The 230,686-nt window shown below is 41.5% G+C and carries 211 protein-coding genes, 1 tRNA gene, 1 other RNA gene and 1 pseudogene (2 of these 214 running past the window's edge); 115 read left to right on the plus strand and 99 right to left on the minus strand.

The features are described from left to right. The 5 genes from EW142_RS03320 to EW142_RS03340 all read right to left on the minus strand — a co-directional run. A protein-coding gene (locus EW142_RS03320) for a TonB-dependent receptor (RefSeq protein ID WP_165395214.1) crosses the window boundary here: on the minus strand, positions 1-1,486 show its 5' portion. Its footprint begins 1,076 nt before the window's first position; only the first 1,486 of its 2,562 coding nucleotides appear in the window; the start codon lies at positions 1,484-1,486; its stop codon lies off the left edge, out of view. 62 nt (positions 1,487-1,548) lie between these two features. After that, positions 1,549-4,122, minus strand: a complete 2,574-nt coding sequence (locus EW142_RS03325) for a TonB-dependent receptor (RefSeq protein WP_130609623.1) — start codon at positions 4,120-4,122, stop codon at positions 1,549-1,551. A gap of 132 nt (positions 4,123-4,254) precedes the next feature. Then, positions 4,255-4,809, minus strand: a complete 555-nt coding sequence (locus EW142_RS03330) for a DUF4251 domain-containing protein (RefSeq protein WP_130609626.1) — start codon at positions 4,807-4,809, stop codon at positions 4,255-4,257. A 76-nt stretch (positions 4,810-4,885) separates the two neighbouring features. Beyond that, a complete protein-coding gene (locus EW142_RS03335; RefSeq protein WP_130609629.1) occupies positions 4,886-5,608 on the minus strand; it encodes a LytR/AlgR family response regulator transcription factor in 723 nt (240 codons plus the stop codon). After that, positions 5,605-6,735, minus strand: coding sequence for a sensor histidine kinase (locus EW142_RS03340; RefSeq protein ID WP_130609632.1), 1,131 nt, complete (start codon positions 6,733-6,735; stop codon positions 5,605-5,607). The genes EW142_RS03335 and EW142_RS03340 overlap by 4 nt, the downstream gene beginning before the upstream one ends. 242 nt (positions 6,736-6,977) lie before the next feature. On the opposite strand from EW142_RS03340, the gene EW142_RS03345 reads away from it, so the two are divergent. Further along, positions 6,978-9,416, plus strand: a complete 2,439-nt coding sequence (locus tag EW142_RS03345) for a TonB-dependent receptor domain-containing protein (protein WP_130609634.1) — start codon at positions 6,978-6,980, stop codon at positions 9,414-9,416. Between the two features lie 74 nt (positions 9,417-9,490). On the opposite strand, the gene EW142_RS03350 is transcribed toward EW142_RS03345, so the two are convergent. Next, positions 9,491-10,654, minus strand: coding sequence for an MFS transporter (locus tag EW142_RS03350; protein ID WP_130609637.1), 1,164 nt, complete (start codon positions 10,652-10,654; stop codon positions 9,491-9,493). A gap of 107 nt (positions 10,655-10,761) precedes the next feature. Here EW142_RS03350 and EW142_RS03355 point away from each other — a divergent pair, with 107 nt between their 5' ends. Next, positions 10,762-11,331, plus strand: coding sequence for a Crp/Fnr family transcriptional regulator (locus EW142_RS03355; RefSeq protein WP_130609640.1), 570 nt, complete (start codon positions 10,762-10,764; stop codon positions 11,329-11,331). A gap of 1 nt (position 11,332) precedes the next feature. Here the strand turns inward: EW142_RS03355 and EW142_RS03360 are convergent, their stop codons facing one another. The 17 genes from EW142_RS03360 to EW142_RS03440 form a co-directional block, all read right to left on the minus strand. Beyond that, a complete protein-coding gene (locus EW142_RS03360) occupies positions 11,333-12,094 on the minus strand; it encodes a LytR/AlgR family response regulator transcription factor (RefSeq protein ID WP_130609643.1) in 762 nt (253 codons plus the stop codon). Beyond that, on the minus strand, positions 12,091-13,110 hold the full coding sequence (locus tag EW142_RS03365) for a histidine kinase (RefSeq protein WP_130609646.1): 1,020 nt from the start codon (positions 13,108-13,110) through the stop codon (positions 12,091-12,093). Before EW142_RS03365 ends, EW142_RS03360 begins: the two co-directional genes overlap by 4 nt. Further along, on the minus strand, positions 13,107-14,105 hold the full coding sequence (locus EW142_RS03370) for a sensor histidine kinase (RefSeq protein WP_165395215.1): 999 nt from the start codon (positions 14,103-14,105) through the stop codon (positions 13,107-13,109). The genes EW142_RS03365 and EW142_RS03370 overlap by 4 nt, the downstream gene beginning before the upstream one ends. Before the next feature lie 103 nt (positions 14,106-14,208). After that, positions 14,209-15,657, minus strand: a complete 1,449-nt coding sequence (locus EW142_RS03375; protein ID WP_130609652.1) for a hypothetical protein — start codon at positions 15,655-15,657, stop codon at positions 14,209-14,211. Positions 15,658-15,825: 168 nt separating this feature from the next. Next, on the minus strand, positions 15,826-16,743 hold the full coding sequence (locus EW142_RS03380; RefSeq protein ID WP_130609655.1) for an EamA family transporter: 918 nt from the start codon (positions 16,741-16,743) through the stop codon (positions 15,826-15,828). A gap of 98 nt (positions 16,744-16,841) precedes the next feature. After that, positions 16,842-17,171 carry a hypothetical protein gene (locus EW142_RS03385; RefSeq protein WP_130609658.1) on the minus strand — a complete coding sequence of 110 codons (330 nt, stop codon included), beginning with the start codon at positions 17,169-17,171 and terminating at the stop codon, positions 16,842-16,844. A gap of 336 nt (positions 17,172-17,507) precedes the next feature. Next, on the minus strand, positions 17,508-17,942 hold the full coding sequence (locus EW142_RS03390) for a hypothetical protein (RefSeq protein ID WP_130609661.1): 435 nt from the start codon (positions 17,940-17,942) through the stop codon (positions 17,508-17,510). Positions 17,943-18,086: 144 nt separating this feature from the next. Continuing rightward, positions 18,087-18,341, minus strand: coding sequence for an acyl carrier protein (locus tag EW142_RS03395; RefSeq protein ID WP_130609664.1), 255 nt, complete (start codon positions 18,339-18,341; stop codon positions 18,087-18,089). A gap of 6 nt (positions 18,342-18,347) precedes the next feature. Next, positions 18,348-19,634 carry a beta-ketoacyl-[acyl-carrier-protein] synthase family protein gene (locus EW142_RS03400; RefSeq protein ID WP_130609667.1) on the minus strand — a complete coding sequence of 429 codons (1,287 nt, stop codon included), beginning with the start codon at positions 19,632-19,634 and terminating at the stop codon, positions 18,348-18,350. After that, entirely contained in the window at positions 19,624-20,073 is a 450-nt protein-coding gene (locus tag EW142_RS03405; protein ID WP_130609670.1) for a 3-hydroxyacyl-ACP dehydratase FabZ family protein, read from the minus strand. Before EW142_RS03405 ends, EW142_RS03400 begins: the two co-directional genes overlap by 11 nt. A 3-nt stretch (positions 20,074-20,076) precedes the next feature. Beyond that, complete coding sequence (locus EW142_RS03410; RefSeq protein ID WP_130609672.1) at positions 20,077-20,865, minus strand: enoyl-ACP reductase FabI; 789 nt, start codon at positions 20,863-20,865, stop codon at positions 20,077-20,079. Then, a complete protein-coding gene (locus EW142_RS03415) occupies positions 20,859-21,914 on the minus strand; it encodes a type III polyketide synthase (RefSeq protein ID WP_130609674.1) in 1,056 nt (351 codons plus the stop codon). Before EW142_RS03415 ends, EW142_RS03410 begins: the two co-directional genes overlap by 7 nt. Next, positions 21,911-22,627, minus strand: coding sequence for a methyltransferase domain-containing protein (locus EW142_RS03420; protein ID WP_130609676.1), 717 nt, complete (start codon positions 22,625-22,627; stop codon positions 21,911-21,913). Before EW142_RS03420 ends, EW142_RS03415 begins: the two co-directional genes overlap by 4 nt. After that, positions 22,627-23,772 (minus strand): NAD(P)/FAD-dependent oxidoreductase, encoded by a 1,146-nt coding sequence (locus tag EW142_RS03425; RefSeq protein ID WP_240740149.1) that lies wholly within the window; start codon positions 23,770-23,772, stop codon positions 22,627-22,629. Before EW142_RS03425 ends, EW142_RS03420 begins: the two co-directional genes overlap by 1 nt. A 56-nt stretch (positions 23,773-23,828) precedes the next feature. Beyond that, the gene (locus EW142_RS03430; RefSeq protein ID WP_130609678.1) at positions 23,829-24,521 is read right to left on the minus strand and encodes a YiaD family glycine zipper/OmpA-like lipoprotein; all 693 of its coding nucleotides are present in this window, start codon (positions 24,519-24,521) and stop codon (positions 23,829-23,831) included. Between the two features lie 4 nt (positions 24,522-24,525). Further along, the gene (locus EW142_RS03435; RefSeq protein WP_130609680.1) at positions 24,526-25,011 is read right to left on the minus strand and encodes a lipocalin family protein; all 486 of its coding nucleotides are present in this window, start codon (positions 25,009-25,011) and stop codon (positions 24,526-24,528) included. Between the two features lie 87 nt (positions 25,012-25,098). Continuing rightward, positions 25,099-27,075: an alpha-ketoacid dehydrogenase subunit alpha/beta gene (locus EW142_RS03440; protein ID WP_130609682.1), complete on the minus strand. Its 1,977-nt coding sequence runs from the start codon at positions 27,073-27,075 to the stop codon at positions 25,099-25,101. 108 nt (positions 27,076-27,183) lie between these two features. Between EW142_RS03440 and EW142_RS03445 the strand changes: the two genes are divergently transcribed. From EW142_RS03445 to EW142_RS03470, 6 genes are all read left to right on the plus strand, one after another. Then, the gene (locus EW142_RS03445) at positions 27,184-28,134 is read left to right on the plus strand and encodes an isopenicillin N synthase family dioxygenase (RefSeq protein WP_130609684.1); all 951 of its coding nucleotides are present in this window, start codon (positions 27,184-27,186) and stop codon (positions 28,132-28,134) included. A gap of 10 nt (positions 28,135-28,144) precedes the next feature. Beyond that, positions 28,145-28,588 (plus strand): hypothetical protein, encoded by a 444-nt coding sequence (locus EW142_RS03450; protein WP_130609686.1) that lies wholly within the window; start codon positions 28,145-28,147, stop codon positions 28,586-28,588. A 6-nt stretch (positions 28,589-28,594) separates the two neighbouring features. After that, complete coding sequence (locus tag EW142_RS03455) at positions 28,595-28,924, plus strand: translation initiation factor (RefSeq protein WP_130609688.1); 330 nt, start codon at positions 28,595-28,597, stop codon at positions 28,922-28,924. A 143-nt stretch (positions 28,925-29,067) separates the two neighbouring features. Continuing rightward, positions 29,068-30,000 carry a DUF1835 domain-containing protein gene (locus EW142_RS03460; RefSeq protein WP_130609691.1) on the plus strand — a complete coding sequence of 311 codons (933 nt, stop codon included), beginning with the start codon at positions 29,068-29,070 and terminating at the stop codon, positions 29,998-30,000. A gap of 1 nt (position 30,001) precedes the next feature. Then, positions 30,002-30,868, plus strand: a complete 867-nt coding sequence (locus EW142_RS03465) for a nucleoside phosphorylase (RefSeq protein ID WP_130609693.1) — start codon at positions 30,002-30,004, stop codon at positions 30,866-30,868. Positions 30,869-30,952: 84 nt separating this feature from the next. Next, entirely contained in the window at positions 30,953-31,801 is an 849-nt protein-coding gene (locus EW142_RS03470; RefSeq protein ID WP_130609696.1) for a substrate-binding domain-containing protein, read from the plus strand. 9 nt (positions 31,802-31,810) lie between these two features. Here the strand turns inward: EW142_RS03470 and EW142_RS03475 are convergent, their stop codons facing one another. Together EW142_RS03475 and EW142_RS03480 are read right to left on the minus strand one after the other, a co-directional pair. Then, positions 31,811-32,215, minus strand: coding sequence for a response regulator (locus EW142_RS03475; protein WP_165395216.1), 405 nt, complete (start codon positions 32,213-32,215; stop codon positions 31,811-31,813). Positions 32,216-32,297: 82 nt separating this feature from the next. Further along, complete coding sequence (locus EW142_RS03480) at positions 32,298-32,963, minus strand: uracil-DNA glycosylase (protein WP_130609702.1); 666 nt, start codon at positions 32,961-32,963, stop codon at positions 32,298-32,300. 105 nt (positions 32,964-33,068) lie between these two features. Here EW142_RS03480 and EW142_RS03485 point away from each other — a divergent pair, with 105 nt between their 5' ends. The 5 genes from EW142_RS03485 (at position 33,069) to EW142_RS03505 (ending at position 39,501) form a co-directional block, all read left to right on the plus strand. Next, positions 33,069-34,127: a dipeptide epimerase gene (locus EW142_RS03485; RefSeq protein ID WP_130609705.1), complete on the plus strand. Its 1,059-nt coding sequence runs from the start codon at positions 33,069-33,071 to the stop codon at positions 34,125-34,127. Next, the gene (locus EW142_RS03490) at positions 34,084-35,175 is read left to right on the plus strand and encodes an N-acetyltransferase DgcN family protein (protein ID WP_240740150.1); all 1,092 of its coding nucleotides are present in this window, start codon (positions 34,084-34,086) and stop codon (positions 35,173-35,175) included. Before EW142_RS03485 ends, EW142_RS03490 begins: the two co-directional genes overlap by 44 nt. Before the next feature lie 63 nt (positions 35,176-35,238). Continuing rightward, positions 35,239-36,906: a formate--tetrahydrofolate ligase gene (locus EW142_RS03495; protein WP_205783217.1), complete on the plus strand. Its 1,668-nt coding sequence runs from the start codon at positions 35,239-35,241 to the stop codon at positions 36,904-36,906. Positions 36,907-36,979: 73 nt separating this feature from the next. Next, positions 36,980-39,151, plus strand: a complete 2,172-nt coding sequence (locus EW142_RS03500) for an endonuclease MutS2 (protein WP_130609711.1) — start codon at positions 36,980-36,982, stop codon at positions 39,149-39,151. Then, positions 39,148-39,501 carry a hypothetical protein gene (locus EW142_RS03505; RefSeq protein WP_130609714.1) on the plus strand — a complete coding sequence of 118 codons (354 nt, stop codon included), beginning with the start codon at positions 39,148-39,150 and terminating at the stop codon, positions 39,499-39,501. The genes EW142_RS03500 and EW142_RS03505 overlap by 4 nt, the downstream gene beginning before the upstream one ends. Before the next feature lie 79 nt (positions 39,502-39,580). On the opposite strand, the gene EW142_RS03510 is transcribed toward EW142_RS03505, so the two are convergent. Further along, positions 39,581-41,662 (minus strand): thiol-activated cytolysin family protein, encoded by a 2,082-nt coding sequence (locus EW142_RS03510; protein ID WP_130609716.1) that lies wholly within the window; start codon positions 41,660-41,662, stop codon positions 39,581-39,583. A 530-nt stretch (positions 41,663-42,192) separates the two neighbouring features. Between EW142_RS03510 and EW142_RS03515 the strand changes: the two genes are divergently transcribed. Continuing rightward, positions 42,193-43,851, plus strand: coding sequence for a tetratricopeptide repeat protein (locus EW142_RS03515; protein ID WP_165395217.1), 1,659 nt, complete (start codon positions 42,193-42,195; stop codon positions 43,849-43,851). A gap of 23 nt (positions 43,852-43,874) precedes the next feature. Here EW142_RS03515 and EW142_RS03520 read toward each other — a convergent pair whose 3' ends face one another. Continuing rightward, positions 43,875-44,264, minus strand: coding sequence for a hypothetical protein (locus EW142_RS03520; RefSeq protein WP_130609721.1), 390 nt, complete (start codon positions 44,262-44,264; stop codon positions 43,875-43,877). A gap of 274 nt (positions 44,265-44,538) precedes the next feature. On the opposite strand from EW142_RS03520, the gene EW142_RS03525 reads away from it, so the two are divergent. From EW142_RS03525 to EW142_RS16855, 14 genes are all read left to right on the plus strand, one after another. Continuing rightward, positions 44,539-45,168 carry a DinB family protein gene (locus tag EW142_RS03525; protein ID WP_130609724.1) on the plus strand — a complete coding sequence of 210 codons (630 nt, stop codon included), beginning with the start codon at positions 44,539-44,541 and terminating at the stop codon, positions 45,166-45,168. Between the two features lie 118 nt (positions 45,169-45,286). Beyond that, positions 45,287-46,387 carry a serine hydrolase domain-containing protein gene (locus EW142_RS03530; protein ID WP_130609726.1) on the plus strand — a complete coding sequence of 367 codons (1,101 nt, stop codon included), beginning with the start codon at positions 45,287-45,289 and terminating at the stop codon, positions 46,385-46,387. A 549-nt stretch (positions 46,388-46,936) separates the two neighbouring features. After that, on the plus strand, positions 46,937-48,829 hold the full coding sequence (locus tag EW142_RS03535) for a P-loop NTPase fold protein (RefSeq protein ID WP_130609729.1): 1,893 nt from the start codon (positions 46,937-46,939) through the stop codon (positions 48,827-48,829). 161 nt (positions 48,830-48,990) lie between these two features. Then, on the plus strand, positions 48,991-49,740 hold the full coding sequence (locus EW142_RS03540; protein ID WP_130609733.1) for a trypsin-like peptidase domain-containing protein: 750 nt from the start codon (positions 48,991-48,993) through the stop codon (positions 49,738-49,740). A 165-nt stretch (positions 49,741-49,905) separates the two neighbouring features. Next, positions 49,906-50,367, plus strand: a complete 462-nt coding sequence (locus EW142_RS03545; RefSeq protein WP_130609736.1) for a hypothetical protein — start codon at positions 49,906-49,908, stop codon at positions 50,365-50,367. Positions 50,368-50,491: 124 nt separating this feature from the next. Next, positions 50,492-51,001 carry a hypothetical protein gene (locus EW142_RS03550; RefSeq protein ID WP_130609739.1) on the plus strand — a complete coding sequence of 170 codons (510 nt, stop codon included), beginning with the start codon at positions 50,492-50,494 and terminating at the stop codon, positions 50,999-51,001. 215 nt (positions 51,002-51,216) lie between these two features. Continuing rightward, entirely contained in the window at positions 51,217-51,750 is a 534-nt protein-coding gene (locus tag EW142_RS03555; RefSeq protein WP_130609742.1) for a hypothetical protein, read from the plus strand. 178 nt (positions 51,751-51,928) lie between these two features. Next, entirely contained in the window at positions 51,929-54,175 is a 2,247-nt protein-coding gene (locus EW142_RS03560) for a SulP family inorganic anion transporter (protein ID WP_130609745.1), read from the plus strand. Positions 54,176-54,314: 139 nt separating this feature from the next. Then, a complete protein-coding gene (locus EW142_RS03565) occupies positions 54,315-55,136 on the plus strand; it encodes an alpha/beta hydrolase family protein (RefSeq protein ID WP_130609748.1) in 822 nt (273 codons plus the stop codon). Between the two features lie 140 nt (positions 55,137-55,276). Continuing rightward, positions 55,277-56,170 carry a PD40 domain-containing protein gene (locus tag EW142_RS03570; RefSeq protein WP_165395218.1) on the plus strand — a complete coding sequence of 298 codons (894 nt, stop codon included), beginning with the start codon at positions 55,277-55,279 and terminating at the stop codon, positions 56,168-56,170. Positions 56,171-56,303: 133 nt separating this feature from the next. Then, positions 56,304-57,104: a hypothetical protein gene (locus EW142_RS03575; RefSeq protein ID WP_130609753.1), complete on the plus strand. Its 801-nt coding sequence runs from the start codon at positions 56,304-56,306 to the stop codon at positions 57,102-57,104. 268 nt (positions 57,105-57,372) lie between these two features. Then, complete coding sequence (locus EW142_RS03580) at positions 57,373-57,963, plus strand: hypothetical protein (RefSeq protein ID WP_130609757.1); 591 nt, start codon at positions 57,373-57,375, stop codon at positions 57,961-57,963. Positions 57,964-58,169: 206 nt separating this feature from the next. After that, positions 58,170-58,826, plus strand: coding sequence for an NAD(P)-binding protein (locus EW142_RS16850; protein ID WP_240740151.1), 657 nt, complete (start codon positions 58,170-58,172; stop codon positions 58,824-58,826). A 29-nt stretch (positions 58,827-58,855) separates the two neighbouring features. Continuing rightward, a complete protein-coding gene (locus EW142_RS16855; RefSeq protein ID WP_335341149.1) occupies positions 58,856-60,004 on the plus strand; it encodes an FAD-dependent oxidoreductase in 1,149 nt (382 codons plus the stop codon). Between the two features lie 44 nt (positions 60,005-60,048). Here the strand turns inward: EW142_RS16855 and EW142_RS03590 are convergent, their stop codons facing one another. Continuing rightward, entirely contained in the window at positions 60,049-60,522 is a 474-nt protein-coding gene (locus EW142_RS03590; protein WP_313790907.1) for a cupin domain-containing protein, read from the minus strand. A 206-nt stretch (positions 60,523-60,728) separates the two neighbouring features. Here EW142_RS03590 and EW142_RS03595 point away from each other — a divergent pair, with 206 nt between their 5' ends. The 5 genes from EW142_RS03595 to EW142_RS03615 all read left to right on the plus strand — a co-directional run bounded on the left by EW142_RS03595 (position 60,729) and on the right by EW142_RS03615 (position 67,099). After that, positions 60,729-61,871 (plus strand): serine hydrolase domain-containing protein, encoded by a 1,143-nt coding sequence (locus EW142_RS03595; protein WP_130609760.1) that lies wholly within the window; start codon positions 60,729-60,731, stop codon positions 61,869-61,871. A 140-nt stretch (positions 61,872-62,011) separates the two neighbouring features. Beyond that, positions 62,012-63,262: an amidohydrolase family protein gene (locus EW142_RS03600; protein WP_130609763.1), complete on the plus strand. Its 1,251-nt coding sequence runs from the start codon at positions 62,012-62,014 to the stop codon at positions 63,260-63,262. A gap of 84 nt (positions 63,263-63,346) precedes the next feature. Further along, positions 63,347-63,754: a thiol-disulfide oxidoreductase DCC family protein gene (locus tag EW142_RS03605; protein ID WP_130609765.1), complete on the plus strand. Its 408-nt coding sequence runs from the start codon at positions 63,347-63,349 to the stop codon at positions 63,752-63,754. A gap of 108 nt (positions 63,755-63,862) precedes the next feature. After that, complete coding sequence (locus EW142_RS03610; protein ID WP_130609768.1) at positions 63,863-65,959, plus strand: DUF4139 domain-containing protein; 2,097 nt, start codon at positions 63,863-63,865, stop codon at positions 65,957-65,959. Positions 65,960-66,244: 285 nt separating this feature from the next. Next, positions 66,245-67,099, plus strand: coding sequence for a hypothetical protein (locus EW142_RS03615; RefSeq protein WP_130609771.1), 855 nt, complete (start codon positions 66,245-66,247; stop codon positions 67,097-67,099). A gap of 42 nt (positions 67,100-67,141) precedes the next feature. Here EW142_RS03615 and EW142_RS03620 read toward each other — a convergent pair whose 3' ends face one another. The 6 genes from EW142_RS03620 to aroC are packed head-to-tail and all read right to left on the minus strand — an operon-like array spanning position 67,142 to position 73,375. Beyond that, entirely contained in the window at positions 67,142-67,873 is a 732-nt protein-coding gene (locus EW142_RS03620; protein ID WP_130609774.1) for a hypothetical protein, read from the minus strand. 13 nt (positions 67,874-67,886) lie between these two features. Then, positions 67,887-69,056: a flavohemoglobin expression-modulating QEGLA motif protein gene (locus tag EW142_RS03625; RefSeq protein WP_165395244.1), complete on the minus strand. Its 1,170-nt coding sequence runs from the start codon at positions 69,054-69,056 to the stop codon at positions 67,887-67,889. Further along, the gene (locus tag EW142_RS03630; RefSeq protein WP_130609780.1) at positions 69,056-69,883 is read right to left on the minus strand and encodes an N-formylglutamate amidohydrolase; all 828 of its coding nucleotides are present in this window, start codon (positions 69,881-69,883) and stop codon (positions 69,056-69,058) included. The genes EW142_RS03625 and EW142_RS03630 overlap by 1 nt, the downstream gene beginning before the upstream one ends. Continuing rightward, on the minus strand, positions 69,876-70,910 hold the full coding sequence (gshB, locus tag EW142_RS03635; protein ID WP_130609783.1) for a glutathione synthase: 1,035 nt from the start codon (positions 70,908-70,910) through the stop codon (positions 69,876-69,878). Before gshB ends, EW142_RS03630 begins: the two co-directional genes overlap by 8 nt. 19 nt (positions 70,911-70,929) lie before the next feature. After that, the gene (locus EW142_RS03640) at positions 70,930-72,255 is read right to left on the minus strand and encodes a dicarboxylate/amino acid:cation symporter (RefSeq protein WP_130609785.1); all 1,326 of its coding nucleotides are present in this window, start codon (positions 72,253-72,255) and stop codon (positions 70,930-70,932) included. Positions 72,256-72,310: 55 nt separating this feature from the next. Continuing rightward, positions 72,311-73,375 (minus strand): chorismate synthase, encoded by a 1,065-nt coding sequence (gene aroC, locus EW142_RS03645; protein WP_130612451.1) that lies wholly within the window; start codon positions 73,373-73,375, stop codon positions 72,311-72,313. A gap of 189 nt (positions 73,376-73,564) precedes the next feature. Between aroC and EW142_RS03650 the strand changes: the two genes are divergently transcribed. Next, positions 73,565-74,470 (plus strand): UDP-2,3-diacylglucosamine diphosphatase, encoded by a 906-nt coding sequence (locus EW142_RS03650; RefSeq protein ID WP_130609788.1) that lies wholly within the window; start codon positions 73,565-73,567, stop codon positions 74,468-74,470. On the opposite strand, the gene EW142_RS03655 is transcribed toward EW142_RS03650, so the two are convergent. Next, positions 74,432-77,353 carry an FAD-binding and (Fe-S)-binding domain-containing protein gene (locus EW142_RS03655; RefSeq protein ID WP_130609791.1) on the minus strand — a complete coding sequence of 974 codons (2,922 nt, stop codon included), beginning with the start codon at positions 77,351-77,353 and terminating at the stop codon, positions 74,432-74,434. The two genes, EW142_RS03650 and EW142_RS03655, sit on opposite strands and share 39 nt — an antisense overlap. Positions 77,354-77,439: 86 nt before the next feature. Between EW142_RS03655 and EW142_RS03660 the strand changes: the two genes are divergently transcribed. Together EW142_RS03660 and EW142_RS03665 are read left to right on the plus strand one after the other, a co-directional pair. Continuing rightward, complete coding sequence (locus EW142_RS03660; protein ID WP_130609793.1) at positions 77,440-77,934, plus strand: hypothetical protein; 495 nt, start codon at positions 77,440-77,442, stop codon at positions 77,932-77,934. 86 nt (positions 77,935-78,020) lie between these two features. Next, a complete protein-coding gene (locus EW142_RS03665; RefSeq protein WP_130609796.1) occupies positions 78,021-79,130 on the plus strand; it encodes a TlpA disulfide reductase family protein in 1,110 nt (369 codons plus the stop codon). Between the two features lie 52 nt (positions 79,131-79,182). On the opposite strand, the gene EW142_RS03670 is transcribed toward EW142_RS03665, so the two are convergent. After that, entirely contained in the window at positions 79,183-79,833 is a 651-nt protein-coding gene (locus EW142_RS03670; protein ID WP_130609798.1) for a rhomboid family intramembrane serine protease, read from the minus strand. 53 nt (positions 79,834-79,886) lie between these two features. Between EW142_RS03670 and EW142_RS03675 the strand changes: the two genes are divergently transcribed. The 3 genes from EW142_RS03675 to EW142_RS03685 all read left to right on the plus strand — a co-directional run bounded on the left by EW142_RS03675 (position 79,887) and on the right by EW142_RS03685 (position 82,278). Further along, positions 79,887-80,804 (plus strand): lysophospholipid acyltransferase family protein, encoded by a 918-nt coding sequence (locus tag EW142_RS03675; protein WP_130609801.1) that lies wholly within the window; start codon positions 79,887-79,889, stop codon positions 80,802-80,804. Continuing rightward, positions 80,776-81,654: an alpha/beta fold hydrolase gene (locus EW142_RS03680; protein WP_130609804.1), complete on the plus strand. Its 879-nt coding sequence runs from the start codon at positions 80,776-80,778 to the stop codon at positions 81,652-81,654. The genes EW142_RS03675 and EW142_RS03680 overlap by 29 nt, the downstream gene beginning before the upstream one ends. A 93-nt stretch (positions 81,655-81,747) precedes the next feature. Next, complete coding sequence (locus EW142_RS03685; RefSeq protein WP_130609807.1) at positions 81,748-82,278, plus strand: YybH family protein; 531 nt, start codon at positions 81,748-81,750, stop codon at positions 82,276-82,278. A gap of 1 nt (position 82,279) precedes the next feature. Here the strand turns inward: EW142_RS03685 and glmM are convergent, their stop codons facing one another. Further along, positions 82,280-83,671, minus strand: coding sequence for a phosphoglucosamine mutase (gene glmM / locus EW142_RS03690; protein WP_130609810.1), 1,392 nt, complete (start codon positions 83,669-83,671; stop codon positions 82,280-82,282). Between the two features lie 90 nt (positions 83,672-83,761). Between glmM and EW142_RS03695 the strand changes: the two genes are divergently transcribed. The 6 genes from EW142_RS03695 (at position 83,762) to EW142_RS03720 (ending at position 88,854) form a co-directional block, all read left to right on the plus strand. After that, entirely contained in the window at positions 83,762-84,355 is a 594-nt protein-coding gene (locus EW142_RS03695) for an acyl carrier protein phosphodiesterase (RefSeq protein WP_130609812.1), read from the plus strand. Further along, on the plus strand, positions 84,343-86,025 hold the full coding sequence (gene ggt, locus EW142_RS03700) for a gamma-glutamyltransferase (RefSeq protein WP_130609815.1): 1,683 nt from the start codon (positions 84,343-84,345) through the stop codon (positions 86,023-86,025). The genes EW142_RS03695 and ggt overlap by 13 nt, the downstream gene beginning before the upstream one ends. A 13-nt stretch (positions 86,026-86,038) precedes the next feature. Continuing rightward, a complete protein-coding gene (locus tag EW142_RS03705) occupies positions 86,039-86,968 on the plus strand; it encodes an ATP-grasp domain-containing protein (protein WP_130609817.1) in 930 nt (309 codons plus the stop codon). Then, positions 86,952-87,659: a hypothetical protein gene (locus EW142_RS03710; protein ID WP_130609820.1), complete on the plus strand. Its 708-nt coding sequence runs from the start codon at positions 86,952-86,954 to the stop codon at positions 87,657-87,659. The genes EW142_RS03705 and EW142_RS03710 overlap by 17 nt, the downstream gene beginning before the upstream one ends. After that, complete coding sequence (locus EW142_RS03715; protein WP_130609823.1) at positions 87,656-88,258, plus strand: short chain dehydrogenase; 603 nt, start codon at positions 87,656-87,658, stop codon at positions 88,256-88,258. The genes EW142_RS03710 and EW142_RS03715 overlap by 4 nt, the downstream gene beginning before the upstream one ends. 146 nt (positions 88,259-88,404) lie before the next feature. Further along, positions 88,405-88,854: a hypothetical protein gene (locus EW142_RS03720; RefSeq protein ID WP_130609826.1), complete on the plus strand. Its 450-nt coding sequence runs from the start codon at positions 88,405-88,407 to the stop codon at positions 88,852-88,854. Between the two features lie 43 nt (positions 88,855-88,897). Here EW142_RS03720 and EW142_RS03725 read toward each other — a convergent pair whose 3' ends face one another. Then, entirely contained in the window at positions 88,898-89,659 is a 762-nt protein-coding gene (locus EW142_RS03725) for an XRE family transcriptional regulator (RefSeq protein ID WP_130609828.1), read from the minus strand. Between the two features lie 120 nt (positions 89,660-89,779). On the opposite strand from EW142_RS03725, the gene EW142_RS03730 reads away from it, so the two are divergent. The 4 genes from EW142_RS03730 (at position 89,780) to EW142_RS03745 (ending at position 93,157) form a co-directional block, all read left to right on the plus strand. Next, positions 89,780-91,042, plus strand: coding sequence for a putative DNA modification/repair radical SAM protein (locus EW142_RS03730; RefSeq protein WP_130609831.1), 1,263 nt, complete (start codon positions 89,780-89,782; stop codon positions 91,040-91,042). Positions 91,043-91,073: 31 nt separating this feature from the next. Then, a complete protein-coding gene (locus EW142_RS03735; RefSeq protein ID WP_130609834.1) occupies positions 91,074-91,850 on the plus strand; it encodes a TIGR03915 family putative DNA repair protein in 777 nt (258 codons plus the stop codon). 12 nt (positions 91,851-91,862) lie between these two features. After that, positions 91,863-92,633 (plus strand): DNA alkylation repair protein, encoded by a 771-nt coding sequence (locus EW142_RS03740; RefSeq protein WP_130609836.1) that lies wholly within the window; start codon positions 91,863-91,865, stop codon positions 92,631-92,633. Positions 92,634-92,719: 86 nt separating this feature from the next. Further along, on the plus strand, positions 92,720-93,157 hold the full coding sequence (locus EW142_RS03745; protein ID WP_130609839.1) for a hypothetical protein: 438 nt from the start codon (positions 92,720-92,722) through the stop codon (positions 93,155-93,157). A 44-nt stretch (positions 93,158-93,201) separates the two neighbouring features. Here the strand turns inward: EW142_RS03745 and EW142_RS03750 are convergent, their stop codons facing one another. The 3 genes from EW142_RS03750 to EW142_RS03760 form a co-directional block, all read right to left on the minus strand. After that, complete coding sequence (locus EW142_RS03750; RefSeq protein ID WP_130609841.1) at positions 93,202-93,915, minus strand: class I SAM-dependent methyltransferase; 714 nt, start codon at positions 93,913-93,915, stop codon at positions 93,202-93,204. 5 nt (positions 93,916-93,920) lie between these two features. Then, positions 93,921-94,445: a hypothetical protein gene (locus EW142_RS03755; RefSeq protein ID WP_130609844.1), complete on the minus strand. Its 525-nt coding sequence runs from the start codon at positions 94,443-94,445 to the stop codon at positions 93,921-93,923. A 79-nt stretch (positions 94,446-94,524) separates the two neighbouring features. Then, a complete protein-coding gene (locus EW142_RS03760; RefSeq protein WP_205783218.1) occupies positions 94,525-95,427 on the minus strand; it encodes a nucleoside hydrolase in 903 nt (300 codons plus the stop codon). A gap of 105 nt (positions 95,428-95,532) precedes the next feature. Between EW142_RS03760 and uvrA the strand changes: the two genes are divergently transcribed. The 7 genes from uvrA to EW142_RS03795 all read left to right on the plus strand — a co-directional run bounded on the left by uvrA (position 95,533) and on the right by EW142_RS03795 (position 106,940). After that, positions 95,533-98,394, plus strand: a complete 2,862-nt coding sequence (gene uvrA / locus EW142_RS03765; protein WP_130609847.1) for an excinuclease ABC subunit UvrA — start codon at positions 95,533-95,535, stop codon at positions 98,392-98,394. Between the two features lie 17 nt (positions 98,395-98,411). Next, entirely contained in the window at positions 98,412-99,098 is a 687-nt protein-coding gene (locus EW142_RS03770; protein WP_130612457.1) for an LOG family protein, read from the plus strand. A gap of 16 nt (positions 99,099-99,114) precedes the next feature. Continuing rightward, the gene (locus EW142_RS03775) at positions 99,115-101,949 is read left to right on the plus strand and encodes a M1 family metallopeptidase (RefSeq protein WP_165395219.1); all 2,835 of its coding nucleotides are present in this window, start codon (positions 99,115-99,117) and stop codon (positions 101,947-101,949) included. A gap of 159 nt (positions 101,950-102,108) precedes the next feature. After that, entirely contained in the window at positions 102,109-104,520 is a 2,412-nt protein-coding gene (locus EW142_RS03780) for an alpha-ketoacid dehydrogenase subunit alpha/beta (RefSeq protein WP_130609850.1), read from the plus strand. A gap of 120 nt (positions 104,521-104,640) precedes the next feature. Further along, positions 104,641-105,816, plus strand: coding sequence for a helix-turn-helix domain-containing protein (locus EW142_RS03785; RefSeq protein WP_130609853.1), 1,176 nt, complete (start codon positions 104,641-104,643; stop codon positions 105,814-105,816). Positions 105,817-105,934: 118 nt separating this feature from the next. Continuing rightward, positions 105,935-106,429: a DoxX family protein gene (locus tag EW142_RS03790; RefSeq protein WP_130609856.1), complete on the plus strand. Its 495-nt coding sequence runs from the start codon at positions 105,935-105,937 to the stop codon at positions 106,427-106,429. Between the two features lie 133 nt (positions 106,430-106,562). After that, entirely contained in the window at positions 106,563-106,940 is a 378-nt protein-coding gene (locus EW142_RS03795) for a DoxX family protein (RefSeq protein WP_130609859.1), read from the plus strand. On the opposite strand, the gene holA is transcribed toward EW142_RS03795, so the two are convergent. Next, positions 106,941-107,942, minus strand: coding sequence for a DNA polymerase III subunit delta (holA, locus tag EW142_RS03800; protein WP_130609862.1), 1,002 nt, complete (start codon positions 107,940-107,942; stop codon positions 106,941-106,943). Between the two features lie 26 nt (positions 107,943-107,968). Between holA and EW142_RS03805 the strand changes: the two genes are divergently transcribed. From EW142_RS03805 to EW142_RS03815, 3 genes are all read left to right on the plus strand, one after another. Continuing rightward, the gene (locus tag EW142_RS03805; RefSeq protein ID WP_130609865.1) at positions 107,969-108,415 is read left to right on the plus strand and encodes a type I restriction enzyme HsdR N-terminal domain-containing protein; all 447 of its coding nucleotides are present in this window, start codon (positions 107,969-107,971) and stop codon (positions 108,413-108,415) included. Positions 108,416-108,427: 12 nt separating this feature from the next. Then, a complete protein-coding gene (locus tag EW142_RS03810) occupies positions 108,428-109,429 on the plus strand; it encodes a glycosyltransferase family 2 protein (protein ID WP_130609867.1) in 1,002 nt (333 codons plus the stop codon). Positions 109,430-109,524: 95 nt separating this feature from the next. Continuing rightward, the gene (locus EW142_RS03815) at positions 109,525-110,397 is read left to right on the plus strand and encodes an OmpA family protein (RefSeq protein WP_130609870.1); all 873 of its coding nucleotides are present in this window, start codon (positions 109,525-109,527) and stop codon (positions 110,395-110,397) included. 58 nt (positions 110,398-110,455) lie between these two features. On the opposite strand, the gene EW142_RS03820 is transcribed toward EW142_RS03815, so the two are convergent. Beyond that, a complete protein-coding gene (locus tag EW142_RS03820; protein WP_130609873.1) occupies positions 110,456-111,076 on the minus strand; it encodes an L-threonylcarbamoyladenylate synthase in 621 nt (206 codons plus the stop codon). Between the two features lie 112 nt (positions 111,077-111,188). Between EW142_RS03820 and EW142_RS03825 the strand changes: the two genes are divergently transcribed. Then, positions 111,189-113,027, plus strand: coding sequence for a sensor histidine kinase (locus EW142_RS03825; protein ID WP_130609876.1), 1,839 nt, complete (start codon positions 111,189-111,191; stop codon positions 113,025-113,027). Here the strand turns inward: EW142_RS03825 and EW142_RS03830 are convergent, their stop codons facing one another. Further along, the gene (locus EW142_RS03830; protein ID WP_130609879.1) at positions 113,028-115,358 is read right to left on the minus strand and encodes an ATP-dependent helicase; all 2,331 of its coding nucleotides are present in this window, start codon (positions 115,356-115,358) and stop codon (positions 113,028-113,030) included. A gap of 133 nt (positions 115,359-115,491) precedes the next feature. Between EW142_RS03830 and EW142_RS03835 the strand changes: the two genes are divergently transcribed. The 4 genes from EW142_RS03835 to EW142_RS03850 all read left to right on the plus strand — a co-directional run bounded on the left by EW142_RS03835 (position 115,492) and on the right by EW142_RS03850 (position 118,741). Continuing rightward, positions 115,492-116,028, plus strand: a complete 537-nt coding sequence (locus tag EW142_RS03835) for a DsrE family protein (protein WP_130609882.1) — start codon at positions 115,492-115,494, stop codon at positions 116,026-116,028. 8 nt (positions 116,029-116,036) lie between these two features. Then, entirely contained in the window at positions 116,037-117,311 is a 1,275-nt protein-coding gene (locus tag EW142_RS03840) for an amidohydrolase (protein ID WP_130609885.1), read from the plus strand. Positions 117,312-117,366: 55 nt separating this feature from the next. Next, positions 117,367-118,140, plus strand: a complete 774-nt coding sequence (locus tag EW142_RS03845) for a hypothetical protein (RefSeq protein WP_130609888.1) — start codon at positions 117,367-117,369, stop codon at positions 118,138-118,140. A gap of 82 nt (positions 118,141-118,222) precedes the next feature. Beyond that, on the plus strand, positions 118,223-118,741 hold the full coding sequence (locus EW142_RS03850) for a DUF7935 family protein (protein ID WP_130609891.1): 519 nt from the start codon (positions 118,223-118,225) through the stop codon (positions 118,739-118,741). Between the two features lie 3 nt (positions 118,742-118,744). Here EW142_RS03850 and EW142_RS03855 read toward each other — a convergent pair whose 3' ends face one another. Both EW142_RS03855 and EW142_RS03860 read right to left on the minus strand, forming a co-directional pair. Next, the gene (locus tag EW142_RS03855) at positions 118,745-119,659 is read right to left on the minus strand and encodes a patatin-like phospholipase family protein (RefSeq protein WP_130609894.1); all 915 of its coding nucleotides are present in this window, start codon (positions 119,657-119,659) and stop codon (positions 118,745-118,747) included. After that, positions 119,656-121,767 (minus strand): M1 family metallopeptidase, encoded by a 2,112-nt coding sequence (locus tag EW142_RS03860; RefSeq protein ID WP_240740152.1) that lies wholly within the window; start codon positions 121,765-121,767, stop codon positions 119,656-119,658. The genes EW142_RS03855 and EW142_RS03860 overlap by 4 nt, the downstream gene beginning before the upstream one ends. Positions 121,768-121,785: 18 nt before the next feature. On the opposite strand from EW142_RS03860, the gene recG reads away from it, so the two are divergent. After that, the gene (recG, locus tag EW142_RS03865; protein ID WP_130609897.1) at positions 121,786-123,891 is read left to right on the plus strand and encodes an ATP-dependent DNA helicase RecG; all 2,106 of its coding nucleotides are present in this window, start codon (positions 121,786-121,788) and stop codon (positions 123,889-123,891) included. Between the two features lie 50 nt (positions 123,892-123,941). Here recG and EW142_RS03870 read toward each other — a convergent pair whose 3' ends face one another. Continuing rightward, the gene (locus EW142_RS03870) at positions 123,942-125,054 is read right to left on the minus strand and encodes a DUF2911 domain-containing protein (RefSeq protein WP_130609900.1); all 1,113 of its coding nucleotides are present in this window, start codon (positions 125,052-125,054) and stop codon (positions 123,942-123,944) included. 415 nt (positions 125,055-125,469) lie between these two features. On the opposite strand from EW142_RS03870, the gene leuC reads away from it, so the two are divergent. The 5 genes from leuC to EW142_RS03895 all read left to right on the plus strand — a co-directional run bounded on the left by leuC (position 125,470) and on the right by EW142_RS03895 (position 131,886). Beyond that, the gene (leuC, locus tag EW142_RS03875; protein ID WP_130609903.1) at positions 125,470-126,879 is read left to right on the plus strand and encodes a 3-isopropylmalate dehydratase large subunit; all 1,410 of its coding nucleotides are present in this window, start codon (positions 125,470-125,472) and stop codon (positions 126,877-126,879) included. Between the two features lie 19 nt (positions 126,880-126,898). Then, positions 126,899-127,495: a 3-isopropylmalate dehydratase small subunit gene (gene leuD, locus EW142_RS03880; protein WP_130609906.1), complete on the plus strand. Its 597-nt coding sequence runs from the start codon at positions 126,899-126,901 to the stop codon at positions 127,493-127,495. Between the two features lie 55 nt (positions 127,496-127,550). Then, complete coding sequence (locus EW142_RS03885; protein WP_130609909.1) at positions 127,551-129,068, plus strand: alpha-isopropylmalate synthase regulatory domain-containing protein; 1,518 nt, start codon at positions 127,551-127,553, stop codon at positions 129,066-129,068. 21 nt (positions 129,069-129,089) lie between these two features. Beyond that, positions 129,090-130,148 carry a 3-isopropylmalate dehydrogenase gene (gene leuB / locus EW142_RS03890; RefSeq protein ID WP_130609912.1) on the plus strand — a complete coding sequence of 353 codons (1,059 nt, stop codon included), beginning with the start codon at positions 129,090-129,092 and terminating at the stop codon, positions 130,146-130,148. A 223-nt stretch (positions 130,149-130,371) separates the two neighbouring features. Next, positions 130,372-131,886: a putative metal-binding motif-containing protein gene (locus EW142_RS03895; RefSeq protein WP_130609915.1), complete on the plus strand. Its 1,515-nt coding sequence runs from the start codon at positions 130,372-130,374 to the stop codon at positions 131,884-131,886. Between the two features lie 60 nt (positions 131,887-131,946). Here EW142_RS03895 and EW142_RS03900 read toward each other — a convergent pair whose 3' ends face one another. Genes EW142_RS03900 through ilvD form a run of 6 tightly spaced genes read right to left on the minus strand, consistent with a single transcriptional unit; the run spans position 131,947 to position 139,635 of the window. After that, entirely contained in the window at positions 131,947-133,521 is a 1,575-nt protein-coding gene (locus EW142_RS03900; protein ID WP_130609918.1) for an NADP-dependent glyceraldehyde-3-phosphate dehydrogenase, read from the minus strand. A 40-nt stretch (positions 133,522-133,561) separates the two neighbouring features. Beyond that, entirely contained in the window at positions 133,562-135,037 is a 1,476-nt protein-coding gene (ilvC, locus tag EW142_RS03905; RefSeq protein ID WP_130609921.1) for a ketol-acid reductoisomerase, read from the minus strand. Between the two features lie 24 nt (positions 135,038-135,061). Beyond that, on the minus strand, positions 135,062-135,592 hold the full coding sequence (ilvN, locus tag EW142_RS03910) for an acetolactate synthase small subunit (protein WP_130609924.1): 531 nt from the start codon (positions 135,590-135,592) through the stop codon (positions 135,062-135,064). Between the two features lie 2 nt (positions 135,593-135,594). Beyond that, entirely contained in the window at positions 135,595-136,176 is a 582-nt protein-coding gene (locus EW142_RS03915) for an O-methyltransferase (protein ID WP_130609927.1), read from the minus strand. 1 nt (position 136,177) lies between these two features. Beyond that, positions 136,178-137,911, minus strand: a complete 1,734-nt coding sequence (gene ilvB / locus EW142_RS03920; protein ID WP_130609930.1) for a biosynthetic-type acetolactate synthase large subunit — start codon at positions 137,909-137,911, stop codon at positions 136,178-136,180. A gap of 47 nt (positions 137,912-137,958) precedes the next feature. Continuing rightward, positions 137,959-139,635, minus strand: a complete 1,677-nt coding sequence (gene ilvD, locus EW142_RS03925) for a dihydroxy-acid dehydratase (RefSeq protein WP_130609933.1) — start codon at positions 139,633-139,635, stop codon at positions 137,959-137,961. A gap of 246 nt (positions 139,636-139,881) precedes the next feature. Here ilvD and EW142_RS03930 point away from each other — a divergent pair, with 246 nt between their 5' ends. Continuing rightward, entirely contained in the window at positions 139,882-140,610 is a 729-nt protein-coding gene (locus EW142_RS03930; protein WP_130609936.1) for a nitroreductase family protein, read from the plus strand. Here the strand turns inward: EW142_RS03930 and EW142_RS03935 are convergent. The 4 genes from EW142_RS03935 to EW142_RS03950 are packed head-to-tail and all read right to left on the minus strand — an operon-like array spanning position 140,607 to position 144,109. Beyond that, positions 140,607-141,449 carry a 5-oxoprolinase subunit C family protein gene (locus tag EW142_RS03935; RefSeq protein WP_130609939.1) on the minus strand — a complete coding sequence of 281 codons (843 nt, stop codon included), beginning with the start codon at positions 141,447-141,449 and terminating at the stop codon, positions 140,607-140,609. The two genes, EW142_RS03930 and EW142_RS03935, sit on opposite strands and share 4 nt — an antisense overlap. Further along, complete coding sequence (pxpB, locus tag EW142_RS03940; RefSeq protein WP_130609941.1) at positions 141,442-142,176, minus strand: 5-oxoprolinase subunit PxpB; 735 nt, start codon at positions 142,174-142,176, stop codon at positions 141,442-141,444. Before pxpB ends, EW142_RS03935 begins: the two co-directional genes overlap by 8 nt. Further along, positions 142,173-142,916 (minus strand): 5-oxoprolinase subunit PxpA, encoded by a 744-nt coding sequence (gene pxpA / locus EW142_RS03945; RefSeq protein ID WP_130609944.1) that lies wholly within the window; start codon positions 142,914-142,916, stop codon positions 142,173-142,175. The genes pxpB and pxpA overlap by 4 nt, the downstream gene beginning before the upstream one ends. Beyond that, a complete protein-coding gene (locus EW142_RS03950; protein ID WP_130609947.1) occupies positions 142,916-144,109 on the minus strand; it encodes an Nramp family divalent metal transporter in 1,194 nt (397 codons plus the stop codon). The genes pxpA and EW142_RS03950 overlap by 1 nt, the downstream gene beginning before the upstream one ends. A gap of 179 nt (positions 144,110-144,288) precedes the next feature. On the opposite strand from EW142_RS03950, the gene EW142_RS03955 reads away from it, so the two are divergent. The 3 genes from EW142_RS03955 (at position 144,289) to EW142_RS03965 (ending at position 146,403) form a co-directional block, all read left to right on the plus strand. After that, positions 144,289-144,732, plus strand: a complete 444-nt coding sequence (locus tag EW142_RS03955; protein ID WP_130609950.1) for a hypothetical protein — start codon at positions 144,289-144,291, stop codon at positions 144,730-144,732. Between the two features lie 139 nt (positions 144,733-144,871). After that, positions 144,872-145,750 carry a beta-keto acid cleavage family enzyme gene (locus EW142_RS03960; protein WP_130609953.1) on the plus strand — a complete coding sequence of 293 codons (879 nt, stop codon included), beginning with the start codon at positions 144,872-144,874 and terminating at the stop codon, positions 145,748-145,750. A gap of 5 nt (positions 145,751-145,755) precedes the next feature. Next, a complete protein-coding gene (locus tag EW142_RS03965; RefSeq protein WP_130609956.1) occupies positions 145,756-146,403 on the plus strand; it encodes a GNAT family N-acetyltransferase in 648 nt (215 codons plus the stop codon). A 7-nt stretch (positions 146,404-146,410) separates the two neighbouring features. On the opposite strand, the gene EW142_RS03970 is transcribed toward EW142_RS03965, so the two are convergent. Beyond that, on the minus strand, positions 146,411-147,943 hold the full coding sequence (locus EW142_RS03970; protein ID WP_130609959.1) for a YifB family Mg chelatase-like AAA ATPase: 1,533 nt from the start codon (positions 147,941-147,943) through the stop codon (positions 146,411-146,413). A gap of 202 nt (positions 147,944-148,145) precedes the next feature. Here EW142_RS03970 and EW142_RS03975 point away from each other — a divergent pair, with 202 nt between their 5' ends. Further along, the gene (locus tag EW142_RS03975) at positions 148,146-148,613 is read left to right on the plus strand and encodes a hypothetical protein (RefSeq protein ID WP_130609962.1); all 468 of its coding nucleotides are present in this window, start codon (positions 148,146-148,148) and stop codon (positions 148,611-148,613) included. A 72-nt stretch (positions 148,614-148,685) separates the two neighbouring features. Here the strand turns inward: EW142_RS03975 and EW142_RS03980 are convergent, their stop codons facing one another. The 5 genes from EW142_RS03980 to EW142_RS04000 all read right to left on the minus strand — a co-directional run bounded on the left by EW142_RS03980 (position 148,686) and on the right by EW142_RS04000 (position 156,305). Next, on the minus strand, positions 148,686-151,085 hold the full coding sequence (locus tag EW142_RS03980) for a penicillin acylase family protein (RefSeq protein ID WP_130609965.1): 2,400 nt from the start codon (positions 151,083-151,085) through the stop codon (positions 148,686-148,688). A gap of 72 nt (positions 151,086-151,157) precedes the next feature. Continuing rightward, positions 151,158-153,140: a protein-disulfide reductase DsbD family protein gene (locus EW142_RS03985; RefSeq protein WP_130609968.1), complete on the minus strand. Its 1,983-nt coding sequence runs from the start codon at positions 153,138-153,140 to the stop codon at positions 151,158-151,160. Then, a complete protein-coding gene (tilS, locus tag EW142_RS03990) occupies positions 153,137-154,444 on the minus strand; it encodes a tRNA lysidine(34) synthetase TilS (RefSeq protein ID WP_130609971.1) in 1,308 nt (435 codons plus the stop codon). Before tilS ends, EW142_RS03985 begins: the two co-directional genes overlap by 4 nt. Positions 154,445-154,460: 16 nt before the next feature. Next, a complete protein-coding gene (locus EW142_RS03995; protein ID WP_130609974.1) occupies positions 154,461-155,765 on the minus strand; it encodes an anthranilate synthase component I family protein in 1,305 nt (434 codons plus the stop codon). Positions 155,766-155,771: 6 nt separating this feature from the next. Next, positions 155,772-156,305 (minus strand): NADPH-dependent FMN reductase, encoded by a 534-nt coding sequence (locus EW142_RS04000; protein ID WP_130609977.1) that lies wholly within the window; start codon positions 156,303-156,305, stop codon positions 155,772-155,774. 129 nt (positions 156,306-156,434) lie between these two features. Between EW142_RS04000 and EW142_RS04005 the strand changes: the two genes are divergently transcribed. Beyond that, entirely contained in the window at positions 156,435-157,631 is a 1,197-nt protein-coding gene (locus EW142_RS04005) for a heparan-alpha-glucosaminide N-acetyltransferase domain-containing protein (protein ID WP_130609979.1), read from the plus strand. A gap of 60 nt (positions 157,632-157,691) precedes the next feature. On the opposite strand, the gene lpdA is transcribed toward EW142_RS04005, so the two are convergent. The 4 genes from lpdA to EW142_RS04025 form a co-directional block, all read right to left on the minus strand. Next, on the minus strand, positions 157,692-159,098 hold the full coding sequence (gene lpdA, locus EW142_RS04010; RefSeq protein ID WP_130609982.1) for a dihydrolipoyl dehydrogenase: 1,407 nt from the start codon (positions 159,096-159,098) through the stop codon (positions 157,692-157,694). A gap of 80 nt (positions 159,099-159,178) precedes the next feature. Beyond that, positions 159,179-159,568, minus strand: coding sequence for a hypothetical protein (locus EW142_RS04015; RefSeq protein WP_130609985.1), 390 nt, complete (start codon positions 159,566-159,568; stop codon positions 159,179-159,181). Position 159,569: 1 nt separating this feature from the next. After that, complete coding sequence (locus EW142_RS04020; protein WP_205783219.1) at positions 159,570-160,070, minus strand: hypothetical protein; 501 nt, start codon at positions 160,068-160,070, stop codon at positions 159,570-159,572. Between the two features lie 77 nt (positions 160,071-160,147). Further along, the gene (locus tag EW142_RS04025) at positions 160,148-160,606 is read right to left on the minus strand and encodes an Lrp/AsnC family transcriptional regulator (RefSeq protein WP_130609988.1); all 459 of its coding nucleotides are present in this window, start codon (positions 160,604-160,606) and stop codon (positions 160,148-160,150) included. Positions 160,607-160,755: 149 nt separating this feature from the next. Here EW142_RS04025 and EW142_RS04030 point away from each other — a divergent pair, with 149 nt between their 5' ends. The 8 genes from EW142_RS04030 (at position 160,756) to ribB (ending at position 170,249) form a co-directional block, all read left to right on the plus strand. Further along, positions 160,756-161,985 carry an aminotransferase class I/II-fold pyridoxal phosphate-dependent enzyme gene (locus tag EW142_RS04030; RefSeq protein WP_130609990.1) on the plus strand — a complete coding sequence of 410 codons (1,230 nt, stop codon included), beginning with the start codon at positions 160,756-160,758 and terminating at the stop codon, positions 161,983-161,985. A 64-nt stretch (positions 161,986-162,049) separates the two neighbouring features. After that, positions 162,050-163,540, plus strand: coding sequence for a Na+/H+ antiporter NhaC (gene nhaC, locus EW142_RS04035; RefSeq protein ID WP_130609993.1), 1,491 nt, complete (start codon positions 162,050-162,052; stop codon positions 163,538-163,540). Between the two features lie 91 nt (positions 163,541-163,631). After that, entirely contained in the window at positions 163,632-164,138 is a 507-nt protein-coding gene (tpx, locus tag EW142_RS04040; RefSeq protein ID WP_130609996.1) for a thiol peroxidase, read from the plus strand. Next, positions 164,131-164,496 carry a diacylglycerol kinase family protein gene (locus tag EW142_RS04045; protein ID WP_130609999.1) on the plus strand — a complete coding sequence of 122 codons (366 nt, stop codon included), beginning with the start codon at positions 164,131-164,133 and terminating at the stop codon, positions 164,494-164,496. The genes tpx and EW142_RS04045 overlap by 8 nt, the downstream gene beginning before the upstream one ends. A gap of 66 nt (positions 164,497-164,562) precedes the next feature. After that, a complete protein-coding gene (locus EW142_RS04050; protein ID WP_130610002.1) occupies positions 164,563-166,935 on the plus strand; it encodes a DNA translocase FtsK in 2,373 nt (790 codons plus the stop codon). Positions 166,936-166,941: 6 nt separating this feature from the next. Further along, positions 166,942-167,589, plus strand: coding sequence for an outer membrane lipoprotein periplasmic chaperone LolA1 (gene lolA1, locus EW142_RS04055; protein WP_130610005.1), 648 nt, complete (start codon positions 166,942-166,944; stop codon positions 167,587-167,589). A gap of 72 nt (positions 167,590-167,661) precedes the next feature. After that, positions 167,662-169,110 (plus strand): LptF/LptG family permease, encoded by a 1,449-nt coding sequence (locus EW142_RS04060; RefSeq protein ID WP_240740153.1) that lies wholly within the window; start codon positions 167,662-167,664, stop codon positions 169,108-169,110. Then, positions 169,110-170,249 (plus strand): 3,4-dihydroxy-2-butanone-4-phosphate synthase, encoded by a 1,140-nt coding sequence (gene ribB, locus EW142_RS04065; RefSeq protein ID WP_130610011.1) that lies wholly within the window; start codon positions 169,110-169,112, stop codon positions 170,247-170,249. The genes EW142_RS04060 and ribB overlap by 1 nt, the downstream gene beginning before the upstream one ends. Here ribB and EW142_RS04070 read toward each other — a convergent pair. Then, positions 170,246-171,439, minus strand: a complete 1,194-nt coding sequence (locus EW142_RS04070) for a DegT/DnrJ/EryC1/StrS family aminotransferase (RefSeq protein ID WP_130610014.1) — start codon at positions 171,437-171,439, stop codon at positions 170,246-170,248. The two genes, ribB and EW142_RS04070, sit on opposite strands and share 4 nt — an antisense overlap. 50 nt (positions 171,440-171,489) lie before the next feature. Then, the gene (locus EW142_RS04075; RefSeq protein ID WP_130610017.1) at positions 171,490-172,290 is read right to left on the minus strand and encodes a sulfite exporter TauE/SafE family protein; all 801 of its coding nucleotides are present in this window, start codon (positions 172,288-172,290) and stop codon (positions 171,490-171,492) included. Between the two features lie 168 nt (positions 172,291-172,458). Here EW142_RS04075 and EW142_RS04080 point away from each other — a divergent pair, with 168 nt between their 5' ends. Together EW142_RS04080 and EW142_RS04085 are read left to right on the plus strand one after the other, a co-directional pair. Further along, positions 172,459-172,953 (plus strand): outer membrane beta-barrel protein, encoded by a 495-nt coding sequence (locus EW142_RS04080; RefSeq protein WP_130610020.1) that lies wholly within the window; start codon positions 172,459-172,461, stop codon positions 172,951-172,953. A gap of 170 nt (positions 172,954-173,123) precedes the next feature. Then, positions 173,124-173,208: transfer RNA gene (locus EW142_RS04085), tRNA-Ser, on the plus strand. Positions 173,209-173,286: 78 nt separating this feature from the next. Here EW142_RS04085 and EW142_RS04090 read toward each other — a convergent pair. Next, positions 173,287-173,853, minus strand: a complete 567-nt coding sequence (locus tag EW142_RS04090) for a hypothetical protein (protein ID WP_130610023.1) — start codon at positions 173,851-173,853, stop codon at positions 173,287-173,289. A 320-nt stretch (positions 173,854-174,173) separates the two neighbouring features. Here EW142_RS04090 and EW142_RS04095 point away from each other — a divergent pair, with 320 nt between their 5' ends. Next, positions 174,174-174,488, plus strand: a complete 315-nt coding sequence (locus tag EW142_RS04095) for a helix-turn-helix domain-containing protein (RefSeq protein ID WP_130610026.1) — start codon at positions 174,174-174,176, stop codon at positions 174,486-174,488. 53 nt (positions 174,489-174,541) lie between these two features. Here the strand turns inward: EW142_RS04095 and EW142_RS04100 are convergent, their stop codons facing one another. Next, on the minus strand, positions 174,542-175,948 hold the full coding sequence (locus EW142_RS04100) for a hypothetical protein (RefSeq protein ID WP_130610029.1): 1,407 nt from the start codon (positions 175,946-175,948) through the stop codon (positions 174,542-174,544). Between the two features lie 371 nt (positions 175,949-176,319). Here EW142_RS04100 and EW142_RS04105 point away from each other — a divergent pair, with 371 nt between their 5' ends. Then, the gene (locus tag EW142_RS04105) at positions 176,320-177,267 is read left to right on the plus strand and encodes a hypothetical protein (RefSeq protein WP_130610032.1); all 948 of its coding nucleotides are present in this window, start codon (positions 176,320-176,322) and stop codon (positions 177,265-177,267) included. A gap of 569 nt (positions 177,268-177,836) precedes the next feature. Here EW142_RS04105 and EW142_RS04110 read toward each other — a convergent pair. After that, entirely contained in the window at positions 177,837-178,685 is an 849-nt protein-coding gene (locus tag EW142_RS04110) for a hypothetical protein (protein ID WP_130610035.1), read from the minus strand. Between the two features lie 112 nt (positions 178,686-178,797). Next, positions 178,798-179,292: a hypothetical protein gene (locus EW142_RS04115; protein ID WP_130610038.1), complete on the minus strand. Its 495-nt coding sequence runs from the start codon at positions 179,290-179,292 to the stop codon at positions 178,798-178,800. A gap of 103 nt (positions 179,293-179,395) precedes the next feature. On the opposite strand from EW142_RS04115, the pseudogene EW142_RS16975 reads away from it, so the two are divergent. The 3 genes and pseudogenes from EW142_RS16975 to EW142_RS04125 all read left to right on the plus strand — a co-directional run. Then, positions 179,396-179,527: pseudogene (locus EW142_RS16975) on the plus strand (double zinc ribbon domain-containing protein); the annotation flags it as partial. Positions 179,528-179,596: 69 nt separating this feature from the next. Continuing rightward, positions 179,597-180,334, plus strand: coding sequence for a hypothetical protein (locus EW142_RS04120; protein ID WP_240740154.1), 738 nt, complete (start codon positions 179,597-179,599; stop codon positions 180,332-180,334). 10 nt (positions 180,335-180,344) lie between these two features. Beyond that, on the plus strand, positions 180,345-180,836 hold the full coding sequence (locus EW142_RS04125) for a hypothetical protein (RefSeq protein WP_130610044.1): 492 nt from the start codon (positions 180,345-180,347) through the stop codon (positions 180,834-180,836). A 105-nt stretch (positions 180,837-180,941) separates the two neighbouring features. Here EW142_RS04125 and EW142_RS04130 read toward each other — a convergent pair whose 3' ends face one another. The 9 genes from EW142_RS04130 to EW142_RS04170 all read right to left on the minus strand — a co-directional run bounded on the left by EW142_RS04130 (position 180,942) and on the right by EW142_RS04170 (position 187,371). Further along, positions 180,942-182,237, minus strand: coding sequence for a phage terminase large subunit (locus tag EW142_RS04130; RefSeq protein WP_130612469.1), 1,296 nt, complete (start codon positions 182,235-182,237; stop codon positions 180,942-180,944). After that, a complete protein-coding gene (locus tag EW142_RS04135; RefSeq protein ID WP_130610047.1) occupies positions 182,212-182,589 on the minus strand; it encodes a hypothetical protein in 378 nt (125 codons plus the stop codon). Before EW142_RS04135 ends, EW142_RS04130 begins: the two co-directional genes overlap by 26 nt. Before the next feature lie 10 nt (positions 182,590-182,599). Next, entirely contained in the window at positions 182,600-182,950 is a 351-nt protein-coding gene (locus EW142_RS04140) for a hypothetical protein (RefSeq protein WP_130610050.1), read from the minus strand. A 10-nt stretch (positions 182,951-182,960) separates the two neighbouring features. Then, the gene (locus EW142_RS04145) at positions 182,961-183,563 is read right to left on the minus strand and encodes a hypothetical protein (protein WP_130610053.1); all 603 of its coding nucleotides are present in this window, start codon (positions 183,561-183,563) and stop codon (positions 182,961-182,963) included. A 17-nt stretch (positions 183,564-183,580) separates the two neighbouring features. Next, positions 183,581-183,976: a Rha family transcriptional regulator gene (locus EW142_RS04150; protein ID WP_130610056.1), complete on the minus strand. Its 396-nt coding sequence runs from the start codon at positions 183,974-183,976 to the stop codon at positions 183,581-183,583. Beyond that, entirely contained in the window at positions 183,973-184,773 is an 801-nt protein-coding gene (locus tag EW142_RS04155; protein ID WP_130610059.1) for a hypothetical protein, read from the minus strand. The genes EW142_RS04150 and EW142_RS04155 overlap by 4 nt, the downstream gene beginning before the upstream one ends. A gap of 48 nt (positions 184,774-184,821) precedes the next feature. Beyond that, complete coding sequence (locus EW142_RS04160; protein ID WP_130610062.1) at positions 184,822-185,100, minus strand: DNA-binding protein; 279 nt, start codon at positions 185,098-185,100, stop codon at positions 184,822-184,824. A 93-nt stretch (positions 185,101-185,193) separates the two neighbouring features. Continuing rightward, complete coding sequence (locus tag EW142_RS04165) at positions 185,194-186,087, minus strand: hypothetical protein (protein ID WP_130610065.1); 894 nt, start codon at positions 186,085-186,087, stop codon at positions 185,194-185,196. Next, positions 186,088-187,371, minus strand: a complete 1,284-nt coding sequence (locus tag EW142_RS04170) for a tyrosine-type recombinase/integrase (RefSeq protein WP_240740155.1) — start codon at positions 187,369-187,371, stop codon at positions 186,088-186,090. A 594-nt stretch (positions 187,372-187,965) separates the two neighbouring features. On the opposite strand from EW142_RS04170, the gene EW142_RS04175 reads away from it, so the two are divergent. Continuing rightward, positions 187,966-188,331 (plus strand): hypothetical protein, encoded by a 366-nt coding sequence (locus tag EW142_RS04175; protein ID WP_130610068.1) that lies wholly within the window; start codon positions 187,966-187,968, stop codon positions 188,329-188,331. Positions 188,332-188,479: 148 nt separating this feature from the next. Here EW142_RS04175 and acs read toward each other — a convergent pair whose 3' ends face one another. After that, positions 188,480-190,387, minus strand: coding sequence for an acetate--CoA ligase (acs, locus tag EW142_RS04180; protein ID WP_130610071.1), 1,908 nt, complete (start codon positions 190,385-190,387; stop codon positions 188,480-188,482). A gap of 6 nt (positions 190,388-190,393) precedes the next feature. Then, complete coding sequence (locus tag EW142_RS04185; protein WP_130610074.1) at positions 190,394-190,606, minus strand: hypothetical protein; 213 nt, start codon at positions 190,604-190,606, stop codon at positions 190,394-190,396. Positions 190,607-190,657: 51 nt separating this feature from the next. On the opposite strand from EW142_RS04185, the gene EW142_RS04190 reads away from it, so the two are divergent. The 7 genes from EW142_RS04190 (at position 190,658) to EW142_RS04220 (ending at position 196,915) form a co-directional block, all read left to right on the plus strand. Further along, the gene (locus EW142_RS04190) at positions 190,658-191,227 is read left to right on the plus strand and encodes a Crp/Fnr family transcriptional regulator (RefSeq protein WP_130610077.1); all 570 of its coding nucleotides are present in this window, start codon (positions 190,658-190,660) and stop codon (positions 191,225-191,227) included. Positions 191,228-191,344: 117 nt separating this feature from the next. Next, positions 191,345-191,737, plus strand: coding sequence for a DUF6326 family protein (locus EW142_RS04195; protein WP_130610080.1), 393 nt, complete (start codon positions 191,345-191,347; stop codon positions 191,735-191,737). Positions 191,738-191,746: 9 nt separating this feature from the next. Next, positions 191,747-192,739 (plus strand): NAD(P)-dependent alcohol dehydrogenase, encoded by a 993-nt coding sequence (locus tag EW142_RS04200; RefSeq protein ID WP_130610083.1) that lies wholly within the window; start codon positions 191,747-191,749, stop codon positions 192,737-192,739. Positions 192,740-193,010: 271 nt separating this feature from the next. Next, a complete protein-coding gene (locus tag EW142_RS04205) occupies positions 193,011-194,141 on the plus strand; it encodes an alpha/beta hydrolase (protein ID WP_130610086.1) in 1,131 nt (376 codons plus the stop codon). Positions 194,142-194,432: 291 nt separating this feature from the next. Beyond that, positions 194,433-194,588: a hypothetical protein gene (locus tag EW142_RS16790; RefSeq protein ID WP_205783220.1), complete on the plus strand. Its 156-nt coding sequence runs from the start codon at positions 194,433-194,435 to the stop codon at positions 194,586-194,588. A gap of 197 nt (positions 194,589-194,785) precedes the next feature. After that, complete coding sequence (locus tag EW142_RS04215) at positions 194,786-195,904, plus strand: helix-turn-helix domain-containing protein (protein ID WP_130610092.1); 1,119 nt, start codon at positions 194,786-194,788, stop codon at positions 195,902-195,904. Positions 195,905-195,976: 72 nt separating this feature from the next. Further along, positions 195,977-196,915, plus strand: a complete 939-nt coding sequence (locus EW142_RS04220) for an NHL repeat-containing protein (protein ID WP_130610095.1) — start codon at positions 195,977-195,979, stop codon at positions 196,913-196,915. 140 nt (positions 196,916-197,055) lie between these two features. Here the strand turns inward: EW142_RS04220 and EW142_RS04225 are convergent, their stop codons facing one another. The 4 genes from EW142_RS04225 to EW142_RS04235 all read right to left on the minus strand — a co-directional run bounded on the left by EW142_RS04225 (position 197,056) and on the right by EW142_RS04235 (position 200,575). Then, positions 197,056-197,691, minus strand: a complete 636-nt coding sequence (locus EW142_RS04225; RefSeq protein ID WP_130610098.1) for a peroxiredoxin — start codon at positions 197,689-197,691, stop codon at positions 197,056-197,058. Between the two features lie 97 nt (positions 197,692-197,788). Beyond that, positions 197,789-197,941: a hypothetical protein gene (locus EW142_RS16670; RefSeq protein ID WP_165395221.1), complete on the minus strand. Its 153-nt coding sequence runs from the start codon at positions 197,939-197,941 to the stop codon at positions 197,789-197,791. Between the two features lie 110 nt (positions 197,942-198,051). Next, complete coding sequence (locus EW142_RS04230) at positions 198,052-198,672, minus strand: response regulator transcription factor (protein ID WP_130610101.1); 621 nt, start codon at positions 198,670-198,672, stop codon at positions 198,052-198,054. Between the two features lies 1 nt (position 198,673). After that, positions 198,674-200,575, minus strand: a complete 1,902-nt coding sequence (locus EW142_RS04235; protein ID WP_130610104.1) for a tetratricopeptide repeat-containing sensor histidine kinase — start codon at positions 200,573-200,575, stop codon at positions 198,674-198,676. A gap of 235 nt (positions 200,576-200,810) precedes the next feature. Between EW142_RS04235 and EW142_RS04240 the strand changes: the two genes are divergently transcribed. Beyond that, positions 200,811-203,123: a glycoside hydrolase family 65 protein gene (locus EW142_RS04240; protein ID WP_130610107.1), complete on the plus strand. Its 2,313-nt coding sequence runs from the start codon at positions 200,811-200,813 to the stop codon at positions 203,121-203,123. Between the two features lie 20 nt (positions 203,124-203,143). On the opposite strand, the gene EW142_RS04245 is transcribed toward EW142_RS04240, so the two are convergent. Further along, entirely contained in the window at positions 203,144-204,127 is a 984-nt protein-coding gene (locus tag EW142_RS04245; RefSeq protein WP_130610110.1) for a carbohydrate kinase family protein, read from the minus strand. A 297-nt stretch (positions 204,128-204,424) separates the two neighbouring features. Here EW142_RS04245 and EW142_RS04250 point away from each other — a divergent pair, with 297 nt between their 5' ends. Together EW142_RS04250 and EW142_RS04255 are read left to right on the plus strand one after the other, a co-directional pair. Further along, complete coding sequence (locus EW142_RS04250; protein WP_130610113.1) at positions 204,425-205,282, plus strand: TolB family protein; 858 nt, start codon at positions 204,425-204,427, stop codon at positions 205,280-205,282. 707 nt (positions 205,283-205,989) lie between these two features. Next, complete coding sequence (locus EW142_RS04255) at positions 205,990-206,634, plus strand: response regulator transcription factor (protein ID WP_130610116.1); 645 nt, start codon at positions 205,990-205,992, stop codon at positions 206,632-206,634. Between the two features lie 80 nt (positions 206,635-206,714). On the opposite strand, the gene dnaK is transcribed toward EW142_RS04255, so the two are convergent. Continuing rightward, a complete protein-coding gene (gene dnaK / locus EW142_RS04260; protein WP_130610118.1) occupies positions 206,715-208,625 on the minus strand; it encodes a molecular chaperone DnaK in 1,911 nt (636 codons plus the stop codon). 165 nt (positions 208,626-208,790) lie between these two features. Between dnaK and EW142_RS04265 the strand changes: the two genes are divergently transcribed. From EW142_RS04265 to EW142_RS04280, 4 genes are all read left to right on the plus strand, one after another. Continuing rightward, positions 208,791-210,215 (plus strand): L-serine ammonia-lyase, encoded by a 1,425-nt coding sequence (locus tag EW142_RS04265; RefSeq protein WP_130610121.1) that lies wholly within the window; start codon positions 208,791-208,793, stop codon positions 210,213-210,215. A 16-nt stretch (positions 210,216-210,231) separates the two neighbouring features. Beyond that, positions 210,232-210,477, plus strand: a complete 246-nt coding sequence (locus EW142_RS04270) for a VF530 family protein (RefSeq protein ID WP_130610124.1) — start codon at positions 210,232-210,234, stop codon at positions 210,475-210,477. Between the two features lie 232 nt (positions 210,478-210,709). Then, entirely contained in the window at positions 210,710-212,440 is a 1,731-nt protein-coding gene (locus tag EW142_RS04275) for a hypothetical protein (protein WP_130610127.1), read from the plus strand. Between the two features lie 10 nt (positions 212,441-212,450). Then, entirely contained in the window at positions 212,451-213,107 is a 657-nt protein-coding gene (locus EW142_RS04280; RefSeq protein ID WP_130610130.1) for an SCO family protein, read from the plus strand. A 29-nt stretch (positions 213,108-213,136) separates the two neighbouring features. Here EW142_RS04280 and EW142_RS04285 read toward each other — a convergent pair whose 3' ends face one another. Beyond that, positions 213,137-213,613 carry a nuclear transport factor 2 family protein gene (locus EW142_RS04285; protein ID WP_130610132.1) on the minus strand — a complete coding sequence of 159 codons (477 nt, stop codon included), beginning with the start codon at positions 213,611-213,613 and terminating at the stop codon, positions 213,137-213,139. Positions 213,614-213,682: 69 nt separating this feature from the next. Between EW142_RS04285 and panB the strand changes: the two genes are divergently transcribed. Genes panB through EW142_RS04300 form a run of 3 tightly spaced genes read left to right on the plus strand, consistent with a single transcriptional unit; the run spans position 213,683 to position 215,890 of the window. After that, entirely contained in the window at positions 213,683-214,501 is an 819-nt protein-coding gene (gene panB / locus EW142_RS04290) for a 3-methyl-2-oxobutanoate hydroxymethyltransferase (protein ID WP_130610135.1), read from the plus strand. Then, entirely contained in the window at positions 214,455-215,159 is a 705-nt protein-coding gene (locus tag EW142_RS04295; RefSeq protein WP_130610138.1) for an SGNH/GDSL hydrolase family protein, read from the plus strand. Before panB ends, EW142_RS04295 begins: the two co-directional genes overlap by 47 nt. Before the next feature lie 41 nt (positions 215,160-215,200). Beyond that, a complete protein-coding gene (locus EW142_RS04300) occupies positions 215,201-215,890 on the plus strand; it encodes an RluA family pseudouridine synthase (RefSeq protein ID WP_130610141.1) in 690 nt (229 codons plus the stop codon). Here EW142_RS04300 and EW142_RS04305 read toward each other — a convergent pair. After that, positions 215,887-217,431 carry a hypothetical protein gene (locus EW142_RS04305; protein ID WP_130610144.1) on the minus strand — a complete coding sequence of 515 codons (1,545 nt, stop codon included), beginning with the start codon at positions 217,429-217,431 and terminating at the stop codon, positions 215,887-215,889. The two genes, EW142_RS04300 and EW142_RS04305, sit on opposite strands and share 4 nt — an antisense overlap. Before the next feature lie 146 nt (positions 217,432-217,577). Between EW142_RS04305 and EW142_RS04310 the strand changes: the two genes are divergently transcribed. Together EW142_RS04310 and leuB (EW142_RS04315) are read left to right on the plus strand one after the other, a co-directional pair. Beyond that, entirely contained in the window at positions 217,578-218,750 is a 1,173-nt protein-coding gene (locus EW142_RS04310; protein WP_130610147.1) for a 2-isopropylmalate synthase, read from the plus strand. 60 nt (positions 218,751-218,810) lie between these two features. Beyond that, positions 218,811-219,929, plus strand: coding sequence for a 3-isopropylmalate dehydrogenase (leuB, locus tag EW142_RS04315; RefSeq protein ID WP_130610150.1), 1,119 nt, complete (start codon positions 218,811-218,813; stop codon positions 219,927-219,929). Here leuB (EW142_RS04315) and EW142_RS04320 read toward each other — a convergent pair. Beyond that, on the minus strand, positions 219,926-221,158 hold the full coding sequence (locus tag EW142_RS04320) for a peroxiredoxin family protein (protein ID WP_130610153.1): 1,233 nt from the start codon (positions 221,156-221,158) through the stop codon (positions 219,926-219,928). The genes leuB (EW142_RS04315) and EW142_RS04320 overlap by 4 nt on opposite strands. A gap of 128 nt (positions 221,159-221,286) precedes the next feature. On the opposite strand from EW142_RS04320, the gene pheT reads away from it, so the two are divergent. Further along, positions 221,287-223,707, plus strand: a complete 2,421-nt coding sequence (pheT, locus tag EW142_RS04325; RefSeq protein WP_130610156.1) for a phenylalanine--tRNA ligase subunit beta — start codon at positions 221,287-221,289, stop codon at positions 223,705-223,707. Between the two features lie 2 nt (positions 223,708-223,709). On the opposite strand, the gene EW142_RS04330 is transcribed toward pheT, so the two are convergent. Continuing rightward, positions 223,710-224,237, minus strand: coding sequence for a fasciclin domain-containing protein (locus EW142_RS04330; RefSeq protein WP_130610159.1), 528 nt, complete (start codon positions 224,235-224,237; stop codon positions 223,710-223,712). Positions 224,238-224,453: 216 nt separating this feature from the next. Here EW142_RS04330 and EW142_RS04335 point away from each other — a divergent pair, with 216 nt between their 5' ends. Next, the gene (locus EW142_RS04335; protein WP_130610162.1) at positions 224,454-225,176 is read left to right on the plus strand and encodes a hypothetical protein; all 723 of its coding nucleotides are present in this window, start codon (positions 224,454-224,456) and stop codon (positions 225,174-225,176) included. On the opposite strand, the gene EW142_RS04340 is transcribed toward EW142_RS04335, so the two are convergent. Beyond that, positions 225,173-226,810 carry an ABC-F family ATP-binding cassette domain-containing protein gene (locus EW142_RS04340; RefSeq protein ID WP_130610165.1) on the minus strand — a complete coding sequence of 546 codons (1,638 nt, stop codon included), beginning with the start codon at positions 226,808-226,810 and terminating at the stop codon, positions 225,173-225,175. The genes EW142_RS04335 and EW142_RS04340 overlap by 4 nt on opposite strands. Before the next feature lie 165 nt (positions 226,811-226,975). Here EW142_RS04340 and EW142_RS04345 point away from each other — a divergent pair, with 165 nt between their 5' ends. Continuing rightward, positions 226,976-228,358 (plus strand): TlpA family protein disulfide reductase, encoded by a 1,383-nt coding sequence (locus EW142_RS04345; RefSeq protein WP_130610168.1) that lies wholly within the window; start codon positions 226,976-226,978, stop codon positions 228,356-228,358. Positions 228,359-228,416: 58 nt separating this feature from the next. Here the strand turns inward: EW142_RS04345 and fsa are convergent, their stop codons facing one another. From fsa to ffs, 4 genes are all read right to left on the minus strand, one after another. After that, on the minus strand, positions 228,417-229,073 hold the full coding sequence (gene fsa / locus EW142_RS04350; RefSeq protein WP_130610171.1) for a fructose-6-phosphate aldolase: 657 nt from the start codon (positions 229,071-229,073) through the stop codon (positions 228,417-228,419). A 94-nt stretch (positions 229,074-229,167) separates the two neighbouring features. Next, the gene (locus EW142_RS04355) at positions 229,168-229,587 is read right to left on the minus strand and encodes a hypothetical protein (RefSeq protein ID WP_130610173.1); all 420 of its coding nucleotides are present in this window, start codon (positions 229,585-229,587) and stop codon (positions 229,168-229,170) included. Positions 229,588-229,619: 32 nt separating this feature from the next. Further along, positions 229,620-230,429 (minus strand): SDR family oxidoreductase, encoded by an 810-nt coding sequence (locus EW142_RS04360; RefSeq protein WP_130610176.1) that lies wholly within the window; start codon positions 230,427-230,429, stop codon positions 229,620-229,622. Between the two features lie 59 nt (positions 230,430-230,488). Next, positions 230,489-230,587, minus strand: an RNA gene (gene ffs / locus EW142_RS04365) — signal recognition particle sRNA small type. 75 nt (positions 230,588-230,662) lie between these two features. Here ffs and EW142_RS04370 point away from each other — a divergent pair. Next, positions 230,663-230,686 carry the 5' portion of a glutaminyl-peptide cyclotransferase gene (locus tag EW142_RS04370; protein WP_240740156.1) on the plus strand. It continues 1,047 nt past the right edge of the window, so the window shows 24 of its 1,071 coding nt (coding positions 1-24); it begins with the start codon at positions 230,663-230,665; its stop codon lies beyond the right edge, outside the window.

The following is a 230,686-nucleotide window of genomic DNA, read 5'->3' on the forward strand; positions in this document are numbered from 1 at the left end:
CATTTCTGTTGATGAAATTCGTCGTTCTCCCTGCTATCATTATACCTTGTTCAGGGGAATTCTTCGCCTTCTTGGATACCTCATTTTTTAGTAATTCATCCCACTCAAATCTGCCCCACGATTTGCCCAGCAATAAGGCCTCAAGTGCATTGTTATTTTTGAAATTAGGAGTATCAAAAAAATAGGCGCCATTGTCAACCGTTGGCCCAATGTCGGAGTCCAAAAGCAGCCATTTTTTAATGCTAGTAGTTTTGGCATGTTGGTTATCGCCTGACCCCAACAACTTATGAACACTTAGCGAAATATTTCCTTTCAACATGCTTTTTCCTAGATTGGCCAAACGTAGGCGAAGTGCAACCTTACCTCTTTTTTCAAAGGTATCCTTGGCCTTGATTATCCACACCCGAGCCGATTTTTTTGTATTGTGGATAAACGTCATCCGCTCAGCAAGCACTTCCCCATTTGTGTTGAACAAGGTAAAGTGTCCCACTCCTGGACTAAGCCTATCGACCAATAGTTTTAGGGAATATTGGATGGAATCTGGTTCTGATTCATGGCGCAAAAAGATGTTACCCCTTACGTGACCTAATAAAAATGTACGTTCTGTAGCAGTTTTATATGGTGTTTGAACCTGGATGATGAGATGGTCCCCGTTGTTTTCAATCTGAATTCTTTCCTTAGCTCTTACAGCTATGGGAAGTTTAACTTTGTTTGCTGACTTGTCCTTGGAGACAACAGCAAAGTACTGCATTCCCGGTTCCGGTCTTAATTGAAAAGTCCCCAGTCCATACTCATCGGACTCAAAATTCGCTACTTCTGCATTCTCTTGGTTGATTACTTTTCCTTTTGAACGAACTCCCTTACCATTTTGGTCTTGAATTTGAAAACCCACCAAATTATTCGATTCTTGAACGAGATTTCCACCTTCTGGAAAACAATGGAATTGAATCCCCTGGTCTTCTGTAGGATTTGAGGCTAGGACCTCTGTTTTCTGTGAACCATTGCTGCTCGTTACTGTTGTCTTTGCCCCCTTGTTTCCAAACTCTTTCCTCCAAACAAAAATCTTTTTCTGAAATGCATTCGGATTTGCGTCATTCAACATATACTTGGTGTAAGCCCTTATGTAGTAATTTCCTTCATCCCAAAATTTATCAAGCGGTATACTGCCAAAGCCACCTAACGAATCCATACTAATAGTTCGCTTGGCCAGCATCTTATTGGATTCATCGAGAAGCTCCACATAAGCGACCTTACTCAAATTACTCCTTGCATGGGTCACTCCATTGAGGAGATACAACTTGAACCAAAGGGTTTCTCCCGATTGATAGTAGTCCTTATCAGTGTGCACATACACCTTTTCTGGATAATTTTTGACGGCATAGCTCATCAGTTTTCCGGTTATCTTTTCGAAATTGCTTTCATCTTGGGCCCACAAGCGTTGGCCGGAAAGGACAAGCGAGCAAAGAACTGGAATCCAAAATCTCATGATAGATGTTTTGGTTTTAACAAACGGTTGGTTGGTAGAATATTTCATACAATGGTCAATGTCTATTCAACAACGAAAGAGGTTTCTTCTGAGACAACCTGCCCGTTGGAAAGAACACCTTGAACTTCAACAACGTACTCCCCGTAGCTATCATCGGTAAAGAAGCTTATCTCCGTTTCTTTGGTCTTTGAAAGTACAATATTTGGTTCCCAATGCAAGGTGTTCCTATAATCTGGTTTTGAATGTTCTGGTTTTTTAATCGAATAATTGGGAGCTGGGAAAACTTCGGGGACATCGAAACCTTTAACCGTAACGCTGAGAATCCCAGAAAAAATAGGTTCGGAAAAATCAAAAGTACCTCCTTGATGAGTGTACATTGCAATAACTCCATTTGCTCCTCTTGCCCCATAATATGCAGCATCAGCTCCTGTAAGTACATCAATGAACATGATTCCAAAAGTGTCCATGGTATTGAAATCAACTCTAGATGCCACGGATTCATCGATGGGAATCAGTGGCACACCATCAATAACCAAAAGTGGGCTAGTGGATAAATTCACACTATTATACAATGCCCTGGTCAAACGGATAGATTGGTCTGGATATACCCCTCGAACTCTTACCCCAGGTATCAATGCCATGATATCCACAAGTCTGGCGCCATCAGTAATGTTCGTAGAATCCAAAAGAAGCCTATGGGTAGGTTTAGAATACGGCGTAAGCTCATCAAGGCGTTCATCAACAAGTTCCCGATTCGTCTTTATCTTCCTTCGTTCCTTAACAACAGTTTCTTCCAATTGAATGACATTCTTGGGCAATTCCAGCGCTTCCACTATTCTTAAATAGTCATTCTTGGTTTCAGCCAATGTTGCTTTGGTGGAGCTTCTATTCATATTGTTTTTTTGAATTTCCACTGTTCGAATAAGTGGTAGAATGGATAAGGTGTCCAGGTGTATTCCCACTGCTTTGGATTCCTCTTTTTTCTTTGCAAGCGGATCTATCGCATCCAAAACAATTTGCACTGAATCATTGAATGCGAGCGGGCCAAAATTAAATTTACCCTGATGGTCCGTATTTTGGGTTTGGGTAAAAAAGCTTCCCTCGAGAATACCGAGCGTCAATTTTGCTTTTTTGGGCACATTTTGATTGTCAACGTTCGTAGTTCTACCACTTATGAAAATTCCCTTTTCAGGTTCATATTTGGGATTTTTAGAAACTTGGGTCTTCAATAGGTTCTGCTTGGAGAATCTTTCCCAAGATCTGCCCATTAGTAAGGCTTCAAGGGAGTTCTTATTCTGAATGCTATTTTCCTTAAAGAAATTTGGCAAGAAATCTGAGGTTTGCCCCAAATCAGAATCCAGAAGCAGCCAATTTTTTATGTCACTTTTCTTTTGTGTTCCTTCAAGATTTCGCTTACGAACACTAATGGAGATATTCCCATTTAAGTTCCTCGATTTTTCATCTTTCAAGCTTAGCCGAAGTTCGACCTTTTCCCTATTATGAAAACTTGCCTTCACTTTTGCTATGTGTAAACTCGCCAAATTCTTTGTGTTATTGATGAAGGTAAGGCGGTCATTCAGGATATTGCCATTGCCATCGAATAAAATGAATTGGGCCATGCCTTGATCCAATTCGTCCAACAAGAGCTTCCTTGCGTATGAACTTTCCGAATCGATTCCTGCAATGTGCTTAAAAAAGATGTTTCCACGCATATGCCCCAAAAGCATTGTGGGCTTTGAATCTTTAGCTGTTGGAGCATCAACTTTGATCACCAAGTGATCCCCGTTATTTTGAACCTGAAGTTTATAGTTGTCCTTCTTTGGTGATGGTAATTTAAAAAGCTCTTCAGAATCCGCAACAACAGCGAAGTATTCATCGCCCTCCTTAGGCCTTATTTGAAAACTTCCTAAGCCATTTCGGTCCGATTTGAACTCCAAAACGTTTTCACCATTTTGATTAATGATACTGCCCGATGACAAAACCCCTCTACCCTTTTCATTGCATATTTGAAAACCAATAGTGTTGGCGGATTGTGAAATAAAGGTTCCTCCTTCAGGAAAGAATTTGAGTTCGAGCCGGCCTCCACCGCTTGGCGATATCGTTTTATTCTCTTGTATAGCCGTGCCTTCAGATTCATTTACGTTGTCAGTTTCTTTAGAGCCTGATTTGCTACCAAACTCGTTCACCCAAATGGTAAGTTGCTTTTGAAAGAGTCTAGGCTCCTTTTCATTTAGCATGTATTTGGTGTATGCTCTCAAAACATAGTCACCTTCGGCCAAAGATGAATCCAACGATATATTTCCAGCTCCGCCCAAGGAGTCCATTTGTATTATTTTCTGGGCAATGGGTTTTTCGGCATTACCCCACAACTCAACATAAACCACGTTGCTCAGGTCACTCTTGCGATGCGTAACACCATTTACCAGATACGCTTTAAACCATATGGTTTCGCCAACCCTGTAATAGTCCTTGTCCGTATGTAAATACCCTTTTTCAGGATAATTCGTAATGGCATAACTGGTGAGGTTTTCGAAGATTCTTTGAAAATTTTCCTCTTCCTGGGCCCAGGCATTGGAAGTAACAAGAAAAAGTGAAGTGAAAGCAACTAAGAAGAAAACCGAAATTGTGTTTTTCATACTATGTTTTGACTGGATTTTAATGTATTGCTTCAAAATGAATATATGATGTAATAGGCGTCCCAACGTATTTCCCCGATAGGATTTAACCCTAAAAGCCGTAAAAATAATGGAGGCTCGCTCAATCTTAAATCATTGCTTTGGTTCGAACGTATCTATTCGACCAGAATAGGCAATGGGAAATCGCTGTGAACTATTGATATTGATATTCCCAGTTTTGGAGGGAAACCACTGTGCGTTTACTTGATAAGTTTCAGTCCTATCATTGATGGTAAATGAGAACTTGTACCCCTTTTCATTTCTTTCCATTGAAAAATCGTCCGGAATCCCTTGAAAGTGAATGGAATTATCAGTGCCTGGGTAAACAGCTCCCATTTGACGTTCTCCATAATATGGAAAATAGGCGTAGACACTATCCCCCACCATCCTGAAATAATTGGCGTTGCCTGTAAGATCAATATTGTTGGGTGTGCTCCCTGGAAGCAACAATCCTGCAGTTGCAATTTGATTAAACGCCGAAGTTGTCAAAGGTCGTGCCCAATTGGCCACAAACTCAAAGGACTTTGCCTCAATCAAAGCATCCAGTTCTTCAAGCTGTTGTGCAGTAAACTTCTTGTTTTGCGATGAACTACATCCAATTAGTAGTGCAAGCGAAATCAGGGGAAGATATTTCAATAGTGTTTTCATAATTCAAGCAATTTATAGTTCTTAAATTACGCATACCCCTTCATGATTTCAAGTATTTTAACTTTTGTGAAAGAATTTATTTACCATCCCAAAGTTTGTTGCCCAATATTTTAGGTAATACCTCTTTCTTATAATTCCGACTCATCGGAATTCTATGGGACTGGATTTGAAGTTCGTGCTGTGCGACTCCTTCAATTTTGTCAATGGCAACGATATAGGATTTATGAACCCTTAAAAAGGCGTTGGCATCCAATTTTTCCTCAACGTTCTTCAAAAACAGCAGACTCACATACCTTCGTTTTGTGGTTTGAATGATAACGTAGTTCTGCATGGCTTGCACGAACAAAATGTCTTCATGGAAAATCTTCTCGTATTTACCATCACACTTTATAAAGAAACAACCACTTTCCTCTTCCAGAGTGCTTACCGATCTTTGTTGAAGTAATTCATATTGTCGCTTGGCCTTGGTGGCCGAAGTAAAAAAGCGATTGAATGAAATAGGTTTGAGCAAATAGTCCATCACATTCAAATCAAAACCTTCCAAGGCATAGTTAGGATAAGCCGTGGTCAATATGGTCATCGGTGGTTCTGGATTCGATTTTAGGTATTCCAAGCCATTCATGACCGGCATTTGAACATCCAAAAACAGCAAGTCTACCTTCTGATTGGATAACAGTTTTGGAATTTCCATCGCCGTTACTCCTGAACCCACACAGGTTAAAAAGTCCACCTGCTCTACATAGCTTATAATGCATTCTCGAGCCAAAGGCTCGTCATCAATAACAATACAGTGCATCATCCCCCTACTTTTCTCAATTGAACTTCTCCTTCTTCTTGCAAGGTAATCGTTAATCGTACTCGATACCGGTCTTTTTCCTTGGTCACCAAAAGATTATGGGCGTTAGGATAGATAAGATCTAGGCGTCGCTTCACATTTTTTAAACCTAGGCCTCCAAAGTTAATGGTATCCGGTTCGGCTATGCCCATATCAAAGTTGGCGCTGTTGACCAATTCAAATTGTAAACCGTTGTTCTCCAATTCAATGCTCATTTGAATCCACCTTTTTAAGCTTTGATCTTCTGATAGGTGCTTGAAGGCATTTTCTATAAACGGAAGCAGAATGAACGGAGCAATGGTTAAACCACTTGTGGACTGTTTGGGCAATTCGACATTGATTTCAAAATTCTCGTTTTGCCTTAAACTCTCCAGTTCCATGAAGCTTTGAAGATAGGACAGTTCATTTTGTAAAGGAATTTGATGGTCATTGCATTCATACAACTGGTATCGAAGCAAACCTGAAAACTTCACCAAAGATTCGGAGGCCATCTCTGGATTTTTGTTGATCAGCACAAAAATGGAATTGATGGTATTGAACAAAAAATGTGGGTTCATTTGTGATTTTAGAAACTTGAGCTCTGTTTCCAGTTTTTCTTTCTCAAGCTGTTGATGTCGTTTTTGGGAGGCAATCCAAATTTTCGTCAATTTGATGCTCATTCCCAAGGTTACAGCACCTACACAGGAAGGAAGCGCGTTGAATTTGAATATTGAAAAAGGAGTTTTAGGGTTTATGTTATACAGCTCATAGGTGGAGGTTTGTGCAATATATCCTGATAAAAAATAATTGGCCGTAATAGCTGCGGCCATCAAAAGGACCACCCCGATAGTACTTGCAAAAAAGGTTACATATTTTCCTTTTTGCAGGTATTTGGGTATCAAAACGTACAAACAGAAATAAACACCCAAAGCCTGGTATACAACATAGCCCAAGTACTTTACCACGCCAAAGGGTTCTACAATGAACTCCATAATTTTGGAAACACTGCCCGAGAAAATGGTCCACCACATTAAGTGATAGGCTGCCCAAAAAAGAACGTGATGCAGTTTGTAGCGTTCCAGAAAACTGAAAATAGCTTGTAGCTTTTTCATTAGTAAGAATTGATTTTCCAATGAGTCCTCAAGATACCATTACCAACGCTGGTATTCAAACCAAGGCACCATAACTTGACGTCAGGTATAAATTTATTGATGACCGGTATATGACCACGGAATTGGTGTTTTGAGGTTCCTTCTAAACAGTTGTAGCTTCCCTTGTCATTGATTTGTAACCGCTCGTCATTCCTTTTTTTCAAAAAGCAACGGTTGCCGCTTCTTGCAGGAAAAACTCATCCATGTCAAGAAACAAACAACTTCTTTTGATTTTATTTCTTATCTCGGTTCGCACATTTTCACAAATAACAGGGAATGTTAATGATGAGCGCGGCAACCCCATCGCTTTTGCCAACGTGATGTTATTTTCTGACCCTGGTGAAGCCTTGGAAACTGGCGTTATCACCGATGATGAAGGGCGCTTTTTGATAGAACCTAAAAACATAGGAAGTTTTAAGCTCAGAATCAGTCTTCTCTCCTACCAAACGTGGACTTCGGAATCTTTTGAAATCGATGGTCCTACTTTTACCAAAAGATTTCCTTCCATAGCCTTGCCGGAAGAAGTTACCGCTTTGGAAGGTGTTGCTGTTACTGGTCAACAAAGAATCATACAGCGAACCCAAGAGGGAAGTGTCGTTAACGTTCAGGCCAGTATTATGACGAAAGGTAGTACAGCTCTGCAGCTGTTGGAACGTTCTCCAGGCGTGATTTTGGACCAAAGAAACAATAGTTTTTCCCTAAATGGAAAAAGCGGAACCTTGATTATGATCAATGGAAAACCCCAACGTATCCCAGCCTCCGATATCATGTCACTACTTAATGGAATGAGTGCGGACAACATAGAAAAAATTGAACTGTTGACCAATCCTTCCGCACGTCACGATGTGGATGGCAACGCAGGAATCATAAACATCGTAACCACCAAGAACGAAGCGCTAGGTTTTCGGGGCAATACCAGTTTGAGTGCAGGTTATGGGGAAGGTCCTAAACAGACCACAAGCCTTTCCCTAAACTACGGCGGGGAGCGTACTTCCCTGTTTGGATCATACTCTTTTTCATACGATGATTCCCGCAGTGGTTGGCGTGGAGTTGGAACTTCTGACCTTCCTGTTTTGGGGGAGGACACTTTTATAATCTTCCAAAGCGATACCTATCGGGTGGACCGAAACCACAACCTTAGCTTGGGTTACGAGCAACAACTTTTGGATAACGATATGTTAGGGCTTAATGTGACTTACAACAGAGCCATTCCAGATATCGCAACCCGTAATCTAGGTCTTTATGATTTCACAGCACAACCCTTTTTGGAAGCTAGAATCAATCTGGATGCGGACCAAACTTGGAACAATTTTACGGCCTCAGGATTTTATGAGGTAAATACGGCCAACTCTACGCTTGCATTTACGGGAGACTTTATCAAATACCAAAACAGTGCACCAAATACAGTCAACAGTCTTTATTTTGATGACGACGGACTTCCCTTTCAACCAGAGAATGAAATCTACAATGAAGGAAATCGAGGATTTAATGAAACCGATATCAATGTAGGGGTGGCAAAGCTGGATTTTTCAGCACCCCTCAATGAAAAAACAAGACTGGAAACGGGAATCAAGGGTTCCTTTTCCAAGACAGTCAATGAAGCACGAATTGAATTTTTGGAGGGTGATGATTTCATCTCCGACCCCCGATTTATAACAGACCTAATCAACAAAGAAACAATAGGCGCCGCTTATGGCATTGTCAATCACAATCTAAATCAAAAAGTAAATGGGGAACCGGGCCTTCGTTATGAATATTGGGATCAAAATTTTGACGATTCCAGTTTAGATCGAAGTTTTGGAAAGCTTTTTCCATCCCTCTTTTTAACGTACACGCTATCAGATACCACAGCTGTTAACTTTGCCTACAACAAGAGAATCACCAGACCCAACTATGCCGATTTGGCCTCTTTTTTGAGTTATAACGACCCTACGTCGGTATTTAGCGGTAATCCACAGTTGCTTCCGGCCATAACAGATAATATTAGTCTAACGTATACGAACAAGTCATTTAGTCTTTCCATATTGGCCTCCAATGAACAAAATCCAATTGCGCGGTTTCAAATCATACGGAATGAAACCAGCGAAGTGGCTGTCATTGCCCCAGTAAATCTAGATTACCAACGCAGTCTTGACCTTCAAAGCAACATCCCAATTCGCATTACAAATCGTTGGAACTTAAATCTAAATGGAACACTTGGGGTTCGAAGATTTAAGCTATTGCATACCGATGACCAAATAACCCATAACTATGTTCACTATAACTTTAATGGTAACCAAACCCTACAATTACCTGCCGACATTGCCCTTGAGCTTTCGGGATGGTACACTTCCGAACATTTTAATGGAAGTATTCGCGTTAAGGGATTTGGAAGTTTAAATGGTGGTATACGAAAGAGCTTTAAAAACGGAAGCAGCCTACAATTTTCGGTAACCGATATCTTTCAAAGCATTGATATCAGACCGCAAACCGGCACCTTAACTCGTGAAGCCTATGGTGGGGAGTTCGATGTTAGGTATCGTCCAGAGTCAGGCTTCTCAAGAATTTATAGAGTCACTTTCTCTTACCCTTTCGGAAACAAAAAGGTAAAGAACATCAACTCCAGAACGGGTGCCGATTCTGAAAAGTCGAGGATACAGTAAAATGAGTTGAAGTTTTAATGAGTATATGGTTAAATAAAATTTAGAGGAGGTAAAACCAATTAATCAATTGCAAATCATACTTTTCGCATTTTGTTTCGAAAAGTCAGGTACGCCAAGGCCAAAAGTGCCGTAGCCGAACAAGCATACATAACCCCTGGTACGTTGGCAACGTTTCCTTGGTAATACCAACCCGAGAGCAACGCGCCCAACCCTATCCCCGCTTCCAAAGCTATATACATGGTGGCGATGGCCTTACCTTTTTCTTTGGGGTTGCTCAAATCTATGGTCCATGCGTTGATTGCGGGAGAAAGAACACCCATGGCCAATCCGTATAACGTTGCCGCAACTAAGAGACCATTGGAAGTGTCCAAATAACCCATCAAGAAGGTTGAAACCAACAAAAGAATCAAACCAAACACAATTACCACCATACGGCCATGTCTATCTGAAAAGCTTCCGGCGACAAAACGCACCAACAAAGAGGAAATAGTGAAAACAATAAAAAATGTGCCTTTGTTGGCTATGCCCACATGTACGCTCCAATCGGGAATCAACGTCAGCACAACCCCAAAAGCCATATAGGATAACAAGGTCACGATTCCTGCAGGAATTGCTTCTCTCGCAATTATTTCATTTCGGGATATTTTAAGAGCCTGTAGCTTGAACTCTTTTTTTTCCTTTAAAGTCTCCCCAAGATTAAACATTAGCACTAAGGCCAATAAAGCCATACCCGATGAGCTCCAAAACAGCACGGTATATGAAAAGTGGATTTTGATAAGGCTGCCAAGGGCTGGTCCAAGAGCAAGGCCTGTGCTGAAAGCGATACCCTGTATGCCCATGGCTTCGCCCAAGCGTTCTTTGGGAACAATATCTGAAACATAAGTCGATGTCGCCGTTGGGGTGAATCCTGTTGAAAACCCGTGCACCAATCGAAGCAGTAAAAAACCGGTAACCGTTGTTGAAATGGGATAAAGAAATCCACAGCCCAAACAAACCATTGCTCCAAAAAGCATTACAGGCCTACGCCCAATAGTATCCGTCAGTTTTCCACTGAAGGGTCTGGATAGTCCTGCTGTTAAGGTAAAAAGCGCTATGATCAATCCAATATATTCCGCTCCTCCCAAACTGGTCAGGTATGCCGGCAGCTCCGGAATGAGCATATTATAACTGGCTGAAAAGAAAAGGGAACCCAAGCAAACCAGGATAAATCTGGAGCCATACATTCTTGGTTTTGCCATTGTTCCCGCTTTTTGGGTTGCCATGATAGATTTGATTCAATACCTTTCAGGAACAAAGAAATCAGTTATTCCAGAGCATAAAAAGGACATTTGTCCCAACCCATAAAATGATACGTACCAACACGGATTTACTCGACTATATTGCCTTATTGCAAAGACATTCCGTTAATTCCATAGGCGTTGAAGCCTTTAAGGCCAAACAACTTATATTGGAGCAAGATAGAAGGTACAACACCGTTTATGTGATAAAAAAAGGCATAGCCAAGTGCTATATCACTGATGAAAATGGAAAGGAATTCATTCAAGAGTTTTTGGGAGCGGGAATGGAGTTTGGCGAGTTGGAGGTTTTCAGTGAAAAGATGACCATTTGTTCCGTTTCGTCTGTTTCAGAGCTGGAAACCTATACTTTTTCGCATCGAATTTTCAACGAGTTGTTGGAAAAGGATCCAAAGTTCAATAAGATGGTTATGAAGGCTCTTGCAGATAAAATACGGTATAAGGCCCCTCGCCATTCTTATCAACATTCTTATCCCATTGAGGACAACATACTCCGACTGAAACGAACTTTCCCTGAGTTCACCGACGTACTGCCCAAAAAGGATATCGCCAATTATATTGGAATCACCACGCGGAGTTTAAATAGAGCTTTGAAGGATTTAAAGGAAAGTGGGAAATAGGTCAGTTCAGCCCCTCGAACCATCTTTTAAATTCGGCTACTTTCTCACGACTTACAATGACCTCTTTATCCATTTTGCACTTCAGAGTAAGTTTTAGTCTTCGATTTGAATACACCATAACATCGGTTATGGCGTTCAGATGTACCAAAAAACTTCGATTTACCCGAAAGAATTGCTTAGGATTTACCAACTCCTCCAGAGTTTCCAAAGTGTATTCAATCATATACCGTTTTCCATCTGCAGTAATCAAATAGGCGTCTCTTCCTTCTGCATAGAAGACATTTATGGATTCAGTTGAAATGGAATTCAGGTGGTTTCCCATTTGAACCAAGAAACGATCCTTATAGACTTTTTGCTCTATCTGATCTAACATGGAGGCCATATGTGTGGGACTGGAAAACTGTGTCTTAAGTAATTCCAGCTTTTGAAGGGCCTTGGTCAAATCAGTAAACTTGATGGGCTTGAGCAGATAATCAATGCTGTTGACCTTAAACGCATCAATGGCAAATTCATCAAAGGCAGTTGTGAAAATTACCGGTTTTGTGAGGATAGTTCGAGAAAAGATTTCAAAGCTTAGACCATCTGAAAGCTGCACATCCATAAAAAACAAATCCACTGAAGCCTGGTTTTCGGCGATCCAGGGAATGGATTTTTCCAAAGATGGAAGTATCGCAAGAATTTCAACGTTTTCACTATGTTTTATGAGATAACGCTCCAATTTTTCCGCGGCAAGGGCTTCATCCTCGATAATAGCTACTCTCATAGCATCTGAAGTTTAGGTATTTTAATGGTTTTGTCATGTGGGTTGTGTGCTACCTCCAATGGTGTGCCAGAATAGTATTGATAATTGTTCTCTAATTTATTTAAAGAATTGATATTTAAGGTTTTATTAAGTTTTTCCTCATGTTTATATTTAATTTCAATCGTATTGCCTGAATCAAGAATTTCTATAGCAAGTTCATTGGTTTTGGAAGGAATGGTCGAACGCATAATGACTTCAATAATTTGCACCAGGGTTCCCGGAATAATCCACGTCTTCTCCTTAAAACTTTTAACTAGTTGGATTCTCCTATAGGGCAAATGTTCCTGAACGGATAAAAATTCATCCAAAGCTTCCATTTCTTGATCAAGGGGAATTACCTCATTTTTTCTATTGGATAGCAAATGGCGATACATGGAAGCGAAACTGTCCGTAACCTCCTCCGCTTTGTCCACATTGTTTTTCATAACCATGAGAATTGCTTCTAAGCTTTCGAACAATAGCAAAGGATTGATTTCTTGTTTAAACCGAGCAAAATCCTCCTCCATTTTCAGTCTGGCCCACTCTTCCTTTTGTAATTTTTCCACATTTATCTTGTGCAAAAATTGATGGCTCACATACAACAGTACATATATCAAAGAAATCACTGAGAAAATACTATTGAAAATCAAGAGCTCAGTGAGATTAGGCTCATAATGCAGTATTTTAACGAAGTAGAGGTACATGGAACCACTGACCAAAACAATGGTCGCCAAGAATGTCGAGACTACCTGCAAGACCAATCGCAACAAAAAGGATTTAGGCCGATTCAAATGTCGGAAAATCACAATCGACAATCTGGCCAATTCCTGAATGAGGTACGCTAAAGCAATACAGACATACAATTCTTGCCCAAAGAAGTTTTCCCCCAACTCATTGATCGTATTGTTGATCAACAATATGAGCAAATAAACCAAGGTGCCGCTGAACAAGGGACTCAGAAGTCTAAAAAGTGGATGGTGAATAAAGAGCCTTTTCATAGGAGCACTGGTAATTTTACAATGAAATTAGACTCATCGGCTATTTGTACTGTTTCGTTGGCCAATAGTTTGTAGCGAGATGTAATGTTGCCTAATCCTATATTGAGGGACTTGGTGTTTGGACGTGCCTTGGTTTTGTTATTGACGACCCAAATCGCTCCTTCCTGATGTTTTATTTGAATATTTAAGGGTGTATTTTCAGAAGTTACATTGTGCTTGATGGCGTTTTCTACCAACATCTGAAGCGTTAAGGGTGGAACCTTGCTTGTCATAAGCTTATTTGGAAGTTGGTTGGATAGAAAAATTTGCTCTTGAAAACGTGTCTGCATTAAAAAGCAATATGACTGTACAAAATTCATTTCCTCCTCGACACTCACCAACTTGTCCTCATAGGATCTCAAGGTGTAACCATACGATTTGGCCAAAGAGCGAATAAATGCTTCGGCTTTGGCAATGTCTTTCTGAAAAAGGGAGGAAAGGGTGTTTAAGCAGTTAAACAAAAAATGGGGGCTTAGCTGCGATTTCAAAGCCGCCAACTGCAGTTCTGTCTGCTTCCACTTAAGTTGTACTTCCATCACCTGCCCCTTGTCATACTGCTGGTAGGAGTAAAATGCAAAATAGATGATGTTGTAAATAAGTACGACACAAAACAGTAAAATCACAATTTTAAGTTGCATACTGCCTTCCGGGTCAAAAAAGAAATTGTAGTTGGAATTAACAAGTCCATAAATCTTTAATGCCATGTAAACCATAGACCATCCAACAACGGAATGGAGCACTATTCCCGCCAAGAGTCTTAAACCAGTTTGCCTTCTCCACTTAATGTAGCGGTTCAAGAATTGATTTATAAAATGAAATGCATAGCTCACACCAATTCCCAAAAATCCGTTGAGCAGTATTTCTACGGAAAGAGGACTCCCACCAAGGCTATGGAATCCGTAGAACAATAGGCCTACAACAAAGCCCAAGGATATTAAGACAAGATGTTTTCTCATGGTTGGTCGGTCTATAAAAAAACGTAGCATCTTATCCATACCACCAAAATACTCATATTTGCCCTAAGCGGTTGAGTATTTTGGCGATTGGATTGGTTATGGTTTACTGAACTGCGTTAAGAACTCTTCTATAGTGGGAATCTGATGAAATAGAATTGCTGACGGTACGATACGCATCGCTCACTGCCTTACCATTGGATTTGACAGCGGGAGCAAAGCGCAAAAGGGATTCGGCCTTATGATAATCCGAATCAATATCCTCAATAGCTGCAATGAGCTTCACCAAATCTGATTCACCAAAATCATTTTTGGCAATTTCCTTAAAGACCTCCGATTTATGGCTATCTGAATTTATTCGCCCTAAAGTGACCACCAAATCATCAACATTCCCAGAGGAAAGCTTATGGCGATCCACCAGTTTTTTCAGAACGCTGGCTTGGTGACTGTCGGAGCCCATTTGTTCCACACACTTAAGAAGGTGGGATATGGTAGAGGCATCCATTTCCTTGTTCACAGCTCTTGAAAGTACTGCTCCCCTGTGATAGTCCGAGTCCATTCCATCCAGGGCATTTAAAAAGGTATGGAAACCGCTTGTAGATAGTTCATCAACATTTAATGCGGCTTTAAGCACCTCTGCCCTATGGTGATCTGAATCAATTCCTTTTGCAGTCACTGCAAGAACTTTGGTGTTTTCAGAAGATAATGGTCGGTTTCGTAAGGCGGTCAACAAAACACTTGCCTTATGGTGATCGGAATCAATATCCCTAGCGATTACCAACAATGTTTTAAGTTGAGTGCCCTTAATGTTCCCATCTTTGATGGATTTTTTCAAAACCTCGGCCTTGTGATGGTCAGAATCTATCTCTGATGCTGCATAAATAAATGCTAAGGTGCTTCCCTCGTTTTCTAGAAATTTGGCAGTGTATCTTTTAAGAATATCGGCTCTGTGATGGTCTGAATCAATTTCATCTCCAACAGCATGGATCACCGATATCAAATCGGCATCTTTGAGGTCTTTTTGAAGCAGAAGTTTAATATAGCGCGCTTTGACGTGGTTGCTTTCCATGATATCAACCTCTTTCAACACACCATACGCTCCTCTTTTTTTGTAGATACGATTTACGCGTTGCTCAGATCCCAAAGTAGTGGTGCGAACAACATCCAAAAGTATATCGGCCAACCAGGCTTTACCTTCTGGGTCAAAGCTCTTTTCCGAGCCCCCGACGTAGTATCTTTTTATAAGTTGGCCCGAATTATTGGGTTCGATAAAAATGCGTCTTCTGGAGCCAAAAGCTGATCGCTTTATTTCCATAAAGCCGCCCCGGGAGATGGCAACAATATCTGAATCATCATCAGAGAGCGTAATGTCGCCTCGATATTCCACATGAAAACTTTTACCAAACGGATTGCTTACTGAAACTGTGGTTTTTCCATTATCCTGCACATTGACCGAAGTACGTCGCTGGGCATGCAATGAACTTCCTGATATAAGCAGAAAAAAAAGGATGAGCTTAAGAAGTAGGGCCGCAAGAAATTTGGAAAGATGATTCATGATTGTTCGTTTTTTGATTGATGAATTTTGATTGATGAATTTTGATTTTGATTGATTGATGGTGCAAAGATGTGGAAGAAGCACGGCACCCTAAAATGAAATGTAGCGAAATGGCCCTTTTTTGTATTGAATTGTACATAGGGGAACATCATCGCCCTATTGGGGTGTCTATTTCTTGAAACGTTCCAGGATAGCAAGGGTTTTCTTAGTGTTGATGAAGTACACCCCTGTCAAAAGAACAATTGCGGCCACAATGGATTGTAATGTGATTTCCTCTTTAAGGAAATACCACCCCAAAATCATGGCGACAATGGGATTGACATAGGTAGATGTGGCCACTTTTTCAGGAGAGACAACTTTTAACAGGTAATTAAAGGAGGTAAAGGCGAGGATACTTCCAAAGATTATCAGAAGTACCATTACCAATTGAACATCAAAGCTCCAGTGGTTGGGAGCAATCCACTTTTCACCAAAGCCCAAACTCATTAAGGCCAACATAATTCCTCCGGTAAACATTTGATAACCTGTATTTACAAAATAGTTGGAAGGTAGGTCGGCCTTGGCAACAAATAAGCTTCCGTAAGCCCAACTCAACATACAGGCAAAAATCATGATCATGCCCACAACCGAATTTTCCTTATTTATGATTTGTTGTTGGCTTACAAGAAGATAAATACCTACAATACCCAGAATTACCCCGACCACCGACATCGGTTGAATTTTTTTTCCTTCCAATACTCGCATAAACAATAAAATGACGAGCGGCTGGGCCGATATTTCCAAAGCGGCAAAACCGGTATCCACGTACCGTAGCGCCCATACCACTACTCCATTCCCAAAACTTAAAAACAGAAAGCCTGCAAAAATGGTGTTCAACAATTGTTTTTTGGTAACATGAATGGCAATGCCCAGCATACGAGCAAGAACAAAAATCATAACCCCAGCCGTGGTGAACCTGAACGAAGCAAGCATAAAGGGGGGCAGCTCCAAAACAGCTATCTTGTTCAAAAGATATGTAGAGCCCCAAATGACGTAAATGGCGAAAAAGGCAAGTACAATAAGTGTGGTGTTCCTGGGCTTGCCCATCACGAAGTTTTGGAATTTACCATGCAATATTACGGATGTTTGCAAGAAAAAATCCAATCAATTTAAAAAGTAGCTGAAGCTAAAAAATTCTTCCGATTTTAATAGTATTGGTTGGTATCGAGAAGATAGGCTGCCATTTCGCTCTCCAGTCGCTTGAACAGTTCAATGTGTTTATTGATTTCGGTCTTTAAGGACTCCCCCATCTTCCTTTCCTTTTTTACCATCTGCACCAACTGTTTCTGATTGCCCGCAAAGGTTTTAAAATCGTGCTTGAGGTCTCGCAACTTTTCAAAACAGCTATAATTGGTGGGTTCGCAGGTGTAAGAATTCAATTTTCGGGAAAGACGCTGAATGACATTGTTATTTCGTTCTAAACGAATCAACAGTTCCTGAGTTGGGATAGGTCTGTCTTTTGTTAGATCATCCATAAGTTTTGTTTATTTATTGGTTAAGCATCAAGGGCACTTTTAAATTACAAAAAATCCTACAATTCGTTTTAAAATTAACTTGGATTTTAGCTTTTTAACAATTTTGGAATAAGCATTCAGGCACTATAGAGTCTATACCTTTAAAAAATTCCTCATCCAATATGAGGTTGTGAAAGCCAAATTGGGTTCTAAAATGAAGAATGCAGGAAAGTCCTCACTAGCATGTTTTGGTGGAGATGTTGGACTCTTAAAAAGGTTAAACAAAAAGAGAGGGAATGAACGGTAAAAACAAAAGACCTTGATTTACTTTTAGGGTGAAAGTGGGAAAAATACGACCTACTCTTTATCAGCGTGAAACAGGGCAGTATAAATTTTGCCGACTCCCCAATTTCCTAAAGGAAAATAAAGCGCAAAGAAAAGTGCCATGCCCAAACTGAAATTTCTAATGTTGAAAAAGCGGTCCAAGATGTTATCGGGATAGGCATATGAAGTTTGAAGTGCATAGCCACTAAATTCCAACAAGCCCATTGCAATTAATCCATAAGCATACTGCCTATGGAAGGGCATTCCCCTTAACACCAATGAAATAGGTACCATGTAAAGAATATAACAAGTTATGACCTGCCACCAAAAGGTAAATCTGGCTATTTCCATTTGCCGTCCAAACCAGTTCATGCCCAATCCCCAGAGAAAGTAGACCAAGCAATAGGTCAACAAAAGTCTCTTGTCCACCGACACTTTCGATTTTACAAAATGGAAAAACTTTTTCATGCTTACTTTTTTAGTTTCTATTCCCGAGACTTGGTTTTAAACTACAAGACAACTTCCAAGGGCTACGGATTCAAAATCCAAAAATAGACGGTCCTTGCCTCAAGCGCAGAGTTATTTGCTTTTGATTTCTGATAATTTTTTCATTCATTCTTTGTCGGCCAGTTTGGTTTCAATAATCTCCAAAGCATCATTGATGGTTTTCATGCCATCCATATCCTCATTTTCGAGTATAATATCGAATTCGTCCTCCACATCCAGCACGATATCCACCAAATTGGCGGAATTGATGTTAAGCTCCTGAATGAAATCGCTTTCTTTTTTGATTTCTTTGGGATCTACGTCTTCCGGTAAGTAGGTCTCAACAATGGTCTTAAGTTTTTGATATTGTTCTTCTCGCATTCTAGTTCAATTCTGTTTGCTTTCACTATACTTTTTAAAAATAGCGCAAGCATTTACATCCCCAAAACCAAAACTGGCCTTTGCAATAACTTTTGGTGCAAAATCCATAGTTTTTTGAGGTATTCGGCTTGCATTCGCATATTTCAGGATTTCAGGATGCACATCTTCACAATTGACATTACCGAAAATCTTATTTTCAGAAAACTGAAGTATGGTTCCAACACTTTCAATGCTTCCAGCAGCCGCCAAACAATGGCCGATTGTACCTTTGAAGGAATTTATGTATGGGAAATCCTTACCATGTCGATTTAGGGCAAGGCTCCAATTTCTGATTTCCAAGGAATCTTTTGTGGTCGCTGTAAGATGCCCATTAATAGCATCAATCTCGTTTGCGTGCACCCCAGAATCAGACAACGCATCTCTTATGCATTGCTGAACGCCTTCACTATTTGGAGCGGTCATACTACCTCCTAACCTTTGTCCTCCACTGTTCACACAGCCCCCTAAAACTTCGGCATAAATCGTCGCGCCCCGCTCAAGTGCACTTTCCAAAGTCTCTAAGACAAGTGCCGCTGCGCCACTCCCAGGAACAAACCCAGAGGCAGTTGCGCTCATGGGCCTACTGGCTTTTTTGGGCTTTTCGTTATACTTTCTTGGTAAAATCCGCATGGCATCAAAGCCACCCCAAACATAAGGTCCGCTATCACTGCAACTCCCGACGAGCATGCGTTTCGCTTTACCGAATTTAATGCGATCATATCCCATTAAGAGGGCCTCAGTGCCAGTGGTACAGGCTGAGGAGTTAGTGGTCACCTGATTTCCGCAACCCAACATTCCTCCCAAATAGGCACTGATACCGCTGGCCATGGTCTGCATTACGGTCGTACTCCCCAAACGTCGAACGTTACCGGCATCCACGTGATAAATAGCGTCTTTGAACTTGTCAACGCCTAAAATTCCAGTACCAAAAACAATCCCGGAATCCCAGTCGAGTGGGTTGTCATTATCAATTTCAAGCTTGGCATCCCTCCAGGCATCGACCCCGGCCATGACTCCATAAATAAGCCCAGAAGATTCCAATCCTTTCTGCTGCAGTTTTGTAAAGTAATTATTTAGGTCAATAGTTTCAATTCTCGGTTCTCCAGCTATTTGGCATGAAAAGTTTAGGTCTTTCAGTTTTTGCTGGAATCGAATTCCGCTTATACCCGATCTTAAGGCTGCTGCGAACTCTGGAAGCCCAACCCCATTTGGGGCGCATACCCCCATTCCGGTAACTACTACCCTAGTTCCCATCCTTTACAGTTTTAAACATGCCTGCCAAAACACCTTTGCATACTTGCTGTCCTTTCTGGTTCACCATTTGCACCTTGCATTTGAGTTTTCCGAATCGGAAATACACTTTTTCAGAGTATACCGTAACTGTTTCCCCAGGGAAAACAGGTAAAACAAACTCCATTTCAGAACTAGAAAATGCAATCCTCGAAGGAAAATCATTTTTGGAATCCTTGAGCAAGTATATACCAAGACAGACCAGCCCTATCTGGGCACAACATTCAGTAAGCAGTACGCCGGGGGTCACTGGGAAGTCTTTAAAATGGCCTTGATAAAAGTCCAAACCCTCATTGAAAGTAAAGGTCCCTTCCACACGTTCTTCTGTAATATGTTGAAGTTCATCAACAAACCGAAAAGGTTTGTCATAAGGAAGTCTTGCCAATATTTCACTTTTCGTCATGGTTTATTGTATACTTTCACCTCCATCTACCTTAATGACTGTTCCGGTAATCCATTTAGCCTCTTCCAAAGTTAGCAGGTATACAACATCCGCTACGTCCTCTGGTTTGGTAAGTCTGTTATTGGGATTTCGCTCCAAGGCCTTTTTCCCTAGAATTTCACTATTGGGAATCATTCGAAAAGACTTTGTATCTGTTGTTCCTGCCTGTATACAGTTTGCTTTTACGCCTAAAGGGGCAAACTCCAGTGCAATGTTTCGAGTAATGGCTTCCAAAGTGGCTTTTGCAGCAGACACTGCGGCATAGCCTGGCCATGCTTTGGAACTGCCCTCACTAGTAAATGAAACTATTCTGGCATCTTTGGCAAATAATCCTAGGTTGACCAACGACCTTGCCCAATCGTACAAGCTTGTGGCCATGGCATTAATGGTAAGTTGGAAATCTTCATTCACCAACTGATTCGTTGAAGTCAACATCGTTTTTAGATTGCCTTTTGCAATACTGTGTACCAAAACATCGATTTTGTCTGGACCCAACAACTTTACTATTTCTTGCAGTACTTCCTCTGTTTTTTGCTTATTGGTAGCGTCAATGTTAAAGCTGTGGAGTTGATTTTCATCCAAAGTAATTTCCTGAAAATCCTTATTAATCTCTTCTAAGTCAATTTTTCTATCTCTGTGGATAATGATCAAATTGAATTGATGTCTTGCAAGTTTTTTTGCAGTTGCCAATCCCAGGCCACTACTTCCACCAAGAATCAGCGCCCATTTGCCAGATGTACCCGTATTTACCATTTCAGAAGTATCCTTTGTGCTGAAAACCCAGGCCCGAAGCTTAGTAAAAGTCCTTGCTTTCCCTCGGAATCATCAAGCATCATAAAACGTTCCAATACGTACAATACCGTGACACTGCTCATATTCCCAAATTTACGCAACACTTCTCGGGTATCATCGATGTTTTTGCCCAATTTCCCAAACAGTTCTTCTACCGTCTCCACTATTTTTTTGCCACCAGGATGAAAGATCAAGTAATCAACATCTTCAATACGCGTTTGAAAGCGTTCCAAGAAGGGATGTACAATTTTTGGGAAGTGATTCGCTATGACCTCAGGAACGGATGGGTCCAAAATCATTTTAAGACCAGTGTTGACCAAATCAAAGCCCATGAGATGAGTGGCATCCTTGAAATGATACATTTCCTCACCTACAATACTTGGACCTTGAGCACTAGGTTCAGAGGATAGAAGTGCGCATGCTGCACCATCTCCAAAAATTGCCGCGCTTACCATATTGGTCATAGAAAAATCATTTAGTTGAAAGGTTGCTGTAGGACTTTCCACGGCAACAACAGCAGCCCTTTTGTCGGGATTGGATCTCAAAAAATGCGCAGCATAAATCAATCCTGAAATCCCGGCCGCGCATCCCATTTCGGTGACAGGAAGGCGCACAACATCTTCCTTAAGACCAAGAGAATTGGCCAAATAAGCGTCTAGCGAAGGAATCATAATCCCTGTGCAGCTCACGGTGATGATGTAATCCAAGGAATCGGCTTTCCAGTTAGCAGAATCCAGCGCTTTTTGCAGCACCTGTTCCCCCAAAATCTTCACTTCACGGGCGTAAATGGCATTCTTTTCTTCAAAAGAAGTGGCCATGAAGACCTCTTCAATGTCCATAATCCCATAGCGACGGTCCACGCCAGCCCCCTTAAATATCTTCTTGACCTTTCTCTGAAAGCGTTCCTCTTGACCAGAAAGCCAAACATCAATAAACGGAAGAATCTCCCTAGTTTCTCGGCAAAATTTGGGTAATTGCTTGGCTACTTGTACAATTCGTACTTCGCTCATATGTTATTTTCTTGTTTGATTTGCATCACCCATACGTATCGAAAAGCCCACCTCCAACGAATGGTATGTATAACACTTGGTATTTTATTCGAAAGGTGTATCAGCTCATTTTTAGTAAAGCCTTTGCTTATGGAAACCAATCCATCGTACTTGGCCACCTCAGTTCTGATAAAGAAAAAACTGAATACCTTGAATAAGTAATATGCCCACTTGCTACGTTGTAAATCGTTGATGACCACCCCCACCTTGGCAAGACTTACAAATTGGTTCAAGAAGGTTTCAAGGCGTTCTTCCTCAAAATGGTGCATCGTTAGGGTGTTGATGATAATATCACATTCAAAACCGGAATCTGCTTTAAGGATATCCATTTTCTTATAGGTGATATTGAGATATTCTTCACTTTGTTTCCTTGCAATTTCAAGAACATCCTCTCTTAAATCGATACCCGTCATCTGATGTTCTATCTTTCTTTCAGTCAGGAAATTGGATAATTTTCGGAGCATTGTACCATCCCCTGAACCCATGTCCAAAATCGTATACGATTTTTGTTTTGTCCTTTTTATGAGCTTCCACACTTCCTGTATGGTAATTTTATCTCCTCCAAGCAGTTTATTACACTTGTTTATGTCTTCGTACGCTTCTTGGAGCATCTCGAACGCCATATTGGGATCATCCATTTTTTCCGCTACCCTACTTCGAAGTGAAAAATCCATTAGACTGTAATTGGTTTACCGTGCGTACTTGCGATCACCCCACGGAGCAATCTTTTGGAATTGGCCAAAGTGGAAATTGCCATATCAAACCATTCGGTATGAATCATGAGCGCCTGTAGCCTTCTTCCCATCCACATTCTTTTACTGAAGTTCTTTTTCCAAGCTCGTTGGTAATTCAATTCCATTATATTTCGATGATATTCTTTGTTTTCCAAAAACAAATCAATCTGCTCAGCTGCAATTTTAGCACTATGGATGGCCATCGCCATTCCATTTCCACATAACGGATGAATCAAACCTGCTGTATCTCCACACATGAGCATATGGTTTTCTACCGCCTTTTTCCTATCAAAAGAAATTTGGGCGATACTCAAGGGTTTTTCAAACTTAAGCTTGGCTGTCATCAAGAATTCCTTTAGCAATGGATTCTCGCTTATTACATTTTTATGGAATTCTTCAACGGTGCCTTCTTTTTTAAAGCTTTCATATTGTACCAGATAACAAAAATTAATGCAGCCATCCTCGGTTTTTGAAAGCCCCCCATAACCTCCTGGAAAATTATGAAGTCCAACAAGATGCTCAGGGTGTGGGTAAGCTGTATAATGACCTTTTATTCCCAGCCAGGGAGATTTGTTATTAATAAATGACCTATTCAACTTCTTGTCCAAATTAGACCGCTTACCAAAAGCCCCAATTGCTACTTTGCACTCAATTTTTCTGTCCTCGGATGTAGTAAGTTGAAAGACGTCACCATCAAAAGTCACATCTGACACGGTATCAAAAAGAAATTGAACCCCTTTCTCAAAAGCCTTTTCGTAAAGAAGGTTATCGAAAGTGTATCGGCTAATGCCAAAACCCCCGGAGGGTAAATCAACACTAACGGATTTACCTTTTTGGGTGGAAAGCTGCAAGGTGGTTATTTGAGGCAAATTAAACCGGTCGAGGTCTATGCCCAAATGACCTAAATAGGGCTTGACCTCATTGGAAACATACTCACCACAAACCTTATGCTTGGGATATTTGTTTTTTTCGATTATCAGTACCTCCTTGCCTCTATCCACCAAATCCAAGGCTGCCGTTAAACCGGCAAGGCCTCCCCCAATAATAGCAATCTCAACACTGTTCACAAATTGAAGATACTGCATAAAAACAAAAATCCCGACCAGATCGGTCGGGATTTTAAGGCGAAGTTTTGTATTTCTTATCCTTTGGTTTTTTGATAAGCTTCTTCTTTGAGTTCCTCGCTTGCCATAATAGCAAGTTCCACCCTTCGGTTCTTGGCTTTTCCTTCTGAGGTTTCGTTCGTAGCCTTGGGCTGGCTCTCGCCGTACCATTTGGTTGTAAACCTACCATTGGAAATTCCTTTGGAAACCAAATATTTGGTAACTGACTCAGCTCGTTGCTGCGATAGTTTCCAATTGTAATCCTCAGGACCGGCACTGTCGGTATGGCCTTCCACCAAAATAATGGATTGTGGATACTCTTGGAAAATTCCAGCCAACTTATCCAATGTATTGGCTGACGTTCCTTTTACATCTGACTTGTTGGTGTCGAAATACACCCCTGCTTCTTCATTGAAGGTAACATTAATTCCTTCTCCAACCCTTTTTACCTCAGCTCCTGGAATTTCTTCTTCTATTCGTTCAGCCTGACGGTCCATACGGTTTCCTATGTATCCTCCAGCTGCACCGCCTACCACAGCACCGATGATGGCGCCAAGTGCTGTATTTCCCTTTCCTACATTATTTCCAATGACACCGCCAATTACGGCACCGCCAGCAGCACCAATAGCTGCTCCTTTTTGGGTGTTATTGGCATTTTTTACTGCATTACAGCTTACAATTAGACTTAGCATTAAAATGGCTGCTGTGCTTTTTATGATTGCTCTTTTCATGTGCTTACTTTTTAGTGAATTGATAAACGATGGTTACGGGTTGTCCCTCAACAGAAACATTAGATCTAAGGGTCATGTTTTGCTCATTGATGCTGGATATGTTCAAACGATATCCAAGACCTCCCGAGATGTCCTTTCGATTTTCATCAATAAACTTGAACTGCAACTGACTGCTGTAGTTCTGGGCAGGTTCAACAACGGACCAACGGAAAAAACGATCCCCGCCTTGACAAAGGCTGCTTTGCGAGATGGTATATCTTCCGGTACTGTTGTTGTCACGAAAGAACCAATCGCTTCCTTCGAAGCAAATGTCTTCTGCATCGCCGAAAATGGTCGATTTAAAATTTCCAGTATTGTTTTCATAAGATATGTTGTCCAAGGTCCAAGAACCACTAAAAAGGTTTCGTTGGGTTCGGGCACTTTTGGAAACGGAGCAGGAAGAAAACAAGATTCCTGCCAACATCAGTAAAAAGAATGTTTGCTTTACCATAAGAAATTGGAGTTTATTGGTTTTATATACGATTGAGACACCTTTTTGAATGTTTGGTCATGTTAAAAAATTGTTAAGACATATTTTCTAGTACTTCACTAGATCGAGCAAGACCCTTTCGAACCTTTTCTTAGGAAGAAAATTCTCTTCCAGTTTTTTTGCAAATGGAACTGGGGTTTCCAAGCTGCCTACCCGCCTTACCGGTGCATCTAAATGCTCAAAGCAATTCTCCATTACCATCGCGGATATATCACTGGCCACACTTCCAAACAGTGTGTCTTCCACCAAGATTATTAATTTACCTGTTTTTCGTACCGAGTTGAAAATCGTTTCGCTATCGAGAGGTTGAAGTGAACGCAAATCTATGAGATCTGCTTTGATTTCTGAATGTAAATCCAAGATTTCCATTGCCCAGTGCACCCCCGCACCAAAGGAAACAATGGAAATGTCATTTCCTTCCCTTAATAAACTGGCTTCTCCCAAGGGAATTGTAAAATATTCCTCGGAAACCTCACCATACACACTCCTATATAGTGCTTTGTGCTCAAAAAACATGACCGGGTTCGGGTCATTGATGGACGCAGCCAAAAGCCCTTTTGCGTCTTGTGGAAATGCAGGATAGACTACTTTAAGACCTGGAGTTTTGGTGAACCAGGCCTCATTGGTTTGGGAATGAAATGGTCCTGCGCCTACCCCACCGCCACAGGGCATCCGTATGACCACATCCGCTTTTTCTCCCCATCGATAATGCACTTTGGCCAAATAATTCACAATAGGGTTGAATCCTGAACTTACGAAGTCAGCAAACTGCATTTCTACAATGGCTTTCATTCCATTTATCGATAGGCCCATCGCCGCAGATACAATGGCAGATTCACAAATTGGGGTATTTCGGACCCTACTTTTTCCAAACTTGGATGTAAAATCTTCCGTTATTTTGAAAACACCCCCGTACTCGGCAATATCTTGACCCATAATGATCAATTCATTGTGCCGGTACATGGATTGTTCCAAACCTTCAGAAATGGCATCCACCAGCCGTATCCTTTTCTTTTTGGGCTTTGGGGCTATATGTTCAGGATTGTATGTCTTATATACCCCTTGGATTTCTTTATTTGTATTTGGGGAAACCTCAGGCTCATCGAAGGCTTTTTTAAGGTTCTCTTCTATTTCTTGGGAAATTCTTTGCCTCAGTGCTTTGATTTTTTCCTCTGTCAACAATTTCTTATCCAACAGAAAAGTCTCAAAGTTAGAAATAGGGTCTTTCTTCGCCCATTTTTTCATTAATTTCTCAGGCACATATTTAGTGCCGCTAGCTTCCTCGTGCCCACGCATCCGGAAAGTCTTAAATTCCAGCAAAACTGGTCGTGGCCTTTTTCGTAAGGCCTGGCAAAGCTCACTGACTTTCGTATATACCTCGAGGATATTGTTGCCATCGATTACTCTTGACTCCATGCCATAGCCCTTGGCCCTATCGGCCAAATTTTTGCAATTGTATTGTTCATTGGTTGGTGTAGAAAGGCCATATCCATTGTTTTCAATACAAAAAAGCACGGGCAAATTCCAGACAGAAGCCACGTTCAAGGCTTCATGAAAATCTCCTTCGCTTGTTGCTCCTTCACCTGTAAAGACCGCAGTTACCCGCTTTTTTCTTCGGAGCAAATCCGCCAAGGCTATTCCATCAGCCACACCAAGCTGTGGCCCAAGATGGGAAATCATGCCCACAATCTTGTGCTCTTGTGAACCAAAATGAAAACTACGGTCCCTACCCTGGGTAAAACCACTGGCTTTCCCCTGCCATTGGGCAAAAAGGCGGCTTAACGGTATGTTTCTGGTGGTAAATACTCCGAGGTTACGGTGCATGGGCAATATATATTCCTCCGATTTCAAGGATTTGGCCACCCCTACCGAAATGGCTTCTTGGCCCATACCACTGAACCATTTTGAAATTTTTCCCTGTCTGAGTAAAATCAGCATTTTTTCCTCAATCATTCGGGGCTTCAGCATGCCCTCATATAAATCGACAAGTAGCTCTTTGTCAAGTTGACCAATGTGGTATCTCATAAATACAAATTCCTTGGGCTAAAAGTAATAAAATGGGACATGTCTTGTCACTTTAAGAATAAGGGTTTCGCTTTATTCATTATTTTTGATTGAATCAAAACAAATATCATGAGTGCCATACCCAGTGTAAACCTTAAAGACTTTCTATCGGATGATTCCTCCAGAAAGGAAAAGTTTATTAAAGAAATTGGAGCTGCCTTTGAGAACATTGGTTTTGTTGCATTGAGCGGACACTTTTTAGAGGACGAACTGGTCGACACCCTGTATTCAGAAATCAAAAAGTTCTTTCAATTGCCACAGGAGACCAAGGACAGGTATGAAATTGAAGGAATTGGAGGCCAACGTGGGTATACTTCCTTCGGAAAAGAACATGCAAAAGGTAGAAAAGAAGGAGATTTGAAAGAGTTTTGGCACTTTGGACAGTATGTGACTGACAATCCAAAACTAGAAGAAGAATACCCCAATAATGTTGACGTTTCAGAACTCCCTGGATTCAATGAAGTAGGCAAGGAAACCTACCAAAAACTGGAAAAAACGGCCCAATACGTACTGCGAGCTTTGGCCCTGCACCTAGGGCTTGAGGAAATCTATTTTGATCAATGGATTAAAAACGGTAACTCCATTTTAAGACCCATACACTACCCTCCGATTACTTCTGAACCCAAAAATGCGGTTAGAGCCGCGGCCCATGGGGATATTAATCTAATCACTCTTTTAATGGGTGCACATGGCAAAGGGCTTCAGGTTCAAAACCACAAAGGTGAATGGGTAGATGCCATTGCCAAGCCTAATGAGTTGATGATCAACGTTGGCGATATGCTATCTCGATTAACCAATAACAGATTAAAATCCACCATACACCAAGTGGTTAACCCACCAAGAGAACTTTGGGGAACTTCACGATATTCTATTCCATTTTTTATGCATCCAGTAAGCGAGATGCCCTTAAATTGTTTAGACAATTGTGTGGATGACGCCCACCCCAAGGGTTTTGCCGATACCACAGCGGGCGAGTATTTAAACGAAAGGCTCATTGAGTTAGGTCTCGTAAAGAAGTAAGCCCTCGTTTGTGAAAATTTCTGCAAAAGTTATTCCCGGTCATGGCGCTGCCTCCGGAAAAAAGAACGATGAGCGCTACCCAAGCGGAACTATTGCGCTTCAAGCTCCCTTTTTTAAAGAACTTGGTTTGGATATATATAAGTATCACCCAGGCACATTGAATATTGATGTGGCCCCTTATAACATTAATATTTCACAACCGAAATGCTACTTCGAGAATGTAAAATGGACAAGTCATATTCCTTCAGAAAACTTTTATTTCTTCGATATTGCGCTATATCATTTAGGAAGTCGATATGAAGGCTTAATTTACATGCCAGACCCAAAAACCAAAACTGAACATGAGCAGTCTAAATCTACTTTGGAACTCTTGCTTCCCAAAATTGAAAATGTAGTTTACGGAAGCCATGTTGATATTGAAATTGATGATAATCAAATAAACCTAACCCTATAATTAAACATGGATTTGCAGGATCAACTAAAAAATCTGTTTCCAGATCATATTCCTAAGGAAAACGATGAACCCAAGGAAGCAAAGCCTAGCTACTGGTTGCAATCGGACCCGATAATTTGCAAATATGAGAAGCGCAAGGGCAAACCCGTAACCATTCTTGAGGGTTATAATGGTGCAGATTCTGATTTTAAGAAATTAACCAGCGATTTAAAGTCTTTTTTAAGTGTAGGCGGAAGTTTTAAAAAGGATATTATCATCATTCAGGGAGATTATCGCGATAAAATCATGGACTTTTTAAAGGGCCACGGATTTGCGGTAAAAAGGGTTGGAGGCTAACTGGATATTCTTTAACAATAACATGGATTTTTTGGCATGTTGTTAAAATCAAGTCTTGAAAACCAATGTTTTAGGAAAAAATTTTTCTGTTTTTTGTTTTAATCTTACTTTTAAAGTTCTAACCGACGAAAACTAAACTCAAAATGAAATCACTGTTGCACATTACAAATGGAGACAGTTTCACCACCAGATTAAAATCTCTGGACGTCAAAGGTGACATTATCACATGGCGCGAAATGCTTTGTGAAGGGAAAACGTTATGTAACGTGGGCAGTGAATCCTTTTGGAAAACCCGGTTTGAGTTCTTAAACCGTAACTACAAAGTATCAAAGTCTTGGTTTGTAGAAAAGACCCTAAAGGAATATCGATCACTTTGTAACCACAAACAACAGGACCAAATTGTATTGTGGTTTGAGTACGACCTTTTTTGTCAAATAAATATGTTGGCAGTCCTTAGTTGGCTTAAAACCCATAGAAGACATGCGGAGATTTCATTGGTGTGCAGCGGCAAGGAGGACGAAAGTGATAAATTATATGCTCTCAATGAATTGAGCGATGAAAAGCTTCTCTCACTGTACAAAAATAGAATCAAACTTACTCAAGATGATATTGAGTTTGCAGATTATGTGTGGCAATTGTATTGCAGTGACAACCCAATGCGCCTTGAAAATATCATTACCCACAACGCTTTTCAATTTCAATACCTTTCCGACGCCCTAAGAGTACATCTGAAACGTTTTCCAACGATAAAGAATGGGCTCAATGAGCTTGAAAATAGAATCTTGCTCACGGTAGAAGAGCAAAAACCAGAATCCAAGAAAGAATTATTGGGCGAGTTACTTTCAGACCAGGGATATTATGGTTTCGGAGATACCCAATACGAAAGAATTATTACATCCCTCAGACCACTATTGGGTTCTGTTAACCCCTTAAAGCTTACCAAAAAAGGAAAGCAGGTGCTGGCAAATCAAATGAATTATTATTCACAAATACGTGATAATCAACAATATTTGGGCGGTTCCTTAAAGTATAACTTCCTATATAACTCAACTACGGACCGCATTCTAAAACTCTAGAATGGCATTACTTGAATCTGAACTGATTCTCAATCCAGATGGTAGCATTTACCACCTGAACCTACTTCCAGAAGACATTGCCCCTACCATTATCGTTGTCGGTGACCCTAATAGGGTAAGTATGGTATCCAAATATTTCGATACTATTGAGGTCATTAAAGAAAAAAGGGAATTTCTCACTCAGACCGGTGTTTATAGGGGAAAACGGATTTCGGTTGTCTCCACAGGTATAGGCACCGACAATATTGATATAGTATTCAACGAACTGGATGCTTTGGCAAATATTGATTTCAAGACCCGTAAGGTAAAATCCAAAAAAAAGCAATTACAAATTATACGGATTGGTACATCGGGCGCCATTCAGAAGGATATCCCCATAGATTCATTTATCGCGAGCACGTCGGGTATTGGTTTTGAGGGTCTCCTTCACTTTTATGAATCCCAATCTGTTCGTAATGAAACTCTGGAAGCTTCCCTTAATGACTTCTTGGGTTGGCATCACCTCAATATTGTTCCCTATGCCGTGGATTGCAGCGAGGAATTGCTAAAAAAGTTTTCTTCTAATCGTATACGATTTGGTATAACTGGAACTAATTCAGGGTTTTATGGACCTCAAGGTAGAAATTTAAGGTTGCCCCCTCGAATACCCGACTTTAACGATAAACTTCGAGATTTCACTTATCAAAAACAAAGAATAACCAACCTAGAAATGGAAACCGCGGGTATTTATGGGCTAGCAAAATTGCTAGGGCATCAAGCTCTTTCCCTCAACGTTATACTTGCCAATAGAATGACCGGGGAATTCTCAAAAAATGGATTTTTGGCTATAGATGATCTCATTAAATATGCCTTGGGCAAGCTCACTTAAACCCTTTGGTATAGGAAAAAAGATGAAAGTATTGAGCAATCATCTTTTGCTTAGTGGAACCCCTAAAAAACACAACCCTTTACAATGAAATCGGTTAGAATCATTGGAGTACCGGAGCATTTTAATCTCCCGTGGCATTTGGCAATCGAGGAAGGTGCCTTCGAAGACCGCGGAATTGAGCTCGTTTGGACAGATGTTCCTGAAGGAACTGGTCGTATGTGCGAGCTGTTGACCAACAACGAAACCGACCTTGCCATTATTTTAACCGAAGGTATTGTAAAAAGCATTTCAGAAGGAAATCCGGTTAAGATTGTTCAAGAATACATTTCTTCCCCCCTATTATGGGGGATTCACGTTGCGCACCAATCATCCTACCAATCCATTTCAGAACTTGAAACCGCACCAGTTGCAATCAGTCGCCAGGGAAGTGGAAGCCATTTAATGGCCAATGTGCATGCCAAGCACCATGGGTGGGACATAAATGGCCTTAAATACGAAACCATAAACAATCTTGATGGAGCAATCCATTCTTTTTCTGAAGGATCTCAAGCCTATTTCCTTTGGGAACACTACACGACCAAACCCTGGGTGGAAAAAAGGGTATTCAGAAGGTTGGGGGATTTCCCTACGCCATGGCCTTGCTTTGTTATCGCAGTCACGGAAAACTTCATTGGAAAGAATTCAAACCTTCTCAAACATATCTTGGAGGTAATCAATACCTACACCATCGAATTCAAGAAAATTCCAAGTATCGATCGAACACTTTCCAATCGATACAAGCAGACATTGGAAAACATTCAATCATGGTTGTCAAAAACAGAATGGGGCCAGGAACAAATAAAAAAAGGAACTATTGATACCGTGCAATCCAGTTTGTTCGATTTAAAATTAATTAAGGAAATCAGGGAATCAGAGTTCTTTTTATATCCGTGAGTTCGGGGTTTATGAGAAGTGCTTATTTATTAACACCCTAAACTTAAGGTCAGATAAGGGCTTTTGGGCGGTATCGGTAACGTTTGGGTTCGCTAGGGCCATTTGAGTGGTATGTTCAACATCCAAAGCGGTAAGCATGACCACAACCACCTTTTTTTTGAAATCTTCATTGAATTTCTTTTCAAAGGCGTCCAAAAACTCCCAGCCGTTCATCACCGGCATATTGGTGTCCAGAATCAAAAGACAGGGCGTATTTCCCTCTAGCCCTCCTTTTTCTATAAAGTCAATCGCCTCTTTGCCATTATTTGCGACATTTACCGGGAGGTCATTGTCCAACTGTCTAACAAAGAACTTATTCAAAAAGTTTGTTGTCTCATCATCATCGACGAGAAGTACAGACTTCAGTTTTTGCAAAATATGAGGTTTCTTTTAGTTCGGTTTCTTTCCAAACGTACGAATTCTCTTATTATTTTAATAGATTTTAGGCCACTTTTATTCACCACCTTATCAACGGCCTTCCCTTTTGACCCAATAGCGCATTCGTTTTGCTGAAATGTTGGTTGCCAAACCATAGTCCTCTGTTGGCACTTAATGGCGAAGGATGTCCCGACGTAAGGATGTGATGTTTTGATGTGTCAATGAGCCCTGACTTCTTTTTTGCAAAACCGCCCCAAAGTAGAAAAACCAAACCTTCTAATTCACTCGAAAGTAATTGGATCACCCCATCCGTGAATTGTTCCCACCCCTTATTTTGATGACTTCCTGCCTGATGGGCCCTAACGGTCAGGGTGGCATTCAATAACAACACCCCCTGGTCGGCCCACCTTTCCAGATTACCACTTTTTGGGTAGGCCGTACCCACGTCTACCTTTATTTCCTTAAAAATATTTACAAGGGAAGGTGGATGGGGAATTCCATCTTTCACTGAAAAGCAAAGCCCATTGGCCTGATTGGGTCCATGGTAAGGATCTTGCCCGATGATGACCACTTTGGTCTCATAAAATGGACAATGATCAAAGGCAGAAAATATATCTTTTCCCTTTGGATAACAGGTATGCTGAGAATACTCTTGTCGCACAAATTGCACAAGCTGCTTAAAATAGGGTTTCTCAAATTCTGGCTGCAATTGGGTTTTCCAACTGGGATCAATACTCACGTTCATAGGGTGAAAATAGCTATAAAAATGTTTTTGTCCTTGGTGCCTTTGAAACAAGTTTTAAAACCAATACTTTAGGTAGTAAAATTCTAAAGGACAATCTTATTATATATGAAAATTGACTTCAATATAATCTATCTCAAAAAGCTATTTCCTCTTAGAATCAGCCGGGGTGTGCGGGATGGACAACACAACTTATTCATATCCGTCGAAGATGAGGGTCATGTAGGTTGGGGGGAGGCTTCCCCGGGCGAATCAGAAGGGGCAGCAACTGCAGAAGAAACCCAATCTCACCTCGAGAAATTTTTGTCCCTGGACCTGGAGCTAAGTTCCCCCTTTTCAGTTCATGATTTGGCAGTTAAAGAAAAAGTGGCTCCTTGCGCACTGGCCGCTCTCGATATAGCCCTTTGGGACTTGAAAGCCAAAAAAGCAAATATGCCTTTGTACCAACTCTTTGGGTATCCAAAACCGAAGATTGCCACATCCATTACCTTAGGAATCATGTCTCCGGAAGAAGCCAGGGAACGACTCCCTTTAATTTTGGAAAACCAAGGTATTCGAACCTTAAAAGTGAAATTGGGAAGCAACGAGGGTATTGAAGCCGACAAGGCCATGTACCAGGAGGTTTTGGAATATCACAAAAAATATCCCATCTCCATTCGAGTAGACGCCAATGGAGGTTGGACGGTTGACGAGGCCCAACAAATGATGCAATGGCTTGCAGACCGTGAGTGTGAGTATGTGGAACAACCCCTTGAAAAAGGAAGTGAGGAAAACCTATCTTACTTATTCAAAAACAGACCTTTACCTATTTTTGTAGATGAATCTTGTCGTTTTGCGACCGATATCCCAAAATGGTCGAATTACGTGGATGGCGTCAACCTTAAACTGATGAAATGCGGAGGGGTTACAGGCGCACTTCAGATAATTTCAACAGCAAAAGCCTTTGGTCTTAAAACTATGATAGGCTGTATGGGAGAGACTTCCATTTCCATCGCCGCTGGAGCCTCGGTTTCAGGGGTATTAGATCATATAGATTTGGATTCTCATCTCAATTTGAACCCTGACCCCTGTGAGGGTGCACCTTTGGTGAATGAAGTTATCACACCCCCAAATGTGCCAGGACATGGAGGGAGATTCAAAAATCAATTCGCACCTTCCAGTCAATAATCTTCTTTTGATAGCTATGTTCGAAGTAAATCAACCAATTTGTATTTATATGGAAGGTGCCTTGGACCATGACTCTGGCAAGATGGGTTTTGGTTTGATGCGATTTTCCAAACACCCTATTGTATGCATTATTGATTCCAAATTTAAAGGCAAAACAGTCCGACAGGCTGTTGGGTTGCCTTATGACATCCCTGTTGTGGGCTCCATTGAAGAAGCTATTTCCAAAAAGGCTGAGATTATGGTACTTGGCATCGCCCCAAGCGGTGGAAAGTTCCCAGATGTTTGGACCGCTCCGGTTTCCCGAGCTTTGTCACAAGGGCTTTCCCTAATCAATGGGCTACACGATGATCTCAATGCTCGATTTGGCCATTTATTGAAACAAAATGTTATTTGGGATGTTCGAAAACCCAAGCCCTCCTACCCCATTGCAACGGGCAAAGCTGCCGATCTGAACAACAAACGGATTCTGATGATAGGCACTGACATGGCCGCTGGTAAAATGACTGCTGGGCTGGAGTTGTACAGTGCTTTAAAAAAACAGGGGGTAAACGTTGGTTTTGTACCCACAGGACAAATAGGCATTACCCTTATGGGTAATGGCATTCCCTTGGATGCTATAAAGGTGGACCAAGCGGCCGGCGCTGTGGAAGAGGCAGTCCTTAAGGAATCGGGCAGGGAAATTGTCATTATCGAAGGACAGGGGTCTCTGGCACATCCGGGCAGCTCCGCCACCTTACCCCTTATTCGTGGTGCCCAGCCAACAAATTTCATTCTTTGCCATAAGGCTGCCCATGAAAATCTGCGATATCCGGTTTCCCATATACCCATTCCTCCCTTGAACGAGTTTATCAAACTTAATGAAGCGGTAGCTGAAGTATGCGGTTCCCAAACAAAAGCAAAGACTCTGGGAGTAGCGCTGAACACTACAGGTTTGGATGAGATAACCGCTAAAGAAAAAGTGGAGGAAGTTGAAAGGGTTACGGGACTTCCTGCCACCGATGTTATCCGATTTGGAGTGGAAAAATTGGTCGAAACCATAATTCTTTAACCAGAGGTTCTTACCTTGTTCATAATAGTCAATTTTACTCACTGATAGCAAAATTCAACCATCATGACCGACTTACAAATCGCAAAAAAAACCGCACTTCAGCATATTACGACCATTGCAGAAAAATTCGGAGTCAGCTCAGACCAAATTGAGATGTATGGCAAGTACAAAGCCAAATTACCCTTGCAGGCCATCGACAAAAAAAAGGCCGCGGAAAGCAACCTGATCCTTGTTTCGGCCATTTCCCCAACGCCTGCGGGAGAGGGGAAAACAACCATGTCCATTGGCCTGTCCGAAGGCTTGAACCGCTTGAACAAAAAAACAACCGTTGTGTTGAGGGAACCATCTTTAGGCCCCGTCTTCGGGATTAAAGGAGGTGCCACAGGAGGAGGATATTCCCAAGTGTTACCCATGGAGGATATCAATCTCCATTTTACTGGGGATTTCTCGGCCATCGAAAAAGCCCATAATCTGCTGGCCGCCCTTATTGATAATAACATTCAAAGCAAAACCAATTCCCTCCGTATTGATGCCAGGACTGTTAGCTGGAAACGCGTTGTGGATGTGAACGACCGGGCATTACGTCATGTTATTGTGGGATTGGGAGGAACTACATCAGGAGTACCAAGGGAAACCGGTTTTGATATTACCGCTGCTTCAGAAATCATGGCCATTCTCTGTCTCGCCGAAAACCTCAGTGACCTCAAGAAGCGCTTGGGGAACATTTTTGTGGGATACACTTACGACAAGGAACCCATTTATGCCAAGGACCTAAAAGCCCAAGGGGCCATGACCGCACTGTTGAAAGACGCCATAAAGCCCAATTTAGTGCAAACCATTGAAGGCAATCCGGCCATTATTCATGGTGGCCCCTTTGCCAACATTGCCCAGGGCACCAATTCTGTAATTGCTACAACTATGGGCATGTCCCATTCAGACTACACCGTAACCGAAGCTGGTTTTGGTTTTGATCTAGGTGCGGAAAAATTCTTTGATATCAAATGCCAAAGTGCGGGCCTAAAACCAAAAGCGGTTGTACTGACGGCTACGGTTCGAGCTCTAAAGTATCATGGGGGAGCTGATTTAAAATCCCTTACGGTTCCGAATGCCGAAGCCCTTAAAAAAGGGTTGCCCAATCTGGAAAAGCACCTTGAGAACATTGCCAAATTCAATATCGTACCTGTGATTGCCATCAATAAGTTTTTGACAGATACCGATGAAGAAATTGAGGTCATTCAAGAATTTGCCCAATCCAAAGGGGTGCGGGTTGCCATAGCCGAAGTTTGGGCCAAAGGCGGTGAAGGAGCGTTGGACTTGGCACAGCATGTTATCCAAATCATTGAATCCAAGGCTTCGGACTTTCAACCACTATACGATTGGAAATCGACGGTAACCGACAAAATTGAGACCATTGCCAAGGAAATTTACGGAGCGGAACATGTGGACTATACCGGGAAAGCAAAGGCACATTTACGCAAGATTTCAAATTTGGGGCTCGATGGCTTACCTGTTTGTATTGCCAAAACCCAAAAATCATTATCCGACAATCCAAAACTTCTAGGTCGTCCCAAAGACTTCATCATCACGGTTCGGGAAATTGAAATTGCCGCAGGTGCGGGCTTTTTAATTCCCATTACCGGAGATATCATGCGGATGCCTGGACTGCCTGCCCATCCTGCTTCCGAGGGAATGGACATCAATGATGATGGGGAAATTATTGGGCTGTTTTAATTGTAGCGACTTTGGGAATCACCTTTTCAGGCTCCGCCCCAAAATCCTATCTTTGCGCTGCTAGAAAAAGACCATGCAGCAGATACACGCCAAAACCCTTGAAGATTTAGAGTTTCCAACCGTATTGGAGCAGCTTTCATCGCGGTGCAATACCGAGTTGGGGAAAGAGGCGGCAATGAGCATAGCTCCGTTTACCGTTTTAGAGGAATTGCAGGCCATTCTTGGACAAACTTCGGAGTATCTCTCGTCCTTCACCAACGAAAACCGTATTCCGAACCACGGATTTGATGCCATCAATGGAGAACTTCGCCTGTTGAAAATAGAAAACACGACTTTAGAAGTTTCCGGATTTCGGCGAATAGCTTCCCTTTGCAATACAGTTTCCCTTCACAAAAAGTTTCTAAAAAAGTTTAAAGAGTACTATCCCCTGCTCTTCAAGTTTTCGGAACACTGGGAGGAAAACAAATCCATTCCTGAAGAGGTTGGCAATGTAATCGACAAATTTGGGGAAGTTCGGGACTCCGCTTCCGTCGAATTAAAACACATCCGCCAGCAAATCAACGAAGTCCGGGGTAAAATCAACCAAAGCTTTGGTGGGGCTTTGCAACGGTATCAATCCTCTGAGTTTTTAGATGAAATTCGCGAATCCGTAGTGGAAAACCGTAGGGTCTTGGCTGTGAAAGCCATGCATCGCCGTAAGGTAAAGGGTACGGTTATGGGCTCTTCAAAAACCGGGAGCATTGTCTACATCATCCCTGAGGCGACATTGCAGTACACCCGGGAGCTGAATAATTTGGAATATGATGAAAAGGAGGAAGTACAACGTATTCTGAACGAACTCACCAATTTCATCCGACCGTATTCCGAGTTGCTCAAAGGCTATCAAGATTATCTGATTCATATCGATATCACAGCGGCCAAAGCGAAGTATGCTTCAGAAATGAATGCCATACTGCCGGAAATCAATCAAGAAAAACATCTGGAGCTCAAAGATGCCTATCATCCTTTGCTCTACTTGTCAAACAAAATCAACAACGAAAAAACCTGGCCCCAAACCATATCATTAAAGCCAGAAAATCGAATCATTGTCATTTCAGGGCCCAATGCGGGAGGAAAAAGTATCACCCTCAAAACCATTGGCCTTTTGCAGGTGATGCTACAAAGTGGACTATTGATTCCTGTGCATGAACGCAGTACGGTATGCTTCTTTGAAAGAATTCTGACCGACATTGGCGACAACCAATCCATCGAAAATCATTTGAGCACTTATAGCTATCGTCTCAAAAACATGAATGCCTTTTTGAAAAAGTGCAATGGCAAGACCTTGTTTTTGATAGACGAATTCGGTACCGGCTCCGACCCTGAATTGGGAGGCGCTTTGGCTGAGGCATTCTTGGAAGTATTTTACGAACGGGAGGCCTTTGGGGTCATCACAACCCACTACGCCAACCTAAAAGCATTGGCCGATGAGCTGCCCCATGCCACCAATGCCAATATGCGGTTCAATTCGAAAACCCTGGAGCCGACCTTTCAACTGGTTTTGGGAGAAGCGGGAAGCTCCTTCACCTTTGAGGTGGCCCAAAAAAATGGCATTCCCTATAATCTGATCAACAAGGCCAAAAAGAAAATCGAGCGGGGAAAGGTCCGCTTCGATGCTACCATTGCAAAATTGCAAAAGGAGCGCAGCAAAATGGCCCAGACGGGTTCCCGACTCGAAGAAGAGGAGGCCAAAGCCCGTGAGGAGGCCGAACGCTTGGAAAAATTGAACACCAAGATCAAGAGCAAGTTGGAGAACTATCAAGAGCTGTATGATCATAACCAACGGATGATTCAATTGGGGAACAAGGTGAACACGGCCGCGGAGAACTACTTTCTGAACAATAAAAAACGTCCCTTGATTTCTGAGCTATTGCGCATTGTGGAAACGGAAAACAGCAAACGAAAAAAAACCAGTGCCAAACAAGCCAAGGCCAAACAGGCCCAACAAAAGCAGGTGGCACATGAGCTGGAAAAGAAAATGGTAAAGGTCCGGCAAGAAAAGAAAATCGAGAAAAAGAAGGCTGAAAAGGAGGAAAAGAACAAACCCCGACCAGTTTTTAAAATTGGGGACCGGGTCCGCATGTTCGATGGCAAGGCTGTAGGTAGTATTGATACTTTGGAAAAGGGAAAAGCTGTTGTCAATTATGGCATGTTCACTACCAATGTGAGTGTAGACCAATTAGAACTTGTCGAAGCAAAAAAATGAAAACTTCTTTTACATTATATAAAAAAGGACTGGCAGTAAGTGTTGACGTTTTCGTACACAATAAAAAAATATGTATTCGCACTAACAGTAATAGTGGAGAACATCTGACACACATTGCAAACGATTCCGAAGCGGATTTATTAAAGGCCCTAGAAGCCAAGTCTTGGTTAAAGCGCCTATTTTCACCAAAGAAGCAGGAAAATTTGTCGGCAAAACACAGAATTCTTGAACTAATGGCAGAAAAATTCACCACTGTCGATAAAGACCCTACACCTGAGATTGATGCCTTTCTGAAACACCATCAAATTCAACATTCGAATTCGTATTGGCCAGATTCGGATAGGTTTTAATTGAAGGTCCTATAAAAATAACAGCCGGCATCAAGTTGTTGAACCCAACCTGAGCGGCCGACTGCCTAGCTAAATTATGTTATAATGCGTAGGGGCCTTCTTCATTTCCGGCTAGATCTCTCACCACCAATAACCCATCAGGTGTAAAAAACAACATTCGCTGGATGGCACTGCCATTGATGTTTATTTTACACGCTGCTTCGACTGCTCCTCTAGATCCGGTGACCTCTCTTTCCGATTCCCAACAATTGAAATCCCCAAAACCAACAGTACCACTTGGAACGGTTACTGAGTAGGGGTTGTAATAATTTCTTCCGCTATAGGTAGATCCGTTGGTGTCCATGGGATAAAAGTAAGATGACGTTACCTCACCAGTAATTATCCTTGTAGCGAAAGGCTCAGTATAAATACCCACAGGCTGGATGTATCTATCACGTCTTACAGCCGCCTTAATACCTTTGCCGAACAGTGGAAAGGATACACAATCCACGTCTCGAGATTCCGGACCCACAAACGACCCGTCCGCAAAGTTACTGTTGACCCCATTTTCTTCAGAGAAATTATCATTCACCACCCATCTTCGGTTTGAGCCGTTACGTTGTCTATATTCCCCAATAGGCGATGTTGGGGTACTTCGAATTCCGTTATCATCGTATTCCAGAACTTCATATTCTGTTCCTTGCGCATTGAAAATGTAAATTTCATCCAAGAATTGCCGTAGTGCCGCCCCGACACTTTCAAAAGTTGTGGCACCTAGAGGCCCATTCGCATTATCGATGCTATACGGTTCAGAGACCGCGCCATCAGAGGCATTGAAAATGACATATTGCGTACCTGCACCATTAAAAATGGCCGTGTACTCATTTTGTATTTGTGTGGCCGCGCCAATTCCATCTTCGAAAAGGTCTACAAGATTGGAATACAAAACAGGAGGTAAAACTCCTTTTAACTGACATTCCACAACCTCCATTTCGGTGGAAATATTGGTACCTACCTGTTTTGATGGATCTTCCAACGAATAAATTTCATATGACAAGGGCAGCCCGGTTCTAATATCGGTGCTCTCCGCCAACATATCGGCAAGCGCACCAATATTGGTCTCTCCAAGTCCTGAAAATGTATTTTTCGAGTCACCGCCATAAGCAATCACCTTGATTTTAAGATTTTCCATCTTTTCCATACTATCGACTTCCAAGTTTCCGGAAATCTCCTTATCAAAGCTTTTGTAGGAGGCATCAATTTGGGTGTTCATCACTTCCAAGGAAGAAGTGGACTCAATAAGCATATAGAAAATTCTGCCATAGGTTACCTTTTTAATATATGTAGCAGGATTGTCAGGCTGTATAAACCTATTTAAATCATCAGGGGTGACACTGGGGTCAAAAACATCCTCATAACTGGTTGGAAAATCATAACTGACATCGTAGTAGGATTGATATAGCTTGACCAGGACACGATTATACGTTCTATCCTCACTAAACGATAGTTTCCCTTCCGCTTTTATTCCATAACCTTCAAATGACAGTCCCATTTGCAAAGCAACCTGCTGTTCTGAAAATACGTTTTCGTAGTCCAGATCAAAATTGGCAGGAACCACACCCGTACTTCCAGCTATGATGTCATTCATTGCTTGGCGAACTTTAGATTCACTCATTTCAGTCAGGTCTTGTGAGGCCTCAGGATTGCCATCATTTAAATTATAGGAAATGCTACCCCCTGCCCTTTTCAAAGGAATACCCTGGGGTTTAACATTGTTTATCGTTTTTCCCTGCAACAAGGCTCCCGGGAAAATTTCACTGGCCACCCCACCTAAGGTTTGAAAGTCACCCGTGCCATCGGTTACGCTTACCGTTCTTGAAGTACATATAAAACGTAAGGTCTCAGCATCAGAACCACTTCCACTGCCATAATCCTCTGGGTAGGGTTCACCTTCTGCCAATACATCATCAGTTCTGGATTGGGGCACTTCTGCAAATTCACCTCCTTGATCAATTACAGCTTTAAAAGTGCCAGTCGATACCGGGCCATCATCATCTTGTGAAATGGGGTCATCGTCGGTGGGTACTTCGGGATCATCACTATCGCTGCTGCAAGAAAAAAAGAGTAGCACAAATAGGGCCACAAAGGTTAACAGCTTAACATGCGATTGGTTTGTTTTCATAACTTCTTGGTTTTTAAGATTCAACGGCTCGAAATTATCGCGAGGATGGCCCCATACCTAATTTTTGGCATGGACAAAGTATGGACAAGCGATATGGATTGCCCTCAAAAAACACATGGACATAGCTTTTTTTTGCAAGGAACCTAATTTTGTTAAAGCTCAATAAAATCAATCTGTTTCAGGGGTTTTTCGTTAGTTTCGACACTCAAAATTCATGGACTTGATATGGACAAGAGGTTTTCGAGCCAGGAAAGTGACTGCATTTCCCAGGGATTTAATTTCTATCTTGGAGGAAACCAACACGCTAGAAAATGACCGTTAGAGTTTCAACCTTTTTGAATGTATCATCAGTCAGAACGCTCAAATCAAAGTTTCGTCTAAAAACGGAATCTGGGTTTATTGAAAAAATCCGATTAAACCACTTACCTAAGCCACTTAAACCAAAGAACATTTTTGGTTTCTTTTTTTTGGTTCTTTCACTTCAGGCAAGCGCTCAAAATACTCCATTAGACAGTTTGAAAACTCAAGCTTTGTCTCAACCCGATTCAATTAAACTTTTCACATATTCCGAAATCATTAACTCCATGCTCCGGGCCAATCCAAAAGAAGCTGCAGAATATGTTGGGTTGCAATCAGACCTAGCGGAGAAACTAAAGAAGGACTGGGCCGAAGCAGAGGCAAAGATGACAGAAGGGAATTTTTTTGCAGCAACAAATGACTACGAAAAGGCCGAAGAGGCCTATGAAATTGCAAAAAGCATATTCGAAAAGCGTTCAGATAGTCTACAACTATCAAAGTGTCTCAACAATCTAGCCCGTCCCTTGGTGGAGCAAGGCAAATATGAAAAAGCCTTGACCAATTCTATAAAAGCTTTGAAAATCAATGAGATTTTGGGAGAAGACAAGTCCATGATAATTGGAAATTATATGGCAATAGGGAACATTCACTCCGTAATGGGAAGCTTTGACAAGTCGTTGGAGTACTACAAAATGGCAGAGAATATTGCTTTAGATGAAGGGCTTACTTTTAGACTCGCCCAGGTTCGACATAATATCGGCTCCAATATGATGTGGTTAAAAAGAAATAAGGATGCGATAGACTATTTTGAGCAAAACTTGGCTTTTTTCGAAGAAGCGAAAAACCAATTACGTATCGCCATCACCTTAACCAGCATGGGGGCCAACTACTTTGAAATGGATAGCATTGCAAAAGCTAAACCCTGTTTTGAACGGTCTTTGAGAATAGCTGAAAAACTAGGAAATCCAGAGGGAGCAGCACATAACGCTAGAAATCTAGGGAGGATAGCCATGAAGGAAAACAACCCAAAAAAGGCATTGAACTATTATACCATAGGTATGAACACTTCTTTAAAAACCAATTCGAATGGGATATTGGCAGCAGACTATAACAATATTTCAAGCGCTTACCTCGCAATGTCTGACTATAAAAATGCCTACCATTATTTTGAAAAACACAAAAAGCTTAGTGATTCCCTTTTAAACGTGGAAAACACCAAGAAACTCAACGAGTTGGAAATTCAATACCAAACTGAAAAAAGAGAAGCAGAAATCGCTCTTCAAGATGAAGAGATAAAAACCCTCAACGAAAAAGCCAAGGTCGATAAATTGACCAAAGGTATCTATGCCGGAGGTATGGCGTCTGCCCTAGCCCTTTCAGGGCTGTTGGTGTTCGGGTTTCGGCAGCGAATCAAAAAGAACCAGATTGCGCGAGAGAAACAAGAAGAAATTTACAAACAAGAAATCGCCCACAAGAAAAAGGAACTGGCCAGCCAGACTTTGCACTTAGTGCAGAAGAACACCTTTATCCAGGAGCTGATGGAGAACCTCCAAAATATCAAAAACGATCCCGAACGCTTTAAAGTGGAGTTCAGGCGCATTGTGATGCTACTAAAAAAAGAAAACGCCTCAGACAAGGACTGGGAAGTATTCAAGACCTATTTTGCCGAGGTGCATAACGACTTCGACCAAAAGTTGAAGACCCTTTACCCCGACATTTCGGAAAAAGAAATCAGGTTAGCAGCCTTTCTAAGGATGAATCTAACAACCAAAGAAATAGCGGCTACGCTCAATGTACTGCCCGACAGTATCTTAAAATCCAAATACCGATTGAAAAAGAAATTGGGATTGGATAAGGAAACGGATTTGACCTCATTCCTCAATGGCCTCTAGATACTAGCACGCCAATCAAGATGTCACTTTCCAAACATACCCGTTCTGGGTCTCATCTGGTTTCCGGTTGCTTCAGTACTTTCCATATCAATACCCGTTAATGGTCTGCCATGGCTTGCATTACTGTAAGCGCTCATCGGTCTCCCCGACCCTCCCGATGCACCCGAACCGCTAGACCCAGAAGTCATTGGGGATTGTCCGGAAACGCTACTTCGCATGGAGTTTGGTCTTGATGAAGAACCACCGCTTGCCGTTGAGTGAGATCTGTTGGACCATTGATTGTTTCGCGTGTTGGCTTCTACGCCTTCATCAAAAGTCTGGAGACTTTCGGTTTCTCCAACACTTTCTACACTGCAAGACACCATAGCTGTAAGGGCAAATCCTAATACAAATAAATAGATGAGTTTTTTCATTCTTTAAGTTTTATCGTCTTCTAATGTAGTTAAAATACTTCAAGTTATCTCATTGAATGTCTCAACCGCATTCCCTCGTCATTTCGAACTCTCTACTGCTCGGCAGGTAGAGCACGGAATCTTTTGATTGATTTTCTTCTTTCTCAAGAATAACGAAGAACCCGATCACCCAACAACTAGGTAGTACTAGTCCTGTCTGATTAACATTCTTCCATTTTTTTGATACAGAGGCATTCTATATTTTTAAAAGTATGTGATTCAAAATAAGCCGGTTATGAACCGAAGGTTGTTGTTAAGTGCGATCGGACTCAGTCCATTGGCACTGATTTCCGCTAAGATTCCCACCCTTGCCCAAGATTCCATTGTGGAAACACTGATCAAACGATGGAAAAAATCCAAGGCATATACTTTGACCGTCTTCGATACCATGCCCGCCAACGATATCGAATTTTCACCCTCGGTGCAGCAGTTGAGCTTTGCGCAACATTTTATCCATTTAGGGTTTATCAATGTTACCTATATCGGTGTTTTGGTCGATACCCAAACCTATGCTGATTTTTATGCGCTTATGGAAGCCGATTTTGTAATGCAACCGCCCGATGGCATCAATGTATTTCAACCCGATCGGTTGAAGGAACGGGACGCCCAGGAAAACAAGGCCAGGGTCGCCCAATACATTTCGGATACCTTTGACTATGTAATCACCCAGTTGGGGAATTTACACGATGCCATGCTCACCCAAGGCGAGAACAAGGAAAAGCCCGATTACCTCTCTGGCCATAACAACCTAGATTTGATCTTGCGGGGTGAAAGCCACACGGCCCACCACCGCGCTCAGGCCATTGCCTATTTGCGGGCAAACGGCGTTCAACCCCCGGGGTATACCGTAAACAACAAATTTTAGATTCCCACCTCTGCAGCAATGACAAAGAAAAAAGGGCCTTAGGGGTTTTTGGTCTTACGCCAAAATTCCACGAACTTCGTTCGCCTTTTACAAACCAATTCGAATAAACAATTCATCAATGATCAAACACTTTTTAGGAATTCTGTTGGCAATCCTATGCACTACGAAATCCAACGGCCAAGAAAACCGAACACCTGAAGATAGCAGCGTTTTCGAAAAAACCGACGCTTATCTCAAATCCATGGTGGATAGCCTCGAGATTGTCGGGCTGAACTATATGGTCCTTATCGACAATGAAATTGTACACCAAAAAGCCATGGGGTTGGCCCAAGCCCAGCTTCAAACGCCCATGACCTTGGAAAACTCCTTTCCTGTGGCCTCCATTTCAAAAATGTTCAGTTCCACTGCGCTGCATGGTTTGCTTGCTCAACATAACCGCAATGTTAACGAAACCGTGGCCGATTTTCTCCCCGACCGTACCGATTTGCCCGACTCGTGGCGGAAGTTGACCTTAAAACAATTGCTCTCCCACACCTCGGGAATTCCCGACCAGATTGACTACGGAATCTATCTGGCCCCCGAAAGTGAAAAGGCAGTGATTGTTGCCATGAAGGACAAACCCTTTAGCTCGGAACCCGGCACGGAGTCAAAATACAATGCGACCGGATTCTTGCTGGTTCGCATCATTATCGAAAAGCTGGCCGGGCAAGATTTTGAGTCGTACATGCACGAACAGGTGTTTGACAAACTGAATTTACGTTCGGCTCAATACGGCGGATTCAAAAAAGTGATTCCCGGCAGGGTCACCTGCTATCAGAACGTGAACGGCGCCCTGGAAATGTTCCCCTTAAACTATTCCCCACCCATGTATGCCGGGGCGGGATTAAACATTACCATCAACGACTTGGCCCAATGGTTTCAGGCGGTGCAAAAGGGGGAATTATTGACCCAAGCACAGCTCAACGAAATTTGGGAACCTGTACAGCTCAACAATGGCAATGACGCGTACTTTGGCTTGGGCTGGGAGGCCTATCGCTTGCAGGGCAATTTTAAAATGGTGGGGCATGGCGGTGCCGGTATCTCCTCGTTTCGGCACTACTGGAATACCGAAACCAACAAAAGTGTCACGGTGATTCTGTTGACCAACGGAGCCCACAACTGGGAGGTTCGGCCCAATCAAATCAATTTGCAGATTGCAAGCATGTTATTGACCGAATAGACCCAAAAGCACCAAGCACCAAGCACCAGACTTCGCGCACCCAACACCCAACACCTAACCCCCTTTGCAAATTTCATCAATACACTCCCCAAGCAGCTTGATACTGTGCAGCGCATTTTTTTCGTCCTCATCAATGGGGTACTGCCCTCTTGGCAATAGGGGCATTGGTTTTGACCTTTTAAGTGTAGCATAACAAAAGAAGTATTGGTTAAAAAAGAGGACAGGTCACTGCTACACTCATCAAAGCGGTGCCTTGAAGGTCTGGGGACTTTCACCCTTTTGCCTGTCCAATTTACAATTCAAATGAGGTTGGGGAAGGCACCTAAAAAACGATAAGTGTAGCAGGGCAAATATACGTTTTCTATGTAAATGGGATTTGGCAACCCCTAAAAATCGAAGTTGTGGATAAGCTGCTTATTTATAACAAGATTCACAATTAGTTGGTTATATGGTATTCGCCAAAAAGTAGGTTTTATCCGTCGGTTAGGGAAGGTTATCCGTATAAAATGGGGTAAATTGCGGATATAAACGAGTTGGCATTAATATAAAATGACTGAAGATTTAACCAAAAGAATAACCCAGTTTTTAGAAATTGACACTAACTACGCAGTCATAATTAGTGGTGATTATGGAATTGGAAAAACTTTCTATTTTAAAAACAAACTATTTCCTTTAGTTAGAAACATTAATGTTCCAAATTCTGAAAGCGAGGAAAAATATAGACCTATTTTAATTTCCTTATTTGGAATAAAAAGTGTCGAAGAAATTCAAAAACAAATCTTTTTAGAATTGTTTCCTCTATTAAAAAACAAAGGAGTTAAAATTGCTTCAGATATTGGCAAATCTTTATTAAAAGTGTTTTCTGGCGTTGACATAGAACAATACGTTAATGATGCCGACACTTCTACATCAGATATAATAAATTATAACAAATTATTACTCTGTTTTGATGACATAGATAGGAAAAGCGATGATTTACAAATCAAAGAATTATTTGGTTTCATTAATAACTTGGTGGAAAACTCAAATACCAAAGTCATAATTATCGCAAATGAAGATGTATTAAGAAAAGAAGAATCAAATAATGATGAAGACACATATTCTGTTATAAGAGAAAAAGTTATAGGCATATCGATAAAGTTCAATACTGATGTAGTTTCAATTTACGGCCAAATAATCAATTCAAAATACAAAGATTCTCTTCCTGTTTATTTTAATTATTTAAAGGATTATAATCAAAGTATTATTGCAAGAATTGAGCAGAATAACAAAAACATACGAAATCTAGTTTTCTTTTTAGAACACTATAAAATCATTTTCAACTCTTTAGATGAATACTTGAAACCAGATGATAATTTAAATCCTTTTAGGAAAGAAATCTTTGAATTGATTTTGAATTTCACTTTACCAATTTCTATTGAGTACAAAATGGGTAGTCTTAAGCCCAAATATTTTAAAGACATTAAAGACTTACACATTGGAGGTTTATTTGACTTATCTGCATTTTTAAGTGATGGACCATCAATGAAAATAAAGTCAAAAGAAGAAAAAGTTGAAACATACCAAGAGATTTACAAAAGAAAATATCTTGACGACACTGTTCAAAGAAAAAAAGTTTTTTTCGAATCTATATTTAATTATATAACTGGTAGTTCTTCGTTTTCTATTGACAAATTAATAGAGGAATTAAAATCAATATTTGTTATAGAAGACAACAAAGTTCCAAAAAGAGAGAAGGTTTTGAATACCCTTTCATATTGGCAATGTATTGACCTAAATACAAATGAATATAGAAAGCTCACTAATGAAATGCTGAAATTTGTTGACACAGGAGAGTATAAATTAGACCAATATCCAACGGTTTTCCATTATGCTACTAGATTCAACAATTTACTAAACTACAACCTAGAAAATCTGAAAAAAAGATTCAAAAGAGGAATCAAAAAAGGAACTTTTGAATACAAGCCTAGTCTTCATTTTCATTTGCACATAAGTGCGAATACAGAATTCTATGAAGACCTCAAAGAGGTTGCGGAATATTGTATTCAAATAAATAAGGAAATCAAAGTAAAATCTGAAAAAGAAGAGGTTGAAAACCTTTTCGAGTTATTTCAAAATAATTTTAAAGAGTTTTTGGAAAAGGTTAATGAGTCAAATACAGAATTAAGATATAAACCGATTTTTGCCAAATTCAATTTCAATAAGTTTTGGTCTACTTTGAAAAAAGCTAAAAATACTGAATTAATAGAATTCGGTTTTGATATGGCGAGACGTTACACTAAATATGTCTACCCTGATTTAAATCCAGAAAAATATTTTCTAGAACAATTAAAAGAAAAATTAGAATCGGAAATAGGTAAATCAAGAACAACTAAAATGGATAATATTGCTTATGAATTTTTAGTTTCAAAAATAAATGAATCAATTAATAATTTTGAATAAATACTAATGCCAACAATGGCTATAAGTAATTGCTTGTACTCGCCTACTTCTGAAAATCCTCGTGGATTTTCAGTTTGGTGTGTACTTGCGAAGTTAAGTGCTAACCCACGCAACTACTCATAGCCGAGACCGTTATGTGGTATTAACAAAAGAACGAACATATGCCTATATCAAAACCATCAGTACAATCATTATTTCTTCAAATGCAATTTAACGGAAACAATATTGCTTCTGGCACTGGATTTATTGCAGACACACCTTCTGGTCCAGCACTTATTACTAACAGACATAATGTTACTGGAAGAAATAATGTAACTAATGCCACTTTATCACCAAATGGACATACGCCAGACTCTGTTATGATTATGCATAATAGACAAGGACATCTAGGACAATGGTTAGGCAAAAATGAACCTTTATACGATGAAGATAATAATCCAAAATGGATAGAGCATCCGACTTTAGGGGCAACAGTTGATTTCGTTGCTTTACCTCTAACTGAACTTGATGATGTCGAATTATTTCCACACACTCTAGGTGTAGGTGACCCACAGATTCTAGTAGCACCTTCAGATACTGTTAGTGTGGTAGGCTTTCCTTTCGGACTTGCTGGCGGTGGAGCACTCGCAATATGGGCAACTGGTTTTATGGCAACTGAACCTGAAATAAATCATAATAATCTTCCAACATTTTTAATTGATTGTAGAGCGCGACCTGGTCAATCAGGTTCAGCTGTTATTGCTCACAGAAATGGTGGAATGGTAGCAATGGAAGATGGAGGAAGTGCCGCTTTTAGTGGGCCTGTTACGAGATTTCTTGGAATTTATAGCGGTAGAATTAATGCACAATCTGATTTAGGCATTGTATGGAAAGGGTCAGCAATAAAAGAATTAACAGATTCAATGAATTAAAAACACCACACAACAATGGCTATAAGTAATTACTTGTTCTCGCCTACTTCTGAAAATCCGCGAGGATTTTCAGTTTGGTGTGTACTTGCAAAGTTAAGTGCTAACCCACGCAACTACTCATAGCCGAAACCGTTGTGCGTAATTTGACGACCCCATAAATTATTCATGGCAAAAAAAGACAAATTCAGAAAAAACCTATCAAAACCAAGAATAAAATCAGACAGTGATGAAATTGGAATAATAGGAATTAGTCTTGCGCTCACGGCTTTATCCGCCAGCTTCATTTTTGGAGATGAAACAAAACTTTTTGTGAAAGTTATTTGCGTGGCAATTTATATTCTGGGTGGACTTTCTACCAGTTTCCTATACTACACATATTTGACTAGTAAAATTCCAAAAACAATGAATTTATGGAACTCGAAGGGCGGATTGGGAATCAAAGGTTCTTTTTGGATTTTTATCTACTATGTTAGAATTTTTTTAAAACAAATGCTTACGACTAAAGGTAATTCACTAGCAAAAATAAGAGAGTTAGGCTATCTTACTGTACTAGCAATTTTATTCATATTATGGATAACCTTTGGAATTGTTATAGCAGATGTATTATTGGAATTAGTGAATAAATAAAAACTACGTACAACAACAGCTATAATTCACCTGATCGCCGGTCATCGGTGGTCATAGCCTTTGGCGACGGCTCACAGGCAGGAACCATAGCCTAGACCGTTAGGCTTAATTAAAAAAAGGAATTATGGATCCTATAACTTGGGGGTTTATCGGAACATTAATAGGGACAATCGTTGGGGCTTCGGCAAGTATAGTTACAACTAGAATAAATAGTAAGAATGCTATTCGAATTCAAGAAGGAATCGAAAGAAATGCCCGAGAAGAGCGATTCAGAAAATTCCAGAGGGACAACTTCCTTGAGCTTCAGGAAAAACTATCCGACGGAATGCGATTAATTGCCAAGGCTTTTGTAGTGGATTTAGAACATTATAAAAATACAAATGATTGGGCTTCTTCAACTTTGAGTTCCGAATTAAACAATGAAATTTCAGATTGCTTTAGGGAAGTGTCAATCCGAACAGAAAGAATTGATGATGACAAATTAAGAGAGGAAGTTAGACAATTTAGAATAAAAATGACTCAATGTTTGATAGCTAAGTCCTATGAATCTGGTAAAGAAAGAATGGCTGATTTAACAAAAAGGTTTGATGAAAAAATGCCAAAATTAGGCGCTGCCCTAAGAAAGAATTATTAAAATAACTAAACCTAACAACCCCGCGCTCCCGCAAGATTGTATCTTGTGGTCCGCGCTATAGGGCTAAAGCCCTTTTTGTATTTTGGTCAGGACCCTTGGCTTAATTGTTGCTGTGCAGATAAGAAATGGTGAGTTCAATTAAATTTTCGATTTTCATTTTTCTGATTTTGGCAAATTTTAGTTGTCAAAATTCGGAGCAGAGAACTTCAAAAAAAGTGGAAAAGGATTTCGGTCTTTTCCCAAACGAAAATGATAGCCTTGCGGTAGAGTTGAAATTTGCTGAGTATAATAACTGGAGAGAACTACTTGAACGAACCGAAAGAATTGTTTGTAATGATAGCCTTCCCAAAATAACCATTGAAAACGATAGTCTAATTAAACGGGTTTATTTCAAAAACCCATGTTGGGAAGAAGTAATTTGTGTTTTGACCAAACAAAGAAACATTATTCAAATACATAATGACACAATTAGTAAATATGACCAACTATTGTACCCGTTGGATAGTTTGGGTTCTGTTTTGAGGAGAGATTTTGAGAACAATGGAAAAGTACCATCGTTAAGTGAAACCTCTGAAAAACTAATGTTTGCCATATCTTACGACAATGACTGGATTGAAAGATTACCCGTGACATTGAAAAGGCTAACCAAGGAATATGAAAAAGTCACAGACAGCATTGTTTTAAAAGTATGGTTGAATGAAAAACTGGAAACTCCTCCACCTCCACCTCCACCTGACTCCTTAGAGTAAATCTTTTGCTCCTCCAATAACTGCCAACGCCCTTTTCAAAAAATTCGTTTACAAGAAGAATAGCGTTTCATTTTTCCGATTTCCTTGACAGCTTTCCCTGCTCGTCCCCATTACTTCTTAATATTTACTATTTTAGTCGACTATGTCAATATTTATAGACCGCTGGATAGTTAAATAAATGGAAACTACACCAAAAAAAGGTATTCAGGGATTAATTGAAAATTGGCAAAGTGATTTAATCGCAGCGGTGAGTGTCGCACTCATTGCGTTACCTCTTTCATTAGGTATTGCTTTGGCAGCAGGAGCACCTGCCATGTCCGGTGTCTTTTCAGCAATCGTTGGTGGTGTGGTCACAACCCTCTATCGGGGGGGTCACATATCGGTCAACGGACCTGCCAAAGGAGTTATTGGGGTTATCCTTTTGGGTATTGCATTAATGGACGATGGTTCGGGCCAGGCGTTTAATTATGTATTGGCAGCAGTGGTGGTTTCGGGCGCAATTCAAATGCTATTGGGGATATTGAAATTGGGTCGATTGGCGGACATTTTTCATTCTTCGGTGATACACGGCATTTTGGCAGCCATCGGAATTATCATAGTTGCCAAACAGATCCATGTGGCCATGGGCACACATTCTGATAGTCCGAGCATTATACAAAACCTCATCGACGCGGTTGTACTCTTACCTCAAGCCAATCCTTTTGTGTTGATCATTGCTTTGGCCGGATTGCTTTTACTACTGTTTCATTCCAAAATCAGTTACCGGATATTCCATCTTTTACCCGCTCCCATGTGGGTCATAGCCCTTTCCATTCCCTTTGTCTACGCCTTCAACTTCTTTGACCAACAAACCCTTTCATTCTTTGGAAAAGCCTATGAGGTGGGACCTCATCTGTTGTTGGACATTCCTGATACTATAATGGATTCAGTTATGCACCCCAACTTTGGCAAAATTGATACGCTTGAATTCTGGACCACTGTATTTTCCATTTTGATCATAACCAGTATAGAATCCTTGGCCATTGCAAAAGCTGTGGACAAAATTGACCCCTATCAGCGAAAGACGGATTTGAACAAAGATTTAACGGGTATTGGATTGAGTACCATGGTGGCTGGTTTGATTGGAGGTTTGCCCATCATTGCCGTGATTATTCGAAGTACGGTCAATATCCACAATGGTGCGAAAACAAAGTGGTCCAATATGTACCAAGGACTTTTGTTGCTACTTTTTATTGTGGTACTGAGCCCCATAATGAGACAGGTACCGCTATGTGCTTTTGCTATTTTACTCGTTTATACCGGATTTAAATTGGCATCGCCGGGGGTCTTCAAACAAGCTTACAATCAAGGAACTGAGCAACTCATATTCTTTATGGGAACGATGGTTTTAACCCTCTATACCAATTTATTAATTGGTTTACTTGGTGGATTATTATTGGCACTGGTCACCCACATGCTATTGGCGAGGCTTTCCATCCCTCAATTTTTTAAAATGGTGTATAAGTCTCGTACAAAATTGTTGAAACGTGAAGATGGCAGTTTCGATTTAAAAATTAGAGGGATTGCGAATTTCTTGGGCATTTTAAAAGTTGACAAACTAGTGGCTCAAATCCCTTCTGGGGCAGATGTCAATATTGATTTATCAGAAACAAGATTGGTAGGCATGACCTATATGGACTATCTGGTGGAATACTTAAAGATACAAAAGGCTACGGGCGGTGAGGTCTATATAACAGGATTGGATTCACATGTTTCATCATCTACACACAATAGAGCTTTAAAAATTAGTTTGACCGGTTCTGCCACCAATTTATCACAAAGGCAAAAACGATTACGAAATTTAGCAAGTGAGAAAGGTTATCAATACACAAGTCAAGTTGATTGGAATACGATTTATCTAAAGAAGTTCCACTTTTTTGAAATAAGACCTATTGAACGCAAATACAATTGTCTCAAAGGAACATTTAAAGATTTGGGTGTGTCTTGGGAAATTGCGGATGTAATATTTAATGAAGGTCAGGCTTTTACAGCTGAAACGTTCAATACAACGCTAATGGTCTTAAAATTGAATAAAAAAATACCCGTTTTCACGATGGAAAAAGAAAGGGTACTAGAAAAATTATTTGACCGGGTGATGGCATTTACGGGCTATAAAGACATTGATTTTGAGATGTATCCGGATTTTTCTAAAAAATTCCTGCTTATGGGGAACAATGAATCTGAGATTCGGTCATTTTTTACAGATGAAATCATTCGCTTTTTCGAAAATCATCAGATTTATCATTTAGAAAGCAATGGTGAGGCACTGGTTATTTTTAATAAAATTAAATTGGCACGTACAGATGAAACCATTGCATTTATAGATTATGCCAAAGAATTGGCCACGCTCTTAGATGCAAAAAAAAGCATAACAATTGGGGCTTAAGAGGAGTCAATATGCCCCCCCCCGCTCCCTCAAGAAGGCATCTTGTGGCTTACGTTAACACTGCTGAAACCCTTTTCGTAACTCGGTAAAGGCCATTTGAACTTTCCTTAGCTTTGTTGCAGCAACCCATGAAATCTAAATGGACCAAATAAACTTTAAAAAGAAAACAGGCCTCGTTTTTTTAATCGTACTTCTTTCTATTGGTTTAGCCTATGCGCAAACTCAGAATGAAAATCACAACCCTAATCCCAAACCCTCTGAATTATTTCATATACCCTATGTTAGTTCAGGAACATTGAATAGTCCAACACTGTTTTTGGTTCTTCATGGCGATGCGCCCTTTAACAATCCTTCATATCAATATGGCATCGCCAGACAAATAGCAAATGAGAATAATAATGTTGTTGCCGTAGGGGTTCTAAGACCCGGTTACACGGACAATGAGGGGAACCGTTCAAAAGGAGAACGGGGCTATACCACGGGAGATAATTATACCAAGGAGGTTTTGGAGTCAATACATAATCTGACTGCCGATTTGAAGAAAAAATACAATCCTTCGAAAATAATTTTGGTGGGACATTCGGGCGGAGCCGCCATATCTGCCAACTTAATTGCGCAATATTCAAACACCTATTCCAAGGCGGTACTTGTCTCCTGCCCTTGTGACCTTCATTTATGGCGAAAGCACATGAAGGGATTACAGCCAGAAGCACGAATTTGGGATATCGAGGTGACAAGCCTTTCTCCCATTGAAGTGCTCGATAGCATCGATAGTTCAATAGAAATTGTTGTGGTCCATGGAGAGGATGATAAAACCGTACCTCTCAATATTGCTTCAAAATATGTAAAAGCATTAAAGGAAAACAACAAGAAAGTCAACTTCGTTATTCTTGAAAACCGAGGTCACGAAATAGCTTTCAACAACAAAATATTTGAAATTATTAAAGCGCTTGTGGAATAAAACTGGTGGTACGACCCCTTGCTATCACAGGATGGCATCTTTTGGTCCACGTTATTGGTGCTGAAGTCCTTTTTGTATCTTGGTAAGGACCCCAGTAATGCTACGTAGCTGAATTGTTCCTCACAAGAAATCGAAAAAAAGTGTACAAAGTTTCAATACTTATAGCCGTTGTGCTGTTTCAAGCCAATTGGGCCTTGGGTCAACACAAAGCCGTATGGGTAGAAAGATGCCTTACCGAAACTACTCATGAAGACCGCTATGCCTCCTATTCCCCAAATGGGGAATGGATCGTATTCGAATCGAACCGAGATGGAAACTGGGACATCTATATGATGAATTCGCAAGGCGAGAATGTAAAAAGGCTTACCTACAATGAATCAGAGGATAGAAGACCAAGTTGGCATCCTAATGGAGAAAAGGTGTTGTTCGAATCCAACAGAAATGGGAGCAATGAATTATTTACCCTTAACCTAAGAAGTGGGAAAGAAAAAAAATTAAAGCAAAACACCAAAGATGGGGAGTTTGTGTTTGCGTCCTATTCCCCCAATGGAAAAAGAATAGCGGTCAGCTTGAGGGAATCGGAACAAAAAAGCAAAATTGTCCTCCTTTCCAAAAAGGGCAAGAGGGTTAAAACAATAATTGAAAATGGGAAGCGGAATTTTTATCCAAGATGGTCTAAAGATGGAAAGGAAATTGTCTATTTCTCAAGAAAAGACACGGACAACAAGGACGATGAAATTTACGGCATAAATTTAGAGACAGGTGTGGAAGCCAGACTTACCCTTTGGAAAACACACAACTTCTGTCCTTCATGGTCCTTTGACAATTCGCAGATAGTTTATGTGACATCCATGGAAGGTTCAAGACCCGAGATTTTTATTATGGATCGGGATGGCAACAACAAAACGCAAATAACGCACAACGAAGAAGGGGACACATTACCCAATTGGCATCCTAAAGAAAATAGGATTTTGGTAACGGCCTATAGGAATGGGAATTATCAAATTTGTGAATTGGAGTTGTCGGAGAAATGATATCCCCCCCTACCACAAGATGATCTTGTGGTCCCGCTATAATCACTAAAGTCCTTTTTGTATCTTGCTAAAGACCTTAAAAACGGTCCTTAGCTTAGTTGTTGGGTAACATTAAAAAAATAATTACGCAATCATGAAAAAAAATGATACGTTAACATTATTGGCTGTGGGAGCAATTTGTTGGATATTAAGAGTTGTGACCCATGAAGTAATTGGTCATGGCGGATCAAATCTGTTCTTTGGAGGCAAAGCCATTTCTGTAAGTACAATGTTTTTCAAAGCAAGTCAACCTGATTTTTCTTTTTTACAGCAAAAAGTATTCATTGCTTCTGGTTCAATAATTAATTTGATATTAGGATTCACCTCTTTCTATTTTTTTAAAAAACAAAAAACAAAAAACTCATGGAAAGGATACTTCTTATGGATAACATCAATAATATTTATTTTAAATACAGGAGGTTACATTGCTTTTAGCCAATTCTTGAGTTCTGGAATGGATTGGTCTGTATTTTTAAAAGGTTTATCACCTTTATGGCTATGGAAAACACTTGAACTTATTGTTGGTGTTTCTCTTATTTATGTTGGATTTAAAATTGCTGTTAATTACAAAAGAGTCTTCTTTTTTAAGGGTATTACGAACCGGTATGAGAAAAAAATCTTAGTCTTACCCTATATATCTGCAACACTTGTTTCAGTTATAGCAGCTTTAAATATGGTTTCTGACAATTTAGGCCTTTTAGTTTTAGGGGCGTTTGGAAATAGTTTTTTCTTCCTAAGCCCCATGCTAATTGCAGCTTTCATAAAAGTACCCACAACTTTAAATAAAGAAATTGCAGATAAACCAACATTGACAAGAAATTATTGGCTAATTTCCATAGCCTCTTTTCTTACATTACTGTTTATTTTGGTATTATCTAGAGAAATATATTTTTAAGTTGACAATTAGTAGTACATACAAATAGTTATTTAGATAGTGGAGCAGTTTAAAAACGTTGCCCAACAAGGCTATAAGTAACCAGCCCGAAAGACCCGGTCTGGCGGGTTGCTAGTTCTCGCTTACTTCTGAATCCCAATAGCTATCGGGACGCGGATTTTCAACTTGGTGTGTACCTGCCTGCCGGCAGGCAGGCTTGCAAAAGTTAATTACTAAAACACACAACTACTCATAGCCCAGACCGTTGTAACCAATACAAAAAAGTGAAATGAAAAAAACAATTTTGAACTGCATAATTCTTTTACTTCTGTTCTCAAGTTGTAATAGTCAAACTAAATCAAGTCCGGAAACTCTTAAAATAGAAGAATTTAATTGGACTGTAAATATTCCTGAAAATTTTGAACCAATAAATCAAGCAGTATGGAATAAAACTTTAAAAAAAGGAATAAATGCGATTGAAAACACTTTTGAAGAAGAAGTAGATAATCAAGCAACAACTATTTTCACATATAAAAATGGGCAGTTTAATAACTTTGGAGCAAATTGGCAACCCTTTGATATTGAAATTGACGGGGATTACATGGAAACATATTCTGAAGTAAATGAGATGATATATCAAACTTTTGAGACACAAATGCCTGATGCAAAACTTGACTCTATATCGTCAACTCAAAAAGTAAGCGGATTGGAATTCCAAAGGTTTGATATTTCAATAGATTTCCCTAATGGCATAAAAATGAAAACCATTGGTTTTAGTCGATTATTTGATAAAAAAGAATTCACAATGAATATTACCTCTGTTGATGAAATAATTGGACAAAAAATGTTAGACGCATTTCTAAACTCCAAATTTGAATAAATACTGGTTACAATACGGTATATAGCCCCCGCTCCCACAAGATTACATCTTGTGGTTCCATGTTCTTACCTTTAGTGCTTTCCGGCCTTGTTTTCCACCCCCTAAATACCGCTCGAATCATGACGGTTGTCATCGTTAATTCGATGGTAATTCCGTATTATCCGACATCTATTTCCTTTAGTATCAATCGAATAAAATCTTCAGTCATGAGGTACAACACTATCATAATTGGGGGTGGCCTTGCTGGATTGACCGCAGGAGCCACCTTGACCAAATTCGGAAAGAAAGTCCTATTACTGGAACAACACTACAAGCCTGGAGGCTGTGCCACCACTTTTAAGCGGGGCGATTTCATCATTGAGGTCGGCCTGCATGAAATGAGCGGCTTGGTAGAGAACGGCAACGTCAGAAACGTCTTTAAGATGTTGGACGTGGATAAACATGTCGAATTTTTGCAGGTACCCGAGTTCTATGGGGTGGTATCGGACGGAGAAGACTTTGTTTTTCCGCATGGCTTTGATGCTGCGACCCAAGCGCTCCTAGACAAATATCCTGAGGAGGAAAAGGGCATAAAAAAGTTTATAAAACTCATTCAGGGCATCCGAAAGGAAGCGCACAGCTTACCGCGTTCGCCCTTAAAGCGCAAGTTGATCTATCCGCTGATGCCTTTGCTTTGCCCCAACCTAGTATCAGCAACGAAACATACGGTGGGCTCGTGGCTGGATAAACACATCAACAATGAAAACGCAAAACTGGACCTCGTGGCCCATATTGCCTACTGGGGCGATGACCCCTACACCTTGTCGATGTTCTATTTTGGGCTACCTTTTTCGGGCTTTATCGAAAGGGGGGGCATTTTATAAAAGGGGGGTCGCAAAAGCTGTCCGATCATCTGGCGGCCTATATTGAGAAGCATGGCGGCACCGTTTTATTGGGTAAAAAGGTGCAGAAAATTGTTACCAACAACGGGCAAGCAACAGGTGTAACCTTTCGCGATACCTTTAGAAAGGAAGACCCACCCGTAACCGTGAATTGTGACAATGTCATTGCGAATTGTGCCATGCCCATAGTGCCGAGCTTACTGGATGAGCCCTATGCCAGTGCGCTTGGGAAAAAGATAGATGCACACCCCAATTCCACCTCGTTGCTCTGTATGTATTTGGGCTTTAAGCAAAAAGTAGATCAGTTTGGGGTTAAATACTATTCGAACTTTATTCAAGGTGATGATGTAAAACGTCTAAAAGATGTACACCCCAATCAATTGGGCGATTGGGCCAAACGCAGTTTCATCTTTGTGGATTATGAAAAGGTCGATGCCGGGCTAGCACCCCCGGATAAAGCTGCCGGGGTAATCTGTGCGGTGGATTATCTGAAACAATGGGAAGGTCTTAGCGATGAAGACTATAAGGCCAAAAAAGAAGAAGTGGCCCAGATCTTACTACAACGATTGGATGAAAAATTCCCTGGAATCAAAGAAAGTGTGGAATACTATGAAGTCTCGACTCCGAAGACCATTAAGCGATACACTTCCAACCCCGGAGGCGCGGTTTACGGTTTTGCACAGACGTTGGACTTGACCGCATCCAAACGGTTTCGAAATAATTTCTTGATTCCCAATCTGTATTTTGCTTCGGCCTGGGCATTTCCCGGCGGTGGTTTTGAGGGCAGCATAATGGCTGGATTCTTGGCGGCCTTGCAAATGAACAAAGACAAGATTTGGACCCCATGTGATGATGCAAAGTTTTCCGATAGCAGAATTGTCGCGGTAACTGGGCTCGAAACCCTTGACGATGAAACCCTCGAACTACGGTTTGAAAAACCAGACGCGTTTGACCACCAAGAAGGGCAATACGCTATCCTCAATCTTAAAGACCCCCAAGTAACAGCACTGGATGTACCCTATCGCTGGCTTCCTTTGGCATCCAATGGTGAGGAGGACCAGTTAAAGTTTAAGATTCAACTCGATGGCAGTAGCTTTTCAAAAAGCTGTGAGCGAATCGATATCGGTGATGAGGCAATGGTATTTGGGCCTATGGGCTAGTAGGAACTCCCCCGCTCCCGCAAGATTGAATCTCGTAGTCCACGTCAGTCGTTAAGTTTTTGGGCTACACTATCATAGTATTCCCGTGAGAGCTTTTCGGTCCAAACGGTGGGTTCTTTCCCATAAACAGCGATATAAGAAACCTTGTTGTCCACAGATGAGGTGTGCCAATGTTCTGTGCCCTTTGCGCATCGGATCACATCCCCTTTTTTCATGATAATGGGTTCCTTGCCTCTTTCTTGATAATACCCCTCACCTTCAACAACAATAATTACCTGAACTGTGGTGTGCTTGTGCCAATCTAAGGTGGAGTTGGCACTAAAGGTTGCTTCGGTAATGTTATAATCGAAATCCTCATCCGATTCTATTAAAAAGTTTAACCAAGCATCACCCAGATGATGGGTATTGGGAGCTTTGACCCCTTCACTTAATATGAGCTTAGATTGTACTCCGAGCTTTGGGCTTGTATTAAAAAGGGCACTGTAACGAGTAAAAGGGTAACTAAATTTTTCATCGATGGAACTTTAAATAAAAAATGTCTCAATTGAATACAAGATAGAAATTTCAGTTCAGTATCAAGATTTGGTGGATATCCCCAGCTACCGCAAGATTGTATCTTACGGTCCCGCGATAGGTGTTGAACCCCTTTTCATTTTAGGGAAGCATTCTTTTCCCAACAGGTAACATTATTCCGCATCGGTCGTCCTCTAGGTAAACCAACACCATGGGACGACTTGTCATACTCCTTATACCCTTTTTACTTTTCATCAGCTGTAACATTCTTGATCAGAATAAGAACCAAAAGGCTGTAGAATATCTTGAACAGGAAATGGAACAACAAGGAATCCCCGGATTGCAGGCTATTGTGATCCAAAAAAACGAAATTGTACTGTCTGAGAACTTGGGATTTGCAAACGTGCCCTTTTCGATACGAACACAAGAAAACACGATTTTCTCTATCAACTCCATAGCCAAAGTTTTTGCCGCCACAGCCATAATGCAACTGGTTGAAAAAGGAAAATTCCAAATTTCGGAACCCATTTCAATGCACATTGATGGTCTTCCTGACGATTGGAGCGAGATTACCATTGAACAACTCCTGAGTCATACTTCCGGACTTCCCGATATTGAAGACCCCAACACCGAAGGCCTCATTGGAGGAAAAGGACCGGATTCGGCTTGGGTAAAAGTGCGGAAAATGCCACTACAGTTTAAAGCTGGGGCAAAATTCAACTACAATGCCACCAATTACCTCTTGATTCAAAAACTCATTGAAAAGTATGGCGAAAGCTCCTTTGAAGCATTCGTTAAAAAAAATCAATTTGACATTGCACAAATGCACAAAACCGTATTCGGAAATTCCTTTGACGTGGTCGAAAACAAAAGCCCTACCTACAGCTATTATCTAATGGATAAAGCCATTGGAGATTACGTAAAAGGTGACCAGCTTTTAGAAGTAAGCGAAGAATTCCCTTCAATGCTTAGGGCTGATGCGGGTGCTTTCAGTTCTGCCCATGAAATGGCTAAGTGGGTGTTGGCTCTGCAATCGGGTAAGTTTTTACAGAACAACACTTCCATAGAAAAAATGTGGCAAGCCGTTCAGCTTGACGATGGCAGCTACGGGGGTTTTGGGGATATCTTTAATGGCTATGGCCTGGGATGGCCGGTGGTGAATCGCGAAAATCATCCAGCGGTATTGCCCATCGGTGGTGGTAGGGCTGCGTTCGCCATTTATCCAGAAGACAAGCTCACGATTATTCTATTCACCAATCTATCAGGTGTTCTGGTTCATGAAATCGTTGAAAGCCTATCCAAAATTTACCTAGACAACACCGATTCAAGCCCATACTGGACTACCCCACACTGAAATCTGGGATCAACCAGGCTTTCTGGTTAAATCTCTGTAACTTATAACAGGCTATTATAGGGCGATAGCCCGCATCCCTTGGTTACAACCTAAGGTTGTCACATTCGCCAAAAGCGATCGTCCTTATAAAAACAACCTGTATGAAAAATACAATCCTTTGGCTTGTCCTCACCTTGTTTTTGTTTTCCTTTCAGCCAAAAACTCCTGACCCGCAACCTAAAAGTATGAGCATGGAGCTTACCAACGGTCGTTGGTTCAATGGCCATACTTTTGAGCAACGAACCGTATGGGTCAACAACGGAGTTTTAAGTTTTACCCAAGGGAATATCCAAAACGACACGGTGATAGACCTCACAGGCAAGTATGTAATACCCCCTTTTGCCGAGGCCCATAACCACAATCTGGAAAGCGATTACGGACTGGAGAAACGCATTAAGGCTTATCTGGATAATGGAGTGTTTTATGTAAAACATCTTTCATCCATAAAGAAGCGAGTGGATCCCTTGCTACACCACTACAATAAACCAACGGGTTTGGACGTAAGTTGGGCCCATGCTCCTCTTACCGCAACCGGCGGGCATCCTGTTGCCCTTAGAAAACGATTTTTGGATTACGGGTATTTCGATGGGCTATTCAATTCCTTGGAAGAGATTGAGTCACATGGCTTCTTTATTGTGGACACGGAGGAGGACCTCAACCGTAAATGGGACCAAGTACTATCGTTTCAACCTGATTTCATCAAAATCAACCTCCTCTATTCCGAAGAGTACCAAAAGCGAAAAAACGATACGGCTTATTTTGGCCAAAAGGGCCTTGATCCAAACTTGGTTCCGAAAATCGTTTCAAAAGCACATAACGATAATTTAAGGGTAAGCGCCCATGTGGCCACGGCCCATGATTTTCATGTGGCGGTGACCTCCGGGGTCGATGAAATTGCACATCTACCTGAGATTCATAATGGGAAGCTTATTTCGGCCAAAGATGCAAAATTGGCGAAAGAAAATGAGGTGGTTGTGGTGACCACGGCATCCTTGGTGACGAAAAACAAGAAAAAACCGAATTACGAACAGCTGCTGGCCAATATTGCTTCGAACCTTAAGATCTTGAAAGATGCTGGTGTTCAAATTGCCATTGGCTCGGATATGTACAACGACACTTCTGCTGAGGAATTCAAACTTTTACATTCCCTCAAGGTCTTCGACAATCGCGAACTCCTTAAAATGTGGTGCGAAAACTCAGCAACCACCACCTTTCCCAATAGAAAAATTGGTTTTTTAAAAGAAGGCTATGACGCCAGCTTTTTGGTATTGAATACCAATCCTTTGGATAGTATTGAGGACATCAACGACCAAATCAGTTTAAAAGTGAAGCAGGGTACCATCTTGCCATAATTAGAATTTGCAGCTCGCGAATGCGGATTTCCGTGCCCTTTGCCCAGACTAGGGTTTTACTCTTCCAGTGCGTATCTTTACACTGTGGAAAAGGACAAAAAAGTGATACTTTTTGACGGTGTTTGCAACCTCTGTAACGGTGCCATTCAATTTATCATTAAACGCGACAAAAAAGATGTGTTTCGCTATGCTGCTCTTCAAAGTGAGATTGGCAAGGAGCTTATCCAAGAGCGTTCTATCGATACTACCAAAGTGGATTCCATCATACTTATCGAGCCAGGCGTGGCCTATTTCACCAAATCGGATGCAGCTCTTAGAATTGCCCAGGATTTTGGAGGTCTTTGGAAAGGTTTGGCCCTCTTCACATGGATTCCGAAAGTCTTTCGAGATGCCATCTACGACCTTATCGCCCGAAACCGCTACAAGTGGTTCGGCCGAAAAGATGCCTGTATGATTCCTACTCCTGAACTGCAGGCTAAGTTTTTGGGTTAACTCACCCAAAGCACCCTCTTCCTCTCCAAAAAAGCCCCGTAGATCATTGCTGGTTTTAAATAAGTGGGTTGAATTTTAGGTTTGGGTTATAATTCTAATCCGACCGTTATGAAAAATCTAATCATTCTCTTTTTTACGCTCCCCTTTCTTTTGTTCGCCAACGAACGAAAAGTACCTTCAAAAATCAAGGAAGTAACTGTGTACTTAAGCGGGGCACAGATCACAAGAACGGCCCAATGCCATCTCTTGGAAGGGTCCAATGAGGTCATTTTCACCGGCCTGTCTCACAAAATTGATGAAAGCAGCATTCAAGTTTCGGGCCTTAGCGCAGTTTCAATTCTTTCCATTGCCTACGACATCAACTATCTGGACCAAAAGGAAAGCAATCCACAAGTGCAGACCTGGGAAGACGAAATAAAAAGCTTGGAATACAAAATGGCTCTCTTAAAAAACAAAATTCTGGGATTGCAGGAAGAGGAAAAAGTCATTAATACCAATCGATTGGTCAGTACCGACAACCAAGCGCTTAGCCTAGAAAAGGTAAAACAGATAAGCCAGTACTACCGCGAGCGCATTACCGGCATTAAAAACGAAATCTTTAAGACCCAACTCGAAATCACTGAGCTGAACTTGGAGAAGAACGCCTTGCAAAAACAAATCGCCGAGGCCAATCAAGTTCCAGAAAAAGAACAAGGGGAAATTACCATTAAGTTTGATGCGCCCATCACCACTGACCTTAATATCACCTTAAACTATATGGTGAAGGATGCTGGCTGGGTGCCCAATTACGATATTAAGTCCACCTCCCTCAACGCACCGCTCAACTTGGCCTATAAGGCCAACGTTTACCAAAATACAGGTCAAGACTGGGAGGACGTTAAAGTGGTCTTGTCCACGGGCAACCCTAATTACAACATAGCCAAGCCCAATGTGGAGACCCAGTATCTGAATTTTGTGAGCTCCTATCAAAAAAGATATGCTCCCTCTGCCAAGAAAAAGGGCTATGCTTTTAATCCCAATGTAAAAAAGGTGGCCGGTACGGTGACGGATGCTTCTGGACTGCCCTTACCTGGGGTCAATGTTGTGATCAAAGGCACCTCAACAGGTACTGCCACCGACTTTGATGGTAATTACACGCTAGACGTTCCCTTCGGGCAAGAGTTGGTCTTCTCCTATATCGGCCAAGTCACCCAAGAGCTTCCTTTATATTCCTCCATCATGAACGTTCGTATGGAGGAGGATTTCCAAGCTTTGGATGAGGTGGTGGTTGTTGGTTATGGCCAATCGAATAGCAACAATATAACAGGAGCAGTATACTCTGTTAGTCCTGAACGATTGATTCAGGGTAAAACTGCGGGTGTTCAAATACGAGGTACCTCAGGGTTAGCAGGCGCAACTTCTAAAATTCGATACCAAGAACCCACTCCATTATACATTGTGGATGGTATTCCTGTTGAAGGATTTTCTGAAGGGGATTTGGATGCGAGTGAAATACAAAATATTGAAATACTAAAGGGTTCCAATACTGCCATTTATGGAAGCCGAGGCAGCAATGGAGTGGTTTTGATTACCACTAAAAAGAGCAGCGTTAAGGAAGGGGCTACCAAAACGGAGTTCGCAATCAAAAAACCATATTCGGTGGTTTCGGATGGAGATATTACCGCTATTGAGATCAACACCTTTAAGATGCCTGCCAATTACGAGTACTTTGCTACACCACTTATTAATGAAAATGTCTTTTTGACTGCTAGTTTTAAGGATTGGGAAAAACATCAACTATTGCCCGGGGAGGCCAACATCTACTTCGAGGGTACCTATGCCGGGAAAACTGTGCTGGACCCCTACACCACCAAAAAGAAAATGGTACTTTCCTTGGGGATAGATCCCAACATCACTGTAACCCGGACGCAGGAACGGAACTTTAAGCGGAAATCCTTTACGGGCAATAATCGCATCTTGGACCGAACCTATATATTGGAAGTTAAAAACAACAAAAATGTGGCGGTTGACTTTAAATTAATGGACCGCATTCCAAAATCACAAAACAAAGAAATCAAGGTGGAGGATATCGTAACCAACTCCGCAGACTATGATCAGAAAAAGGGATTGTTAACTTGGAAAATGAAATTAAATTCCAAACAAACCCAAACGGAGACCTTTTCGTTTCAGGTGAAATATCCGAGAGGGAGGTATATTTCCCTCTAACTGGAATTCATTTAAAAATTATCCCTAAAATGGTAGGTTCTTTACCATTTTAGGGATTATTCGCTAATATCCCTGATGTATTAACTAAAAATTAATTTTTTCATTGGATTTTTGGCAATAACTGGCACCGAATTTGTGACGTTTTTATTACGGTTCCACCGAATTTTTTGGCTCTTCTTTTTCCATTCAAGACCCCATGAGCAATCTTCTGGGAAAAGGCTTCATGAATTTCGTGGATACTCGGTGTGCGTAGCCTTTTACTAACAAAAAAAATCAAAATTGAAAATGAAAAAGTTATTTCTACTCTTATTTCTGCCACTTGCATTTGTGGCCTTTGCCCAAACCGGCAACAACGACATTCTATTCACCAACTCCGGTGAAATCATCCAAGGAAAGGTGGTTAAGGTAACGGCCTCCTCCATCAGTTTTAGTTATCCGGGGGAAACCTTGATCAATGAGTTAAGTACAACCAACCTGCAAAAGATTGTTTTTTCCAGTGGGCGTACCCAAAACTTTTCGGGTTCCCCAGAAAGTTCTAGTGCCACTAAAATGGTAGCAAAAGAAAATTTTATACCAGAACAAACGAAAGAACCTATTCCAACGGAAGAAATCTTTTTGGGCCCTGGCGTAGAAAACAACAAGTTGGTTGTGGTGCCTTCCAGTTTTACCAAAAATGGAGGTTTTGACAAGGATACCTCAAGCCAAATCACACGATTCGCAACGACCTATTTAGCGGATAAGAACCAATCACAACCCATAGAAGTGCAAGAGATGTCAAAGACGATCAGCATGTTGGTCGATGCAGGTATTGGCTTTCAACAATTGGCCACCTCCCCCATCGACAAATTACAAGCAGCTTTAAAAGCTGAGCATCTGGTCATTATTACTGTGAGTGAAACCAAGAATCAATCTAAACCCAAAAGCTCCGGATTTTATGATGATGCTCCTGCCCAAGAAGCAGAGTCAAGCTTAAAATACGATATTGAACTAATCGTCTATGGTGGTGAGGGCAAAGAAACCTATTCCACGAAGCTTTCGGATGAGCGTTCATATAAATCCAACTTGGCAAGTGGGGGCCAAGAATGGAAAACAGGATTGAAGTATGTCTTAGATCAAGTATTGACCTCTGCCAATCTATAAAAAAATTAAGGCGGACCTTAGAGTCCGCCTTTTTTTATTCCATTATTCAAAAGAAATGGGTGTTGTAAGTAACTCAATAACCTCCTCATCTCCTTCAAATTGCTTTTCCCAGTTGTACACTACTTGTTTATAGGGATTATATCCCATGAGCACCAATTTTTGGTTGCGGTGGGCTTCCACCATGCTACGTACCCTAAATCGTGATGTTTCTGGGTCCTGTTCCATTATAGCTTTTATGGTCTCTCCTAATTCCTCCCGCCAAGAAAGGGACTTGATCAAATCGTCCCGAGTAATTTCATCAAGCCCGGGCGCCATTTCAATCTCATTCTTTTTTGAATTCGAATACATGTGTTGAATCTCTAGTTTGGCAAGAGAGGAATATTCCTTGGCTTTGTATTTCGCTTCCACTTCCTCCACTGTGTTTCCTTGAATAGGTGCACTGAAAACCGCTACCTCCCCTGGCACCAATATTTCTCGGTGCAGCAGCCCAACCCCGGGCATATTGCTCCGACCAATAATAAAATCGTTCGCTCCCAAACGTTTATGGATAATCAATGTGTCCATTCGAATTTTATCATATTCTTCAATGGGTTCCCGTTCATCTTTGGAAAGGAACATGTTTTCCATTTCGACCATGCTTCGGACATCTCCATTTCTATCAAAACCATAAGCTTTAAGGGGAAATCGTTTTTCTATGTCCTGTTGGGCCAGACCATTCAATATAAGGGCAAAAAAGGCGACAAGGCCCACAATGGGGGCTTTCAAATTTTTCATAAGGTATTGGTTCTTATCTTAGGTTGTTCAAGATAAAATCCAAAGTCTTATTGGTATTCAACTTTTGTGTGAAAGAAAGGGTTTTGTGTGTAATTGGCTGGGCCAGTCCCAAAGTATGAAGGTATTTAATGGTGTCCTCGTCTTCGAGGGCCACCTTGCCGGAAAGTAGAATGTCAAGACTTTCCTCCCTTTGGTACCGTTTATAGATTTTGCGCAACCCGCTTAAGTATAATCGGTCTTTTGTAAAACCTCCACCCCTATGGGCCCGAAGTGTGATGCCAAAAGCCTCATCTCGATTGAGCTTGTAATGGCCATGGATCAAATCAAAAGTATCGGCAAAAGAATAGCCCTTAATCAAACTATCGGCGGCCAGCACGCGATAGGCCAGCTCCTTAAGCCGTTTCAAGGTCAGGGCCCCTCCCATATATTCGCTGAAAACCGCCAAACCTTCTTGGGTTTCCACATTTTTGGGAAATCCGTTTGAGAATACTTTCAAAGGTTGAAGCAACCCATTATAAGTGGTCACCAAGTGTATGCCTATTTCGTGATTGGCGAGAGTGAGCAGCTGGTTTTTACTGAATTTGACGTTCTTTTTTATTAGAAGAGCCTGAGCGCTATTACTCACCATGGCCTCGGCAGCAATATTTGTGGAATACTTAATGTTAATCGGGAAATCGTATTGCTTGGCAAAATCTTCAAAATAGGAACAGGCCTCATGGGGGGTATATACCTTTTCCATATCGGCGGAAGTGGGTTCATCAGCAAAATGGAGAATGAAGCGCGCATTTTGAACATCTTTTTCCGTAGGCGTGCCATATACGCTTAGTGAATTGTAATAAAAATGCCTCCCTTTTCCAATAGTCTCTATGCACTGGATCATATTGGAGTAATAGTTGATAACATCCATATACATTTTACAGATGGTATCATCTTGAATGCGCTCTAAACGTTGGGCAAAGAAAAGCCGCTGTAGCTTAAATGGATTGAATTGAACCTTCGGATAGGTAAATTCGGGGTCAATAGCGTACTTCGAGGTAAAAAAACGATGCTTTTCCTTCTCTATGTTCTTCGGATTCACATAGCTCAGCAACTCAATACTCTTAATCAAGCGGTCGAGATTGGCATCGACCTCAAAAACATGGCCGTATTGCCTTTCCAACTCCTGTATTTGTTCTGTCTTCATCATTTAACTCCCCTATGAAACTCTTTGACCATTTCTGGAATCATTGTTCGTAATTGATGTTCCACACTTCGAACCACTTCTGGAAAGATGATTCCGGTATGTTCATCACAATATACTTTCGATATTTCCGTGGCGAGCACTAAGGTATTTTCAAAATTTCGGGTCATATACTTCAAAAAATAGCCATTGCCCTGAAAGGTATCATTGATCCTTGAAAGGTTGCCAATACCATTGGGCAGGTTCATCGTACCCAATTTACGGCTCCAAAATTCGGCCAAATCCCCAAAACGGTCCATATCAATATTGGAGGTGCCTAGATTCCAAACAGGCACTTCCCTATCCCATCGTTTCCAATTGTAACTGTGCATATCAAAAACAATGATATGCTTAAACTTAGCCTCTAGCTTTTCAATCAAAACTTTAACTACCCTATAAAAGTTGGTGTGCTTTGAAAGGCTTAGGTTCTTCTCATCTTCCATTAGCGGCTTCTTCCACAATTGTTTGCCCCAAGCATCCTCATAAATAGCCCGTTCAGGTTCTCGATTTAAATCGTATTCAAATCGACTGTCCAAACCGGCAATCAAGATGGGAAACGTATTTACCATCTGTTTGGTACATGGATCCTCTTCATACCACCTTTCGTATTCGGTATGGAGGCAATTGTCCCACAATGCATGCCGAAAATGGTGCCCGTCATGGACGGCTCCGCAAACAAAGGGAACATATTCAGAGATTTTTAGGGTAAAGGAATAATCGGAGGAAACCGCCTCAAAGCAGGTTTCCTTTTCAATTAAACCAATGATTTCATCCGTGGTCAGTCTAAGCATTTTCTACTTCACTACGCAATCTAGACCTCCGGTCGAAGGCCTGAAGTTTATCAACTACCTTACTTTCTATAAAATCGATGACCTTGCATTGCGCCTTGGTCTTATATACTTTGTTGATATAGGTTATCCCTCCGGGGGACATAACGTTCACCTCCACCAATTTACCACCGATTACATCTATCCCAACAAAATAAAGTCCGTCGTTGACCAATTTGGGTCCAATCTGTTTGCAAAGTGCCTTTTCTTCCTTGGTGAGGGAATGTTTGGCCACCGAACCACCTGCTGATACGTTGGAGCGATGATCATCTGACCCAGGTATGCGTCGCATGGCACCAATGGGTTCTCCGTTCAACAATAAAATACGAACATCTCCCTGATCAGCACCTTCAATGTACTCCTGGAGGATGACATAGTTGGAACTTCCATCCGAATTGGTCACATAAAAATCCAACAAGGAATTGATGTTGGACATAGCCGATTTCTCGATCAAAATAACCCCAGAGCCCCCAAAACCGTTAAGTGGTTTTAATATCATCTTGTCCGCTGAAGATTCCTTGATCTGTTGAACCAAATATCGTTTGTTTTTGGAGACATGGGTAGCGGGGATGATATTACTATGGCTGTCCCCAAAGGCAGCGGTGTACAGCTTATTGTTCGCTTCCCGTAGACCCTGCAAGGAATTGACAATAAACACATCATCCTTTACAGAATCAAGAAAATTGAGCATCAAAGGATCTAAAGGTGGGTTGGCCCTCATAAAAATGACATCAAAACCTGCCAAGGGCAACATCTCCTCCCTTAAGGAGGCCTGTTTGTAAAAAGTTTTAAGACTGCTGGACACCTTTTCCATCCGATTGATCACCGTGCAAAAAGCACTGGTCACACTATTTCGTATGGTAAGGTTCGCCGGAGAGCAAATAGCTACCCCGTGATTTCGCTTTACGCATTCATGAATCAATGCAAGACTGGTATCGTTTTCGGGTTGGCGAATCTCATCCCATGGATACATTAAAAAACAGATGTTCATGACCGATTATTTTTGAAGGTTATCTTACTTCTTCCAAGTGGTCGTCCCACTCCCGCACCTTGGGTTTCCCCAGTTTACCGACAGATTTGGCAACGATCATCGATACCGTGGCATCACCCGTAACGTTCACCACAGTTCTACACATATCCAAAGGCCGATCTACCGCAAATATCAAAGCAAGACCAATAGCCAATTTATCCGCAGGGAAACCAATGGATTCCAACACAATGACCAACATGACCATACCTGCACCAGGAACTGCTGCTGACCCAATCGACGCCAGAAGTGCGGTTAAAACTATGGTCAATTGATCCCCAAAACTCAAGTCAAACCCGAGTGCTTGGGAAATAAATACCGCGGCGACCCCCTGGTAAAGACTTGTACCGTCCATATTGATGGTTGCTCCAACGGGCAGCACAAAACTGGATACTTCCTTATCGACGCCTATATGTTCCTCTACCCTTTCCATGGTGACCGGCAAGGTAGCTGCACTTGAGCTGGTTGAAAAGGCTAGCAATTGTGCAGGACTAATTTCTTTTAGGAACCAAAATGGATTCTTTTTAGTAAAGGTTGATACCACGACCGAGTAAAAAACAATCATCAACACAAGACCCAACACCACAACTCCGGCATAGCGCAATAAAGCATAGAGCAAATCGGGGTCACCGGAAGAAACCACAACACCTGCCAAAAGAGCAAATACCGCATAAGGTGCCGTCAACATGATCAGATCAACCATTTTTAGTATGACATCATTCAGGGAATCGAAGAATTTTTTGAGTGGCTTGGCATTTTTCTCACCAATCAGCAACATGGAAATGCCCAAGAAAATCGTAAAAAATATAACCTGAAGCATCAATTTATTGTCGCTCATGGCTGCCAAGGCATTTTCCGGAACCATATCCACAAGAAATTGAAGCGGCCCACTACTTTTCTGTCGGGACGCTTCCTCCAATTTGGAGGTTACCGCCGTGTCACTGGCATAGGTTTCAGTAAGTTGAGTAATGGTTTCCTCAGAAATTCCATTTCCTGGGGTCATCACATTTACCATTAAAAGTCCAATAGTAATGGCCACAACAGTTGTTGTGATATAGATAAGAATGGTGCGAACTCCAATATTGCGAAACTTCGAAATGTCCTTTAAATCAGAGATTCCTTTTACCAATGAGGCAATAATCAATGGAATGGCTATTAGTTTTAAGAGCTTTACGAAGATGGTACCGATGGGTTGTATCCAATCAGAAACAAATCCCTTTCCCCAATAGATCTGGGTCATCAAAAACCCAAAAATCACCCCCAATACCATTCCAATCAGAATCTGCCAGTGCAGTTCGAGTTTGCGCATGTGTGTCTTTTAGCGAGTTAAGATACTATTTTGAAGGGAAAAATTAATAACGGCCTTACATTTTGTTGGTTCGGGCCAAAAGGTAATAGTCTGCCATCACTAAAGCGGCCATGGCCTCCACAATTGGGACTGCTCTTGGAACCACGCAGGGATCATGCCTTCCTTTGCCTTGGGTGGTTACCTTCTCCCCTTCCTTATTTATGGTTTCATAGGCCTGAAGAACAGTGGCCACGGGTTTGAATGCTACATTGAAGTAAATATCCATTCCGTTGGAAATGCCTCCTTGAACCCCACCACTTCGATTGGTTGTGGTTGTACCGTCTGAATTGAAAGAATCGTTATGCTCACTACCCTTCATTAAAACGCCATCAAAACCGCTTCCATACTCAAAACCTTTCACCGCATTAATGGAGAGCATCGCCGCTCCCAACTTGGCATGGAGCTTATCAAAAACAGGTTCGCCCAGACCGATGGGTACATTTTGGATGACCCCTGTGATCACACCGCCTATGGTATCACCTTGTTTTTTGATTTTCTTGATATACTCCTCCATCCGTAGCGCGGTATCCGGGTCTGGGCAACGCACAGGATTGCTTTCAATTTGGGAAAAATCCAATTCGCTGTAATTCCTATCGAGCTTAATTTCGCCCACTTGGGAAACAAAAGCATTGATGCTTACCTCAGAAAGTAGCTGCTTTGCAATGGCTCCGGCAACCACACGGCTAGCTGTTTCACGAGCGGAGCTTCTACCGCCACCACGATAATCACGAAAACCATATTTTTTATCATACACATAATCGGCATGTGAAGGGCGATATGAATCTTTGATATGGGAATAGTCTTTTGATTTCTGATTGGTGTTGTGAATAGCGAACCCGATGGGGGTACCTGTCGTTTTTCCCTCAAAAAGTCCAGAAAAAAACTCAACGGTATCCGGTTCCTTGCGCTGGGTCACAATTGCAGATTGACCGGGCTTTCTTCGGTCAAGTTCGGATTGGATTTTAGTCAAATCCAATTCCAGACCTGCCGGGCAACCATCAATGACACCCCCAATGGCCTTACCATGGGATTCCCCAAAAGTGGTAAGCCGAAATATTTGACCAAATGTGTTCCCTGCCATATCAAATAGGATAAGCGCCAAAGTTAGCGGTTATGCTGGTTTTAAAAAAACAGCTGTTCCAGTTAATCTTTAACTAACATACCCTTGGCTTTGTTGATGTTTTATTAACCGTATGCTTAGGAATTATTGAAATGAAATTCATTTACAGTTTATTCCTACGCTGTTATTTTGCATTTAAATCCATTCAATTTGAAAAAGAGGAAGATAGAGTTGGCGGTTATCTCCGATGTCCATTTGGGTACATATGGTTGTCACGCTGATGAACTTATTGCCTACTTGAACAGCATAGAGCCCAAAAAATTGGTACTCAACGGCGATATCATTGATATTTGGCAATTTAGCAAACGGTATTTTCCCGCTTCTCATCTCAAAGTGCTCAAGAAACTAATTGGAATGGCCTCAAAAGGTACTGAGGTTTTCTATATCACTGGAAATCATGATGAAATGCTTAGGAAGTTCAGTGATGCTTCAATGGGAAATTTTAAAGTAGCGAACAAATTGGTATTGAATTTAGACGGAAAAAAAGCCTGGATTTTCCATGGGGATGTTTTTGACATATCAATTCAAAATGCAAAATGGTTGGCCAAGCTTGGTGGCTATGGATATGACGTGCTCATCATGCTCAACAATTTTGTGAACTGGTGTCTTGTGAAAACCGGAAGGGAAAAATACTCGCTCTCCAAACGCATTAAAAATGGCGTGAAAGGTGCTGTCAAATATATCAATGACTTTGAAAAGACTGCTGCAGAACTAGCCATCGAAAATGGATATGACTATGTGGTTTGTGGACATATCCATCAGCCAAAAAAGGAACATTTTGAAAACAAAAATGGAAAATGTCTCTATTTAAATTCTGGGGATTGGGTAGAAAACCTGACTGCTTTGGAGTATTCATTCAAGAGATGGCGAATTTACCATTACAATCATGATAAGCTTTCTCCATTTTTTGTCGATGAGGACTTAAAAGAAATGGACATGAATGAGCTAATTGCCTCGATAACGGATAAAGAAGTTGATGCGGAAAAGGTTAATCTTGAAAAAACCGAAGATGAAAATCTAGGTAATTTGGGCAACCAAGGCCTCGCGCAAGATTGATGCCGGGTGCTTCGCTTTTCTTCCCGTCCCATCAAAAATCTGATGTCGGCAACTCGTGCCATTGGCCGCAATTATTACATCTTCTTCTGATTTTCTAACTGCCGGAAACAATTTGAGTTCTCCCACCTGCATACTGGTTTCATAATGTTCCTTTTCGTACCCAAAAGAACCGGCCATGCCACAGCATCCTGAAGGAATGATGGAAACTTTGTAATTTTTCGGAAGATTGAGCACATCAAAGGTGATTTTTTGATTGGACAGCGCCTTTTGATGACAATGGTTATGTATTTTCACTACCCTTTCCTCTTGGGTAAAGGTCTCGGAAGACAGCTTACCATTGCCGATTTCCTCGGATAAGAACTCCTCGAGCAAATAGGTGTTGGCATTTAATTTTTCCAATGCCTTTTCATCGTGATAAAGTCTCTTGTACTCATCGCGAAATGTCAACACCGAAGAAGGTTCCAAACCTACGATAGGGAGGTCTTCCCCCAAAATTGAAGCTAACTTTACCATGTTTTTTGCAACCAACTTTTTTGCTTGTTTTAGGTAGCCTTTGGAGAGATAGGTTCGGCCACTTTCTGCAAAAAATAGGCGCACTTCATAACCTAAGCCACATAATAGCGCAATGGCATCCTTACCCACCTCAACATCTAAAAAACGGGTGAATTCATCAATATATAGCACCACTTTTTGCCGCTTTATTGAAGATTTTGATTGGTGCCTTCCCAAAAATTTTTCAAAATTGAAGCGATACACTTTGGGCAAACTCCGTTGTTCCGCGACACCCGAGCCGCGTTTTAACAATCCCCCAAGGGTCTTTGATTCGTAAATGGCATTGGTCAAGGGAGCTACAAGGCTGCCTAAGGCATTTAGTTTGGAATTATGGGCGAAAAGCTTGCTGCGCAAAGAATATCCGTTCGCTTCTTGATATTGAAATTGAAATTCCGCTTTTAGTGTGGCCACATCCACATTGCTGGGACATTCACTAGCGCAGGCTTTACAACTTAAACAGAGATCAAACACCTCTTTGAGTTCCTTATGATCAAAGTTATTGTTCTTATCAGAATTCGTCAAAAACTCTCTTAACGCATTAGCCCTGGCCCTTGTTGTATCCTTTTCATTTTTGGTGGCTTGATAGCTTGGACACATGCCTCCACTCATATGATGGCTCTTCCTGCAATCCCCACTGCCATTACACTTTTCAGCGGCTTTAAGGATGCCCTCGCTGTCGGAAAAATCCATAAGCGTGCTTACCTCCGGTTCTGAGCGATCTATCTCATAACGTAGGGACTCATCCATGGGAAAGGCTTCTACAATTTTACCTGGGTTAAAGACATTTTTGGGATCAAAAGCAGACTTTATTTGTTTTAACAGTTCATAGTTTTTATCCCCAATCATCAAAGGAATAAACTCAGCCCTTACAATACCATCACCATGTTCTCCGCTAAAACTTCCTTTGTATTTTTTGGTCAATTGGGCCACTTCGGTGGTAATGGACCTAAAAAGCGTGACATCTTTCGATTTTTTTAGATTAAGAATAGGCCTTAGATGGAGTTCCCCAGCACCTGCATGGGCATAGTAAACGGCTTCTTGCCCATACCCCCTCATAATCTCGGTGAATTCTCCAATGAAATCCTTAAGGTCATTCAAGGCCACTGCAGTATCCTCGATACAAGCAACTGCCTTTCTATCACCGACCATATTTCCCAGCAAACCAAGACCGGCTTTTCTCAACTCTAGAGCCTTATTGATATCGGATTCATAAAGCACCGGGCTCGCATAGCTCAACCCCGATTTTTTGATGGTCGATAGAAGTTCACTAATTTGCTTATCTAGGTTTTCTTTCGATTGCGCTTTTACCTCCAGCATTAAAATCCCGGCAGGGTCACCTTCCACAAAAAAACGATTTTCAAGCTGTGATCTATTATTTTTGGTACAGTCCAAAATAACCTTGTCCATCATCTCACAGGTATGTAGATTATGCTCCATAACCGGAGCAACGTCTGCAAGACAATCTTCCAATGTGTGGTAGTGGGTGCAGACCATGGCAGCCATGGTCGGGGGCAAATCATCCAACTGAAGGGTGATTTCTGTGGTGAAGGCCAAGGTTCCTTCACTGCCTGCAAGTAGCTTACATAAATTGATTCCGTCCGTATTGCCTCCAAATACATTGCTCTTCAAAAGCTCGTCTACGGCATATCCGGTATTTCTTCGGTGTATCTCTGGTTTTGGGAATTCCTCAACAATACTTTTTTGAACCTCATCCTTCGAAAGCTCACCCAATAAGAAGTTGTAAATCCCAGCTTCCAAGGTACTTTCATTAGTTTTAGCTGCCAGTTCGTTTTTTGAAAGATTGGAGAAATATGCTTCGCTTCCATCCGAAAGAACACATTGTAAAGCCACTACTTTATCACGGGTTACGCCATATTGGATTGAGGTCGTACCTGACGAATTATTGCCGACCATCCCGCCTATCATGCAACGATTTGCCGTAGAGGTGTTAGGTCCAAAAAAGAGTCTATGGGGCTTTAGGTATTGATTGAGTTCATCACGAACGACCCCAGGTTGCACCCGAATTTGCTTTTTGTCCACGTCCAAGTCTATGATCTTGGTAAAATGTTTGGAGACATCCACTATGATACCATCGCCTACACATTGTCCCGCCAGTGAAGTTCCAGCGGTTCTTGGAATTAGTCCCACACCATTTTCATTGGCCGCTTTCACCAGAGATTTAATGTCCCCTACGGTTTTAGGGTATGCCACGGCCATGGGCAGCTTTCGGTAGACCGAAGCATCCGTTGCGTAAAGCGCTTTAATTAAATCATCGAACAGCAATTCACCTTCAAGGTTTTTTTCAAGGGTTGCTAAGAAAGAATTATCCAAACTGGAACAATTTTTGGTGGAGTAACTGAGTTTTAAACTAAATAGTTTACAAAACTATTTCAAATTTTCAACTAAAGGAGAAACATATGAAGATTACCACATTATTTACCGCACTTTTTTTATTCGTAACGATTGGAGGTTACGCTCAAGACGTTTCTGAACATGCGCTCGGACTTCGTCTTGGCGACAGTGACGGCTTTGGAGCCGAAATTTCTTATCAAAAATCGATTGGACGCTACAACCGCGCGGAGTTCAATTTGGGCTGGAGGGACAGTCGCGAGTTTGATGCCTTTAAGCTTACAGGGGTCTACCAATGGGTACATCATATTGAGGGGAACTTCAATTGGTATTATGGCGTTGGTGGCGGACTTGGTAGTGTCGAGTTTGAACCTGTTCCAAATGGGGAGGATAATGATGGACTTTTTGTTTTTGCCGCCGGAGACATAGGGGTAGAATACAATTTCGACATTCCCCTGTTGCTATCCCTAGACTTTCGCCCCGAAATAGGCCTTTTGGGGTATGACGGCTTTGATGACGGCTTCGATTTTGACATTGCCCTAGGTATCCGCTATCAATTTTGATAGCTTGCTATTTTCGATGACCGTAACTGTGCTTGTTTTTTTTTGCCACAACTAATGAATACCTTAGCGGCTTAAACGAATGTAGAATGAAAAACATAGTAGCAATCACCCTAATCATGCTGGTCTTGGCTTCATGCAGTTCTAAGCCTGAAGGATTTGTGATCAACGCCAAAGTAAGTGGTGAATTGGAAAATGGAACGAAAGTTTTCTTGAAAACCACTGATTCATTAAATCAATTGGTAGATGTGGACACCACAACCGTGGAAAATGGTCTTTTCAGTTTTAATGGGGACCAACAGCAACCCAAGCTTTATTATATCTTTTTGGAATCCAACCGAGGGAACATTCCCGTTTTTATTGAAAATGGAGAAATTGGGTTAAAATTCCAGAAAGACAGTTTAAATTATGCCGAACTTAAAGGAACACCACAGAATGAAATTTTTATGAATTTCTTAGGTGAATCCCGAAAAATGGCGGACCGTGCACGGTCCATGCAACGTGATCTGCGAGATGCTTCCCAGCAACGAGATACCGCAACAGTGACCTCACTTCGGGAAGAGTATTTGGAGCTGCAGGATGAAGTGAAGACTTATAATATTGATTTTGCCAAGGAGAACCCAAATGCTTTGATTTCGGTATTGATCATTGGGAACCTCATGCAAAGTAAGGCCATTCCAACCGAAGAGGTTGAAAAAATGTACGAGGCCTTAACCCCAGAGATGAAGGCGTCCGAACCTGGAGAAACCCTTAAGAAGCAACTTGACAAGTCAAAGGTCACCGACATTGGTGGGGTGGCCCCTGAGTTTTCCGCTCCAACTCCAGAGGGAGACATCTTAGCATTGAGCGATGTAAAAGGGAAGGTTACTTTGGTGGACTTTTGGGCTGCCTGGTGCAGACCTTGCCGTGCCGAAAACCCCAATATTGTTTCCGTTTACAATAAGTATCACGAAAAAGGACTAAACGTCATAGGCGTTTCCTTGGATACCCGAGCCGAAGATTGGACACGGGCCATAGAAGCGGACGGATTGGCGTGGAACCACATCAGTAACTTGAAACGATTTCAAGATCCGATTGCGCAATTGTATAACATCAATGCCATTCCTGCCGCATTCTTATTGGATGAAAACGGTGTGATTGTGGCCAAAAATTTACGTGGTGCTGCTTTAGAACAAAAAGTCGCAGAACTTTTAAACTAAAAAATCAAAAATTTCTAACAAGGCCCAGGGTAGTCCTCTGGGCCTTTTTTATTTATATTTTTCCGGTTTTCTCCAAAATGAACAGAATTACAATAGGAATGGCCAATACTACGACAATAAAAGTTTCATTCACAAACAAGTCAGGTTTAAAAAGCAATGTCATCACATAGCCACCTACGGCTCCTCCGAAATGGGCAGTGTGCCCAATATTCCCTAATCGGCTCTTCATCCCATAAATGGAATACAGCAAATACGCAATACCCAAAACATAGGCGGGAATCGGAATCGGAATGAACATGATTCCCAATTGCATATCGGGTCTTAACAAAATGGCCGCATACAAAATTCCTGTAACAGCACCACTTGCGCCAACAGCACTGTAGTAAGGCTCATTTTTATGAAAGAAAAGGGCCAACAAACTCCCTCCTATCAAGCTGATAAAATAAATGATGACAAACTTACTTGCGCCAAACCACTGAATAACCACATTGGCAAAGAAGAAAAGGGTAAACATATTGAAAAACAGATGGGAAATATCAACATGTAAAAATCCGGAGGTAACCGTTCGTTCCCGTTGTCCGGCCTGTATTCCCCCAATACTAAATTTATATCTCTCAAAGAAAGTGGTATCGCTGAAACCTCTAAGGGTCACAAGAACGTTTGCAGCGATTATGGCGATGGTCACCAAATGCAAATTGTACATATACCGTAAGGTTTGGGTTCAAATATAGCTATATTTGACCACAAGAAATTTCGATGCAGTTGCTTGTTTATCTCATTGCCTACCCCCTGCTCTGGTTGGTTTCCAGACTTCCTTTTAAAATTATCTATCTCATTTCGGATGGGGTGTATTTCTTGCTATACCATGTCGTTGGCTATCGTAAAAAAGTAGTGCGACAAAACTTGGAGCTTGTATTTCCTGAGAAATCCATGGAAGAGCGTCTTCAAATTGAAAAGAAGTTCTATGCCCACATGTGCGATATGTTTCTGGAGATGATCAAAACGATGGGTATCTCCAACAAACAATTGCAGAAAAGATTCGTTTTTACCCAGCTTGAGGTGCTACACCAATTGGAGGCAAAAAACAAGAGTGTCATGCTGATGTTTCCCCATTATGGCAGCTGGGAGTGGGTGATTGCCTTGGATGCCCATATACAATCCAAAGGATATGCCATCTATCAAAAGATTGGCAATAAGTACTTTGATAAGTTGGTACGAGACATAAGACAAAAGTTTGGAACGACCTTGATAACGACGAAAGATACCAAGGACATCGTTTCCAGCAACAAGATGAACGGGCAGCTTAGCATGTATGGGATTTTGAGCGACCAATCGCCCATGGTCAAAAAGGCTCTTTTGTGGGCTCCTTTTATGGGGATTACCGTTCCCGTCCATACAGGGGCAGAGTTCCTTTGCCGAAAGTTGGATTTGCCAGCAGTCTATCTTAAAGTGACCAAACTGAAAAGAGGCCACTATCAAGGTTCTTTCCATTTGCTTACTGACAATCCAAGGGAGCAGAGTGAATTTGAACTTACTAAAGCTTTCCTAAAAAATGTGGAGTCTTCCATAAGGGAAGCTCCTGAATATTATTTTTGGACCCATAAACGCTGGAAACACAGAGATAAAGTACCAGAAGCATTCAAACATGTCCAAAACTCCCAAACAAAACCGTAAACGGTTTAAGAAACGGCACATTCTCTTGACCTTGGGGTTTGGATATTTGCTATTTGCCAATTCATGCATGACCATGCGCACCTCTGCCAAGAACACCAAAGCTTTTTTCGGACAATACGAGGTTGCGTATGAGGATAAAACGGAAGTTATCCTTGATAGGGAAGTTCATTACATTCAAACAGGAAAAGAAGACGGTCACAATCTAGTCTTTTTACATGGGTCACCCGGTAGTTGGGATGCGTACAAGAATTATTTAACAGACTCTACCCTATTGTCCAGGTATAGAATCATAGCGCCCGATCGTCCAGGGTTTGGAAAAAGTGGTTTTCGGAAAAGTAGCTCGCTACGAGAGCAGTCCATGTTGCTAAACCAACTATTGGAGCGTTTGGACAACGGCCAACCCACCACTCTTATAGGCCATTCATACGGAGGGCCCTTGATTGTTCAAATGGCTGTGGACAGGCCTGAGCTATATCAAAATCTCGTTATTTTGGCCGGTGCTTTGGACCCTGCGGCCGAAAAGCCTGAAAAATGGCGGAAACCCTTGACCTGGATTCCTTTGAAATATTTGGTTCCCGGTGCTTTAAAACCTTCCAACGATGAACTTTGGTTTTTGAAGAATGACCTAAAGGAATTGGAACCCCGATTAAGTCAAATCCGTCAACGGACACTGATCATACATGGTAAAAAAGACAAACTGGTTCCCTACCAAAACGTTGATTTTATGAAGAGTCGTTTTTCCCAAGTGGACAGCTTGAAAATAGTTCCCTTGGAAAATGAAAACCATTTTATCGTTTGGACCCAAGAACAGCTTATCAAAGCGTCTTTGTTGAACTGGGTCAGTGAATAGTTTCTTCTCACCGCAACAGAAAACCTATTCTTTTCTTAAAGTCTTCCTGGTTTGTATTTAGTTTCATAAATTTTATGTGCTAAAAATCAAAAAATGAAACAGTTATTCACATTCACATTGGTATTGTTCTGCAGTATTTCTTTCGGGCAGCGGCAAAAAACCGAGGTCCCTGAAGCACTACTTGAGGCCATCAAAACAGATGTATGGACCCCTTTCATGGAAGCTTATGATGAGTTGGACCCGCAAAAGCTTAAGTCTTTTCATTCTGACGATATTATAAGGATTTCCATTAATCAAAATGACATACGATCTGGCCAAACCTATTTGGAAAGCTTTGGTGGTTTCCTTGTTGGCGTCAAAGAGCGAGGGGCCAAAGTTCGAATTGCCTTCGCCATTTTATCCACGGCTATTGATTCATCCGGAGAAATGGCATATCAAACCGGATACTATAGATTTAGCTCAAAACGGGCCGGAGAATCTGATTTTGTGCATCGAGGTTATGGCTATTTCAATGTCGGACTTAAAAAAGTAGATGGCCAATGGAAAATCTGGTTGGATTCTGATAAAAGAGCTGACATAACGGATGAGGATTTTGCCAACCATGAGCTAGTCTACGAATTGTAGACTAATCGATTCCAGCTACTTCCTTGATTTCAGAAATAATTTTGTCCGCTAAACCGTCTGCTTCTGCTTGACTTTTTGCTTCGGTATAGATTCGAATGATAGGTTCGGTGTTCGACTTTCTTAAGTGTACCCAATTATCCGGGAAATCTATCTTGACCCCATCAATGGTCGAGACCTGTTCATTCGCATATTTTTGATGCATGGCATCCAACAAAGCATCCACATTTAAATCTGGCGTCAATTGTATTTTCTTTTTGCTCATAAAGTAACTGGGATAGCTTGCCCTTAAATCAGCAACCGTGCCTCCACGTTCTGCCATAAGCATCAAAAAAAGTGCAGTTCCCACAAGAGAATCCCGACCGTAATGACTTTTAGGATATATGATTCCGCCATTTCCTTCACCTCCTATTATGGCGTTGGTAGCCTTCATTTTGGTCACCACGTTCACCTCACCTACAGCCGCAGCCTCATAACTGCCCCCATGCTTTTCTGTGATATCCCGTAGGGCCCGTGAGGACGAAAGATTGGAAACCGTATTGCCCGGGGTTTTACCCAACACATAGTCAGCACAGGCGACTAACGTATATTCTTCACCAAACATCTCACCATCATTGCTAATAAACGCAAGGCGGTCAACATCTGGGTCGACCACAATGCCAAAGTCAGCTCTCTCTTTTACCACAAGCTCACAAATATCTTGCAGATGCTCCTTTAAGGGTTCGGGATTATGAGGAAAATGACCCGTAGGGTCACAATACAATTTTATGACCTCTACCCCCAGTGCTTCCAAAAGCTTGGGTATGGCAATACCCCCTGTTGAGTTCACGCCGTCTACTACCACCTTAAAACCCGCTTTTTTGATAACGTCCTTATCCACAAGGGGAAGTTTTAATACTTCATCAACATGAACATCGATATAAGTGTCGTTTTTTATCACTTTTCCCAAATCGTCCACTTGGGCAAAATCAAATTCATCACTTTCAGCGATTTCCAAAATCTTCTTTCCCTGTTCTCCATCCAAAAACTCACCTTTTTCATTCAATAACTTCAAAGCGTTCCATTGTTTTGGATTGTGGCTCGCTGTCAGAATAATTCCACCGTCAGCTTTTTCCAGCGGTACGGCGATTTCAACCGTGGGAGTTGTAGAAAGTCCTAAATCAATGACATCGATTCCCAAACCAACGATGGTAGAAACCACCAAATTCTGAATCATTTCACCCGATAGCCGAGCATCCCTTCCGATAACAACTTTTAGATTTTCTTTTCCTGAATAGGACTTGAGCCATGTACCATAAGCCGCTGCAAACTTAACAGCATCTATAGGGGTAAGATTTTCACCAGTGTTACCTCCGATAGTTCCACGGATTCCTGAAATGGATTTGATCAGTGTCATGTAAATTCTAATTTTGTGCAAATATAATGGCATGGTACCTATTCCATGTTTTGAATTCGTAAATTTCGTGACGGAAACAGAATTTTATCCATGAACTTCTTGGCGCACATTTATTTGTCCTTTGGAGACAAGGAAATAACCCTTGGCAATTTTTTTGCCGATCATATTCGTGGCAACAAGTTCAAACACTTTCCAGATAAAATTCAGAAGGGCATTTTGCTCCATCGCGAAATTGATACGTTTACGGATTCCCATCCCATTGCCAAGCAAAGCAGCAAAAGGCTCCATAAAAATTATAGCCATTACAGCAGAGTGATTGTAGATATATTTTATGACCATTTTCTGGCCAAAAACTGGGAAGATTATTCTGAAACTCCGCTCGAGGAATTCGTTGATGGATTCTATGATTTGCTGGAAGAAAACTACGATATCCTTCCACGGGGCACGCAACGCATGCTTCCCTATATGATTGCTGATAACTGGCTTGTCAACTACGCCAACCTTGAAGGAATTTCCCGAGTTTTGAACGGAATGAACCGAAGGACCCAGAATAAATCCAAAATGAATTATGCCATTTTAGATTTGGAGGAACATTATGAAGCATTTGAAAAAGAGTTCAAAGAATTTTTTGAAGAATTGATTACCTTTTCGCGGCAAAAATTTGACTCCCTATGCGAAAACTAATTCTATTTCTCCCCTTCCTACTTTTTATTCATTGCAAAAAACAACCCGCTCCCCCGACTGGTCTCGTCACTGAGAAGGCCATGGTGGTTTCCGCCCGGGTGGAAGCGTCCCGAATAGGCTCAGAAATCATGGAAAAAGGAGGCAATGCCTTCGATGCCATGGTCGCCACGGAAATGGCGCTCGCCGTAGCCTATCCTTTCGCAGGAAATTTAGGAGGTGGCGGTTTTATGGTTTATCGGAAGCAAAACGGTGAAATTGGAGGATTGGATTATCGTGAGAAAGCCCCCTTGTCTGCCCACAAGGATATGTATCTTGATTCATTGGGTAATGTGGTTCCAGATATGAGCACGGTTGGCGCAACTGCTGTTGGTGTGCCGGGTACTGTGGCCGGCGTTATCGAAGTACATGAAAAATTTGGGTCGTTGCCCCTTTCGGACATCCTTACCCCTGTAATAGAATTGGCCAAAAGAGGCGTAATTGTAACAGAGAAGCAGGAAAAACGATTGGAGAATTACAAAGAACGGTTTGTAAAGGTAAACGGCGATAGCACAAAGTTTGCTTCAAATTTCAAAGCTGGTGACACCATAAAATACCCCGAACTGGCGGCCACACTCCAAAAAATCATGGAACAAGGAAGGGACGGATTTTATAAGGGCGAAGTGGCCCAAAAACTGGCAGATTTTATTCAAGAAAAGGGCGGGTTTATTACGGAAGAAGACTTGGAAAGGTACGAAGCCAAGTGGCGTCAGCCTGTTGTTTTCAATTATAAGGACATCAAAATAATTTCAATGAGCCCACCCAGTAGCGGAGGTGTGACCATGAATCAGATTTTTAAAATGATGGAACCTTATAAAGTTTCCAGATACGGCCATAATTCGGCTAAATCCATTCAATTGTTTACGGAGGCGTCACGGCGTGCCTATGCAGACAGGAACTACTTTTTGGGTGATCCAGATTTTGTTGACATTCCATTGGATGTGCTATTGAGCGATGCCTATCTCACCGAACGAATGGCAGATTTTTCCTTTGATAAGGCCACCCTCTCCTCAGCAGTTTCCCATGGGGAGGTAGAAATCGTGGAGAGCAGCGAAACCACCCATTATTCCATTGTGGATGCTTCGGGCAACGCCATTTCAGCAACGACAACACTAAATGGCGGTTATGGCTCTAAGCTCTACGCTACGGAATTGGGCTTTTTTCTCAACAATGAAATGGACGATTTCAGTTCCAAACCGGGAGTGCCCAATATGTTCGGACTTATTGGTGCAGAAGCCAACAGTATTGCCGCAGAAAAGCGAATGCTGAGCAGCATGACACCCACTATTGTAGAAAAGGATGGGGAACTTTATATGGTTGTTGGCACCCCTGGCGGTTCTACCATTATCACGGCAGTGGCACAAACGATTTTAAATGTTTACGAGTTCAATTTTAGTATGCAAGACGCCGTAAATGCTCCGAGATTTCATCATCAATGGCTTCCTGATGTAATTACTTTTGAAGAAGAAGGGTTTACCGAAGACCTATTGACCGAATTGAAGGAAAAGGGTTATCGAATCTACGCGGGTCGCAATAGAATCATTGGCAAGGTAGACGCCGTACGTGTTTTATCCGATGGGAAATTGGAAGGTGGTGCCGACAAAAGAGGAGATGATACCGCCGTTGGATTTTAAAAAGAAACTGTCAATGGCCTACGACCTTGTTATTCTTACCGAACCCAGATATCTAAATCCAAAGGAAAGTAATCCTTACGTGGATAATGTTATTTTGGAGGATACATTAGTTCGCGAAGCCCTGGAAAAATTGGGTTTGAAAGTGACCCGAAAATCGTGGGATGATAACGTTTTCGATTGGACTTCCTCCAAACATGCCCTTTTTCGAGCGACGTGGGATTACTTTGACCGCTATGACGAATTTTTCAAATGGTTTCAAAAGGCAAAATCCCAGACCAACTTTATTAATTCCGCTGAATTAATTTCTTGGAATATTGACAAGCATTATTTAAGGGATTTGGAAAATAAGGGCGTACGAATCCCAACGACCATGTATGTGGAACCTAGCACCCAAACTACTTTGGAAAGATCCATCCATGATGCCAAAACCAATCTAGGATTCAAAACCGAAGAGTTGGTGCTAAAACCTTGTATTGCGGGTGCAGCCCGACATACGTATAAGTTTAATGTTTCCGAATGGACAAAATACGAGAACATTTTTCAGGAATTGATTTCCAATGAGGCCATGATGCTACAGGAATTTCAGAAAAATATTGTGGACGAAGGTGAAATCTCAATGATGGTATTTGATGGAAAATTCACCCACGCCGTTCTGAAGATTGCCAAGGCCGGGGATTTTCGCGTACAAGATGACTATGGGGGAACGGTGCATTCCTATCTGCCCTCCGCAGAAGAAATCGCTTTTGCCGAAAAGGTGGTCAAAGCCTGCTCCGAAATGCCTTTGTACGCAAGAGTAGATATTTTTAAGGATAATGATGGACACTGGGCACTAGCAGAGTTGGAAATCTTTGAGCCCGAGCTTTGGTTCAGACTTCATCCGGAAGCGGCCAAAGTTTTAGCAGAGTCCATTTATTCAAAAATGATGCATGAAAAGGCTTTTTAAAGTTTTAGGAATCGTCATAGGGATTGGCCTGCTTGTTTTAATCATCTCACTTTTTGCCATTCATGAACCTTTGCCCCAGGCCCAAACAGGAAGAGAGGCAGATGTACTGGCAGAGAAGATGTTGGAGGCCTTAAACTACAAAACCTATGAGGAAACCCGTTTTTTGGAATGGTCCTATCGAAATGGAGCCAATCAATACAAATGGGATAAGGAGCTAGGGAAAGTCGAGGTAGAATGGGGTGACAACCATGTAAAACTGGACGTGGTACATTTGGAGAAAAGTTTGGCATACAAAAATGGTAAAAGCCTAGCTTTTGATGAGAAGGAAAAACTGGTTGATAAGGCCTTAAAAAACTTCAATAATGATTCGTTCTGGCTGGTAGCCCCCTATAAGGTTTTTGATCTGGGCACAGAGCGTTCCATTGTAACATTGCCAGATGGAACTGAAGCGCTATTGGTCACCTATACTTCGGGTGGGACTACTCCTGGAGATAGTTATCTTTGGTTGTTGAATGAGAATGCTTTTCCAAGAGCATTTAAAATGTGGGTCAACATTATACCGATTGGCGGCCTTGAGGCTTCATGGGATGACTGGATCGTTACCCAAAGTGGTGCCTTTCTCCCAAAATCGCACGCCTTGGGCCCGGTTAACTTAAGCATGGGAAACGTAAAAGCATACAATACAAAATGAAAATAGTTTTAGTAGGTGGACATGGCACCATTGGAAAAAAAGTTGCTGCAAGGCTTTCAGAAAAAGCACAAGTACTAGTGGCTGGGCGACAAAAGGGTGATGTCTTGGTGGACATTTCCGATAGCACTTCCATTACAAAAATGTTTGATGAAATAGGAGAAGTTGATGCCATTGTTTGCACCGCGGGGGAAGCTAAATGGGCTCCTTTTGACGATTTGACCGAAGAAGACTTCTATATCGGCATCAAGAGCAAACTAATGGGGCAAGTCAATTTGGTACGCCTTGGGCAGAAGAATCTGAAAGATGGTGGCTCTTTCACGCTAACCACCGGAATTTTGGCCGATGACCCTGTTCTTCAGACAACCAGCGCGGCTATGGTGAACGGTGCCCTTCACAGTTTTGTGTTGGCTGCTGCCCTAGAATTGAAAAAGGGGCATCGCATTAATGTTGTCGCATCAGGACTGGTGGAAGATGCTTACGAACGCTACAAAGATTATTTCCCAGGGCACAATCCTATCCCTATGACCAAAATGGCTAACGCTTATATCCGAAGTGTTTTCGGAAAAGGGAATGGGGAAATCATTCGCCTATACGACTGAACCCACCCTAGTTTGATTTAGTTAGACGAATCGGTACGCCTTAAGTCTACAATAAATCAAAAAGTTATAAGAAACTTTAGTGGAGTGACTTGTATCATATAGATGTGTAGAAAGGAGAAATACCTTTGTACTCTAAATGTGAAGTCATGAAAAATTTTATGCTTTTTTTATTCTTAGTTGCCTTGGCAGGCCCTTTAACCACCTTGAATGCCCAAAAAGGAATGGGTGAATCTGAAGGTATTGCAAAAACTGGAGAGATTCCAGAAATGCAGACCATTTCAGGTCTTGTTACCGAAATTAAGAAAGGACCTTGTACCTATACGGTTGGAAAATCTGTTTCAGGTACACATCTTATGGTCCAAACAGAGGATGATGTGGTTTTGAACATTCATCTGGGGCCTACTGCCAAAATATTTGACTTTATTGAAGACGCAAAAGGTCATCACTTGGAAGCTATCGTGTTCACAACGGAAAAACTACCTGAAAATCATTTCATTGCCAAGGAAGTGACATATAATGAAAATAAATTGGTGCTACGGAATGGATATCTAAAACCATTTTGGGCTCACAAAAAAGGTAGAGAATACTGGAAGTGAAACGTCAAGAACTGTTTCTCCTTCTCAAAAGAATGGGGTAGAATCAATTCTTTACTTGGCCCACCTGTCTCTTTAACTCTTCCATCGATTGCTGTAGTTGCCTTAGCAGTCCTGTTTCGGTATTGGCATCCACATTAAAGGTCAATTTACTGCTCACTTCCCAAATTTCCTGAATTTGAAATGGTTTGATATCGTAAGGTGGATAGGATTCATTCAAGGAAACCAAAGTAATATTATTTGAATTCGGCCTTTTCTCAATCTTTTTGACCATGACAGAATCCTGCAATACCACCACATACATTTTATTGGCACTTACATGATCAATGTGCTCAATAGCCCTTGCCAATACCCATTCACCAGGTCTTAAGTTGGGCAACATACTATCCCCTTCTACTTGAAAACCGCGATAGGTAGCGTTTCGAAACTCTGGAATTGGTAAATCAAAAGCAGGGAGTTGTTGGTACCAACTGGTGTCTTGAATATTCTGTGGATATCCCGCGGCCGCTTTTGCATTCACAAGTACCATGTTATCCCTATCTGCAGAATCTACGGTAACAACCTTGGGAATAACATTGGTATGGGAAGTCTCCAAATACTTTTCCTCACTTTCTCCAAAAAGCCAAAGGGGATTTATCTTGAACTGCTTCAAGAGCTCAGCCACAACCTTACCGGATAATTTGGTCCGTCCTCTTTCAATATCAGCAGTGGTACTGGATATTCCCAGTAATTTGGCAAACTCAGCTTGGGTATGCCCCAGCTCTCGACGAATATCCGTAAACCGTTTTAAAGTGATTTCATTTTCCATAGATACTTCTAGGTTGAGTTATTTCAAATATAGGTAATTTGGATTATTTCCAAAAATATTTTGGATTATTTCCATAATTAGGAATATTTCCATAATTTTGGATTAATTACAACCTCTGCTATGAATTTTGAAAGAATCCGTGAAAAATTGAACATCTTGGCCGATGCAGCAAAATATGATGTTTCCTGTGCCAGTAGTGGCAGTAACCGTTCGAACAAAAACAAAGGCTTGGGAAACAGTACAAGCATGGGTATTTGTCATAGCTACACAGAAGATGGGCGTTGTATATCCCTTCTCAAAATCCTATTGACCAACCATTGCATTTATGATTGTGCTTACTGCGTTACCCGAAAGAGCAATGATGTTAAAAGGGCTGCTTTTAAGATTCAGGAGGTGGTGGACCTTACCATTAATTTTTACCGAAGAAATTATATTGAGGGCCTTTTTTTGAGTTCGGGCATTTTCAAAAATCCGGATTATACCATGGAGCGGTTGATTGCAGTGGCAAAAAAGCTGAGGGAAGAAGAGAATTTTAATGGCTACATCCATTTAAAGTCTATACCGGGCGCTAGTGACGAACTTATGTACGAAGCTGGTCTTTACGCGGATCGGCTTTCTGTGAATATTGAAGTTCCTACCGTTTCAGGTTTGAAACTTTTGGCTCCTGATAAAAAACATGAGGACTTTACAAATCCCATGTTGAAGGTCAAAAATGAATTGATTCGCTATAAAAACGAACACAAGGTTATCAAAAGCACACCAAAGTACGCCCCTGCCGGACAGAGCACCCAAATGATTGTGGGAGCAACCAACGAGACAGATAAGGATGTAATGTATTCTGCTACCTACTACTATAAAGAGTATCATATGAAACGGGTTTATTACTCAGGATATGTTCCCGTGGCCGAAGACCACCGTTTACCCTCCATAGGTTCACAAGTACCCATGCTAAGGGAGAATCGCCTTTATCAAACAGATTGGTTGCTACGTTTTTACGGTTTTGCGGTAAATGAGATTCTAAATGACAATCATCCAAATTTAGACGTGGACATCGACCCAAAACTCTCTTGGGCTTTGCGAAACCTCCATTTATTCCCAGTGAATATCAACAAAGCGGAGAAGCGAATGCTAGCTCGTATCCCAGGTTTCGGTATGCTTTCCGTCGAAAAAATCATAAAGGCTAGAAAGTTTCGAAAATTGAACTGGGACCACCTGAAAAAAATTGGGGTAGCACTCAATCGTGCCAAATATTTCATTGTCTGCGATTCCCGTCAATGGGAAAAACGTGATTTGGAAGCGGAAAGAATAAAGGGCCTAATTCTTCAAAATTCAAATGGAAAGTTTAGGTCCCAGTATAGTAATCAATTGCAACTGTTCAATTGAAAAAAGTATAAACATCAAAAAACAATAGATCATGAACCCTTCAAAAATCCTCATCTACGACGGTAGCTTCAACGGCTTCCTCACTTCAGTCTTTGTAGCCTTCGAAGAGAAAATCAATGTGGTGGACATTCAACCCAACCACCAACAGCAAAGTGGTCTCTTCTCGGAGACGGAGACCATTTTCACCCATGTTTCCAAAGCCAAAAGGGTATGGAATGGCGTTCGAAACAAAAGTCATTCCGCCATCTCCAATATTTACTTCACCTTTCTAAGTGAGACCGAGGGTGTTGAGCTCCTCTTATTTCGTTACATTCAAAAGTTAATGCTGTCCAAGCATCAAAAGCACAGTGATTTCTCTGATGAAACTGTATTACGCATCAGCCAGCTCGCCCGTTCCGTCGGCCGGGAGAAACACCGTATGGAGGCTTTTGTACGTTTTCAATTGACCAAGGACAATATCTATTTTGCCAACATCGAGCCTGACTTCAATGTGTTGCCTTTAATATCCAAGCACTTTAGAAACCGATACGCGGACCAGCAATGGTTGATTTACGATGTGAAACGCAAATATGGGATTTTCTATGACCTGGAACGTGTTGAACTGGTATCCCTGAATTTAAGCGAAATACATTATAATAAAATCAGAAAAAGTGATGCTTTCCGCACTGAGGAATATGATTACCAAACCCTCTGGAACGATTACTTTAAAAGTACGGGCATCAAATCGAGAATCAACAGAAAATTGCATACGCAACATGTTCCGAAAAGATATTGGAAGTATCTTTCGGAGAAAAAGGAAACTGCCTAGGTTACGCTTCGTATGGCCTACAAACAATTAAAACTTTGGTTTGATGCAGAACTAGCCGAATTATTGGCAGAAAAACTTCTTTCACAGGCGGTCAGTTTTGATAAGGCCTCGTTTGTAAAATCCGTTTCGAAAAAGGTCAGTGCCTTGGAATTGAAAGACAGGGTGGAGTGCATCGCCGACGAGTTGAACGTTCATCTTTTAGGAAACTATCAGAAAAAGGTGCATTACTTGCAAAACATTCTTGGACCTGAAAATGAAAAAGAAACAGGAATGTTCAAAGAGTTTTATTGGGTGATGCCGATTGCCAAGTTTGTGGAAAAGTATGGTCTGGAACATTTCGACCTTTCCATGCAAGCTGTTTACGAAATCACCAAGCGAAATACAGGGGAGTACACCATCCGCCCGTATCTGGAAAAGTTTCCCGAAAAAACCCTGGATACCATGTTACGGTGGTCGCAGAATCCGAATAAACATGTTCGACGTTTGGCAAGTGAGGGGGTGCGGCCCCGATTACCGTGGGCCAGTAAATTGGATGACTTTGTTGAAGATCCTTCCCCTATTCTACCCATTTTGGAAAATCTCAAAGATGATCCAAGCAAGTATGTGCAAAAATCCGTGGCCAATTGTGTAAATGACATTTTAAAGGACAATCCAGAGATAGCAAAAACCTTAGTGGAAAGTTGGGTGACCGATGCTTCCAAGGAACGGAAGTGGATTATTAAACATGCGCTTAGAAACTTGATTAAGAAACAAGACCCATGGGCATTGCGTGTTGTTTCCTAATTTGTGGTAAACACCGTCATCTCCTTTAATCCAAAACTTGCTAGCTAAAATTCGGACCAAGAATTGTATCTTGGCGTTGAGTTTTTATGATTGCACGTAGATTAATAGCATTTGTTTTTATTGCCATTGCCCTCATATTAGGCATCATCTTCTATTCCCAAATTGAATTCCCCGTGGATGTTAGGTCCTATTTCCGATTCAGCACCTATGATAGGTTTGGGCCACTTGCCATTAGCATAGAGTTGTTGGTGGCAGGTTGGTATTTGTTTACAGGTCATTCGAAAGCCAACTTTGCTTTGGCCTTGTTTGCTTTCACCGCGCTACTCGACCCCTTCTTTAACCTTACTGGAATTTTTACCAGTATGGTCCCCCTCTATGCTACCCTCCTGTTTGTGGCATGTGCACTGGTCGCTCTCTATATTGCGTTTTCCAACGCGTTTGGTACCGGTAGAATCTCATTCCTCACAGCTATGGGGAGCTTTGTCCTTGGGGCTGCAGTTGAGCTTTTCTTCAATTATTGGTAGGGCGAGGAAGTGAGTTTTGCATCAAAGTATTCGGTATGAAGCACTTAGCTTCCCTTTACAGCTCGAAGCGCCATAAACGCGGGAAATTCGTTTAATTCCTTGAAATGTTTGGGGTCTAAATGCTGAAATTCAGCGACAGGCTTGGGCTCCACCAGTTTTTCGATTAAGAACCCATTATCAATAAAAGGCTGAATAATTTCAAAAAGAGGTCTTCTATAACTATTTATCTCTATTGGTTTTCCAAAACTGTTCCAAGTACATTTTACAGGTTCGACTTCAAAATATTTTTTGGACTTGAAATAGGTATATTCAAAAAAGGGATGTTCAATGGATATGACCACTTTTCCTTTTGGTTTTAAAACTCGGTAAAACTCTTGAATGGTCGCATTCCAATCCTTTACGTAATGCATCGCCAATGCACAAAGGACCGTGTCGAAGGTTTTCTTCTTGAACATGGTTAAAGGTTTTTCCAAATCGTGGACAAAAAAATCCGATGCGTTGGAATTGCGCCTTTGTGCCAGTTCTATCATTTTTGGGCTAAGGTCAAAGCCCTTTATCAGAGCTCCTTCTTTAAGAAGGATCTCGGCATATTTTCCGGGGCCGCATGCTGCATCCAGAATGGATTTTCCCTTCACATCTTCAAGTAATGCAAGGGTGCTGGGCCGATCATAATAGGCATTATGGGGTTTATGGTCAATTTGAGCGTTGTACTCCTCTGCAAGAGACTCGTAGGCCTTGAGTATTTTTTCCTTAAGCATCGGATTTATTTGCTTCTTTCCCCAATAAACTGATCGCCCTTGTTCTTAAAAAGCACATTAAATGAGGTGAGGCTACCATAAATTCGGGTAATGTATTGTTGCAAATCAACTTTCTCTTGATCATCCACGTTTTTGCTGCTGTTGATTTTCTGCTCCATCACTCGAATTCGGTCCCGTACCATAACAATTTTATGAAAAAAGGTTTCAATGGGCATTTCCTTGTTGGCCAAGTTGTCCCCAGGCTCCAAAATAAGCTTACCCCCTTTCCATTTGTCGGCCAAGGCCACTTTTTCGTGCGTGTCGCTCCATTTTTCCAATATTTTCACCAAGGAACGTTCCACATCAAAAAAGCTCACCGAGTCCACTTCATCCTCAACCGCTTCGATTACTTCAAAATCGGAATCCAAATCGATGGTTTCCAATCCATTTTCCAAAAAGGTGACCCAATAGTGCTTGGAAGATACGTTGGTGACCACTCCCTTTCCGAAATCGGCGTGATCAATTCGAGAACCAATACCCAATAATTTCATAGCTGTTAGAAAAGATTTAAAGTTCTTAGCAAATCAGCACGATTTGCTTTCATTTTTTTCGCGAAGCCTCAAAAATAATCTACTCCTTTTCAAAAGCCAATAGGGTTTCGTAAAAATCCTGATAAATGGCTTCGGAATCTATTTCGCTATAAAACTTGATTTTTCGATTTCCATTATCCCTTGACGTTTGCACCTCGGTGAGGGTTCCAAAGTCTGGATAAATAAATGCAGAGATCAAGACTAAATCCCAAAGAATCCGACTTTTTCTAGAGCCGTCAAGGTGGTTGGTCCATCGGTCCAATAGAAATTTTCCCAGAAAGTGATCTTGGGTTTTCGCCTGAAGTTCATCAAAGTCAATCTCCATAGCAACAGCAACATTAATGGGCATAATAAACATCTCAGCTTCCGAATTCAACAAAACGTCCAAAGCGTAAGGATCCATTAATGGGTTGAAATCATCCCTTTTAAGCACTCTGTTTGCAAAATCCATAGTCGTGCCCAACCAATACACCTTCAATTTCTTAGCAATCTCCGGTTCCAAGTAAATTGCAGATGCCACATTGGTCAACGCTCCAAGTACTAAAATTGTTAATTCATCTTTCTCCTTGGCTTGTCTAATAATCTCGTAGGTGGCTGCTGAATGTTGTGCCCTATCTCCCCAATCGTACATCCTAGCGGTAGCACCACGAAGGGTTTTTAGATTGAGGTTCATCTCTCCCAAGAGTTGCTGATTCAAGCGATGACTGTTTTCCATGGAATTGGGAACGGCCCAATGGCTAGTCTGCCAATGCGCAGAGTTCAATGCCGTAATTTCGACCGAGGGCTCCATGAAAATTCGGGCCAATGCATAAAAATCGTCTACCTCATTCCCGGTGTCGGCATCAACAATGACCGAACGAACTTCTTGGGCTTGTATGGTACTTGTGCTAAAAGCAAGGCAAACCATCATAGCACACAGAAAAACTCTAACAAATATAGACATAGGAAATGTTTTCTTAGAAGGTGGTTGTACATGGTCAATTTACAAAATAGAAAACTAAGGTAGCTTCATTTTTACATGCCAAATCGTTACTTTTGCGGTTTTGCTATGATTAACTACGAAGAGCACATTGAGGTACGGGGAGCACGGGTTCATAACTTGAAAAATATAGATGTCACCATCCCCAGAGAAAAGCTTGTGGTCATCACTGGACTTTCAGGAAGTGGAAAATCTTCCTTGGCGTTTGACACCATTTATGCGGAGGGTCAACGTCGCTATATTGAAACGTTTTCTGCCTACGCCCGTCAGTTTTTAGGGGGTCTTGAGCGACCCGATGTTGACAAAATCGATGGGCTGTCACCGGTTATTGCCATTGAGCAGAAGACCACTTCCAAGTCACCTCGTTCCACCGTGGGAACCATTACCGAAGTGTACGATTTTCTTCGTTTACTTTTTGCCAGGGCAGGAGATGCTTATAGTTATAACACCGGAGAAAAAATGGTCAGCTATAGCGATGAACAAATCAAGGATTTGATCATCGATGCTTATCGTGATAAGAAAATCAACATTCTCTCACCTGTCGTAAAATCGCGCAAGGGCCATTATCGGGAACTTTTTGAGCAAATATCCAAACAAGGTTTTGTGAAGGTTCGAGTGGATGGTGAAATTGTGGATATCGTTCAAGGAATGAAGGTGGACCGTTACAAGACCCACGATATCGAAATCGTAATAGATCGGTTGAAGGTTGTGGAAAGTGAAGACTTCCATAAACGGTTATCCGAAACCATCAATACAGCCATGTATAGCGGAAATAATGTGCTCATGGCCTTGGAAGAAGGAGAAAAAGAGCCGAGATATTTTAGTAGGGACCTTATGTGTCCATCTACGGGGATCTCCTATCCCACTCCTGAGCCCAACACTTTTTCCTTTAATTCCCCAAAAGGTATGTGTCCTACTTGCAATGGCCTTGGGCATGTACATGAGGTAAATGAGCAAAAGATTTTTCCGAATAAAAAACTATCCATAAAGTCTGGCGGTATAGCACCCTTGGGGGAATACAAGAAATCCTGGGCCTTCAAGCAATTGGAAACCATCGCGCAACGCTACAATTTTGAATTGTCTGACCCTCTTGAAAAAATCCCAGCTGAAGCCATGGAAATCATCCTTAATGGTGGAAAGGACAGTTTTGAGGTAGATTCAAAGACCCTGGGTGTAAAAAGAAGTTACAAAATCGATTACGAAGGTATTTCCAACTTCATAAAAACCCAGTTTGAAGAAGCTAATTCCACTTCCATAAAACGTTGGGCCAAAGATTATATGGACAAAGTTTCCTGCCCCAGTTGCAAAGGAGCCCGGTTACGGAAAGAATCCCTGTATTTCAAAATTGGAGAAAAAAACATCGCAGAGCTTGCCCATTTAGATATTGCTGAACTTGCAGACCTTTTCCAAAATCTTGAAAATACCCTTGAAGGGAACCAGAAGAGAATTGCTGAAGAAATCATTAAGGAAATAAGGACCCGAATTCAATTCTTACTGGATGTGGGGCTTGATTATTTGTCCTTAAATCGAAGTTCAAAGTCGTTATCAGGTGGGGAAGCACAACGTATTAGGCTAGCTACGCAAATCGGTTCCCAGCTGGTAGGGGTACTTTACATCTTGGATGAACCCAGTATAGGCTTGCACCAACGGGATAACGCAAGGCTTATTAACTCCTTGGTTTCGTTAAGGGACATCGGGAATTCTGTAATTGTTGTTGAGCACGACAAGGACATGATTGAACATGCGGACCATGTAATCGATATTGGTCCCCATGCCGGTCGCCATGGAGGTGAGATCATCTCTGAGGGAAAACCCAAAGACCTGAGTAGTCATGATACCCTAACGGCGCAATACCTTTCGGGCGAATTGGAAATCCCAGTTCCGATGAATCGCAGAAAGGGTACAGGTAAGAAAATTGTGCTAACGGGCTGTACCGGAAACAATTTGAAGAACGTTTCCGTGGAGTTTCCTTTAGGAAAACTCGTAGGAGTAACAGGTGTTTCCGGTAGTGGTAAATCTACCTTGATCAACGAAACGCTCTACCCTATTATGAACGCCCATTATTTTAATGGGGTGAAAAAGCCAATGCCCTATAAAAAAATTACAGGGCTACAACATATTGACAAGGTCATTGATATCAACCAATCTCCCATAGGGCGAACTCCAAGATCTAATCCAGCTACATACACCGGAGTATTCAGTGAAATTCGTTCGCTTTTTGCCAAAACCACCGAAGCCACCATTCGGGGGTACAAACCTGGCCGTTTTAGTTTTAACGTCACCGGAGGTCGATGTGAGACTTGTCAAGGTGGCGGTTTAAAGGTGATTGAAATGAATTTTTTGCCAGATGTCTATGTGGAATGTGAAACCTGCAATGGCAAACGTTTTAATCGAGAGACCCTAGAAATAAGGTACAAGGGAAAATCGATAGCCGATATTTTGGAGATGACCATTAACGAAGCGGTTGACTTTTTTGAGAACATTCCGAAAATACATCGCAAGCTTAAGACAATAAAAGACGTTGGTTTGGGTTATATTTCATTAGGGCAGCAGTCCACTACCCTATCTGGTGGCGAAGCGCAACGCGTTAAGTTGGCAACCGAACTATCCAAGCGCGACACCGGAAACACATTTTATATCCTCGACGAACCTACTACCGGACTCCATTTTGAAGATATTCGTGTACTAATGGAAGTTTTGAACCAGCTGGTGGACAAAGGAAATACCATCTTGGTCATTGAACACAATATGGACGTTATTAAAATGATGGATCACATCATAGATATTGGCTACGAAGGAGGCCGAGGGGGTGGCGCAATTGTTGCTGCCGGGACTCCAGAAGAAGTGGCAAAGGACAAAAAAAGCCATACGGCTCGATTCTTGAAGAAAGAACTTGAAAATACAAAGCAAAAAATAGCACGAGCTGTTTAAAACCGAATACTATGCAAATGCGAAAGGAGCAACACACCAAAGGGTGGAACGAAATTAAGACCAACGACTCTTGGGCCATATTCAAAATAATGGGAGAGTTTGTGAATGGTTTTGAGAAAATGAGCGAAATAGGTCCTTGCGTATCTATTTTTGGGTCAGCACGAACCCGCCCTGGCGACCTGTACTATGACCTTGCCGTGGATGTAGCCAAAACGGTTTCAGAAGCAGGATATGGCATTATAACCGGAGGAGGACCGGGAATTATGGAGGCTGGAAACAAAGGGGCCAGTCTTGCTGGTGGAACTTCGGTCGGATTAAATATCGACCTTCCTTTTGAACAGCACGACAATCCTTTTATTGATGGAGACAAAAGTCTCGACTTCGATTACTTTTTTGTTAGAAAGGTAATGTTCGTGAAATATTCCCAAGGATTTGTGGTGATGCCCGGTGGTTTTGGAACCTTGGATGAACTTTTTGAAGCCATTACCCTAATTCAAACCAACAAGATTCAGAAATTTCCGATCATTTTGGTGGGTTCCGATTTTTGGAAAGGACTATTCGATTGGATTCAGCATACCATGCTTGAAGCTGGAAATATAAGTGCCAGCGACCTTGATTTGGTAAAACTTGTTGATACACCAGAGGAGGTTGTTGAAATTATTGACGCTTTCTATAAAGGTCACGACCTGGCCCCCAATTTCTAATTTACCCAAACCTTTGATGCAGTTACGCCTAATTCCTATTATTCTTTTTGTGCTTGGGTTATCCTTTCCCAAAATGGCTAAGGCACAACATAAAAATGAGATTACGGCTACACTGAATGACAGCACCAAAGAAATCACAGTCACCCAAAGATTTACTTACGTCAATGAAAGTGATGATGGCTTAAGTGTACTTTATTTCAACGACTGGAACCACGCTTTTGCCAACAAAAAAACAGCATTGGCCAAACGTTTTGGAGAAGAATTCAACCGGAGCTTGCACTTGGCCAAGGACAAGGAACGGGGATTTACTTCGATAAAGACCATCGTAGATAACAATTATACCGGCTTAAACTGGACTCGGATGGGGAATCAAGATGTTCTGAGAATTGAGCTGAACGATGTTTTGGATGCTGGACAATCCATACAACTTTTCTTTACCTACACTTTAAAACTTCCCAACAGTAAGTTCACGTCCTATGGACGTAACCCGATTGGGGAGTATTTTTTAAAGGATTGGTACATCACTCCTGCGGTTTATGATGACGAATGGAAACTGTACAACAATATGGACTTGGATGATCACTATACGGATGTGTCCAACACCACCATTAAGCTGACGTTTCCAGAAAAACTCTTTCTAGCCACCAATTTTTCAGATGGAGGAATAACCAGTTTCCCTGGAGGGCAGTATGTGCAATTGTCAGGAGAGAATAGAAAAAACTGTGAAATCCATTTGACTCGGGGGAGAAGGTTCACCAAACATATCACCGAATTACTTACCGTGACCACGGATTTGGAGGCTAAAAAGTACGACAACATCTCGGAAGGAATATCCATAAGCAAGGTGGCCAAGTATTTACACGACAATCTTGGCCCGTATCCTCACGATAATCTTTTGGTAAGCGAACTGGATTACGGAAAGCATCCACTATATGGAATTAATCAGCTGCCTTCTTTCATAAGGCCGTATGAGGAACAGTTTCAATTTGAAATGAAATTCTTAAAGACTTCCCTCCGAAGTTATTTAAAGGAGACTTTGTTTATTGACAGAAGAGCGGAACGCTGGGTGTCAGACGCTATCGTGAATTACCTCATGATCAAATACGTTGAGGAATACTACCCTGATCAGAAACTGGTGGGCAAGCTTTCAAAAATATGGGGTTTTCGAGGTTTTCACCTAGCCCAGATGGACTTCAACGAGCAGTATGCCTTGTTGAGCATGCTCTCAGCCAGAAGAAACATTGATCAAGCCCTCAGCACAAGAAATGATTCCTTGATCAAGTTCAACGAAAGAATTGCAAACGGCTTCAAGGCCGGTTTGGGTATGGCCTACCTGTCAGAATATTTGAATTCACAAAAAATAGACAGTAGTATTCAATCCTTCTATCGAAACTATAAGCTCAAGCCGTTGGTCAAAGCCAAGGATTTTAGAAAAACGATTGAAGAATTTGCAGACAAGGACATTGATTGGTTTTTTGATGAGTATGTCTCCACGCGAAAAAAAATAGACTTCAAAATAAAGAACATCTTTAAATCAGAGGACTCGATTACATTGACCATAAAAAACAAGCGTGGCACCAACGTCCCCATATCACTTTTTGGGTTGAATAAGGATTCGGTTGTTTCAAAATATTGGTTCACAGGAATTGACACCTCTAGAACGATAACCATACCCAGGGGTGATGAAACACGTTTGGTTCTGAACTACGACCAAAAAATTCCTGAGTTTAACCAACGTGACAATTGGAAAACGCTCAATGGATTTTTTTCCAGCAATAAAAAGCTAAAACTCCAATTTTTTAAGGATACCGAAGATCCCTATTTCTACCAAATATTCTATGTGCCGATAGCCAATTTTAATGTGTATGATGGAATTACTCCCGGCTTGCGCATTTACAACAAAACCTTTCTGGAAAGACCCTTTACCTACGATATCGCTCCCACCTATTCCTTCTTGGAAAAAACCGTTGTTGGAAAAGCATCTTTTCGATATCGAAAATATCATGGCAAAAGTGGATTGTATGTTTCCAACTATGTGCTAGGGGGTTCAACCTCACATTTTCAGGTAAACTCCCGTTTCTCAACCATTACTCCATCGGTTAGCTTCGGATGGAGGCCAGACAACCTTATTTCCAACAGGCGCCAGAGTCTTCTCTTCCGTCATGTCAACGTATTTCGGAATATTGATGAAAGTATCGCGGATGAAATCGATACAGACCCCGATTACAGTGTCTTCAATGTTCGTTTTAGAGATGTGGACAACGACATATTGAACTTTACCTCATGGTCCATTGATGCGCAGCATGCGAGCAATTTCACGAAAGTCGCCTTTGAGATGGAATATCGAAAGCTTTTTGAGAGCAATCGTCAGTTGAATCTTAGGCTGTATGCAGGTAAGTTCATAAGAAACAGGACCGATTCTGACTTTTTCAGCTTTGCTTTGGACCGACCTACCGATTATTTATTTGACCTGCCTTATTTAGGGCGTTCTGAGGATTCCGGAATTTATAGTCAGCAAATCATTATTGCAGAAGGCGGATTTAAATCAAGCTTGCCCAATCCTTTTGCGAATGATTGGATAGCCACAGCCAACGCGAGTACGAATATCTGGCGATGGATAGAGGCTTATGGTGATATTGGCTTTATTCGCAGTACAGGTGAAGACGCTCGGTTTGTTTATGACTCAGGCGTACGTCTCAATCTTGTGACCGATTATTTTGAATTGTACTTTCCTGTTTATTCCAATCTTGGGTGGGAAATTGCCCAACCTGACTATGGCCGAAGTATTCGATTTGTGGTAACCATAAGCCCGAGAACGCTGATCGGTTTGTTCACCAGAAAATGGTTCTAGTTTTGCATTTTTCGCAAAATGGAACCTCCTATTTATCCCGTACATAGAAAATAGTTTAAAAAACACACATTTTTTTGTTGATTTCTTATTTTATTAACAGGAGTTGACCTTGTTATTATCTCGCTATTTTGTAATTTTGCAAAAATCTTTCATCAGCCTATGAAACCCAATCCCAGTACTAGTAGCGATATCTCCTTTGATGATTTTCAGTCCCAAATCCTAAAAGACTATGAGGTAGCGGTCACCAGTAGGGAATGCAGCCTTCTCGGACGGCGGGAAGTTCTCACTGGGAAAGCAAAATTTGGGATTTTTGGCGACGGCAAGGAGCTTCCCCAATTGGCCATGGCACGTGCTTTTCAAGATGGGGATTTTCGAAGTGGGTATTATCGAGACCAAACTTTTATGATGGCCATAGGACTACTATCCCCAAAGGAGTTTTTTCATGGCCTTTACGCGACCACTGATTTGGAAAAAGAACCGATGAGCGCTGGTCGACAAATGGGAGGACACTTTGCTACCCATAGCCTGAATGAAGATGGTACTTGGAAGGATTTGACCAAACAAAAGAACAGCAGTGCTGACATTTCCTGTACAGCAGGACAAATGCCGAGATTGGTTGGCTTGGCCCAAGCTTCAAAAATTTACCGCGAAGTCAAAGAGACGGACTCTACAAACTTTTCAAACCATGGAAACGAAGTAGCTTGGGGGACCATAGGAAACGCAAGTACCAGTGAAGGACATTTCTTTGAAGCCATCAACGCAGCAGGGGTATTGCAAATTCCCCTTGTTATGTGTGTTTGGGATGATGATTATGGAATTTCCGTACCTGCTGAATTTCATACCACCAAAGGTGATATCTCCGAAATTTTAAAAGGGTTTCAAAGGGATGAAAACAATGAAGGTTACGAAATATTAAAAGTAAAAGGTTGGGATTATACAGCCCTAATCCACACTTTTGAAAATGCGGCGGACATTGCTCGGGAAAACCATATTCCCGTGTTGATCCATGTGACAGAACTAACACAGCCCCAAGGACATTCCACTTCAGGTTCGCATGAGCGATACAAATCCCAAGAAAGATTGGAATGGGAACGCGAAAATGATAGCAATAAGCGATTTAGGGAGTGGATTCTTGAAAATGAAGTTGCTACTGAGGAAGAGCTCAAGGGTATGGAGCGCAGCATCAAACAAAAGGTGCGGGCAGCAAAGAAAGAAGCCTGGGCAGAATTTCTTAAACCCAATTTAGAGGATAAAAAACAGCTTATCGGTCTTTTGGAAAATGCAGCTCAGCATAGTCCAAACCGTGCTTTTATCACCAAAATCAAAAATGACCTAATAGCTATTGAAGAACCCCTAAAAAAAGATTTGGCATCCAAATCGAGAAAGGCCCTACGCTATGTCATTGGTGAAAATTCACAAGAAAGGGTAGCCCTCCAGAACTGGGTGGAGACCTTTCTGAAAAAAGAACAACCCAGATACAGCTCACATCTATACAACGAATTAAATACCAATGCCATCTCTGTTGATGCGGTGGCCCCTTCCATTCCCGATGAGGCAGAATCTGTGGATGGAAGAATCATTTTACGGGATAATTTTGATGCTCTCTTTGCAAAATATCCGAATGCCTTGGTTTTCGGAGAGGACACCGGCAATATCGGAGATGTGAACCAGGGTCTTGAGGGACTTCAAGAAAAGTACGGGCCCTATCGAATAGCAGACACAGGAATTCGGGAATCTACCATTATTGGGCAAGGTATTGGTTTGGCCATGCGAGGACTTCGCCCCATTGCGGAAATCCAATATTTGGATTACATCCTTTACGCCCTGCAGACCTTAAGCGATGACCTAGCCACGCTACTATATCGTTCGGTGGGCAAGCAAAAGGCTCCACTAATTGTGCGAACCAGAGGGCATAGGCTCGAAGGAATTTGGCATTCAGGTTCCCAAATGGGTGGGTTGATTCATTTGTTGCGAGGTATGCACATATTGGTGCCGCGAAACATGACGCAGGCCGCAGGGTTTTACAATACCTTGATGAAAAGCGATGAGCCAGCCTTGGTCATCGAAAGCTTGAACGGTTATCGCCTAAAGGAGAAAAAACCTAATAACTTGGGTGAATTTTGCACTCCGATTGGTAAAGTTGAAACACTTAAAGAGGGTGGGGACATTACTTTGTTGTCCTACGGTTCCACACTGCGCATTGTAGAGTCGGTGGCCCAAGAGCTTCTTGAAGTAGGCATAGACGCTGAGGTGATTGATGCACAATCGCTGCTACCCTTTGACTTGGAACACCAGATGGTGGAAAGCCTAAAGAAAACCAATAGACTTTTGGTGATCGATGAGGATGTTCCAGGAGGATGCTCTGCATACTTGGTTCAGCAAATCATGGAGGAACAAGGAGGTTATAAATATCTTGACAGTGCTCCCCAAACGCTGACTGCTGAAGCACACCGACCAGCTTACGCCTCGGATGGAGACTATTTCTCCAAACCCAACGCTGAAGATATTTTTGAGAGGGTATACGGCATTATGCATGAGACAGACCCCGTCTCCTATCCAAAACTTAGATAAGTAAATTGACCTCACTTAAAAGTGAGGTTTTTTTTTGACGTTTGACTTCTGAACTCTGATGGTTTCATCAAAAAATAAATTTTCTTAATTTCATAGGAAAAATCTGCTGACTGACCATCCATGTTTTTGGCTTTTCCCGAATTTGATATTTACAGTACTCCTTTGCTCCTATTGTCCCTCCAGGGTTTGCTCTTTACCGTTCTTTTAATAAGTAGGTACTTCAATGGCCGTAACGTATCGGATTTTATCCTAGCATTGATTCTTCTATTCACATGTTTTGGACAAACCTGTTACACCGTGGGTTTTATGGCTTGGTACGACACCTTTAGGACGACCAAAATCAACTATGTGCTGTTTAACGTCTCCCTGGCTCTGGCCCCATTGATTTACCTCTATGTAAAATCGATTACCACCTCTCATTTTCGTTTTAGAAAAAGGGATTGGCTGCATTTTTTACCTCTAATCCTTTTTCTGGTCTACCGGGCTTCCATTTATTTCTATGACTCAGGCCAATCAGGTTTTGATGAGGTTCAAAATGGCGTACTTAAACTAAGCTTGGACGAACCTTATATTCTACCATTGATTACCGTTTTTGGCTTTGGTCAGATGCTTCTGTATTTGGCATTCACCTTTCAGTTGTTCTATAACTATCGAAAAAAAATAAATGCCTTCTTTTCCAACACCTATAAATTGGAGTTGAATTGGATACGAAACTTTTTGGTTCTTTACGCTTTTTTGTTTCTGTATGATATGATCCAAACAGCGATTGCTTCTTACTTTACAGAACTGAACTATATGCAACGGTGGTGGCTTAATCTATTTGTAGGTCTGACTATCATATATGTCGGAATAAAAGGATACTTCACTGATACTACCAAACTGAAAAAACTGAACTTTAGCTTTACGCCCAATCAAATAACCATTCCAGATGTAGATCTAAGTCGAGATAGGCCAATTGACAAAAAATCTGTCGAAAACCTCGAAAGGTTTATGGAGATGGAAAAGCCCTATCTGAACCCAGAACTCAACTTGGTGGATTTGGCCAAGCAGGTCAATATGTCCAGAGCACAGCTTTCGGAGGCAATCAATACAGGTTTTGGAAGAAATTTTAACGATTTCATCAATATGTACCGGGTCCAAGCCTTTAAAAAGATGATAGCCGCTGAAAAACATCAACAACTCTCTCTTTTGGGAATTGCATTCGAATGCGGATTCAATAGCAAAGCCACTTTTAATCGCGTCTTCAAGAAACTCACCCATTCCTCTCCTTCTGAGTTTCTCAAAACCGCCTATTGACCTTTTCAACAATTTGCCAAGGGTCTCAAATCGTATTTTGAGGCCTCTCTATACCATTTGAAGCGCACAGTCAACTACTCTTTTCCACTTTTGTCCTGTTCAACTAAAACAGACAGAAATGAAAAATTTATTTACAAGATTGCTGCAACCTACCTTTCAAAAACATTGGATCGCCGATTTGGTTTTTGCAATCATGCGATTTATCTGTGGGCTTATATTGGCGATTGACTTTGGCGCCTCCAAATTTGGAATGCCTTGGACGCCTAAAGAAAAGAACCTAGGTCTTTTTGAGGTAATCGACTGGTTTCCTGAGGACATCGCAGCGTACGGAGGTATTTTTGCTTTGGCCCCAGTCTTGTTTGCTTGGCTCGGAGCCTTTAGTGAGGCCATAGGTGGTTTGTTTTTAGCCGTGGGCCTTAAAACGCGGGTGGCCTCCTTTTTAATTATGTGCACTATGTTGGTCGCCATCTTTTTTCAAAAATGGGGCGAAGGAACCTGGGGCATGCTTCCCGCATTTGGTTTTCTTTGGATTTCAATTTATAACCTTTATTTGGGCTCTGGCCGATTTGGGTTGGACACTTTGGTTGTAAAACTTCTCAATAAAACCAAGTAAACCAATCAAAAAAGGGCTTTCCACCTAGCATCGGACAGCCCTTTTCTTTTTTTGAAATCATGGGAGGATAAAAAATTCTTTTTACGGAAAGACTTAGAATTTATACTTTAACGAAAATTTTAATTCCCCCTTGATGAAAAATAACACTTTGGTCCATGTTGGCCTGGCTATTTTGCGAATCTTACCTTCTGGATTTATGCTTACCCATGGCTTTCCAAAATTTCAAAAACTAATTAGTGGTGACACAGAATTTCTAAGCCTTTTCGGTATGGGTTCAGCCCCTACCCTTTTTCTTACGGTAATCGGTGAATTTATTTGTCCAATTTTATTGATCATAGGTTTTAAAACCCGATGGGCCGCAATTCCTTCCGCAATAACCATGGCTGTTGCCGCCTTTGTAGTTCATGGCGGCGACCCTTTTGGTGATAAGGAGTTGGCCTTAATGTACTTCACTATTTTTGCTGTGATATTCCTTTTGGGTCCCGGAAAATATAGCGTGGATAGACGATAATTAGGCAATTTCCACTAACAGCTCTTTCAAAAGATCAGCTTGCCCCATATTGTTCGCGTTTACTCCTTTACTTTTTAAGTCGAGCTGTCTTAATCCCGAAATGATTCGACTTACCCGTTTCATGGGATAATTTTTGGCGGCAACGGTATACTCACTCACGAAAAAAGGATTCACACCTAAAACACTGGATACATTTTTGGGTGAGTGGTCTTTTAACCCGTGATATTGAAGCAACTGGGTAAAGAATGTATTAAGGGTGGCTACGGTTACAATAAAAGGGTTGTCTTTGGGATTATTGGAAAAGTAATCAATAATTCTGGCCGCTTTCTTCATGTCTTTCTCCCCAATCGCCTTTTTAAGCTCAAAATTGTTGAAATCCTTACTGAAGCCAATGTGCTTTTCAATCAATTCAGGGGTGATCTCGTCGGTTTTCGAAAGAATCAAGGTAAGTTTATCCAATTCATTTCCAATTCGTCCTAGATCAGTTCCCAAGAACTCGACCAAAAGAACACAGGCTTTGGGCGTAATACGATATCCTTTGCCAGCAAGCGTTCGTCTTATCCAATCTACTACTTGGTTTTCATAAAGCTTCTTACTTTCGAAGATTACACCGTTTTTTTGAACGGTTTTGTAAAGCTTTTTACGTTTGTCAAGTTTTTTGTACTTGTAACAAAGCACCAATACGGTGGATGGCTGAGGGTTCTCTGCATACGAAACCAAGTTTTCTATGGTTCTGGATAAGTGCTGGGCTTCCTTAACAATAAGCACTTGATGGTCGGCCATCATTGGGAATCTTTTCGCACTGGACACTATCTCTTCAAGGTTGGAGTCTTTTCCGTACAGGACCATTTGATTAAAACCCCTTTCCTCTTCCGCAAGCACGTTGTCAGCAATATATTGGGCAATTTTGTCAATGTAGTAGGGCTCCTCCCCCATCAAAAAATACAAAGGTTTTGGTTCTCCTTTATCTATCTCCGCTACAATTTCCTTAACCTTATCCATTCATCAAAATTTATCACCTTTGTGACATGCAAGACTTGAACTTTCCCAAGTACGCCTTTCGAATCAAAAATAGCGAAAATAGCCTCTCGATTTTTGACATTGTTCGCAAAAAATTCGTGCTTCTACAGCCTGAGGAATGGGTTCGTCAGCACACCTTACATTTTCTAATACATACGAAACAATATCCACTAAGTCTCGTGAATGTTGAAAAGCAATTGGTGGTCAATCAATTGAAGAAACGATATGATATAGTGGTGTTCAACGCATTGGGCCAAGTAGAGATTTTGGTGGAATGTAAATCCCCGACTACCAAAATCACCCAAGAGGTCTTTGATCAAATAGCGCGGTACAATTATCAGCTGAAGGCCCAATACCTGATGGTGACCAATGGAATGGCACATTACTTTTGCAAAATGGACCATGTCAATGAAAAATATACTTTTTTAAAGGAATTTCCTGATTTTCGCCGTTAATTTGCTGCCGCTTTGAAGATTGCTGTAGTCATATTAAACTGGAACGGGAAATCCCTTTTGGAAAGATTTCTACCCAGTGTATTGGCCCACTCCGATGGAGCCGATATTTACCTTGTTGATAACGCCAGTACGGATGATTCGATAGATTTTGTAAACCAAAATTATCCTTCCATAGGTATTGTTCAAAATACCTCCAACGGTGGTTTTGCAAAAGGTTACAACGATGGGCTTAAGACCATTGACGCAGATGTTTATTGCCTTTTAAACTCGGATGTTGAAGTGACCCCAAACTGGTTGGGTCCTGTTATTGATACCTTTGATGCCCTGCCCAAAACGGCTATAATCCAACCTAAAATTCTTGATCTTAAACGAAAAGACCACTTTGAGTACGCCGGAGCCGCAGGTGGGTTCATAGATAAATTAGGATATCCGTTCTGTAGGGGGAGAATCTTTCAGGCTTTGGAAAAAGATGAAGGCCAATACGATGACGTTTCCGAAGTGTTTTGGGCGACCGGGGCCTGTATGTTTATAAGAAGCTCCGTTTTTTGGTCATTGGGCGGTTTTGATGAAGACTATTTTGCCCATCAAGAGGAAGTGGATCTGTGCTGGAGGGCAAAAAATCAAGGGCACAAAGTATACTATGTAGGTAAAAGCCAAGTCTATCACTTGGGAGGTTCGACCTTGGATAACATGAATCCAAAAAAAACCTTTCTAAACTTCAGAAATTCGCTGTATTCCATTACTAAGAATCTACCAAGAAGAAAGGCTTTTTCGATTATTTTCTTGAGACTTCTTCTTGATGGAGTCGCTGCACTCCGATTTATTGTGCAGTTGAAATTCTCCCATTGTATCGCCATTCTTCGGGCTCATTTCAGTTTTTATACTACCTTTAGAAAGATGTATCGAAAAAGGGAAAAAGCCAATTTTTTGATAAAATACTACTCCACAACATCCATTGTCTGGTCCCATTTCGTACATCATGTAAACAATTTTAACATTTTAGTAAAAGATTAACGGATCACCATTATTGAAACCTTCGTTTTTCTATAATTTTGGTTCATCTTTTAAAAATCGACATCTCTAATTAATCCTAATTTATACTCAGAATTATGAAAAAAGTTTTTCTTGGAACATTGGCCATGGCAGTTTTGTTGTCGTCTTGCGTATCCCAAAAGAAATATGCAGAGCTTGAAGCAAAACAAAAAGAAACTCAGGATCTTTTGAATTCTGCCACGGTAAAACTTAATGACTGTTTGGAGGAAAAAGCTACGGCTACCTCAAGACTCAAAACTCTTGAAGACCAAAATGCCTTTTTGAAGGCCAACAACCAAGAGTTAATCAACAATATGGGGAATCTCACCACTCTCACTACGAAAGGGGCGGAAAACCTAGAAAAATCCTTAGAAAGTCTACGCGAAAAAGATTTGACCATACGTAAACTACAAGATGCCGTTACCCGAAGAGATTCTGTAAACTTGGCCCTTGTTCAAAGTTTGAAGGGTGTGTTGGGCAATTTGGATGACGAAGATATTGAAATCAGTGTTGAAAAAGGTGTTGTATTTGTATCCATCTCTGACAAGTTGTTGTTTAGAAGTGGAAGCTACAATATCACCTCTGCTGCTAAAGGAGTGCTAGGTAAAGTGGCAAAAGTGGTAAACAATAAACCTGACTTCGAATTTTTGGTAGAAGGGCATACCGATAACGTTCCTTTTGCCAGTGGAGTTTTGGTGGACAACTGGGATTTGAGTGCAAAACGTGCAACCTCAATCGTTAGGACACTTCAAAACGAATTCAACGTAGATCCGAAGCGTATGACCGCTGCTGGAAGAAGTTACTACGTACCAATTGCATCAAACGATTCAGCGGGCGATCGTGCCAAGAACAGAAGAACCCGAATTGTGGTACTTCCAAAAATCGATCAGTTCTACAGCATGATCGAAGAAGGTATGAAGGATCCAGCCATTGGTGGTTCAGGAAACTAAGAAAATCCGATTATAATTGTGAAACGGCCCTTTATGGGCCGTTTTTTTTGATTAAAGGTTACAGAATATCCAAGTCACCCTTTCCTTCCCTTAGCACTTCGGGCTCCCCCTTGGACAAATCGATTACCGTGGAAGCCACATTGCCTCCATATCCCCCATCGATGACCACATCGACCAGATTGTTCCATTTCTCATATATAAGTTCAGGATCTGTAGTGTACTCCAAAATATCATCCTCATCATGTATGGAGGTGGAAACAATCGGATTGCCCAACTCCAAAACCAATTCTTGCGCAATTTTGTTGTCCGGTACTCGGATACCGACGGTCTTCCTTTTCTTGAAATCTTTGGGTAAATTATTGCTGCCTGGCAGCACAAAGGTATATGGGCCTGGAAGGGCTCGTTTTAATATTTTGAAGGTCGGGGAATCTATTTGACGAGCGTAATCGGACAAATTGCTTAAATCGGCACAGACAAAGGACCAATTGGCCTTAGCCAGCTTTACACCTTTGATTCTGGCTATTTTTTCAAGCGCTTTGGAGTTTGAAATATCACAGCCCAATCCATACACCGTATCCGTGGGATAAATGATCAACCCTCCTTTTCGCAGGATGTCCCCAATATGGGCAATTTGCCTTGGGTTCGGGTTTTCCTCAAACAACTTGATCAATTCGGCCATAACACTGATTTTTAGATGCTTATATATCCTTCTGTCCAGAAATTAAAGCATACTATTTTTCAACGGATTACGTTATTACAAAGTAACAAAGATTATTCCCAAATCTGACACCATGAACACCATAAGAGGTCGTGTGTTGATTGCTTTTTGTGTGCTCTTTCTTTTGATTGGCCCTTTTCTCCTTTTTGCCTTTAAGAGTCTGCAGAAAATCGACAATGCCAAAACCTTGCGTGAAAGGGTGGCCGTGTTTGATGGTAACCGCCTAAAAGCCGATAACAAGTTTTTCCAAATACTTGATTTCGATACCAAGAGCAACGAGTTTTATAGCGACAAATCCTCAAAATCGCTTCAGGAATATCACCAATACATCGAAAATTCCAAAAAGGCCGTCGCGAGCATTAAAGCCGCGAACTATAATGCCAATAACACCATTGACAAAAGATTGAGCCGTATTTCTTCGGATTTGGAAGCATTGAACTCAAAAATCACTCATGTTTTGGGTCTGATTCAACAAAAAGGCTTCAAAAATTATGGAACCATTGGTAGAATGCGCCAAAGCATTCATCAGCTGGAAGCGGGGACCAAGGGAATTTCCTTGGAAGAAGTGCTTCAACTGCGAAGGCTCGAAAAGGACTTCTTCTTAAGGAAGGACCAATCCTATGCCAAAACGCTGAACATATTCTGTGATAATATCTTGATAAAGCTCAAAAGCGATGCGGAAACGGATTCAGAGACAGTCGTATTGTTGGAGACCTATAGAGAAAACTTCAACTTGATAACCCATTTGGAAAAGGAAATCGGCAATGGCAACTCCGGCATGATTCGAGAAATTCAGCGCATAAACCAAAGGTTAAACGGACAAGTTGCGGCCTTATATAAGATGGTCGACGCGGATTCCAAGATAATGATTGGCTCCATAAAGTCGTATTTGGTACTATTCTTTACTATTACGGTTCTTTTTGCCATATTATCGGCCTTTGTATTTTCAAGCCATATTGCGAAACCCATCAATACCTTGATCAGCGATATGGACTCCATTGTCCAAAACAACTTCGAGGGGCAATTGAAAAGAAATAGGAGTATAAAAATTGCCGAAATCGATAAGCTTACAGGCACCTACAATGGATTGGTGAGTAAAATAAAAACACAAATCAACGCTCTGAGCGAAAAGAACAAGTCGTTGAAATTTTTGAATGGCAAGTTAGTGGAGTCTGAAAATGAACTCAAGGAAGCTTCCAGAATCAAGGATAAGTTTTTCTCCATAATTTCCCACGACCTAAGAGGTCACACCGGTAACGTGCTGTCTTTGGCTAACATCCTAAAGGATGAAAAGGAAAGTTTGAAAAAAGAGGAAAAGGAATTGTTTATCAAATACCTATCCGATGCCTCACAAAACCTCCAATTACTGTTGGATAATCTGTTGAATTGGGCCAAATCGCAAATGAACGACCATGAGGTCTCAAAACGTTCCTTCAACATTTTTCAAGTCATTCAAAAGAATGTGCTGCTTTTCAAGGAAAATGCGGCCAGAAAAAACATTTCCATTAGCTATGAGGAACGACTGGTGCCAAACGCCTATGCGGACAAGGACATGATCGACTTTGTCATACGAAACCTTTTGTCAAACGCACTAAAGTTCACTACCCAAGGGGATTCCATTTTGATTCAAGTCCTTGAAGGAACCTCCGAATTGATCATATCAGTAAAGGACACAGGTATCGGTATGTCTGAAAAGCAACGAAAAGCACTTTTAAACTCCACTAAAGAAAACAACTCCACCAAAGGGACCCACAATGAGGAGGGAACCGGATTGGGCTTTGCCATTTGCAAGGACTTCATCCAAAGAAATAATGGAAGTATCGAAATTGATTCGAAACTCGACCATGGGAGTACATTTAGCTTTACCGTGCCCACGAGTTTGACAAGGGAAAGTATTTTAAGAGTATCTTAGTTAGGCATCTAGAAGCTCCAACTTGGCAAATCGAAGAAGAAGTTTCTTCACATCGCCTTTTTCGAACTGGATTTCCGCTTTTTTGTCATTGCCAGTACCCTCAATTTTCAAGACTTTGCCCCTTCCAAACCGGGTATGGTTCACCAAGGACCCCTCGGCTAAATTGGGATTAATAACATTGGTGTTTTCAGCTGGGGAAGAAATTTGTGGTTTTAGTTTTCGAAGCTTTCTAAGTTGATTTTCATTCGGCCGATGAAAACTGGGAGGTGTCCCTTTAACGGGCTTCATTTGTCTTAATTTGCTTTTGTCCACCTCGCCAAAAATATCCGCATCAATCAAGGACTTATATCGATATCCATCGTTGACTGGAATAAGATTTTCTAGATATTTCTCATCGATTTCTTCCAAAAAACGGCTTGGCTCGGCATCAATGAGCTTTCCCCAACGATAGCGGTTTTGGGTATAGGTGAGATAAGCTTGCTTTTCAGCCCGTGTAAGTGCTACATAAAAAAGGCGCCTTTCTTCCTCTAGTTCGCTTCTGGTGTTCATGCTCATGGCTGATGGGAACAAGTCCTCCTCCATCCCCACAATGTATACATAAGGGAATTCCAACCCCTTTGCCAAGTGTATGGTCATTAAAGCCACACGGTCATCATCACCAGTGTCCTTGTCCATATCGGTGGCAAGGGCTACATCTTCCAAGAATTCGGTCAGGCTACCTGTGGCATCCGCCAACTCTTTTTGGCCCTCCACAAAATCCTTTATTCCATTGAGCAATTCCTCAATGTTTTCCATTCGGGCGATTCCCTCCGGCGTACCATCCTTCTTAAATTCCAATAAAAGTCCGGTCTTCTTTGCCACATGTTCTGCCAAAGCAAAGGCATCCGCACCCTCATTCATAATTTGGAAGCTCTTGATCATGGTCACAAAGTCCTCAAGTTTTCTCTGGGTACCAGAATTTATTTTCAATTGTAATTTGTCCAAGTTTTCCATGACCTCAAATATGGAACGGCCAAAGTGATTGGCAGCCACCACTAGTTTATCTATGGTTGTTTGACCTATTCCACGTGTTGGGAAATTGATAACACGCTTTAAGGCTTCCTCATCCTTAGGGTTGACCACCAGTCGTAAATAGGCCAACACATCTTTGATTTCCTTTCTCTGATAGAATGAAAGACCCCCATAGATTCTATAGGGAATATCGCGTTTCCTCAAAGCATCTTCAATGGCTCTCGACTGCGAATTAGTTCGATACAATACTGCAAATTCACCATTTTGCAACTGCTGTTGCATTTTATTCTCAAAAATTGAAGAAGCCACATAACGACCCTCCTCAGCATCAGTAACACTGCGGTGCACCTTTATTTTAGGACCTTCCTCGTTGGAAGTCCACACCACCTTTTCTAGTTGGTTTTTGTTTTTCTCAATAATCGAGTTGGCGGCGTTGACAATATTTTTGGTGGAACGATAGTTTTGTTCCAAACGGTACACGGCCACATCGTCATAATCCCGTTGAAAATTCAAAATATTGCTGATGTTCGCCCCTCGGAAAGAATAAATACTTTGCGCATCATCGCCCACTACACAAATATTCTGATAACGGTCTGATAGCGCTTTTACAATTAAGTATTGAGAGTGATTGGTATCTTGATACTCATCCACCAAAATGTATTTGAAACGTTCTTGATATTTCATCAACACCTCTGGGAATCTGGTGAGCAACTCATTGGTTTTTAAGAGGAGGTCGTCAAAATCCATGGCCCCGGCCTTGAAACAACGATCTACGTAGTTTTGATAAATTTCCCCTAGACGTGGGCGTTTGGCCATAGCGTCGGCCTCTACCAATTCGGGATTTTGAAAATAGGCCTTTACGGTAATAAGACTGTTTTTATAGGAGGAAATTCGATTTTGAATCTGTTTGTACTTGTAAATGTCCTTGTCGAGCCCCATTTCTTTTATGAGAGAGGCTATCAAACGTTGGGAATCTTGGGTATCGTAAATAGTGAAATTGCTAGGATACCCCATTTTGTCACCCTCATATCGTAACAATCTGGCAAAAACGGAATGGAAAGTCCCCATCCAGAGATTTTTGGTTTCAGAATTCCCGGCAATGGCGGCAATCCGTTTTTTCATCTCCCGAGCGGCCTTATTGGTAAAGGTCAAGGCCAAAATATTGAACGAGTCCACCCCCTGCTCCATCAAGTGGGCTATACGGTAGGTCAAAACCCTAGTTTTTCCCGAACCCGCACCAGCAATAACCATTAAAGGGCCTTCTTTGTGAAGTACAGGAGCGCGTTGCGCTTCATTCAAATCATCCAAAAACGTACTCAATACCTTCTTATTAGTAAAGTGACTGTGAAATTAGACAATATAGGTTTTATCCTAAAATCATCCTGTTAATAGTTATAAACACGCGGAGGTTCTATCGAATTTGAATATATTTAGAACTTCAATTTGACTATCAATGAAACTTTTTTCCATCGCCATGATGTCCATGGTAATGATCTTTTCAACTTTTGGACAAGAAAAAAAATCGGGGCCCGTGGTTCCAAATTTTGGTAAGGTTTGGGAAATAGACCAGCCCGATTTTGAGACGGATACCACAAAGGAATACAAGGCTGTTTTTGATATCATGCGAAGCCCGGAGTCCCATGAGGAAATCAATAGCAGTATTGAGACTGCAGCGCGTTTTCTTAACATGCATGCGCAGAGTGGTGTGCCTGTTGATCAGCTGAAGGCCGTACTTGTGGTTCACAACAAGGCATCAAAAGATATTATTCAAAATGAAGCCTATCAAAAACGATTTGGGGTTCCCAATCCAAATTTTGAAATGCTACAAGAATTAATGGACGCTGGGGTTGAAGTAATCTTCTGCGGGCAATCTTCCCGTTCCCGTGGATTTCCGAAAGAAGAATTGGTTCCTGGAGTACAGCTGTCCCTTTCAGCCATGACAGCACTAATCCAATTACAAAACGATGGCTATCAACTTATTAAATTTTAAAAATAGATATGAAAGGAATTGTTTTAATTATATGTTTATGCACTGGAGTTTTTGCCATCGCACAAGGCACCAGCCTTGAAAAAGATTTTGCTGCTGTGGAAAGCAAAGTAATCGAATGGCGAAGGGATATTCACCAAAATCCAGAATTGAGCAATCGAGAATTCAAGACTGCCGAAAAGATAGCCAAGCATTTAAACTCTTTAGGCATTGAAGTTCAAACCAATGTGGCCAAAACCGGTGTTGTTGGGCTGCTTAAGGGAAATAAAGAGGGGAAGGTTGTTGCCCTAAGGGCAGATATTGATGCCCTTCCGGTGACCGAACGAAATGATCTACCCTACAAGTCGACCGTCACTTCAGAATTCCTGGGAAAGACAACTGGGGTTATGCATGCGTGTGGACACGATACCCATACTGCAATTTTAATGGGCGTGGCTGAGGTGCTTTCCAAAAACAAGGATAAAATCAAAGGCACCGTTAAATTTATATTTCAACCTGCAGAGGAAGGTCCACCCCCAGGGGAAGAAGGCGGAGCTCTCTTGATGGTGAAAGAAGGAGTTCTCAGCAATCCGGATGTCGATGCCATTTTCGGACTGCACATTAATTCCCAAACTCCCGTGGGTATCATAAAATACAAACCTGGGGGCAGTATGGCAGCGGCTCAGCGATTTGTCATCAATGTGAAAGGTAAACAAACCCATGGGTCGCAACCTTGGGGTGGAGTCGACCCCATATTAATCAGTGCGAAGATTATTGATGGTTTGCAGACTATAATAAGCCGTGAGGCTGAATTGACCAACGAAGCCGCAGTGATTTCCGTCGGAAAGATTACCAGCGGAGTGCGTTTCAATATTATTCCGGAGAGTGCTGAAATGATTGGCACCATTCGCACTTTGGACTACGATATGCAGAAATTGATCAACCGCAGAATGGAAGAAATGGTCCCTGCCATTGCGAAAGCATATGGCGGTGATGCCACCATTGACATACAAACCACGACATCCATAACCTTTAACGACCCAGACCTAACCGCACAAATGGTTCCTACTTTGGAAAGCGTAGCGGGGCAAGAAAATGTAGTGATACATAAGGCAATTACAGGTGCTGAGGATTTCAGTTATTTTCAGGAAAAAGTACCGGGGCTATACTTCTTTTTGGGAGGCATGACCCCAGGAACTACTGAAGCTTACCCACATCACACGCCAGATTTTAAAATTGATGACAGTGGACTGCAACTCGGTGTAAAGGCCATGACACAATTGGCTCTGGACTATTTGAACATGTAAGGTTTTGAGGTGAATTAACACGCTATATTATTTGAAAAACCCTAATCTTTGCAGAATGAGAAAACAACTACCTTTCTTAATAATTCTTTTGATATCGTTGACAGCCCATGCTCAAAAAAAGAGCGAATTGTTTGCTGAAATAGAACAATTGAAGTCAGAAAAACAAGGTTTGGGGCAAGAGCTTGCCGAAGCCAAACGAGAGATTTCATCAAGCAAAGCCAAAGCTGACGCCTTGGAAGCCGAAAATATAAGCTTGCGTGATGCCAATGCAACCCTCTTAACGAACTTGACAAGTTTTTCAGAGCTTTCGAGAAAGAATTCGGAAAACGTAAACAAAACTTTGCAGGCGCTTCAGCAAAAGGAGAGGCAACTCAGTGGAATCAATGAAATGATAGCCGCCAACGACTCAACGGCCATAGTGCTTTTAACCAAGGTGAAACAGATTTTGGGAGATGGTGCAAATGCAGATTTTTCCGAAGGAGATGTCATTATTTCAGGGAGTTTGAACACCTTGTTTGGTTCTGACACTTCGGTGGAACTAAGCGAAGCCGGTTTGGCCTGGGTATCAAAAATCGCTGAGGTCCTAAAAGCAAATCCCGAACGAAAACCTGAAGTTGTTGGCCTAAATATCACGGGAGAATTCGGACTTACCTACGACCAGGCCAATGTTGTGGCCAAGACCTTGACCGACACCCATCAAGTTCCCGCAGAAAAATTGAGCGTTTCGGTACAGGATGGAAATTTCAAGGAGGGCATAAGCATAAAACTCAGACCGGATTATGAAGCTTTCTACGGTACGGTAAAGGAGAGTGTGAAAACCAGCCAATAATTCCATAGGTGCAAACTCCATTTATACTTTTTGAACACTTGGTGCGTTGTACATCTATAAAATCAAAAAAAACCAACTATCCATGAGTGGAGATGACATCTTTCGATTATTCGCTTACCTTTTACCAGCAGTTGTAACCGGAGCTGTGGCCTTTTACTTTTTCAGACTTCATACTCGAAATGAAGAAGGTAGAAGACGTTTTCTTTTGCATAAGGACTCCCAGAAAGATACACTCCCCATTCGTCTACAGGCCTATGAGCGGATGGTACTTTTTTTAGAAAGAATTTCCATCAATAGCTTGGTAGTTCGGGTCGCTCCAAAAGGCAAGGATAAAAACGATTATGAAAATCTCCTCATTAGGCAGATTGAAACGGAGTTTGAACACAATCTTTCCCAACAAATCTACATGTCCGACGAGTGTTGGAACATTATCAAGGCTGCAAAGAATGCAACCATTCAAATCATACGTTCCGCCGGCATGAGTGAAACCGACTCTCCCGATAAGTTACGTGAGGATATTTTGAACCAAACCATGGAAAAACAATCCCCATCGGCAACTGCACTTTCTTACGTCAAAAAAGAAGTGGGAGAGCTTTGGTAACAACTACTCTTGATGCTCGGGATCAATGGGACTGGTCTCTTCATTTTTGTTTTTAGCATACAGGTATCCCCTTTTCCACCATAAGGTCATTCGTTCTTTGTTGAAAATCAAGGAATTGGTTGTTAGAACTGTAGGAGTGTAATAAAAGTTGATAATCGCATCTTTCTGATTGGCCACCAATTTACCAATTCTGATATTTTGGTTTTCAATACGATCCAACATGAAACCGAAAATGGTGGTGATCAACTCAAAAGGATTACGTACGGGCATTCGGTTCAAGTAATTTACCTCCGTATGTAAGACTACGACATCAACTTCCGTGGCGCCTCTTCGCAGGGCCTCCTCGATGGGTACCAAGCTGCCAAGGCCCCCGTCAGCATATTCGCAACCATTGCGTCTTACCAAACTCATAAAAGGAGTATAATTGGAAGAAATCCAAATCCAATCGCAAAACTCCTCATAAGTGCAATCATTGATGGATTTATATTCCACCTGATTCAAGGATAAATTGGAGACCGTGACCACAACATCCATAGAGCTCTGCTTCAGACTTTGGAATTCTTCAACGGTGATGGATTCGCGTATCAAATACCTCAGGTTTTCACTTTCCCCAAAGGTCTTGCGACCCTTGGCAAAGTTTTTCAAAACATTCCAATGGTTGATGGCAATTACATCGACTCCATGCTTCTTCCGAATCACGAAGGGGCAATTACTAAAGATGCTATCTTGATTGACCGAGGAATAGATTTCCTTGATCTTATCCAGCTTATTTAAAGCCAAGTGGGAAATCAACAAGCTGCCTGTGGACGTTCCCACAAAGAGGTCGTAGTTGTGCTTTGCCTCTTGAATCAAAAATTGTGCAACACCTCCAGCGAAGGCTCCTTTGCTCCCTCCTCCAGAAATTACCAAAGCTCTCATTTCCCCAAGGTTTTGTCCAAGTATGATTTTTCTTCAGGATTCAATGACTGATATATTCCTTTAAGTCGCGCATCGCTCTCCTCCCCTTTCAAAAATTCCTTAAGTAATTTTCTAGAGGACTTTTTAAAATACCAAACATGGTGATTGCAAGCATTGATTAAATTCTTTAGGGTATTATCAGAAAAGGCATTTAAATTTTTAAGGTACTGGAAGGCCAACAATCGGGTTTCAAAGTGATACTTTGGATGGGTATAATTGCTCAATTCCTGAAAAAATTCTGGTTTTAAGGCATCGGCATAGCCGGGGGTCACCAGTGCCAAAGTGAGCCAAAGTAAACGAACATTTTTATTGGGCATCCCTTCAATATCCTTGGTTTGGTCCAAATACTCAACTTGATTCTTTGGGAAGTCCGTCCAAAGACGAAATAAGGCTGCTTCCTGGGTGAGGTAGCTCTCATCTGCCAGAAGGATCTCAAAGCTTTCTTTTAGTTCTGGAGAAACCCTTTCAACATTCATGGCCAAGGCTTGACGCACTTTTATGCCCTCTGTTTGAAGTATTGAGTCTAACAAATCAACAGGCAATTGATTGCCAAAATCATACAACAAGCTTGATTTAAGGAAATCCGAATCCCAATCCTTCCATTGGGCAGTCAGCCATTCGAGAGTCGAGATTTCATCTTCCTCAGCTTTCGCTTGGATTTCAAAATAGGTTTTTAGGGAGCTGTTTTTGGTCCTCAAAAAATCCTTCGCCGTTTCCAATGGGAATGCCGATTCTTGAAGCCAACTGTTTTCAAAATCCAATAATTTCATTCCCGAAGCTTTCCGGACTTCCCACATAAAGTCGGAAATGGTAACATTTTGATAGGCAAATTTATTTAAGTAATTCTCAATGGCCTGTTTGAAGTTTTCGTGCCCAACTTTGTCTCGCAATATGACAAGTGCCCAGGCTCCTTTTTCATAAAAAGTCAAACTACCCGCACCTGGATCGGTAAGCGCTTCTCCATTTCCATCCCCAGAAAGATTCGATAGCGAGGTAGCCGTCTCCCATAACCTCCAGTAGAAATAGTCATCACCAAATAATTGTTTTTCCGCCAAGTAGGCATAAAACGTAGCAAAACCCTCATGCAACCAATGGTGGTTTCCACTTTGTTCCGTAACCAAATTGCCAAACCACTGGTGCGCCATTTCGTGGGCATTGACATTTACATAGTTTTTGTCTTTAAATGCAATGGAATCAATAACAAAGGTGTTCGAGAAAATGGTTGCTCCCGTATTTTCCATTCCAGCATAAAGAAAATCCTGTACCGGAACCTGTTTATAGTTCTGCCAGGGATAGGGAATACCAATCTCCTTTTCCAGATAGTCAAAGATTTCCCGTGTATAACGATAAGTAGGCTCTACCTTAAGACTGTCTTTGGGCTCATAATACAATTCAATCGGTACTCCAGAGGTAGAACTTAACTCCTTCTTATCAAAACTTCCAATGGCAAAAGCCAAAAGATAGCTGCTCATTGGACTTTGCATATCAAAATGCCAAGTTTTTAACCCGTCTTTCTCGAGTACCTGATTCAATTTACCATTGGCCAATACTTGATAGTCTTGGTTGAAGGTAATCTTTAAATCAAACTCAATCTTTTCGTTCATATCATCAAAACTGGGAAGCCAGTGACTCGTGTATTTCCCCTGTCCTTGCGTCCATATTTGTTTGGAGGCCGTATGGGTGGCATCCCATCCCAGAAAATAAACTGTTTGTTTGGGTGTGCAGTTGTAAGAAAGCGTAAGACGGTGTTCCTTGGCTTTTCGAAATTTCTTATCGAGGATTAGGTATTTGGGGGTTTTCCCAATTTGCAAAGGTTCCCCATCCAACAATACTTTGTTGAAATTCATATTCTTGGCATCCAAAAAAATAGAGTCCACATCCTTGAGTACTTGAAAGTGATACTCCACGGTGCCGACAATTTTTTTGGATTCGGCGTCCACAAAAATCGAGATGTCGCCATGGATGAAGTCCACATTATCTTGAATCTGGGAAAACACCAAGTGGCTAGTAAGAAAAACTAAGAAGATTGGGGATAGCCTCATCATCGGGTTCTGCAAAAGTCTATCCAAAATACATATTTTAGTTCGATGAATGCCAATTTTCTGCAAACCCCTATCACCTATCTCAAAAATGTAGGTCCCAATAGAGCCGAAATTCTGCGGTCAGAATTGGGTATTACGACCTACTACGACTTGTTGCAGCTATTCCCAAATCGGTATCTTGACAAAACCCATTACTATAAAATAAACCAACTACAACCCAGCGGTGCCGATGTTCAAGTAGTTGGAAAAATCATTCATATAAAGACCGTCGAGCAGAAACGGGGAAAGCGCTTGGTAGCAACTTTTATGGATGAAACAGGACAAATGGAACTGGTATGGTTTCGTGGACATAAGTGGATTAGGGAGAATCTCAAATTGAACGAACCCTATGTCATTTTTGGGAGAATTGCGCGCTATGGCAGTACATTCTCCATGGCCCATCCAGAGATGGAGCTGCTTAGTGTCCACCAAAAAGGACTTAAAATTAGCATGCAGCCCATTTATCCCTCCACGGAAAAACTGAGCGCCAAAGGAATTACCAATCGGGTGCTTAGCCAGCTGGTGCAACAGCTGTTTTTGGAGAGCAAGGGACAATTTTCAGAGTCGCTTTCCGCAGAAATACTTCATGAATTAAAATTGATATCAAAAAGTGAGGCGCTCTTGAACATACATTTTCCAAAAAGTCAAGACCTGTTGACAAAAGCCCAATTCCGATTAAAGTTTGAAGAGCTTTTCTTTGTCCAACTTCAACTTATCTCCAAAAAACTCATTCGAAAACAAAAAATCAAGGGAATGCCCTTTTCGGAAGTGGGCCAGAATTTCAATGCCTTCTTCCAAGAACATCTTCCTTTTGAACTCACCAATGCACAAAAGAAAGTCATTAAAGAAATCCGGAAGGATTTGGGCAGCAATGCCCAGATGAATCGATTATTACAAGGCGATGTAGGCTCAGGAAAAACTATCGTGGCCCTCTTGTGCATGCTTCTGGCCTTGGACAATGGGTTTCAGGCGTGTATGATGGCCCCTACTGAAATTTTGGCCATCCAGCATTTTAACGGGTTAAAAGAACTACTGGGAGCCATGGAAGTGGACATTGCATTGCTTACAGGTTCAACCAAGAAATCAGTTCGGAAAGAAATCCATGAAAATCTACAAAACGGTCAGTTAAAAATTCTGGTAGGTACCCATGCAATATTGGAAGATGTGGTTCAATTTCAAAATTTGGGATTGGCCATAATTGATGAGCAACATCGGTTTGGAGTGGCCCAACGGTCTAAACTATGGCATAAAAATGAGATTCCACCCCATATTTTGGTTATGACGGCAACCCCCATCCCAAGAACCTTGGCGATGAGCTTATATGGGGACTTGGATATTTCAGTAATTGAAGAATTACCACCGGGCCGAAAGCCTGTGAGAACCCTTCATAGGTATGATTCTAACCGGCTCAAGGTTTTCGGATTCATCAAAGATGAAATCAAAAAAGGGCGGCAGGTGTATATCGTTTACCCTTTGATTCAGGAATCTGAAGCACTGGATTACAAAGATCTGATGGATGGCTATGAAAGTATTGCCCGGGATTTCCCTTTGCCCGATTATCAAATCTCCATAGTGCATGGCAAAATGAAACCGGCCGACAAGGACTACGAAATGAAACGGTTTGTAGAGGGAGAAACCCAAATTATGGTCGCCACCACGGTTATTGAAGTTGGAGTTAATGTGCCAAACGCCTCGGTAATGATTATTGAAAGTGCCGAGCGTTTCGGACTTTCTCAATTGCATCAGTTGCGTGGCCGTGTGGGCCGCGGGGCCGAACAGAGTTATTGTGTTTTGATGACCAGTCACAAACTCTCAGAAGATGCCAAAACCCGGTTGGAGACCATGGTCCGAACCCATGATGGTTTCGAGATTGCGGAAGTCGATTTAAAATTGCGTGGACCTGGGGATTTGATGGGCACCCAACAAAGTGGGATGTTGAATTTACGTATTGCCGATATCGTTAAGGACAATCAAATCTTAAAAACCGCTAGATACTACGCCATCAAGGTGCTCAAAGAAGATCCCGCACTGCAAACGGATAAAAACCAACCCATACATCAATCCTATTCAAGAATTATGAAAGATAGGACCCTTTGGAATTATATAAGCTAAAATGCCCGACTTTCGCCGGGCACCTCACTCAAAACGCTATGAAAATTGACTTAGTTAATTCCTTCGCCTTTTTCTGCTTTGGCAATATTGGCCGCTACCCTATCCTTGTTGGCTTGGGCCGGAGCATTCTCCAAAGCAATTTTTAAATGTTTTACAGTGGATTTGTTGTCACCCAAAGCAGAATAGCCGCGTGCAAGTCCGTAATGCACAGGCCAAGTGTCCTTGTGGGTTTTTGCATTCCACTTGAAAATTTCAAGGGCTTCATCCGTTTTTCCTTGTCCAATCAATTGTCTTCCATACCCATGTACCTGAAACACGGTTCCCAAGGGTAATGCTTCCTTCATTAGGGCATCAGCCTCAGCAGTTTTTCCTTGCTTTGCCAAAATCTGTGATTTGATACTAAGGTTATTGAACGTCTTTTGACTAAAGAACTGCCCTGCTATCGCTGCATCGACCCATGTCAAGGCTTCATCCAGATCTCCATCATTGTTCAAAGCAAAATTGGCAGCCTGCTCCCAGCTTTGACGGGCGAAGCCAGGGGTAGTTTGGAGTTTCTGACGGACCTCTGTCAATACATTGTCCGTAACATTGGTTTCAACTTTGAAAGGAATTTGTTTTTTCTCCCAGCTTAAGGCAACCACGGCGGAAGTAGCATCTACCTCTTCAAAAGAATAGGTAAGTTGCTCTACGTGGGCAATCTCCTTCGTCTCAACATCTACACGAAGGACATCCTCAGCGGGGTCGTAGAAATAACTTCCCCAAGCATCGTGGTTTTTGGAAAAAATAACGGTCGCAGTATTACCTTCATTGACAATCATGTGCAATCCATATTTGCCAGCAGGAAGGCTTTTTCCTCCAATGGTAAGATCGTGAGTGGTTTTAAAAATAGTGTTCTCATTGGCTCCGGCCCTCCATGGAGATTCAGTGGCCGTACCAAAACCTAAATTGTTCATTCCATAGGGGACCAAAGCACCCCAAATCTCACGGTCGTTGACACTGGGGCGGGAATAAACAACATAAACATCAGTATTTCCAACACGTTGCATCACTTTCGCCGTTTGACTGCCTCGGGGCAAAAAGTTCAATTGGGCAACTGAAGAGTAAGAAATAAAGAAAACTGCAATGAGCATTGTGGCCGAAAGGGCCGAGTAGCATTTTTTCATTTGTTCGTTTTTGATTTTGTTAATGAATAAACTAAAGGTTGTGCCTCTAAAGTAGATAGGAGACCTTTTTCTTGGAGTTACAGCTTTGTTAAAAAGCAAATCAAGGTGTTAAATTTCAACGAATTACTATGTTTTCAGTAGCTTCTATTGCTTTCTTGTTAATTTTATTAACATTAGCCTAGGTAAACCTATATCGGGACTTACGTTTTGTGCTCCTAAGCAGCAACAAAAAAATCTGCCGAGGTAAATTATTGGATGAGTTTTTTAACCTTGGAAAAGGAATGGTCCAACATTTTTGGAAGCCCTTAAATTTTGATTGTGGACATGTTGAACATCGTAATTTTCACTACTTCTTTTTTGAAGAATTTTAACCTTACTCCTATTTTTAACAGCTTATAATTGATGTATTTGTATAATGAGCAAGACACTATTTGATAAGGTTTGGGATTCACATGTGGTGCAACACATTGAAAATGGACCGGACGTTCTTTTTATTGATAGGCATTTGGTGCATGAAGTAACGAGCCCCGTTGCATTTTTAGGCTTGAAAAACCGAGGAATCAAGGTGCTTTATCCTGAACGCACTTTTGCAACCGCGGACCACAATACGCCGACTCGCAATCAGCATTTACCGGTAAAGGATAAGCTATCTGCAAACCAATTGAAAGCCTTGGAAGAAAATTCCAAAGCACATAACATTCCCTATTGGGGGCTTGGGCATGAAAAAAATGGCATTGTTCACGTCATAGGTCCGGAGAACGGGATCACCGTGCCTGGAGCCACTATTGTATGTGGCGATTCCCATACATCAACCCATGGTGCCTTTGGGGCCATTGCATTTGGAATTGGAACCAGCGAAGTGGAAATGGTACTCTCCACACAGTGCATCATGCAGCCCAAACCGAAAAGCATGCGTATCAATATCAATGGTGAATTAAATCGAGCGGTTACCCCAAAAGATGTTGCGCTTTATATTATATCTAAAATATCCACCTCCGGTGCTACCGGCTATTTTGTGGAATATGCTGGGGATGTATTTAGGAATATGAGCATGGAAGGCCGAATGACGGTTTGCAACCTAAGTATTGAAATGGGTGCCCGTGGCGGTATGATTGCCCCTGACGAAACCACTTTTGATTACATAAAAGGACGGGAATATACTCCAAAAGGTGCTGAATGGGATAAGGCCATGGAATATTGGAGTACTCTTCACTCGGCAGAAGACGCAGTTTTTGACAAAGAAATAATCTTTGAGGCTTCTGATATTGAACCCATGATCACCTACGGCACCAATCCTGGGATGGGAATTGGCATCCAAAAAGGTATTCCCACGGCAGAAGCAGTAGAAGCTGGAGCTGCCACCTACAAAAAATCTTTGGCTTATATGGACTTCAATGAGGGGGAAGCCATGATTGGTAAACCCATCGATTTTGTTTTTCTAGGAAGTTGTACCAATGGGAGAATTGAAGACTTCAGAGCCTTTGCTTCTATCATTAAGGGAAGGAAAAAAGCGGACAACGTGACCGCCTGGTTGGTACCTGGCTCACACAAAGTTGAGGAAGCCATAAAGGCCGAGGGCATTTTGGATGTTTTGCAGGAAGCGGGATTTGAGCTTCGAGAACCCGGATGCTCGGCTTGTTTGGCCATGAATGATGACAAGATTCCTGCCGGAAAATATGCCGTAAGTACCTCCAACCGAAACTTTGAAGGAAGACAGGGTCCCGGAGCAAGAACCCTTTTGGCAAGTCCGCTTGTGGCGGCAGCGGCAGCGGTAACCGGAAAAGTTACTGACCCACGTGAACTATTGGAGCTTCAAGAAGCTTAATTAATTATTTTTTACTCAAATGGCATACGATAAATTCAACATACTGACCACCACCGCAGTTCCACTACCCATAGAAAATGTGGACACGGACCAAATAATTCCAGCCCGCTTTTTAAAGGCGACCGAACGAAAAGGTTTTGGCGATAATCTTTTTCGCGATTGGCGGTATCATCCCGACAATACTCCAAAAGAGCATTTTGTGCTTAACAATCCCATTTATAGTGGAAAAATTTTGGTCGGGGGCAAGAATTTTGGCTCGGGTTCCTCCAGGGAGCATGCAGCTTGGTCGGTTTACGACTACGGTTTTCGCTGTGTTGTATCTAGTTTTTTTGCGGATATATTCAGAAATAATTGCCTAAACATCGGTGTTCTTCCGGTTCAGGTCAGCGCAGAATTTTTGGATAAGATCTTTAAGGCCATCGAGGCCAATCCTAAAACAGAAATTGAAGTAAATCTTCCAGAACAGACCATCACGATTCTAGAAACCGGGGAACAGGAAAACTTCGCGATCAACGATTATAAAAAAGAAAATATGCTCAACGGTTTCGACGATATCGACTATTTGTTGAACATCAAGAGCAACATCGAAAAATTTGCGGAGAACACCCCATTATAGAATCTTCGCTTCAATTCGTGAAATTAGTGTCTAACTAGTAGGTCAATCGTAGTATATGAAGACTAGGAAAGTAGAAATCATGGATACCACCCTTAGGGATGGGGAGCAAACTTCTGGGGTTTCGTTCTCTTCGTCAGAGAAGCTCACCTTGGCCAAGCTTTTATTGGAAGAACTGAAAGTGGACCGAATAGAAGTGGCATCCGCCCGTGTATCGGAGGGTGAATTCAATGCGGTGAAAAGCATTACGGATTGGGCAGCCTCTGAAGGTATGCTGCGCAAGGTAGAGGTCCTCACCTTTGTAGACGGTGGTGTCTCTTTGGAGTGGATGGTAAGAGCGGGTGCCAAGGTCCAAAATTTGTTGACCAAAGGTTCCATGAACCATTTGACCCATCAACTTAAAAAAACACCAGAAGAACATTTTAGTGATATCCACGAGGTAGTCCACAAGGCCAGAGATTTAGGCATTGAAACCAATGTATATTTGGAAGACTGGAGCAACGGAATGCGAAATTCGCAGGAATACGTCTTCCAATTTCTTGATTTTTTAACCTCCCTTCCCATTAAGCGAGTATTGCTACCTGATACTTTGGGCATTTTGACCCATTTTGAGGCGAAATCTTTTATTGAACAAATTATCAAACGTTATCCGGAGACCCACTTTGACTTTCATGGGCATAACGATTATGACCTCAGCGTTGCCAATGTAATGGAAGCCTTAAAAGCCGGCTGCCATGGCCTGCACTTGACCGTAAATGGCATGGGCGAACGTGCTGGTAATGCACCTTTGGCGAGTGTTGTTGCCGTGGTGAACGATTTCCTCCCTGAAATTTCCATAGGAGTAAAAGAATCCTCACTTTATAAAGTGAGCAAATTGGTCTCTGCCTTTACCGGTTTTGGAATTCCAGACAACAAACCCATCGTTGGTGATAATGTTTTTACACAAACTGCTGGTATACATGCAGATGGAGATAATAAAAAGAATCTTTACTTCAATGATTTACTTCCCGAACGTTTTGGCAGAAAGCGCAAATATGCCCTAGGAAAAACCTCAGGCAAAGCCAACATTCAAAAGAACCTTCAAGAGTTGGGGCTTACCCTTAATGATGACGAGTTAAAAAAGGTAACCCAACGCATTATCGAACTTGGTGATAAGAAGGAGCGAGTCACCAAGGACGATCTACCCTATATCATTTCCGATGTTTTGGATAGTGACCAATACCAACAACGCGTACTTGTGAAATCATACGTTTTGACACACTCCAAAGGTTTAAAACCTTCCACCACCCTTTCCATCGAAATTGATGGCAAAGCCTATGAGGAGAATGCCCAGGGCGACGGTCAATTCGATGCTTTTATCAATGCGCTAAAGAAAGTCTATAAAAAAGAAGGTCTTGAATTGCCAAAATTGGTGGACTACGCCGTTCGTATCCCTCCGGGGAGTACTTCGGACGCCCTGTGTGAAACGATTATCACTTGGCAGACCAAAGAAAAGGATTTTACCACCCGTGGACTGGACTCGGACCAGACCGTATCGGCCATCAAGGCCACAGAAAAAATGCTGAACCTTGTATAGCAACCTAACGAAACACACTCTATGAAACTCAAAATAGCCCTATTGGCCGGAGATGGAATTGGCCCAGAAGTTATTGATCAGGCCGTAAAAGTATCCAATGCTGTAGCTGAAAAATTCAATCATGAAATTAACTGGGAGTCGGCCTTAACGGGAGCCGCAGCCATCGATGCCGTAGGTGAACCCTACCCCGACGAAACCCACGAGGTTTGCCTGAACGCAGATGCCGTTCTTTTTGGAGCTATTGGGCACCCGCGATTCGACAATGATCCTTCAGCAAAGGTTCGTCCGGAACAAGGGCTGCTAAAAATGCGCCAAAAATTAGGTTTGTTTGCCAATGTGCGGCCCACTTTTACATTTCCATCGCTGATTGACAAATCCCCTTTGAAGCGAGAGCGCATTGAAGGTACCGACCTCGTGTTTTTAAGAGAACTCACTGGTGGGATTTACTTTGGAAAGCGCGGACGCGAAGACGATGGGAACACTGCCTTCGACACTTGCACCTATACTCGGGCAGAAGTAGAGCGTTTGGCCCGAAAAGGCTTCGAGATGGCCCGCCAGCGTTCTAAAAAATTGTGCTGTGTGGACAAAGCCAATGTTTTGGAAACCTCACGCCTATGGAGGGAAACCGTACAAAACTTGGAAAAAGACTATCCTGATGTTGAAGTATCCTATGAATTTGTGGATGCGGTTGCCATGCGTTTGATTCAATGGCCCAATGCCTATGATGTTCTGATTACGGAAAACCTTTTTGGAGACGTCTTAACGGACGAAGCTTCGGTGATTTCAGGCTCCATGGGATTGATGCCATCCGCTTCCTTGGGTGAAAAGACCTCTTTGTTCGAACCCATTCATGGGTCGTACCCCCAAGCTGCTGGAAAAGACATTGCCAACCCTTTGGCCACTGTACTTTCTGCTGCAATGATGTTCGAAACCGCCTTTGGGCTCCAGGCTGAGGCAGATGCAATTAGAACCGTGGTCAATAAATCCTTGGCAGAAGGTGTAGTCACCGAAGATTTGGCCGAAGGTGGAAAAGCGCACAAGACCAGTCAAGTTGGCGATTGGTTGGCCGAACATTTGTAGCTGAGCACCTCTAAAACATACGAATCTGGAAAGCGACTTTGATAGTGGCTTTTTTTTATTCCCTTCAATTATCGCATTCATCAATCCATAAGCCAGATTGGTCAATTGCATCTCCTTAACTCTCAAGACCTCTTTTACTTTTAAGTCCAAATAACCAACTTTTTAGGGCTTGGCCCCGTTTTCGGGGCCTTTCTCCTTTAAATTTTCCAAACGTATTAGAGTTATGAAAATCCTGAATCGTATTTTTCTTTATGGTGCATTGAGCACATTTTGTTTTTTTACATCCTGCAGTAATGATGACTGCGCCCAAGAGACCTTTTACCAAGATGCCGATGGCGATGGCTACGGAGACGCAGCCAAATCCCAGACCGCATGCACAGCACCTAAAGGCTATGTTGCGGACAATACCGACACCGACGACACCAATGCCAATGTCTTTCCTGGCTGTACACAAGTAACCTATTATAAAGATAGTGATGGTGATGGCTTTGGAAACCCAAGCATTTCTGAAACCGTCTGTGAGGGTGAGGACACCCCATCGGGCTATGTGGCCGACAAAACTGACCCCGACGATACCAATGCCGCCATTTTTCCCGACTGTGAGCAAGTGACAGTATATGAGGACACTGATGGTGACGGTTTCGGAAACCCAGATGTCTCCCAAAACTTATGCTCTGGAGAAGATACCCCCGAAGGTTTCGTTGTGGACAATACCGACTGTGATGACACAAATGCTGAGCTCAACCCCGATGTTGTGGTCACCTATTACGAAGATGCCGATGGCGATGGTTTTGGAAATCCTGGGGTTTCGCAAGAAGTATCTGTCTGTGCCGATGCCCCAGCTGGCTATGTCCCCCTTGAAAATACAGATTGTGATGATACCGATGCCGAGATCAACCCAGATGTTGTCGTCACCTATTACGAAGATGCCGACGGAGACGGCTTTGGGAACCCACAGATTTCTAAAATAGCAACGGGCTGCCCTATCCCGCAGGGATTTGTTTTGGACAATACAGATTGCGATGATGCTGATGCCAGTAAAAACCCGGGGGCACAAGATAGCTCCTTGGACGGTGTCGATACCAACTGTGATGGTATCCCTGGAACCTTATGGGCTGGTCCAAATGAAACGTTCGACAAAGAGGGTGGGGCCGATTGGACCCAACCCGAAAACCAAGACCGGCTGACCGACAGGGTGGTCTTTACACGGCAAAATGCAGGTCCGATGTACAATTACCAATGGTGGCAGGACAATTTTGATGGTGATGCAATACATAATAGCAAAACGGAGTCAGATTTATTTGCTGACTTTTGGAACGCAGATAACGCAATAAAAGATTTCAATGAAATCAACCCTTCAGGAGGCACCAAAGGGGTGCGTTGGGCCTTATTGGATGACACAGGGGCCGACAATCCCGGTGATGCTTGGGACCAATTCTCCTTATATGGCACCTTAGGTGATCCTACGCATTTTTATAGTTTTCACAACCTGTGCACTATTGTGAGATACCTAAATATAAATGAACAAATTATAGGGGTAAATAACGATTTTTTTGTTATTAAATCAGACAACGTCTCTGTCAATGCAACCGTTCAAAGCCAATTAGTTAACAAAAAACTTGGAGTTTGGCTGGTCGAAGAAGATATCTACCTTACGTTAACCTTTACCGAATGGGGTAATGGACAAGACAACCCAGGTGGGGCCATTTCCTATACCCGCTCCACCCCCAACAACTAATTTGGTGTTTTTTGGTTATAGTTGAGAGGGCCTTGGAGATTCCAAGGCCCCCTTTTTTATTTATAAGATGTAATCTGTACTCAAAAAGTTGCTCACTTTAGCCTCCAGCAATTGCTCAATGGTTTCGTTATTGAGCTCATTGTCCTTAAACGCCACAAAGGTTCGTATGGAGAAAGAACGCAAAGCATCATGCACACTTAAGGTGGATTGTGCGGAGTCTTTTCTTCCGGTAAAGGGATAAACATCCGGTCCGCGTTGGCAAGAGCTGTTCAAGTTTACCCGGCACACCAAATTGGCCAAAGTGTCAATCAAGGGAGAAAGGGTGTATACGTCCTTCCCAAACAAACTCACCTGCTGCCCATAATTGGATTCGGCCATGTCGTCCAAAGGCTGCTCAATATCCGTAAAGGACAAAACCGGGATAATCGGCCCAAACTGTTCTTCTTCATAAACCCGCATATCCTTGGTCACCGGATGCAGAACGGCCGGCCAGATATAGTTGTTCTTATGCTTCCCTCCTTTTTTATTTTTAATCTTGGCTCCCTTGGCCTTCGCATCATCCAATAACTCTTGAATGTATTCCGGTTTTCCGGGTTCGGGAAGCGGAGTCAATTTTGCCCCCTCGTCCCAAGGGTTACCAAATTTTAAGGCGTCCACTTTCTCTGAGAATCGTTTTAGAAATTCATCTTTCACATCTTCATGCACATAAATTACTTTCAGTGCAGTACAACGCTGTCCATTGAAAGAAAGCGTTCCGGCAATGCACTCATTAACTGTCAAGTCCAAATCAGCATCCGGTAAAATAATGGCTGGGTTTTTTGCTTCCAAGCCCAAAACCAAACGCAAACGGTTGCTTTTTGGGTGCTGCTCTTGCAAAGCATTGGCCGATTTACTGTTACCAATCAGCGCCAAAACATCCACCTTACCCGTTTTCATAATGGGAGCTGCCACCGCTCTACCTCTTCCGAACAAAATGTTTACCACGCCTTTTGGGAAACTACTCTGAAAAGCCTCCAAAAGAGGCGTAATCAACAGTACCCCATGTTTAGCAGGCTTAAAGATAGTAGTGTTCCCCATGATAATAGCGGGAATCAACAGCGCAAAAGTCTCATTTAAGGGATAGTTATAAGGTCCCAAACACAACACCACCCCCAAGGGACCACGACGTATATGGGCGTACACCCCATCGTGTTTTTGAAACTTGGCCGAATTGCGGTCCAGCTGCTTGTAATCCTCAATGGTATCGTAGATGTACTCCACGGTACGGTCAAACTCTTTGTAGGAATCCGCTTCGTTCTTGCCTATTTCCCACATCAAAAGTTTTACCACTTCCTCCCGTTTTTCCTCCATCCTTTTAACAAATGCCTCCATGCATTCGATACGGTCTTTCACCTTCATGGTCGGCCAAACGCCCTGCCCCTTATTGTAAGCAGCCGTTGCGGAATCCAAAGCCTCCATAGCTTCGGCTTCCCCCATATCGGGTATGCTGCCCAAAACGGTGGGGGCATATTCTTTGGTAGATGAAATGGTGGAGACTACCTGAGATGTATTTCCGTTCCATTCTTTGAGTTCTCCATTGACCAAATAGGTTTTCTGGTGGATTTCCTCAGTGATTTGATATTTTTCAGGAATCATAACTTTCTTGGTTGAATTATCGCCCAGATTTAAATAGCCGCTAGACGATGGGCTTCATCGCTGTCATGGATTCCCGTAACCGGGCTCCTACCACTTCCACAGGATGCTCACGAATGGCCTTGTTCACAGCAATCAATTTGGCATTGTCCACACCATTGTCAGATTCGGCGCCGAACTGCTTGCCAATAATGTCGGTATCGACCGTCTTCATAAAATCGGTCAACAAAGGTTTGCAAGCATGATCGAAGAGGTAACATCCGTATTCCGCAGTATCGGAAATCACACGGTTCATTTCGAACAATTTCTTTCGCGCGATGGTATTGGCAATCAAAGGAGTTTCATGGAGTGACTCGTAGTACGCCGATTCACCGATAATTCCCGATTCTGTCATGGTCTCATACGCCAATTCCACTCCTGATTTCACAAAGGCCACCATCAAAACCCCATGGTCGTAATATGCCTGTTCAGAAATATCATCATTGCCCGCGGGAGTCTTTTCAAAGGCGGTTTCTCCTGTGGCCGCACGCCAATCCAATAGGTTTTTATCCGCATTGGCCCAATCTTCCATCATAGTTTTTGAGAAATGTCCGCTCATAATGTCATCCATGTGTTTTTGAAACAAGGGTCGCATGATCACTTTCAACTCTTCGGCCAATTCAAAGGCTTTGATTTTAGCTGGATTGGACAAGCGGTCCATCATATTGGTGATTCCCCCATACTTTAGTCCTTCGGTAATGGTTTCCCAACCATATTGGACCAATTTGGAGGCATATCCCGCATCCATTCCTTTTTCGACCATCTTATCAAAAGATAAAATAGAACCTGTTTGTAGCAAACCACAAAGAATGGTTTGTTCCCCCATTAAATCGGATTTTACTTCCGCCACAAAGGAAGACTCGAGCACGCCAGCCTTATGGCCTCCAGTTCCTGCGGCATAGGCCTTGGCCTGTTCCAATCCCTTACCTTCAGGGTCATTTTCGGGATGGACCGCAATCAAGGTAGGAACACCAAAACCGCGCTTGTACTCTTCACGAACTTCTGAGCCTGGGCTCTTGGGAGCTACCATAATTACCGTTAAGTCCTCACGTATTTGCATTCCTTCTTCCACAATATTGAATCCATGGGAATAGGACAGCGTTGCCCCTTTCTTCATTAAGGGCATTACCGCGCTTACTACATTGGTATGCTGTTTATCGGGTGTAAGGTTAATAACCAAGTCGGCCTTCGGAATCAATTCTTCGTAGGTGCCGACGTTAAAATTATTTTCTGTGGCATTTTTAAAGGACTGTCTTTGCTCTTTAATCGCCGCTTCGCGTAGAGCGTAAGAAATGTCAAGGCCAGAATCACGCATATTAAGGCCCTGGTTCAGGCCTTGCGCCCCGCAACCAATGATCACTATCTTTTTTCCTTTAAGCGCAGTAACGCCATCTGCAAATTCATGGGCATCCATAAATCTACATTTGCCCAATTGTTCCAACTGGTCGCGTAGGGATAGTGTATTGAAGTAATTTGTCATTTTTCAAAGTGTATTTGTGTTGATTCAATTATTTGGTTGAAAATTTTCCAGTAGTTCGGTAATGCGCATCTCCGCCTTAGTGACCGCTATTCGCCCTGAACGAACGAATTGCATGATGCCAAAGGGTTCCAACCGGTCGTGCATTTCGTCAATTTCATGTCGTCTACCTGTTTTGGCCAGAACAAAAAACTCTCGGTGCACCGTCACAATTTTAGAATTGCTTTCCTTAATGGCATTTTGTATTTGTGGTTCATCAAAAAGCAAGGCCGACTTAATTTTGAAGAGTGCCGACTCCTGAAAAATGGTTTCTTCATCGGTATGGTAAAAGGCTTTGATAACCTCAATTTGCTTTTCAATCTGGGCCACAATTTTTCGCGTCCAGTCTTCCGTGGTGAAAACTACAATGGTGAATTTTGAAACGTTCTCAATTTCTGATTTAGAGACATTTAAGCTTTCTATATTAATGTGACGCTTTAAAAATATCCCAGATATCCGATTCAGGAGACCCACGTTATTTTCTGAATAAACCGAAATGGTATACCACTTGTTTTCCATAATCATTGTGTTTTAACAGCGACCAAAATTCCTGTCGACCAGTTCATTTTTGTGATTGTGAAATCCGTTCTATTTCCCATATAATCCAAAAAAGATTGAACATGTTGTTCATGACCCTCCGGCCAATTGGGCTGTACATTTAAATCGTCCACCACGTAATACCCTCCCGTTTTGACAAGATTCAAGGTTTCATCCAGGTTACTGTACTTTCCGGGCCAGGCATCCGCGAAAATAAGGTCGAACTTCGCTCCGTTATACGCTTGAAGCCAATCCCCGCCATCCGCACACGTAAGTTCAAGTCTTTTTTCTGAGGGAAAGAATTCTTTGGCGATTGCGATAAGTGTTGGGTCGTTGTCAACACTGACAACCTTTGATTCCAAATCCATTCCGTCGAGCATCCATGCCAGTGACAATCCCATGCCGGTCCCCATTTCCAAAAAGCGGCCTTTGGGTTTGGATGCGCACAGAGTTTTTAGAAACGTACCGATATAAATATCGGAAGGCATATCGAAGCCAATTTCAGAGGTTTTCTGAAGCAGTTTCGGATATAGGGTTGGGATTTCTTGGATGTTGGATTGATCCATACTATTTCAATCTAATGTCCGACACAGAGGCTCCAGACGGAATCATCGGAAAGACATTGTCCTCCTTTTCCACACGAACTTCCAAAAAGAAGGGGTCTTTTGAGGCTATCATTTCCTGTACCGTGGAAGACAGCTCAGAACGTTCACTTACTCTTTTTGAGGTTATGTGATATCCCTCTGCAATTTTTACGAAATCTGGGTTGGTCATTACTGTGGATGCATATCTGCTTTCAAAGAACAGCTCTTGCCATTGTCGTACCATGCCCAAGTGATCATTGTTCAGCACAACAATCTTGACAGGAACATTATGTTGGAAGATCACTCCGAGTTCTTGAATGGTCATTTGATACCCTCCATCGCCAATAATGGCTACAACTTCCCTATCCATGGCTCCCATTTTGGCTCCAATGGCTGCTGGAAGTGCAAATCCCATGGTGCCCAAACCGCCAGAGGTAATGTTGCTCTTGGTTTCGCTAAATTTCGCATATCTACAGGCTATCATCTGATGTTGGCCCACATCGGTAACTATGACTGCATTATTATTGGAGGCCTTGTTGATTTCTTCAATCACCTCGCCCATCGTCAACCCTGGTTTAGTGGGTTCAAGGTCTTTTTTGATTACGGTTTCATATTCAATCTCATGTTTCTTGTCAAACTCGGCTCGCCATTCAGGATGTTTATTTTTATTAATAAGCGGCAACAACAAATCAAGGGTCTGTTTGGCATCTCCCAAAACGGCCACATCGGCTTTTACATTCTTATTGATTTCGGCCGGGTCAATTTCAAAATGGATGACCTTGGCCTGTTTAGCATAGGTGTCCAAGCTTCCAGTCACACGATCATCAAAGCGCATTCCGATGGCAATGAGCACATCGCATTCATTGGTCAATACATTTGGGCCATAATTTCCATGCATCCCTACCATGCCCACATTTAGAGGGTGCGCTGTATCCATGGCAGAAAGCCCTAAAATGGTCCAAGCTGCAGGTATCCCCGCTTTTTCAACCAATGCTTTAAGTTGTTGCTCCGCTTCACCAAGAATCACACCTTGACCATAAATAATATAGGGTTTCTTGGCCCTGTTGATCAATTCAGCTGCGGATTCTATGGCCTTGGAATCGGGTTCAGGGTTTGGTTTATAACTCCGAACCCCAGTACATTTTTCGTAGATGAAGTCCAACTTATCAAATTGCGCATTTTTGGTAATGTCAATCAAAACAGGTCCTGGTCTTCCCGCTTTGGCAATATAAAAGGCCTTTGCCATAATTTCTGGAATTTCAGATGCCTTGGTGATTTGATAATTCCACTTGGTGACCGGAGTTGAGATTCCGACAATGTCTGTTTCTTGAAAGGCATCGGACCCCAAAAGGTGTCTTGGAACCTGACCCGTTATGCAGACCATCGGGGTGGAATCAATTTGGGCATCCGCCAATCCGGTGACCAAGTTTGTGGCCCCGGGTCCTGAAGTTGCCATGGCCACTCCTACTTTCCCACTTACCCGTGCATAGCCTTGAGCGGCATGGGTGGCGCCTTGCTCATGGCGAGTAAGTACGTGCGTCAATCTATCTTGAAATTTGTAAAGTTCATCATAGACCGGCATAATCGCCCCGCCAGGATAACCATAAATCAAGTCAACTCCCTCTGCCAATAAACAGTGGATTATCGCTTCTGCTCCCGTAATTCGGATGGCTGCTTGTTTTTTTGAATCTTTTTTTTGCGCCTTTAATGTTTCCATAAGCCCATTATTTTGATGTTTGTGAACCAAACAGTCTATGTCGAATACTATATCAAATCGGTTACGCAGCCCAAAGATGCCGATGAAACCGTTTTTGCGTATTTGTACAAACTGCCTCTTTTAACTTTTAGAGCAGGTTGTATCCAATTATTCTTTCTTTTTTTCAGTTCTTCTTCGGACATCTGAACCGAAATACTATTTTTTTCCGCATCAATTGTGATTAGGTCCCCGTCTTGAACCAATGCAATAACACCTCCATCCTGCGCTTCAGGAGCAATGTGCCCTACAACAAAACCATGGGTCCCTCCCGAAAATCTTCCATCAGTTATCAAAGCGACATCCTTACCTAATCCAGCACCCATAATTGCGGCTGTGGGTTTGAGCATCTCAGGCATTCCAGGCCCACCTTTGGGGCCTTCATAGCGAATGACCACGACGTCTCCCTTTTTAACCTCGCCATTTTTTATTCCGTCGTTGGCCTCAAACTCGCCCTCAAACACTTTTGCCGGACCTGAAAAGTACAATCCTTCTTTTCCGGTTATCTTTGCAACCGAACCATCTTTGGCAAGGTTTCCATATAAAATTCTAAGGTGTCCTGTTTCCTTGATCGGAGTATCCAGGTTTTTAACCACCTGCTGTCCTTCTGTCAAATCACCAACATCTTTCAAATTCTCCGCAACGGTCTTTCCAGTAACGGTCAGGCAGTCGCCATGGAGCATATCATTATTTAACATAAACTTCATAACAGCGGGTATACCTCCCACATTATGAAGGTCTTCCATTAAAAATTTACCGCTAGGTTTTAAATCTGCCAAGAAAGGTGTGGAATCGCTGATTCTTTGAAAATCATCGAGACCAAAATCAATATTGGCTGCTCTGGCTATGGCCAAAAAATGAAGCACTGCATTAGTAGAGCCGCCTAATACGACAATCAATCTGACAGCATTTTCCAAAGCTTTTTTGGTGATGATATCACTTGGTTTGATGTCTTTTTCCAAAAGATGCCTCAATGCCTTTCCTGCTGCTATACAATCTCCTTTCTTCTTCTCTCCCACGGCTGGGTTTGAGGAACTATATGGTAAGGACATGCCCAAAGCTTCAATAGCAGACGCCATTGTATTTGCCGTGTACATTCCCCCACATGCCCCTGCTCCTGGACATGCATTCTGAATAACGCTTTTATATTCAGCCTCGTTCATGGTTCCTGCCACTTTTTCACCCCAGGCCTCGAATGCGGATACCACGTCCAACTTCTTATTGTTCAGGCATCCGGAAGCTATTGTGCCTCCATAGACCATAACGGAAGGGCGATTTAACCGAATCATGGCCATCAAGGCTCCTGGCATATTCTTATCGCAACCCACAACGGTAACCAGTCCATCATAATTCATGGCTTGAACCACGGTTTCCATAGAATCTGCGATAATATCCCTGGAAGGAAGTGAATAGCGCATTCCATAGGTTCCCATAGAAATTCCATCACTTACGCCAATAGTATTGAAAATAAGTCCTATCACATCTGCTTCACTGGTACCCTGTTTTACGAAAGTTGAAAGTTCGTTTAGGTGCATATTGCAAGGGTTACCCTCGTAGCCCGTGCTTCCTATCCCAATCAAGGGTTTCTTTAGGTCTTCATCCGTAAGCCCTATGGCATGCAACATGGCCTGGGCCGCTGGCTGCGTCGGGTCTTGGGTAACATTTTTACTGTACTTGTTCAGTTCCATTAAAAATTCTCTTTCAAAAACAAACTTTACCTGAATTTACTTTAGTTTTCAAAGATATATCTTTCAAATACCCAATATTTTTAACATAAATAATGGGTTTAGATTCAGACCTACTTTTGAGTAGGTAAAAAATTGATATCCAGATATTTAATTAGAAATAAAATATCATATTCAATTAGTTTCAACACATCATTGGGATGTTGGGGTTCCTGTGATTCACGCCTCATTTTGACTACATTTGAGTCTATGGAAAAAACGGTAAGCGAAGCAATAGAATACAGACGTTCCGTTCGGGTCTTCCGAGAGGATAAAGAAATTGAAACGGAAAAAGTAAAAGAGTGCCTCCGAAAAGCTGTTCTCGCTCCTACCAGTAGTAATTTGCAGCTTTGGGAATTTTATCATGTCTCTGATAAAAATACCTTGGCCCAACTGACAAAGGCTTGTTTGGGGCAGAATGCCGCCAAAACCGCAAAGCAAATGGTAGTGGTGGTGGCCCGAAAGGATCTGTGGAAAAAGCGCGCAAAGGCCAATCTTGAATTTTTAAAAGCTGCCTACGGGCACAAAGCAAAGGAAGACTACACCAAAAGGGAAAAGTTTGCCATGGCCTATTACCAGAAATTGATTCCGTCGGTATACTCAGATTTTTTAGGGATTTTGGGATGGTTAAAGTTTGTTGTTTTTCAAGTCGTCGGTATTTTCAGACCGACCTATCGTCAAGTCAGAAGGTCCGATATGCGTATCGTCGCACACAAAAGTGCAGGGTTGGCGGCTCAAAATTTCATGTTGGGCATGGCCGCTATAGGTTATGATACCTGCCCAATGGAAGGGAGCGATACCTTGGCTGTAAAGCGAATTTTAGGCTTGACCCGCGGAGCAGAAATTAATATGGTGATTGGTTGTGGTGTACGTGCAGACAAAGGAATTTATGGACCTAGATTTAGGGTGCCCTTTGAAGAGGTATATCGCAAAATCTAGTTGATCAGTTTAAAGGATAGTATATCCCCAAACTTTTTTTGAGCCAAATTGCAAATCGAGGCCTCTGACATTTGCAAAATTCTTGGATACCCCCCGGTTGTCTGACCATCTTTCATCAAAATTATCAATTTACCGGCCGGTGTAATTTGGATGGTGCCAGGTAACGTTCCGGAGGTAAGCATGGAATGCGAATGGCCCTCAATTTTTTCCGAAAGTTGATAGGCCATTCTATTGTTTTCCTTTGATACGGTAAACGGTTGGGAAAATAGCTTTTTTAACTGTGAGTCAGATAAGATACCGTATTCAGGTCCTTTGTATACATTCATGGACTCTAACGCAAATTGCTCTTCTGTCTTTAGCTCCGTGAGTATCGGTTCAAAGGATTCGGTTCCTTTGTATTCAATCTCGAGCCCATCTTTGATACACTTCCTAGCTGTCACCGGAAAATATTGAGAAGCGCTTCCCAGCATTTTTGGTGTTTGAAACCCATCCTTTATGGCCAAATAGTTTCGAAAACCGGCTTCCAATCTGCCGTAGGATAAAATATCGCCTTTTTTTACCGGAATTACCTTATAATTGTCGATGGGTTTGTTGTTCAGGGTAGGCGACATCAGGGCCCCAGATAGACAAATAAAAGTGGACAGTTCAAATTGAAGCGTTGGCCCCGTCATGGTGATTTCCAAAACAGCATCCCCAGCATTGTTTTCCAACATAAGGTTGGCTTTTTTCACAGCGCTGTGATCCATGGCACCAGAAATCGGAACCCCGATACTGCGATGTCCGAGCCTACCCAAATCCTGAATTGTCGTGAAAAAACCAGATTTTAAAACCTTAAGCATTCAAGTCTATTTTTTCAACCTTATAAATTCCTACTTCTCCCTCAATTTTATGGAGGTCATATTCAGCTCTTGAGATAGCTTGAAAGCTTATTTTGTCACCTACACTAACAAAACAGGGTTCTTCTTTAGAAGCATCAAAAATGGAAACAGGGCAGTTTCCAATTATGTTCCATCCGCCAGGAGAATCTTGGGGGTAAATGCCGGTTTGTTTCCCAGCAAGACCTACAGAGCCTTTGGCAACATGCAATCTTGGTTCATCGCGCCTTGGAAGTTCAAGAGTCTTCGGGAGGCCACCCAAATACATAAACCCTGGCAAAAAACCTATCCCAAAAACGGTATACTCAAAAGAAGTATGCTCTTGAATTAGTTGCTCCACAGATAGTTCAAGCTTCTGAGCGGTTTCTTCAATATCAATTCCAAATTCTTTGTCATAACAAACGGGAAGTTTCCAGAGAAAACGTTCTTTTTGGGATTCCACTTCATTTCTTTTGGAATAACAGTCCAATACAGTCTGTTTTATCTGGTCAAAATCCAGAGTAGCCAAATTGTAAATCATGGTAACCGAATTGTATGCAGGAACCAACTCCCAACCGGAAATCCCTAATTCTTCAAAAGCTGTGGTAAACCCTAAGATATCCTGTAAGATGGATTCTTCAACTTGATTCGGCCATTCCACTAAAATGGCTCTTTCGCCAAATGGCTTGATGGTGATGGGGTACTTTTTCACTCTCTTAACAGCAACTTGTGCTTTGGAAATTCATGTGAAAGATACGTTAATATTTCCAATGCCGAGCTTGTGTCACCGTGAATACAAATAGTTTCTGCCTTAGTTTGTATTTCGTTCCCTTGCAAGGTCCTCACTTTGTCCAACTTAATCATGGGTAAGATATGTTCCAGTACCGCTTTGGGCTCATGAATGATGGCTCCATCCATTTGTCTGGACACCAAACTTCCATCATTATTATAACTTCTATCCCCAAAAACTTCAAAAATGACCCTTACCCCAACCTTGGGCGCCAATTGAGCGATGCAAGAACCAAAAGGCGCATATATGGTTTGTGTTGAACCGAACTCTTTGACGATGTTAAGAAATAAAGCAGCCAAGTTTTCGTCTCTTGCGACCTCATTGTAAAGGGCGCCATGCGGTTTTATGTGATGTAAAGTTGCGTTTTCTTCTTTGAGCACTGAACTGAAATCCCTAAGTTGTTTTAAAAGGCTTTCTTTAAGTTTTGGATGTGGTATTTGCATAACCTTCCTCCCAAAATTGGCTGGGTCAGGATATGAGGGATGGGCGCCGATTTTTACATCGTGCTGTTTTGCCAGTTTTATCATTGAACGCATGGAGCCCTTATCTCCAGCATGGCCGCCACAGGCAATATTACAGGAGGTAATCAAAGGAAAGATTTTGGCCTCATTGCCCACTCCTTCCCCAACATCGCAGTTTATGTCAACTCTCCATTGTTTCATCACAGCAATTCAAAAACCTTTAAGATACTTTTTACCCCTAAAAAAATTGTGAAGCCAATAATAATGACACCAAGCAAATTTTGAACCAACGAATTCGAATGAGCACCCATGACATTCTTCTTATTGGCAATCCAAAGTAGCAAAATTGCCATTACAGGCAATAGAATGCCATTGGCAACTTGAGCAAATTGAATGATTTGAATAGGCTTAATGTCAAAGGACAAAAACAGCACTCCCAAAAAAAGAATCGCTATCCATACCATCCTAAACCTGATATCTTTGGTCCCTCTCCACCCAAAACAACTGTTCGCCACATAAGCTGCAGCTAAAGGTGCTGTCATAGCAGAGGTCACACCAGCACAAAATAATCCTATGACCATAAAGTATACCGCCATTTTCCCAAATAGGGGCTCAACACCTTTGGCCAAATCCATGATATTGGTGACATTATCAATTTGGGAGGCCGAAGCCGTTATTAAAATTGCAATGGACACGGCTCCACCAATGGCAATAGACACAATAGTATCCCAACGAATTGTTGACAAATTACCAGATGCCCCCCATTTTTCCTTGACAAGAGCTGCATGCAAAAAAAGGTTGTAAGGCACTACGGTCGTACCCACCAAGGCCATAACGGTCAAAATACTGTCCTGAGGCAGGGTAGGCACAAAAGCTCCTTTTAAAATCTCAAAGATTGATGGTTTTGTAATTATCGCAGAAATGATAAAGCAAAGACCCATGAGCCCAACCAATGCGATGAAGATACGTTCAAGTGATTTGTAGTTTCCCCACCAAAGGATGGCAAATGCCAACAGTCCTATTAGCAATGGATAAAAAAAGGAGAACGGGGTATTCCCGAAAACACCCTCCAGACCAAGGGTGGCCCCACCAATATTACCAGCTTCGTAGGCGGCATTGCCCACAAGAATAGCCGCCAAAACCACCCCAATAACACTGTTTCGCAACCAGATGTTTCTTAATTGCCCCTTTACAACATCAACAAGTCCTGTTTGGGCAAGAAAACCGATTCGGCCTGCCATTTCTTGAAGAATAATGGTAGCCAAAATGGAAACCAAAACGGCCCAAATCAATGCGAAACCAAAACCAACACCTGCTATGGTGCAAACGGTAATCGTTCCCGGTCCAACAAAAGCAGCCGCCACTAAAATTCCCGGTCCAATTTTTTTGAGCATGATTTTAAAATTAGAGGATATGAAAATAGATTCTTTTGCAGAAAAATGTGCATTTCGTCCAAAAAAATGCATTTCGTCTAAAAGTACCCCTATTTATCACCACAAATTATACGAATATGAAAATGTAAAAGTTATAATAATCCCAAATCACATAATTGACCTAAACTTGACCGATACTTATGACATGCTATGATTGTGGCAAAAAAATAAGCCAACATGAACATAAGGAATCTTTTGGAGACTTAGGGGTTGTCCTTTGTGAGCGACACACCAAACTCATCAAAAGAATAATTCTTAACAATAACACACCCTTAGAGGCTATTCAGTTGTTCTATGCCCTCAAAGAAAAAGGTGCCCAACCCATGTTAGAATGGTGGGATGGGAATAAATCAGTTGATATAGCCTTTTCACGGGTAAAACTCAACATCGAAATTGATTCAGAGTACAATTTAATCACCCACGAACAGGCCATAAGGGACCTCGAGGAAGCCATGTACTCTTTTAAAAATGGTTTTACCACCGTGCGTATCCCACACCTTACCATAAAATATTACCTTGAGGATACGGTAAACAATGTTCTGGGCATTATCACCGCTTTGAAAACCAATATGAAAGTCATTTGATTCAATTTCTGGCTTCAATTTGTCTTTTTCGTATTTTATCCAAGAAACCAAGAGTTAGTCCTATTTCATAGTGCTTAATGACTTTAAGAGTTAGTTTTACGGCTTCAAACTTTGCATTAAGCGATAAATACCCAATCCCGTGGCTGAAAAACTGATCATCAACTTCACCCCAACTGGAATGATTCCTACTAAGGAAATTACTCCCCACGTCCCGATAAGCGTTTCAGAAATTGTGGATGATGTTCTGCGCGCATCTGAAATTGGTATCACCATGGCCCATTTACATGCAAGGGATGCGGTATCCGGTGAGCCAACTTATCAAAAAGAAATCTATGCAGAGATTATTGAAGGTATTCGAAAATACGATTCAGAATTGGTGTTATGTATTTCATTAAGTGGGAGAAATTTCTCAGAATTTGAAAAAAGAGCAGATTCCTTGTTTCTTGATGGTTCTCTAAAACCGGATATGGGAAGCCTTACATTGAGTTCTCTGAATTTCAATGCAACAGCGAGTATGAATTCACCAAAAATGATTCAAGATTTGGCCAAAACCATGTTAGAACGGGGTATTGTGCCGGAGTTGGAAGTTTTTGACGTAGGTATGATCAATTATGCCAAATATTTAGAAAAAAAAGGATTGATTAAGCCACCGTATTACTTCAACCTTATTTTAGGAAATATTGCATGTGCCCAAGCCAATCTATTAAATGCTGGAGTTATGATCAATGAACTTCCCGAAAATTCTTTTTGGAGTATTGGGGGAATTGGTAATGCCCAATTAAAGATGAACTCTCTGGCGATAGCTATGGGTGGTGGAGTTCGCGTGGGTATTGAGGACAACATATGGTACGATACGCAAAGAACTCGATTGGCTACCAATGCTGATTTGATTCATAGAATCCACACCATAGCCCAGGCTAACGAAAGAGAGGTCATGAAGCCCAATGAATTTAGGCGCAAAATGAATATGTCAACAGAATTTACCGATAATTATGGTCGGCCAGTGGTTGGTCTTTAAGATTCATGAAAACAGACGAGAAGGCTAGGTTTTACAAACTCAGACTGTTCTTTATAAGAATAAGGCATGGTCTTTTTTTATGGACCCTTAGGAGTATTTTGGCCAAGTTGGGAATTGATATTGGTCCATACTACTGGGTTTTGGAAGGTGATGGGCTTTGTGATGATCCAAAAATCAAAGGAAATTCTGAAGACTATCATACCGATTTGTTAAGCACAGAAGAAATAGCCTCATTGCGCAACATAACGTTTTTTGACCCCAAACATGTGTCAAAAGCAAGCGAAAATGGCCAAATGAAGGTCATTGCACTTAAACATGCCAATGAAGTTGCCGCAGTAATGTGCATTCAATATGATAATGTAGTTTATCGAAAGAAAGAATATCAGTTAAAATCGAATGAGGCTTATCTTCTGAACATGTACACCTATCAGTCTTTTCGAGGTAAAAACTTGGCTCCTTACCTGCGTTATCATACATACGGAATGCTCCGAAAAGAGGGAATTGAAAGAATCTACAGTGTAACCGATTACTTCAACAAATCCTCTTTGAAATTCAAAAAAAAGCTTAATGCTCGACCAATCGCCTTGTATTTTGCAATCGTTCTGTTTAAACGTTTTCATAAAACATTTAAAATCAAAAGTTACGGTGCTTAGTGGAGCACTAGCCCAACCATCCTTCCCTGTCCAGGCTTCGATATTGAATCGCTTCTGAGATATGCTGGCCCAAAATACCTTCTTCTCCATCTAAATCCGCTATGGTGCGTGCCACTTTCAAAATACGATCATAGGCTCGGGCAGAAAGATTCAGCTGTTCCATGGCAGTTTTAAGTAAGTTTTTGGAAGTGCCCTCCAAAAAGCAGAATTGCCGAATGTGTTTGGTATTCATTTGTGCGTTGTAATGAATGCCCATTTCTGTAAATCGTTGGGTTTGCAATTCTCTTGCAGCAACTACCCTCTTTCGTATTTCAAGGCTGCTTTCTCCTTTCCGATCATCGGATAATTGTTCGAACGGTACTGGAGTAGCCTCAATATGGATGTCAATCCTATCTAAAAGTGGACCTGAGATTTTCCCAAGATAGCGTTGCATTTCAGAAGGTGAGGAGGTAATGGGAGAATCGGGGTCATTAAAATACCCTCCAGGACTTGGATTCATACTAGCCACCAACATAAAACTACTTGGATAGGTTACAGCAAATTTTGCTCGGGCTATGGTGACTTCCCTATCCTCCATGGGTTGACGCATAACTTCGAGCACTCTTCGTTCAAACTCGGGCAATTCATCCAAAAACAAAACCCCATTGTGCGATAAGGATATTTCACCAGGTTGCGGATAACTCCCGCCACCGACCAAAGCGGCACTGCTAATCGTATGATGTGGACTGCGAAAAGGACGTTGACTCATAAGACCTTGGGTTTTAACCTTGCCCACAACACTATGTATCTTGGTAGTTTCCAGAGCTTCCGCCAAGGTCATGGGAGGCAATATTGAGGGCAGCCTTTTGGCCAACATGGTCTTACCAGCTCCAGGAGGTCCGATCAATATGATATTGTGACCCCCTGCCGCAGCAATTTCCATGCAACGTTTAATACTTTCTTGTCCTTTGACATCACTAAAATCGAATTCCGAAAATTCTTGATTTTCCGTGAATTCTTTCCCTATATCGATTTGTAGAGGTTGAAGGGTTAATCTACCCTCGAAGAAATCAATCACCTCATCAATTTTCTTTACTCCAAACACCTTAAGACCTTCGACGATGGAAGCTTCCCTAGCATTCTCATAGGGCAGAATAAATCCTTTAAACCCTTCTTCCAAAGCCTTTATAGCAATGGGAAGTGCTCCTTTTATAGGCAATACACTTCCATCGAGGGATAACTCACCCATAATCAGATATTGGTCTATCTCGTCAGCCTCTATCTGATTAGAAGCAGCAAGAATACCCATGCTCAAAGTTAAATCATAGGCCGAACCTTCTTTGCGCAGGTCTGCAGGGGCCATGTTGATGGTAATTTTTTTTCCTGGGATTTTAAAGCCGTTGTTCCTTAGCGCCGCAGCAATTCGAAATTGACTCTCTTTTACTGCATTATCGGGTAGTCCCACGAGATGATAGCCAATTCCTCTATCGATATTGACTTCAACGGTGACCGTAGTGGCCTCTATTCCAAAAACAGCACTTCCATATACTTTGGTTAACATTCCATAAATCCTATGGAAAACAATATAATTTCAATCTCGGGAGATGACTGACATACTTTGATGGATAGGCAGTATAAATTGTTCAAACTGCCCTTTCATTACATGAATAATTCTTTTTCAATATAAGCGATAATTTACATGTAGGTTTTTTCTTACTTATATAATATTTCACTAACTTTAAGTAACTCTAAATCTATATTCTATGAAAAAGTTATTTGTCATGTTAGCCGTTTTTGCAGTTTCTATCTCCTGTTCAGAAAACGAAATCGAGAATCCAGTTCAAGTTTCTGAAGAACCTACCGCCACAAATGCCCTAGGCCCTATAGTCTGTACTGGATATGGTATCTTTTCAAATTCCGTCTATGACTGTGGTTGGCGTCGTGGATACGAGGATTGGGTCTTTCACTACAACAGTGTTGTCACTCAACAGTCCTATCCTCCTTGTTATAAAATTAGAATTGTAGTCGGTTCGGGAACCGTTGGCATAAAATGGAATACCGCTCTTTTTGCCCAACAAATTATTCAACAAACCCAAAACCAATATCAGACGTACTATAACAATTTGTTCAATAATACGGTTGGTGATTTTAATCAAGGGAAAATTGCTGGATATTTAGCCGGGCGTGGACAGGAACCGTACACCGCAAATAGTGAGGATGTTTGTCCCTAATCCTTATTTCAGAAAACTAGAAATGCGAGGGTGTTTAAACCCTCGCATTTCTAATTGAACGTATTACGATTCTTAATTTTCGGAAGGAACAAAAACCAGCTTCGACTTGGATGTGGTTTCTATTTCATTTTGATTCATCATCATTTTTCTAAACTCACCTCGGACATAAAGTTCGGCCTGGTCTTTATAATGTTCGCTAAGTGGATTTCCAGATTGCCCGGTTGGCAATATACTGATGCTATTTTCAATATCTGAGAAATCAATTATTCTGCGTGTAGATGGCCCTGTACTGACCTTATAAAACCCGGTACTATCATAGGGGAAGGTCATATTGTTGATAACCTCTCGACTTCCTTCAACGGGGAAGGGTCCTACGTTTAAATACTTTCGCAAAGACGCTACCTGTCCTATCGGATGTTTATGTTCCAAGGTATGTACTTTGTCCCAAGTCCATTCATTGGGGTCTGGTCCAAAATCCTTGACCAAAGATGTCCAGGCATCAGCGAAAGACTTGAGCACAATATGGTTTCGTGTTTCCACCACGTCTTGGGTCAGTACGTTATCCCACCATTTGCCTACTTTCATAATGGCGCCCCAGGCTATGTGTCTCTTCATCAAATGGGTTGAAAGAAATTGTTTGAATCGCTCAGGTCCCATTTCATCCTCAAAGGTGTTTTTGAGCACGTAGTATTCACTTCTGTGATATAATAGTGCACTTTGACTGTCCAGCGTATATGATCCATCCCAATTGCTCAGCTTATCCACTTCAACCAACTGTTGCTGATCGAGGTGGGATATATCCAAAAGCTTAATAAGTTCTGACACTAGCCTCGGATTGACGGAAGAGGTCACATCCAAAATCATCTCAGAAACCGATTCTTTGTCCCAATCATTCTTATTGTCGAGAAGTTCAACAATGCGTTTCGCTCTGTTTTCCGGCAAATAATAACCAGGATAGAGCATTCCTGCAATGGAATCAGGTTGATTGTTGGCGGAATAGACGTAGTTCCATGGAGGGTTTATTGCACTCGGATTTTCGGAGAAATCGAGGTAACGAACGGGTTCCTCTTCGCCAGAGACTCCATTCAAAATAAACTTAGAGGAAATGCTATCGGGCATCTGGTAAAGTTGGGCACTGGCCCACCATGCAACATTTCCTTCCGCGTCGCCATACATCACATTAAGCCCTGGGGCATGAATATTGGGCAGGGCCTCTTGAAACTCATCCAAATTTTCTGCATGGGTAATACCGTAAAGTGCATCCAAAACCTTGTTTTCGAGACGGGTATAGATCCATGACATGGCTACGGGTCGTTCTTGGGTAATCTGGTCTGCTATTCCATTAAGAATGGGTCCGTGCCTTGTTTTTTTATAGGTGAACAAGACATCATCTCCATCCTTAACTGAAATGGTCTTTTCCACTACTTGAAGCTCTTTCCAGCCTTCTTCAGTGTTGTATTTTGTACTATCGGCCTGATTTAGTTCTTCAAAATAGAAGTTAAGGTCATCATTTTGGAACATGGTCAAGCCATAGGCCAGATTCCTGTCATGTCCCAACAACGGAAAAGGCACTCCTGCCATGTGATACCCATACTTTTCATAATGGGGAGTGCTCACATGGGCCTCGTACCATACTGATGGCTGAGCAAAACCAATATGTGGGTCGTTTGCCAAAATAACCTTCCCAGATTTAGTTTTTTCAGGAGCCAGTACCCAGCTGTTGCTTCCTACGAAAAGTGGAATGGGCAATTTGTCAAGAGCTTTGGTTACCGCTGCGGTGATGTTCGTGGCAATAGAATCCGAGGAGACATTCTTATAGTTTTTTATCCAAACCGTTGAGGAATCGGATTCAATGGCCAAATCATTCAAGTACTCCTCACCCAAGTCATTTTTCAAATCGGTAAGCAAGGGGTCTGTCTTATGTCCCATGGCAAAAGTAAAAGCCATATATCCCACTGCATTGTATACGTCTTCCAGCGTGAAAGGCTTCTTCTCCAAACCCGTTAGATAAAACTCAACAGGCGTAGGTCCGTTCTCAATAAAACTATTGACTCCATCCAAATAGGCATTACATAATGCTGCCATAGGACTGCCGTTATCAATGTTAGTGAGTGTTGCTTTGGTATGTTCATCAATTCCCAAGGAGAGAAAAAACTTATCTGTGTCTACCAAATCTGGACCAAAAACCTCTGACAATCCTCCTTTGGCCACCCTTCGCAACAATTCCATTTGCCAAAGGCGGTCTTGCGCATGCACATAGCCCAAGGCCTGAAAGGCATCTTCTTCACTTTCTGCATATATATGGGGAATTCCAAAGGAATCATAGAACACAGTTACCTCATCGCTTAAGCCGGCCATGGTTTTTTGACCACTATATTCCGGTTTTAAGGTGTTCATGAACAATGCTGTTCCTATTACCAGTAATACAATAACAACAGCAAGAAGTAGAAGTATCTTTTTGAATGTTTTCACAAAGCTTCGGTTAAGTTATTTAGCTTTTCGAAGTTACATTTTTTTGTAAAAACAGGAAATGAAATGAAAAAACTATGGTCGATTCATGGAGAGCTGGTAGTTTTCCAAACCAGATTTTAACCACTCTTCATAAACCTCCGCATCCACATATTGAACGGCTTCATTCAAAATCTCCAAGTTTGGAGAAAGCAAGACATAGTAGGGCTGCGAAGCTGCGTTGAAGTTTATGGTTTGAAAAGTGCCCCACTTCTGGCCTATGGTCTCTATGGATTTTATTCTTCCCGAATCGTACTTAAAATCAAATTGTTCATCTGTTGGTAATTCCTTCCGATCATCCACATATAACGAAATAAGGACGTAGTCGTCTTTAAGCATTCTATAAATGCTGGCCTGGCTCCACACGTTCTCCTCCATTTTTCTACAATTTACACAGGCCCATCCGGTAAAGTCCAATAAAATGGGTTTGTTCTGTTCTTTGGCAACGGCCAAACCTTCATCGAAATCCTTATAGCAATCCAATCCCAGTGGACATTCACTATCGGTCTGTTGTAGACTGTAAAAGTCAGGCGGTGGAAAACCGCTCAAAAAACGAAGATGGGTAATGTTGGCAAGTCCTAGGATAAGATATATCGAAAAAGCGGCAGAAAAGAGCCCGACAATCTTACGTGGAACGGACAGTTTTTGTTTGGGACCATCGTGTGGAAACCGAAATGCTCCAAATAAATAGAGGGCCAATAAAACGAAAAGTACAATCCAAACTCCCAAAAAGATTTCCCGCTTCAAAATCCCCCAATTACCAACCAAATCAGCATTGGACAAGAATTTGAAGGCCAGTGCCAGTTCCAAAAAGCCCAAAACCACCTTTACCGTGGTCATCCAACCTCCTGATTTAGGAAGGGAATTTAACCAAGCTGGGAAAAGCGCAAAAAGAGCAAAGGGCAATGCCAAGGCCAAACCAAAACCTACCATTCCGGCCGATAAATTTATGGCAACATTTCCTTCGGCCAGTGTCGTACTTCCCAAAAGTCCACCTAAAATGGGACCCGTACACGAAAAGGAAACAATCGCCAAGGTCAATGCCATAAAAAAGATACCCAAACCTCCACCAACCTTATGTGAAGCGGCATCCATCTTATTGGCCCATGAGCTTGGAAGGGTCAATTCGTAGTAGCCGAAAAAGGAAAATGCAAAAAAGACGAAGATTATGAAAAAGAGAATATTCAGCCAAATGTTGGTTGCAATGGTATTCAGAATTTGCGAATCGACGGAATCGAAAAGATGGAAAGGCAAACTCAGCAAAAAGTAAATCAAGACAATAAAGAAGCCATATTGAATGGCATTGAAGATTCCTTTCGACCTTTGCTGTGACCGCTTGGTGAAAAAAGAAACCGTTAGCGGAATCATCGGAAACACACAGGGAGTCAACAAAGCTATCAATCCACCCAAAAAACCAAGTCCGAATATCATCCAGAGGTTCGATTTGGAAGCTGAATTGCCCAAGGCTCCCTGGCTTAAAACTTCCCTGTTCTGCAAGTCAATTTTTAAGGACTCCCCCAAAGCAACGCTGGCTTCGTCAAGATTTTTGGTTTCAGTAATAAAGGCTGAGCCGTCCAAAGAAATTTGAAAAAATTCATCCATGGGGATGCAGACTTCCTTACAAATTTGATAGAATAGATTAACTGAAATCTGCGATACCTCAGGTCGTAAAAGTTTAATCTTTTGCGTAAAGATGGCTTCTCCTTTGAAGAAGGTTTCTTCCACCTCAAAAATCTCACTATACTCCTTAATGGTCTCACTCTCCTCCGTACCCCCTATCAGTTCGTAGTCCTCTCCTGCTCCTTCAAAGGTGAACTCACTGGGCAGTGAACCTCCCTCCGCTGTGTATTGCGAATACACATGCCATCCCTCTTGGATAATCCCTTTGAAGGTCAACTCATATTCGGTCTCGGATATTTTCTCCACCGAATGTGACCAAATGGCCGGATTGTCTTCAGATTGACCGAAAACCGAACCAAAATTGAATAAAATTGCAAAAAGTATTGCTAATACTCTCATTCGTTAACCGTGATTTTAATAATCTTTTGGCTTGCATTGCTTACTTTAAAACGCTCATCTCCCCTGCGTCCGACTACCCAAGCAACCTCATCTCCTGAGCAAATCAACCATTGCTTCTCCTTCGAAAAAACATCCATTTTTTCATCCTTAAAGAATTTGGATAGCTTTTTCTTCCCCTGCATCCCAAGTGGATAAAAATAGTCGCCTTTTTCCCATTTCCTTAATACTAACGGATAGTTTAACTTTTCCTTATCTAAAAAAACGGTGTTTTTTGATGGATTTTCTATTTGAGAAACCTCTTCTATGGTCAAATGAATGGGATGTTTGATAGTTTTTTGCTCCTCTTCCAAAAGATGTACGCTTGACTCCTGGACCGTTATTTCCTTAAGAATCAAATACGCTCTGTCCTTTAATAATCTGTGGGTTTTAGAGTGGACTTCCTTACCACTCATAGCGCTCAAAAGCGCATGCACATCGTCCCATTCTGTAAATCCATAGGGGTGAAAGAGTCCAAATAAATAGGGTTTCAATGGTTCAAGCTTTTTAAGCTCTTTAATTGGAATTTTAGTTCTTTGCCCTTCCTTAACAAACAAGTTAGTCCTCGTATTTTCAACGGTTTTATCCACTAAACCTTTTGTTTGTAGCAGATATTCCCGGGTTCTTAAAAAGTTATCCAAAAATGTAGGATGGAGTTCCTTAAGTTTAGGAGTTATTTCCTTTCTGATTTTGTTCCGAAGATATTTGGTTTCCCTATTGCTGGAATCCTCTCGCCATTTCAAATTGGCTGATTGCGCATACGCCAAAATCTCTTCACGGGAAAACTGAAGCAAAGGTCGAACCACCCTGTTATTGACTTCAGGAATACCGGTTAACCCTTCAATTCCCGTTCCTCTCGATAGATTAATTAAAAAAGTCTCGAGGCAATCATCCGCTTGATGGGCTGTTAAAACGTAATCTTTGTTTTCCATTTCAAGAAGTTCATCGAACCACTGATAACGCAATTCCCGAGCTGCCATTTGAACAGAACCCCCATGGGTTTTAACATGGGCCAAGGTGTCGAAAGAAGTTGTGAAAACGGTAAGGCCTAAAGCTTTTCCCAGTTGCTTTACAAACTTCTCATCCCCATCACTTTCCAAACCCCTCAGCTTAAAATTACAGTGCGCCAAAACGATATCCAATCCTAGTTGATGGCAAATGTGCGCCAAAACAACGCTGTCCACCCCCCCACTACAGGCGACCACCAAAGAACTCTTCTTTAAAAAAGAAAGCTGATTTTCAATATTTTGTTGAAATTCCTGAAGCACCTGTCAAAAGTAGTGATTAACTATCGGTCGATTCCAATACACTGCGCATGGCCTTTGCTTTTAAAAGGCATTCTTGGTATTCTTTGGCTGGGTCAGACTTGGCCGTAATGGCACTACCTACCGAATAGGAAATATACTGTTTTGATGCATTGTAGAGAATACTTCGAATCACCACATTAAAATCGAAATCACCTTTTGGGTCGAAGTAGCCAACTGTTCCGCTGTATAAACCCCGTTTGGTTTCTTCCAGCTCTTCAATGATTTGCATCGCAGATATCTTAGGAGCTCCGGTCATACTCCCCATAGGAAAAGTATCCTTAATAAGATCTGTGGCCTTTGTATTAACAGATACCTCAGATTCGATAGTGGAAATCATTTGATGTACTTGTTTAAACCGATACACTTTGCAAAGTTCTTTAACATCAACGCTTCCCATAAGGGCGCTTTTGGAAAGGTCATTTCTTACCAAATCGGTTATCATGATGTTCTCTGCCCTTTCTTTGGGGTCATTTGCCAAGGCTTCTTCCAGAATTAGGTCTTCATCTACGTTCAATCCCCTTGGAGCTGTTCCTTTTATGGGCTGTGAAATCACTTGGTTTCCCATTTTTTTTAAATAACGCTCTGGGGAAGCACATAAAAGGTACTTATCGTTTAAGCGGAGGAAGGTAGCAAAAGGGGGTTCAGAAATGTCATTCAGTTTCCGGTAAATGTGCCAGGGATCCATCCCTGTATTGTTCGAATAAAACTCCTGGCATAAATTGGCTTCGTAGATATCGCCTCTCTTGATGGAGTCCAATAGCGAATTGACTTTTTCAAAATAGGCATCTTTATGGATGCGCATTTGAATTCGGACCCCACGGGTTGATGTATCGGTTTGATTGGAAGTAGAATTACTTATTTTATTAAAGTCATTTTCGATTTCGTTTGCAACGGATTCCAGATAAAGGAAATCAACCGAGTTGTCCTTTATCCTGATAATCTTTTCGGGTTGAAAAAAACAAACTTCGGGAAAATCCAGTGCATCCCGGTTTCTAGATTTTAGGGCCTCTAGCTGATTTTTAAAATCATAAGTGATGCATCCAAAAAGCCAATCTTTCGTTTTGTCGAGGTAATTTTGTACTTCATCGATGGTTTTAATGAAATTTTTGGACTGATTGGTCTGTCCACCAACCGCCAGTACTGCTTCAAAAGATGAATAGGGTTCATGATGCTCATTGCTATCCAACCATACAATATGCTGATAGGGTCTTGACCAGTTCAATAGTGCTTTTTTAAGAGCTTTTAAATCCGAAAAAGGAAAAGAACGAAGTACTCTTTGCAAATCGACCTAGGTTAGTTTTTCTAAAAATCGATTCAGAGCGTCCTGATGTGCCAACTGTAAATCAGAGGAAACAATAGTACCTTTTTCAAAATTTTCCTGAAACGAGGGTAAAGAGAACGTGGTGACCACTTCGGCACCAAAACGCGGCAACAAGGCTTCCAGTACTTGCAAGGAGCCTACTCCCCCCCTTTTTCCTCTAGAGGCTGACATTAAGAATACAAATGTGTCTTGAAAAAATTTACGCTCCAATCGTGAAAGCCAGTCTATTACATTCTTAAAGTAGGCCGAAGGATTTCCATTGTGCTCATTGACCGACAGGACAACGCCCTTGGCTTTTTGGATGTCATTTTTCAACTCTATCAAAGAGTTTGAAAATCCTTTTTGCCTTTCTTCATCTTCCGAATACATAGAAAAAGGATATTGGGCCATATTTAGTACTTGAATTTCATGACCTTCTATTAAAGAAGTGGTATACCGTATCAATTCATAATTAATGGAAGTAGAAGAATTGCTACCCGCCAATGCCAAAATTTCAGCCATTGCCTATATTATTTGATTGTTTCGCTAAAATACCCCAATACCTCCTTAGTTGCCAGTATTTTGTCTAATTTTGCCGTGCAAAACATCCAAACTACTTGTTATGCAAGTATATAGGATAATTGTTTTACAATGAAATCCAATAGCACTAGGTTATTCTTTATCGACGCCATGCGCGCATGGGCCATTTTGATGATGCTTCAAGGGCATTTCATCGATGGGTTGTTAGATCCGGTCTTTAGGGATAGGAATAATCTAGTATTCGATACATGGCTCTATTTTAGAGGGATTACAGCCCCCGTATTCTTTACGGTTTCTGGTTTTATTTTCACCTATTTGTTAATTCGAGTACCCCAAAAGGGGTTAGAAAATCCAAGGGTAAAAAAAGGGATTCGAAGAGGATTACAACTCCTATTAATAGGGTATTTACTACGGATGAATTTGTTTGGTCTCTTAAATGGAGAGATTTATGATTCCTTTTATTTGGTGGATGTATTGCACTGCATTGGTCTTTCCATTTTGGGTGTGATTGGAATTTATTTGTTCAGCATCAAAAGAAAACCCTGGCTCTTCCCTGCCCTGATGCTAGGGGTCACTATTCTATTGTTTCTTTTTGAGCCTTTTTACAAAACATGGTCTTTTGGATTTTTGCCTGATGCACTGGCCAATTATTTTACCAAGTCCAATGGCTCAGTCTTTACCATTATTCCATGGTTGGGCTATGCTACCATTGGTGGGTTTTTGTCTATTTTATTTACCCGATATAAAAATTCAAAATATCTATATCCCGTTGCGATAAGCAGTGCTATTGCCATAGGCTCAGTTTTGATTTTCTATTCCTCGGACGCGTTTTTAGAGCTGCATAGAACAACTGGAATTCAGCTTTTTGCGGATATCTTCTTTAACAACTATCTGTTTATTAGACTTGGGGATGTGTTCCTCGTTTTTGCCGTGTTCATGATTCTGAGGAAATTTATGAACAACGCTACGGTACTAAAAATTGGAGCCAGCACTTTGTCCATCTACGTGATTCATTTTATTGTTCTCTATGGAAGTTTCACGGGATTGGGCCTTTATCGTTTCTTGAACCACTCGCTTAACCCAACGTTGGTGATTTCCGGCGCCATTGCTTTTATGGTTCTTTGCACATATTTGGCGCTTGCCTATAATAAGCGCGAACAAGAAATCAAGGACAATATCTCCTTGATTTTTGAATGGGCTAAAATTCAGACTGCCGAAGCCTATGATCTTGCCAAACCCGTTTTAAAGGAATTGGGTATGCGAGCCAAGCTGTTCTTGAGCAGGGTGTTCGCCTTCGTCAAAAACTAGTTAGAACCTTTCCCAAAAAATTTCCTTTTAGCTTTGAAAAATAGCTAGACAAAATAAGTGCTATATGTGTATGGCCCTATCCTCAGTTGCGGCCAATGCAGCTTCTTTTACCGCTTCGGCATAGGTCGGGTGAGCATGGCTCATTCGTGCCATATCCTCTGCAGAAGCCCTAAACTCCATAGCAGTTACACCTTCGGTAATCAAGTCAGCGCAACGGGCCCCAATCATATGGACGCCTAAAACCTCATCGGTGTTTTTGTCGGCCAAGATTTTCACAAAGCCATCGATATCCATGCTGGCACGTGCACGCCCCAACGCACGCATAGGAAACTGCCCTGTCTTGTATGCTACTCCAGCTTCTTTCAATTCTTCCTCAGTTTTGCCCACAGCGGCCACCTCAGGCCACGTGTACACCACTCCGGGAATCAAATTATAATCGATATGTGGTTTTTGTCCTGCGAGAATCTCAGCAACCATGGTGCCTTCCTCTTCAGCTTTATGGGCCAACATGGCGCCTCGAACCACGTCGCCAATGGCGTAAATATTCGCTACATTGGTCTGTAAGTGCCCATTGACCTCTACTCTGCCTCTATCATCAAGTTTCACTCCTGCAGCCTCAGCATTTAATCCTTCCGTGTATGGGCGACGTCCAACGGAAACCAGACAGTAGTCTGCCGTAAAGGAGACTTCCTCACCTTTTTTATCATCGGCTTTTATGATTATCTCATCTCCTTTTCGTTCAACGGATTTCACTTTTGTGGAGAGGTGAAACTTCACTTTTTGCTTTTTCATCACCTTCATCAATTCTTTGGAAAGAGCTCCGTCCATTCCTGGAATAATCCGGTCCATAAACTCAACAACCGTGACATCAGAACCAAGTCGTTTATACACTTGGCCCAACTCCAAACCAATTACTCCCCCGCCAATAACAACCAAATGCTTTGGAATCTCTTTTAGTTTTAATGCTTCGGTAGAGGTTATGATTCTTTCCTTGTCAATTTCAATAAAAGGCAAGGTAGAAGGTTTGGAACCTGTTGCTATGATGGTATTTTTTGCTTCAATGGTTTCAGTTTTTCCATCTGATTTCGCGATATTGATATGCGTAGCGTCCTTAAAACTGCCCAGACCCTCGTAGACGTTTATCTTGTTTTTGTCCATTAAGAATTGGATTCCCTTAGTGGTTTGGTCCACTACAGCTTGCTTGCGAGCAATCATTTGTTTTAGGTTCACCTTGACATCCCCGGGAATATCAATGCCATGTTCTTGAAAATGCTTAACGGCATCCTCATAATGGTGTGACGAATCCAACAGTGCCTTTGAAGGAATACACCCCACATTGAGGCAAGTGCCGCCCAGAGTTGGGTACTTTTCAATTATTGCGGTTTTCATTCCTAATTGTGCACAGCGTATCGCTGCTACATACCCTCCGGGACCAGAGCCAATTATGGCCACATCATATTGATTCATAAATCTTAGCTAAGAACAGTTAAAACAAGTTGTAAAACGGCCGTAAAAATACGAATGTTTTTCCGTTAAACCGAGCCGCTTCACATTGGGGCCAAAGGAAATTTTGCAGCTCCGAAGAAACCGGCCCAAAGACCTGCAATCAAAGAAATGTGCAAACCGGTCACAGACCAAAATGAGATGGCCCAATACCCAAAAAATAAAAGGAACAACATCTTCCCGACAATTGCCGCAGAAATTAAAAAATGGGGCCAACTATTGTCACGTACAACAACCAAGGAAGCTAAAAAGCCGGCAAGGAAAGCGGATATGAAGAAGGTAAAACTTCCATAGGCCAGTTTTGACAAAGATGATGTGCAGTAAGTAATGCCTTTTAAAATAATTTCTTCGGAAAGGGTGGTGTACAGAACAAGGGAAAATCCACCCAAGACGGTGGCCAGTATAATTAAAAATAGGCGCATACGGGACTTCATGTCAATATAGTTTTACCATTGTCTTTTTTGCCCCAAGACTCATCAAATATTCCTTGACTTCCAATGCCTCATCGCCACCTTTTTGCGCATGATGTAAGAGCGTAAAACCATGTGGGCCTTTGGCATGTATGGTTTTCGGAAATGCTGTGAGCATAGCTTTAACCACATCAATCTCACCTAGAACGCAAGCGGTAAAAATGTTGGCCTGAGCCCCATTTTCCAGAAAAAAATGAACCGTTTCCTTGTAACCTACATGGCTAGCAGCACCCAGACCTGTCTCAAAGTCTCCATACTTCCAATCATGGGCAGCATTTAGTAGTGTGGGATATTCCTCTAGTAACTCTTTAACTTTGTTGATATCACTATGTGATTTCCCAACAAATTCTTGTACAATCTTTTTATCCAGTTGTGGATCTTCTTGTGGCTTAAATGAAAGTAAGGGGAAGGAGGCCGCAGCAAGCCCCGAAATCGCAGAGGATTTCAAAAATTGATGTCTGTTCATTTTTTGGTTTTGCCTTCAAGTTAACAAGGCGCGTGTCTCAACCTATGGATTTTAACACCCTGTTAGGTTAAACTTTCTTAAACAAAAACAGCCGTGCTGCTCTTAACTTCCTGAATTACAAACGAACTTTGAGTGTTCCCAATATTGGGAATAACGGTAAGTTTTGTGACCATGAAATCCCTGTAACGCTTCATGTTTTCCACGTTTACCTTCAAAATATAGTCGTAGTCACCGCTTACATGAAAGCATTCGGAAACTTCTTCCAACTTCAGTATTTCGCGTTCAAATTGTTTAACATTCTCCTTGGTATGCTGTACGAGTCTAACATGACAAAGAACGGTAAAGTCCCGCTGTACCTTCTCCTTATTAACTAGAGCCACATATTTGGTAATTATTCCCTGTCTTTCCAGCCTCCTGATGCGTTCGTAAACTGCTGTTTTGGAAAGATTCAGCTGATCGGCATAATGCTTTGTGGTTTTTTTACAATCTTCTTGTAAAAGCTGAATCAATTTTTTGTCGGTTGTATCCAATTCCATAGTGAATAATATTCGGTTTTTAAACAGTAATTCTAAATTAGAAAGAACAAAAATCTGTATTTGTACCAATTTAAGAATTTTATTCTAAATTATGTAATATTAATTGACCTTAATTCCTTTAAGTATTAACTTTATAGAAAAAAAAAGATATGGACTATAAAGCTTCAGAAAACATTCAAGACCTACAATATTTTGGTGAATTTGGCGGGGTCAACCCTTCCATTTCCGATTCATCGACCTACACCTTTCTTTCTGCAAAGACCATGTTCGATACCTTCGAGGGGAATACCGAAGGATGTTACCTGTACAGTCGTCACTCCTCCCCTTCCAACCTCTATCTGGGTGAAGCCATGGCCCAATTGGAGGGGACGGAATCGGCCAACGTATACGCTAGTGGCATGGGTGCTATCAGTGCTGTAATTCTTCAATTGTGCGATTCTGGTGACCATATTGTTTGCAGCAGAACCATCTACGGGGGCACCTATGCCCTTTTGAAAAATTTTTTGAAGAAGTTCAATATCCACACCTCATTTGTGGATATCACAGACCTTAAGGCTGTGGAAGCTGCCATAACATCCAAAACGAAAATGGTGTACTGTGAAGCGGTGAGTAATCCGTTGTTGGAAATAGCTGATATTCCCACCCTGTCCGAGCTATGCAAAAAAAATAGGATTCCTCTAGTGGTCGATAACACATTTTCCCCGCTTAGCATAAATGCGGCAAAACTAGGGGCAGACATCGTTGTGCACAGTCTCACCAAATTCATCAATGGCAGTAGCGATTGTGTAGCGGGAGCTGTATGCGCCTCCAAAGAATTTTGTTTGCGTTTAAAGGATGTGAACGATGGAGCGGGCATGTTGCTTGGAAGTACTTTGGATAGCCTACGGGCGGCATCTATTCTGAAAAACATGCGGACGCTGCATGTTCGAATCAAAAAACATAGCGAAAATTCGCATTTTTTGGCGCAACGGTTTGAAGAAGATGGTCTTCGCGTGGTCTACCCAGGATTAAAAAGCCACACGGGACACTCTACCATGAAAAAACAAATGAATCTGGAATATGGATTTGGAGGACTGCTAACTTTGGATGTAGGCTCCCTTGACAAAGCCAATGCCCTGATGGAACTGATGCAAAAAGAGAAATTGGGATACTTAGCGGTAAGCCTTGGCTTCTATAAAACCTTATTTAGTGCTCCTGGCACTTCCACATCCTCGGAAATTCCTTTGGAAGAACAGGAAGAATTGGGGTTGTCGCAAGGACTAATCCGTTTTTCAATTGGCTTGGACAATGACATCCACAGAACCTATTTGGTCATGCGCCAGTGCATGGAAAGTCTCGGTATCATTAATGGAAAGTCGATTTTGACCCAAAAGGCCTAATTGGGTTTGGGTTTGGAGAACAAGGTGCAAAGTCGTAATATTACCTTCCACCAAACTTCAACCCATGTCCGAAAAAAAAGAAAAAGCCAAATACCGCAAAAACGAAGTCATCATTGAAAATAGGGAACTGAACATTTGGGAAGCCTTAATCCCCGTGTTTGCCTTAGTGGGCATGCTTGCCTATAATGTATATGTATTTGGTGATGACGCGTTAAGTGGCTCCAATCAATTTATACTTCTCCTTGGTGGTGCGGTTGCAGCCATTGTCGGATTCTTCAACAAAGTCTCCTACAAACAAATGTTGGCAGAAGTAGCGGACAATGTGAAATCCACTACGGGAGCTTTGCTGATTTTGTTGATGGTCGGTGCACTTTCTGGCACCTGGCTGGTCAGTGGGATTATCCCTGCCATGATTTATTATGGCCTTCAAATATTAAATCCTACCATATTTTTGGCTGCATGTGTCATTATTTGTGCAATCATCTCCATTGCCACGGGAAGTAGTTGGACCACAGCTGCTACAGTAGGTATTGCCTTGATAGGAATTGGTGATGCCTTGGGCATTTCCCTTGGCATGACTGCGGGAGCGGTACTTTCGGGAGCTTACTTTGGGGACAAAATGTCTCCCCTGAGTGATACCACCAATCTGGCGCCTGCCATGGCGGGAGGGGATTTGTTTTCCCATATTCGTTATATGGGTTGGACCACTATTCCAACGGTAAGTATAACGCTAATAGTATTTATTATTCTTGGTTTTACCATAGATACTTCCGGGGTAGCAGATACCGCTTCTATTTTGAAAAATATAGACGCAGCATTCAACATAAACGGTTGGCTATTTATAGTGCCGATTGTGGTCATCTTTCTCATAGTCAAAAAAGCACCACCCTTGTTGGCGCTTCTTATTGGAACCCTTTTAGGTGGTGTGTTTGCACTTCTTTTTCAACCAGATATCGTAACCACAATTGGGGGTGGAACCAGTTTGAATTTTGAATCGGGGTATAAGGGCATACTGAATTCCATTACAGTCGATACAGCAATCGAAACCAGTGACCCTGCGCTTAATGACCTGTTTACTTCAGGGGGAATGGCAGGAATGCTAGGAACCATTTGGCTTATTGTTTGCGCCATGGTGTTTGGTGGTATTATGGATGGCATCGGTGCACTTCAAAGGATAACCAAATCTCTGTTGGGTATGGCTAAAACAACCTTTGGACTTTTTGCCAGTACGGTGGGAAGTTGTTTGGCCTTGAACGTTACCGCTTCCGATCAGTATTTGGCTTTGGTTGTTCCCGGGAAGATGTTCTCAAAAGCTTATGAAGAAAGAGGATTGGCTCCCGAAAATTTAAGTCGAACCCTGGAGGATTCAGGAACGGTGACATCAGTGTTGGTTCCGTGGAATACCTGCGGAGCGTACCATAGCGGCGTTTTGGGAGTTGCTGTTGGCGAGTACTTTGTTTATGCCATTTTCAATTGGCTCAGTCCATTTATGACGCTGTTCTTTGCCGCACTCAATATCAAAATCAAGCAATTGACCACTTCAACGGCCACCTAATTTTTTCCAATTTTGTGATAAAAATATCAAAAGGGATAAGGCTTGCTTAGGTGAATATTTTTAACTTCATCCCAAATTAAAATTAAAGACTATGGCATCAATTACTTTAGGCGGAAATCCAGCAACCACGGTTGGTGAATTGCCTGCTGCACATACAAGCGCACCTGATTTCACATTGACAAAATCAGACCTTTCCCAAGTGTCTCTTTCTGACTATAAGGGCTCCAAGTTGGTTTTGAATGTTTTCCCCAGTGTTGACACCGGCACTTGTGCCAAGTCGGTAAGGCAGTTCAACGAAGAGGCGGCAGAACTCGAAAACACAAAAGTTTTGTGTATTTCAAAAGATCTACCTTTCGCGCAAGCTCGTTTTTGTGGAGCTGAAGGTATTGAAAATGTCGAGATGCTATCAGATTATAAAACTGGTACGTTTGGCAAGGACTACGGGTTGGAATTCGCAGATAGTGCTTTTGAGTCCCTTCTTTCCAGATGTGTTTTGGTGTTGGATGCCAATGGCACGGTGCGCTATACGGAACAGGTTTCGGAAACCGCCGATGAACCAAATTACAAAGCAGCTCTAGAAGCTCTTATGGATGCCTAAGGAACCCTTTTTTCTTAATCGTATTAAAAGTGTCGGCTATGCCTTCAAAGGGCTGTTTCTTTTACTTTGGACGGAAGCCAGTATTAAAATCCAGTTTTTTATAGCCCTGTTCGTCACCGGTGCAGGTTTTTATTTTGACATATCAGCGACGGAGTGGGCCATTCAGCTGCTTGCCATTGGGTTGGTAATGGGAATTGAAGGCTTAAATACCGCCATTGAAAAATTGGCCGATTACATTCAGCCCGAACATGATAAAAAAATTGGGTTCATAAAAGATATTTCGGCAGGGGCCGTTATGATAGTATCGATACTGGCCACTATAGTCGGCTTGATCATTTATGTCCCTAAATTGATTTGAGGCAAGTCCAAGGACGACGATGGTATCGTAAATTTGTAAATTAGCCCGCTTATTAGAGGTTATTTGATGGCAAAAAAGAGAACCAAATCAAAATCTAGCACGCAGAAGAGGAAGAAATCGCCTAAGCTCTCCAAACAGAACAAAATTATTTTTGGAAGTTTGTTGATTGTCCTTAGCATCGCTTTGTTCTTTTCTTTTATGTCCTATTATTTCACTTGGCAAGAAGATCAAAGTCTACTTACCGAGTTTAAGGACAGAAATGCTCAGGCCAGCAACTTATTGAACAAATTTGGGGCGGCGGTGAGTCATTTTTTTATGTATAAAGGATTTGGCCTTGCTTCTTTTGTCTTTCCCCTACTCTTTGCCATCACCGGACTCTATCTTTTTTTAGGATTGAATACCAAAGGATTGGTCGGGAAATGGATTTGGGGTCTTATCGGGGTTATTTGGACATCCATTGCCTTCGGTTTTTTTGCTATGGAGCAACCTTTGTTAGGAGGTTCCATAGGCTTCGAAATGAACGATTTCCTTCAAGACTACGTTGGGAAGATTGGAATCTTTCTCATTCTCATTTTTGTTCTGATGGTCATTTTGGTACGGCTGTTCAACTTTACGCCTGAAGGCTTTGCCAATTTTTTCAAATCCCAAAAAGAAGGCCTACAATCTTCGCTTGGTAAAAAAGAACCCAAACTGGCCTCCGTGACCGATGACGGCAGTATCGAACTCAGCATGGAAGACGACACCCCTGTGGTCGTAGACACGTATACCCATAAGAAGGATATCCCTCAGTTAAATCCAGAAGCTGGACTCGATGTTAATATCCCTGCGGAAGAAGAAACTCCCGATATTGATTTAAAAGTCGAGACCGTAAAACAAGAAAAGGAGGAAAAAGACATCAAGGCTGAAAAGTTGGTGAAGGATTTTGGAGAATTTGACCCTAAGCTGGAACTCGGCAACTATAAATTCCCACCTCTCGAATTATTGGATGCCCACGGTGCAAGTGGCGGAATTACCATCAATCAAGAAGAGCTCGAAGAAAATAAGAATAAGATTGTAAGTACCCTTAAAAATTATAAGATTGGCATTGCCCAAATTAAAGCAACCATAGGGCCGACGGTCACCTTATATGAAATTGTTCCCGAAGCAGGGATACGTATTTCCAAAATCAAGAACCTTGAGGATGACATTGCCCTTTCATTGGCTGCCTTGGGTATTAGAATCATTGCGCCTATTCCTGGAAAAGGGACTATAGGGATTGAAGTACCAAACAAGAATGCCACTATCGTTTCCATGCGTTCAGTAATTGCTTCCAGCAAATTTCAAAAAGCAGAGATGGAATTGCCCATTGCATTTGGTAAAACCATCAGCAATGAAACCTTTGTGGTTGATTTGGCCAAAATGCCCCACTTGCTTATGGCGGGTGCCACAGGACAAGGAAAATCGGTAGGTCTTAATGCAGTTATTACCTCCCTGTTGTACAAACGACATCCCGCAGAAGTTAAATTTATTTTGGTTGACCCAAAGAAGGTTGAACTTACCTTATACAATAAAATAGAGCGTCACTTTCTGGCCAAGTTGCCCGATTCTGATGAGGCTATTATTACGGACAACACTAAGGTCATTAATACCTTGAATTCTCTCTGTATTGAGATGGACAATCGGTACGAGCTTCTAAAATTGGCGATGGTTCGGAATATTAAAGAATACAATACCAAGTTTAAGGCCCGAAAACTAAATCCAAACGACGGTCATAAGTTTTTGCCCTACATTGTTTTGGTGATTGATGAGTTTGCCGATTTGATCATGACCGCAGGCAAGGAAGTGGAAACGCCCATTGCGCGTCTTGCCCAATTGGCTAGGGCCATAGGAATACATTTAATTATTGCCACACAACGACCCTCAGTGAACGTCATTACAGGAATTATTAAAGCCAACTTCCCGGCACGTATCGCTTTTCGGGTTACTTCGAAAATCGATTCTAGGACCATTTTGGATGCTCAAGGAGCCGATCAATTGATTGGTCGCGGGGACATGCTTTTCACCCAAGGCAACGACGTTACCCGTTTGCAGTGCGCCTTTGTTGACACTCCTGAGGTTGCCAAAATCACAGAGTACATTGGTTCACAACGCGCGTACCCTGATGCCCATCTACTGCCTGAGTATGTTGGGGAAGATTCTGGCACGGGTATTGATTATGATATTGCTGACAGGGATTCCATGTTCCGGGACGCTGCCGAAGTCATCGTGACAGCGCAACAAGGTTCGGCTTCCTTGATACAACGAAAACTAAAATTGGGATATAACAGGGCCGGTAGAATCATAGATCAGCTCGAAGCTGCAGGAATCGTGGGGCCATTTGAAGGAAGTAAGGCCCGACAGGTTTTGGTTCCTGATATCCTTGCCTTAAATCAATTACTGGAAAACGAAACAAAACAATAAAAGACCATGTTCAAAAAAATACTCATACTCTCCATTTCACTCTCACTAGGATTTATTGGTGCAGCCCAAAACTCACCCAAAGCAGAATCCCTCTTGAATGAAGTATACAACAAAGTGAAGGGTTACAGCAACATCTATGTTGATTTTAAATACAGCTTAGAGAATACCGAGGCAAACACCAAAAGTGAAACTCGGGGAAACGCTACGCTTCAAGGCGATAAGTATTTGGTGGATTTGTTTGGATCCAAACAAATGTATGATGGAAAAAAGGTATATACCATCGTTCCCGACAATGAGGAGGTGACCATTGAGGACCGTTGGGAGGATGAAAACACCGTGACGCCTTCCAAAATGTTGACCTTTTATAAAGAAGGTCATACTTATAAATGGGATGTGCTTCAAGATGTACAGGGAAGAAAAATTCAGTATGTAAAATTGACTCCTATTGATACGGATTCAGAAATTAAGTCGATTCTTCTAGGTGTGGATGCTCAGACCAAACATATTTACAAGGTCATAGAAACAGGAAAAAATGGCACCAAAACCACGATAACCGTTAATTCTTTTAAAACCAATCAGGCGCTGTCCAATACCTTGTTTACCTTTAACGAGAAAAAATACGAGGACGAAGGGTATTACATCATAAGAAACTAGACGTTGAAAATCTTAGACCGATATATTTTATCGCGATTTCTTTACAATTTTTTCAGCTCCTTCCTCATCTTAATGGTCATATTCATTTTTCAGGGAATATGGCTTTTTATTGATGACTTGGCAGGAAAAGGGCTAGGTCTTGTCATAATCGGAAAGTTTCTTTTTTACTATATGCCCAGTTTGGTGGATAAGGTATTACCCTTAACCGTACTGCTCTCTTCCATCTTGACCTTTGGTACGTTTGCCGAGAATTATGAGTTTGCCGCGATGAAGGCATCCGGCATCTCGCTGCAAAGAGCCATGCGAAGTTTAATTGTTTTTGTCATTCTTCTGGGCGGTGTCACCTTTTTCTTTGCCAACAATGTCATTCCCAAATCAGAGCAAAAAACCTTTAATCTTAGACGTAATATTGCCAAGGTGAAGCCTGCGGCGGCAATCACAGAAGGTATTTTTAGTGATTTTGAAGGTACTGGGGAAGGCATGAACATCAAAGTGGACAAAAAGTTCGGGGAGCAAGATCGATTTCTTGAAAACGTCATCATCCATAAGAAAACCCAACAGGGTGTGAATAATACCGTGATCAAAGCCAAATCGGGGGAATTGATCAGTAGTGAAGATTCAGATATCATTCAACTCGTGTTGAAGGATGGCAACTATTACGAAGAACTTAAACCCAAGGCGCCCAAAGCCAGAAGAAAACATCCCTTTGCCAAATCAGATTTTGAGACCTATACCATAAATATCGATGTCTCCGAATTGAACAATCAAGATTTGGAAGAAGATGGTAACATCACCACCAATAAAATGAAGAATGTTACCCGTTTGGTCAAGGATATCGATTCCCTAGGGAAGGATAATCTGAAAAAAGTAGAAGCCTTTTCCAAGAATATCACCGGTCGTATGGGAGCCTTTCCCATTTCTAAAGAGAAGGACAGTATTCGCGGTATTCGGATTAAACAAAATTTGACCAAAGTACCTGAACAAGAGATTGAGGAAAATGAAAAAGATAGTATTTCTTCCGTGGGTGATGTGTTGGATAAACTGCAAGAGTGGCAAAGGCAGCAGGTCTTTAACAATGCAAATACTTCTGTAGCAGGAATCCTTACTACAGTGCAAGCCAAGAAGGAAGAACTTCAAAAGCGGTTCAAGTTTTATAACAGTCACATTCTATCCCTACATCAGAAATATGCCTTGGCATTTTCTTGTATCATTTTATTTTTTGTGGGGGCGCCGTTGGGAGCGATCATACGCAAAGGAGGACTCGGATTACCTATGGTCATCGCCATTGTCTTATTTTTGACTTATTATTTTATTGGGGTTTTCGCAGGTAACTATGCCAAGGAAGGAAATATTCACCCAGCTATCGGCGCTTGGATGTCCACATTCATCATGCTTCCCTTGAGCATATTGCTTACGAAGAGAGCAACTGCCGACCGTGGTTTAATGGGTGATGGTAATTTTATACAACGGATTACGGAGTTTTTTAAGTTCAAGAAAAAGAATAAGGCCGTCAAAGCATAATGGTTACAAAAGAGAAGAAAATAGAATTGCATACGATTGAAGAAGCCATTGCCGACATCAAGCAAGGAAAGGTCATCATTGTCGTGGATGATGAAAATCGTGAAAATGAAGGAGATTTTATCGCTGCTGCTGAAAAAGTAACGCCCGATATGATCAACTTTATGGCCACCCATGGACGCGGGCTCATTTGCGCTCCTTTGACGGAGGAACGTTGTAGTGAACTCGACCTGACCATGATGGTCGAAAATAATACAGTATTGCATCACACGCAATTTACCGTGTCGGTAGACCTTTTAGGTCATGGATGTACCACGGGAATATCTGCGCATGATCGGGCCAAAACCGTTCAAGCCTTGGCCAACAGTGATACCAAACCCCACGATTTGGGGCGTCCGGGGCATATTTTCCCATTAAAGGCCAAAGAAGGAGGCGTTTTGCGTAGAACCGGACATACCGAAGCAGCCATAGATTTTGCCCGTTTGGCGGGATTACAACCTGCAGGTTTATTGGTTGAAATATTGAATGAAGACGGTACCATGGCTCGACTTCCACAATTGGCGGAAGTGGCCAAAAAATTCGACCTCAAAATCGTCTCCATTGAAGATTTGGTGGCTTATCGCATGGAGCACGACAGCCTGATTGAAAAGAAAGAAGATTTTGATATCACCACCCGTTTCGGGGATTTCCGCTTGAGGGCCTACGTACAGACCACCAATGATCAAGTGCATGTTGCCTTGACCCGAGGTACTTGGAAAAAAGGGGACAAAGTGCTAACCCGTATTAACTCCACCTTGGTCAACAATGATATGTTGGGCACCTTGACCAGCAATCCGGATGAGACCTTGCACCGCATGTTCAACGCTTTGAATACGGAAGAAAAAAGTGCCATGATCTTTATCAATCAAGGAAACCAGTCCACGAAGCTCTTAGCCCGCTTGGGCGAGTTTAGGAGGTTGAAGGCCGATGGCGTCACCAAGGCTCCCAAAGTTGAGATGGATGCCAAAGACTTTGGTATCGGGGCACAAATTCTTCATGACCTGAATATTTCGAAAATTCGACTGCTGACCAATTCGAAACAAACACGGCGTGTGGGGATGGTTGGCTACGGTTTGGAGATTGTGGAGTATGTAGGTTATTAAATTATTTCTCGGAGCACGCTGACCATTTGCTGTCCCCGTTGCCCTACCTCCTTTTCCGTCCATCCTAATTTCATCAAACAGGAAATGGTGCGTCCCATCCAATGGTCGGAAGCCGAAAAATCCGCTTGGGAATAATCCGGTAAACTGTCCCGTACTTCCTGAGGAAGTTTTCCCAAGGATTTCTTCTGAATCAAATGTTCCCATTTTCGATAGTAATGCCAATTATTGTCGTACCAATAAAAACATCCATCCACTCCATTTTCACTAAGACTTGCATGGGCCTTTCTCGCTATTTCTTCTGAAGGAAGGAAAAAATTGAGAAATGAATAATTCTCTTCACCCCCATCGGGCACTCTTCTAAATGTTATCCCAGGAACTTGGGATAGTGCCTCCCGCAGAACGGTATAATTTCGTTTCTGAATGGCTATAAACTCATCTAATCTTTCCACCTGCGCACAGCCAACTGCCGCGTTCAGTTCGGAAATTCGAAAATTATACCCCAAAAAAGGATGCTCTTCGGCCCCGCGATCATGCCCAATATGATTATGCCCATGGTCGGAATATTTGTGCGCATTTTCATAATAGGATGCATTGTTTGTAATTACAGCACCGCCTTCACCACAGGTTATCGTCTTTACATAATCGAAAGAGAAACACCCCAAATCCCCAATACTGCCCAAGGGTTTTCCTTTGTAACTGCCTCCTATGGCCTGGCAGGCATCCTCCAAGAGCAAGAGTCCATGTTCTTCGCAGATGACCTTAAGGGCATCCAAATCGGCCATGGAACCGCACATATGTACGGGCATGATTACTTTGGTCTTTTTGGATATTGCTCGTTTGACGGCTTCAGGGTCCAGAGTAAGAGTGTCATCAATATCAACCAAAACAGGCACTGCCCCCAATGCTATAATAGATTCAAAACTGGCCACAAAGGTGAAGGTCGGCATAATGACCTCATCCCCTGCCCCCACTCCAGCACTGGCCAATGCGACCGTCAGAGCCGAAGTACCGCTGCTGGTTAAGTGCACATGGTTTACCTGCATTCTTTCGGCAAGTGTAGATTCCAACTGTTTAGCTTTCCAATGTCCGTTGCGCATACCATCAAACCCATAACGCATCAGAACTCCAGAGTCCAAAACATCTTGTACTTGCTTTCTTTCCTGATCTCCAAAAAGTTCAAATCCTGGCATATTATATCTTAAGTATTACTAAATCACTTTTAGAATCATTCATAAATCGGTCAACACCATTGTTTGAATACCGACTGACAGAGAAAATCGGCTAGCAGGTCGCCGAACCATAATTTTATTGCCATAATCACAACCATGACCACCAAAAATGTTTTTACAAAACCATCTCCCTTTTTGACCGAAAATCGACTTGCAATCCATGCACCACTTCCATTTCCAATGGCCAAGATAAGTCCGACCTTCCATACTACCTTATCGTTGTAAGCGAAGACTGCCAATGCAGCCAACATGTAAACAAATATCACCACGACCTTTGTCGCATTGACCCGAACCAAGTTCATACGGTTTGTAAAATGCATGAACAAAATCATTAAGAATCCCAAACCCGCATTGATGAACCCACCATAAATTCCAAAAAAGAAAAATACAACAACACTGAGCCATAAATATTTGCCCGTAAGTCGCTCTTCCATTTCCTCCAGCCTCATTTTTGGTTTAAATATAATAATGAGCACCACACAGAGCATCACAATGGCCAAAATACGGTTGAAGGTCGTACCGGTTACATCAACCGCAATACGTGCACCTATCAAGGAACCAAAAAAAGCTGAAATCCCTAAATACACATTAAATGGGTAGGTAGAAACCCCCTTGCTTTTAAAACCGGCAGTGGCAATAGCAGTTTGGATAACAATCGCCACCCTATTGGTACCATTGGCAACGTTCGGCGGGAGACCTAAAAAAATTAGAATTGGCAATGATAGTAATGAACCGCCTCCCGCTATGGTATTGATAAAACCAACCGCAAAACCGACCACAATCAAGAAGATGTAGTGATACCATTCGTCCATGCCACAAAAATAGATGATGAGCCAGAAATGGCGAATGCTATTTTAGTCAAAAACCTCAACAGTTATAAACACTGGATATTGAAACCCCATTAGCATACATTACAATATTTGTAGGAAATGTAATCCGACAAAAAACGTTTACCTTCGTTAAAACTAAAATCATTAATCATGAAAAAAGCAGCATTTTTCGTTTTATTGTTAGTCTTGAGCTCTCCGATGTTTGGGCAAGGAGATTTCAAAGCAAGCGCACATCTTGGGCTTCCCATAGGTGATGCTAGCGACTTTGCCACCTTTGCCATCGCTGTTGACCTTGGCTATTTATTGGAAATCAGCGATGAATTTTCAGCTGGTCCCGCTATTGGCTATTCGCATAGTTTTGGTGATGACATAACTTCAGGTGGTTTTACCATTGAAGTAGATGATGTTCAATTTCTTCCCATTGGTGGTGAGGCAAGATATGCCTTCGATAGTTTCTTTGTAGGGGGCGGTTTGGGTTATGCAATTGGAATCAATGATGGAAATGATGGAGGTTTCTACTATAGTCCAAGATTTGGTTATAATGTTTCGGATAAAGTGGCCATCATGGCAGCTTATAGAGGAGTTGCCGTAGACGGTGGCTCTTGGGACCTTATAACCGCGGGCGTAGAAATCAACCTGAATTAAAAATACAATCCTGAGGTTAATTACCTGGTTCCCTGCTCTGGGAACCAGGTTTCTTTTTTAAAACCATGGGTTTACCCACCTTAGGAATTAGCTTAAACCAAGGTAATTTGCTGAAATCAAAAAAAACCTTTCCACAAACCTAAAAGCTTTATATATTTGCACCCGCAAAAGGAGGAATGGCAGAGTGGTCGAATGCGGCAGTCTTGAAAACTGTTGAGGGTCACACCTCCGGGGGTTCGAATCCCTCTTCCTCCGCAAGATAGCCCTGTAAACTTAATGTTTATGGGGTTTTTATTTTATGGTTGACAGTTTGGTTGTTGGTTTAGGGTAAAATTAATTTCCCTTTAAAATCTTCTCAAAGGTTGCCAAATAGCTCCTTACACTATAAATGAACTTACTGTACTCCATTCTACCCTGAACATAAGCCACATAAAAATTGAAGTAGGCCTCATCAAAATCACCATTTGATGTGGATTTCCTGATCTTTATGATTTCCTTGTAGGACAGGCCAAGTACGGTGTACTCAATTCTTGATGTCAGGTTAAATTGGATTGTGGAGATGGCCTCAACGGTCCTACTAAATTTTTCCAATTTCTTCAGTTCACTATAGAATCTTTCCACGTGCACTTCCGATAATTGGAACTCAGGGTTCAAAATACGGTCGATGACCCTCTGGAATACTTCCACATCCACCATCTGGCTTTCGCCTAAGTTCTTTAGGATTTTGTTTACCTTGTATACGCTTTGGATGAGCTGAACCACCTCTACGGCGTCCATTAACCGGGTGTCGTCCTCCGCGTACAAATTTTCCGATGTTTCCACCATAAAGTAACCTGCATGGCTCCCTGGTGTGAATTTTTTAGCGATGTCGTGCATCGTTTGTCCTGAAATTACTCTCATATTATTTGGTTTTAAAAGTTAGAATTTCCTTCTGAAGCATTTTTTAAGTCGCCGAGTACTGTGCTTGAGCATTTTGTTGTTTTCTTCACTTGGGTCCTTTTGGAAATTGGCTGCATTTTCCCAGACAGAGTCAAAGATTGGGGCGAGGTTTGGATTTTGTGAGATTTTGATACGCATTATATACATGTTTTGTTAATTATTATATTCAAATATACATTATAATGTATATAGTTAGAAGATATAAATGTTAAATTTTGATACTATGTTGTATAATTTAAGAGATTCTATTCATCATGAATCATTTTTACTAACTTAGTAGTATGATAAAAGATGCCGTTAAGGGAATATTGAAGGCAAAAGGAATGACCCAGAGTGATCTCGCCAAAAAACTTGGTATTTCACAAGAAACAATAAGCAGGCAGATTGGTGGCAATCCTACTTTAAAAACCATTACAGACATAGCGAATGCTTTGGACGTCGATATCCGTGAACTATTCCGGCCAACAAAGGGTGGCGAACTGCTAAATGGGTTTGTCCAGTATAAGGATAAAGTTTATGTCATAAATAATCGAAAAGACCTTGAATCACTTTTAGAAAAGCTAAATACCCAAACAAACTACACTAAATTGGATTAATCTAGTTTGGGTATTTGTTCAATAAAGGTGAATCCTTTTATCGTCCAAAAAAGTTAGTCCCGTTCAATGTACTTTGATATACAATGAGCCGCCCCGGACTTGCTAGCCAAGGAGTGGAAATCATCCAAAAACTTAACCTCAAAATCATGCTTTTTCCAAAGCTTTTCATTTTCTTCATCAATAACTTTTAATTCTTTCCATACCCCATGTCCATATGTTGGCAAAAAAACCTTATTTCCTTCTGTTGTTATTTCAGTTAAATTGTTATTTGAAGTAGCGAAATACCACTTTCTCACATTAATTTGTTTCAAGCCTAATATTGCCATTTGATCCAATATTTTTTTCGCCTCGTCGTTTGGTAAATTTTCACTTATGTTTTTCTTTTTGTAAGCATTTTTTCCGGTTTTATCAATATAGACATAGGGCATAGGATTTCTATAAATTTCAAATCCTTCACTCTCCAGAAATTCAGCCACTTGATTAAATTGTCCAATTAACGCATAACTTGAATTAGGTAAAATATGTTGATCGTTTATCAGGTCAATAGCCAAACTTGGGTCACCTACCATCAATTTATATTTATTATTGAGGGTATTCCTACCTAATAAGGAAATAAACATATCGATATGGAAAATTGGTTGATAAGTGCCAAATCCTTCTCCTTTAATCTCTAAGAAATATTCTTCACCAATTTTCACTAATTCATAAGACTTTTTTGGCGCAGGTTTAAGACTGTGGTAGGGAAAAATCAAATCTTTATAACCATCAAGATATGTTTTGAATACTACTCGTGCTTTATCTATAAAATTGTATTCGTTAGCATTAGTATCAATAATACCACCAAATGCCGTTTTAACAGCATAATCTAAACCAATTAAATAAAAGTCATCGCCGACCAAAACATTACCCCCCTGAAAGTATGCAGGGGTCTGAAAAGACTCTAATTCTGTTGCCTTTGATATATAATCCGCAATTACGGCATCACCATATCGATGGAAGGAAATCGGCTCTAACAAATACGTTTTTCCATTTTCACCAGATACACCTGTTACGTACGCATCTTCAGCCCAGATTAAAAAATTAAGATCGTTTTCCGCAGTGACTATTTCAAAATCCGTATGGTTGAATTCAGATAACCATTGGTTAACAACATTTCTTACCTTTTCATGTGTGAAAATTATAAATTTTACCGATTGTCCAAGTGATTCCATTAAGGATTTTAGTGCGGAACCATCGGTTGGTTCGTTAGCCTTGATAACTGTAGCATAATCTGGTATTGCTAGCAAAACCTTTTTAATTCTGCCGTGAGCGCTACCAATTAATTTAATCTTTGTTGGTCTAGGTGTTCCTAGGCTTGATTCTAGTAACCGAAATGTATTAAAACCTGGTGGTGTCATGTCAGAATAGGTTCGACTCTTACTTTTTTCGTCTTCGAAGAAATGTTGTTCTTTAATTGTCATAATTAACTTTTTTATTTAGGTTTTATAAATCAAACTTTTAGAAAAATCAAAAGAGCCATATTCAGATTTCGATTCACATAAATTTGCCTAAAAGCAAAACGTAAGGGCGATGATGGGGGTAGTTCTCAGGTAATCTAATACCTATAAAAAGAAGGGCTATTAAATTTATATTTTACCTTTTTAAATTCATTGCAGATAATCCTTATAAATACTAAGGTTTTCCTTCAATGATGACTACATATTTACCATAGTACTTCAATGGATTTTTTTAGCGCCTTCCCTTTAATCCCATTTTGATGTAAATCATCGATCTTTAGTTTAGAATGTCAAAAAAATAGACTTACATTTTGAGGTCAATAATAGCCGGCCACATGAATATTTTAAAGCAGTTCTACCACGAGTATCAGAAGCATATTTTTGCCTATAGTCTTGTTCTTGGCATTATCATTCTTCTCCTTGCCTATAGTACTTGGATAACGAACAATACCGTTGTGGAGGTAATGAAGGTCGTTGGCCCTGTGATAATCTCAAGTGGTGTGTTCTCGGCTATTGTGAGATCTGATCAGTTCACTGAAATATATAAGAAAGAACTTGAAAAGATAATCTATTGTGATGATCACCTTAAACACAGAAGGGATGTACACGAATTATGGGAAAAGATCTCGAAACAGCTCTATCAGGACAAATTTCCCGAACTGAGTCGCAAGATATCCGAGACACTCATGAATTATTTTCCAATAGCATCCGAGCATTATTACCACGAATACACCTATCGTATAGACATCTCTTTTGTAGATGAACAAAAGGAATACATAAGGCTTAGCGAAAAGGAGGACTATGTGATAATATCCAACCGCGACAAAAAGGTTGATTACAAGTCCAGTACAATGTTCAAGTTCCCGGCGGAAGACAATGAAAGAAGCGATTACAGCCTTGATTCATTCAAGATAAACGGAAAACTGTCAATGCCCGACGAAAAGCAACTTACAAAGAACAGGAACAATAAAACAGGCACCATCAGCGTTGAACACAAAAGAGTACTTAGCGGTGAAAATCGGTACGTTATTTGTAAAGAAGAAACTAAGGTCTATAGTTTGAAGATTGAGAACACCAAATCGCACACGGCGTCATGGTTGTTTGACAAATATCACTTGGAGGTAACATACCCCAAGGAACTCAAACTGAAGTTCTATGAAAAAGGCACCATCAAACGCTTTCGCGTTGATGTGAGAAAGGCCAACGGGCTGAATATCCTTAAAGCGGATTATGACGGGCTGATGTTGCCGAACCAAGGGGTTCGCCTTATTTTTTCAAAATAAAAACGTATATTCACCCAATATGCATTAATTTTGCACTATGAAAAACTACATGAACAACACATCTGTGATCGAAGAGGAAGAGTACACTGGATAATGTGTGCCGCACTTTTCCTTCCCCCTTGTTTTGTTTGAAAAAAGCGACAGTCCCAAATCGTACGCTTCTTTTGAGAGATTTCTTTTGTCTTAGATTCAAACTGTTAAATTTGTCTTATTCCTAGGTTTCTGTAGTAAAAGACCTACTTTATCCAATGATTTCCAAGTACTTTTTCTGATATAGTAGAACCAAATAAGTCTGTGCTTACTTCTTATTTGATTACCATATTCCCTTACAATCTAAACATACTTGTGCAATATCGCTTCCTTCAATAACTGGGCATTTGCATCGCGATACGAAACCGGGACACAAGTTTCCATTTCCTCTATGAAATTCCTTATTATTTTCAATAATCTCCTTTCCGCTTGGTCCAGTGTATCGTAAAAGAACTCGTCCTTTATGGTCCATTACTCATCTACCTTAGTATAGTCTTAGTGCTTCGAGCAATAAATTCCCGATTGACTCATTTATTGACTTAAGTTGATGAAAGAAACTTTATCAAACCAAAAGCAAGGGCTGTGCATCTAAACGCTGCATAATCACCAGTATTGCTGACTTTGCCCTCAGCCGGATTGTAGATTAGGCCTAGGACTCGGAGATCGTTCATTAGAAAATGATATTCTTGTTCCTTAAGTGAATCAAGTTTTTTCTTTCTTTCCTCAATTATTGCTTGGAAATCTTTGCCAAGATTTGATAATTCGAGATTGGTCTCATAGATTTCCTTGTCAAACCTTGCAATAATTTGGTTGTCTTCTTTCAGTCTAAATTTTTGAAGCTGTATTTCGGCAATCCGCAAATCCCTTTTTTCTGTCAACCCTTGTCTTTTGGCATTTACGGACTTGTAGTTGGTATGATATTTTTCTATTCGAGGTTCAGTGGAAACAAAAACAGATAATATGGAAATCTGGGTTTCGTTTAAGGCCATTGCCAAATCCAAATAACGTGAGACGTAATCAAAGTCCTCATCATATATTATTTGTCCAACGATAACCTGTTTAAGCCTCTCGATTTTTTCTTCCTTGTTTGCCTTTGAGGCCTTTCTTATACCCTCTTCGATTAGATCCCATAGCTCAACCCTATCTGATTTGGAAATATCAAAATCAGGGTCGATTTTTCGAATCCCTTTTTCCAGTTTTTCGACAAACGAAATGACCCTTTGTATTTTTACTTCGGCATGTACGCCAAATAAAGTCTCAAAAACCAAATTTGCACCCAGCGTACCCACAAAGGCATCTCCAGTAACTGCTGCCAGCATGGGGCCAGCAATAGTCTTAAATGCAGTCTTGACCGCTAACAAGTTATCTTCAAGATTCTCCTTTTTCATCGGTAACAGCAGTTAACAAAAAAGCCTAGTGGTCCATAAAATCAACTGTTTTGTCTGCCAAATGGGAACACCTAGGTTTTGTGAAAAATAAAACCGAAATATTCGAAGCAGCCTAGGCTTTCTCAGATATCATCAAATACGTTGATATTCCATCGTCTCGATTTACGAAACCTACATTAACATCAAAATAAGTCAAATACCAGCTCCTGAAGGCACCTCCTTCCTCTGATTCCATCATGTCAAGGTCAAAAGAAGCAAATTCGCCCTGGCCCAAAAAATCTTCACCTAGACCATTATACAGTTTGTTCACCAGATCCCTTGTTGCCCTTGGGTTAGGATCATTCATCGCCTTGTATAAAAATCGTGTTCCATCCTTGTGGTCTGTGATAGAGACATAATCAAACCCTTGTTCGCAATCCGTCCCGTTTAGCTCAGATATTTTGACAGCTCCCTCAAGTTCCTCCTTTAAAGAAATTTCGGTTTCTTCCATATTTTGATGGTCGTAATCATATGGGTTAATATCTACATTTGACAAAATTGTTTTTAACCTTGCCTTTCTGTTTTCATCACTTTCCTTTTTTGGTTTAAGCCTATCAAATAGTCCCATATAACAAGTTTAGAATTGCATTATTCTGATACTTTCGAAGATAATAAACCATTATCTTTAAAGGAAATTCTGACAACATTTAATCACTTTATTACCCTAACCAATGAAATCGTGTTACGGATGCGAAGAGCAAATCAACGAATCCTATAAATTTTGCCCTCATTGCGGGGTTAGACAAACCAAACTAATATGCCAAAATTGTAATTATTCAAACGAGGCGAACTCAAAGTTCTGCCAAGAATGCGGAAATTCTTTAACCACAAAATCAAAGAAAAAGATTCCACTGGCTGCTGAACAAACTGAGATGCCCATCCCTTCAACTGGTATAACGGTTGAGTTCAATTTTTCCACTTCCCAAACATTTGATTTTGCGGTAGAGGAAGCCTCAAAGTTCGCTTCATACCGGATGATTGGTGAAGGTAAAAAAGCTGTTTATCGAGTTAACGTTCCAGATACTTCCATTGAAGAACTAATGCCCTTACTTGAAAACTTAAAAGGATGGAGGAACCGAAGAGTTTACCACAATGGAGAGAAAATGAAATGGGATACGATTTTTGGCTACCAATGGTGCTATGAACAAAGAAGTGCCAGTTTCAGACCAAACCTGTATTGTTTTGGTTATGACAATGACTACAGTTATAACCTATGGGGTTGCATACAGAGTAGGCTGGAATTTCGAGAGAACTCTGATCTATTCACATATGGCAAGTGGCTTAATACTAAGGGTGATTGGGAATTTGATAAAAAAAGGATACTTCATGAGCTCCAAAAAAATCTTTTCCCATTTCGCTTTTGCCCTGCCCTGAACCTTGGTTTGACAAGAGAAGTACTAGAAGCTTTTCCAGAAAAGGTGAACCCACACCAGGATAAGGACTGGAAGTTCGTTGAGAATTGGAGATCTCAGGATGGATTAAAAATCACCCAATCAAAGTACGGCTTCCCTCAAGAAATGTATGCTAACGGTGCGCAACCCGCCAGTATGAAAAAGTTTGTAATGGGTATCTCTAAGAAGATAAAACACAAATTACCGGAAGGTGTTTGACCATTGAGAAATGACAAGGCATTATCTGGACATTGGTCTTAAGAAATATTACGATCGAGCTTATCAAGAAGTGAAAACTTCAGGGAATGTATTTTGGAGTCTTGATGAAGGGCTTGCTCCATTTCTTGAAGAGATTAATTCAAATGAACATATTCAGACAATATATTCAAAACGTGGCCCCTATATGGGAGGCTTCAAGCTATACAGTTATGTTGCAATAGCATATTCTCAAAAAGTTGAGCTTTCTTTGTTTAGGAACGTCATTCCGATTTTTATTTCCAAGTACAACGAGCTTAGAGACGGTGAATGCATATATGAATATCGAAAACCCTACAAACGCGAGGATAAGGAAAAAGATGTGGAAGTTTTGGATTTAATGTGTATCAAAGATCCCAACTATTTTAATGTGCACCATATCCGTTTGGAACTAAAGGGTATCGGTCATAATACGCACAACGAATTTTGGGTTGACCTAGCTAAGTATCTTTCCGAGATAAAATGATGTATTTGAACGATTACAATACACCTTATTGTCAACCAATTTTTCAAATACCTGTATATCTGATACTTACCATAACTTATTTGGAGTAGTAGAGTACTGAACCCTCTATCCCACAATAAAATAGTCTCCCTTTTTCAATTCGAAATAGTACCGCATCATAATGGAATCCCAATCATCTGGACTTCTTCCAATCTTTTCCTTGACCATCTCCTTGGGCACAATGGATAATTTGCCGTCCTTGTCCATATCCTTCATTTTGACCTGTTCCATTTCAGCAACGACTTGGTCCCTAACAGTTCCAGAATCAACCAATTCGCCGGTTTCCCTAGCCTGTATCTTTTTTGCCATCTCGATGCTGCATTGGCTTTTTAAGTTGGAATAGTTCTGGCCCTTCAAGGGTCTTGAATTGTTCACAAACCCTTTGCACTTCAAATAGTCAACTACGCCTCCCCCAACCCCGTCCTCATCAGCTATGGTATTGGAGAGGCTTATGGAGTGTTCGGACATGATCCGTTTTGCCATATCAACAACCTCGTTTACAGCCCCTATCGGCAGTTCATATCTCTTGGTACATAACCATCCCTCCCATACCCTGAAAACGGTACTGTCCTTCCCAAAACGGGCCACATCAATGGTGAGGTATCTGTTGCCTGTTGGATTGAGGTGTACAGGATTGAAATAGTCATCTATCGCCTCTTTACTGATCAGGGCCGAGGGGTCGTCATCATAAAGCCAGTTGCCATAATAGAGCCTTTCCTTACTATCATTGTCAAGTGACAGCAATCCTTCAAGATATGATGGGTGAAGATGCGGATTGTCCTTAGGCAACGCTTGAACGAATTTCCTGTGTTCCGGCAATGTATTCTTTCGGTCACGTTGGTAAAACTCGTGGTACACCCAGTTTTTTGAAGGGTTGCAAGTACCAAGTATTTTGGGTATCCTCTTGAACTCTTCCAGTTTATAGCGAATCCGGGACTTGACGATCTGCCAGGCTTTATACGTAATTTGATTGCATTCATCAATAAATGCCCCTGTAATCTCTAGGGATCCAAGGGAATCAAATTCTGGGTCACTTGGGTACTGGAAAAGGTCCTTTAATAGTACTTCACTACCATTGCCAAAGAGCAAGTTCTGCTTCTGGGAGTTGTATTCGTATTGATCATTTATTCCAAGTTCTTTTGATAGCTCAAAGAATGTGTTCAAGGTCGTTTCCCGAAGGTTCTTGAGTTTCGACCTGCCCATTAGCCACCTGGTTCCTGGATGTTTCTGGCAGGATTCCATGAGCCAGAGGCACCCCAAGGCCGTTTTGCCACCACCACTTGCTCCGCCATATAGCAGTTCATGGGTCGTGCTGTCCTTGAGGTATCTCACAGCTTCAATCTGTTTCGGCAGTAGCTTCATCACCTCCTAGCGATATTACGTTCATGGGCTTGCTGTCCGAAGTGTGGTCAATATAGGATTGCGACAGCTTCTTTCTTTCTTCATTGGTGGCGATGAGCTTCATAAGGGCCATCTGTAAGGTTGCGTTGTCGGATTCCCTCCACTTTTTTCTCAGTTCCACCTTTAAAGCGATGCGATTTTTGCCCAAAAGGTCTTTTAGCTTGTCCATTTCGTTTGAACCCAGTGGGATGTACTTGTAGAAAGTAGATTTGGAACATGGGAGAAAAGACACAACGTCCTCGATGAAGAAGAGGTTGTGCTTTTCGGTCTCATTGGTTGCCATTTCGAACAATGTTGCGGTATCGTAGGTCATATCGTGTGTTTTAGATGTTCTTTAAGTAGGCGTTGCTCCACTCAATGTAGTCTCTCACATATTCGGGACTGGTGGTGGTTTTTGAATAATTCTCCTCCCTCCAATTGCTCTCGAATACCTGCATTGCCTTTCCTTTTGCTGTGGGGGAAATGTAATTCGATCCCTTGGGCAGTTCGACCACCAAACCTTTCCATTTCTCTACCTCAGGTCTTATGTCATGGATCGGCAGGTTGTGTTTTTCGGAAACAATTGTTGATGTTTCGGCCATGAACTTTGCACGGCGCTCTTCGAGGGTAAGGGAATGTTCCGAATTGTAGTTCTTTGCATTTTCCCAAATTGATTTTGCTACTTCTTTGTTCATATTCTTGCGATTAAAAATTCTTGATTCCTTTTGCACTGGGCCTGAAGCCCTCGCTTGTCACGTTGACCACCTTTAGGATATCGATGGTCCTGTGCCTTGCCTCTGAATTGTGGCTATGGAAGCCCAACTTACCTGCAATTGCCTTGTTCCTGTTCAAAAGCTCTGACAGTTCACGGGCAAATTTCAAGGTCTCCACTTGGGACTCAGTGTTTGCGATTATCTCGTATTTGGATTTTATCTCTTGTTTGCCCTTTTCACTGATGTCCATCCAGATCCCATCGAGTTCCGCATATTGGAGGGTCCTGTATCTGTCTGGAACATAGTAGAGCTTGTTAATCAATCCTTTGGGGTCAATCCCCATGGCCTCGTAATTGAACTCCTCTGTGGCATTTGGGAATGGAAATTTTGGCCTGAGCTTATCCGACACATAATCAGCACCTTTTTTAAGGATTTCCTTTCGTTGTGCAACCGTAGGCTTCTCACCGAAAAATTCATCCACCGCTTCAAAGGCCCCATTGATTTCATCGACCCTTTTCCTTACCTGGTTGGTCACCATTATTATTGAGTTGTGTTCGTGGCCCATGACCGGGCTTTCCATTTCAGCTGTTTCCATTATCTACTTTTTAGTTATTATCTATATCTGTATAGGTCGTCCCTATCGCTCTTGTTCCATAAATGGCTCAACTCGAGTTCCAGGTTACGTTTTTGCTCCTTCCTTATTCGCTCCTGCTCCCTTTCCAAGTACCCTAGCCGTTCGATTATCTGCAGCCTAAGTTCATCACTGTATTTCGAGACAATGAGCAACAGCCCCTTTTTGGTGAGCAAGTATTCTTTCCTAAGCTTTCCCTGTTCATCTATGTACCTATCCTCGTTCCATAGCCGACGCATTTCTGCGTTGGCAACGTTCTTTTGTAGGTTGGTGATTGTTCTAAGCACATCGGAATGCCTCTTGGATACCACATCCGCAAGTATCCTTGAACTTGTGTTCTGCATATTGTTGATTTGGGCCAATCTGTCTTCTTTCATTTTACAACTTGCTTTTTTTCCGCACCTACTAGAGCATTATTTATAACAATCTCTGGACTTCTTTCATGGTATATTCCTAAAGATCCTTGAAAGAGACCACCAAAATGTAGGAGGTCATTTTCCCTTAGAACAAATTCCTTGTCCTTTATTCCTGGAAGAACTAATTCAAAAAGCCTACTTTGTTTTATAAGACCAAGCATAATGAGTTTTGATTTGAAATCCTTACCGCTGGATTCATTACAATTCGAAGGTATATCTGTATCTTTAAGTATCTTATGGAAGGCTAGATTGGAAAGTGTGCTCTTTGAACGAAATTTTGATTTTAATTCCTCAAGCGTTATACCCTGGCGGTACAACTTTTTCCAAATCCTGTAATCGCCCTTGGATAGCCGCTCATTACGGGAACATGCTTCCAGTACCTCTATCCGTTTAGCTTTCTTGCCAATCTGCCTTTCCTGTTTTCCCAATCTTGAGTGAACCCTAACAAATGCACAATAGGTTTTGGTATCAATGAATTTATCATAGACTTTTATTGGGATGAGTTTTCGTCTGTGCAGACATGGCAGATTGTTGCTGCTCCATTTCCTTCCATGCACAGCAATGTTTCCATTGTTATGAATCTCAAGGAGACCTATTTCCAGAAGTATGGGAAGGTGCTTTTCAATTGTTGTGCGGGACAGGCCCGTCAATTCCCTCAGCATTGCGACCGGGCCTTTCTTCCCTACTTTCTTTAATACCACATCCTTTTTGTAGGCGCGGATAGTAGCAAAAGTTGCTATCAGTCCATCACCGCCCAAACGGAAAAGACAGTCATATTCTACATTCGTCAGATACACTCTTTTCATCTAGGAGGCCCGTTGGTACTTTATGGATTTTACTTCTTGGCAGACCCTTAGAAATTCCTTGTCAGGAATTAAATACTTTGTAGAAAACCTTTCTGCCTTGATTCTACCGTCCTTAATGGCATTGATGATAGTCTGCTCACTTAAGGGGGTGACATTGGCCAATTGCTTGGGAGAGTATTTCTTTACCGATACCTCTTCTGGGATTTTTTCTGAAAGTGTGGCAATATCAGACTTTAAAGACTCTATCGCCTTAAGTATTGCCTCATATGGATTGTACATGACCTTGAATTTTTAGTTAAACTCAAGGCTAAAATCCTTATTGGATATAACAATTATCGGTAAAAGGTAAATATTACCTTAATTACCAATACTTTAACGTTTAGGGATAAAAAAGTACTCGTTTTTGATTTCTTCGAAGTCGTCTAGCTCTTTATGTTTGGATAGATTCTTTGCGGTAGTGTATTGGAATTCAGATGATAACAGATCGGAGGCTAATTTTTGTTTGGCAGTGACCAAATATCCTTTTTCCAATAGATCATAGTATAACGCCGTAAGAAATTTATGTGATGTGCGCTGCCCATTGGAGGGAGGGTTCCAAGTTTTTTGGTCTGTGGATATATAATTGTGTTCCTTGAGTAAAGAAATTAATTTGTCATAATCGGACGCATCAAAGAACAAATCTTTGAAACTTTCTGGCGAGTTCACATCTTTGGATTTAAGTAAACTTTTAATGAATGTGGAAACAATAGACCTACTTTTGACCACAACTGATTTATAGGCCTCTTGATTCCCATAGTCTGCAGGGTCCAATAGTTTAGCTATTTGAGCATCAATTTCTTTAAGCCTTGGTTTCAATTGTAATTCGTTAATTTCGGATTGAGTATATCCATCATACCTCATATTCTCAACGATTTTTTGAATCCTTTCTATATACTCGTTTGCAATAAGTTCGGCGCTTCTTTTTCTTTCAATGCCAACCCATTGCCTTTGATGTTCTTCAAAGTATTTTTTGAAAACCTCGAATGGTATGAAATAGCCGCTTGTTGTAGTCAAATTGTGTTGTGAGCTTCCAATTTTATCCACGGAACAGTCATACAGATCCGCAACATGATTTAACACAGCATCAAAGGAATCCCTCCTATTCGACTTTTGTGATTCGTTTTTCCAAAACTCCTCCACTTCTGGATGGACTTTTTCCAAAAGAAAAGTAAATCTTTCCATAGGTTCCATGGAACCCCAATTCACAGAGGCATATTTTCCTTTCATTTATCGTACCTTTTTTAATGGTTCAAAATCCACTTTGAAAACATTGTTCACCGCCTCGGATTTGGCCTCGTCATCCACTTGATAGTATTGGTTAAGCACAGCTATGCTTTTATGGCCGCTGATGGAGGCAATTAACTTGTCGCTAATGCCTTTCCTTTTCATAAGGGTAATAAAGGTACGTCTAGCGGTATGGCTTGAAATGCGCTCGTAGAATGGCATGGTGGAGCGGAGAACCTCTGTTCCCCGGGTCTGCTCCTTGGTAACCATTTCGTCGTACCCTGCCTTTTTGAATACTTCCTTTATGTACTCATTCTGTTTTTGGTTGGCAATCAGCGGAAGGCTGTAATCATATTTTCTCAAAATGTACTGAGCAAGTTCGCTCAACGGTATGTTACGGGCCGTTTTTCCGGAATCTTTCTCTTCTTTAAGAATTATCTCATTACCATTGAACATTTCACGCCTTATCAGTTTGAGTTCACCAAATCGCATTCCCGTGAGGCACGCAAAAACGAAGACGTCCCTGACCTTTTCCAGACGAGCGGTTTCAAACTCCTGTTTCATAAGGTGCTCCAGATCCTCCAACTTGAGTGCCAATTGTTTGGTAACCACCTTGGGTTTCAATTTGAATTCCTTGAAATCCTCCTTGTAAGTATACCCCTCCTTTAGCGCCCAAAAAAGAAATGTCTTTAAAAGTCCCATGTTACGGGAAAACGTATTGTTGATGTGCCCCAATTCGCCCATGCAATAGTCCGTGAACTCAGCATGGAACTTTGAATTGATATTATTGAAGGTGATCTTATAACTTCTTTTGGTTTGGAACCGCTCAAGCGTCCTTTTGATGATCTCATAGCGCATGACGGTACTAGCAGACCATTTCTGGAGCTTTTTGTTGTGGTCAATGAAATTATCGAATGCGTCGAAGAAAAACCTTTTCTTGCTTGGATTCCTCTTAAATGATTTGTCGAACTCATCCTTCAATACCTTGGAGGTAAAGTCCTGGTCAAATGATTTGCACCTTGCCTGTATCTCTTCAAACTTGTCCTTGTATCGGTTAATCTGTGTCGCTATGGAAGATGCAATCTTTGAACGGTTTGATCCATGCCTCAAAGGTTGCCGGTTTTTGAAGTCCCAGCTTTTGGGGGCAATTCTTTCACCAGTTGAATAGACAAATTTTTTCTCTTCATGTTTAAAATAACAAGAGAACAAGATCAATGTTTTATTGTTGGAGTTCTTTCCCCTCCCCTGGGGTTCTTTTAGAAAGAACGTGGATTTTATCGTTGACATAATTCGTTACCATTTAGTTGACAATTTTTTTTAATTGGAATGTCTTAAAATTGAACTGCCAACCACAAATAAATTTACGAAACGACCATATTTAAAGGGTATCCTAAGGTAAAGAGCTATCAAGATTTTATTAACCAATAAAAATTACAATACCCTCTTCCTCCGCAATCAAGCGCAGCTTTTAGCAGCTTAAACAAGAAATCCCGCTAAGTCTACTTAAGCGGGATTTTAGATTTAAGATGAGAATTCTTGAAGAATTCAAAGTTGCATTTGCTGAATGGGAGGTTCGGGACGCATGAAATGAATCCCTCTTCCTCCGCAATCAAGCGCAAGGCTTGAAAAATGAAAAACCGCAGAATCTTATTCTAGCGGTTTTTGTTTTTAAGGTATAGGAATTTGCAAAATGCCAAGGAGATGTTGGAACAAAATACCTCTCCCCCTGCAATCAAGCGCAACTTCAGGCAGCTTAAAAAAAAGAATCCCTTTGATGATTTTGAGGTTTAACATGGACAAACAATCCTTATCATCGATTTTATTCCTATTTTGAGAGTATAGAGATGTGAAATATATTCCTATAAACAAGTTGTACAAACTATGAAAAAGGTAATTGCGATAGTTGTAGTCCTTGCTTTGAGTTCCTGTAACCTTTTCAAAGAGAATGGGATTGATTTTAAAATAGTGAACAGTTCGGAATCCCAAATTACTGATGTAAAATTTTATACCACTGAGAAAATACAAATAGCCGAATTTGATAAAATTGAGCGCAACAAAAGTGTGTCGGATTTTCTATCAATGAAAGACAATCAGGCTGATGGCGAATATGTTTTAGAGTTTACGCGAGCCAATGGAAAAAAGGAAAGCAGTGCTGCGGGGTACTATACCAACGGTGGCTCGCTCAACGGCTGGGTTAGATTTGAAATAAAGTCGGATACCACTTTTATAAAATTCGGCAACTACTAATTATTACACTACTATGTACAACAATGACCACAGGTAATGGCTTGTTCTCACCTATTTCTGAAAACTGCTGGCGGCAGTTCGCTTGGCTGGGTGCCATTGTAGTTTAGTGTCACACCAAAAAAAAGTATTAATCTAGGAGTGTTTCGCGTTAGAGTGCTTCCTTAATTATTTCCTCAACCACTTCGGGATTAAGTAAGGTACTGGTATCTCCCAAGTTAGAGGTGTCCTTACTTGCAATTTTTCTTAAAATTCGCCGCATAATTTTACCTGAGCGCGTTTTTGGCAATCCATTGGTGAACTGAATTTTATCCAACTTCGCAATGGGTCCGATATGCTCTGTAATCACTTGGTTGATTTCCTTCCTGAGGTTATCCTGATCTCGGCCCTCCCCTGCATCTTTCAAGGTAACATAACCATATAGTGCATTTCCTTTTATATCGTGCGGAAATCCTACAATCGCTGATTCGGCCACTGCGGGATGTTCATTGATAGCATCTTCAATGGGAGCTGTCCCAAGATTATGTCCAGATACTATGATTACATCGTCCACCCGACCTGTGATTCGGTAATATCCCACCTCATCCCGAAGGGCACCGTCCCCGGTAAAGTACATATTTTCAAAAGCTGAAAAGTAAGTGTCCTTAAAACGCTGCTGATTGCCCCAAATTCCCCTTGCTATAGAAGGCCATGGAAATTTTATACACAAACGCCCCTCTACCTGGTTACCCCTTATTTCGTTACCGGCCTCATCCATCAATGCAGGTTGTATCCCTATAAAGGGTAGGGTCGCATAGGTAGGTTTGGTTGGTGTGGAAAATGGGATGGGTGTAATCATGACGCCACCGGTTTCGGTTTGCCACCAAGTATCCACAATCGGGCTTTTCTTTTTGCCGATGTTGTCGTTGTACCAATGCCAAGCTTCTTCATTAATGGGTTCTCCCACAGAACCTAAAACCTTTAGGGAACTCAAATCATATTTTTCAATCAGTTCTGTACCCTGTTTTGCCAAGGCCCGAATAGCCGTTGGAGCTGTGTAGAACTGTTTGATTTTATGTTTTTGAACAATATCCCAAAAGCGTCCGAAATCAGGGTAACTTGGTACGCCCTCGAACATCACTGTTGTGGCGCCATTGGCCAAGGGACCGTAAACAATATAACTATGGCCCGTAATCCAGCCAATATCGGCCGTACACCAATAGATATCCTCTTCTTTATACTGAAATACATTTTTAAAGGTGTAAGCGGTATAGACCATATAGCCTCCTGTGGTATGCAGCATGCCTTTAGGCATGCCCGTGGAACCAGAGGTGTATAGGATAAATAAGGGGTCTTCAGAATCCATAATTTCAGGGGAGCAATCCTTATAAGCCTCATCCAAAAGCGGCTGCAGCCAAAAATCACGACCGGATTTCATATTGACTTCGGAATTAATGCGCTTGACCACCAATACACTTTCAACCCCAGGGCACTCTTCCAAGGCCTCATCAACTATTCCCTTTAAATCGATGGTTTTGGCACCCCGGTATGAACCGTCGGATGTTAAAACCATCTTGGCCTCGCAGTCATTGATTCGGGTGGAAAGTGCAGTGGATGAAAATCCGGCAAAGACTACCGAATGTACGGCACCAATTCTTGCGCAGGCCAAAACGGATACCGCAAGCTCAGGAATCATGGGCAGGTAAATGCACACCCGATCTCCTTTTCCAATGCCCTTCTCTTTTAGCACATTGGCGAATTTGCATACTCGCTCATGCAGTTGTCGGTATGTGATATGCTGGGCACCTTCTTTGGGGTCATTGGGCTCAAATAGAATGGCCGTTTTATCCCCCCTTGTTCTTAAATGTCGGTCTATACAATTTTCCGTAATGTTCAGTTTGGCTCCCTCAAACCATTTTACCTCAGGTTTTGAAAAGTCCCAACTCAACACCTTATCCCATTTCTTCCGCCAGAGAAAGTGCTCTTCAGCAATTTCTTCCCAAAACCCTTCTGGGTCCCTTACTGATTTACGATATACCTGAAAATATTCTTCGAAATGTTTTATGTGGTAGTTACTCATTATTGATTATAATATTATTAAACGACCCAAACCAACATTGTGTTCGGTTTCCAGTAAAAAGGGTTCGTTATAATTCATTTTCATCAAAATTAAATTAGCACAATTTAATCGAATTGCAGCTTTTTGCCTCACGGTTTTTGGTTGTTGTTTGCCAAAAAATGAAAAGATTCTTTGTTTTGTCTTAGTATTTCCCCATCCAAGTCTTTTTACAACTTCCAAACTCACTAAATTTGTTCTATCATTAGAAAGCCCGAACAAACGAGACTTTGAATGGATGAGGTAATATTTGAGTTTTTATCCAAGTATATTGAATTGACCGAAGAGGAAAAGAAAATCCTATCGGAACTAAAGTTTATAAAGTCGTTCAAAAAAGGAAGCCTTTTACTAAGGGAAGGAGAAATGTCGAAGGAATGTTTTTTTATCCTTGAAGGTTGCGCTTACAGCTACTATTTGGTAGATGGCGAAGTTAAGGTTACGGAGTTTTTTACCGAAAAACAGCCCATAACCCCAGTTAGCTACACTACCAAAAAACCTTCGGAATATTACTTGGAGTGTTTGGAAGATTGTATCGTATCCATCGGGTCACAGGAAAGAACCGCTGAACTTATGACAAAAATGCCGAGACTTGCTGAACTGGGCCCTGCCTTTCTTGAAGATGAACTCGCATCCCAGCGAATGAAATACGATACTTTCATAAAACTGTCTCCAGAACAGCGCTATCAAAATCTTCAAAAACAGTCTCCGGAGTTATTGGATAGGATTCCACAATATCTGATTGCTAGCTATTTGGGCATTAAACCAGAATCGCTAAGCCGAATCCGTAAGCGGATTTTGAAATAAGAACTTTCCTCTTTCAACACATCTTTCACAGGGGCATTGGCTTGTTTGTCATTTCTTAACCCAAATCAATGAAAATCTGTTTTGAGCACCGCAATTTTGCGCCTCAAAATAAGACAAATGAAAAAACACGAGATTGAAAGGCGGCCCTTGCTATCTACCTTATGGATATTTGTTCTCTTCAACATGATCTTTCGAGACTTGCACCAATTTGCCAATGCGGGTTTTGTTCAAGAACTCATGTCCTTGGAAGTTAGGGAAGAGCTTGTACTCGTTTTTGGGTTCGTCCTTGAGATTCCTATTGCAATGGTGCTTTTATCCCGAATTTTAAGGGACAAGGCCAATAAATGGGTAAACTTCCTAGCTGTTGTCATAACCCTGCTGGGAATACTAAGTGCGCTACCTTCTGCGGATATGGATGATGTATTCTTCGCTGTTATGGAATCCGCAGCCCTTGTCGCCATAATCCTCGTTTCATGGCGACTGCCTTCACAAAGTAAGCTTCGACTTTAAATGCAAAACATGAAAGCGATTGTTTGCACCAAATACGGAGGGCCCGAAGTTCTAAAGCTTCAAGAAATTGACACCCCTATGCCCAAAGACAATGAGATACTGGTGAAGGTTCATGCAGCAACTGTTACTACTGCGGGTCTTATTGGTCGAAAGGGTGAACCCATTTTTACCCGATTGTTCAGCGGGTTATTTAGACCAAAAAACAACATTTTGGGAATGGAGCTTGCTGGTGAAATTGAAGTCATGGGCAAAAATGTCTCTTCTTTTAAAATCGGGCAGAAAGTTTTTGGACTTACAGGCATCACATTGGGTGCCAATGCCGAATACATTTCCCTACCAGAAGATGCCGCCGTGATCACGAAACCAAACAATATGGACTATGAAGAATCCGTGGCTCTTATTGAAGGTGGATTAACCGCATTCAACTTTCTCAAAAACAAAGCAAAAATCCAGCGGGGTCAAAGGGTGTTGATCTATGGAGCCTCTGGGTCGGTCGGAACCGCTTCCATTCAACTTGCCAAATACTATGGCGCCGAAGTCATCGGTGTCTGCAGCGCTTCGAATCTGGCCTTGGTAAAATCGTTAGGGGCCGATCGGGTCATCGATTACACCAAAGAGGACTTTACCCAAAATGGTGAAACCTACGATATTATTTTTGATACCGTCGGTAAGCGCTCATTTCTAGATTGCAAAAATTCCTTGGAGTTAGATGGAATTTATCTCGATACCACGGGATTATCCACCGTTTTGCATATGATATGGACTTCTCTTTTCAGCAAGAAAAAAGCCAGTTTTGCTGCTACCTATATGCGAACTGCCAAAGTACTTAAGCAAGATCTTGCCTCCTTAAAAATATTGATAGAGAAAGGGGCAATACAGTACGTCATTGATAGACGTTATCCGCTTGAGGAAACAGCAGAAGCCCACAGATATGTTGAGACAGGCAAGAAAAAGGGGAATGTGGTCATCGCTATAGATCACAACTTGCAAACCGAACCCTGAAAACACTGCTGCCGCTTACAAACTATTGAGAATTGGGTTTGCCCTTGTTGTTAAATATCGGGGAACGGTAGTGAGCAGATGTAAAACAACCGATATTTACCATGGAAAATGGCCCTTTGCTTTCTTGTTGATTATGAAATCAACATAAAAAAAGCAACTATGCTATTTGATGGTAAGGAATAGTAAGGATTGATTTTAATAGGGATTATTGTTTTGCAGATATCAATATTTTATTCGCCCAAAACTTGAAATAAACAAACCCAAAAACCATATGAAGCGATTAGTTGCAGTTTTACTACCTGCTATTTTGCTGAGCTCACATTTGATATGCTTTGCGCAGAACTCCGGAAAAAGCAATCAAGAAATTGTAATTGGAGAGCGCTTTAGCCTTTTTTCCAAAGCTTTAAACGAAGACCGGGAGGTATTTATATCACTACCCTCCAATTACAATAGAAATCAACACAAGTACCCTGTCATTTTCGTTTTGGACGCTGAATATTTATTCGAAATCACAAACGGTATAGTAAAAATCAAAGTTTCTAGAAATGAAATGCCAGAAAGCATTGTGGTGGGAATTCCAAATAGTCCAGGAAAACGGTATGATATGGCCATGCCATTAAGTTATCCCGATGGCCGTACTTTTTTTGGAGATGCCGATGGCAAAAAAATCAAAGATTACCTCAAGTTTGTCGGGGAGGAACTGAATAATTATCTGGAAAATAATTATAAGGTAAACCCACACCGAACCATAATCGGCATGTCACCTACCTTTGGGCCGGTATTGGAAGCATTTTGGAACCAGCCCGATTTGTTCGACGGCTATATTGTTTTAGCGGCAGAGTTGGCCGTAAAAACCACCTCTGGCAAGACCATACAGGAAAGAGTACTGCACGCTATTCAGGAGCCGGAGAGGTCCAAGTGTGCCGTTTACATTGGAAAAGCAAGTGACGATTTAAAAAGAAGACCCAAGGAAGAGGCCCTGGCCTATGTTGAATTGAATCAGCGACTTGAGAGAACCGCAAACCCAAAGATTAACTACAGGATAGAAATCCTAAAAAATGAAAATCACTATGGAATGGCTACCTTGGGTATTAAGCACGGCTTGGAAAACATTTATCCATTCTCCACCTGGACCATACCTTACCGCGATTTTTGGGAAGCGAGAAACCCTGCTAAGGAAATAAGGCAATTTTATGATAAGCTTTCCGCACAGTATGGGTTTGAAATCCTACCCCTCGAGGATTCCTTCTACGCGGCCCAAACTTTATCGGGGACGGCGAGAAGGCTAAAGCGCCAAGGAAAAAACAAAGAAGCACAGGAAGTTCTTCAACTAGCACTTAAATATTATCCCAACTCTCCCTATTTGAAAAGGATGTATTCGGATACCACATCGTCCGAATAGAATCCGGCTTTTTTCGAAGAACGGATTACGTGAACCAACTACCTCGACATAAATTATTCACACATTTGGAATTGCATTAGACACCTTTCTTAACCCAAGTCAATGCATTGCACTGCTACTTGAATTTACTTTTGCCCCTCAAATCAATCAAATAGCAGTATCATGTACCTTTTGCATATTATAAGGTTTCTCCATTTTAATACCAGGGGCCTTAAAGGTTTTATTAAACTTGCCTTCTGGCTCTTCCTTTTGTTCGGACTCTATAACTGTTCCACCAACAAGGCCATACGTATGCGAGAAAAAAGTCTTAACGAATGGGATTCCTCTGAAAGGGAAAAAAGTAAAAAGTCAGTCCATGGAGGTGGAAACATTCCTTATGGGGTAGCCGACGGAACGGTTGAAAAAGGGCTATCAAATCTCGAGGCCATGGCTGAAGAACTGAGTTAAGTTCAATTTTAAAAATCTGTAACCCTGCATTAATAGCCCTTTAATTACAAATTCATTGGGTTTTTTACCACTCCGCTGTTAGCCTATCTTAGGGTTTCGTTACTCATCCGATTTGGTTTGGGCAACACCAGCTTTATGCGTGCAATTGTATACATTAGGTCGAATTTCTGACCGTAACCATCGAATTTTGTAAAACAATGAGCCTAAGTATTGTTGACTTTATTGTTTTTCTTGGTATAGCGCAAGGTATTTTTTTGGCCATAACCCTACCCTTGGCCCATAAAAACAACAAATCTGCAAACCAGGTACTTTCGTTACTTCTGGTACTGGCTTGTGCTATGCTTGTCGCAAGAATTCTATTTGTAAGGATTCAAGGATTATGGTTTTTAAAATGGGCCAATGTTCCCGATATAATCATTTTCCTTTTTGGGCCCTTGGGACATCTCTATTTTAGAAGACTTTTCATTAAGCCAACTCAAAAATTTAGTCTGGGTTACATTCATTTGCTGCCAGCGGCCATTTTTTGTCTGTTTCTGGTATACGTGTTTGTGTTGGGCACTGAAGGATATAATTCCAAATACTTTTCCGGAGATTTATTCTACCCCTTTATGTTGATTGAGGGAATCGCCATTCTCCTTAATTTCTATTATTATCTTAAAATTCTTAAGCTGTTGATAGATTATCAGAAAATGGAAAAACAACAACTATCATTTAACCAAGGAGCTGTAGAGTTCACAAAAGTGCTGATGATCTTGAGCATAATTTTGATTTTGGTATGGGGTGGTAGCTATTTGGGCCGATATATACTGGGCTACTCCCTACCCTTTTTTAATTATAGCACCATATGGATAGGGTTGCCATTGGTGATTTATGTAATTGGTTTTTACGCCCTGAAGCAACCTGAAATTTTTAGGGTTCAATTTCAAGACAAGGAAAAATCAGAAAACAAAAATCGACTCAACCCCGCTGAGATTGAATCCTTAAAAAGACAATTGGATTTATTGATTGAACAGGAACAGGTCTTTTTGAACAATAAACTTACCCTTAATGAACTATCCGCGAAGCTTAAGACTTCCTCAAATAACCTATCGTGGTTATTGAACAATATATACAAAACCAGCTTCTATGATTTTGTCAATCAGTTTCGAATTGCTGCCTTTCTGAACAAGCTGGAGAATAAGGAACACTTGACCAAGACCTTGTTTACCCTCTGCCTAGAAGTCGGTTTCAATTCCAAATCCACCTTCAATAAAGCCTTTAAGGACCTGGTGAAGGAAACCCCAAGCAACTATATCAAAAAATTAAAAAGCAAATAGTTCAACTGTACACATACGGTCGATTTTGATGGTTTTGATGCCTACCATTGAAGAAACTTTAAAAATTGATCGATGAAAACAACAAACTATGTATTGAGTAAATCCTCTACAATCCATTGCCTTCTGATTGCGTTGGCCGTTTCAGTTTCGTCTTGTTTTAGAGGCGAAGTTCCAAATCAAGAAAATGCGGAAGTAGAGACCCTCATCTCCAATTTTCCTGCCAACGATGCCCTTTCGGTAGGCCGAAACGGAAGTGTTTATGCCAGTAATTTTGGCCAATTTGGGGCAAGTGGTGGCACGGGCACCACCATATTGAAGGTCAATCCACGTAAGATGGACTTTGTTCCCATCGCAGAAAACTTGACTGGTCCTCTCGGTAACGCTGTGGATAAAAGCGGGAACGTCTATGTAAACAATGCAAACAATTTTGTGAGTGCCGACATTCTCAAAATTGCAAAAAACGGTACGCAAACCGTATTGGCGACCATAGAAGGTTTCCCATCAGGTATGACTTTGGATACAAAAAACAACTTGTACATTTCTAACTTTAGCACTCCCACTGTGCACAAGGTAACACCTGAAGGAGAGGTCACTCTAATTGCCAATGATGTAAGGCTTGCCGGTGGTGTCGGTATCGATTTTGATGGTCGCGGCAATCTCCTGGTTGGAAATTATGCAACAGGACAGATTTTATCCGTCAGTTTGGACGGTCAGGTTGAGCTTATTGCTTCTATTCCCGTTGTGATAGAAAATTTTGTTCTGGGCTATATCACCTATCACAAAGGGTTTATTTATGGAACAGCAATTGGTGAAAATCTTATATATAAGGTAAGCCTTAAAGGAGAGGTTGAAGTTTTTGCTGGAACAGGTGTGGCTTCCACTACTGATGGTCTTTTACTGGAAGCTACCTTCAATGCCCCGAATGGCATAGCGGCCGATCCCATTAGAAACATTCTGTATATCTCAGAATTTGGAGGTTCAGGAAGTTTAAGGGCCATTAAATTATTTTAGGGGTATTGCAAATTTGATCAAGTGGTTCGTGTGTTGCCCATCAGGTTGAATTTAATTTTAATAAAACCAGTAGACCGAAAGTCTACTGGTTTTAAACTTAAGAGACACTATGTTCCCAAAGGAATTCAATGCAAACATTTTTAAGCAGGCAACTCGGCAAGTCTCAAATAAGGCTTTACCGTTTCAAACCCTGCGGGAAACAGTTCAGCTGCCTCCTTATCGGATACCGAGGGCACGATTACAGCCCTGTCCCCTTTTTCCCAGTTTGCAGGTGTGGCCAATTTTTGATAAGCCGTAAGCTGTAAGGAATCAATGACCCTCAAAAGCTCATCAAAATTTCTACCGGTTGACGCAGGGTATGTCAGCATTAGCTTCACCTCTTTATTGGGAGCGATGATAAAAACCGATCGCACGGTCATCGTAGAATCGGCATTCGGATGAATCATACCGTATAGTTCTGAAACACTGCGGTCATCATCAGCAATCAATGGAAAGTCAACATATGCATGCTGCGTTTCGTTGATGTCCTCTATCCAACGCTGATGCGATTCCAAAGGATCAACACTAATGGCGGCCACTTTCACATTTCTGTTTTCAAACTCTTCCCCATAATTGGCCATCATGCCAAGTTCTGTTGTACAAACCGGCGTGAAATCGGCCGGGTGGGAAACCAACATTCCCCAGCTTTCACCCAGCCACTCATGAAAATCGATTTTTCCTTTCGAAGAGTCTGCAATAAAGTTCGGGGCTTTATCCCCCAATTGAATAACATTCATTAGTTATATGATTAGAATATATGGGATTTTCTTGCCAACAAGTCTGTTACCTGTTAAGCTATCCCATGTTGTACAAATTTTTGGACGTAATTGTCCATTAATCGTTTAAGCTTTTGTTCCCAGATGCATCTGTAGAAGTATGTACCTCACTATCAATGCCCAGGTCATAACATCCCTCATCATCACTTGAGCAAGAAATGAATGCTGCAGAAACAAAAGCTAACACTAAAAAAATTTTGACTGTTTTCATGGTTTATCTATTTATGTTAGTCAAAATTATCAAGGTAACATCAGGAATTTTTAACGGAAAAACACCAAAATCAAAAATGGCCGAAAACAGGTAGGAAGCGATTTTTGTGGTTAAATCAATCCTCTGTGAATGGCATATTTTACCAGGCCGGCAGAATTTTTAAGTCCCAGCTTAAGGAGGATATTTTTGCGATGCGACTCTACCGTATGGGTACTTAAGAAAAGTTTCTCGGCTATTTCTGAAGTGGTATGCTGATCTGCGATAAGCTGTATAATCTCTTTTTCCCTTTGTGATATCCCAGCCGACTTTTTGGAGGCTTTCAGACCATCCATAACCATTTTCATCGTCTCGGGAGTATGAAAAGACCCCGAAGAATGCAGGGTCAATATGGCTTCAACCAAAACTTTTTTACCAGAGTCTTTGGGCAAATATCCATTGGCACCTGCGGAAAAAATGTTCTTTAAAAATTGGGGCGATTTATGCATGGTCAAAACCAAGACCCTTGGAGGTATCTGCAGTTTACGAATCTCACGCAATGTGTCAAAACCATCCATTCCTGGCATCTCAATATCCAATAAAAGGACATCGACGGTCTCATGGCTCAGGATATCCAGAACTTCATTGCCATTGTTAGCTTCTGCCACTACCTTCATGTTGGCTTGTTCATTCAAAAGCGAAGCCAACCCTTGTCTCAACATTACATGATCATCGGCCAAAACTAATCGTATCATGCTATATGGGAATTTGTATGTTCATGGTAGTGCCTTTTCCAACAACGGAATCTATGTTTACCGTACCTTTAAGGTGATCCACCCGGGATTTGATATTGGTGAGGCCCATTCCGGGCTTACTGTTTACTTTTATACCAATTCCATCATCTTCCACCATAAGATTCATGTAGTTCTTATGTTTGTTCAGGTAGATGTTCAGTTGACTGGCCTTGGCATGCTTTAAAACGTTTTGTATGATTTCCTGAAAAATCCTGAAGAGATATATTTCCTTGGTAGAATCAATTCTATTTTCCATTTCATGTGCGAACAACTGCACGCTTAACTCCGAATCTTCAAGGTGGTCCAAAGTCGTCTGTATGGCAGATACCAATCCAAATTTCACCAACTCGCCAGGCATGAGGTTATGTGAAATTTGACGCACTTGTTCTGATGTTTTTGTGAGTATTTTTATAGTAGTATCAACTTCCTCGGCATCTTTATATTCCCCATCCTGTAAATTGAGCAGTTTGTTTTTGGCAAGGGCCAAGGAACCTCCAACACTGTCATGAAGGTCTTGAGAGATCCGCTTTCTTTCGGCAAATTGGGTATCTGCAATCGCTCCGATTAAATCTTTCTGTTTTTGGTTCTTGTTGTGTTGTCTAAATAGCACAAAAGCCAGGGCAAAAACGAGTATGATACCCGCAATCCCAATGCTTAGTTTGCGAATTTTTGAATCCTGCTTGGCCAAATTTATATCGGCCTTTAATTTCTCTTCAGAAAGCGCCAAGATGTCCTTTTCCTTTTTCTCGGATTGATATTTGATCTCCAACTCGCTTATGTCCTTTAAGTGCGACTCATTTACAATACTGTCTTTCCAGTTCCCATATAACTTATGGTATGCCAATGCCTGAGGGAAATCTCCTATGAGTTCATGTACATTAGCAAGCCCCAAATAGTTATTTCGCAAGGCGTCCTTCAAATCCAAACGCTTGGCAATTTCAAGACTCTTCGTGTAACTGCTCTTTGCGTCGAGATACCTTTCTTGCTTAGAGTGCAAATTTCCAAGATTGTGCAAGGCACTGCTCATGGAGGTCAAATCATTGTTGACCTTTGATTTTTCCAAACTCCTTTGGTAATACTCCAAAGCCAGACGGTAATCCCCTTGTTCTTCATATAAGGATCCAAGATTGTCATAATTGCGGGCAATCCCACGTTGGTCTCGCAGTTCTTCACATATCACATTGGATTCTAGGTAAGCATTGATCGCATCTTTAAAGCGGCCGAGATTTTTGTAGATAATGCCCAAATTTCCCAATGTATATGAAGTGCCTCTTTTTAAATCATACTTATAGCAAAGGGCTAGGGACTTGGCCATATACGCCTCAGCATTTAACCAATCTTCCAATTTAATATAGGAAATCCCAATATTGTTCAAAACCCGGGCCCTTCCCTCTCCAAGCTTATGAAGGCTACTTACTTTTTCCGCTTTCAGATGCCACGAAATTGCTTTGGCATATTCACTGCGATAGTAGTGCGCTAGCCCGCCCATGGTATACACACCAACAATCTGTTTAGGAGTGAGACTTTGCTTTCTACTTAGAGCGCTATTAGTGTAATGAAATACGCTGTCATAGCGATGATATGTCAAATGGTTTTCGATTTGCGCCAGATCTAAAGAACCCGCGAGGGAATCGTTCTGGGTACCTTTGGAAAATAGGAGCGCTTTTTTAAGGTGTTGCAGAGAAGAATCTGGTTGTTTTCTGTTTAGTGCTTTAAAAAGGGATAAATGTAAGGCTGCTTTCGAATCGGTATCCTCCGTATGGACCAAAGCATTCCTTAAGCTATCAATTTGAAGGTTTTGTGAATTTGAAACCCAAGGTAATAGCAGTAGCAGATAAAAAATGAAAACCAGTTCTTTGCGCATTGAAAAAAGGACTACCCCGTATTGCTCGCAACTTCAAAACTAGTGGATATCAGCCTTCAATTTTAGAGAAATGTATGTATCCCAAAGTTCCTTATATAAACGGTCAGATACCGATTATAAATTGAAAAACCCAAGGTGTCGACATTCTGTTCCATTTCACTTGAGTTAGTTTGGTTTTATTACTATTTTCGAGCCTTCTCGTTAAAATGGAAAAGTCTTAAATAGCACCTCCCCTATGCAACTACAGAACAACATTCGCACTTCTTCAGGTTGGGATATCATAGAAAACTCTTTTGATGAAGCTCAGTTAGTGACCACTGGCAGTAATTTCATGATTGGTAATGGTTATCTCGGCTATCGTGGAACTTTTGAGGAGTGGGGAGCCAAGGAATATGTTGCCTGTGTGGTTACAGATACATGGGACCAAGCGGAAGGAAGTCGATGGAGCGAATTGTGCAATGTTCCCAACGGGCTTTTTACCGAGCTGCGTATAAATAAGGAGAAGCTTTCAATTTTTGAAGGTGAAACCACAGAATACTTAAGGTCTCTAGACTTAAAACATGGTATAAATCAAAGAAAAGTGACCTGGACTTCCCCAAAAGGAAGTCAGGTTCAGATACAAGTTGAAAAATTTGCAAGTCATGACAACCATCACTTATTGGTGATGCGCTACGCATTTAAAGCTCTAAGCGCTGGTATGTTTCAAATCACAACCGGAATTGATGGAGAGGTATGGAGTATCAATGGGGAGCATTTTAAATCTTTCGATACAACGGAGAAAGACCATCTCATCGCAGTTCAGCAGCACACCTATGAGATGAATACCGAGATTTGCGTGGTGGAAGGCATTTACATTTCCGGTCGCCAACCCGAGGGGAGCACATTGAATAAAGAAGGGAAGCGTTTCTTCAGGGAATTTCAGTTTGACCTGCAAAAGGATGAGGAAATCGTGTTGGAAAAGGTGGTCTCCATAATCCATTCCAATGAAGTGGAAGACCCTTTAGGTCTGGCAAGGGATGAAGTGAAACAAGCACTGCAACTTGGCTACGACGAACTCAAGCTTGCACATAAAAAACATTGGGAAGCTTTTTGGGAAAAATCTGATATTGAAATTCAGGGGAACTTGGAAGCCCAGGTGTTGACCCGGTTCAATATCTATCAAGCGTATATTGCAACCCCTACACACGATAATCTTCCCATTGGAGCAAGAGGTCTCTCATGCCAGGTATACCAAGGGGCAGCTTTTTGGGATCAGGAAACTTTTAATCTCCCCATGTATGTGTACACCCATCCCGATATCGCCCAAAAGTTGGTGGCCTATCGACACGATACTTTGCAAGGAGCCAAAAGAAAAGCGAAAAATCTTGGCTATTATGGGGCTTTCTATGCTTGGACCAGTGGGAAAACAGGAGATGAACTGTTTCCGGATTTCTTCTTTACCGATGTATTGACCGGAAGACCTATTCGAAACCACTTTAACTGTTGGCAAATACATGTCTCTCCAGATGTGGTGTATGGCATTTGGCTGTATTATGAGGCTACTTTGGATTGGGATTTTATGGTGAACCAAGGTGCTGAGATTATTTTTGAAGTAGCGCAGTTCTTGGTTTCAAGGGTTCATTTTAAAAAGGACAAAAACCGATATGAAATAATCCGATTGTTGGGACCTGATGAGTACCACGAGAATGTGGACAACAATGCCTACACCAACTATCTCTCACGCTATTCCCTTCAAAAAGCTTGCGAGGTTTATCAAAAATTGAACAAGGAAAACCCCAAAGTACTGGCAGCCCTATCTGAAAAAATTGAACTGCCGGAAACCGCTTATGACAGTTGGAAAGAAATCGCTGACTTGCTCTATATTCCAGAAACCCATCCAGAAACCCATCTTATTGAACAGTTTGATGGTTATTTCAAATTAGAGGACATCGAACCCGATGCACTCCGAATGCGACTCATTGATCCCGGTGAATACTGGGGATGGCCTAATGGCATAGCAGTTAACACCCAAGTACTCAAACAAGCAGATGTGGTTCAACTCATGGCCATGTTGGAAGGTTTTTCCCAAGAAGAGCTCACCGCCAATTACGAATACTACGAACCACGAACCGAACACGGCTCATCTTTGAGCCCCAGTGTACATGCTTTGGTGGCTTGCAAAGCAAACCATGAAGAAGAAGCCTACCGCTACTTTATGGAGTCGGCTACCATCGATTTGTACAATGCCAGTAAAAAGGTTTTAAGCGGAGGTTCCTTTTTAGGAGGAATCCACACTGCTGCGGCCGGTGGGGTTTGGCTTATCATTGTTAAAGGCTTTGCTGGATTTGCTGTGGTTGATGATGGTGTGCGATTTAATCCGAAGCTCCCAAAGGAATGGGAAGGCCTTTCATTTCGATTGGATATCAAACAGTGTGAGCTACTTGTCAATTTAGACAAAGATGCCCTCACCCTTCGTAGAACAGATGGTGGAGAGCACGGCCTAAAAGTATATTTTAAGGAAAACGCAGAACTTTTGAAACCGAAAGCTTCTCTTGTTTTTAAACTCTAAGAAAGAGATAGCTTTAATGTTTAAATGCTACCATAGTTTTGAAGTAAAATAGAATCGGTTTCTTCCCTGGATTTGAATACCTCAAAGGTTCGGCCCTGTGTTCGTTGAGCTCCAAGGGCATTAGCGTATTTTGCCGCCCTTATATAATTGGTTTCGTCCTCCAACAAGCCAAAACCGAGCCCTCCAGCAAAAGAATCCCCGCAACCTGTGGTGTCGACCACGTGGTCCACTTTCACAGATTTCACCATTTCTTCATGGACTTGACCATCCTTTTTGTAATAGACCACTCCCCCACTGGAATCCAAGGTGACCACCAGAGATTTGACACCATGATTCAAGACATGTTTTCCCAAATGAGGAAGGTGGGCTCTCCCTTCTCCATCAAAATGGGTCAAATGTTCAATGTCATATTCTTTTTCAAACCAGCTGCAATTCGATTCCTCCAAATTCATTTTCAGTACATCTATATATGGAAGCCACATATCGCGATCAATCCAAAACCTGATTTTTCGATCTCCAAAAATGGTCAGCGTATTGGTAGGCCCATGGGCATCAAAAATAATAATGCCCTTACTGTTCTCCTTTATGTATTTGATTGTCTCCAGGGGAACTTCAAAGTCGGTAATGGGAACACAAACAAAAACATCGCAATGCAACAGTTCTTTAACATCTTCAGGAAGAATGGGATTCATAAAGCCAGTTTGCTTTTCCTGCCTATTGTTTTGATCTATAAACTTTAATTGGATAACATCACCTTGGTCCAAATCAGAAGTGATATATGATGTGTTGATGTTCCCGTAAGAGGAAAGAAGCTCACTTATTGGCTGGGCATCCCTCTTTCGCACATGGGAGACCACATGTACGGTTCCTTGATCTCCCAACAAACGCGATAAACCAATGGCCGTGTGTGTGGCACAACCGTATTTTTCAATTACCTCTCCATGATGGGTAGTAATATGATCTCGGGGTATGGGCCCAAGCACCGCTACATTATAGTTTGACATTTATTGGAATTTGATAAAAAAATACGAAAATAAACTAGCTGTATAAAATAATGAAACCTAAAATACATGCTTAGCTTGATTCCATAAAAAACTGTTTTTCAAACACTGGTTTGAGCCGAAATGTTTTCTGACCTGGAAATCAACAATTTGAATCCAGATTGATTTGTCTTTTTAAAAAATTTATTCGATGAAATGCATTTTTTAATCGACAAAAGTGAAAACCTATGAAAAATTCATAAGTAAACAGCCCAAAACTTTCTTCAAATTTGTGATGTATTAACCCCCAAATCTAATACCATGAAAAAGTTTATCTCTTTTAACCTACTTATTTTCAGCCTTCTTCTTCATGTAATTGACGCCAATGCGCAAAACACAGAAGACCTGGCACAAAACTTAGAAACTGAAACCAAAATTATTGGTGAGTACTCCACCCTTGAGGGCTATGTACCTTCTATCTCAGTAACTAAAAATGGCCAAATCGCTTATTTTAGCAAAGCCATAGACCAAAAGCCTTTGTACGGGGTATTTTCCAAAAAAGAATTGGTTCATAAAATTTATCGAGCTGAGAACATTAACGGTGAATGGAAAAATATTACTGAACTGGATGTTTGTCCAAAATATGCCTCAGCCAAACACCCTACCATTTCTGCTGATGGAAAGCGTTTGTTCTTTGCTTCCAATATGCGTGGTACTTATGGTAAATACGACATCTATGTAGCAGATATAAAATCTGACGGTAGCTTGGGAATTTCTAAAAATCTCGGACCTAAGGTCAATACAAAAAAGGACGAGCTTTACCCAAGCATCCACAATGGTACCTTGCTATTTTTCGCTTCCGAAGGTCGTGAAGGGTACGGCGGACTTGACCTATATGCCACCCAAGTAACCCACAACAAATTGACTGCATCCGTAAATCTCGGAAGTCATATCAATAGCAGTAGGGATGAATATGCCATTCAATTGAGTCCTACTAAGGGATTAGGCTATGTCGTCTCAAACAGGGGAAGAAACCATACTATTTCCCAGCATATCATAGCTTATGGCCGCGCTTCTGAAAAGAACCAAGTGGTTGCCAAAAACGATGCTGACCTACAGGATGTGCTTAGCGATCCTTCGCAAACCGAATACACCAGTACAGTTTATGTAGACAAATAGTCCAGTACTAGATTTGGAAGTTGGTTTAATACAAGTTAAATCGGTCCACTACCTGAGGGTTAATTTGATGTTGTTTAATTGCCGAAATATTTAATCATGCTTAACCCATGATAATTTAGACAGAGGGGAACTGCAAGTTTATCATACGAAACGGGTTGTATTATTTCAATCTGACCGATTTTTACCGAGAACAGGATGTTACTTCAAACATCCTGTTCTTTTTTTTATTTAAATACTTGAATATTAGGTTATTATAGATATTAATGTCTTTATTTAAGTCTATAATTTTCAGCCAATACCTTTATTTTGGGGCTGCATTTGAACGAAAACAACTACAAGTTTTCTCTTTTTGGAATAAAAATTCCTAATTTAAATCTTGAAATAATGCAAACCCAAATCGTATTACCATGAAAAAAAACTGCAACTCTCGAAAGAAAAGTTTTCCCAACGAGAAATCGAACTACTTTTTTTAGTGTTTTAATACACTAACCTCGACTTTACATTTTTTGTTTTACCTAGGGTAAAGAGAACGTGTCCATACCTGTTATGAAGACATGATTGTCTTGCATTGGCCTACTATACTGTTCGTCAAGGTGTATTTCAATCATTATAACTCTTCACAGATGGGTGTCGAGCACTCCACTTATGCCCAAAATTGAGCATAGGAAGACCTTTTTTAATCAGATAACCCCCAAATCTATCTTATCATGAAAAAAATCCCCTTAAAAATCGCCATCATCGATAATGATGAAAATTTAAAGTCGGTATATCAAATTTATTTTGAACATACCGAAGAATATGAATTATGCGGAATATATCCTTCCGTAACCACTCTTTTATCCGAATTCGGAAGGTTAAGTCCGGATGTGATTATCTCCGAGGTTTCCTTGTCTGGTGTAAAAGGAGTTGACGGCATTGAACATTTCAAAAAGAAAAATTCTGCTGTACAGATATTGATGATGAGCAACCGTGCCCGATTTGAAATGATAAAGGAAGCCTTTAAGAAAGGAGCCTGTGGTTACCTTACCAAGCCCCTATCCAGAGATCGGCTTTTCAATGCCTTGGAGGAATTGGAAGTGCATGGCATTACCATGGAACATGAGGTGGCCAAAAAAATCATCAGCTCGTTCCAGACCAGAAGTTTTGATTCTTTTTCAAGAAAGGAAAATGAAATCATTGAACTGCTGACCCAAGGATTCACATACAAGATGATTGCCGATAGGCTTTGTGTAACGACCAGTGCGGTGAATTTTCATATTCAAAACATCTATGTTAAGCTCAATGTAAATTCTAAATCAGAAGCCTTGCAAAAAATTCGGGAACTTGAAACAAGACGTTTGAATGCTGCATAGTCAATCCTGTGATTACCAAACACTTTAAAAACGAAAAAAGCCCGACCATGGTCGGGCTTTTTCTTATACTTGAAATATAATTATTTCACTTCTTCGAAGTCCACATCTTCTACATTGTCACCATCTTTGGACTCCGTACCTGTGGTATCTTCTCCATTTGGTGAAGGTCCACCAGCTTGTTGGCCCTCCGCCTGCGCTTTGTACATTTCCTCAGAAGCAACTTTCCAAGCTTCGTTGATTTTTTCCAAAGCAGGTTCAATCAAAGCCAAATCTTTGGTTTCGTATGCTTTCTTCAACTCTTCCAAAGCATCTTCGATAGGCTTTTTCTTATCATCAGAAAGTTTATCTCCGAATTCCTTCAATTGTTTCTCTGTCTGGAAAATCATTCCATCCGCTTCGTTCAATTTATCAGCGGTTTCTTTCGCTTTCTTATCGGCTTCAGCGTTGGCTTCCGCCTCAGCTTTCATTTTTTGGATTTCCTCCTCGGTCAATCCAGAAGAAGCCTCAATACGAATGTCCTGGGTTTTATTTGTGGCTTTATCGGTTGCCGAAACCTTGATAATACCATTCGCATCGATATCAAAGGTCACTTCAATTTGAGGTGTTCCTCTTGGCGCAGGCGGAATACCATCTAAATGGAACCTACCAATAGTTTTGTTATCCGCAGCCATAGGTCTTTCCCCTTGCAGCACATGGATTTCAACTGAAGGCTGATTATCTGCTGCAGTAGAGAACACTTGAGATTTCTTTGTTGGGATTGTGGTATTTGCCTCAATTAATTTGGTGAACACACTTCCCATGGTTTCAATTCCCAAAGAAAGAGGGGTAACATCCAAAAGAAGTACATCTTTCACATCTCCTGTCAAAACACCACCTTGAATGGCTGCTCCAACGGCAACTACCTCATCAGGATTCACTCCTTTGGAAGGTTTCTTACCGAAGAATTTTTCGACAGCTTCTTGTACTGCGGGAATTCGGGTAGATCCACCTACCAATATAATTTCGTCGATATCGCTTTTTGAAAGTCCGGCTGCCTTCAATGCAGTTTCACATGGTGCAATGGTACGCTTCACCAAGTCATCAATCAATTGCTCAAACTTGGCTTTTGAAAGGGTGCGAACCAAGTGTTTGGGTCCTGAAGCAGTGGCCGTTACATAAGGCAAGTTGATTTCGGTTTGTGCAGAGGACGACAATTCAATTTTGGCCTTTTCAGCTGCCTCACGCAAACGCTGTAAAGCCATGGCATCATCCCTTAGATCAAGACCTTCATCCGACTTGAACTCTTCGGCCAACCAATCGATGATCTTTTGGTCCACATCATCACCACCTAAGTGCGTGTCCCCATCTGTTGCCAATACTTCAAAAACGCCATCACCCAATTCCAAAATGGATACATCGTGGGTACCTCCACCAAAATCAAAAACTACAATTTTTCGGTCTGTATCCTTTTTGTCCAAGCCGTAAGCCAATGAGGCAGCAGTTGGTTCGTTGATGATACGTTCAACGGTAAGACCTGCAATCTCACCTGCTTCCTTAGTAGCCTGACGCTGCGAATCATTAAAGTATGCGGGTACAGTAATTACGGCTCGTGTAACATCTTGACCCAAATAATCTTCAGCTGTTTTCTTCATTTTTTGAAGAATCATTGCCGAAAGTTCTTGTGGAGTGTACAAACGTCCATCCACATCAACCCTAGGGGTGTCATTGTCACCTTTTACCACGTTATAAGGAACTCGGTCTGCTTCCTTTTTGGATTCGGAGAACTTGTTCCCCATAAATCGCTTAATGGAATATATAGTTTTATTTGGATTGGTCACCGCCTGTCTTTTTGCTGGGTCACCAACTTTTATTTCACCGCCTTCAACAAAGGCGATTACAGAAGGGGTTGTTCTTTTTCCTTCCGCGTTGGGGATTACCACTGGCTCGTTACCTTCCATTACCGAGACACAGGAGTTGGTCGTACCCAAATCAATTCCTATTATTTTACTCATTGTATATAAGTTATATCAGTTGATAATTCTTTTCTAATTCGCTTAACAATTGTCAATGACTATGCCATCCAATAGAATATGACAAGCTGTCATATTTTGATGCATACAATGTGATGAACTATTGAGGTTGTCGCCCTATCTTTGGAGCAGTACAAACGCTGGTAAATGGAATGTATTAGTGTATTTGACATGCTCAAAATTGGTGTGGGGCCTTCGAGTTCACATACCCTGGGCCCTTGGCGAGCTGCGGAAAGATGGATTTCTGAACTTAGGGACATGGGCCACTTTCAATCTAGCAAAAAAGTTAAGGTTACCTTATATGGTTCACTATCCCTGACAGGAAAAGGGCATGCCACCGATATCGCTGTGGTTATGGGGCTTTTGGGACAAGACCCTGAGACGGTGTCCACAGAGACCATTCCAACAGTAATTGAAGAAATCAAATCCAGTGGCCAATTATGTTTTGCGGGTGAACGAACCATTCCATTTGATTTTCAGAGAGACATTGTTTTCAAAAGGGAATTTCTCCCCTTTCATGCCAACGGTCTTCGTTTTGAGGCGCTATTGTCAAACAATACTACCGTTGTAGAAACCTATTATTCCATTGGAGGAGGTTTTGTGGTTAAGGAAACCCTAGAGCATTCTAAAGAAAACAAGGAAACTTTTAAAACCTTTCCTTGTCCCATTAAAACTGGTGATGAACTTCTGGCCTATTGCCACTCCCACCAATGTTCGGTTTCTGATGTTGTTTTGCTAAATGAAAGGTCTTTGCGCACGGATAAGGACATCGATTATGAATTGCAGCGGATTTGGGACACCATGTTGGACTGCATGTATTTGGGATGCCACACCCAAGGCAAACTGCCTGGCGGACTCAATGTAAGACGGAGGGCCTATGAAATGCACCAGAACCTCAAAGGAGATTTACCCTATTCCAATCCGAAAGAATGGTTGGAGACGATACGTAAAACCGAAGTCAAATTTCGTCAAATATTAAAATGGGTGAGCTGCTTTGCACTTAGTGTAAATGAAGTAAATGCTTCCTTGGGGCGAGTGGTAACCGCTCCTACCAATGGTAGCGCTGGGGTTATTCCAGCGGTTTTGATGTATTATTTGGTCATTGAAAACCATGAGGCCGATTTTCAACATATCAAAAAATTCTTGTTGGTAGCTAGCGAGATTGGTAGCATTTTCAAAAAGGGAGCAACAATATCTGCCGCTATGGGTGGATGCCAAGCAGAAATTGGTGTTTCTTCGGCGATGGCGGCTGGTGCTCTTTGTGAGCTATTGGGAGGTAACCCAGATCAGGTGTTGGTAGCTTCGGAAATTGCCATGGAACACCATTTGGGTCTTACCTGCGATCCCATTGGTGGGCTTGTTCAGGTTCCTTGCATCGAACGTAATTCGATGGGTGCGATAAAAGCCATAAATGCCGCGGAACTGGCTATGGATACCGACCCAAAGGAAGTAAAGGTTCCATTGGACAAGGTTATCCAGACCATGTGGGAAACGGCCAAGGACATGAACAGTAAATACAAAGAAACCTCTGAAGGAGGTTTAGCCGTTGGTGTTAACTTGAGTGATTGCTAAAAAGTATCAGCCTTTTATGGACAAAAAGAACAATCACAAACAATCACAACCCAATAATCCGTTGCATGGCGTAAAGTTGATTGATATTTTGGAATTATTGGTTGAGCATTATGGCTGGGAAGAAATGGCAAGGAGAATCAATATCAATTGTTTTAAAAACGACCCTTCAATCAAATCAAGTCTTAAGTTTTTAAGAAGAACACCATGGGCTAGGGATAAAGTGGAAAGGCTCTATATTAACCTAATGACAGGAGGGGGTTAAAAGATTTTCCCTAAAACACAGCAAAACAAGCATCGTACACAATATTCTCAGCGAGGTTATGCAGATTTTATTACCTTAGTGATTGATTAGCAGTAAATTATCGAATAATTAACTTCATCAAAACTTTTAGATAAATACCCCCTTAAGGTGCAATGCCTTTTTATGCAGAACAGCTCTCCCCCACTGGTTCGCTAATCAAAACGTAAAAAAGAAAACCTAACGACAGAACATTATGAAAACAAAATTAAGCTTGGCCATATTGGTTTTGGTAGTATTGACCTCCGTTCATTTCTTAACAAAAAACACTTCCAATACTACGCTTAAGAATCAACAAAAAGCATCCTTTAGCTTTATCAAGTGCACACCAACCACCTATTTGTTGGAAGTGGTGGATTCTACACAACAAATTGCGCCTCTTTTTGAAAATTTAGGGGATTTGACCTACAGCATCACAACTGAAAATGAAAGAGCGCAAATATTCTTTGATCAAGGTTTACGGCTCACGTATGCCTTTAACCATGCAGAGGCCCATAGATCATTCATGGAAGCCTCTCGTTTAGATCCTACTTCGGCAATGACATTTTGGGGCCAAGCTTATGCCTTGGGTCCCAATATAAATGACCCATTGCCCCCAGAGGAGCGGAAAATAAAAACCAATGAAGCACTGGCCAAGGCCCTAAGTCTAGCTTCCACTGCAAGCCCGAAAGAACAAGCCCTTATCAACGCCCTAACGGCCAGGTACAGCGAAGACCTCACCAAGGATGTTGCAGAGCTTAATATGGCCTATATGAATGCAATGGCAAAAGTACTGGACGAATATCCGGATGATGCTGAAGTACAGGTATTATTTGCTGCCTCGGTGATGAACACAGTTCCTTGGAATTATTGGGATGAAGGCGGAAATCCCTCCCCCAATATTCCAGAAGCTAAGGCCGCTCTTGAAAAAGCAATGGAAATCAATCCAAATAATCCTGGGGCACATCACTATTACATTCATATGGTGGAGCTGCCAAAACCAGATTTAGGCGTTGCAAGTGCCGATAAGTTGGGAACGCTTATGCCGGCGGCAGGACATTTAGTGCACATGCCCTCTCATATTTATATTCGAGTGGGACGTTATTTGGATGCCGTTGAAGCGAATCAAAGTGCAATTTTAGCCGATGAGGATTACATTTCCCAATGTTACTCACAAGGCTTATATCCTTTGGGATACTATCCTCATAATATCCATTTTCTTTGGTCTGCAGCCAGTCTGCTGGGCAATAGTGATGTCGCTATTGATGCTGCAAAGAAGACTGCGGAAAAAGTTCCTGTAGGGGAATTTATAACCATGCCATTTTTACAAGATTTTGCTTCTACACCCATGTTGGCCTACACCCGATTTGGAAAATGGAACGAAATTTTGACCATTCCCGCACCCAACAAGGATATTAAACACCTTAACTTGATTCGCCATTATGCCAGAGGGCTTGCGTTTATCAGAAAAGGAAATGCCAAGGAGGCCAAAGAAGAATTGGACGCAATCAAAGTTTTGAAAAATGACCCTGAACTTGAAGATCTGGTGGCCACCGCGCACAACCCTTCGATTAATTCAGCGAACATAGCGTATGAAGTTGTGGCAGGGGAATTGGCCGCATTGAATGGTGATTCTGCCAAAGCCATTGAACATCTCAAGAATGCCGTGGTATTTGAAGATGCCCTTACCTATACCGAACCTGCTGCATGGCATATTCCGACAAGACAGAACTTAGGGGCCATTTTAATGACCGCAAAAAAATACGAAGAAGCAGAACAAGTGTATCGGGAAGATTTGGAGATACTTCGACAAAATGGATGGTCCTTAATGGGACTGCACAACAGTTTGAAGGCCCAAGGTAAGTTAGATGAAGCAAAAGCCATTAAAGCGGAATTTGATAAAGCTTGGCAACATTCTGATTTGACTATTTCAACCTCCGTATTGTAAAAGGGCAAAAATGTCATTTAAAAAATATAAGCAAACCAAAAGGCTCGTGGTTTTTGGAACTATTGGCGTTTTGTTTGCTTTTTATATTGTTTTCCGGGGCGGCTCAGAATTACCTGTTATAGGCCCAAAAGATTTTAATCCAGAATTGGTAGATAATAGCCTACAACATTCAGAAAAGCCACATACCGTAGCCGATTTTACTTTGATAAATCAAAATGGAAGAATCATCACCCAATCAGATTATAAAAATAAAATCTATGTTGCTGATTTCTTTTTTACCCGTTGCCCAAGTATCTGTCCTATTATGTCAAATAACATGGGGAAATTACAGGAGATTTTCTTGAACAACGATGATATCATGTTGTTATCCATGTCCGTTACCCCCGAAATGGACAATGTTTCAATTTTAAGGGAATATGCCAATAGACATGGGGTCGTTGATACCAAATGGAACATTACCACGGGAGATAAAAAACACATCTACAATTTAGCCCGCAAAAGTTACTTTGCCGCAGTGGATGAAGGAGATGGTGGCTTACAGGACTTTATTCATACGCCTAACTTTGTTTTGGTCGACCGAAAAAAACAAATACGGGGAGTTTACAATGGTACGGACGACGACGACGTGCTCCGTTTAATTGATGATATTAAAATACTTGCTCAATAAATCGTAACTAAAATGGAAACCTAAGCTGTTTACTCTTCAAGACAGCCTGCTTTGCCTCTGGTATCAATCAAATAAATGATTTTCCAAGTACCATCAAAATTGATGAGTTGAAAAGAATTAATGCCACAATGTGAGAAATTCCCATTAAGCCAAAATTCATACCCTACCCATGCATTGGCCATGGTTCGATCTACCTGAATAGAAAAAGAAGTTAACTTCTCTTCAAAACCAATACTGTCCGGAATACTGACAATGGATTCGAGAAATTTCGAGAATTCACTGGTACGGTACATGGTTTTTCCCTCCTTGTTTCTCCCAGTCGTCTGAAGCACTATGGAATTGTCAACAACATTTTTAATGATGGTCGAGTCCTGCTTGTGGAATCCGTCAAAAAAAGTCCGGATGGTTTCCTCAACAGCTTGTTTTTCCATGCCATCGGCATTGGGTCCCTGGGCATAAATTGAGATTGTAAATAGAGATAAGATAAAGAAGGTGAATGTTTTCATGGGTAATAGCTTAAATTCAAACCAAATTAAACAAATCTGCTTACATTTAGCCGTCAAAAACGATAATCGATGTCAGTCGCCAAGAAAGAATACAAAAGGGTTACGGTAAAATCACTTGTGGAAATGAAGCAAAATGGGGAGAAAATCTCCATGCTTACCTCCTATGACTACTCCATGGCCAAAATTGTGGATGCTGCAAATGTAGATGTCATACTGGTTGGTGATTCGGCCAGTAACGTTATCGCCGGACACGAAACTACCCTGCCTATCACACTTGATCAAATGATCTATCATGCAAGCTCTGTGGTGAGAGCGGCCAAAAGGGCCTTGGTGGTCGTTGACATTCCCTTTGGAAGTTACCAAAGTGACTCTAAGGAAGCCCTGCGCTCGGCTATTCGAATTATGAAAGAAAGTGGTGCTCATGCTGTAAAGGTCGAAGGTGGAATGGAAATAAAGGATTCGGTAAAACGGATTCTCCAAGCAGGAATTCCTGTAATGGGGCATTTGGGGTTAACGCCACAATCCATTTATAAGTTCGGCACTTATACGGTTCGGGCCAAGGAAGAAAGGGAAGCTGCCAAATTAAAGGAGGATGCCAAAAAATTGGAAGAACTCGGCTGTTTTGGTATTGTTTTGGAAAAAATTCCTGCTAAACTTGCCCAAGAAGTAGCTGAAAGCGTCTCCATCCCAATTATTGGAATAGGCGCTGGTGGTGGAGTTGACGGCCAAGTTTTGGTGGTCCACGATCTTTTGGGAATGACCCATGAATTCAACCCACGATTCCTTCGAAGATATATGAATCTCTATGAGGAAATGAGCAATGCGATTTCAAAATATGTCGATGATGTCAAGAGCAGGGATTTTCCAAGTACTGAAGAGCAGTATTAATCTGGTCTTCAAGAAATATGGTCTTTTCGGCATACTTTTTCTCTTTTTTACCCTAAAAGGCTTTTCAGGTCAGAGCTATTCGATTCCAGTATCAAACAAACATAATACGGACACTCTAAAAGTTCTTTTTGTGGGCAACAGTCTTACATTTTACAATGACCTGCCCAGTTTGGTCCGAAAGCAAGCGTTGTCCCAAGGAATCCAACTACAGACCGAAATGCTTGCTTTTCCCAATTATGCCCTTATGGACCATTGGGTGGATGGCAAAGTACAGCAACTGATATCGGAAAATAACTATGCTTATGTGGTCATACAACAAGGCCCATCTTCGCAAGACTATGGAAGGGAAATACTATTTGAATACGGACAGAAGTTTAAGCAACTCTGTTCTAAATATGGCACAGAACTGGCCTATTTCATGGTTTGGCCTTCAAAACGCTACTACAATACCTTTGCGGCAGTAATTGCCAACCATAGAGATGCTTCCAAGGTAAATAATGCTATTTTATGTCCTGTAGGTGAACTATGGAAAAATCATTTTGATGCTACAGGAGATTTCTCGTACTATACCAATGATGGATTTCACCCCTCTATGTTGGGTAGTGAGATGGCAGCAAAAGTTATTTGTGAGGCGCTATTTCCCAGTCCTAAGGATTGAGAAATCAATACCTTTAAAGTTAAAAGCTTAAATCATTAAAAATCAAAACAATTAATTCCGAAAATTTAGAGGTTCTTTACGAAGACAACCATCTAATCGCCATTAACAAAAGGCCGGGAGACCTAGTGCAAGGTGACAAAACAGGGGATGTGCCTTTGAGCGAGGTGGTAAAAGCATATATCAAGGAGAAATACAACAAACCCGGTAATGTATTTCTAGGTGTAGTGCATCGATTGGATCGCCCTACCTCGGGAGTACTTCTTTTTGCCAAGACTTCAAAAGCACTCTCCCGATTAAACAAGCTTTTTGCCGAGGGCAAAACCAAAAAGACCTATTGGGCCATGGTTAAAAAGCCGCCCACAAAGACGTCCGACACGCTTGTGCATTGGCTGGTTCGAAATCAGAAGCAAAACAAATCGTATGCCCATCCCAAAGAAGTAGAAAATTCCAAAAAGGCCATTTTGGAATACAGAGTGATCAAGAAACTAGATTCGTATTCCCTGCTTGAAATTGATTTAAAGACAGGCCGCCATCATCAGATACGTGCGCAATTGGCCGCAGTGGGTGCCCATATAAAAGGAGATTTAAAGTACGGAGCGGACAGAAGCAACCAAGATGGAAGTATTCACCTTCATGCCCGTAAATTAGAGCTTGTGCATCCCGTAAAAAATGAACCTTTAGGGATTGACGCCCAAACACCAAATGACCCACTCTGGAATGCCTGTGATTAACGGATAGCAGCCAGCGCTTTCTCGCGAATGATTTGCGCCACCGGTTTGTTCTGAAGATGACCTTCCAACCATGAAAGAATATCCAAGTACAAAAATGCCCGTTTTTCGTAAGGGTGGTGTTCGTACTTTTTTAGTTCGTCATAAAGTTTTTGGAATTCATTGCGAAGCTCGCCAGGATAAATGTCACCTAAATTTCTCAAAAACTTGATCATTTCCCTTTGTACGGCATGCAAATCGTTCATCTTCAACAAAAACTTATAGGTGCTTTTCAATTGAACTTCAAGATGATAGTCCATTCCCGCTTCATAATGAGCCACTAAACTCAAAACTCGGGCAAAGCACATCAGGTCCTCACGCATTTTCAGGTTCTTGTTGGAAATGATACGTTTCAGATAGAGAATACAATTCTTATGGTCCCCCATTCCAAAATACAGACAAGCAATTTTGTAATAGAGAAGCATGATATGGTGCTCATCAATACGATCTCTATGTTTCTTTATTCCATATTCAATGATGTTGACCAAATAAAGTCCCTTCTCAAAAGTGCCTTCAAGAAAATGGAGACTTAAACGATTGGAATTGATGTACAAGAAGCTTAAAGACGCAATATTATCGTTTTGTGGAAACTTAGGTCCGTTCACATGCTGCTCCAATCGTTCTAACGTATCTCGGAACTGAGAGCCATATTTCACAAAAAATAGCGCCTCCAAAAGATAGTGGTTGCCTTTTAAATAAAATACAGGGTTCAAACGAATCATCTCCTCATTTTCATAAAAGAGGTCTACCCATTTGCTCGCATACTTATAGGCTGCAAGAAAATCTTGGGTCAAAAGGCTGTACCAAAGATGGGCTTTGTAAAGCCAAAGTTTTTCTCGAAAGCCTAAATCTTCAACCCGGTATGCCGGCATGTGAGACTCAAAATACTGCCGCACACTGTTCAAGTCCTCATCATTGCGAACATAACCTACCTTCAACATCATACCATACAATTGGAGGGATAGGTTGGACAATTTACTGGTCATTACATTATGCTCTGAGAGTTCTTTCGCCTGCACTGCCAGTTCATCCGCCCTATGCGGAATGCTTCGCGTGATATACTGCGTTTCGATGATCTTCTCCAGTTCCACAATTTCATAGGCCACATTTTTCTCTTCATGCTCAATGGCAAAGTTTTTGGCCTTATCCAAAATTTTTAAGCTCTGCTTGTACAATCCCTTCTGATATAGGATGGTGGCAAAATCCAATTGTTCCCGGATTTGTACTCGAATATTTTGGTTAACGGGATTCAATCGCAAACTCACCAATATTTGCCTATACAAATGGGCTTTAAGGTTGGAAAGTTGCGCTTTTTTGACGATCCCACTATCCAAAATTTGCTTTTCATCATAAGCCCGCATCTTATCCAAAAGGTTAAAAAGCGCTAGAAATTTTGCATCGGTGTTCACCCCAAGTCTACCCACATACAGCTTAAACTGTCTCTTTTCAGATTTGGAAAGTGATTTTATGAGTACAAACAAGGTGTCCTTGTGGGTATTTGTCATCGTAAAAAACTTAATTTAACCATCTGTATTTCAAAGCCTTAATGAGCAAGAAATACAGTTTAACATTGTAATGGATTTGTTGAATCCCCTATCTGGGCCAGCTCCTGATTTATCTTCGTGTAATTGAGTTAAAACGCACTGCCAGAATGGGTAAAGATAAGGTACAAATTTTTGACACTACACTACGAGATGGAGAGCAAGTTCCAGGTTGCAAACTGGACACCAAACAGAAATTGGTTATTGCCCAAAGGCTCGACGAACTGGGAGTAGATGTCATAGAAGCAGGTTTCCCGATTTCAAGTCCGGGTGATTTTCAATCCGTTCATGAAATTGCCAAATTGGTCAAAAACGCAACAGTTTGCGGATTGACCAGAGCCGTAAAAAAAGATATTGAAGTTGCCGCCGAAGCCATTAAAGTGGCCAAAAGACCGAGAATCCATACCGGGATAGGCACTTCAGATTCGCATATCAAATACAAATTCAACTCTACCCGGGAAAAGATCATCGAACGGGCAGTTGAAGCTGTGGCATATGCCAAAACCTTTGTGGAGGATGTTGAGTTTTATGCCGAAGATGCGGGGAGAACGGACAATGATTATTTGGCGCAGATATGTGAAGCGGTCATCAAAGCCGGAGCCACAGTTTTGAATATTCCTGACACCACTGGATATTGTCTACCGGAGGAATATGGAGCCAAAATGAAATACCTAAAGGAAAATGTCAACGGAATTGAGAAGGCCATTCTGTCCTGTCATTGTCACAACGACCTTGGACTGGCCACGGCCAACTCCATAGCTGGGGTAATCAACGGAGCACGCCAAATTGAGTGTACCATTAATGGTATTGGTGAGCGCGCTGGAAATACATCTTTGGAAGAAGTTGTCATGATTCTTAGACAACATCCTTATTTGGAGCTCGATACCGACATCAACAGCAAGTTGTTATACGACACCAGCCAAATGGTTTCCCAAAAAATGGGAATGCCCGTGCAACCCAATAAGGCAATTGTAGGTTCAAATGCCTTTGCGCATAGTTCTGGTATCCATCAAGATGGGGTTATAAAGCAACGGGAAACCTATGAGATCATTGACCCCCATGATGTGGGCGTCAACGAATCCTCCATTGTGCTCACTGCCCGAAGTGGTCGCGCGGCTTTGGCCTATCGAGCAAAAAATGTAGGCTACGAGCTTACCAAGTTGCAACTGGACGTGGTTTATCAAAACTTTTTGAAGTTTGCCGATCGCCAAAAGGAGATTATGGATGAGGACATCCACAAAATCATTGAAACCAGTGATGTGGGCATTGCCAGCATCGCCTGACCCAAACAACAGCCCCAACCTATTGTACTAACTTATAGGCAAAGTCTCAAAAGAACCCACATGAATTTGAAAATAGCCTTACTTCCTGGAGACGGAATTGGACCTGAGGTCTTGAATCAGGCTGTGAAGTGCCTTCATGCTGTGGAGGAAACATTCAATCATCATTTCACTTTCAAGGAAGCCTTGGTTGGAGCTACGGCCATTGACCGCACAGGGAACCCATTACCCAATCAGACGCTAAATCTTTGTCAGGAAGCAGATGCTGTCTTGTTTGGTGCCATTGGAGACCCAAAGTATGATAACGACCCTTCAGCAAAAGTACGTCCGGAACAAGGTCTATTAAAGCTAAGAAAGGAACTGGGTTTATTTGCCAATATTAGGCCTGTGCAAGTGTTTCCCACCTTGTTGGACAATTCGCCTCTGAAAAAAGATATCATTGCAGGGACCGATTTTGTTATTTATCGTGAACTGACCGGAGGTATTTACTTCGGTGAAAAAAAACTTAATGAGGAAGGAACTATTGCCTCCGACCTTTGTGAATATTCTGAAAAAGAAATTAGCCGAATTGCCCATTTGGCATTCAAAGCTGCAAAGAATAGGAGCGGCAAGCTTACCCTAGTCGACAAGGCCAATGTTTTGGAATCGTCTCGCTTATGGCGAAGAGTCGTCTCTAAAATTGCAGAAAGCTACCCAGAGGTAACGCTCGATTTCCTTTTTGTGGATAATGCTGCCATGCAAATCATTCTCAACCCCAGTCAGTTTGACATAATCTTGACTGAAAATATGTTCGGTGATATTATTTCTGATGAAGGCAGCGTAATTGGAGGGTCCATCGGCTTGTTGGCGTCGGCATCCGTTGGGGAGCAAAATGCTCTTTTTGAGCCCATCCATGGATCATATCCTCAGGCCAAGGGAAAAGATATTGCCAACCCCATTGCATCAATTCTCTCTGCAGCCATGCTTTTGGAGCATTTTGGTCTTTTTGAAGAAGCCATGTCGGTTCGAGAGGCGGTGGACAAATCCTTAAAAAAGGGAATTGTAACTCCCGATTTGGCTAAGAAAAGCCAATATGGAACCAATCAGGTTGGCGACTTTATCGCGGACAATATTGTTGATGAGGATGATGATTTAAATATGAACGATGAAAACATCGGACTAGGCAAATCCACGATTATTTAATCGGTTTCTGCACTCACCATCTCCTGAATTGTTTTGTCAAAGTCCTTTTTGAAGATTTCATGCTTTTCACCAGTGGCGGGTCCATTGAAACCTGTATGAATTTTTCGCACTTCCCGGTTTTTATCAATAAAAATAGTAGTAGGGTAAGAAAGAACATGATTTAACATCGGGAGTTTTTCATTGGCCTTTTGTTTGTTTGAAGTGCCGAATTGTGCCAAAAGAATTGGGTAAGGCACACCAATTCGTTGCTTCAACCTTTCAATGCCCACCCAAGCGCTTTCCTCGGTCTTGGCATACTCAAAAGCCAGCGCGACAAAAGCTACATCCAATTCAGGATTGTTTTTCAGATAGTCCACATAGAATTTTGTCTCGTCTAGGCAATTGGGACACCAAGTACCCATAATCTGTACCACTACCGGTTTTCCTTCAAATTGGGAATGCGTCAAACCGATCATCTCTCCTGACTCATTCGGAAAAGAGAAATCAATATGATCATATCCTTCCTTTAAAAAGGTGAGCGTATTGGCATCCGGTAGTTCGAACGCCTCATTGCGTTTGGCCGAAAAGGTTTCCACAGAATGGTTTCCTGAGTAAAATTTACCCTGCAACGTGCTGTCTGTAACGCTGGCGGCAAATAAAAAAACATGGGCACCGTCAAATGTGGAGAGCTTCAGGGAATCGCCATCCATAACGCCTTCCAAATAACGATAATCCCCTGTTTTAGTACGGAACGTTCCCTTTACAATGCCTTCCTCTTGAACAAAAACTCCTTTGGCGGGATACTCATCTTCGGTACCCACTTCAAAATAAGTTTCCCAAATTCCAGAAATGTTGACGTTAGCCGTTTGCTTAGTGGTGAACCGTTCCTGTTTTCCATGAGAGGCCGAAAAGGAAACCACACGCTCTAAACTCTCTTTGATAAAACTTCCTTCTATCTTGTTTTCAGTAAAGGTGCCTGCTATATATCCTTCAAAAACTGGCATTTTAATATGGATGGAATCCCCAGAGATTTCCATTTCATCAACTACCACCACTTCATCCGCATTGTACATTTCCATTTGGTAACTCCCATTATCCGCCAGTTTAAGTTTAAAGTTGAAGGGAAGTGTTCTATTTTCAGAAACGCCCATTTCCGCACGCCACTCTCCAGGCAATAGTGTTCTTTCTTCAACCTTGCACGAACCAAATGTCAATGCAACGGCACTAAATAAAACCCAAATGTTCCTCATGGCACTGCTAGTTTTTCTTTATTTCGAAAATATAGTTCAAAACTTACAAATCAAGGTGTTCCTTTGCAAATATTTGGATTGAATCTCTTTTTTGATTGTTTTATCTTTGTCCACTTTAAATTTGGGGTATGAAGATTTCTTACAACTGGTTAAAGCAGTTTTTGTCAGTGGATTGGGAGGCGCAAAAGACCGGTGAGCTTTTGACAGATCTTGGACTTGAGGTTGAAGGCATAACCAGCTTTGAATCAGTTAAAGGCGGCCTTGAGGGTGTTGTTGTGGGACACGTGCTTACTTGTGAAAAGCATCCCAACGCTGACCGTTTAAAGGTGACCACTGTTGATATTGGCGAAGAAACTCCTGTTCAAATTGTATGTGGAGCCCCAAACGTTGCTGTCGGCCAGAAAGTACCTGTTGCCACCATTGGTACCACCTTGTATTCTGCCGAAGGTGAACCTTTGAAAATTAAAAAAGGAAAAATCAGGGGCGAGGAGAGTCATGGGATGATCTGTGCCGAGGATGAACTTGGTCTTGGAAAAAGTCATGACGGAATAATGGTGCTCAGTGATGCGCTTGAACCTGGTACACTTGGTAGTGAAGTGTTTGAAATAGAGACTGACGACGTCTTTGAAATAGGGCTAACACCCAATCGTGCAGATGCCATGAGCCATTTTGGCGTCGCAAGAGATCTCAAGGCCGGACTGGAACAGCATGAGATCAGTAAAGGTTTGGTCACACCTTCGACCAGCAATTTTTCTATCGACAACAGGTCTTTAAAAATTGATGTCGAAGTTGAAGATAGCGACCTTGCACCACGATATTGCGGGGTGACCATAAGTAACATTATTGTTCAGGATTCCCCAGATTGGTTGAAAAATCGATTAAAGGCCATCGGGCTTTCCCCGATAAATAACATAGTGGATGTTACAAATTATGTACTTCATGAACTAGGACAACCTTTGCATGCTTTTGATGCCAACAAAATAAAGGGAGGCAAAATTGAGGTAAAGCGACTGCCAAGCGGTACTAAGTTCACTACCTTGGATGATGTCGAGCGCGAACTGCATGAAGAAGACCTAATGATTTGCGATAGCGAAAAGCCCATGTGCATTGCTGGGGTTTTTGGCGGTACATATTCAGGAGTTACGGAGCACACTTCCGCCATATTTTTGGAAAGTGCCTATTTCAATCCTATTTCCATTCGTAAGAGTGCCAAACGTCACGGTCTAAACACGGATGCTTCCTTTCGTTTTGAACGTGGCATCGATATCGAAATCACCGAGTATGCCCTTATGCGTGCCGCAGCGTTGATTCGAGAAATTGCCGGAGGCGAAATCAGTTCTGAAGTGGTTGACCTGTATCCAAAGAAACCCAAGGAACGCCAAGTATTTTTGACATTCGATAAAATCAACTCGTTGATAGGGCAAGAAATTCCCAGAGATACCATCAAGTCGATATTGTCTTCTTTGGAGATAAGGGTGAACAATGTTACCGAATCAGGTCTTGGCTTGACCATTCCCTTTTATCGTGTGGATGTGGAACGTGAAGTGGATGTTATTGAGGAGATACTGCGGGTATACGGTTATAACAAAATCGATTTCAAAGAAAAATTAAACGCTTCGATAGCCAGTAATTCTAAACTGGAAAGTCATAGGTTGCAAGACATTGTCGGTGATATGTTGGCCTCCCAAGGCTTTTATGAAATTATGACCAACAGTTTGGTGGCCCGTGAGGATTTAGAGGCCATTGTTTCCTCTGGAAATGCCGTGGAAATGATGAACCCACTAAGTTTAGATTTGTCCGTGCTTCGAACATCCATGCTGCTTTCTGGACTGGAAACCATCAAATACAACAACAACAGACAGCAGAACAGACTAAAGTTGTATGAGTTTGGCAAAACCTATCATGCCACGAAAAAAGGGAACGATGAAAAACAGCATCTGTCCCTGTTTATTTCTGGAAACCGCAATTCAGATAGCTGGACAAGACCAACGGAAAAAACAGATTTCTTTTATCTAAAAGGGTCTATAGAAACAATTTTGCAAAGACTTGGTATTGAAAAAGCGGAAGCCAAGCCAACCGATTCCAAAAGTCTATCGGAAGGACTTAGCTATTGGGTCAATGGAAAAGAGCTGTGCACTTTTGGTCTAGTTAACAAATCGGTATTGAAAAAGCTCGAGCTAAAACAAGCCGTTTTGATAGCCGATTTCGATTGGGACATGATTTTGGATTTGGTACAAGATCAAGCCATTTCATTCAGAGAAATTCCCAAGTATCCTGAGGTTACCCGTGATTTCGCATTACTTCTTGATGAAAATGTTAGCTTTCAGCAAGTGAATGATATTGCTTGGGACACAGAAAAAAAATTGTTGAAAAGTGTGAATCTTTTTGACGTTTATACCGGTAAAAATCTTCCAAAAGGGAAAAAATCCTATGCGATTAGTTTCACCTTGCAAGATGAAAACAAGACTTTGACGGACAAGCAGATTGACAAACTAATGTCTAAACTTCAGAAGAGCTACGAAAAACAACTCGGGGCCAGCCTCAGATAAATTTACATTTGAGCAGGTAGGATAACACTATCGATTTCGTGGATCACCCGATTGCCATGACTTAGGTCTGCATGGGTGATACGGGCCGTATTGCCTACTGGATCGGTCAATACGATATCATAACCTTCCATATGAGCGGTCAACTTTTTGCCTTGCACGGTAGTAAAAGAAGCTCTCCCTTTCCCCCTGCACAGGGCCCTTAATATTCGAGATGCTGTTAAATTACCCGCAACGATATGGTAGGTTAAAAGAGATTTGAGCTCGCTTTTGTCCTTGGCGCTCATAAGTTCCTTCAATTTTGCTGAAGAGAATTTTTCGAAAGCCGCGTTGGAAGGAGCAAAGATGGTAAAGGGACCTGAGCCCTCCAAAATATCATCCATTTCAACCGCCTTAACCGCCGCAAAGAGCGTAGAATGACGTTCAGACTCAGCAGTAACGGACAGCGTTTCTTTTTTTTGATATTGTGCAGAAGAGGATAGGGTTCCCATGCATAACAATGCTAGTAGGCTAATGGTGGGGGTCATTTTCATAATTGGGGTGTTCGGGACCTATTTTTTAATGTTCAAAGCGTGTTTTTACGATAAAGTGTCAAAAACGTCGATAAGATACACCTTTTTGGGCATTCGACCCGATTTGACGCCAAGAAAGTTTGTATTTAACAAAACGTTAACAATTTTGCGAAAAATAGATTTTCCAATAGGAAATCCAAATCATTAACTTTGGTGTAATTGCTAAGAAAAAAGAAAATGATATTTCAAAAAACCAACATTGAAAGAAAGCTACAACATCTCAAAAATTACTCGAAGGAAGAAGAGGAAAAAATACTTGCTCAGGTTCAGCACATTTTAAATCGGGAAAAACGGAGAACCGAGAAAATTTCTGAAACCTTAGGTTCCAAAAAACATACACCTGGCAATGATTTTGTTTTCGATTTATTGGAAACCGAAAAAATCTATCATATCGATCAGATAAAAAAAATCTGCATCGACTACCGACTTCGCTTTTTGGATTCCAGATACTTCAAGGGTAAAATTCCTGCCACCGCTTTTGAAAAAATCACGCAACTTGAGAATCAACACCATATCGAGATAGAAGGGTTCAAAATAATGGCACCTTCCAAGCTGTTTAAGTTGGAGGATAAAGATGATCCGCTACTTTTTGCCCCAATTGGCAACGATTATTTCTACCTCATCCATAAATGGGGAAATGACCTTCATCCCTTGCGGAAATTATTGGTCTGGCCGTTTAAGAGTATTGTGAACCTCACCGTGTTCACGCTTTTGATAAGTTACCTGGTTACCTTGATGGTTCCTTCGGGTTTGTTTTCGAAAAACGATTCCTCTGCCGAGTTCTGGATTATTTATTTCTTTATGTTCAAGTGCATTGCCTCTGTGGTGATTTTCTACGGATTTGCCTTGGGCAAGAACTTCAATCCAGCTATTTGGAACAGTAAGTACTTTAATGCTTAGTTGGAAACAGGTACTGCGCCGTACATTTTCTCTCGCTGCTCTTTGATGGACTTGTCGGACATGTAGTCATCAAAACTCAAATATCTATCGATGGTACCTTTTGGGGTAAGTTCGATGATTCTGTTGGCAACCGTCTGTACGAACTCGTGGTCATGCGTTGTGAGCAACACGGTCCCTTTAAAATTCTTTAGCGAATTGTTGAATGCTGTGATACTTTCCAGGTCCAAGTGATTGGTGGGTTCATCCAACATCAAAACATTGGCACGCAACATCATCATTCGGCTCAACATGCATCTCACTTTTTCACCGCCTGAAAGTACGGTGCTCTTTTTCAGGGCCTCTTCCCCACTGAACAACATTTTGCCCAAAAACCCTCGAATGTAGACTTCCTCGCGCTCCTCTTCGGTTTTGGCCCATTGACGAAGCCAATCCACCAAATTGATATCCCCGGTGAAGTACTCCGAGTTATCCGCAGGTAGATAGGATTGGATGGTGGTCACCCCCCATTGATAAGAACCTTGGTCTGCTTTTATTTTTCCTGAGATAATATTGTAAAAAGCGCTAGTGGCACGAGAGTCTTTTGAAATAATCGCGACTTTGTCACCCTTGGCTAGGTTGATGTCCACCCCTCTAAAAAGCAAATCTCCATCTTCAGAAGTTGCAGAAAGTTTTTCCACATTCAATATTTGATCTCCCGCCTCCCGCTCTCTTTCAAAAATGATGGCCGGATATCTTCTACTTGAAGGTTTGATATCCTCTATCTTAAGCTTATCGAGCATTTTCTTTCTTGATGTGGCCTGCTTGCTTTTGGCTACGTTGGCGCTGAACCGCTGAATAAACTCTTGAAGCTCCTTGGCTTTTTCTTCAGCTTTTTTGTTTTGTTGGGCGCGTTGGCGTGCCGCCAACTGGCTACTTTGATACCAAAAGGTGTAGTTCCCTGAAAACAGATTGATTTTTCCAAAATCTATATCGGCGATGCTTGTACACACGGCATCCAAAAAGTGCCTATCGTGCGATACTACGATGACCGTATTATCATAATTGGCCAAAAAGTTTTCCAACCAGTTAATAGTTTCGTAGTCCAGATCGTTCGTAGGCTCATCCATGATCAACACATCTGGATTTCCAAAAAGGGCCTGGGCCAAAAGCACCCGTACCTTTAGCTTGGAATCCATATCGGCCATATTGGTATAGTGAAGGTCTTCAGAAATTCCCAAATTGGACAATAGTGCGGCCGCATCACTTTCGGCGTTCCAGCCGTTCATCTCCTCAAACTGCACCTGCAGTTCCCCTATTTTTTCAGCATTTTTGTCGCTATAGTCGGCATAAAGGGCATCAATTTGCTTTTTTATATCGAAAAGGGGCTTATTCCCCATAACAACGGTTTCCAAAACCGGAACTTCATCATAGGCATTGTGATTTTGCTCCAAAATGGACATGCGTTTTCCGGGCTCTAAGTGCACATGGCCCGAAGTAGGATCAATTTGGCCCGATAGCACTTTGAGAAAGGTCGATTTTCCTGCGCCATTCGCTCCAATAATCCCGTAACAGTTTCCATCTGAAAAGGTTACGTTCACTTCATCAAACAAAACGCGTTTGCCAAATTGTACCGAAAGATTGGATACCGATAACATATGCTAAATTTTCGGCAAAAATAGGTAAAAGGAATACTTATTACTAATTTAAAAACACATATTTAAACATCACAAAAACAGTGTTTTACAACTTTTAACTCGTCATTAACAAGATGTCCCTCAGGTATTTTTAATTTTGTAGATTGTAAATGATGGAGCCCTTGTATGACTAGACTTTTACTCAGCCTCTCCCTAATGCTGGTTTTGGCGTGTTCCGAAAAATCCGGAGAATGCCCTTCCATTGTTCTTACTGGTGAAATCGTAAACCCAACCAGTGATTACGTTGTTCTTTATAAGGATGATATGGTCATTGATTCGGCCAAGCTAAATGAAAATCACCACTTTTCATTTAACCTCCAGGGTATAGAGGAAGGTCTATACCATTTTGATCACAGCCCAGAATTACAATACGTCTACCTTCAGGAAGGTGACAGCATCCTTATTCGTTTGAACACTCTTGAGTTTGATGAATCGTTGGTTTTCTCGGGCAAAGGTTCTTCCATCAACAATTTTTTGATCGAGATGTTTCTGGCGCATGAGGAAGAGGAATCTATGATTTATGAGTACTATAAACTCGACCCCGATACGTTCAGCCATAAGATTGATTCCCTGCGTACAACGAAGATTTCACTTTTGGAGGAACTGGTCGAAGAAAATGATTTGACCGAAAGAGTCTTTTTAATGGCGAAGGCTTCCATTGATTACAATAATTATATCTACAAAGAAAAATATCCTTTTTACCACAAGAAGAAAACAGGCGAAGAGACCATTCATGAGCTTTCCGACAGTTTTTACAAGTACAGGTCGGACATGGACCTTAACAATAGGGACCTTGCCTATTTTAGGCCCTATTTTGACTTTATGAAATATCATTTTGGCAATCTTTCATACATGACCTGCATGAAGCATTGCGGAATGCCGAAGGATGCAAAAATGGACCACTTGCATTTCAATAAACATAAATTGAAACTGGTTGATAGTTTGGTTCAGGAATCAGAACTAAGGGACATTTTGTTCCGAAACATCGCCATGGATTATTTGCTCACCGAGCACAAGTCAAATAATGACTGTAAAATTTTTATTGAAAAATTTCAAGCGCTTTCCACGAACGAAGACCACAAGAATGAGATTGCCATGCTCTACAGCGGCATCCAACGTCTGCAGCCCAACGAGGCCCTCCCTGATTTGAAACTTCGGGATGTTGATGACCAAGTGGTTTCCATAAAGGAAATCAGCAAAAAAGGAAATACCGTATTTTACTTTTGGACAGGCACACAGAAAAGACATTTTGTAAATGTTATTAAGCATGTGGCTAAACTGGAAAAGAAATACCCCGAGCACAATTTTGTGGGCATCAGTCTTCGCACCACGCATCCGCAATGGCTCGGCATGTTGGATGAATACGGGTTAAAAAAGTCCCATCAATTTAGGGGAGATGACTTTAAGGAAGTGCAAATGGGCATGATAGTCGATGGGCTGAACAAATGTGTCATTACAAAGGACACTCTCATCGTGGATGCCTTCGCCAACCTTTACAAATCCTTCTAAAAAAAAGAAACCTCGAATCAGTGATTCAAGGTCCCTTCACATTTTTTATCAGAATCTTCTATTGATTCCCTTTGCGGTAATCGGCCAGGAATTTTTCCAAACCAATGTCGGTCAGTGGGTGTTTTAATAATCCCTCAATGGCAGAAAGTGGCCCAGTCATCACATCAGAGCCGAGTTTTGCACAGTCTATCACATGCATGGTGTGACGCACAGAGGCGGCCAATATTTGCGTTTCAAAGCCATAGTTGTCATAAATCAAACGTATTTCACCGATAAGGTTCAACCCATCAGTGGACACATCATCCAATCGACCAATAAACGGAGAAACATAGGTTGCTCCTGCTTTGGCTGCCAGCAATGCTTGTCCTGGAGAGAAGACCAAGGTGCAATTGGTTCTGATACCTTTATCCGAAAAGTATTTCAATGCTTTTACACCTTCCTTGATCATGGGAACTTTCACCACAATCTGCTCGTGAAGTCCTGCCAATTCCTCTCCTTCCTTGACCATTCCATCAAAATCGGTGGACACCACTTCGGCAGAAACGTCCCCATCAACAATGTTGCAGATATCCACGTAATGTTTTAGAATGTTGTCCCGTCCGGTAATTCCCTCCTTGGCCATAAGCGATGGATTTGTGGTAACCCCATCCAATACACCCAATTGTTGGGCTTCGCGAATATGATCAAGATTCGCTGTATCGATAAAAAATTTCATACGTTTTAGCTATTTAGATTTGTAATCCAATTCATTGCTAATTTACAACATTAAGAATCCTATGCATCCAAAATGATGTAAAATAAACGTATACTTAATCCAAAACCTGTAGCGTAAACGAACGCACGGTGGATTCAGAACAGGTTGGGCTGCCATCAAATCCGTTGAAGTCAAATCGTTCGACAAAGAGTTCCACCTGAAATCGGTAATTCCCCGATTCCTCAGGGATTCCAAAAAGCTCTACAGACCTTCTATTGAAGTCAACAAAAATCCCTGGAGGGAGTTCTCCAATGACATCAAAAAAATAGTCGTAATCATTATCGTTGACCTCGTTGCTTATCTCTGCGGTTATTAGGTCGCTGTATCGTTCACCGACCACTCCCACGAGCAACTGTTTTTGATGGATCTCTGGGTTGATGTTAAAAACGCATTCAAAAATCTCGTCACATCCATAAAAAATGAAGGCGAATGAGGCCGCAATGCAAATCTTGAATAATCGTAAACTTTTCTCCATGTTTTTCAAGCATCAAAAAACATGCCATCACCTCATAGCTTATAATGGTTGAGCAAAAGTCTTTCGTACACTTTGTCGGGCAATATTTTCTTTAATGTCAAGGAAAATTTCTGCAAAAATGCTCCCACAGGACGATGTGGTTTCGGGTTTTTGGATTGCATCACCCTATAAACCGCTTTGGCAACTTCCATGGGATCTCCCCCGGAGTCCACATGGTCATCAATGGACTGCAGTGTTTTGGAATACGGAAGATTGTATGGAGAATCTTCCTTTACGGGAGCATGGTAGCGCCCTGCGGCTATGTTGGTCGCAAAATCCCCCGGGGCCACGTTTACAATACGTACTCCAAAATCCTTGGTTTCCATTCGTAAGGCCTCTGTAAGCACATTCAACGCACCTTTTGAGGCCGAATAAAATCCCCGGTAGGGCAAGCCCATATATCCGGCAATCGATGTGATATTGATGATGAGTCCCCCACCCTGCTTTCGCATTTGCGGTAAAACGGACTTGATCATATGGACAGGACCATTGAAATTAGTGTCGAACACATTTAAAATTTCTTCATGCGGAGTTTCCTCAATGGGTCCGGTAATGCCCACACCAGCGTTGTTGATCAAAACATCGAGTCTGCCCTCTTTTTTTAGGACGGCATCAACCGCTTTTTGAATGCTTTGCGGTTGCTTTACATCCAAAGTGAGCAGTGAGAAGGCATTAAAATCCGGGTATTTGTCTTTGTTGCGTGTGGTTCCGTATACCTTAAGACCCTTGGCCGTTAAATACGTGCCGATAGATTTTCCAATTCCGGAAGAACCGCCCGTGATCAAAACAACCTTATAGTCCATCAGTATACCCTTATTTATTGAAAGAAATGCGTTTGGAATCGCAAAAATAGGGAAACAAAAAAAGGCAAGCTACCTACATCGCACCGCTACGACCACATACCCTTGCTGCGTTCCCGCCCTGGGGGATTTTGCAGGAGCTGGTCGTGTAGGACTTGCCAAATGCAAATATACGACCTTTTAAATTTGTCGCAATCCTAATTCATTCTTAATTTCGATGGGCAATAATGTCCATCATGAAACAAGTATACAGTACCATG

Source organism: Flagellimonas allohymeniacidonis (assembly GCF_004296335.1).
Lineage (GTDB): Bacteria > Bacteroidota > Bacteroidia > Flavobacteriales > Flavobacteriaceae > Flagellimonas > Flagellimonas allohymeniacidonis.

Bases quoted from the DNA above. Each gene is read 5' to 3' on its own strand.
- EW142_RS03325 (WP_130609623.1), bottom strand. From the start codon at position 4,122: ATGAAAAACACAATTTCGGTTTTCTTCTTAGTTGCTTTCACTTCACTT.
- EW142_RS03330 (WP_130609626.1), bottom strand. From the start codon at position 4,809: ATGAAAACACTATTGAAATATCTTCCCCTGATTTCGCTTGCACTACTA.
- EW142_RS03335 (WP_130609629.1), bottom strand. From the start codon at position 5,608: ATGATGCACTGTATTGTTATTGATGACGAGCCTTTGGCTCGAGAATGC.
- EW142_RS03340 (WP_130609632.1), bottom strand. From the start codon at position 6,735: ATGAAAAAGCTACAAGCTATTTTCAGTTTTCTGGAACGCTACAAACTG.
- EW142_RS03345 (WP_130609634.1), top strand. From the start codon at position 6,978: ATGTCAAGAAACAAACAACTTCTTTTGATTTTATTTCTTATCTCGGTT.
- EW142_RS03350 (WP_130609637.1), bottom strand. From the start codon at position 10,654: ATGGCAAAACCAAGAATGTATGGCTCCAGATTTATCCTGGTTTGCTTG.
- EW142_RS03355 (WP_130609640.1), top strand. From the start codon at position 10,762: ATGATACGTACCAACACGGATTTACTCGACTATATTGCCTTATTGCAA.
- EW142_RS03360 (WP_130609643.1), bottom strand. From the start codon at position 12,094: ATGAGAGTAGCTATTATCGAGGATGAAGCCCTTGCCGCGGAAAAATTG.
- EW142_RS03365 (WP_130609646.1), bottom strand. From the start codon at position 13,110: ATGAAAAGGCTCTTTATTCACCATCCACTTTTTAGACTTCTGAGTCCC.
- EW142_RS03370 (WP_165395215.1), bottom strand. From the start codon at position 14,105: ATGAGAAAACATCTTGTCTTAATATCCTTGGGCTTTGTTGTAGGCCTA.
- EW142_RS03375 (WP_130609652.1), bottom strand. From the start codon at position 15,657: ATGAATCATCTTTCCAAATTTCTTGCGGCCCTACTTCTTAAGCTCATC.
- EW142_RS03380 (WP_130609655.1), bottom strand. From the start codon at position 16,743: ATGGGCAAGCCCAGGAACACCACACTTATTGTACTTGCCTTTTTCGCC.
- EW142_RS03385 (WP_130609658.1), bottom strand. From the start codon at position 17,171: ATGGATGATCTAACAAAAGACAGACCTATCCCAACTCAGGAACTGTTG.
- EW142_RS03390 (WP_130609661.1), bottom strand. From the start codon at position 17,942: ATGAAAAAGTTTTTCCATTTTGTAAAATCGAAAGTGTCGGTGGACAAG.
- EW142_RS03395 (WP_130609664.1), bottom strand. From the start codon at position 18,341: ATGCGAGAAGAACAATATCAAAAACTTAAGACCATTGTTGAGACCTAC.
- EW142_RS03400 (WP_130609667.1), bottom strand. From the start codon at position 19,634: ATGGGAACTAGGGTAGTAGTTACCGGAATGGGGGTATGCGCCCCAAAT.
- EW142_RS03405 (WP_130609670.1), bottom strand. From the start codon at position 20,073: ATGACGAAAAGTGAAATATTGGCAAGACTTCCTTATGACAAACCTTTT.
- EW142_RS03410 (WP_130609672.1), bottom strand. From the start codon at position 20,865: ATGGTAAATACGGGTACATCTGGCAAATGGGCGCTGATTCTTGGTGGA.
- EW142_RS03415 (WP_130609674.1), bottom strand. From the start codon at position 21,914: ATGAGCGAAGTACGAATTGTACAAGTAGCCAAGCAATTACCCAAATTT.
- EW142_RS03420 (WP_130609676.1), bottom strand. From the start codon at position 22,627: ATGGATTTTTCACTTCGAAGTAGGGTAGCGGAAAAAATGGATGATCCC.
- EW142_RS03425 (WP_240740149.1), bottom strand. From the start codon at position 23,772: ATGCAGTATCTTCAATTTGTGAACAGTGTTGAGATTGCTATTATTGGG.
- EW142_RS03430 (WP_130609678.1), bottom strand. From the start codon at position 24,521: ATGAAAAGAGCAATCATAAAAAGCACAGCAGCCATTTTAATGCTAAGT.
- EW142_RS03435 (WP_130609680.1), bottom strand. From the start codon at position 25,011: ATGGTAAAGCAAACATTCTTTTTACTGATGTTGGCAGGAATCTTGTTT.
- EW142_RS03440 (WP_130609682.1), bottom strand. From the start codon at position 27,075: ATGAGATACCACATTGGTCAACTTGACAAAGAGCTACTTGTCGATTTA.
- EW142_RS03445 (WP_130609684.1), top strand. From the start codon at position 27,184: ATGAGTGCCATACCCAGTGTAAACCTTAAAGACTTTCTATCGGATGAT.
- EW142_RS03455 (WP_130609688.1), top strand. From the start codon at position 28,595: ATGGATTTGCAGGATCAACTAAAAAATCTGTTTCCAGATCATATTCCT.
- EW142_RS03460 (WP_130609691.1), top strand. From the start codon at position 29,068: ATGAAATCACTGTTGCACATTACAAATGGAGACAGTTTCACCACCAGA.
- EW142_RS03465 (WP_130609693.1), top strand. From the start codon at position 30,002: ATGGCATTACTTGAATCTGAACTGATTCTCAATCCAGATGGTAGCATT.
- EW142_RS03470 (WP_130609696.1), top strand. From the start codon at position 30,953: ATGAAATCGGTTAGAATCATTGGAGTACCGGAGCATTTTAATCTCCCG.
- EW142_RS03480 (WP_130609702.1), bottom strand. From the start codon at position 32,963: ATGAACGTGAGTATTGATCCCAGTTGGAAAACCCAATTGCAGCCAGAA.
- EW142_RS03485 (WP_130609705.1), top strand. From the start codon at position 33,069: ATGAAAATTGACTTCAATATAATCTATCTCAAAAAGCTATTTCCTCTT.
- EW142_RS03490 (WP_240740150.1), top strand. From the start codon at position 34,084: ATGGAGGGAGATTCAAAAATCAATTCGCACCTTCCAGTCAATAATCTT.
- EW142_RS03495 (WP_205783217.1), top strand. From the start codon at position 35,239: ATGACCGACTTACAAATCGCAAAAAAAACCGCACTTCAGCATATTACG.
- EW142_RS03500 (WP_130609711.1), top strand. From the start codon at position 36,980: ATGCAGCAGATACACGCCAAAACCCTTGAAGATTTAGAGTTTCCAACC.
- EW142_RS03505 (WP_130609714.1), top strand. From the start codon at position 39,148: ATGAAAACTTCTTTTACATTATATAAAAAAGGACTGGCAGTAAGTGTT.
- EW142_RS03510 (WP_130609716.1), bottom strand. From the start codon at position 41,662: ATGAAAACAAACCAATCGCATGTTAAGCTGTTAACCTTTGTGGCCCTA.
- EW142_RS03520 (WP_130609721.1), bottom strand. From the start codon at position 44,264: ATGAAAAAACTCATCTATTTATTTGTATTAGGATTTGCCCTTACAGCT.
- EW142_RS03525 (WP_130609724.1), top strand. From the start codon at position 44,539: ATGAACCGAAGGTTGTTGTTAAGTGCGATCGGACTCAGTCCATTGGCA.
- EW142_RS03530 (WP_130609726.1), top strand. From the start codon at position 45,287: ATGATCAAACACTTTTTAGGAATTCTGTTGGCAATCCTATGCACTACG.
- EW142_RS03535 (WP_130609729.1), top strand. From the start codon at position 46,937: ATGACTGAAGATTTAACCAAAAGAATAACCCAGTTTTTAGAAATTGAC.
- EW142_RS03540 (WP_130609733.1), top strand. From the start codon at position 48,991: ATGCCTATATCAAAACCATCAGTACAATCATTATTTCTTCAAATGCAA.
- EW142_RS03545 (WP_130609736.1), top strand. From the start codon at position 49,906: ATGGCAAAAAAAGACAAATTCAGAAAAAACCTATCAAAACCAAGAATA.
- EW142_RS03550 (WP_130609739.1), top strand. From the start codon at position 50,492: ATGGATCCTATAACTTGGGGGTTTATCGGAACATTAATAGGGACAATC.
- EW142_RS03560 (WP_130609745.1), top strand. From the start codon at position 51,929: ATGGAAACTACACCAAAAAAAGGTATTCAGGGATTAATTGAAAATTGG.
- EW142_RS03565 (WP_130609748.1), top strand. From the start codon at position 54,315: ATGGACCAAATAAACTTTAAAAAGAAAACAGGCCTCGTTTTTTTAATC.
- EW142_RS03575 (WP_130609753.1), top strand. From the start codon at position 56,304: ATGAAAAAAAATGATACGTTAACATTATTGGCTGTGGGAGCAATTTGT.
- EW142_RS03580 (WP_130609757.1), top strand. From the start codon at position 57,373: ATGAAAAAAACAATTTTGAACTGCATAATTCTTTTACTTCTGTTCTCA.
- EW142_RS16850 (WP_240740151.1), top strand. From the start codon at position 58,170: ATGAGGTACAACACTATCATAATTGGGGGTGGCCTTGCTGGATTGACC.
- EW142_RS03595 (WP_130609760.1), top strand. From the start codon at position 60,729: ATGGGACGACTTGTCATACTCCTTATACCCTTTTTACTTTTCATCAGC.
- EW142_RS03600 (WP_130609763.1), top strand. From the start codon at position 62,012: ATGAAAAATACAATCCTTTGGCTTGTCCTCACCTTGTTTTTGTTTTCC.
- EW142_RS03610 (WP_130609768.1), top strand. From the start codon at position 63,863: ATGAAAAATCTAATCATTCTCTTTTTTACGCTCCCCTTTCTTTTGTTC.
- EW142_RS03615 (WP_130609771.1), top strand. From the start codon at position 66,245: ATGAAAAAGTTATTTCTACTCTTATTTCTGCCACTTGCATTTGTGGCC.
- EW142_RS03620 (WP_130609774.1), bottom strand. From the start codon at position 67,873: ATGAAAAATTTGAAAGCCCCCATTGTGGGCCTTGTCGCCTTTTTTGCC.
- EW142_RS03625 (WP_165395244.1), bottom strand. From the start codon at position 69,056: ATGAAGACAGAACAAATACAGGAGTTGGAAAGGCAATACGGCCATGTT.
- EW142_RS03630 (WP_130609780.1), bottom strand. From the start codon at position 69,883: ATGCTTAGACTGACCACGGATGAAATCATTGGTTTAATTGAAAAGGAA.
- gshB (WP_130609783.1), bottom strand. From the start codon at position 70,910: ATGAACATCTGTTTTTTAATGTATCCATGGGATGAGATTCGCCAACCC.
- EW142_RS03640 (WP_130609785.1), bottom strand. From the start codon at position 72,255: ATGCGCAAACTCGAACTGCACTGGCAGATTCTGATTGGAATGGTATTG.
- aroC (WP_130612451.1), bottom strand. From the start codon at position 73,375: ATGGCAGGGAACACATTTGGTCAAATATTTCGGCTTACCACTTTTGGG.
- EW142_RS03660 (WP_130609793.1), top strand. From the start codon at position 77,440: ATGAAGATTACCACATTATTTACCGCACTTTTTTTATTCGTAACGATT.
- EW142_RS03665 (WP_130609796.1), top strand. From the start codon at position 78,021: ATGAAAAACATAGTAGCAATCACCCTAATCATGCTGGTCTTGGCTTCA.
- EW142_RS03670 (WP_130609798.1), bottom strand. From the start codon at position 79,833: ATGTACAATTTGCATTTGGTGACCATCGCCATAATCGCTGCAAACGTT.
- EW142_RS03675 (WP_130609801.1), top strand. From the start codon at position 79,887: ATGCAGTTGCTTGTTTATCTCATTGCCTACCCCCTGCTCTGGTTGGTT.
- EW142_RS03680 (WP_130609804.1), top strand. From the start codon at position 80,776: ATGTCCAAAACTCCCAAACAAAACCGTAAACGGTTTAAGAAACGGCAC.
- EW142_RS03685 (WP_130609807.1), top strand. From the start codon at position 81,748: ATGAAACAGTTATTCACATTCACATTGGTATTGTTCTGCAGTATTTCT.
- glmM (WP_130609810.1), bottom strand. From the start codon at position 83,671: ATGACACTGATCAAATCCATTTCAGGAATCCGTGGAACTATCGGAGGT.
- EW142_RS03695 (WP_130609812.1), top strand. From the start codon at position 83,762: ATGAACTTCTTGGCGCACATTTATTTGTCCTTTGGAGACAAGGAAATA.
- ggt (WP_130609815.1), top strand. From the start codon at position 84,343: ATGCGAAAACTAATTCTATTTCTCCCCTTCCTACTTTTTATTCATTGC.
- EW142_RS03705 (WP_130609817.1), top strand. From the start codon at position 86,039: ATGGCCTACGACCTTGTTATTCTTACCGAACCCAGATATCTAAATCCA.
- EW142_RS03710 (WP_130609820.1), top strand. From the start codon at position 86,952: ATGAAAAGGCTTTTTAAAGTTTTAGGAATCGTCATAGGGATTGGCCTG.
- EW142_RS03715 (WP_130609823.1), top strand. From the start codon at position 87,656: ATGAAAATAGTTTTAGTAGGTGGACATGGCACCATTGGAAAAAAAGTT.
- EW142_RS03720 (WP_130609826.1), top strand. From the start codon at position 88,405: ATGAAAAATTTTATGCTTTTTTTATTCTTAGTTGCCTTGGCAGGCCCT.
- EW142_RS03725 (WP_130609828.1), bottom strand. From the start codon at position 89,659: ATGGAAAATGAAATCACTTTAAAACGGTTTACGGATATTCGTCGAGAG.
- EW142_RS03730 (WP_130609831.1), top strand. From the start codon at position 89,780: ATGAATTTTGAAAGAATCCGTGAAAAATTGAACATCTTGGCCGATGCA.
- EW142_RS03735 (WP_130609834.1), top strand. From the start codon at position 91,074: ATGAACCCTTCAAAAATCCTCATCTACGACGGTAGCTTCAACGGCTTC.
- EW142_RS03740 (WP_130609836.1), top strand. From the start codon at position 91,863: ATGGCCTACAAACAATTAAAACTTTGGTTTGATGCAGAACTAGCCGAA.
- EW142_RS03745 (WP_130609839.1), top strand. From the start codon at position 92,720: ATGATTGCACGTAGATTAATAGCATTTGTTTTTATTGCCATTGCCCTC.
- EW142_RS03750 (WP_130609841.1), bottom strand. From the start codon at position 93,915: ATGCTTAAGGAAAAAATACTCAAGGCCTACGAGTCTCTTGCAGAGGAG.
- EW142_RS03755 (WP_130609844.1), bottom strand. From the start codon at position 94,445: ATGAAATTATTGGGTATTGGTTCTCGAATTGATCACGCCGATTTCGGA.
- EW142_RS03760 (WP_205783218.1), bottom strand. From the start codon at position 95,427: ATGTCTATATTTGTTAGAGTTTTTCTGTGTGCTATGATGGTTTGCCTT.
- uvrA (WP_130609847.1), top strand. From the start codon at position 95,533: ATGATTAACTACGAAGAGCACATTGAGGTACGGGGAGCACGGGTTCAT.
- EW142_RS03770 (WP_130612457.1), top strand. From the start codon at position 98,412: ATGCGAAAGGAGCAACACACCAAAGGGTGGAACGAAATTAAGACCAAC.
- EW142_RS03775 (WP_165395219.1), top strand. From the start codon at position 99,115: ATGCAGTTACGCCTAATTCCTATTATTCTTTTTGTGCTTGGGTTATCC.
- EW142_RS03780 (WP_130609850.1), top strand. From the start codon at position 102,109: ATGAAACCCAATCCCAGTACTAGTAGCGATATCTCCTTTGATGATTTT.
- EW142_RS03785 (WP_130609853.1), top strand. From the start codon at position 104,641: ATGTTTTTGGCTTTTCCCGAATTTGATATTTACAGTACTCCTTTGCTC.
- EW142_RS03790 (WP_130609856.1), top strand. From the start codon at position 105,935: ATGAAAAATTTATTTACAAGATTGCTGCAACCTACCTTTCAAAAACAT.
- EW142_RS03795 (WP_130609859.1), top strand. From the start codon at position 106,563: ATGAAAAATAACACTTTGGTCCATGTTGGCCTGGCTATTTTGCGAATC.
- holA (WP_130609862.1), bottom strand. From the start codon at position 107,942: ATGGATAAGGTTAAGGAAATTGTAGCGGAGATAGATAAAGGAGAACCA.
- EW142_RS03805 (WP_130609865.1), top strand. From the start codon at position 107,969: ATGCAAGACTTGAACTTTCCCAAGTACGCCTTTCGAATCAAAAATAGC.
- EW142_RS03815 (WP_130609870.1), top strand. From the start codon at position 109,525: ATGAAAAAAGTTTTTCTTGGAACATTGGCCATGGCAGTTTTGTTGTCG.
- EW142_RS03820 (WP_130609873.1), bottom strand. From the start codon at position 111,076: ATGGCCGAATTGATCAAGTTGTTTGAGGAAAACCCGAACCCAAGGCAA.
- EW142_RS03825 (WP_130609876.1), top strand. From the start codon at position 111,189: ATGAACACCATAAGAGGTCGTGTGTTGATTGCTTTTTGTGTGCTCTTT.
- EW142_RS03835 (WP_130609882.1), top strand. From the start codon at position 115,492: ATGAAACTTTTTTCCATCGCCATGATGTCCATGGTAATGATCTTTTCA.
- EW142_RS03840 (WP_130609885.1), top strand. From the start codon at position 116,037: ATGAAAGGAATTGTTTTAATTATATGTTTATGCACTGGAGTTTTTGCC.
- EW142_RS03845 (WP_130609888.1), top strand. From the start codon at position 117,367: ATGAGAAAACAACTACCTTTCTTAATAATTCTTTTGATATCGTTGACA.
- EW142_RS03850 (WP_130609891.1), top strand. From the start codon at position 118,223: ATGAGTGGAGATGACATCTTTCGATTATTCGCTTACCTTTTACCAGCA.
- EW142_RS03855 (WP_130609894.1), bottom strand. From the start codon at position 119,659: ATGAGAGCTTTGGTAATTTCTGGAGGAGGGAGCAAAGGAGCCTTCGCT.
- recG (WP_130609897.1), top strand. From the start codon at position 121,786: ATGAATGCCAATTTTCTGCAAACCCCTATCACCTATCTCAAAAATGTA.
- EW142_RS03870 (WP_130609900.1), bottom strand. From the start codon at position 125,054: ATGAAAAAATGCTACTCGGCCCTTTCGGCCACAATGCTCATTGCAGTT.
- leuC (WP_130609903.1), top strand. From the start codon at position 125,470: ATGAGCAAGACACTATTTGATAAGGTTTGGGATTCACATGTGGTGCAA.
- leuD (WP_130609906.1), top strand. From the start codon at position 126,899: ATGGCATACGATAAATTCAACATACTGACCACCACCGCAGTTCCACTA.
- EW142_RS03885 (WP_130609909.1), top strand. From the start codon at position 127,551: ATGAAGACTAGGAAAGTAGAAATCATGGATACCACCCTTAGGGATGGG.
- leuB (WP_130609912.1), top strand. From the start codon at position 129,090: ATGAAACTCAAAATAGCCCTATTGGCCGGAGATGGAATTGGCCCAGAA.
- EW142_RS03895 (WP_130609915.1), top strand. From the start codon at position 130,372: ATGAAAATCCTGAATCGTATTTTTCTTTATGGTGCATTGAGCACATTT.
- EW142_RS03900 (WP_130609918.1), bottom strand. From the start codon at position 133,521: ATGATTCCTGAAAAATATCAAATCACTGAGGAAATCCACCAGAAAACC.
- ilvC (WP_130609921.1), bottom strand. From the start codon at position 135,037: ATGACAAATTACTTCAATACACTATCCCTACGCGACCAGTTGGAACAA.
- ilvN (WP_130609924.1), bottom strand. From the start codon at position 135,592: ATGGAAAACAAGTGGTATACCATTTCGGTTTATTCAGAAAATAACGTG.
- EW142_RS03915 (WP_130609927.1), bottom strand. From the start codon at position 136,176: ATGGATCAATCCAACATCCAAGAAATCCCAACCCTATATCCGAAACTG.
- ilvB (WP_130609930.1), bottom strand. From the start codon at position 137,911: ATGGAAACATTAAAGGCGCAAAAAAAAGATTCAAAAAAACAAGCAGCC.
- ilvD (WP_130609933.1), bottom strand. From the start codon at position 139,635: ATGGAACTGAACAAGTACAGTAAAAATGTTACCCAAGACCCGACGCAG.
- EW142_RS03930 (WP_130609936.1), top strand. From the start codon at position 139,882: ATGGAAAAAACGGTAAGCGAAGCAATAGAATACAGACGTTCCGTTCGG.
- EW142_RS03935 (WP_130609939.1), bottom strand. From the start codon at position 141,449: ATGCTTAAGGTTTTAAAATCTGGTTTTTTCACGACAATTCAGGATTTG.
- pxpA (WP_130609944.1), bottom strand. From the start codon at position 142,916: ATGAAACAATGGAGAGTTGACATAAACTGCGATGTTGGGGAAGGAGTG.
- EW142_RS03950 (WP_130609947.1), bottom strand. From the start codon at position 144,109: ATGCTCAAAAAAATTGGACCGGGAATTTTAGTGGCGGCTGCTTTTGTT.
- EW142_RS03955 (WP_130609950.1), top strand. From the start codon at position 144,289: ATGACATGCTATGATTGTGGCAAAAAAATAAGCCAACATGAACATAAG.
- EW142_RS03965 (WP_130609956.1), top strand. From the start codon at position 145,756: ATGAAAACAGACGAGAAGGCTAGGTTTTACAAACTCAGACTGTTCTTT.
- EW142_RS03970 (WP_130609959.1), bottom strand. From the start codon at position 147,943: ATGTTAACCAAAGTATATGGAAGTGCTGTTTTTGGAATAGAGGCCACT.
- EW142_RS03975 (WP_130609962.1), top strand. From the start codon at position 148,146: ATGAAAAAGTTATTTGTCATGTTAGCCGTTTTTGCAGTTTCTATCTCC.
- EW142_RS03985 (WP_130609968.1), bottom strand. From the start codon at position 153,140: ATGAGAGTATTAGCAATACTTTTTGCAATTTTATTCAATTTTGGTTCG.
- EW142_RS04000 (WP_130609977.1), bottom strand. From the start codon at position 156,305: ATGGCTGAAATTTTGGCATTGGCGGGTAGCAATTCTTCTACTTCCATT.
- EW142_RS04005 (WP_130609979.1), top strand. From the start codon at position 156,435: ATGAAATCCAATAGCACTAGGTTATTCTTTATCGACGCCATGCGCGCA.
- lpdA (WP_130609982.1), bottom strand. From the start codon at position 159,098: ATGAATCAATATGATGTGGCCATAATTGGCTCTGGTCCCGGAGGGTAT.
- EW142_RS04015 (WP_130609985.1), bottom strand. From the start codon at position 159,568: ATGAAGTCCCGTATGCGCCTATTTTTAATTATACTGGCCACCGTCTTG.
- EW142_RS04020 (WP_205783219.1), bottom strand. From the start codon at position 160,070: ATGAACAGACATCAATTTTTGAAATCCTCTGCGATTTCGGGGCTTGCT.
- EW142_RS04025 (WP_130609988.1), bottom strand. From the start codon at position 160,606: ATGGAATTGGATACAACCGACAAAAAATTGATTCAGCTTTTACAAGAA.
- EW142_RS04030 (WP_130609990.1), top strand. From the start codon at position 160,756: ATGGACTATAAAGCTTCAGAAAACATTCAAGACCTACAATATTTTGGT.
- nhaC (WP_130609993.1), top strand. From the start codon at position 162,050: ATGTCCGAAAAAAAAGAAAAAGCCAAATACCGCAAAAACGAAGTCATC.
- tpx (WP_130609996.1), top strand. From the start codon at position 163,632: ATGGCATCAATTACTTTAGGCGGAAATCCAGCAACCACGGTTGGTGAA.
- EW142_RS04045 (WP_130609999.1), top strand. From the start codon at position 164,131: ATGCCTAAGGAACCCTTTTTTCTTAATCGTATTAAAAGTGTCGGCTAT.
- EW142_RS04050 (WP_130610002.1), top strand. From the start codon at position 164,563: ATGGCAAAAAAGAGAACCAAATCAAAATCTAGCACGCAGAAGAGGAAG.
- lolA1 (WP_130610005.1), top strand. From the start codon at position 166,942: ATGTTCAAAAAAATACTCATACTCTCCATTTCACTCTCACTAGGATTT.
- EW142_RS04060 (WP_240740153.1), top strand. From the start codon at position 167,662: ATGGTCATATTCATTTTTCAGGGAATATGGCTTTTTATTGATGACTTG.
- ribB (WP_130610011.1), top strand. From the start codon at position 169,110: ATGGTTACAAAAGAGAAGAAAATAGAATTGCATACGATTGAAGAAGCC.
- EW142_RS04070 (WP_130610014.1), bottom strand. From the start codon at position 171,439: ATGCCAGGATTTGAACTTTTTGGAGATCAGGAAAGAAAGCAAGTACAA.
- EW142_RS04075 (WP_130610017.1), bottom strand. From the start codon at position 172,290: ATGGACGAATGGTATCACTACATCTTCTTGATTGTGGTCGGTTTTGCG.
- EW142_RS04080 (WP_130610020.1), top strand. From the start codon at position 172,459: ATGAAAAAAGCAGCATTTTTCGTTTTATTGTTAGTCTTGAGCTCTCCG.
- EW142_RS04090 (WP_130610023.1), bottom strand. From the start codon at position 173,853: ATGAGAGTAATTTCAGGACAAACGATGCACGACATCGCTAAAAAATTC.
- EW142_RS04095 (WP_130610026.1), top strand. From the start codon at position 174,174: ATGATAAAAGATGCCGTTAAGGGAATATTGAAGGCAAAAGGAATGACC.
- EW142_RS04100 (WP_130610029.1), bottom strand. From the start codon at position 175,948: ATGACAATTAAAGAACAACATTTCTTCGAAGACGAAAAAAGTAAGAGT.
- EW142_RS04105 (WP_130610032.1), top strand. From the start codon at position 176,320: ATGAATATTTTAAAGCAGTTCTACCACGAGTATCAGAAGCATATTTTT.
- EW142_RS04110 (WP_130610035.1), bottom strand. From the start codon at position 178,685: ATGAAAAAGGAGAATCTTGAAGATAACTTGTTAGCGGTCAAGACTGCA.
- EW142_RS04115 (WP_130610038.1), bottom strand. From the start codon at position 179,292: ATGGGACTATTTGATAGGCTTAAACCAAAAAAGGAAAGTGATGAAAAC.
- EW142_RS04120 (WP_240740154.1), top strand. From the start codon at position 179,597: ATGCCCATCCCTTCAACTGGTATAACGGTTGAGTTCAATTTTTCCACT.
- EW142_RS04125 (WP_130610044.1), top strand. From the start codon at position 180,345: ATGACAAGGCATTATCTGGACATTGGTCTTAAGAAATATTACGATCGA.
- EW142_RS04130 (WP_130612469.1), bottom strand. From the start codon at position 182,237: ATGAAGCTACTGCCGAAACAGATTGAAGCTGTGAGATACCTCAAGGAC.
- EW142_RS04135 (WP_130610047.1), bottom strand. From the start codon at position 182,589: ATGACCTACGATACCGCAACATTGTTCGAAATGGCAACCAATGAGACC.
- EW142_RS04140 (WP_130610050.1), bottom strand. From the start codon at position 182,950: ATGAACAAAGAAGTAGCAAAATCAATTTGGGAAAATGCAAAGAACTAC.
- EW142_RS04145 (WP_130610053.1), bottom strand. From the start codon at position 183,563: ATGGAAACAGCTGAAATGGAAAGCCCGGTCATGGGCCACGAACACAAC.
- EW142_RS04150 (WP_130610056.1), bottom strand. From the start codon at position 183,976: ATGAAAGAAGACAGATTGGCCCAAATCAACAATATGCAGAACACAAGT.
- EW142_RS04160 (WP_130610062.1), bottom strand. From the start codon at position 185,100: ATGTACAATCCATATGAGGCAATACTTAAGGCGATAGAGTCTTTAAAG.
- EW142_RS04165 (WP_130610065.1), bottom strand. From the start codon at position 186,087: ATGAAAGGAAAATATGCCTCTGTGAATTGGGGTTCCATGGAACCTATG.
- EW142_RS04170 (WP_240740155.1), bottom strand. From the start codon at position 187,371: ATGTCAACGATAAAATCCACGTTCTTTCTAAAAGAACCCCAGGGGAGG.
- EW142_RS04175 (WP_130610068.1), top strand. From the start codon at position 187,966: ATGAAAAAGGTAATTGCGATAGTTGTAGTCCTTGCTTTGAGTTCCTGT.
- acs (WP_130610071.1), bottom strand. From the start codon at position 190,387: ATGAGTAACTACCACATAAAACATTTCGAAGAATATTTTCAGGTATAT.
- EW142_RS04190 (WP_130610077.1), top strand. From the start codon at position 190,658: ATGGATGAGGTAATATTTGAGTTTTTATCCAAGTATATTGAATTGACC.
- EW142_RS04195 (WP_130610080.1), top strand. From the start codon at position 191,345: ATGAAAAAACACGAGATTGAAAGGCGGCCCTTGCTATCTACCTTATGG.
- EW142_RS04200 (WP_130610083.1), top strand. From the start codon at position 191,747: ATGAAAGCGATTGTTTGCACCAAATACGGAGGGCCCGAAGTTCTAAAG.
- EW142_RS04205 (WP_130610086.1), top strand. From the start codon at position 193,011: ATGAAGCGATTAGTTGCAGTTTTACTACCTGCTATTTTGCTGAGCTCA.
- EW142_RS16790 (WP_205783220.1), top strand. From the start codon at position 194,433: ATGCGAGAAAAAAGTCTTAACGAATGGGATTCCTCTGAAAGGGAAAAA.
- EW142_RS04215 (WP_130610092.1), top strand. From the start codon at position 194,786: ATGAGCCTAAGTATTGTTGACTTTATTGTTTTTCTTGGTATAGCGCAA.
- EW142_RS04220 (WP_130610095.1), top strand. From the start codon at position 195,977: ATGAAAACAACAAACTATGTATTGAGTAAATCCTCTACAATCCATTGC.
- EW142_RS04225 (WP_130610098.1), bottom strand. From the start codon at position 197,691: ATGAATGTTATTCAATTGGGGGATAAAGCCCCGAACTTTATTGCAGAC.
- EW142_RS16670 (WP_165395221.1), bottom strand. From the start codon at position 197,941: ATGAAAACAGTCAAAATTTTTTTAGTGTTAGCTTTTGTTTCTGCAGCA.
- EW142_RS04230 (WP_130610101.1), bottom strand. From the start codon at position 198,672: ATGATACGATTAGTTTTGGCCGATGATCATGTAATGTTGAGACAAGGG.
- EW142_RS04235 (WP_130610104.1), bottom strand. From the start codon at position 200,575: ATGCGCAAAGAACTGGTTTTCATTTTTTATCTGCTACTGCTATTACCT.
- EW142_RS04240 (WP_130610107.1), top strand. From the start codon at position 200,811: ATGCAACTACAGAACAACATTCGCACTTCTTCAGGTTGGGATATCATA.
- EW142_RS04245 (WP_130610110.1), bottom strand. From the start codon at position 204,127: ATGTCAAACTATAATGTAGCGGTGCTTGGGCCCATACCCCGAGATCAT.
- EW142_RS04250 (WP_130610113.1), top strand. From the start codon at position 204,425: ATGAAAAAGTTTATCTCTTTTAACCTACTTATTTTCAGCCTTCTTCTT.
- EW142_RS04255 (WP_130610116.1), top strand. From the start codon at position 205,990: ATGAAAAAAATCCCCTTAAAAATCGCCATCATCGATAATGATGAAAAT.
- dnaK (WP_130610118.1), bottom strand. From the start codon at position 208,625: ATGAGTAAAATAATAGGAATTGATTTGGGTACGACCAACTCCTGTGTC.
- EW142_RS04265 (WP_130610121.1), top strand. From the start codon at position 208,791: ATGGAATGTATTAGTGTATTTGACATGCTCAAAATTGGTGTGGGGCCT.
- EW142_RS04270 (WP_130610124.1), top strand. From the start codon at position 210,232: ATGGACAAAAAGAACAATCACAAACAATCACAACCCAATAATCCGTTG.
- EW142_RS04275 (WP_130610127.1), top strand. From the start codon at position 210,710: ATGAAAACAAAATTAAGCTTGGCCATATTGGTTTTGGTAGTATTGACC.
- EW142_RS04280 (WP_130610130.1), top strand. From the start codon at position 212,451: ATGTCATTTAAAAAATATAAGCAAACCAAAAGGCTCGTGGTTTTTGGA.
- EW142_RS04285 (WP_130610132.1), bottom strand. From the start codon at position 213,613: ATGAAAACATTCACCTTCTTTATCTTATCTCTATTTACAATCTCAATT.
- panB (WP_130610135.1), top strand. From the start codon at position 213,683: ATGTCAGTCGCCAAGAAAGAATACAAAAGGGTTACGGTAAAATCACTT.
- EW142_RS04295 (WP_130610138.1), top strand. From the start codon at position 214,455: ATGATGTCAAGAGCAGGGATTTTCCAAGTACTGAAGAGCAGTATTAAT.
- EW142_RS04305 (WP_130610144.1), bottom strand. From the start codon at position 217,431: ATGACAAATACCCACAAGGACACCTTGTTTGTACTCATAAAATCACTT.
- EW142_RS04310 (WP_130610147.1), top strand. From the start codon at position 217,578: ATGGGTAAAGATAAGGTACAAATTTTTGACACTACACTACGAGATGGA.
- leuB (WP_130610150.1), top strand. From the start codon at position 218,811: ATGAATTTGAAAATAGCCTTACTTCCTGGAGACGGAATTGGACCTGAG.
- EW142_RS04320 (WP_130610153.1), bottom strand. From the start codon at position 221,158: ATGAGGAACATTTGGGTTTTATTTAGTGCCGTTGCATTGACATTTGGT.
- pheT (WP_130610156.1), top strand. From the start codon at position 221,287: ATGAAGATTTCTTACAACTGGTTAAAGCAGTTTTTGTCAGTGGATTGG.
- EW142_RS04330 (WP_130610159.1), bottom strand. From the start codon at position 224,237: ATGAAAATGACCCCCACCATTAGCCTACTAGCATTGTTATGCATGGGA.
- EW142_RS04335 (WP_130610162.1), top strand. From the start codon at position 224,454: ATGATATTTCAAAAAACCAACATTGAAAGAAAGCTACAACATCTCAAA.
- EW142_RS04340 (WP_130610165.1), bottom strand. From the start codon at position 226,810: ATGTTATCGGTATCCAATCTTTCGGTACAATTTGGCAAACGCGTTTTG.
- EW142_RS04345 (WP_130610168.1), top strand. From the start codon at position 226,976: ATGACTAGACTTTTACTCAGCCTCTCCCTAATGCTGGTTTTGGCGTGT.
- fsa (WP_130610171.1), bottom strand. From the start codon at position 229,073: ATGAAATTTTTTATCGATACAGCGAATCTTGATCATATTCGCGAAGCC.
- EW142_RS04355 (WP_130610173.1), bottom strand. From the start codon at position 229,587: ATGGAGAAAAGTTTACGATTATTCAAGATTTGCATTGCGGCCTCATTC.
- EW142_RS04360 (WP_130610176.1), bottom strand. From the start codon at position 230,429: ATGGACTATAAGGTTGTTTTGATCACGGGCGGTTCTTCCGGAATTGGA.